Consider the following 164671-nt stretch of genomic DNA (forward strand, 5'->3'; position numbering starts at 1 on the left):
TCCACCGCCGCTCAGTCACCAAGCCCGCGCGCCACCGCCCCGGGGTCCGGGATGTCGGTCGTGGAGTGGAACCGCGAGCTCATAACCATCCTGAGCGATCCGAAGGCGCAACCGTCCACCGTCCACCCCACGCGCAGCTTCGCACTCCTCCAAGCCGCCGAGTACGACGCGGTGGTGTCGATCACCCGGGCCGACCCGGCCTACCTGTTCTCGGTGTCGGCGCCGCAGGGCGCCCGTCCTGATGCCGCGGCGGACCAGGCGGCCCACGATGTGCTGGTCGCCCTGTACCCGGCCAAGCGCGCGGACGTGGACCAGCGGCTGAACAGCCAGTTGTCAGCCATTCCCAATGACTCCGGCAAGCAGGCGGGCATTCGCGTGGGAGCCGCGGTCGCCGGCCGGCTGGTCAGCCTGCGGTCCGATGACGGGTCCTCGACCAAGCCGTTGCCGTTCAGCGCCGGCACCATGGCCGGTGACTACCGGCCCACGCCGACCGACTTCCCCACACCGGTGTTCACCAACTGGGGCTCGGTCAAGCCGTTCGTGCTGACCAGCGGAAGCCAGTTCCGCCCGGCAGCACCGCCGGCCGTGAGCACCTCCGAATACGCGACCGCCCTGGCCGAGGTCAAGAGCCTTGGGAGCAAGACCAGTACCACTCGCACCCCCGATCAGACCGCGGCTGGTGAGTTCTGGGCGGCCGCACCCGTATGGAACGTCTGGAACCAGGTCGCACAGGGCCTTGTCACCTCCGAGAACGCAAGCCTTGAGAAGGCGGTGAAGGTCTTCGCCAGACTCGACCTGTCCCTCGCCGACACCACGATCGCGATGTACGACGCCAAGTACGCCTACCGCGTGTGGCGGCCCGTGACCGCCATCCGGCTCGGTGGTACGCGCTACAACCCGAACGTCGTCGGTGACCCCAACTGGACTCCCCTGCTGCCGACCGCCCCGGATCCGTCCTATCCCGGCGCCCACGGCGCCCTCAGCCAGGCGGCGGCAACGACGCTCACCGGGATCTACGGTGCCCAGCACCGGCTCGCGGTGACGTCGAAGGGGGTCACCCGGACCTTCGCCGGCTTCCAGGACGCCGCCACCGAAGCATGGCTCAGCCGGGTCTGGACCGGTCAGCACACCTCCATCGACAACCGCGCGGGCCAGCAACTCGGCACGCAAGTGGCTGATTTCGTGGCTCACCACCTCTGACCGCCCGCACCCGCGGCGCCAGCGCGCCGCGGGTGCGGTGGCCAGGAGCGGGCTCGTGAACTGGCGCTGGCCCGCGGCCCGTTGCAGGCCGTGATCTCCTCGTCGACCGCGGTCCCGTCCTTCATGATCGCGATTCGCCGCAAAGTCGAGAGCTTCGCACGCCTCAGCCGCCCGGGCGCGGGCCGCCGGCTCCCCCGGGCTGCGCGCCTGCAACCGCGTCCCGTGGCCGGGCCGTCGGGGGCGCCTGGACGCGGAGCCGGGCGGTGCGGATCAGCAGGTAGCCCAGTGCCGCCGCCGTCTGGAGGACGGCGATGCCGATCAGGTACCGGGGCGCGGAGTTCGGGGTCGCCAGTCCGGCGAGGGCTGAACCGACGGCCGCGGCGGAGATCTTCAGTCCGGCGCCGATGGTGAACACCTGGGTCCGCATGGCCGGTGGAGCATGGTCGGCGCGCAGCCGTAGGGTGGCGGTCAGCAGGAGTCCGTCGCAGGCACCGGCGATCGCGAAGAAGGCCCCAGCCGCGAGTGGCGAGGGGACGATCGCCGCTGCCGCCAGGCCGGTGCCGGTGCCGGTGCCGAGCATGCCGAGCACGGCGAGGCGGTGCGGCTGCACGGCGGGCCGCGAGCGGGCGATCGTGACGGTACCGACCAGGGCCCCGGTGGCGAACGCGGTCATGAGCAGGCCGCCTGCTTCGGGATGGTTCCGGCTTTCGGCGAGAAGCACCGCGATCGTGGTCAGCCCGCCGATGCCCACGAAGGCGAGGGACGTGGCCGCCGTGATGGCGCGCAGTTCCCGGTACCGCCAGAGCGTCGCGAGTCCCGATACCAGGTCACTAGATCCTCACCGAGCACGGCCGCATCACCTGGGGCGTCTGCGCGGCGCCGAAATGCCGGAACTTCTATCTCGGCATCGGCCCCGGCTGTCCTCGCCGCTACTGCTCCACCACCTGCGCATCCCGCGCACGTGTCGCGGAGCACCGCCGCCGCAGGCAGGCGGAGCGGACGCCTTCTCCTACGGAGGCGCAGTTCTGAGCGGCCGACGATCCCCCATCGCCCCGGCCCGGTTCTGCCGCTGAACCAAGCGAACGGCCCGAGATCAGCTGGGTGGCCACGAACACCGCGGCGGACGACGCCCACATGATCCGGGTCAACCATCAGATCGGGTACCGCACCGACGGTACGGTCGCCGACGTCGAGGCCCGCATCGATGCCCTGGAAACCCGCTGACCCCTCCCACGGAAGGCCGATGGCCCTGGCCGCCCGGGCACCCGCGCGCAACTCACGTGCCACTGCCGCGAATCGGCGGCCGGCGGTGGGGCCCGCAATCGGGTCCCGCCGCCGGTCACAGGCGGTTGCGCAGGCCCCGTCGTCCGGTCGTCACAGACGCCGACGGCAGGGCCTGCGCCACCAGCCGTCAGGTGCGGTAGGCGTAGAACACCGCGTTCGGGTAGGACATCACCAGGCTCGCCACCGACCTGCGGTAGGTGTTGTTCGAGTGGTAGGTCACGTACGGCATGCCGGTCCAGCTCCGGTACGTGACGATCATGGAGTGGTCCTTGGAACCGTCGCGGTCGAAGTCCATCTGCAGGATGTCCCCGACGCCCAACTGGTAGACGTTCGCGAGGTTCGTCACCCGCTTGCTGGAGAGCGCGAACCAGGACCACTCATTGACGCCCACCCAGGACACGCTCTGGCCCGAGGAGTTGGACCACCAGTTGCGGTAGTCCGAGTCGATGCCGGGGGCGTCCTTCCAGCCGCCCGCCTTCAGCGACTGGCTGATGAAGTTGGTGCAGTCCCCGCCGGCGCCGTTGTAGTGCGGGTAGGCGGGGTTGTAGTTGTTCCAGTACTTCTCCGCGTAGGCCGCCATGGCCGCGTAGTTGTACCCGCTGTTCCCTGCGGTCTTCGGGCGCGCCGCCGCCGGCCAGGAGGTGCCCGCGGGGGTCCCCTCCGGGGGATCGGCGTCCACCGTCTTCGCCACGGGTGCGGCGGGCTCGTTGACCGCGGGGATGCCGGCGTCCTCGCTCTTGATGGCCGCCAGTTCCCAACGCCCGTGGGACGCGGCGAAGGTCACGTTGTGGTGTGCCTGGAAGCCGGTCGTCGCGGGCTCGTTACCGTGGGCGTTCTTGTAGGTCAGGGTCGTGGTCTCGGTGACCTCGACATCGGCGCGCCCGCCGCTGATCTTGACCCTGTCCACGGAGACCTGGGTGTTGCCGGCGCTGTACGCCTCCCCCGCGGCCGCCAGTCGCGCCTTGCGGTCCCGCAACGAGGAGACCGCGGTGTCCTCGGCCCGGGCCAGGCCGGCCGCCAGGCCGACGCGAGCGTCGGATCGCACGGCTTCGCGCCGCACCGGGGCTGCGTCCAGGAGCGCTGCCGTCCGCTGGCCCAGGACGGCCTGGGTCATCCGCTGGAAGGACGCGACGGTCGCCTTGTCGGCCGCCCCGTTGGTCCCGGCCGCGTCCGCGGCCGAGGCCGACGGGAGCGATGCGGCCGACAGGACCGCCGTCACTGCCACGCCCACAGCGGAGCTCAATATGGTTCGTCTCACGTGGTTATCTCCTCTAACGCCCGGTCAGCTCTGGCCGGACAGGGGAATCTTCGCATCTTTTCGGGGGTCTTTGCCCGAAAACCATCCAAACCGACAGAACGGTGACCGTCTGCCAGTTGACGTCTCGCGGAGCCGCGTAGCCATGGAGCGCTTGTCGGTATGCAGAACGCCCCACGATGCGGCGCCGCACCCCGGTACGGGGTGGCGCCGCCGAAGGCGGTCGTCCTGTTCGGCCCTCCCGGCACCGGCAAGACCAGCTTCTTGCCCTTGACGTGTGGTCAGTCCAGCCCGCGCGCGGTGCGGAGGCGGGTCGAGATGTCCCTGGGGTCGATGATCGGTTGCGGGTACCCACCGGGGGTCCGCGCAAGCTTCCAGGGTCGGTGGATCGTTCGGCCCGGGAGGTCGGCGAGCTCGGGGACCCATCGGCGGACGTAGGCCCCGTCGGGATCCAGGCGGTCCGCCTGGGCGAGCGGGTTGAGGATCCGGTTGGGGCGGGTGTCGGTCCCGGTGCCGGCCACCCACTGCCAGTTGAGCTGGTTGTTGGCGATGTCGCCGTCGACCAGCAGGGCGAGGAAGTGGCGGGCACCGATCCGCCAGTCCTGGTAGAGCGTCTTGGCCAGGAACGAGGCCGTCACCAGGCGGGCGCGGTTGTGCATCCAGCCCTCGTGGGCGAGTTGACGCATGCCGGCGTCCACGATCGGGAAGCCGGTGCGGCCCTGGCGCCAGGCCTCGGCCTCGAGTTCGTCGTTCCACCAGCGGTCCCGCTTGGAGCGGTAGTCCGTCCAGGCCGACTGCGGCCGGGCGGCGAGCACCTGGTGGTGGAAGTCCCGCCATGCCAGCTGCCGGACGAACGCCTCGGCGCCCGGCCCGCCCTGACGTCCGGCGAGCCGGGCGAGCTCGGTGGCGGACAGGCAACCGAAGTGGAGGTAGGGCGAGAGCCGTGACGTCGCGTCAGCGGCGAGGTCGTCGTGCAGTTCCTCGTACCGGTCGACGCTCCAGGCCCGCCACAGCCGCCGGCCGGCCGACTCACCGCCCTCCGGCAGACCGGGAGAGTCGGGCTCCACCCGGGGGACGGGTTCGCTCGCGATCCCGGCGGGCGTGCGCAGGGCTTCCGGCGCGCGGTGGGGCGGGCGTTCGCCGGCCTGCCGCCAGACACGGAGGTACGGGGTGAAGACGGCGTAGTGGTCCTTGCCGGCCGGGGTGAGCTCACCGGGCGGGACGACGGTGAGCGATTCGTCGTGGACGTGCAGGCGGTCGCCCAGGTGCCGGCACAGCTCGCGCTCGCGGCGCCCGGCGAAGGCGCTCACCCCCGCCGCGACGTGTACCGAACGCGCGCCGAGTTCGTCGGCCAGCCTCACCGTCTCGGTCGCCGAGCGGCCGTGGCGCAGCACGAGCCTGCCGCCGATCCGCCGGAGTGAACCGTCCAGATCGGTGAGGCAGTCCGCGAGGAAGGCCAGCCGGTTGGGTGCCGCGAAGCCCGCGGCTTCGATGTCGGGGTCGAGGACGAACAGCGGTACGACCTCGTCGGCCTCGTGGCAGGCCGCGCGCAGCACGGGGTTGTCGTGCAGTCGCAGGTCCTGGGTGAGCAGGGCGATGGAGACGGTCATGGGAATCCGGCCAGGGTGCTCGTCGGTACGGGAGGGATGGGTCGGGGTCGGCGTCTTCGGGCGGGAGTGTCAGGTGGGCGCCGGTGCGGAGTGCGTACGCCTCCCGGTCGGCCCTGGTCGAGGTCGACCGGCGTCCAGGCATCGGTCTGCCGCTGCTGGAGGCCGGCAGGAAGTCGACAGCACGGGGCTGCCGCAACCGTACCGCCCGGGTGCCGACCGGAGTTGTGAACCCGGCGCCTCGCGCTCGGGGGTGTCGTGCCCGAGCCCGGACTGGGTGGCCGAGCAGAGCGCGGAGTCGCTGTACGAGGTGGTCCGGTTGCCTGGCGAACCGCTCCTGTCCTACACGCTTGTCGCCGTGACGGGCCGGGCCGGTCTCTCCCAACTCACCGATATCACAGCGCCATTCGCCGTCGCTGACGGGGATGGGCACCGACGACCGGCCACGGCCCGGTGCGCGGGCCGGCCCTGCCCGGCGGCCGGGCGAGCCGGCGGGCCCGCGGACGCCGGCTACGCCTGTGCCGGCTCCGACGGCCTCAGCAGCCGGAGCAGCCGTACCGCCCACACGATCACCGCGGCCAGGGCGATCGCGACGACGGCGGTGGCCATTCCGGCCTGGATGCCGACGCGTACCGTGACGGTGCTGGCCACCAGCGCGCCGAGCGGGACGCCCAGGCCCGAGGAGAGCATCCGGCGGGTGGTGTTGACCCGGCCCTGGAGCTCGGGCGGGGTGACCTCCTGGGAGTAGGTCATCGTGTTCACCAGGACCACGAGGTACGCCGATCCCCACGCCATCAGCGCCACGAGCGCGATGCGCCAGTCGGAGGTGAGGACGACGAGGAGGCCGAGCAGGGCCCCGACGGGCAGCACCCACAGCAGCAGCGGGTAGGCGTCGAAGCGGCGCCGCAGCCGGGGCAGCAGCAGCGATCCGCCGATGCCTCCGGCACTCCAGGCCATGTAGAGCAGGCCGATCCGCCCGTCGGATCCGTGGATGCCCAGCACCCGGTCGGCGAAGACGACCAGCTGCCCGACGATGGCACCGCCGGAGAACGACTGGAGGGTGCCGACCACCGTCAGGACCCGCAGCGTGGGGTGGCCGTACAGGAAGCGGAGCCCCTCCCTGACGGACTCCCGGAGTCCCGGTCGCCTGGCCGCCGAGGGCGGGGAGCTGGGCGTGGTGTGGGCGATGGCCCGGAGGAGGAGGGCGGAGGCGGCGAAGGACGCGGCGTCGAGTGCCAGCGTGCCACCGGGCCGGAACAGCAGGATGAGTCCGCCCGCCACGGCGTTGCCGGCGATCCTTACCACCGTTTCCGCGCCGTAAATCGCACCGTTGGCCCGGGCCAGATTCTCCTTTCCGACGACCTCCGGGACGAATCCGTACACCCCGGCGTCGAAAAAGAGTGACAGGCTGGCCGACAATAGCGCCACCGCCAGAACATGACTGGCGGTCAGCACTCCCATGGCCCAGGCCAGCGGAATGGAGCCGAGGCAGAGGGCATTGAGCCAGTCGGTCACGATCATCAGCGCCCGCCGGTCCACCCGGTCCGCGACCGTGCCGGCGATCAGGCCGAAGGCCAGGTAAGGCAGGGTACTGGCGGCCGAGACCAGGGAGACCAGCAGCGGTGACCTGCTCTCCTGGAAGATCAGGACGGGCAGGGCGACGGTGGTGACGGCGGACCCGAGACCGGATACCACGCGGGACGACCAGAAATATCGGAATCCGATAATGCCACGGAGCGGGCTTTCCTGGGGAGGCGTTGATGCTTCATCATCGATGTCTTTCTGTGACTGAGACCGTGAAGTCATACGAGTTTATAGGCATAGTGCTGATTCACTGTCAATGGTCGCACCAAGAACGGTGTTTCAGCACATTCGGCACCAGTCCGGAATGCAGGACGTGCAGGCGCCGGCCGATCCGGGTCAACACCGCATAGAGGCCGCTGAACCCCCGCGGGGAGGCGTGCGGCATCCCCTGGGGCTCGGCCACCACGACGTGGAAGTGGCACAGCCCAGTGTCCTGTTCGGCGAGCAGGGCGCGGTACCGGGAGCGAACTCGGCGAAGTACGCGTCCCCACGATCCGGCACGGACCGTGCGAAGTACTCCCGGTTCTCCCGCTCGAATTCCAACAGAGCGCCCGCGTGGTCCGCCCGGAGCCGCTCCACCTTCACCATGCGCGACAGCATAAAGGCGGCCGAGTGGCGGCAGGCCCCGTTCGCCGTCCACCGGGGTACGCACCGCCGGGCGCAGACCGGCAGAGCGCGAGCCACCGGGCACGGACACGCGGCAAGCAACACCGTCCCTGGCGCGCCGACGAGGCGTCAGGCAGCTCCCGGTCGGCGGGCGACGGTGGTGAGGAGTTCGGGGAGGGAGCCGGTGAAGCCGGGGAGCAGGCGGAGGGCGGACGCCCACGCCTGAGGATCGGCGCCCAGCTGGCTCCGGAGGAGCCGCGCCGCCTCACGGTGAGGTGGCCGCCAACGCGGCCTGGCAGGACGGGAGTTGAGGTCGGTCGCGGTGAGGAAGGCCACGACCGCGGGAGCCGGGTGGGCGTGCCGGAGGACGTCGGCGGTCGTCAGCCGACCGTCGTCGAGAGCCCGGGGCAGCCAGTCCATCCCCTCGGCGCGGGGCGCGAGGGGCTGCGCGCGCAGTGCCTCGACGAGGAGGGTACGGGGGCAGTCCGGCATGGCGGCCAGTGCCGCCAGCTGGGCGCCGGGCAGCGGCTCGGCGGTGTGAGCGGACATCAGCTGCGGCCAGGGCAGTCGGGTGCCCTCCGCCACCAGGTGGCGCACCCGGTCCGCGACGGAGCCGGCGGCGGTCCTGCGCAGCAGCGCCACCAGCCGCTCCGGTGCCTCCTCGGCCGCCAGCAGCGAGCGGAGCACGGCCAACCCGTCGGGCGCGGCCAGCGCCTTCCGCACGCTCCGGTGCGTACCGGCGGGTAGTGGGTGGCTGGAGTTGCGGCGGCCCGGGAAGTGCTGTTCGTCCAGGAAGGCCTCCACCTCCTGCGGCCCGTGCCGCTCCCACAGGCGGGTCAGGGTGCGCAGCCGACCGCCCTCCGTGTGCAGCCTGCACCTGCTGAGCGTGGCCCTCAGTACCCCGGGATCGCCGGATAGGTGACCGGCGGTCAGCCAGTCGCGGCGATGGACGGCCTTGACCTCGACGAGGTCGGCCAGGAGCTGGGGTGCGACCGGTACCTGCCCGCCGCCACGGCCCCGGCCGGCGAGGATCCGCACCCGCTCCTCGAAGGCGATCGCCCCGTACAGGTAGAGCTTCGCGTTCACCTCGGGGTCGTCGAGGTCCAACAACTCCTCGACGTCTTCCTTCGGGAGGTCCCAGCGGGAGGCGTGGGCGATCTGCGCCAACCTGCCGTGGACGGCGGTGATCCGGTCGCGGATCCGCCGTGCGGGGCGGCCGAAGACGAGCAGGTGCTGGATCGCCCGTTCGTCGAGGAAGGGGATGAGGCTCTCCTGTACGTCCTGTTCGGCGTGTTCGAACAGGAGCTGGAAGATCCGGCGGGCGTCCTCCGGCTCCCGGGAGGGGAAGGCCGCCTTGAGCGGACGGGGCCAGGAAGCTGTCGCGCCGCGCCCGGCCTCGGCGCAGGCTGCGGCTACCAGGGCGGTGGCCGTGCCCTGGAACCGGCTGACTCGGCGGTAGAGCGCGATCCAGGCGGCCGGCTCGGCCCCGAGCGGGGCGACCAGTTCGCGGACCGCCGAGCGGGTGTCCACGTCAGCCGTGCCGGCCGCGGGCAGGACGCCCAGCGCGAGGGCGGCGGGCCGCACCTCGGACAGCATCCACGCGCACGGCAGCCAGCCCTCGGCCAGGCCGGTGGTGAGGGCCTGCCTCAGGCGGTAGCCGGGCATGTCCAGGGCGAGGTCCGACTCGATCAGCACCGACGGCGGCAGCGGACCGGTGCCCCTGGCCATCGTCCCGACCGGATCGGCCCGGAATCCCTCGACCGCCAACTCCGGCGGGCAGCCGGGCAGCCGGTTGAGGGCCATGATCGCGTCGACCGAGAACGGGAGGCGGCGGTGCTCGGCCCACACCTCGTCCCAGTCGACCGCGGTGTCCTGCGGCAGATTCCACATCGGACCGGTGCGAACCTCCGCCACGATCTCGTCGGTCGCCGAGGGCTCACCGTGCAGCACGGCTGCCGGGTCCGGATCGGCCGCGGCCCGGCGCAGCAGCTCGACGAGCCCCGGGTGGCCCAGCTCGTCCCGCTCGGCGAGGTGGTCCGCGAGCGCCGCGAGCCCGTCGCGGCCGCCGTGGGCGAGCACGTCCCGACAGGAGGCCAGCACCATCCCGCTCGGCAGGCTCCGGCCGTGCTCGCCCAGGGCGCGCACGACCAGCTCCGGGAACGGCGCCCGCAGCGCCGGCCGCAGCACGTGACGGGTCGAGTGGCTGAGGAGCTCCTCTACCAGTCCGCCCGGCGAACGCCACGCCGGATCCGCCGGATCGGCGGCGGCCAGCACGGCGGCCCGTATCTGGTGCGAGCTGTCGGCCCACCACCTCGCCTTGTACAGCGCGCAGCCGATCTCGGGATCGCCCAGGCGGGCCAGGCGCAGGTGCGCCTTGCGCATGCCGGGCGCTCCGGAGGAGTTCGCCGCCAGCGCGACTTGCAGGGCTCGGTCGCCGGAGGCGATGACGGCGTCCGTCAGCCGGGGCGACAGCTCGTACTCGTGGCTCAGCACGTCCAGCGTCTCGTCACGCAGCCGCTCCATCAGCACGTCGATCATCGACGGCTCCGCCAGCTGATACGCGGCCGCGATCGCGACGCGCTTGATCGCCCCCACCTGCCGACTCCTCACTTTCCAGGTACGGCAGGACGCTAGCGGGTGGGTCTGACAGACGGGGACTCCGGGCCCGTCGTCCTGACGGAGGCACCCGAAACCCGCAGCGGGTGACGAGACGCGCCGGATCGTCCGACTTCGCCGCCGCGCCCTTCACCGCAGTCGAGTTCGATCCGCAGCCGCGCGCGGCGAGGCAGCCCTGCGGCACTGTTGCTCCGCCCGGCCACCGGTAGGATCACCTACTTGTGGACGCCAGCGCAGGAATCGAGATGATCACGGTACCGCCGGGGCGTGTGACGCTGTCGGACCGACGGACGCAGCGCAGTTGGCCGGTCGAGCTGGCCTCCTACCGGCTCGCGGCCTTCCCCGTCACCCAGGAGCTGTACGCGCGGATCACCGGCGGGCGGCCGGGCACCACCCATGGGGACCGGCTGCCCGTCGAGGGCGTCTCCTGGTGGGACGCGGTCCGGTTCTGCAACGCACTGTCCCGGCACGACGGGTTCGCGCCCGCCTACCGCATCGGCGCCGACGGCGAATCCGTCGAGTGGGACGCGTCCGCCGACGGGTACCGGCTGCCGACCGAAGCCGAGTGGGAGTACGCCTGCCGCGCCGGTACCACCGGACCGCACTACGGACCGCTCGACGAGATCGCCTGGTACCGCGGTAACTCGCACGGCCGCCTCCACGACGTCGGCGGCAAGCAGCCCAATCCGTGGGGCTTCCACGACATGCTCGGCAACGTCTGGGACTGGTGCTGGGACCTCTACGACCCCGCGGTCTACGGCACCTACCGGGTGCTGCGCGGCGGCGGCTGGTTCGACGAGCACTGGAGCTGCCGGGCCTCCGCGCGGCGCCGCTCCCACCCGAGCTTCCGGGTCGACGACGTGGGCTTCCGGATCGCGCGTTCCGTCATGCGCTGATCCGAGGTCGGCACCGGCCCGCCCCAGACCCGGCAGGCGCACCCGAGCGCCCCGGGCCGCGAGACCGGTCGCCCCGCGAAGTGCCGGCCCAAGCGCCCCGGACCGCCACTGCGACGCGCCCGACCGGCCGCCCGCTACGGGAAGACCTGCTCGAGCAGGCGGCCGAGGGCGCGCCGGTCCTCGTCGTCCAGCTGCTCCAGGCCGGTGAGGCCGGTCATCAGCTCGGCCCTGATGAGCCGGACCGTCTCCTCCCCCTGCTCGGTCAGCACGACGTTCTTCACCCTGCGGTCGGCCGGGTCGACCTCGCGGCGGACCAGCCCGCGCGCCTCCAGCCGGTCGGCGATCCCCGTGACGTTCGAGGCGTCGCAGGTGAGCAGATCGGCCAGGGTGCGCATGGGCATCGGCCGGCGCAGCAGGCTGAGCATCTTGCCCTGCATCAGGGTGAGCCCGTGCCCGGCCGCCACGGAGGCGAAGTTGCGGTAGTAGGCGGCAGCCGCGTGTGCGAGCCGGTCCATCAGCTGGACGGGTGTCGGGGGCGACTCGGGCTGACTCATGCAGGGAGCCTACGCGAGTTTGATTGACATCCTCAACCTTTGAGCCCTACCTTCTCTTTTGCTTGAAGACTTCAACCATCCAGGTCATCAAGCCTCTCCCTGCCGCACCCCTCGCTGGAGCACTGCCATGACCTCCGCGCTGTTCGTCGTCACCGGCGCCACCCACTGGACCCTGGCCGACGGCACCGAGCACCCCACCGGCTTCTGGGCCGAGGAACTCGCCGAGCCGCACCGGATCCTCCGCGAGGCGGGTCTGGAGATCACCATCGCCACCCCCGGCGGCGTCGCCGCACCGGTCGACCCGGCCAGCCTCACCCCGGCCGCCGCCGGCGGCGAGGCGCAGGCCGAGCGGCTGGCCGCCTACCTGGACGGCATCCGGGCCGGACTCGAGGGCCCTGCCCGGCTGGAGGAGATCGACCCGGACGCCTACGACCTGGTCTTCTACCCCGGCGGCCACGGCCCGATGGAAGACCTCGCCGGCAACGAGACCTCCGGCCGGATCCTCACCCGCACCCTCGACTCGGGCAAGCCCCTCGGCCTGCTCTGCCACGCGCCCGCCGCGCTGCTCGCCGCCCGCCGCGAGGACGGCAGCCCGACGTTCGCCGGCTACCGGATGACCGCGTTCAGCAACGCCGAGGAGACCGCGGCCGGCTTCGCCGACCGGGCCGCATGGCTCCTCCAGGACCGGCTGGGCGCACTCGGCGCGGACTTCGTCGCCGCCGCGCCGTTCCTTCCGCACACCGTCGTCGACCGCAACCTCCACACCGGCCAGAACCCGGCCTCCTCCGCCGAGCTGGCCCGGACGCTGCTGGCTGCCGTGGCCACCGATCCGACCACGGTGGCGGCCCGGCTGCGGGCCGGCTTCGCCACCGGCCGCACCAGGCCGCTGGAGTGGCGCCTGCGGCAGCTCGCCGCGCTGCGTGCGCTGCTCACCGAGCAGCAGGACACCCTGCTCGCCGCTCTCCACGCCGACCTGGGCAAGGGCCCCGAGGAGGCGTACCGCACCGAGATCGGCTTCACCCTCAACGAACTCGACCACACAGTGGCCAACTTGGCGCAGTGGCTGAGCCCGCGCCCGGCCGCCGTGCCCGACGCCTTCCGGCCCGCCGAGGCCCGGGTGGTCCGCGATCCGCTCGGTGTGGTGCTGATCATCGCGCCGTGGAACTACCCGCTCCAGCTGGCCCTCGCCCCGCTGGTGGGCGCCCTGGCGGCCGGCAACACCGCCGCGCTCAAGCCCAGTGAGCTGGCCCCGGCCACCTCCGCCGCGCTGGCCCGACTGCTGCCGCGCTACCTCGGCCGGGAGACCGCGGCCGTGGTCGAGGGCGGCGTTCCGGAGACCACCGCCCTGCTGGAGCAGCGCTGGGACCACATCTTCTATACCGGCAACGGCACGGTCGGCCGGATCGTGATGGCGGCCGCCGCGCGGCACCTCACACCGGTCACCCTCGAACTCGGCGGCAAGAGCCCGGTGGTGGTCGAACCCGGCGTCGACCTGGCCGCCACCGCGCAGCGACTCGCCCGCGGCAAGTTCCAGAACGCCGGCCAGACCTGTGTCGCCCCCGACTACGTCCTCGCCGTCGGCGACACCGCCGCCGAACTCGGAGCGCGCCTGGCCGAGGCCGTCCGCGCGCTGTACGGCGACGACCCGTCGATCGCACCCGAGTACGGGCGGATCGTCAACGAGCGCCACTTCGACCGGCTCACCGCACTGCTCGGCGACGGCCGAGTGGTCACCGGCGGACAGCACGACCGGGAGAACCGCTACCTCGCGCCCACCCTGCTCGCCGATGTCGCGCCCGACGCACCGGTGATGCGCGAGGAGATCTTCGGCCCGATCCTGCCGATCATCCCCGTCCCCGACCTCGATGCGGCGGTGGCGTTCATCAACGAGCGTGACAAGCCGCTCGCCCTGTACGCCTTCACCGAATCACCCGAGACCAAGCGGCGGTTGACCGAGGAGACGTCCTCGGGAGGCCTCGCCTTCGGCCTGCCGGTCTCCCATCTTGCCGTGCCCGAGCTGCCGTTCGGCGGCGTCGGGGAGAGCGGCATGGGCCGCTACCACGGCGAGTACTCCATCGAGACGTTCAGCCACACTAAGGCGGTACTCGACAAGCCGCTCGGCTGACCGCCCGAACCGGCGCACCGACACCCCGAACCGACGCGCCGACACCCCGAACCGAGGAACAGGAAGGCCCCACCTTGAGCACCACCCCGGACCACCGCGCTGCCGTCGCGGCCGAGACGGCCCATCTCGTCCGCACCGTCGAGGCCGCCGATCCGGCGACTCCCGTACCGTCCTGCCCCGGCTGGACGCTGATCGACCTCATCCGGCACACCGGCAGTGTGCAGCGGTGGTTCTCCGTACTGCTGCGGCAGCGAATCCAGCAGCCGCCGCGCAGCCGGGACGTCGACCTCAAACTGCCCGCCGACCCCGCGGCCTACCCCGACTGGCTGGCCGAGAGCGCCGTCGAGGCCGCCGAGGCGTTCGCCACCATCGACCCGGACAGGCCGATGTGGGCCTGGGGAGCCGACCAGCACGCCCGGTTCTGGGCCCGCCGGATGCTGTTCGAGACCCTGGTGCACCGGGCCGACGCCGAGCTCGCCCTCGGGCTCCACCCCGCGATCGACCGCACGCTCGCGGTGGACGGCGTGGACGAGTTCCTGGTCAACCTGCCGTTCGCGGCCTCCTTCGCCCCCGGCACCGCCCAACTCCGCGGCCAGGGCCGGACCATCCGCTTCACCTGCACCGACGCGGGCGGCGACTGGCTGGTCCGGCTGCGCCCGGACGGCTTCGGCCTCGACGCCGACTCCACCGGCGCGGACCGCCCCGACGCCTCCGTCCGCGCCACCGCCGCCGACCTCCTGCTGCTGCTCTACGGCCGACTGGACCGGACGGCCGACGCGGTCGAAACGGCCGGGGACGAGGAACTGCTCGCACACTGGTTCACGCACTCGGCGTTCTGACCCTCTCCCGGGCACACCGGCTGGGCCACCGCCGTCCGGGGCGACTCCTCCGGACCACGACGGAGATCTGTCCATCCGTCGGACGAGGTGGCGTGACCGCCCGAAACGCGGTTCCGGACAGCGGTCTTGGGGCGAGTCCCCGAGGCCGCTGCCCGGCCGCTTCTCCGCCGGTGGCGGCCACGGCCCGGAGGGCGGCTGTGCCCCTGCCCCCGTGCCGGGGAGGCCCACCGGCGCGACGCGGCCGGTTCCGCTCCGCCGGGCGCGCGTTCAACAGACGAAGAGGCCGGCTCCCGCCGCACGGTCGTTGCCCCGTAAGCTCGCTCGCGTGATCACACGCGAGCCGCCGGGTCAGTTGACCGATCCGTCCTGAGGCACCAAGGCGGGAAGGCAACCGGTACCGGACTCGGCCCCTGGCTCAGGTCGACCCCCGTTCGTGGCGAGTTCCCGGTCGCCCGACCGGCGCAGCCCGGCAGAAGCCGTGCCCGACGACCCAGCGCACTCCCACCCGGCCCCGTGTGCCGCGTGCACGCGGGCGATCACTGCCTGATGCCGCACCATCAGAAACAGGCAGCGGTGCTTGTCGAAGTCGCGGCCGCCACGACAGCACGCCCACCCGGCGCCGGCGCACTCCCCGCGCCGACTTCGGTGTGCCAGAACGCCAGCACCCCGTCGCCGATGGCAGCCGGCGGCGTGAGGTCCGCCCGGGTCCGGCCGCAGGCGCGGCAGGCGGCCCCGCCCCACACACGAGCGGGCGGATCGGTGGCGGTGATGTGACGGGCCGCCCGTCGGCAACGCCCGCCTATGGCCTGCCGACCGGTCAGTCATCGACAACGACTGAACCGCCTCCGTCGGCGATGTGGACAATCCGCCGAATGTTTAGGTTAGCCTTACCTTCATGAGTTTTGCGCACCTGGCCGCGTCGTCGGTCGGCTACACCATGCCTCCCCTCTGGCGAATACTCACCAAATCCGGCTATTTCGTCGGCCTGTGCGGGGCCATCGGGGCCACTGTGACGTACGTGGCCGCGGTTCGCCCCACACTGCGCGCCCCGGAGACCGAGACCGGTGACGTCGCGGCCCTGCGCCGGCGGGCGGCGGCCTGCCTGGCCTGGACCGGGGCGCTCCTGCTGGTCACCGGCTACTTCCAGCTCGCCGCCCGCGTCGCCCGGGCCGGCAAGGGCATGCCGTTCGGCGAAGCCATTTCGCCGGGACGGATGTGGGACTTCCTGCGCGCACCCGCCGGGCCGGGGGCCTGGGTGGCACAGGGCATGCTCTACCTGATCCAGAACATCGTCCTCGTGCTGGCGTCCGCCGCCCTGCTCGCACTGTTCAGCCCGCGTGCGCAGCGCCGCCTGGACACCCTCGCGCTCGTCGCACTCCCCCTCTCGCTCGGGGTGACCCTCATCGCAGCGGTGCCGGCCACCGCCCCCACCGCCGCGGACCGCTTGCTTGACCTGGTGTTCGATCAACTCCACATCATCGGTGGCACGGTGTGGCTCGGTGGCCTCGCCCTGCTCGCCCTGCTCTCCGGGGCCCGCCGCCTGCTGAGCGAGAACGCCGGTGTGCTGTGGGCGGACCTCTGGCGGCGGTTCAGCCTCGTGGCGCTGGTCTGCGTGGGGTCGGTGCTGGGATCGGGCCTGTGGATGACCTGGAAGCACGTGGGCACCGTCGGACAGCTGTGGACCACCACCTACGGGCTCTTCCTGCTCGTCAAGATCCTGCTGGTCCTCGGCATGGTCGCCGCCGGCGGCGTCAACCAGTTCTGGCTGATGCCCCGCATCGCCCGCGCCCGCCGCAGCGACGCGACCTCCCCGCTCCTCCGTCTGACGTTGCGCCACTTCCCCGCGGTGGTCTGGGGCGAGGTCGCCCTCGGAGTCGGTGTCCTGGCCGTCGTTCCCTTCCTCAGCGGCTCCGCCCGTTCCCAGGCCGGCAGCCCGCCCGCCGTCACGACCGGCAGCGTCCTCGCGGCAGGCGCCGTGCTCGTCCTCACCCTCGCGGCGTCGCTCTACGCCACGGCCAAGGTCTCCGACGCCCTCTCCCGGCGCCCGGCCGACCGGACTCCCGCGACTCCCGCCGGTGGCCGCACGATCACCGCCACCACGGGGTGAACCCCACCGGTGTGGACCGGCAGACCCTCGCTGCCGATCCACACCGGTCATTCCCGACGCACCGAACTCCCATGGCAGCCTGCCGAGTTCGGCCCGCGCCCGCGAGCAAGCGGACAGCTCAGGTACGCGAGATCCAGCCGATCGACAAGGAAGTCGACTGGTGGCTGGAGCTCGGCGCGGTGGCGTGCCGCACCTATGAACTACGGGCCCCGGCACCCCTGTTCAACGCCATCACGGGCATCGACAAGGGATTCCGGGTGCTGTCGGCGCCCGGCGGCCTGTCGGCCCAGCCGGGCCTGACCTACAGCCGGATCTAGCTCTCGGCCTGCCCGCCGACGCCAGGGGCGCCGAGATCGTCACCGCCCTCGCCGACGCCCGCCGGCGCGAGCCGATCCCCCCGGTGGAGGTGGACCGAGCCGCGGCGCCGTGCAAGGAGAACGTCATGAAGGGCGATGACGTCGACCTCCTGAAGTTCCCGACCCGCTGATCCACGACGGCGACGGCGGCCGCTACATCCAGCCTTTCGGCATGAACATCGCCAGGACACCGGACGGGTCGTGGACCAACTGGTCGATCAACCGGATGATGCTGGTCGACCGCAACCGCCTGGCCTGTCTGATCCCGCCGCTGCAACACCTGGGCATGATCCGAGCGCAGTGGACCGAACGCGGCGAGGAGATGCCGATCGCGGTCGCGCTCGGCGTCGAACCCGGGCTGCCCTACGTCGGCGGGATGCCGCTGCCGGAGGGCGAGGACGAGTCGCACTTCCTCGGTGTCTACTTCGGCGAGCCGCTGGAACTGGTGAAGGCCGAAACGGTGGACCTGCTCGTACCGGCCACCGCCGAGATCGTCATCGAGGGGTACGTCTCCCGGACCGATCTGGTCGAGGAGGGCCCGATGGGCGAGTACCCGGGGTACCTCGACCACGGTCCGTCGGCCAACCCCATCGCACCGCCACTCCCGTCGGGTAGCGGTTGAAGCCGTCAACAGCCTGCTCACCACCCTGGTGCGCCAGTGTCGACAGCGGCGCCGGCAGACCCCGCCGCGTCGTCAACGGCCCGCGAGGGCTTCCGTTTCGGAGGCGTAGAGCTGGGCGGGGTCGAATCCCATGCCGGTGAAGTGGCCGGCGAGTTCGAGGGAGAGCACGCCGTGGAGGCGGGTCCAGAAGGTGAGGGCACGGCGGAGCGCTGACGGCGGGGCCGGGTGCCGTCCGGCCCAGGCCCGGTGCTCGGCGAGGTGTGTGTCGAGCGGAGACGGCGGCGTGGCGGGCGGTTGCTCGGCGGCGCAGGCGTCGAGGAGGTGGGCCATGATCTCGGAGGCGATGCGCGTGGTGTCTTCGGGCGCCTGGTATCCGGGCACGGGGGTGCCGTAGACGAGGAAGTACCGCTGGGGGTCGTCCAGAGCCCACTGGCGCAGGGCGTGCGCAAGGTCGCTGAGGTCCGCCCCGGTCTCGGCGCGGGCGCGGAAGGTCTCGGCCAGGCTGCGGTAGGCGTCCTTGACGAGTTCGCTGATCAGCTCGTCGCGGTTGGCGAAGTACCGGTAGAGGGCTGGTCCGCTCATGCCCATCTGCTTGGCGATGGCGTTGAGGGACAGGGCGGAAGCCCCGGCGGTGGCGATCTGCGTCCAAGCGTGCTGCTTGATCTCCTCCCGCACTTGGGTGCGGTACCGCTCCCTCGGAGTCCTCGCGTCCGCCTCGATCACGACCCGCCTCCCACTCTCCCGAAACTGCCGCACCATCCGTTCAGTTAGAGGCTATCACCAGCGCTCTTGACTCTCACTCACCCGCCCTGTTACAACTTCTAACGAACGCGAATACATCTACCAAGAACAGGAGGCGATCATGAACAGCGCACGCCTCGTCCAGGTCGTTCTGCCGGGCATCGTGACTCCGGAAGGTCTGGAGATCCGCCACGGATCCGTGCCGGAAGCCGGCCGGGGACAGATCGTGGTCGCCATGGAGGCGACCGGCGTCTCGTTCGCCGAGCAGCAGATGCGCCGCGGGCGGTACTACGACCAGCCGCCGTTCCCGTTCGTGCCCGGCTACGACCTGGTGGGCCGGGTGCTGGCGACCGGCGATGGCGTCGATCCCGGCCTGGCCGGCCGGCGGGTGGCCGCGCTGGTCAAGGTCGGCGGGTGGGCCAGCCATGTGGTGGTCGACGTCGAGGACGCGGTCCAGGTACCGGACGGCCTCGCGGCGGCCGAGGCCGAGACCGTCGTGGTCAACGGCATCACGGCCTGGCAGATGCTGCACCGCCAGGCCCGGGTGCGCGCGGGGCAGACCGTCCTGGTGCACGGCGCCAGCGGCGGTGTTGGCTCCGTCCTGGTCCAACTCGCCCGCGCGGCAGGCGTGAAGGTGATCGGCACGGCCTCCGCCCGGCACCACGACGCCCTGCGGGAGCTGGGTGTCGTCCCGGTCGACTACCGGGCCGGGAACGTCGCGGCCCAGGTCCGGGAGCTGGCGCCCGGCGGGGTGGACGCGGTCTTCGACCACGTCGGCGGCCAGAGTGTGATCGACTCCTGGCACCTGCTCGCCCCCGGTGGCACGCTCGTCGCTTACGGCAGCGCCTCCACCCGCGACGACACCGGCTCCAAGCAGTGGCCCGTGCTGAAGATCCTCGCCCGCACCTGGCTCTGGAACACCCTGCCCAACGGGCGCCACGCCCACTTCTACAACATCTGGGCAGGCCGGGCACTGAGCAAGGACCGTTTCCGCGCCCGGCTGCGAGCCGACCTCACCGAGGTCTTCGCCGCCGTCCGCCGCGGCGACATCACCGCCCGCATCGCCGCCCAACTGCCGCTCACCAAGGCCGCCGAGGCCCTGCGCCTGGCGGAGTCCGGCACCGTCACCGGCAAGGTCGTCCTGACCCCCTGACGCACACCGCCCCGGGACGTCGCCGCCCATCGGCCCCGGACGATCGGGCCGCTTGATTTCGACCGTCCGGCCGCTCGCCCGGATCTCTGTCGTGGTCATGGGTGCCTCGCTCACGCGTCTGCAGCGGCCTGCCTCAGCGTCCGTCCGCTGCGCACCGATCGGGCCCGCTGCGGGTCAGGGGTGCCGTGGCCGGTGGAGTGTCCGTGCCTGACCAGCAGCCAGGCCTCACGCTCGCCGACCCCGCCCTGCCGGAACCGGGTGAGTGCCCAATCACCATGGAGCTTGCGGCCGTTCAGCCGGAACGACGCGTGGCCGTCAACGAACGCCTCGGCGAACGGGATCTCGCGGTCGCGCTTGCCGGTGCTGCGGTTCCGGTAGGTGCCTTCATCCCAGATGATCACCGTGCCGGCGCCGTACTTGGGGAACTGGTGCCGCCGAAGGACCACGCCAGGCTGGCCGCCGCCCTGGTCCGGGTCAGGCTGTCGAAGGATGCGGTGGAAGAACTGCAGACCGCATGACTGCCCGTCCTGGTCGGACGTGGGCGTGGTCGGCGAGCGGGTCGGCGACCGGGAGTGCCTCGTGCGCGGTGATTCCGGCGACGCGGGTGGTCTGGTCGCCGGGCGCAGCCCGGGGCAGCTTGCGGCCGTCGACCGCGGGACGGGTTGGGTCAGGTCTGGGCGGCGATCGCGGCACACAGCACCGCGACGCCGAGCGCGAGCCAGGCCAGGTAGTCGCCGAGACGTCCGGAGTGCAGGTGGCGCAGCGCCCGGACGGCCCGGGCGACCGGGTGCCGCTGCGGCAGTGGTGGGATGCACCGGTGGACCGCGGAGGCGGCGAGCACAACGGCGAGGCCCGTGGACAGCAGCCCGAGGAGCACTCCCGGGACGGTCCAGCCGACGGCCGGCGCGTGGACACCGCGCGGTGTGCCCTGTGCTGTGGTGACGGCGGCCGTGTAGCGGGCGGGGTCGGTGAAGACGGCCGCCCCGTGCGCGAGGGCGTCGGCGATCGCGGGCAGGCAGCCCAGTACGGCGGCAAGCGTCAGCAGGACGCCGGGGATGACGATCATGACCGGCGGCAGGGTGCGCAGCGGGGAGCGGATCTCGGGTTCCTCGCCCACGCCGGTGGTCTCCTCTTCCCCGGGTCGGCTCCTCGGGGCCGGGCCGGCGCCCCAGAAGACTCGCAGGCCGGCGCGGAGCACCGCGCCGCCGGTGACGGCGGAGGCGGCGACGAACACGGCGGGCAGCCACGGTTGCCAGGTACCGGCGGCGTCCTCGCTCAGGGCCTTTCCCAGGCCGGTGCCGAACGGCGGCAGTCCGGCCAGTGCCAGGGCGCCGGCCACGAAGAGCACGCCCACCGGGCGCAGGGCGTGGGCCCTGGCGTGCAGGCCGTGTTCGTCGACGGAGCCGTAGCGGTCCAGCAGCACCCCGGTGAGGGCGAACAGCGCCGCTTTGACGCAGCCGTGCGCGGCGACGTACAGCGCCGTGCCCGCCGCACCGTCGGGGGTGAGCAGCGCGACGCCGACGAGGAAGAGGCCGATGTGGCTGACGGTGGAGAACGCCAGGAGGCGCTTGAGGTGCCGCTGGTGCCAGCACATCACGGCCCCGACCAGGGCGGTCAGCACGCCCAGGGCCGTGAAGGTGGTGCGGAATGCCTGGTGGGGGATGCCACCGGGGCCGGAGAAGACGGTCCAGTACACGCGGGCGACGCCGTAGACGCCGAGTTCGACCATGACGCCGGACATCAGCATGCACACCGGAGTGGGGGCGACCGCATGGGCGTCGGGCAGCCAGAAGTGGAACGGGACGGCCGCGGCCTTGACCAGCAGGGCGGTGGCGATCAGGACGAACGCGACGACGGTCAGCAGGTCGGTGTGGTGTCCGGCGAGCTTCCGGCCGAGGCGGGCGAGGTTCAGTTCGCCGGTGCGGGCGTAGAGGAGGCCGATGCCGAGCAGGGAGCAGTAGGCGGCGAAGGAGGTGACGATGCCGAAGGTGAGCGCCCCTTGGAGCGGGCGCGGGTCCTCGATGCGGTAGCCGGTCAGGGCGTAGGCGGCGGCGCCCATGAGTTCGAAGAAGACGAAGGCGTTGAACAGGTCCCCGGTGAGCGCGAAGCCGGTCATGCCGGCCTCGAACAGCAGGATGAGGGCGGGGAAGACGCCGGCGTGCTCGCCCTCCGGTTCCTCGAAGTACCGCCAGGAGTAGGCGATCACGGCGAGCACCAGTGCGGCGACCAGCAGCGCGAGGCCGGCGCCGATCGGGTCGGCGGCGAGCACGATGCCGACCCGGGCGGGCCAGCCGCCCAGCTCCGCGGTGCCGACGTCACCGCTCCGCGTCCACAGCGGCACGAGGCAGACCACCTCGGCGGTGGCGGCCGCGGTCGCCACGACATCGCAGCCGATGCGGGGCAGCAGGCGTCCGGCCAAGGCGAGCAGGGCGGAGCCGAGCAGCGGGATGGCGACGGCCAGGGGCAGGAGGGCGGCTGCGGTCACGGTCAGCCCCTGAGGCCGGTGAGGGCCTGGGGGTCGACGGTGTGGTGGCGTTTGCGCAGTTGGATGGTCAGGGCGAGGAGCAGTGCGGTGACGGTGGCGCCGACCACCACGTCCGTCAGTGCCAGGGCCTGGACCACGGGGTCGACGACGGGTCGGGTACCAGGGGTGAGGTCGGCGTAGACGGGGGCGGTGGCGCCGCGGCGGTAGCCGACGGCGAGGAGCAGCAGGTAGGTGGAGGACTGGGCGACGGCCAGGCAGCCGACGGCGTGGATGAGGTTGCGACTGGTGATCAGGCCGTAGAGGGCGATGAGCAGGACCCATCCGGCGGCGAGGTAGGGCCAGATCCCCATCAGTGGTCTCCGGTCTCGTGTTCGTGCGCGTCGGTGAGTTCGACGGCCTGGTCGAGGAAGTGGGCGAGCAGGGCGATGAGGCCGGAGGCGACCTCGACGCCGACTGCCGCGTTGAGCACGGGGACGGTGCCACCGGAGGTGATCCGGTTGAACGTTCCCAGCGGCAGCACGTTCTTGAGGAAGGCTCCGCCGGCGATCAGGCCGGCGAGGCCGACGAGGGTGAAGGAGGCGGCGGCGAGCGAGTCGGCGACGTCCAGGACGGTCAGCGGCCGGAGCTGTTTCAGGGCGTGGTAGTCGGCCGCGACGTAGGCCAGGTGCAGGGCGGTGGCCAGCACGACTCCGCCCTGGAAGCCCCCGCCGGGGCTGAGTTGGCCGTGCGCGACGATGTACACGCCGACGACCAGGGTGGCGGGTAGCAGCAGCGCGCCGAACAGACGGGTGGTGGGCATGACGCGCCCTGCCTCGGCACGCCGGTGGCGTTCGTCGCGGGCCCGGCGCAGCAGCAGGGTGGCGCCGAGCACGGTGCCGAAGAGGATGGACTCCTCACCGAGGGTGTCGAAGGCCCGGACGTCGAAGTTCACGGAGGAGATGACGTTGGCGGTGCGGTGTGCCAGGGCCGCCGCCACCGCCCGGTCCCCGTACGGATGGCTCGGCGTTCCGAACGGCGGAAGCCGGATGCAGGCGGCGGCGAAGAAGCCGGCGATCACCGCGGCCGCGACCAGGAACATGATCAGCCGGGCGCGCGCCGTCACTCTTCCTCCTCGCCGGCGCCGTCGTCGTGGTCACCGGTGCCGGGACGACCACCGGCACTGCGGCGGGTGACCTTGCGGACGCTGAGGAGGATCAGCAGCGGGGTCAGCGCGGTGCCGACGGCCAGCTGGGACAGCGCCACGTCCGGGGCCTGCAGCACGGCGAACAGTACGGCCAGGCTCAGACCGAGCGCGGACAGCGCGACGGCCTGGCGGGCCGGATCGCGGGTGAGCACCGCGATGGTGGCGGCGATGACGACGAACGCGACAGCCGCGCCGATCAGCCCCTCGTTCACGATTCCCTTTCCTCGGTGCCCTCGGCCTGGCGGGATGCGCGGCCGATGGCGATCGTGGTGACCGTGCCGCCGACGGCGAAGAGCAGGCCGATGAACAGCGTCTTGACCGCCGCCCGGCCCACCCCTTGGTCGACCGCCACGGCGGCGGCGATCAGCGGCATCCCGGCGACGGACGCGGGGGCCAGGGCGTGCAGCCGCATCAGCGTCCGGCGCAGCCGCAGCACCGCCAGCGCGGCCAGCAGCGTGCTCCCCACCCCCGCCCACAGCAGGACGAGCACGCTCAGGTGACGCACCGTCATCCCACCGCCCCTTCCTGCTCCGGGCCCCGGCCGTGGCCGGGCGAACCGTCGGTCACTTCCCGGTGCCGAAACCGTCGGCAGCCGGCCGCGTTTCGTGCTGCCGACCGGCCACGAAGCGGGTGAAGACCAATGTGCCGGCGGGGGCGAGGACGGCGAGTGTCAGCGCGAGGTCCTGGTAGGAGGACCGGTCGTAGGCCTGCGGAAGCAGCAGGAACACCGCACCGACGACGGTCGACAGCAGTGAGGCCCCGGCGAGGCGGCGCACCGCGGTACCGCGCGCCACCACCCACAGGCAGGCGGGCACCGGGGCGGCCAGCAGCACCATGGCGGCCGCCGCCCAGGCGTTCACGCTGCGCCGCCTACCCGGGCGACTGCCTCTTCGACCGGTCCGGCCTGCGGGCGCAGGGCGTGCACCACCACCTCGTCATCGCACGGCACGTCGATCACGCAGGTGTCCGGGGAAGCTGCGAGGAGCGCACCGGCCCAGCCCGCGTCCGCTCCCGGCTTCAGCCGGATGCGCCGAACCGTCACTTCGGCGGGGCGCCGCACCAGGGCGGCCGCCAGGACGGCCAGGCCGCGCAGGACCGCTCGGGGCAGCGACATCACGGCACGTGTCGCGCCGCGAGCGCCCTTCACGTCGGCGCTGGCGGCCAGGCGCATCCGCCGTGCCGCGAACGCCGCGCCCAACGCGGCCACGCCGGCCACGGCCAGCTCGACGGGCGACACCGAGCTGATGGACACCACCGTCACCCCGAGCAGCACAGCGCACCACACGGCAATCTCCACCCCAGCGCGCACCGGACCTCCTGTTACCCAGGTCATTGTTCCGACCACCCGGTGCCCGGCGCCGCGCGGTGGCGGGTGGCGTCTTCGGTGGTCACCCGCATGGCCCAGCGTCACCGCGGACCGTTCAGCCGGGCGGCTCCGGCGGGCGGGGCGGCTCCGGCGGAACGGGCTCGCCCGGACGGGGCGGTGTAGGCGGCTCGGGTGACGGGATGGGCGAGCCGGGCGGCGCCGACGGGCCCGGTGGCCTCGGCGGCCCGGACGGATCCGGCGGGCCGGGCGGCTCGACCGGCTCGGGCGGCGGTACGGGGATGACGTCGGGGTCGGGCGGTACGGGAACGGAACCCACAGTCAGGCCTCCTACCGGCCGAGGGCGTGCTCGAGCTGTTCCTTGTTCATCTTCGAGCGGCCGTGGATGTCGCGTTGCTTGGCCTCGTTGTACAGCTGCTCCTTCGTGGGGCCCTGGGAGCCGCTGTGGGAGCGCTGCCCGCCACGGCGGGAGGAGGAGATGTCCTTGACCGAGCTGCGGCTGGCGGTCTTCGATTCCCCGTGCCGCGCGCGTTCCTTGTTCACCGTGCGGGCGGCGATCTCCTTGGCGCGCTTCTCGCTCTCACCGCGCTCCAGCGCGCTGTCCTTGATGTGCTCGTACTGGCGTTCCCGCTTGGGACTCGATCCGCGAGGCATGGTCACCCGCTCCTACTCGTGTGGCTGTGGGGCGCGTGTGCCCCGTATCCGTGAGACGAACCCGGCACCGAGGCGGGGCAGACCCGACCGCACCCGTCCGGCCGCGCACCGCGCTCCGTGGGTGAGGACGCCGAGGCGGTGGGCGGCCTGCTGCTGGATGCTGCGGGCACGGGCCTGGTCGTCGAACCGGCCGTGCGCTCCGAAGTCCCGCGACGCGTCCACGGGGTGGTACAGGTTGTCCGGGTCGCTCGTGCGTCGTGGCTCGTCGGTCTGCTGGGAGGCGAATCCGGTCCGGGCCAGGTATCGGTCCAGCAGGCCCGGGACGACCGCGTTCGCCACCAGGGTCGCCACCGTGCTGGCACCGACCCAGTACTCGCGCCGCCCGGGGTGGTCGGCCGCGTACAGCACGGCGCGGGCGGCGACCTCGGGCTGGTAGATCGGCGGCACCGGCTGCGCGCGCCGGGGTAGGCGGGAGCGGACCCAGTCGAACTGCGGGGTGTTCACGGCCGGCATCTGCACCATCGTGGTGCGCACCCTGGTGCCGGAGGCCAGCAGTTCGCAGCGCAGCGCCTCGTGCCAGCCCTGGATGGCGTGCTTGGCACCGCTGTAGGCGCTCTGCAGCGGGATGCCCCGGTAGGCGATCGCCGAACCTACCTGCACGATCACCCCGTGGTCGCGAGGCAGCATCCGGCGCAGCGCGGCCCGGGTGGCGTACACGTAGCCGAGGTAGCTGACCTCGGTGACGCGCCGGAACTCCTCGGGGGTGATGTCGGTGAAGGGAGCGAAGACGGAGGTGAAGGCGTCGTTGACCCACACGTCGATCGGGCCGAGCTCGTCCTCGACGCGCCGGGCCGCGGCCTCCACCGCCTCAGGATCGGCAACGTCCGTCTCGATGGCGATCACCTTGGCGGCTCCGGCCTGCTCGGCCTCGCGCACCACCCCGTCCAGACCCGCCCGGCCACGGGCGATCAGCGCCAGTCGTTCCCCCCGGGCGCCGAACGCGACGGCGCAGGCACGCCCGATGCCGCCGCTGGCCCCGGTGACCACCACCGTCCGGACAGCAGGTTCGCAAACTGTCATACCTTGCGGCTTTCCCCGATCGTCGGCGGCAAACGGTGACCAGCTCGCTGGCCTGCAACGCCGGCCGCCAGTTCTGCTCGACGGCCTGCCAGAACCGGGTCGAGGCAGCGGCGTTCCGTGCGCGGCGCGCGAGCCACGAGGCGTGAGCCTCGGCCCCTCACCTGCGCGAACCGGGCGAGGGTGTCCACCGGCCAGGCCGGCTTTCCGACGTCGGTCCGCATCGGGCTCAGTGACCGGGTGCGAGCGTGACGGCGGCTTCGAGCATCAGCGCGTGGACGAACGCCTGGGGCAGGTTGCCGCGCAGCTGGCGCTGGGCGACGTCGAACTCCTCCGCGTACAGGCCGGCCGGGCCGCAGGCGGCACGGTTGCGTTCGAACCAGCGCGCCGCCTCCACGTCGTGGTGCTGTTGGTGCTCGGCCAGGGCCATGACGAACCCGCACAGCAGGAACGCCCCCTCGGCGTCCGGGAGGAGCCGCCGGCCGTGGCGGAACCGGTAGACGTAGTGGTCCTGGACGAGGTCGGTCCGCACCGCGTCCAGGGTGGCGGTGGTACGGGGGTCGTCGGCGGGCAGAGCACCGCGGATGGCGGGCAGCAGGAGGGCAGCGTCCACCCCCGGCTGGGCCGGGGACCGCTGCCAGCGGCCGCTCGGATGAAGGCAGTCGGCGGAGGTCTCGGCGACGATCGCATCCGCGAGCGCCTCCCAGCCGGCGGCGCGCCCGCCGCCCGCCCGGGGCGCTGCGAGGGCGATCGCACGCAGGCCGGCCGCGCAGATCAGTCGGCTGTGCGCCCACCGGTCGTCGTTCAGTTCCCAGACTCCGGCGTCCGGCTCGCGGTGCCGGGCGGCGATCGCCTCGGCTGCGGTGAGCGCCGCGCGCCAGCCGTCCGCGTCGAGCCGGTCGTGGCGGGCCGCCGCGGCGAGCAGCAGCAGGCTCTCCCCGAACACGTCCAGCTGGAACTGGCGGCTGACGCGGTTGCCGACGACGTCGAAGCCGCCCGGGTAGCCCGGCAGGTCGAGGGTGCGCGGGTCGGGCACGGCCGCCCCGGTCGCGGTGTAGGCGGGTGCGAGAGCCGGTCCGTGCTCGTTCAGGCGGGCGGTGACGAACCGCACCGAGTCGTCCAGCAGCCGGTGTGCCCCGGCCGCGGCGACGGCCTGGCCGATGTAGGCCTGGTCGCGGATCCACACGTACCGGTAGTCGTAGTTGCGCCCTCGCTCGGCGCGTTCGGGCAGGCTCGTGGTGGCCGCGGCAACCGTGCCGCCGCTCGGGCCGGTCAGACCGGCCAGAACCGCGTAGGCGTGCCGGGCATCCCGCTGTCCCAGCGTGTTCGTGAGGTCGGGGACGCAGGTGGCCCACCCCGCCTCGGTGGCCCGCCACAGCAGATCGGCGGGCTCCGGGGCCGGCAGGGGCCGGCTGGAGATCTCCAGGACGAGGTCGTGGCAGCCGCCGGCCTCCAGACGCACCGTGGTGCGCAGCGCCGCACCGCCCGGCCGGGCGTCCGGCGCGCCGCTCAGGCGCACGTGCAGGTCCCCGGCCCGCCCCGTCCACCGGCCCTGCCCGTCCCGGCGCACCTCGCGCAGCGGGTGCTCGCCGAAGCCGGCCGCCGGGTGCAGGTCGACGTCGACCTCGGCGTCGCCGTCGACGGCCATGATCCGGCGCAGCACGACGGCCCGGTGGGGATCGCCGGGGTGGGCGAGGGCTTCGCGGCATTCGACGATGCCGCTCGTGGTGGTCCAGCGGCTGCGCCAGATGAGGCTTCCCGGCTCGTAGTAGCCGCCCCAGACGAACGGTCCGGTGGGGGTGACGGTGTACCAGCCGGGGCCGCCGATCAGGGCGGCGAAGACGGCGCCGCTGTCCCAGGCGGGCGCGCACATCCACACGATGTCGCCGCGCGGTCCGACGAGGGCGCCGCGCTCGCCGTCCGCGAGCAGCGCGTAGTCCCGTAGGACGTGAGGAGCCGGAAGACCGTCGGCCTGGACCGTCAACGTCTCATCCCCCTTTGAGGACGCGGTCGGGCCGCGAGTCGGCGGCGCGGGTAGGAGCAGGGCGATGTGGGCAGAAGCTTGGCTGGGTCCCCGGTGATCGAGGAGGTGACGGAGATGGCTGGGATCAGGGTGGTCAAGCGCCCCACCCCGCAGCGCCCGCGGCCTCCGCTCGATCTGCGGACCCCCTCGGGCCGCCAGCTCCCGTACTGAACCGGGAGCGTGAGCCGTCGGCGGTAGCGGGCCGTTGCGCGTCAGCTGCGGACATGGAACCGCTCCGCCGCCTCGGACCGGACGGTCACGCCGAGGCCTGGCTGCCCGTCCCGGCCCGGGCGCACGGAGCCGCCGTCCGGGCTGAGGACTCCGTCGAACAGGAGGTTCTCGACCCGGACGTGGTCGTGGAACCACTCCAGATGGCGCAGGTTGGGTACGGCCGCGGCGGCGTGCGCGTGGACGTGCGGGGCGCAGTGCCCCGACAGTTGGAGTCCGTGCGCCTGGGCGAGGGCTGCGGCGCGCAGCCACCCCGTGATGCCGCCGCAGCGGGTCGCATCCGCCTGCAGGCAGTCCACCGCGGGGGCCATGCGGGCGAAGTAGGGCAGGTCGTAGCCGTACTCGCCGGCCGCGACGTCGGCGGTGACGGCGTCGCGGACGAGAGCGAGGCCGGTGAGGTCGTCGGAGGAGACCGGTTCCTCGAACCAGCTCACGCCGAGGCCGGCGAGCGTCCGTCCGACGCGGACGGCCTGCTTGCGGGTGTAGCCGCCGTTGGCGTCGACGTAGAGTTCCGCGTCGTCGCCGACGAGCCTGCGGGCCTGCTCGGTGCGCTCCAGGTCCCGCCGTTCCCGGGCGCCCCAGTTCTCCCCGATCTTGATCTTGAAGCGGGTGATGCCCTGTTCTGCCCAGCCTGCCAGCTGCTCGGCGAGCCGGCGGTGGTCGTAGGTGGTGAAGCCGCCGCTGCCGTAGACGGGAACCTCGGCGCGGGCGGCGCCGAGCAGGTCGACGAGCGGCAGGCCGAGCAGGCGGGCCTTGAGATCCCACAGGGCGATGTCGACGGCCGAGATCGCACCGGCGACCAGGCCGGGACGGCCGGCGTTGCGCACGGCGCGGCACATCGCCTCGTTCGCGGCCGGGACGTCGAACGCCGGGCGGCCGATCACGACGTCGCGGAGCTGCCCGGTGATCACTTGGGCGGTGGCGGGGGCACCGTACGTCCAGCCCAGGCCGGTGGTGTTCCGGCAGCGGGCACGGACGAGGACCATGGTGGTCGCGTCCCAGGCGAGAGTGCCATCGGCCTCCGGCCCGTCGGTGGGGACGTCGACGACCTGCACCTGCAGCTCCTCGACGGTGCCGGTGGCCGTCATGACGTCTCGTCGGCCGCGTGCTGGGCGACCGCCCTGGCGAACTGCAGGAAGTCGGCCGCGGCCAGTGCGGCCAGGGTGGCGGTGGCGAGCCTGGTGGCGCGCGGCGCGAAGACGGACCCGGCGGTGCACGCGCTGGCCACCCACAGGCCGGTCCAGAACGGGCAGCTGACCAGCTCTCCGATCGCCTTGCGGGCACCGGTGCCGCGTACGTCCTCCTCCAGTGCGGCCGGGCCGGCCGTGTCTTCGAACCGGGTGAACGGTACGCGCGGCGGGCTGGTGACGGGGTCCTTGGCGATCAGGCGGGAGAGCTGGTGGGTGGCCAGCGCGTTGAGGGCGACGTCCCACGGGCTCGGGCTGGGAAGCTCGCGGCGACCGGCGCGGGCGGCTCCGGCGATGCCGAGCACCGTGGCGGCGTAGAGGCCCATGAGGCCGGTGTAGGAGGCCAGTGGGCGATCGTCAGCCCCGGCATGGGCCCGGGCCTCCCGGTGGAGCCGGTCGTGCAGGGACTTCATGGCGTCCTCCGGGCTCGGTGTCGGGCGGCGAGAACAGCGCCGGCGACCAGCCCTCCCGCGGCGCACGCGGTCAGCAGGCGGGCCGGCGCGCGGTGAGCGTGTGGTCGCGGGACCGCCTTCTCGGGGTGGTCGCCGGGTAGCGGGCCGTCCAGGGCGAGGGCGAGGGCTTCGGCCAGGTGCAGTGCCCGGCGGCCGGTGGCGGCCTGGTCGATCTGGGTGCGACAGCTGAACCCGTCGGCCAGTACGAAGGCGCTGGGGGCGGTGTCGCGTACGGCGGGCAGCACGCCCTGCTCGGCGATCGCCTGGGACAGGTCGTAGTGCCCCCGTTCGAAGCCGAAGTTGCCGGCCAGACCGCAGCAGCCCTCGTCGAGCACCTTCGCGTCGAACCCGGCGCGGCGCATCAGCTCGCGGTCCGGGTCCGCGCCGAGGACTGCGTGCTGGTGGCAGTGCAACTGCACGGTCGCCGCTCGGCCGACCCGTGGCGGATGCCAGCCGTTAGGGGCGTGGTTGACGAGGTGTTCGGCGAAGGTGCGCACCTGCGCCGCCAAGCGGGCGATGTCCTGGTCGCCGGCGAGCAGGTCCGGGGCGTCGTCGCGGAAGACGGCCGCACACGAGGGTTCGAGCCCGATGATCGGGGTGCCGGCCTCCAGCCACGGGCGCAGCACCCGGGTAGTGCGTTTCAGGACGCGGCGGGCGGTGGCGAGCTGCCCGGTGGAGATCCACGTCAGACCGCAGCACACCGGCCCGGCGGGCACCGCGACGTCGAAGCCGGCGTCCTGCAGGATGCGGACGGCGGCGTCCGCGATGTGGGGGTGGAAGTGGTTGGTGAAGGTGTCCGGCCACAGCAGCACGGTGCGCGGACCGCCCGGATCCGGGTGTGGCCGACGGGTGCCCTGCCACTGCTGCTGGAACGACCGGGGTGCGAACACGGGGGCTGCGCGGCGCGGGTCGATGCCGGCCAGCATCTTCCCCGCCCGCCCGATACCGGGGGCGTGCAGGGCCGCATTGGCCAGGCCCGGTGCGGTGCGGACCAGCTGCGCCCACATCGGGAGCCAGCCCATGGCGTAGTGGGCGGGCGGGCGCGGACGGCCCTGGTAGTGGTGGGCGAGGAACTCGGCCTTGTAGGTGGCCATGTCCACCCCGACCGGGCAGTCGGACTTGCAGCCCTTGCAGGCCAGGCACAGGTCGAGTGCGTCGCGGACCGCGGTGGAGCGCCATCCGCCGGTGACGGGCGAGTCGTCGTGGCCGCCCAGCATCTCGAACAGCAGCCGCGCCCGGCCACGGGTGGAGTGCTCCTCCTCGCGGGTGGCCCGGTAGGAGGGGCACATCACCCCGCCCTGGTGGGTACGGCAGTTGCCGATGCCGACGCAGCGCAGCACCGCACGGCCGAAGTCGTGGTCGTCGTCGGCGAACGCGAAGTGGGTTTCCCGGGGCGCAGGCCGCCAGTCCGCGCCCAGGCGCAGGTCGTCGTCGACACGGCGCGGGCGGGTGACCTTGCCGGGGTTCATCCGGTTGTCCGGGTCGAACAGCGCCTTGACCTCGCCCATGGCGTCGACGAGCCGCTGTCCGAACATCCTCGGCAGCAGTTCGCCGCGGGCCTGCCCGTCGCCGTGCTCGCCCGACAGCGACCCGCCGTAGGAGGCCACGAGGTCGGCCGCGTCGAACAGGAAAGCACGGAACGCCTCCACGCCCTTGCTCTCGCGCAGCCGGAACGGGATGCGGGTGTGCACGCAGCCCTGCCCGAAGTGCCCGTACAGGGAGGACTGTTGGTAGCCGTACCGGACGAAGAGCCGCTCCAGGTCGCGCAGGTAGTCGCCCAGCCGCTCCGGGGCGACGGCGGAGTCCTCCCAGCCCTCCCAGGTCTCGGAGCCGTCCGGCGGCCGGGCGGTCACACCGAGGCCGGCCTCCCGGGCTTTGAGCATCTCCTGCTCCCGGGCCGGATCGTCGGAGAGCGCCACCGACGCGTCGTCCTCGTCGCGGCCCAGCGCCCGCAGCAGCTCGTACGCCTGCGCGTCCGCCTGCTCCTTCGTGTCGCCGGCGAACAGGACCAGCAGCCAGCTGTCCCCCTCGGGCAGGCGCTCCAGCGAGTCCAGGTAGGCGTGCTCCTCGCGCATCAGCTGCGCCATGCGCCCGTCGATGGCCTCCAGTTGGGCGGGACGGCTGTGTTCGAGCAGCCGGGGAACAGCGTCCGCGGCGGCGAAGATGTCGTCGAAGCCCAGCACCAGCAGCGCCTCTGCGGCCGGTACGTCGACCAGCTCCAGTTCCGCCCGCAGGACCGTCACCAGCGTGCCTTCGCTGCCGACCAGGGCGCGGGCCACGTCGAAGCCGTTCTCCGGAAGCAGGGAGTCCAGGTTGTAGCCCGAGACCCGGCGCGGGATCTTCGGGTAGCCGAGCCGGATCTCAGCGAGATGGCGACCGGTGACGTCCCGCAGGCCCTGGTACAGCCGGGCCTTCGCGCCGCCCTCGGCCACGATCCGCGCGTACTCCTCGTCGCTGGTGGGGCCGGCCCAGAACCGGGCTCCGTCGTAGGTGAGGACCTCCAGGCGGCGAACGTTGTCGACGGTCTTGCCGTACGCCTGCGCGGAGGCGCCGCAGCTGTTGTTGCCGATCATTCCACCCAGTGAGCAGTGGCTGTGCGTGGCCGGTTTCGGCCCGAACTTCAGCCCGTGCCCCTCAAGTCGGCGGTTCAGCTCGTCCAGCACGATGCCCGGCTCGACCACACAGGTCCGGGCCTTGGGGTCCACGGACACCAGCCGGTTGCAGTGCTTGGTCCAGTCGATGACCACGGCCTCGTTGGTGCACTGCCCGCCCAGGCTCGTGCCGCCGCCGCGCGACAGCACCGGAGCGGCGAACCGATGGCAGACGGCCACCGCTCGCGCCCCGGCCTCCACGGAACGGGGCACCACCACGGCGATGGGGATCTGGCGGTAGTTCGAGCCGTCGGTCGCGTACGCGCCACGGCTGCCCGCGTCGAACCGGACCTCGCCGTCCACCTCGGCGCGCAGCGCCCGCTCGAGTGCGGCGAGATCGACCTCGTGACTGCCGGACATCGCTCAGTCCCGTCCGCCGCCGGTCAGGAACTCCTGGATCTTCGCCTTCACTCCCTGGCGGACCACCGCGGTTCGATCGCTGTCGCCCTTCAGCACCGACTCGGCGGCGGCCTTGATCTGCTCCCAGGTGGCGTGCGGCGGGATCGGCGGAACCGCCGGGTCGGTGCGGAAGTCGAGGACGAACGGCCGGTCCGCCGCCAGCGCCTGGCGCCACGCCGGCTCCACGTCCTCGGCCCGCTCCACCCGCACGCCGTCAAGACCGAACAGCGCGGCGATGTCGGCGTAGCGCAGGTCGGGCAGGCGCTGCGAGGGTTCGAACTGCGGTGCGCCCTGCATCGCCCGCATCTCCCAGGTGACCTGGTTGAGGTCGTGGTTGTTCAGCACCGCCACGACCATGCGCGGGTCGGACCACTCCCGGTAGTACTTCGCGGCGGTGATCAGCTCCGCGAGACCGTTCATCTGCATGGCGCCGTCGCCGACGATCGCGATCGCCGGCCGGTCCGGGTGCGCGAACTTCGCGCCGATCACATACGGCACCCCGGGCCCCATGGTCGCCAGCGTCCCCGACAGCGAGCCGCGCATGCCGCCGCGGAACCGCAGGTGCCGGGCGTACCAGTTCGCCGCCGATCCGGAGTCCGCGGCCACGATCGCGTCCTCGGGAAGCAGCGCGTCCAGGGCGTGGACGACGTACTCGGGGTTGATCGGGTCGGCGGAGACCTCGGCACGACGCTGCATGACCTCCCACCAGCGCGCCGCGTTGTCCTCCACGGTCCTGCGCCACTTGTCGTCCGCCTTGCGCCCCAACATGGGGATCAGCCGGCGCAGCGCCTCGCCCGCGTCACCGACGAGGTTGACCTCGAAGGGGTAGCGCAGCCCGACCAAGGACGGGTCGAGGTCGATCTGCACCGCCCGCGCCTGGTCGAACTCGGGCAGGAACTGGGTGTAGGGGAAGCTGGAGCCCACCACGAGGAGGGTGTCGCAGTCGCGCATCATCTCGTACGAGGGGCGGGTGCCGAGCAGGCCGATCGAGCCGGTGACATACGGCAGGGTGTCCGGCAGCGCGTCCTTGCCGAGCAGCGCCTTGGCCACCCCGGCGCCGAGCAGGTCGGCGACCTGCTCGACCTCGGGGCGGGCGTTTCGGGCGCCCTGCCCGATCAGCATCGCCACCTTCTCGCCGGCGTTGAGGATCTCCGCCGCCCGCGCGAGGTCCTCCTCGGCGGGGACGGGGGCGTAATGCGGGAGCCCGAGGCTGGAGGGAACCTGCTTGAACGCGTGCGTCGGCGGCTCGTAGTCGAGCTCCTGCACGTCGGCCGGAATGATCACCGCGGTGACCGTGCGGCGGGTCGCGGCCACGCGCATGGCCCGGTCAAGCACATTGGGCAGCTGGGCGGGGACGGTGACCATCTCACAGAACTCCGAGGCCACGTCCTTGTAGAGGGTGACCAGGTCGACTTCCTGCTGGTAGGACCCGCCCATCGCGCTGCGGTCCGTCTGGCCCACGATCGCGACCACCGGGACGTGGTCGAGCTTGGCGTCGTACAGCCCGTTCAGCAGGTGGATCGCCCCCGGGCCGGAGGTGGCCGCACACACCCCCGTACGGCCGGAGAACTTCGCGTAGCCCACCGCCTCGAAGGCGGCCATCTCCTCGTGCCGGGCCTGGACGAACCGCGGCTGGTCCTCGGCGCGGCCCCAGGCGGCGAGCAGCCCGTTGATGCCGTCTCCGGGGTAGGCGAAGACGTACTCGACCTTCCAGTCGCGCAGCCGCTCGAGCACGTAGTCGGAAACCTTCATCACCCAACTCCTCCACTGCACGGTCCCGGCACCTCGGGGCACCGGTCGGCCCACCAGCGCGGCTAACCACTGGTGCCGCGACGAAACCGGCGGCCGCGCCACAGAACCGCGGACGGCACCCAAGGCTTTCGGCAGTATCGCCATGCAGGGGGCGACCAACGGGCAGGCGTGCCGGACGCTGAGGTCTGGGTGCCCCAGGTGGTGGACGGTCACCCGCCGTGGCGCGAGGGTGGGACAGGCGCAGCGGCACAGCCGGGACCGGGCCGAAGAGCGGCATGAAAGGTCCCGGGACCAGGGCCGGGTTCAGCGCCACCATGCCGATCCCGGCCGCCGCGAGCACGCCTACGGCGGCCCGGCCTTGCCCGCGCCCACGAGCAGTTCCGCAGGTTCGGTGGCGGCTGGAAGGTCAATGCCGGCCTGCCCGGACCGGACGCCTTCGCCGCCGCGAGCGCGTTCGTCCGTCCCGAGGACGTCGCCAAGGCGGTCCCCTGCGGCGACCTCGCTCCCGCGCCCTGCCCGCCCGGGGCGATGCGCTCAGTGGGGTTGCCCGTCGCCGGCACGGGCGCAGGATGGATAGGGAGCCTGCCGGAACGTTCGGGAGGACCGATGAACCGATTGGAAGTCGTTGTACGCCGGATCGACCGCTTCCAGCAGCGCCATGCCGTAACCGGGATACCGTTCGCGGTCATTCAGAAGTTCGGCAACGACCAGGCCGGCGGCAAGGCCACCATCATCGCCTACTACGGGCTTTTCGCGATCTTCCCGCTGCTCCTCGTCTTCTCCACCATCCTCGGCTTCGTCCTGAGCGGGGATCCCGAACTGCAGCAGCGGATGGTCAATTCCGCGTTGGCCGACTTCCCGATCATCGGCAGCCAGCTTCGCGACGCGGCGCACCCGATGCGGGGCAGCCCCCTGGCGCTCGTAGTCGGCCTGGCCGGCGCGCTCTACGGCGCGCAAGGCGTCGGTCAGGCCGCGCAGAACGCCATGAACACGGTGTGGAACGTCCCTTTCAAGGAGTGGCCGGGATTCGTGGGCCGTCGGGTGCGGGGGTTCGCGATCCTGGTGGTCCTGGGGCTCGGCATCCTGCTGTCGAGCGCCCTGATCGGATACGCACCCCGGTTCGGGCCGCTGGCCGGCGCGTGGACCTGGCTCGCGTCAACGGTCGTCAACTTCGGCGTCTTCCTGGCCGCCTTCACGATGCTCACCGCCGCCACCGTACGGGTCCGGGACGTGCTCATCGGAGTGGTGATCGCGACCGCGTTCTGGGAAGTGCTGCAGGCGGTGGGGAACGTCTACGTCCGCCACGTCATCAATCACGCCGCCGACGTGTACGGCTTCTTCGCGATCGTGATCGGCCTGCTGACCTGGGTGTTCACCGGAGCTCGACTGACCCTGCTCGCGGCGGAGATCAACGTCGTCCTGCGGTACCGGCTGTGGCCGCGTTCCATGACCCAGCCCCCTTTCACGCCGCAGGACAAGGACGCGTTCACCCTGCTCGCGAAGATGGAGGAACGCCGGCCGGAGGAGACGGTCGAGGTGACTTTCGGCGCCGAGGCCGACCGGCAGCCACTCGACGAACCGGACACACCTGCTTCACCTCCGCCCACTGCCACCGGTTCGGCAGAGGGGCCTCCTGGCTGATCCTCCACCACATCGACCGTGCCGGAAGTCAACAGCCGGGAGAGGTCGGTCAGGACGCCTGCCGCACGGGCCCTCACTGTTGGTCAGGAGGTGGCAGCAGGGTTCCCAGGGGGCCCAGGTCCAGGTTGAGATCCTGCATGGTCAGGCCGTATCGCCCGCAGAGGTCGGCCATGCGGTCGTGGAGGGCCATGAGGGTGGCTCCGAGCGTCTCCTCCTGCTCCTCGCTGAGGTCGCCGGTCTCGACGCGGTGGAGGGCTTGCCGTTCCATGAGCTGGCGGAGGAGTTCGACGATGGTGAGGACGAGTTTCATCAGGTCCCGTTCGACCGTCTCCGGGCTGGTGGTGATCCTGCGCGGCCGCCTATATGGTGCTCCGGAGCCTGCGGACGGGGCGTTCTGCGGTGTGGCCGGCAGGAGGCGGAAGGCACGCGCGGCCGCTTGGGCTACCTCGTCGAAACGACTGGGGGGCTGGCGGGCGTCACCGGTCATGGCTGTCGTCTCCGCGACGGGGCACTGATCGCCCGGGGGGCGGGATTCCGTTCGCTGACGGACACGATCAGTGCGCGCAGCGACACGCGGACGAGGTCGATGTCCGCGATGGACAGGACGAGGTCACCGGTGAGGACCACGCCGCCGCTGAGCAGCCGGTCCAGCAGGTCGATGAGCGCGACCTGGCGTTGCGGCACGGTTGCCTCCGGCCGGGCGGGCAGCGCGCCGGTCGTCCTCATGGTGCGGACTCCTCCTCCGCAGTGGCGAAGGAGTAGGGCGCCCACGGCCCCGTGATGTCGACGCGAACTCCGGCCAGGCTGTCGGTCGAGCGCAGGATGTCGGCCCGGAACGGATCCGCCTGGTCCAGCGGGACGAGGTAGGCGTCGTTGCTGACGTTCACACCCGGTCCGACGGCCAGTGCTCCTTCCTGGGGCCGGTGGCGGACTCGGTCGACGGCATAGAGACGGGCCACGGCCTCGATCCGCTCGGCGGCCCGCTCGGCCGCGTGGAAGGCGTCCTGTCGCGAGTCCTGCTCGGCCCGGCGTCGACGCAGATAAGCGCGTCCAGGGCTGAGGTCCGGCGTCGGCCCGGGTGTGACGGGCGGGGCGTCGACGTAGAGCTTGACGCCCCACTCCACGTGACCGGCCAGGCGGCAGAGCTGGCCGAGGAACACGTCCCGCCGCTCGTCGAGCACCGTCCGCACCCGGTTGTCGTCGAGGTACACCGTCGCCAGACGCAGTGGAAGGACGGTGGTGCACGCCGCGATCGCCTCGATGACGCGGTGGTGCGCGCGGGCGAGTTCCTCCAGCCACTCGAGGTCCTCGAGATTGCGGGTGAGTGCGGTCTCGTCGAAGTCTTCCTCGGGCACCTGGCTCACGGCGGCCACCAGATCGCCGCCGTTAGTGGTGTGCACCAGGTGGACCGGCGCGCCGCCGACTCCGACCAGGCCGTCCACGGTCTGCGGCAAGGCGTCGACGTTCCGTGCGACGGCGTAGGTGTAGGCGAGCGACCCGGCGGTCATGACTCATCTCCTGTGGTGGGCCGGGAGCGGGGCTCCGTTCGCTTCACGCGGGAGGGGCGGCTGGTGACCGTGGGTGGCTTCTCGATGTCCTCCGCCGGCGGCAGAGCAGCGGCGGCTTCGTTGCGCAGGGCCTTGATCTGAGCGCGCAGACGCCGGTTCTCGTCCTCCAGTGCGGAGCCGCCACCGGCGCGGGAGGACAGGGAGGGATCGTGCTCCCACCAGTCGATGCCCATCTCCTTGGCCTTGTCCACCGAAGCGATCAGCAGGCGCAGCTTGATGGTGAGCAGTTCGATGTCGAGGAGATTGATCTGGATGTCGCCGGCGATGACGATGCCCTTGTCGAGGACTCGTTCCAGAATGTCGGCAAGGTTCGTCGATGACTGGCCGTAGGTCGGAGCGGCTCGGGAGGGAAGCGAGCTGAGGCGGCTGGCGATTGGTTCTGTCACGGCCTGTCCACCTCGTTTCGCTGACGGTACGTGCGGTGTGGTCACGTATCGCCGTACTGCTTGTGGGCACTGATCTCTTCTAGACGGTCGAGGAGTTCGTCCTCGCGCTGGTTGAAGGTTTCCTCGTCGATGTCTCCTGCCAGGAGTGCCTTCTCGAGTGCGGCGAGTTCCTGTTGGACGGGCGCGGGGTCGTAGTACTTGTCCTCGGCGGCCTCGAGGACGCGTCCCAGTACCCACACGGTGCCGCGCACGGGGGCGAGGGGAAGGGTGAGGATCTGCGTGAACAGGCCCATGGGTGTCCTTCCTAGACGAAGCTGTAGGCGGGCAACGGGCCGTACATCCGGAAGTCGAAATCCTCACCGAGTTCGTCGGTGAGGCCCTTCTCCGCGGCGAGGAACCGCTCCTGGTTGTCCCGGTCCACCAGGAAGGAGATGCTCAGGAAGTCGTCCCCGGTCGGCTCGGAGGTTCGCTCCTGGCGGGTGTACGGGCGAAGCACTTCGGCGATTCCGGCGGCCAGGGCCTGTTGACGTGTCTGGACTTCCTTGACGACGAGCTCGCCGAGCGCCAGGGGCAGGTCCGGATTGGTGTCACCGGCTTTGATGTCGTCGTTGAGGCGCTTGGCCTCGGAAGACTCCGTCAGTACCTGGCGGAGCAGTACGTCCTCGTCGATGGCCGCCTTGAGGTGGTATTCCACGCAGCCTTCCAACGCGTTCAGTTGCTGCACGTAATCGTCGCGTCCTTGTTCGAGCGCCTGCCGCACGGCGTCGTCGTCGGCGGCGGTGAGGCCGAACCGCAGCGGAAGGATGGTGCCGGCGGCCATCAGCCGTTGCTGGACGGTCTGGTGGGCCAGGAGGTCGCGGCGTTTGGGCCGCAGGTCCTCGGCTGCATCGCTGACGATCGCGGACAGCGGTCCGGCACGCACGGTGCGCAGCGGAGCGGGAGGATCTCCCACACCGGTGAGGCCGTCCAGGTCCTGGGGGTGGCTCGCGGCGGTGATGGAGTACACGTAGACGGCCATGTTCACTCCTCACGCCGTCTGGCGGGTCGGCGGGTGGGCCTTTCGCGTACGAGCTCGGGCTCTTCGTCGCGGTCGCCCTCCCGGCGGAGGGACTCGGTGATGGCCTCGACGGCTCCGGTGAGTGCGCCCTTGCTCTTGCCGCGGGCTCCGCCCTCGGTGATCCTCCCGACGACATCGGTGAGCTGGGCCGGTGCCTTGCGGCCGGCCTCCAGGTCCAGGCGATTGCACGCTTCGGCGAAGCGCAGGTAGGTGTCGACGCTGGCTACGACGACCCGAACATCGATCTTGAGGATCTCGATGCCGACCAGGGACACGCGTATGAAGACGTCGATGACGAGTCCGCGGTCCAGAAGCAGTTCTAGGACGTCGTAAAGACCTGAGGTACCTCCACCCCTGGAAACACTGCCTACGCTCTGCGGCACCACGGTCATGGTGCCTCCCTTCCGTGCCCGCCGCTTCGGCGGAACACTGTTCACCCGCCTCCACGCGGGAATCTCAGGTGGGTCGGTCGATCTGTCCGCGGGTGTAGCGGCGGATCCGCTCGTACGCCATGAGTTCGCCCTCCTCGTCCAGCGTCACCCGGTAACTGGCGATCACGCTGGTCGTCTCGGGGATGCGTTCCAGTTCCACCACCTCCACGTCGGCCTGCCAGCCGTCCTCGACGGATTTGAGTGCCGAAACGGATTCCGGGGGACGGCCGAGCAGTTCCGTGAGCTGTTGCGCTGCGTAACGCATTGCCTGCGGCGCCGAAACCCGGCGCCGAGGAGGTCGTCTCGTCTCCCCCGCCTCGCGGCGGGTTCCACTGGAACCGGCGCGACCGGTGGCCGGGTCTACGTGGGCAGACCTTCGTGGTCTCGCGCCATCCTCCTTGTCTGGGGCCATTTTCCTTCTCCGGAAATCGGGGACGACGTCCTCGCCGTACTGGCTTGCACTTGCGGGCAACCCACTTCATGGCCATCCTCCTCTGGCCGGCCCAGCAGCGCACCCGCGTGCGGAACCGCCGTCGTGCTCTCCACCGTCTACCCGCCTTCGGGGATCCAACTCGCCCCAAACCTCAGTGCCTTGAAGTGCGGCTCGTCGTGGGCCATTCGGGACATTCGGCTTGTGGCGGCTCATTACCAGTGTTGGCGCCCCACGTGTACACGCCGGTTGGCTGGCCAGACTGAAAGTACGGAGCGCGCGCCGGTGCGGACACCGCATTCGAGGGCGCCGGACCGCCGAGGTCCAAGGCCGCGGACATCAACCACCGGGGCCGACAAGGGCGTCCTTGAATCACCGCAGCCGTCTTGGGCTCATGGAGCTGCGGACTGCCGCAACGTGATGCGTGGACAGTTGTGCCACTGAAGGACGGAAACCTTCCGTTGACTGCAGGACTGCTGACCCTCCAGGCTCGGCACCCCGAACAGGGCTGCGGCATCACGTGGGTTCCTGGCGTTGTGCCGGTCCAATCGAGAAGGGGCGAATGCCGGAAAGGATGACCCCCATGAATGAAACCACCAAAGTCGCTCTCGCGGCTGCGGTCATCGGCGGGTACGCACTGGGCCGGGCGAAGAAAGGGCGTCTCGCACTCGCTGCCGCGACGTACCTCGCGGGCCGACGGATCGGACTCGACCCGCGGCAGCTCGCCGCTCGGGGACTGCGACGACTCGCCGAGGTACCGCAGCTGGCGGAGCTGAACGACCAGGTCAAGGGAGAACTGCTGGAAGCCGGCAAGAATGCGGTGGCCGCTGTGGCCGACCGCCGCCTCGGGGATCTCGCGGACTCCCTGCGGGAACGCACCCTCAACGTGGGCAAGCCGAAGTCCCGGGAGGAGCCGGAGGAGGAAGAGACCTACGAGGAGGAGCCCGAGACCGAGGAACCGGAGGAGGAGCCCGAGACCGAGGAACCGGAGGAGGAGCCCGAAGAAGAGGAGGAAGAGGAGGAGCTCGAAGAACCACGCCAAGAGCGCCCCCTGCGCCGCCGTCGCACTGCCCCTGCGACCGAGGAACGCGAACGGCCGCGAGCCCCGCGGGCAGCCGCCACGGCTACGTCCAAGGCCTCGGGCGCGCGCAAGCCCGCGAGGAAGGCCGGCGCCCCCGAGAAGACGGCTCCGGCGGTGAGAGCCAGAGGCGAGAAGCCATCGACGACGAAAGCCCCGGCCAAGAAGACCAAAGCAGGCAGGGACACCGCCGCCAAGGCATCCAAGCAGTCCACCGGGCGGAGGTAGATCATGCCCAGGACGCAACAGGAGCCCCGCCCGCGCTCGAACCTCGACCGGCTTGGCGAAGAGGCCGTCAACTACCTCGGTGCCCAGCTGGAGCACCTGGTCGAGAAGGCGGGAGACAAGATCACCGGCGCTACGGATCAGCTCACGGATATCGCGGCGAACGGAGGCGTGCTGCCCAAGGTGGGACTCCGCGTCCTACAGGGCGACTCACCGGTCAAGGCTTTCCTCGGTGAACAGGCGAAGAGCCTCAAGAACAGTGTCGTTGACAAGGTCAAGGAGAAGTTCGGCAGAGGCAAGCCCGGTCGTAAGGCCGGAAAGAAGGTCATGAACATCGTGGAGGCCGTCGACATCGGTGTGCCTCTGCGGATCGTGTACAACCACTGGACCCAGTACCAGGACTTCAGCGGCTTCACCAAAGGCGTGCGCAGCGTCTCCCAGGTCGACGAGGTGTCCAGCAACTGGAAGGTGAAGGTCGGGCCCTCGACCCGGGGCTGGAAAGCGACCGTGCAGGAACAGGTGCCCGACGACCGTATCGTCTGGACTTCCGAAGGCGCCAAAGGCTCCACTCGCGGAGCCGTGAGCTTCCACGAGCTGACGCCGACCCTGACCCGCGTCGTCCTCGTGGTGGAGTACTACCCGTCGGGGTTCTTCGAGAAGACCGGCAACATCTGGCGGGCACAGGGCCGCCGGCTGCGCCTTGACTTCAAGAATTTCCAGCGGCACGTCTCCTTCACCACAGACGAACCCGAGGGCTGGCGAGGTGAGATCCGCGACGGCGAGGTCGTCCGTACCCACGAGGAAGCCATGGAGGAGGAAGCCCGGGAAAACCAGCGGGCGGGCGAGTACGACGAAGAGGAACCCGAGGACGAGTACGGCGACGAAGAGGAAGAGGACCGGTACGACGACGAGGAAGAACCCGAAGACGAGTACGGCGACGGGGAGGAGGGCGGCGAGGACAGGTCCGGCTATGACGAGGAGGACCGCGAGGACTGAGTTCTCCCCGCCACTGCCGGTGGCGCCCCGCCCGGCGCCCCCGGCTTCCGGAGAACGGCTCGGCTCCGCCTGGTGATGGCGGAGCCGATCGCCGTGCCCCGTGCGGAAGGTCCGGCTTGGCGGACCACGACCTGGCCAAGGCGCGGTGCCTTCCGGTCAGCCGCTCACGCGGACGGCCGTTTCCTGCTGTTCAAGACGTTTTTTCGCAAGCAGGTTAGAGACACGGAAAACGGGCAAACGAACGGCTGATTCTGCGAAGGAGAGCAGCATGAGCACAGGAAAGAAGATCAAGCACGCCGCCGAAACGGCCAAGGGCAAAGTCAAGGAAGTGACTGGCAAGTCGGTGGGCAACGAGAGTCTCGTCGCCAAGGGAAAGGGTGCGCAGATCAAGGGCGATGTGGAGCAGGCCGGCCAGAAGTTGAAGGACGCCCTGAAGCATTAGCCAACACCAGCAGCCCTGGGATCCGGCGGACTCACAACCGGACTGGTGGCGGCCGCGGGTACTCGGCCGCCATCGGCGTCGGGGTGCCTGGTAGATCGTGGCAGCCAGAACCTCGACGAGCACGTGACACGCATGATCGGTCCCGGTGTGGGCAGAGGCTGGCTGAGCAGCCGTCCCAGCATGAGGAGGCAGTCATGAGCGGCGCGGACAAGGTCCGAAACATGGCCGAGAAGGCCAAGGGTCACGCCAAGGAAGCCATCGGCAAGGTCGCCGGCGACCGCCCGGCTGAGGTCGAGGGCAAGACCGACAAGGCGAGCGCTGACCTCAAGCAGGCGGGAGAGAAGGTCAAGGACGTCTTCAAGCACTGACGTCCTCGTACGGCACCCACGCCGCGCGGCTCCGCGCCGTGTCGGCCGACCCGTAAACGCCGTAGCCCGCCCGGAGACCGACCCGGGCGGGCTACGACCCTGGCCTCACGGGGTGGCCGGGTTCGGTACGCCCGACGTTGAAGGGGCGCGGAGGCGCAGCGCCTCGGCGAGGGCCGGGAACACCTGGAACACGGCGTCGGTCTGGGTGATCTTCAGTACTCGTTGCGCCTGCGGGCTGGGGGCGGCGAGGACGAGAGGCACACCCAGGGCGAGTGCGGCGCGGCGGGTGGTGAGCAGCGCGTTGAGGGCGTTGGTGGTGAACAGGTCGACGGCGTGCAGGTCGATCACGATGAGTGCGGGGTGCTGGGCGAGGGCCTGGCTCAGTTCGTGGCGCAGGTGCTCTTCGTTGTCCATGTGGACGTAGCCGGCGAGGGAGCAGACCAGGGCGTCGCCGATGCAGGTGGTGGACGTCTTCAGGTCCAGGCTGGCCATGGTGTGCCTTCCGATCGGCCCGACGGGAGGTGCCCTGCGGCGGCAGGTCGACGTCGCTGCGGCGGGGCGTCGTGCGGGGGCATTCAGGTGCGGGGCCTTCCGGGGAGTGCCAGCGTTCGCGGGGATCGTTCCCGGCTGTCCAGGCCCGCGCGCGCCTGACGCACACCTCGGTCACTTCGCTGGGCATCCGGACCTGGAGGCGGCCGCGGAGGCGACGCCGGCGTGGCGGCTTGGGTGGTGGGCGTGGGCATTGCGGTGCGGGGTGGTCACGGCTTTCCTCACCCTGTGCTGCGGGCGGGCGATGCCGGAGTAGGGATAGGTTGATCGTGCCAGCGGGAAGCGATCCGCTCCAGGCTCTCCCACAGCTCGGTGGCGGTATCCCGCTGGTAGGCCGCGGTGTCTTGGAGGGATTCGCTGGCGGTGAGGTAGGCCTCGAGGCCGGTGACCGCGTGGCGGACCGTGCGGCGCAGCGGTTCGACGCGGCATGCGTGGTCACCGCTTACGCAGGGGCGGCCGATGTGGTCGTAGAGGAAGGCGGTGAGGGCTTCCAGGTTGTCGCGGGTGAGGTTGTCCACGGTGACCTCTTCGCGAGGTGGGCAAGGGTCGCGGTTCGCGAGGCGATCCTGCTTGCCCTTCAACCATTCGCCCGCAATCGATGCATGTCAACGGTTACGCGGCTTTTTTTTCGTGCTTACGACTGCGTGAATCGGTGGTCGTGGGCTGGGGTTGTGGACGAGCGCTCCTCGGCGGCGCGGCACTGGACCTTCTTGACGAACCACGCCCGCGTGCCCGTGCAGATCGCCCGCGATCCCGGGCTCAGGGTGCGTGACATCGCGGCGCGCTGCCTGCTGACCGAGCGGGCCGTTCAACGGATCATCGTCGACCTCGAAGAGGCCGGCGATGAGGCCGGCTACCTGACTCATGAACGCAACGGCCGCAGCAACCACTACCACGTCCTGGCCGCCAAGCAACTACGACATCCGGCCGACGCCGGCCCCGATCTCGCCGAACTCCTGGCCGTTCTCCTGGGCTGAGATCACCTGGACCGCCTGCCCCGGATGGGACACGGCTGCGCGGGTCAGGTCGAAGGGCGACCGCCGGTCCGGACCGAAGAGGAGACTCCGACGGCGACTGTGGAGTGGTCGTGGGCTAGGGGCAGGTGAGGGAGACACGGGCTGGTGCCACGCCCGTGTTGCGCGCAGGGGAACCCTGCGCGCGGTGCTTGTCGCTGTCGGCGTGTCAGACGGCCGGCTTCTGGACGGAGGCCGGCTTGGTGGCGAGAAGTGCCGTGATCTCATCGGCGAGGTGCGGGCCGAGCTCGCCCCAGCCGTCCTTGTAGCCGTAGACGCCGGCCAGGGTGCGGGCCTCGTAGTCGCCGTTCATGATCTCGATGTCGTCGGCGGTGATGAGTGCCGGGTGGGCGACGCCCATGGCCGCCGAGACCTTGATCAGCTCCCTGCGCAGGGTGCGCAGGTAGATGGCGGCCCGGGTGGCCTTCGAGGTCGGGTCGAGGCCGCGGGCCAGCCACGGGTTCTGGGTTGCGATGCCGGTGGGGCACTTGTCGGTGTGGCACTTCTGCGACTGGATGCAGCCGATGGACAGCATCGCCTCACGGGCCACGTTGATCATGTCGGCACCCAGGGCGAAGGCGACCGCGGCGTTCTCGGGCAGACCGAGCTTGCCGGAGCCGATGAAGGTCAGGTCGTCGGTCAGGCCAAGCTCGGCGAAGGTGCCGTAGACCCGGGAGAAGCCCATCCGGAACGGCAGCGACACCGAGTCGGTGAAGATCAGCGGCGCGGCACCGGTGCCGCCCTCGCCGCCGTCTATGGTCACGAAGTCGACACCACGGTCGCCACGCGCCATCAGCGTGGCCAGCTCCTGCCAGAAGCCCATCTCTCCCACCGCGCTCTTGACCCCGACCGGCAGACCGGTCTCGGTGGCGAGCAACTCGACGAAGTCGAGCATCGAGTCGACGTCGCTGAACGCGGTGTGCCGCGACGGGGAGGCGCAGTCCTTGCCGACCGGGATACCGCGGATCTGGGCGATCTCCGGCGTCACCTTCGCGCCCGGCAGCATCCCGCCCAGACCTGGCTTGGCGCCCTGGGAGAGCTTGATCTCTATCGCCTTGACCGGGGCGCCGGCGACCACGTCCTTGAGCTTGTCGAGGTTGAAGCTGCCGTCCTCGTTGCGGCAGCCGAAGTACGCCGTACCGATCTGAAGGACGAGGTCGCCGCCGTTGCGGTGGTACGGCGAGAGGCCGCCCTCACCCGTGTTGTGCATCGTGCCCGCCAGTGCCGCCCCCTTGTTGAGCGCCGTGATGGCCGCGCCGGAGAGCGATCCGAAACTCATCGCCGAGATGTTCACCACGCTCGCCGGTCGGAACGCCTTGGCGCGCCCGCGCGGCCCGCCCAGCACCTTCGCCGAAGGCAGCGGGGCCTGCGGATCGTGCGCGTCGGGCAGAGTGCCGGCGAACGTGCGCTGCTTCAGGTAGGCGTGCCCCTGCACGTGCTCGACGTCGACGTCGGTTCCGAACCCGAAGTAGTTGTTCTCCTCCTTCGCCGACGCATAGATCCAGGTGCGCTGGTCACGACTGAACGGGCGCTCCTCCTCGTTGGAGGTCACGATGTACTGGCGCAGCTCCGGCCCGATCGTCTCCAACAGGTACCGGGCGTGCCCGATCACCGGGAAGTTCCGGAGCAGTGCGTGCCTCTTCTGAATGAGGTCGCGGGCAGCCAGAACGGCCAACGCTGTTGCGGCGACCGCGCCGATCTTCCGGGCGTGCATGAACGTTCCTCCTCGATGCACGACTCCATCGCCATGTGGTGGAGTCGTTGTGTCGTGTTGGGCGTTGGACGACGGGCACGGCCAAGCGGGCATCAGCGTCCGTCGAAGAATGCGAGATGATATTAGGAGGTCGCCCGGACGGGCATGCGGTCAGGGGGCTGGTCCGAGGCTGTCTCCGCCCCTGGCCTGCGCGCCTGTTTCATGGCATCACCATGGCGATCTGAAGGGGTGTCAGGTGAACGGGGTTGAGCAGAGCGACATGCGACTGGGCGGGGAGCTGGACCGGGTACTCGCACACAGCGGGCTGACCAGGCGGATGCTTCTCGCCTGTTGGGCACCGGTCCGCCTTCGCAGTGGTCGGTGCTTGTCCTGGCCACTGTGAGTCTCAGCCGGGCAACGGACCCCATCGAAAACGGAAGGCGCGCCGGTACCCGCCGGCATCCTGCGGGACGGCGGCCCGCTCAGGCTTGGCCGTGTCCGCTTCCAGGCCGGGTCGTCCATGTCAGCAGCCGCCCGGCGGCCAGGTGGTCACCAACCGGTCCGGCCCCAGACCGGCCCGAATCGCGCCGCTCGGGGCGGCAGTTGATCTCGACGGCGGTTCCGGCCTCGGCACAGGCCGAGAAAACGGCCTCGGCGTCGAACCGGGACTGTGGCCGCTCCCGGCCGGTGATGAGCCGGCCGGTGCAGTGTCCGCGCACGTCGACGTGCGGGTTGCGCACCGCCGCCACCATCAAAGGGCGGTCATCGGCCCCGGCTCCGCACGCAGCTTCGAGTGCACCGAGGCCACCACCACATCGAGCCGCCGGAGCAACTCCTCCTCCTGATCGAGCGCGCCGTCCTCCAGGATGTCGCACTCGATTCCAGCGATTCCAGACAGGAGCCGAAAGGGCCCGATCCGGGCGTTGACGGCTGCAACCGCCCAACTCGGCGATCACGAGCAGCACATCGCCGCGGGTCTCGACTGGCGGCTGGGGCCACGAGTACGCCAAGATCTACGCGCTGCTCGTCAAGGCGTTGGAGCGTTCGAACCGGGCCGGGCTGGCGATGTTCGCGATGCGCGGCAAGGAGGGTACCTGACCGCCGTGCGTGCCGACGGCGGCCTGATTGTTTTTCCGATCCCTGAAGTTCACGGATCGGATGTGAGCTGGGTTGATGCGTCGCCCCGCGATCGTCGGCTCCCGCGGCGTAAGTCAAGTCTGCTCGACCGCCGCACCCCAGCTCAACCGCCTGCCGCCGCCGGCCACCTGCCACTGGCTGTGACGACGCCCAACGCGGTCCATCCGACAGGGCGGGTACCTGCTCCGATCGCGGCCGGTGATGCGGTGGATGCGCTCGTGGACTCCCACCGTCGTCGGAACGACGCGCACCGTGCCGCGGCTGGTGGCTGCTGCGCCGGCCGCGACCTGGCACGGTTCCTGATGCGGCGCGGGGGCGGTCGTGGGAGGTTGGTTCTCCGAAGGCGGACGCCGCGTGGAGCGGCCGTCCGGGGCGGTGACCCACCGTAATGCCGGACCGGCTCGGAGGTGTCTGATGGCCGTGTCGATGGGAGTCGAGGAGGAGTTCCACGTCGTCGACGTGGAGAGCCGCATGCTGGTGGCACGGGCCCACGAGGTGCTGGACCGCCTGCCGGAGTGCGGCTTCGTCACCGAGTTCCTGCAGTCGGTCGTCGAGTCCAACAGCGGCGTGCACGTCACGCTGGACGCCCTGCACGAGGATCTGACCCGCTCCCGGCAGACCATGTCCGAGGCCGCCTCCGGACTCGGGCTGGCGATCGTCGCGGCCGGCACCGCACCGCTGGCCCGGGTGGGGACGGTGGACGCGACTCCCCACCCCCGCTACCTGCACATGGTCGACGAGTACCGCGTGGTGGCCGACGAGCAGCTGATCTGCGGCGTGCAGTTCCACGTGGACGTGCCCGACCGTGACACGGCCGTGCGCGCGATGTGCGTGATCTCGCCCTGGCTGCCCACGCTGCTGGCGCTGTCCACGAGTTCGCCCTTCTGGCTCGGCAGGGACACCGGTTACGCCAGTTGGCGGACACTGCTGTGGCAGCGGTGGCCCACCAGCGGGCCGGCCGGCTGCTTCGCCTCGGCGGCCGACTACGACGCGGCCGTGACGGGTCTGGTGCGCTCCGGAGTCATCAGCGACGCCGGGATGGTCTACTACGACATCCGGCCCTCCGCACACCAGCAGACTCTGGAACTGAGGATCTGCGACGCCTGCCCCCGGGTGGAGACGGTGGTGATGATCGCCGGGCTGTTCCGCGCGCTGGTGGTGGATGCCTGCGCCGCCGTACGGGGGACCGACGAGTGCGGGCACACCCGGCCGCAGTGGCTGCGCGCCATGACCTGGCGAGCTGCCCGCTCGGGGCTGGGCGGCGACCTGGTCGATCCGACCACTGGCCTGGCGGGCCCGGCGCGGGCCGTGGTCCGCACGATGCTGACGCGGTTGCGGCCGACGCTGGAGGAGTTCGGCGACTGGGAGCTCGTCTCGGCGGTGGCGGAGGAGACCCTGGACCTGGGCGACGTCGCCCACCAGCTACGGCGGATCGCCGCCGGTGGGGACCTGGCGGCGGCCGTCGACTTCCTGGTGGCCCGAACCCGCGCCCACCCCGCGACCGGAGCCCCCGTACCAGCCCGGACGGAGGTGAGCGGGCATGTGCGGGCTGAGCGGTGAGATCCGCTTCGACGGCGGGCGCCCTGACCTGGCCGCCGTGGAGCGCATGACCGACCGGCTGGCGGCCCGCGGGCCCGACGGCCGGGGCATGTGGTCGCAGGGCGCCCTGGCCCTCGGCCACCGGCGCCTGAAGATCATCGACCTGTCGGAGCGCGGTGCCCAGCCGATGACCGATTCCGAGGCGAGGCTGACCGGGGTCTTCAACGGGTGCGTCTACAACTACCGGGAACTGCGGCAGGAACTGGAGGCGCTGGGGCACCGCTTCTTCTCCACCTCCGATACCGAGGTGCTGCTCAAGGCCTACCGGCAGTGGGGGACGGCCTGCGTCCTCCGCCTGTTCGGCATGTTCGCCTTCGCCGTGGCCGAGTTGGACACCGGACGGCTGGTGCTTGCCCGCGACCGCCTCGGGATCAAACCCCTCTACCTGGCCCAGCGGCCCGGCCGGCTGCGCTTCGCTTCCTCGCTGCCCGCGCTGCTCGCGGGCGGCGGGGTGGACACCTCCCTCGACCCGGCCGCGCTGCACCAGTACCTGAGCCTGCACGGCACGGTCGCCGCGCCGCGCACCGTGCTCGCCGGGGTGCGCAAACTCCCGCCGGCCACCGTGCGGGTCGTGGAGCCGGACGGCCGCCAGTACGACGAGTGCTACTGGCAGCCGTCCCACCGCCGCCGGCCCGAGCACGCGGGCATGGACCCCGCCGACTGGCGGGACGCCGTGCTCGACGCGCTGCGCACCGCCGTGCAACGCCGCACCGTGGCGGACGTGCCGCTCGGGGTGCTTCTCTCCGGTGGCCTGGACTCCAGCCTGATCGTTGCGTTGCTGGCCGAGTCCGGCCAGCACAACCAGGCCACCTTCAGCGTGGGGTTCGAGACCGAACGCGGCGAGAAGGGCGACGAGTTCCACTACTCCGACCTGGTGGCCCGGGAGTTCGCCACCGACCACCACCAGATCATGGTGCCCTCCGATCGGCTGCAGACCGCCGTGGACAGGGCGGTGAGCGCCATGAGCGAGCCGATGGTCAGTCACGACGTGGTCGCCTTCCACCTGCTGGCGGAACAGGTCTCCAAACACGTCAGCGTCGTGCAGAGCGGGCAGGGCGCCGACGAGATCTTCGCCGGGTACCGCTGGCATCCCGCCCTGGCGGCCGTTCCGCGCGAGCAGGAGCCCGAGACCTTCGTGCGGACCTTCTTCGACCGCTCGCACGCCGAACTCGGCCGGATCCTCCAGCCCGACCTGCTGACGGAACACGACGCCTCCGGCGAGCTGGTGCGTGCCCACATGGCGGCCGAGGGCGCCGAGACCGCCCTCGATGCGGCCATCCGGCTGGACACCCACGTCCTGATGGTCGACGACCCGGTCAAACGGGTCGACAACATGACCATGGACTGGGGCTTGGAAGCCCGCGTACCGTTCCTGGACCACGAACTGGTCGAGCTGGCCGCGGCCTGCCCACCAGAGCTCAAGCTCGCCCACGGAGGCAAGGGGGTCCTCAAGGAGGCCGCCTGGAAGCTGCTTCCGCGCGAGGTCGTCGACCGGCCCAAGGGCTACTTCCCGGTTCCGGCGATCCGGCGGATGGCTCCGCAGGTACTCGACCGGATCCGCCAGGCCCTCACGGCCCCCGAGGCCAGATCCCGGGGGGTCTTCCAGCAGGCCTACCTGGCCGAGCTGCTCGCCGCACCGGACGCCCACCGCACAGCACGCGGGGCGAACGCCCTGTGGCAGGTGGCCCTGTTGGAGATGTGGCTGCAGTCCCACGGGATCGACTGAACGGGAGGCGCGGCGTGGCGAACCGGCAGACGGATCCCGGGGCCCCGGCGGCCCCCCTGGCCGAGGCCCTCCCGGACGCCCCCGGCGACAGGGAGACGCACAGCCCGGTCAGCGCGCACGGCTGCTGGTACCCCTCGGCGGACCCCACCGGCGCGCGGGTGGCCTTCATCTGCAACCGGGGCGGCGTGCCCCAACTGTGGACGGGAACGGCCGACAGCGACGACGTGCGCCTGCTGGACACCGGACTCGACCCGGTCATCGAGGTCTCCTGGTCCCCGGACGGCCGCTGGATCGCCTACACCACCGCTCCCGGCGGCGGCGAACTCACCCGGGTGCTCTGCGTCCGACCGGACGGCAGCGACCGCCGGGTGCTGGCCGGCGCGGCGCCGGGCAGCACCGCCTACCTCGGCCGCTGGAGCCGCGACGGTTCGACCCTCGCCATCACCGCCACCGACCCGCCGGCGGGCCCACCCACTGCGGAGCACGGCGGCCCCGGCCCCGCCGCTCCCCCGTCGTACCAGGAGGTGCCGCCAAGGGAGCGGGTCAGCGGTGACGGGCACCCGGTCCCGCTCGGCGGCGTGCATTGGGGTGAAGTCGGAGCGCCCGTCCCCAGCGCCGCACCGCTGACCGCGCTGCGCCCGCCGGCGACCGGCGCACCCGCGCCCGAGCCTCATCTCACCGGCGGCGGGCTGGCCGTCTACCTGGCCGATCCAGCCGGTGTGCGCCCGCCCGAGCTCATCGCCACCGAACCCGCCGGTGCCACGCTGCGGCTGTGCGACAGCACCGCGGACGGTCGGCTCGTCCTGCTGCTGCGCGGACCGCGCGGCAGACGTGAGGCCGTGGTGCTGCGCACCGCGGACCGCGTGACGGCCTACGCGCTGCCGGTGGCCGACGGCGATCCGTGGATCGGCCGGTTCTCGCCCAACGGGCGGTGGCTCCACCTGCGCAGCGACGCCGAGCGTGAGTTCGCGGCCCTGGTCACCGCCGAGCTCGGACCGGACGGAACCTGCCTGTGCCGTGCGGTGACCGCGCAACGCGAGGACGCCGACCTGGAGTTGCTGTCGATCCCGGACGACGGCCACAGCGCCGTCCTGGCGTGGAACATGCACGGCCGCACCGAGCTGGAGGCCATCGCCCTGCCCGCCGCCCCGCCGCGGTCCACGGCGCCGCGCGCCGGGGGCGCCGGGAACGTCGGGGGCGTCGGGAACGTCGGGGGCGTCGGGCTGAACGCGGACGGATCCACTGACGCCGGACACCCCGCGCGTGCCCTGTCGCTGCCGCACGAGGTGGTGACTCGCATCAGCCCGGCGGGCCCCCGGGGACTGGCACTGGCCGTCTCCGGCTCCCGCCGCCGGCCCGGTGTCTGGCACACGCCCGACGGTCTGACACCGCTGCGCACCCCGTGGTCCTCGCGTGACGAGGACGTCGTGGCACCTGACCAGCACCCGCCGGTCCGTCCCGAGCACCTGCGTCTGCGGTCCCGCGACGGGCTTGCCCTGAGCGGCTGGTACTACCGGGCCTCCGGCCGCGAGCCCGACAGCCGGGCGCCGTGCGTCATCCACTTGCACGGCGGGCCGGAGCAGCAGGAACGGCCGGTGTTCGATCCGCTGTACCACGAGCTGCTCGGCCACGGCCTGGACCTCTTCGCCCCCGACGTGCGCGGTTCGCTGGGCGCGGGCCGTTCCTTCGTCAACGCCGACCTCGGCGACAGGCGGTTCGCGGCGATCAACGACGTCGCGGACTGCGCGACGCACCTGATCACCCTCGGCCTCGCCGACGTCCGGCGGCTGGCCGTGATGGGGCACTCCTACGGCGGGTACCTCACGCTGGCCTCCCTGGTCTGGCACCCGGAGCTGTTCCGCACCGGTGTCTCGGTGTGCGGCATGTCGGACTTCCTGACGTTCTTCGCCGGCACCGAGCCCTGGATCGCGCGATCGGCCGCCGCCAAGTACGGCCACCCCGAACGGGACCGTGAGCTGCTGCGCGCCCTGTCCCCCATGAGCCGCATCGACGCACTACGGGTACCGGTCCTGGCCGTCCACGGTGAGCACGACACCAACGTCCCGCCAGGCGAGTCCGAACAGTTGGTGCGGGCAGCCCGGCAACGGGGCATCCCCGCCGAACTGCTGATACTGCCCAACGAGGGCCACGAGTTCCGGCGCACCCGAAGCCGCGTCCTGTTCCGCCGCACCGCGGCCGCCTGGATCGAGCGCCACGTCGCCGAGTGACCGACCCGGCGGAACCCTCCACGAGTACCAACATGCCGCATGACCAGGCCGGACGATTTTTCGGCACCCGCAGCGCCCCTGGCCGTCACCACCCCGATCCCGCACAGCTCGCACCAGCCGGCCGAACCGCTCGTCCGCAGTCCCGTGAACGAGCAGATCCGACGTTCCGCTCCGTCCAGTCCGACGTCAACACCCCGGCACCTGGCCGGGCGGCGGATCACCCGCCCGTGATCGGGCCGAGGTAGGTACCGCCGGAGACGTCGATGATCTGGCCGGTCACCCAGCGGCCCTGCGGACCCGCCAGGAAGCCCACCACATCTGCGACGTCCCCCGGCTCGCCGAGAGATGCCCGGCACGATGGGCGCGACCGGAACGGGCGGCATGCCGGGCATGCCGGGCATGGAAATGGCCGGCGGCGTCCGAAGTCAGTTTTCCCGGCCCACTGTTATCGTTCGGGTGAACGGTGACGGCTACGTGATGGCAAGGGCTGCGCCCGCCGCTACGCGGTCTCCTCGCGGCCTGATGTGCCGTCAGCTGGACGGGTCGCCATGGCGTCATCCAGGGCCTGTCCGGGCGTGGTGACGGCCTCGCGGGCGGCGTCCGGCAGCACGTCGCCACGTTGCGGGGGCCGGGCCGGCTCCGGTGTCACCCGGAGGTGCAGTGCGGCGAGCAGCAGGCAGAGCGCGGCCATTGCGGACCACAGTGCGGTCGTCCCCGCGCGGGCGAGCAGTTGGGTGCCGAGGACGGGTGCGAGCGTCGCGGCGACGCCCCAGCTGGTACCGAAGACGGCCAGGTAGCGGCCGCTTCCGCCGGGTGGCGCGAGGTCGGTGACGAGCGCGTAGGCGCGGCCCATGACCAGCAGGTTGCCGAGGCTCCACACGGCGGCCGGGGCGAGCAGCGCGGGCAGGGTGCGGGCGAGGGCGTAGCCGGTCAGCCCCGCGGCCAGGAGGAGGTGGGCGAGGGCGAGCGCGACGGGCGTGGTGAGCCGGGTCGCCCAGGGCCGGTGGACCAGTGGCTGGGCGAGCACGGTGGTGGCCGCGGTGGCGGTGAACAACAGCCCGGCGTAGGCGGCGGGCAGGCCCTGCCGCGCGAGTGCGAGCGGCAGGGTCATCACGGTCTGCTGGTTGATCAGGGCGTAGGCGGTTCCGGTGGCCAGAATGCTCAGCAGGGCTCGGTCGCGCAGTGGTCGCACGGCGGTGTCGTCCTGGTCCGCTCCGGGTGGTTCGGGACGGTCGCGCGGGAGGGCCAGCCGGATCAGCAGCGCGCAGGCCACGCACGTCGCGGCGTCGGTGACGAAGAGCCAGCGCAGGTCCCAGCGGCCGAGCACGGCTGCGAGCAGCCCGGCGCCCATGCCGCCCGCCGCGAGCGCGGCGCTGAACAGGCTGAACGCGCGCACCCGGTGCCGCTCGGGCACGGACTCGCCGATGATCGCCTGGCTCGGGGGCTCGTAGAGCTCGAAGGCCAGCCCGAGCAGCACTGCTCCGGCGACCGCCCAGGCGAGGGACCCGGAGGCCGCGATCGCCAGCTGTGCGACGGCACATCCGCAGAGCCCGAGCACGATGGTCGTGCGCCGCCCGATCCGGTCGGCCAGTCGTCCCCCGGCCAGCCGCGAGGGGATCGTCGCGAGCCCGAAGGCGGCGCTGACCATCCCGGCGGTGGTCAGACTCGCTCCGTAGTCGGTGCAGATCAACGCGGTGAGAAAGGGCAGCGAGAAGGCTCCGAGCCGGTTGACGACCCGGGCGAGTAGCAGCAGGCGGACGGTGCGGGGCAGCGGTTCGGAGCGCAGCACTGCGCCTCCTGTCACTGGTGAATCGCCTAATGTTGGTGACAGACACCGTAGGTAGGCGAAGGGTAACTGGTCAAGTGTTGTTCGACAGTCACATGCGCACCCTGCTCGATGCTTCCGTGGCGCTCGTCAACGCACTGACCGACGGTGAGGCGCGCGGCCGTCGCTACCTCGCGCCCGAGGGCGCCGAGCGGATCGGCGCGGTCCGCGCGGCGCTCTCCGCCGGGGCAGACCTGGGCGCCGACGAGGCCGACCGGTTGGCCGACACCGCCCGCGCCCTGCGCACCGTGTTCGAGGCCGTGGCCGCCGACCGCATCGACGACGCGGCCCCCGCCCTCAACGCACTGCTGCGCGAGACCGGCGCCCGTCCCCAACTCGACCGGGCTCCCGGAGAGCCGTGGCAGGTCCACTTCCACGGCACCGACGACTCCTACGCCGTCGGCTGGAGCGCCGGCTGCGCCACCGGCCTCGCCATGGCCCTCGGCGGCGACTACGCCGGACGCCTCGGGGTCTGCGCGGCCCCGCGCTGCGACCGCGTCTATGTGGACACCTCCCGCAACGCCGGCCGCCAGTTCTGCTCGACGGCCTGCCAGAACCGGGTCAAGGCAGCGGCGTTCCGTGCGCGGCGCGCGAGCGACGAGGCGTGAGCCTCGGTCCCTCACCTGCGCGAGCCGGATGAGGGCTTCCGCCGGCCAGGCCGGCTTTCCGACGTCGGTGGCGCGGGCGATCGCGAGGCCACATACGGCAGGGTGTCCGGCAGCGCGTCCTTGCCGACAAGCGCCTTGGCCACCCCTGTACCGAGCAGGTCGGTCGGAGCGGGCGTGTCGGGCGCCCTGCCCGATCAGCATCGCCACCTTCTCGCCGGCGTCGAGGACATCAGGCGTGCCGGACGCTGGGGTCCGGGTGCCCCAAGTGGTGGACGCTCGGTAACGCATGAAACAGGCCATGCTGGGCAGCCGCGGCCGGGCGGGCCGTTGCTCGGCCGTTCTGACCTTCGCATAAGCGGCGAGAGTGCACTCATTACCCTGAGTAGCTCGATGATCGTGGTAGTAATACAGAGACCGTCTATCCCGGCGGCAGCAGACGTCGAGGAACATCGTCGAGCCAAGAGGTGCGAATGATGCCGGAACCGTCGCCCCCGACTACGGACGCCATGGAGATTTCCGTATCACCGGTCGGTTCCCACAACGAGTGGGATCCGCTGGAGGAGGTCATCGTCGGGCGCCTTGAGGGCGCGACAATCCCCTCCCACCATCCGGTCGTGGCATGCAATATCCCGCCATGGGCTGCGCGACTACAAGGCTTTGCCGCCGGCTTCAGATATCCGCGCTTCCTGATCGAGCAGGCGCAACAGGAGCTCGATCAGTTCATCACCCTCCTCGAATCCCTCGGAATCACGGTCCGGCGCCCCGATGCGGTCGACTTCAGGCAGCCCTTCCGCACCCCCTACTGGTCGTCGCACGGCTTTTGCAACACCTGTCCGCGTGACAGCCTTCTAGTGGTCGGTGACGAGATCATCGAAACCCCGATGGCATGGCCTTGCCGGTATTTCGAGACCCATTCCTACCGCCCAGTGCTCAAGGAATACTTCCGACGGGGCGCACGCTGGACCGCAGCGCCGCGGCCACAGCTCACGGACGAGCTGTTCGAGGCGAACTTTCGCACTCCCGCTGCGGGCGAGCCGATGCGGTACGTCCTCACCGAGTACGAGCCGGTATTCGACGCGGCGGATTTCGTGCGCGCAGGACGCGATCTGTTCGTCACTCGAAGCAACGTCACCAACCGCATGGGCATCGAATGGTTGCGCCGGCATCTGGGGCCTGAATATCGAGTCCATGAGATCGAGAGCCGCTGCCGCACGCCCATGCACATCGACACGACGTTCGTTCTACTCGCCCCCGGCAAGGTGATGGTCAATCCCGAATACATCGACGTCGATCGCCTGCCCGACGTACTGAACTCGTGGGACATCCTGATCGCCCCCGAGCCCGATCCGATCAACGAGCGCTTGCTCAACATCACGTCAATGTGCGGCAAGTGGTTGAACATGAACACGCTCATGATCGACGAGAAACGCGTCATCGTCGATCGCCATCACACGAAGACACTGCGGGCACTCGAGAACTGGGGCTTCGAGCCCATCCCGTGCGATCTGTTGCACTACGCACCGTTCGGCGGATCATTTCACTGCGCGACACTCGACATCCGGCGCCGCGGCGGTCTCGAATCGTACGTCTGATGACGGGCCAACGGCCTGGCGTCAGTGGTGCAACGCAAGGAGGCGCGGGATCACCCCGGCCACTCGCCGACGCCATCACGAGGCGTTCGCCCTCATGCGCGCCGATACCGTCGGGTTCCGTACCGACACGGTCGGGCGGCTGTTCGGAAGCAATCCGCGGACATTCGCGGACTGGTGCGCGCAACGCCAGCGCCTTCCGGCAGGCGGAGGGCCTCTGAACGTCCAGTCCACGCGGGCGTGTTGCAGAAACCTCACTCGGCATCACTGCCCCCGTGCACGGTTCCGGCCACGTGTGAAGACCGATCACTCGGGGCTTCCGGCGATCTCGAGTGCGAGTACCTGGAGGATCTCCTCCGTCGACGTCTCGGACGCGGTTCGTTCATAGGCATCTGCGACGGACTGGAAAGCCAGGACGAATCCGGTGATCAGCGCGCTGAGAGGCCGGGAGAGCTGCTTCAGCACGGCGAGCCCGGCCTCCTCCGGATCTGCGTCGGCCGGAACGATGAAGTAGTCAGGGATCACGTCGCCGAGCAGGTCCGAGACATAATCCGCTCCGGCACCACTGCGCAGGGCAGTGAGCGCCGCAATAGCCTTGAGCTTGATCTCGTTCTCGGTCATGAAGCGAGGGTAAGAGCAAACCACCACCGAGTCGCGGCGTCGCCGCCGGTATGAGAGCGTGCCGTCAACGAGAACGGGCTGCCTCGCGAACACCGGCTGTATCCGCCTCAGACAAGTGGTCGGTCAGCTGCCGGTCTGTTTGACCACGTCCGGCACGCGGCTCTTGCTCGCACCCACGAGCAGTTCCGCTCGTTCGGCGGCGACTGGAAGGTCAATGCCGACCTGCCCGGACCGGGCGCCTTAGCCCCCGCGAGCGCGTTCGTCCGTCCCGAAGACGTCGCCAAGGCGATCCCCTGCGGCGACCGGGTCGCGGAGGTCTCCGAGGGGGTCAGCACGTTCACCGCGGGCGGGGTTCACCGAAGTCGCCCTGGTCCAGGCGGGTGGCGACAGCCAGTCGGCCTTCATCGGCTGGGCGCGCGACCGCCCGCTCCCCGCGTTGCACGAACTGTGACCACCGCGGACCGCGGAACAGCACGAGGGGCCGTACGTGGAAGTCCGCCTCAGGCTCCTCGCAATCCTCGTAGGGCAAGGCGACGGCACTCCCCTGCTCCACGGTTCGGGGCTCAGCTGCTGAGCGCGATGACCATGCCGATGAGCATCACCGAGACGGTTACGGCGAGTAGCACGATGAGTACCGCGGGCCAGATCCCCCAGGCCTTGCGAACCTCAGGCGGTTCCGGACGGGAGATGCCGGAAATGCTGCCCTCTACGGGTGGGGTCTCGCCTACGGGCAGAGTCCGGTGACTGTCAAGTCCCGGTGTCACGTAAGGATCAGGGTCTTGTGTTGACATGACATACCCCTGGTCGTGAGCAATCCTGTCGATTGGCGGCTTCCCGGTCCTTCCCTGCGGAAACGCCAGTGGGCACGGTGTTTCTATCGGTTGGCTCCGGGCCCGCCGGCACGCGAGTGCGGCTGGTCGTGCCCTGGTGCCGGGCGGCTTCGACGATCTCCGGGTTGCGGACCGCGTTTCGGCATCGTGGTCGGTGGTGACCGGCGTCCCGTCGTCGGTCAGCACATAGGCCGGCACTCCGCCGATCCGCCGCAGCGTCGCGGGCCCGGCACGCGGTGACGCTCGGCAGCGTCTTGTTCCAGAACGGGTTCACCACCCGGATCCGGCACCAGGCCTGACGCATGGACAGCGCGACAGCACAGCCACCAGGTACTCGAAGGCACCCGGCACGATCCCAACCCCGGCACCCTGCGACCTTGCCTGGAAATCCTCCGGCCTCCGATCCGGATCGGCCTCCACGAAAATCGTCGGCGCCTGCCAGCTCTTCCGGCGCGACGACACCCCGGACAACGGCCGCGAGATCGGCTACTGGCTGCACCCCGCCGCCACCGGCCGCGGGGTAGCCACCAGGGCCGCCCGCGCTCTGGTCGCGCAAGCCTTCCGCCTCCCCGGCGTCGACTACCGAGGACCGGCAGCACGCCGTAATACGCTCCGCCCGGCTGCTCCTGGCGGGGCAGGGCACCACGACATCGACAGAGCTGTGCGCTGGGCGGGGTAATGCCCCGCGCGGGTGGCGTATCGCCAAGTGCAGGCCGGTGGACGGCGGGGTGATGATCGGCGCAGGCGTATCTGCCGATCCCACTTCTCAAGGAGCCCAAGACGATGCTGGAACGCACAAAATCCGGAAAGACCATCGACGTCACTTTCGTCCTGCCTGCTCACCACCCCGCTGGCGAGACCAGCGTGGTCGGCGACTTCAACCGGTGGACGCCCGGCAGGCACCCGCTTCGGCCCCGCCCGGACGGCACACGAGCCGTCACGGTGACCCTGCCGCGTCATGAGCACATCTCGTTCCGCTACCTCGCGCACGGCGACTACTGGTTCGACGACGAGGGCGCGGACGGCCACGACGGACAGAACAGCCTGCTGCACACCTGACAACGGGCCGCGCTGGGCGGCGGCGACGCGCCGCCCCGCACCGGCCGCCCCGCACGGAGGCCCGTTTCCGCAGTCAGATCGCCTGTACGGGTCGGTAGTTCGGCTGCCACATGGCTGCGCGGACCTGGGTTTCGATCTCGTTGCCGATGGTGGCGCGCGCTACCCCGTCGTGGGCGGCGCTGCGGGCGACGGCCGTGGCCACGGCGGCTGAGGTCTCCCTCAGCTGCCGGGTGGGTGGTAGGAGCGGCGCACCGGGGCCGGTCGGGTCCACCAGTTCGGCGACAGCGTGGGCCGCGGTGGTGAGCATGCCGTCGGTGATGCTGGTTGCCCGGGCCACGATGGCGCCCAGGCTGAGACCGGGGAAGATCAGGGCATTGTTCGCCTGTCCGACCTGATGGGTGGTGCCATCGTGGCTCACTGGTGCGAACGGACTCCCGGTGGCCACCAGGGCCCGGCCGTCGGTCCAGGCGAGCAGATCGGCGGGCGTCGCCTCGGCGAGCGGTGTGGGATTGGACATGGGCAGGATGATCGGACGTCGGACGGATGCGGCCATCTCGCGGACGACGGGTTCGGTGAAGGCGCCGCCCTGGCCGGAAGTACCGATGAGAACGGTCGGTCTGACCCGGTGCACGACCTCCGCCAGTGCGATGCCGCCGAGCTTCGGGTCCCGCGCCCAGTCGGCCACCTCGTCCGTGGCGCGCGCGTAGGGGGCCTGGAAGTCCCGCATGCCGGCCATGTCGTCGGTGAGCAGGCCGTGCCGGGCGATGCACCAGATCCGACGGGTGGCCTCGCCCGGGGTCAGGCCGTCGGTGATGAGCGCGTCGCGCAGTTGGTCGGCGATGCCGACACCCGCCGTGCCCGCGCCGAAGATCACCACCCGGTGCTCCCGCAGCGACGTGCCGCCCGCCCGCACGCCGGACAGCACCGCCGCCAGATTCACCGCGCCCGTGCCCTGGACGTCGTCGTTGAAGGTGAGCACCGTATCGCGGTAGCGCGCCAGGATGCGCCGCGCGTTGTCCGGCCCGAAGTCCTCCCAGTGCAGCAGGGCGCTGGGGAAGAGCCGGGTCGCGGTGTCAACGTAGGTCTGCACGAAGGCGTCGTAGGTCTCCCGATCGACCCTGGAGTGGCGGTTGCCGAGGTAGAGCGGGTCTTCCAGCAGTTCCTTGCGGTTGGTGCCCACGTCGAGCACGACAGGTAGGGTGCGGGCCGGATCGATGCCGCCCGCGGCCGTGTACACGGCGAGCTTGCCCACCGAGATGTTGATGCCGCCCACCCCCCAGTCTCCGATGCCCAGGATCGCTTCTCCGTCGGTGGCGACGATCAGGTCGACCTCATCCGGTCCCAGTCCGGTGGCCCGCAGCGAGCGTTCGACGTCCTCGGGCGCGTCGACCGACAGGTAGACCCCGCGGGGTTTCCGGTACTGGGAGCTGTAGCACTCGATCGCGGTGCCGACGGTCGGGGTGTAGACGATCGGCAGCATCTCGTCCAGGTGCTCGCCGAGCACCCGGTAGAACAGCACCTCGTTGCGGTCGTGCAAGGCGGTCAGGTTGACGTGCTTGGCCAAGTCGTCGGGCTGTGCGAGGTACTGCGCGTAGGCGCGGGAGGACTGTTGCTCGATCGTGAGCACCTGCGGCGGGAGGAGGCCGACGAGGTCGAGCGCCTGCCGTTCGTCCCTGGTGAAGGCGGTGCCCTTGTTCAGCCGGGGATCGGCCAGCACGGCCCGGCCCCTGGCCGCCGTGTCCCAGCGCCGATGACGGGCATTCCATCGGGTCGGCATCGGATTCATGACTGTCTCCTCGGGATGCTCAGATGTCGTGTGGCATCGAGATGCGCGGTGAGAGGCTCGATCCTGAGGTTGCGAATGCGGTGGCGGCGATGGTGGCCACCTTGGCATGCGGCCGATCCTCCGTCAGGGACGGGTCTCCGGTGGCCAGGAGGAAGGACAGTTCGACGTTCGCCGGCAAGTCACGCGCCGTCTCGACGGCCCAGCGGGCCGCGGGTTCGACCGCCGCCAGGGAAAAGACGTAGGAGGTGGTGGCGAGTGCCGCCGGGCGGGGGTACAGGCGGAGGCGGAAGCCGGTGACGACGGCGAAGAAGCCGGGACCCGAGCTCCGCGCTGCCCAGAACAGGCCCGGATGCTCATCCTCGGTGCATCTGACCGCCTCACCGTCGGCCGTCACCGCCGTGATCTCCTGGACGCTCGCGCAACCTGGTCCCCACAGACCGGCGTTCCAGCCGAGGCCGCCGATGAGCAGGTGACCGCCCAGGGCGACGGAGGGACAGTGCCCTGCCGGGAAGGCGAGATCGTGCCGGGCGAGCTCCGCGGCGAACTCACTGCCGATGGCGCCGGGCTGCACGGTCGCCGTAGCCGAGTTGTCATCGATCTCCCACCGGCGGAGTCCGGAGAGGTCGAGGAGCATGCCGCCGTCCCGCAGGGGTGAGGCCCACCAGTTGTGTCCGCCTGCGCGAACCGCGACCCGCAGACCGCGGGACCGGGCCAGCTTGAGGGCTTCTGGAACGTCCCGCTCGCTGGCGGCCCGGACGATCACGTCCGGGTACCGCTCCGGTCTGAGGTCGTTCCACAGTTCGCTCGCCCGGGTGGTCTCGTAGCCCGCGTCGCCGCGGCGGACGAGCACGCCCTCGATGCCTGAGGACCCACCGTGCTCACTCATGCCGACCTCCTGGTGGGCCTCAGACGCCGGCATCCTCCGCCCCTCCACGAACCCGTGCCGGGCGCACCGCAACGGGTGGGAGGACACGCGGCAGCCACGACCGCTGAACCCGCCGGGCAAGGTCCGGCGGCGTCCAGATCTGACAGAGCTCGGCCGATGCAGGCTTGCCCGTCACGTCCGCTGACTTCGAGTCAGCAAGCCGGCCGAAGCCGGGTCAGGGCTGTTCTAGTACGGATGGTGGTCCGGCTTGTCCGTCCACGCCTGGTAGGCGGGCACACCGAGCTCGGGGTGGAGCTGCTCGATATGGATCCGTCGCTGGTCGTAGGGCTTCTGGAAGTCCTCGTACTGGAAGACGTCGTCGAACCCGATCTTACGGGTGTCCTCCAGGTCGCGGCAGAAGTAGACGTGATCGATCCGTGCCCAGTAGATGGCGCTCATGCACATGGGGCACGGTGCACCGCTGGTGTAGATGGAGCACCCCTTGAGCATCCGGGCGCGCTCCGGCACGGGGTCGGTGGATCCTTCCGGTCGGGGGATGTACGCGAGGGTCGACTCGTCCTGGTGGTCCTCGGGGATGGAGGGCGACTCCGGGTTGAGGACCTGGCTGGCCTTTCGGATGGTCTCCACCTCGGCGTGCGCAGTGGGGTCCCCGGTGAGCAGGACCCGGTTCTGGCCACGCGCGATGATCTCCCCGTCCCGGGTGAGGACGGCGCCGAAGGGGCCACCCCAGCCGTTCTCGACGGATTCGATGGCCAGCCGTACGGCTTCCTCCAGGAAAGCCTTGTGGTTGTCCATGGCATGACCTCCCAACGGCCCAGCGCGTGGGTGAGTGTCATGTTTTACCCGATTAATCCCTTTTGGCTAGCGTAGTCCGGGTGAATGCTTCTGCAAGCCGACGGGACGACAGCGCCACCGTGGTCCTCTCGCAGAAGGTGCGCAAGGGCCGCGAGGTCGACTACCAGCACTGGCAGGACCGGATGACCGCGCTGGCGCGAGGCTTCGAGGGTTTCGGCGGCACGGAGGTCTATCCGCCCGGGGAGAGCGCGGAGGGCGAATGGGTGGTCGTCTTCCGTTTCGGGCGCCTCGACCAGCTCACGGCCTGGCTCGACTCCCCTGAGCGCAGGCGGATGCTGGAGGAGGGGCGCCCCCTGTTCGAGGGGCCGCTGACCCAGGAGGTGCTGGCCGGCGAGCCACCGGCACAAGAGGCCGTGACGGCCGTGATCTCCCATCGCGTCACCCCCGACCGCGAGCCGCAGTTCGTGCGCTGGCAGGCGAAGCTGCAGAAGGCACAGGAGAAGTCCCCCGGCTACATGGGAGGCAAACTCTTCCGACCCGTGCCGGGAGTCCAGGAGAGCTGGGTATCCGTCGTGCGCTTCGACACCCAGGAACACCTGGAGAACTGGCTCACGTCCGCCGCGAGGAGAAGACTCCTCGATGAGGGCCGCGACACCTACGCCTCCTTCGACGTACGGCAGATCGCTTCAGCGTTCAGCGGATGGTTCCACTTCGGTCGCAGTACGGGAACGATCGACATCCCACCCAACTGGAAGCAGGCCATGTGCGTGGTCCTGGGACTCTATCCGACCGTCATGGTACTCAACCTGACGGTCGGCAAGGCGCTGCAGGCCGCCAACGTCCCGGGCTACCTGGCACTGTTCATCAGCAACGTGCTGAGCGTCAGCATCCTCACCTGGGCGGTGATGCCGTTGATCAACCGGATCCTGCGGTTCTGGCTGGTCCCCGGACCGACGGCCTCGAGACGCATTCACCTGCTGGGCACTCTGGCGGTCACGTTCGGCTACGCGGCGCTGTTGGCGCTCTTCGGCTGGACGGTCGGCTGACCATGAGGGCGTTCGTCTTCAAACGCGCAGGCGGAGTCGGCGTCATGGAGCAGCCGGTACCCGGACCAGGGCCGGACGAGGCTTCGGTGCGCGCCACGGCGGCCGCTGCTATCGGGTGGCCGTCGCCGAAGTGGTGAGGGGATAGCCGACCGCGGGCAGCACCGGTAGCGTGACCGCATGGATCAGGATGAACGGCTACTTCACGCCTCGTCGTTCGGCGCAGCGGCGGTCGCATATTCCGAGCATCGCCCCAACTACGCGCAGGCCGCGGTGCGTTGGGCGCTTGAACCCGCGCCCGGCCCGCGTGTGCTTGACCTCGGCGCCGGATCCGGCAAGCTAACCGCCACGCTGGTCGCACTGGGTGCCGAAGTCATCGCAGTTGAGCCCGACCCGGCGATGCTGACCGAGCTGCGCCGCTCGCTGCCGGCCGTCCGTGCCCTGCCGGGTCGTGCCGAGGCGGTACCGCTGCCGGACGCTTCGGTCGATGCCGTGCTGGCCGGCAACGCCATGCACTGGTTCGACATGGCCGTCGCGGGACCCGAGATCGCCAGGGTCCTTGCGCCCGGCGGCGTCCTGGCCGGCCTGTGGAACCTCATGGACGACCAGGTCGAGTGGGTTTCCGGCCTCGCGCGGGTCGGCGGGAGCGCGGCCGTCGGCCCGCGCGACACGCCCACCAGCTGGCGCGCAGAGACGGCAGACATGCACCTTCCAAAGTCCGGCGTGGCCGCCCGGTTCGGCTCGCCGGAGCAGGCCGAGTTCCAGCACGGGCAGCGCCGCACTGCCGACTCTCTCGTCGCGACCATCGCGACGCGCGCGGGGATGCTCGTCATGCCGGAACAGGAACAAGAGGCCACGCTGGGCCGGATCCGCGCATTCCTCGCGAGTAGACCGGAGACCACCCGCGGCGAGTTCACCCTACCGATGCTGACCGGCGTGCTGCGCGTCCGGCGGCTGTGAGGCATCACCTCGACACCCGAGTCTGATACACGGCCGCGAGCACGTGGGGACTGGCCGTGGCGCGCGTGTCGACGGGGTGGGAGACGGTCGGGTCGGACGCGACGGGACCGAACACGCCGGGCTGGGCCCGCAGTTGTCGCCGACCGGCCGGTCAGAGGCTTGCCGCCGCGGGGCCGGGCCGTCACAGCCGCTCGGGGACGGGGTTGCCGACGGCCTCGATGGCACGGCGGACGGGGACCTTCGCCAGCACGGCGAAGCCGATCACGAAGAACACCAGCAGGGAGATGATCGCCGAACGGTAGCTGCCGGTGATCTGGTACGCGAGGCCGAAGACAAGCGGGCCCATCCAGCTGGTGCCGCGGTCGCTGATCTTGTAGACGCTGAAGTACTCGGCCTCCCGGCCGGCCGGGATGAGGTGCGAGAACAGCGAGCGGGAGAGCGCCTGGCTGCCGCCGAGCACCAGGCCGATCATGCAGGCCAGGGCGAAGAACCAGGCGGGCTGGTGGGCGGGCATGAGGTACCCGAGGGCGAGGGTGACCACCCAGCCGACCAGGGAACCGAGGACAGTCCGCTTGGCGCCGTACCGGCGGGCGATCCGCCCGAGGAGCAGTGCGCCGCCGATCGCCACGATCTGGACCACGAGCACGGCGGCGACCAGCGTGGTCTGGTCCATGCCGAGCTCCTCGCTGCCGTAGAGCGAGGCCTGGGAGACGACGGTCTGGATGCCGTCGTTGTAGCAGAGGAAGGCGCCCAGGTAGAGCAGCGTGAGCGGGTACTCGCGCATGCCGCGCAGGGTGCGGGCGAGCTCGCGCAGGCTGCCGGCGGCGGGCCGGTCGGGCACGGCTACGGCACGGTCGGGGGCCACACCGGCCCGGGAGGGCAGCCGCAGCATCGGGACGATCGTGAACAGCGCCCACCACAGACCGGCCGAGGCCAGGCAGATCCGCACGGCGGTGCCGGAGGCCAGACCGAGCGCGTCGTGACCCTCGAACAGCGCCAGGTTGGCGATCAGCAGCAGTCCGCCACCCGCGTAGCCGTAGGCCCAGCCCTTGGAGGAGACCGCGTCGCGCTCGTCGGGGGCGGCCAGGCCCGGAAGGTAGGCGTAGGAGAGCGCGACCGACACCGCGTACGCGATGTTGGCGACCACCAGCAGCGCACCGCCGAGCAGGTAGCGGTCGCCGTCGAGGAGGAACATCCCCATCGTGGCGATCGCGCCGACGTAGGCGAAGCCGCACATCAGTTCCTTGTGCCGCCCGGTGCGGTCCGCGACCGTGCCGGTCAGCAGCATCACCGCAACCGACACCAGCACGGAGAAGGAGACCGTGTACGGGAAGAACGACCCCGCGCGGATCGAGAGGCCGAGCGGATGCACGTCGCCAGCCGCGTCGGCGGCGTTCTTGGCGACAGAGGTCAGGTACGGCCCGAGGAACACCGTCAGGACAGTGGCCGAGAAGGCGGCGTTGGCCCAGTCGTTGATGTACCAGCCGAACTGCATCCGGCGCAGGGTGCGGCCGTCGGTGGCGGTCGCCAGGTGGTCCGGTATGCGGGCCGCGGTGCTCATGGGGCTCCTATCGCCGTGCTGGAGCCGGTGCTGCCGTCGGTCCAGCAGCCGTGCTCGCCGAGGACGTCCCGCAGGACGTCGATGCGATCGGCCATGATGCCATCCACACCGAGGTCGAGGAGAGCCCTGATCCGTGTCGGATCGTCCACAGTCCAGACGTGCACCTGCAGGCCGAGGCGGTGGGCGGCGCGGACGAAGGCCCGGTCCACAACCCGCACGCCCCGGTGCCGCTCCGGCACCTGCGCGCACACTCCGGCGAATGGCGCCCCGCGCCCCCGCAGCAGCGGCCCGGCCAGCGAGAGCAGCCGCAGCCGGGCCACCTCGCGCGGGCCGAGCGAGGTGGCCAGCCGGGGGCCGGCGGCGGCGCGGACGGCGGCGAGGCGGCTGTCGGAGAAGCCGCCGACGCAGACCCGGTCCCAGGCGTTGGTCCGGCGGATCGCCTCGACCAGCGGCCCGACGGCCGGCGCCGCCTTGACGTCGACGTTGAAGCGGGCCCCGGGGAACGCGCCGAGCAGGTCCTCCAGCAGCGGTACGGGCTCGGTACCACCGATCCGGGCCTGCCTGACGGTGTCCCAGGGCAGTTCGGCCACCGCCCCGGTGCGGTCGGTGACCCGGTCGAGGCAGGAGTCGTGGAAGGCCACGAGCACACCGTCGCGGGTGGCGTGCACGTCCGTCTCGAGGTAGCGGTACCCGAGGGCGACGGCAGCCTCGAAGGCGGCGAGCGAGTTCTCGGGGTGGCCGAGTTGACCGCCCCGGTGTGCGAAGGCGAGTGGCCCCGGGTGGTCGAGGAAGGGGTGCATGTCGTGCTCCGAGTTGCGGGGAGAGGGACCCGACGGGCCCGCGAGGCCAGGCGGCGCTGCCCGCTCCGACGGTGTCTCGGATCGTGCGCGTTACAGTATTACGCATCCTGTCAAGCAGTAACGCCCATGAGGGGGTTCGTCGCAGCGGGCTCAGCGAGTCCGAGCGGACGGCACGGAGCTACCCGTACGTCCAGCAGCTACTGACGAGCGGGGAGCACCCGATCTTCACCAAGATTGCGAGGGAGGCGCGCCAGCCGCGCCTGAGCCGCGACGACCAGTTCCGGTACGGGCTGGAACCCGTGCTTGACTGCGTCGCCGCGGCCCTCCCGTCAACCGTCGAGCCTCCGGTGACAGCGCACCGAGAGGAGCAGGAAAACCGCGACGACCAGCACCGGCCAGACAGTGGCCAGCGGCAGCCCGGGACCGCCCCCTCACGTAGCCCCGGGTGAGGACGCTCGCCTCGCCGTGGTGTGCGCGGTCGCCGGCGACCTGCACCTGGACAGCCGACCTGCCCGCCACCGACGGTCAGCCCGACCAGCCGAACGCTGGACGGTGACAGGGGTGGTTCGGTTCCCGCCGGTTGCCGGGATGTGCGGGTGCCCGGCTCGATCGGTGATCGCGCCGGGCACCGGTCGGTGGCGGTCGGAACTCAGTCGTCCTGCTCGTCCCGGTGGCCCAGGCCGAGGCGGGGCAGGTCGATGGACCAGAGGCCGCGGCCGTGGGTGGCGGCGTAGAGCTTGCCGTCGGGGCCGGTCTCGAGCTGCATGACCGTGGTGGTCGGCAGGTTGTGGCCGAGCACCTTCCAGTCCTTGGTGCCGGGGGTGCGGTAGAAGGCGGCGAGGTCAGTGCCGAGGGCGATGCCGCCGCCCGGCAGGAGGTTGATCGAGTTGGCGGGTACGTCGGGGAGGTTGGCCGAGACGTCGGTCCAGCTGGTGCCGCCGTCGTGGCTCTCGAAGAGGTGGCCGATGCCCGCGCCGGGGCCCTCGGTCCAGGTCCTGGAGAAGCCGCTGAAGGCGACGAAGACGTGCTGGGCGTTGGCCGGGTCGACCGCGAAGGAGGAGACGTACCGGTTGGGCAGGGTGCCGTCGACGGGCAGGTTCAGCTGGTGCCAGCCGGTGCCGTCGACGTTTCCGACCGCGATGCCGCGGGTGAAGCCCTGGTTGTTGCAGGGGCCGCACCAGCCGGCGTAGACCGTTCCGCCGGAGGCGGCGACGGCGGTGGCGACGTGGCCGGCGCCGAGGTCGTAGGCGCTCTTCCACTCGGAGCCGCTGCGGATGGCGAAGCCCTTGTTCTGCACCCAGACGTGCTGGCCGCCGGCCACCCAGGTGTTGGTGTCCTTGGCGTCCGTGGTGATCGGCGCGATGAAGCGGGCGGCGCTGGTGGCCTTGTCCGGCGGGGCGACCTCGTAGGAGGTGGCCTTGGTGGGGTCGGTGGACCAGGCACCGTTGTTGACGGCGCAGTTCTGGGTGACCCACATGTCGAGGTAGACGTACTCCTCGGCAATGTTGCAGCCGTTGTTCGGGTCGACGATGGTGTCGGCTCCATCGCCGCCGAAGTCGGAGCCCATCACCTTGTCGCCGGCGCGCAGGATGGATTCGCCGTTGTCCTGCAGGCCGCCGCTGACGGCGACGCCGTGTCCGGACGGGTCCTTGCCGACCCCGACCGAGTAGTACTGGAGGGTGTTGATGGTGCCGTCGTTGAGGGACTTCCAGTCCTTGGCGTGGCCGCCGGAGTCCACCGCGCCGTTCAGCGGGCGACTGTAGATGCCGCCGTCGTTGCCGACGTAGACCGAACTCTGGCCGTGGTAGCTGCCGATGGCGACGGCGTGCTGGTCGGAGTGGACGGTCGGTGAGCAGTCCCCGGTCTGCTTGGTCGGATCGAGGCTCCAACAGGGGAAGTTGAAGTTCCAGTACGGGCCGGGGGTGATCCAGCTGCTGCCGCCGTTCTTGGTCTCGAAGACTTCCTCGAGTCCGGCGTACACGTGGTCGGGGTTGTTCGGGTCGACCTGGAGGAACTGGTTGTACCAGGCCTGGATGCCCGGCTGGTAGCCGGCGCCCTGGAGTGCGGAGCCGGAGTTCTTCAGCTTGTCCTTGTCGGCGATCAGCGTCCACGGGCCGAACGGGGAGCCGGACTTGGAGACGTAGACGCCCTTCAGGCCGGTGTCCGGGTTGTTGGCCGTGACGTCCGGGGACTGGTCGATGGCGTAGTAGCGCGAGCCGTCCGCCGAGCGGGCGAAGGTGACGTTGCCGATGTTCGCGGCGTCGGTCGGCAGGTCGCCCAGCGAGGCGATGCGCTGCCAGGTGCCGTCGGCGGCCTTGCTGTAGAAGCCGTTGTAGGTGTCGCCGCCGCGCCAGCCGACCGCAAGGATGACCTTGGTCGGGTCCTTCGGATCGATCGCGATGTCGTTGGCGATGTTCTTGTACGGCGCGCTCGGGTCGGACGCCTTGGCGCCGCCCGGCAGGTAGTCCGGGTTGGGCGCGAACTCCAGCGTCCAGAGACCGGAGAGCGTGGTCGTCGAGTGGCTCCACACGCCGCGGCTGGTCGCCGCCCACACCCGGTCCCCTCCGAAGCGCAGCGCGTGGATGGTGGTGGACTCCAGCTCGGCGCCGCCGACTCGCATGCCGGGGGTGAACTCACCGTGCTTGGGATCCGCCAGCACGTAGACTCCCGTGCCGACGTAGGACGTGGCGCCGGTGTTGGACTCGCCGGTCGCGTACCACAGGCGGCCCGAGCCGTCGAGGCTCAGCGCGCCGGTGGACAGCGAGGGCAGCTTGTCGGAGACGGCCTGCCAGTGGCCGCCACCGGTGCGGGAGCGGAAGACGCCACCGTTGGCGCCGCCGGCGTAGACATAGCCGTCGTCGTCGGCCGCGATGCCGGTGATGCGACCGGTGACATCACCCGCGCCGCCGCTGGAGTTGGAGTTGACGTCGCGGTAACGCGGATCGTCCGAGTTGTACGGCTTGTTGGTGACCTGGTTCCAGCTGCCCGAGGTGTGGGACATCGACTGCAACTGCGCCCACGCAGCGCCGTACGCGCCGGGCGCGACCACTCCGGGCGCGGTGCGCTCCTCGGTGAACTGCGCCGTGGATTCCATCGAGTTGAAGGCCTCGTCGGCGCCGTCGTCATCACCGCCGTCCTTGGCGGTGAGCATGGAGCCGGGGTGGCCGGGCGATCCGGTCTTGGCGGCGTGCTGGCGGGCGACGTCCGCGAGGTGGCGGGCCTGCCAGGGGCGAGGTCTGGGAGCTGGCGCTGCGAGAGCCTGGCTGGTCGTCAGCCCGAGCGCGGTGAGGGTGACGGCACTGATCAGCAGCCGCCGCTTCTGTCGGTTGGACACGGTGCGGTGTTCCTCCCCGGGTAGCTGGACGCGGGTTTCGCGCGCCTCGGTGAGCAGTCGGAAGCTTTCCGGTTCGGGCCGTGCGAAGTGAAGAGGAAGTACGTAACGAATGACTAAAGGCCTTGCTCGGTAACTGACTTGATTCAAACCGGACATGATCTGTCCGGCGGCCGTCGAGATGCCTGGAAAGCGCTGGTGTGAGGTTTGGGCTGGTCAGCGTCAGGTGGTCCTACGTGTTGGTGTGGCGGACGGGCCAGTCGTATGGTCCAGAGGGCCGGAGACGCCGGGCACGGCGTTCAGGGCGCCTGACGGTTCGCCAGTCCCGTGGCGGACGGACCGTGCGACCGCCGACCCTGTACCAGCGGACCAGCCGACCAGCGGACCAGCCGACCAGCCGACCAGCCGACCAGCGGACGGCAGAACGTGCCGGTGGGGCCGGGCTCATGGGCCTCGGCGAATCGGCTGAAAGGCGTGACTTTCACGGGCGAACGGGTGGTCGGCGAGTGCGCCCGGTCATCGACTGGACCTTCTCGCTCGCAGGCTGTGCTCAGCCTGCCACTCGGACGAGAGGACTGACCTGTGGAATCCGCAACCCGGCGGAGACCGATTCCGCTCAGACGGCCGCTCGGCGCGGCCCTCGCCCTGTCCCTGGCCGCCGCTCCGCTGCTGCTGTCCATGCACGCGTGGGCGGCGGGGACGCCGACGGCGGCCGCGGTCCACGGCGCGAGCGACCAGCCGCGCGACCGGACGCCCCGCCCGGGGCCCTCCACCCCCAGACTGCTGCGGCCGCTGCACCGCGCCCCCGGGGTGTACGTCGTCGACGCGGACACTGCCGCCGGGAGCGCCACGACCTTCGGCGAGCCGTCGATCGCGGTCAACCCGGCCAACCCCCGGCAGATCGCCGTCACCCGCTTCGCGTCCGCCGCGTCCGCGTGGAACAACAACGCCGATCTGCTCTACTCCGCCGACGGCGGGATCACCTGGACGGACGAGGCGACGATCCCGGTACCCCCGGGGGTGGCGAACACCGCCGGAGGCCCGTGCGACCAGACCATCGACTACGGCCGCGACGGCACGCTCTACGGCACCTTCCTCACCTGCAATCCGGGCAACACCCAGGTGGTCTCCGGTTCGACCACCGACCCCACCAAAGCATCGTCGTGGAGCTGGAACAACCCCACCCCGACCACCACCCAGCTCACCAGCGGCACCCGTACCAACACCGATCAGCCCTGGCTGATCGTCAACCGCGATCCGACCACGGCGAGCCAGGACGACGTGTACGTCGGTTACCAGGACTTCGCCGCCAACCCGCACGACCGGGTCGCCGTCTCCTACGGTGCCAGCCCGGTCAACTTCACGGCCGACAACCCGGCGGGCACCGGAGCCCTGCAGGACGGCATCAACGGCGGACTCCGCATGATCGCGGACCCGCGGAACGGCACCATGTACGCCCTCTACCAGCAGGGCGGCAGCAACATGGTCAGCCAGCCGCAGCCCGTCACCATCATGATCAACCGGTCGACCGACGGCGGGGCGAACTGGACGCTTGGCGGTAGCACGAACGGCATCACCGTCGCCTCGGTCAGCAGTGACCAGGGCAACCAGGGCTTCAAGTTCGGCGGCGTCAACGCGCTGATCGGCGGGATCCAGCACGCCGCCGTCGACCCGACCAACGGCGATGTCTTCGTCGCCTACGGCGTGGACGTCTCGGGCACCAACCAGATCCGGATGAGGCGGCTCACCGACAACGGCATGGGCGGTCTCAACGTCGGCGCCGAGGTGAACGTCTCCACCTCGACCAACGCGGCGCTGCCCTCGGTGGCGGTACTCAGCGACGGCACGCTCGGCGTGCTCTACCTGACGTCGGACGGCACCAACACCAGCGGCTTCCCGATCTTCACCGCGCACCTCGCCCGGAGCACCGACCACGGGGCCACGTTCACCGACACCGTCCTGCAGACCTACACCACCCAGCAGGGCAACGCCGGCAGCCCCACCGAGCGGCTCTTCGGCGACTACCAGCAGCTCAAGGCGGTCGGCACCACCTTCTACGGCGCGTTCATCGGCAACCTCAACGGCACCGGTCAGACCACCGCGCAGCCGACGGACACGATCTTCTTCAGCGTCCCGCAGTTCACCAAGTCGACGCTGTCGTCCTCCGCCGACCCGTCCGTGTACGGGCAGCCCGTGACGTTCACCGCGACCGTCGTGCCGCCCCCGGACGGCGGCACCGTCACGTTCAAGGTCGACGGCACCCAGCTCGGCAGCCCGGTACCGGTCGACACCACGACCGGAAAGGCGACCTCGGCTGCCATCGCCACCCTCAGCGTCGGTGACCACACCGTCGACGCCACCTACAGCGGCGACCCCAACTACCAGGGCGACACCGCGATGTCCCTGGTGCAGACGGTCGGCAGGGCCTCCGTCACCACGACGCTCGCATCCTCGCCCGGCCCCTCGGCGTTCGGCCAGCCGGTCACCTTCACCGACACCGTCTGCGCGGCGCCCCCCAGCACCAACCCGGCCCTGCCGCCCTCCGGGACGGTGACCTTCCGGGACGGAAGCACCCTGCTGGGCACCGGTACCCTGTCACCGGGCGGTGGCACCAACTGCAGCCGGGCCCAGACCTCCTTCGCCAACCTGCTGCCCGGCACTCACACCATCACCGCCCAGTACGGCGGCGACACCAACTACCTGGCGGGCAGCCCGGAGAGCATCACCCAGACGGTCACCTGCACCGAGGTCATCACCGGTGACGTCAACGGCTCGCTGGTCGCGAGCGGCCCGAGCACCTGCATCATCGGCGCCACCGTGCGCGGGACGGTCTACGGCGCGGCCGGCGGAGCGCTGTTCATCAGCAGCTCCACCATCCGAGGCAGTGTGCGGTCCTTGAACGGCACGCTGTTCGGCACGTGCGGCAGCACCGTCACCGGTTCGCTACTGGTCGACGGGGCGAGCGGCTTCGTGCTGGTCGGCGACCCGGGTGACGACGGCTGCGCCGGCAACCGGATCAACGGCTCGGCACGGCTGAGCAACAACCACGGCGGAGCCGAGATGATCGCCAACCAGGTCGGCGGTTCGGTCGAGGTCCGGGGTACGACCGGTACCGGCCCGTTCCCCGAGGACACCCGCGCCGAGATCGAGGGAAACACCATCGGCGGCTCCCTCCACTGCACCGGCAACACCCCGCCACCGACCAATGACGGCACTCCCAACACCGTCCATGGCACCCGCTCGGGGCAGTGCTCCAGCCTGTAGCCACGGTGTGAGCGAAGGATGCTGAGGGGGGCCCGGCACCGCCGGGCCCCCCTCAGCACGTCCGGAGTCCCGGCCCGTGGTCCGCGGTGGCAGCCGATGCCGGGGATCGATCGCGCCCGGGCCCCGGAAGCCGAGGCGGCCGGGCACAGGGCGTCGAAGGTGTTCCTCGGAGTCCCGCCAGGTCGTCGAGGAGTACGTCGGCGATCACTTCCTCGACCACGGCGGTGCGCAGTTCGGCCATCGCGTCGCTGAGTGCCGCGTCCCAGGGTGCGGGAGTGAGGCGCCCGGGATCGGGTCCTGCGGGGATCCGGGGCACGGCGGAGCGGTAGTCCTCGACTGCCATGCGCCAGGGAACGGCACCGGTCTTGGCCAGGACATGGGCGGCGATACGGATGCCCTCGCCGTCGAAGTCACCGTGGTAGTGCAGGGAGGCCCCGCATGCGGCAAGTTGGCGCAGCAGGTGGATCACGGCGGTGTTGGGCCAGCCGGAGGTGCAGACGAGGGGCGGGCAACTGGCGCCGAAGCGCCGGATGGCGAGGGCGAGCACGCTGGGGTTCTCGGTGATGTGCACCGGCCCTGCGGACCGGCCGAGTTCGCCGGGTGAGCGGAGTTGGGCGAGGGTGAGGCTGACGGGGTGTCCGGCGTCGGCACTGATGCGGGCGATCCGGGCGACCGGGCCGTCGCCGCCCAGTAGAAGGCCGGCGGCTAGCACGGTGCTGGAGAGTTCGTCGTCGGCCACGCCGGCCCTGCCCCAGAGCGCGCGCCGTCCCTGGGCGCTGTCCGGCATGTCGGTGCCGTACAGCACCGCCAGGGCGCGCAGAACGAGGGAGGACAGCCGCGTCCCGTCGTCGAGGGCGTGGGAGTCACCGTCGAGGAGTCGGGCCGCGAGGACCGGGAGCGGTTCTCCGTCGGATGGGAGTGCGGTGAGGACGGTCAGCGCGGAGGCCAGCAGGCTACGGGTCCGGTCGGGCGAGCCGTCGACGAGGCCGTTGGTCCGCAGGTGGGTGACCCACTCGGTGAGGGCAGGCTGGGTGGTGACCACCTCGTGGCCGACCAGCCAGTCCCACAGGGCGGTGCGTTGGATCGCGTCGCGTTCACGCTCGGCGGCGCGATCACGGATCGGGCCGAGGATGGCGGTCACCACGTCCCGCACGGGCCGGCCGCAGGCGTCCGCCACGGCAGCCTCGAGCTGGGCGAATCGGACCGTCGGTTCGGCGCTGGGTAGCCGGTCGAGGCCGAGGAGGTCGGCGAGAGCCTCCCGGGCGGCGTCGTCGAGTGGCCCGACCCGCACACGGCTGACCGGCCGGCCGGTGGACAGGCGGTCGTGCACGGCATGCCAGAGGGGCCGGAGTCCGGGGAGGTCCAGAGTGTGACGCCTCGTCATTCCGGCTCTCCCGTAGCGGAGTCGTCGGGCAGCAGGTCGATGCCCGTCCAGGTGAAGCGGGCGCTGGTGACGGCATCGTCGCCGTCGGCGCCGGTGATCAGCTGGTGGACCGCGATCCCGGAGAGCTCGCGGTAGGTGCACCACTCGTGGTCGGAGGTGAGTACCAGGTCGAGGTCGAGCGCCACGAGCAGGGCGAAGACCTGGCCTCGGTTGATGGTGTCGACACCGACGAAGACCTCGTCGAGGAGGATCAGCCTCGGGGACTCCGGGACCGCCTCGTAGTGCGCGGCCACCGCGGCGAAGAGCGGGAGGTGGAGGGCGATGGCCTTCTCGCCGCCGGAGAGCGCGCCGTGGAGCTTCTTGGTGAGCAGCTGCCAGCCTGCGCCGTTGGCGCGGTCCAGCTTCACGACGAACTGGTGCCAGGCCGTGTAATCGAGGACCTCGGCGAGTTGCTCCTCCCAAGTGGCGGCGGTGTTACGGGTCTTGGCTTCCTCGATACGGCCGCGGAAGAAGGCGTGCAGGGCCTCGCGGTCGGCCTCGGTGATCCTGGCCGGGTCCTTGAGCAAAAGTTCACGGGCCGTCCTGGTGCCGGCGGGCAGGTCGGGGTGGATCTGCCAGACCAGGCGCACGGCCACCTTGGACGCGGTGCGGACACGTTCGAGGTGGCCGTTCATCCGCTCCACGAGCTCACCGGCCTGGCGGATGCGGGAGGCGAGGTGGCGACGGGTGTCACCGGTGAGGGTCTGGTCGAAGAGATTCCGTTCGGCGGCGGTGATGTCGCCCTGGCTGCGGTCGCGGTCGCTGATGAGGGTGGCGAGGAGCCCGGTCGCGCCGGTCCGGACGCCGTCGACGGAGGCCGTGAAGACGTGGATGTCCTCGTCGGCTTCGAGTTCGAGGTCGGCGCGGGTGCTGAGGCTCTGGCGGGCTCGGTGGACGGCTTCCGACAGGCGGTTGAGCGAATCGCCGAGGTTCCTGGTGCTGTGCGGCAGGTTCGGCCACTTGGCAGCGGTCTCCCGGGCCGCTTCGAGTGTGGCGCGGGTGCCGTCCTCGGTGGTGAGGGCGAGAGCGATGCCGGCGTCCTCGGGGAAGCCGAGGACGCACAGCCGACGGAAGCGCCGGGCGGCTTCGTTGCGGGCGGCCACGGCCTGGTCCCGGCGGTCCGCGTCCTGGGCCATGGTCGCGCTCAGTGAACCGATTCGGCCTTCCAGGGCGATGAGTTCCCGGGTGCCGGAGTCGATCTCGCGGCGGGTCCGGCCGAGTGACTGCCGCAGGTCGCTGATGCGGGCGGCCACCTGACGGTAGTCCTCGCCGACGGTGCTCTCGACCGCTTCGAGCGCCGATCGGAGTCCTCGGGCGGCGGCCTCGGCCTGCTCTGCCTCGGCCGCGCTCTCCTCGGCCACCGCGCGGGACGCCTCGGCATGGGCGCGGGCGGCCTCCCAGGCTTGTCGGGTCGCCACCCACGCGAGGTGGGAGTCCAGCCAGACATCGGCCTGTTCGCGCAGCACGTCGACCGCGGCAGCGGTGGTGTCCAGGGCGGTGCGCTCGGTCGGCAGGGCGTGCTCGGCGGCGGCGACGGTGAGCGCGCGCAGCGCGACGGCGACGGCGTCCTCCTGCCGCGCGAGAAGCTCGACGGCCTCGCGTACGGCGTCCTCGCGGGCGCCCACCTCGGACTCCGAACGCTCCCAGGCGCGCTTGGCCTGGTCCACCTCCCGGTGGTGCGGTCGGGACTCGAGGTCGGCGCCGAGGCGCAACCTGCGGTCGGCGAGGGCACGGAGCTCCGCGTCGAGCGCGGCGGCAGCAGCGTTGGCCTCGGCCAACCGGGCCGTGAGTTCGGCGATCCGGCGCTGCCTGGCGCGTGCCCGGGCCGCGGCGCCGATGTGGCTGGACTCCGGCTTGGCCCAGCTGCCGGTGGCCGCCGCGAGGCGCCAGCTGCCGTCCGCCCCGACGGCAGCCGGATGGGCTGCGGGGAGCACGGGCCCGTAGGCGATGCCCGCGAGCAGCTGCCGTACCCGGCCGACCGGCACCGGGCCGTCCGACTCCGGGCGCAGGACGTCGAGCAACGACGGGCCCGGTGCAGGGGTGGCTGATGCCGGGTCGGCGAGCGTGTCGTGGCCGGGGACGGCGATGCCGCCGTCGGGGGTCATCCAGGCGTCGAGCAGCCCCGCCGCTTCCAGGGCCGCTTCGATGCCGGCCTGGTCTGCGGGTGGCACGCCCGGTTGGAAGGCCAGCAGGCTCCACAGCGGCGCTCCTGCCATGGCCGACCGGTCAGCCGTGCGGGTGCGCGGCGGGACGGGCGGGAGATCGGCCGCGGCGGCGGTGCGCTCCAGCTCCTCCGCGATCCGGTCACGCGTGGCGCGGGCACTGTCCCGGGTGGCGCGAGCGGTGGTCTCGTCGGCGGTGATGTCGCTCTCGGCAGCGCGGGCGGCGGCCTCGACCAGGGCCAGCACGTCGGCCTCGACGGCGGCGCGGGAGACGAGTTCCTCCGTGTCGTCGATGCGCAGTTCGGTGCAGTCGGCCGTCGCCCACTGGCGCAGCCGGTCGGCGTGGACGTCGACCGCGGTCTCGTAGTCGCGGGCGTTCAGGTCGCGGCACGTGATCGCCGCAGTCAGCCGGCCGCGGGCCTTGTCTAGGTGGTCCTCAGCTGCCGTGCGGTCCGCGACGGACCGCTCGTGGCGTTCGATGGCGGCGCGCATCTGGGCGATCTGGCCGTGCCGGGACGCGACCGCACCGCGCAACAGACGGCGTGCGCCACGCCCCTGCTCCCCCGCGTCCGCGGCTGGGATCGGCACATTGTCGAGCATGGCCTGCACCTCGGTGCAGAGGGACTCCATGGCCGCACGCCGCGCCGCGCCCCTGGTGTCCTCCCGGGCGGCGCGGGTGTGCTCGGCGCGCTGCTCGGAGCGCAGCCGGGCCTCATCGGCACGGCCGGCGTCCTCGCCGGCCGTGCCGATCTTGCGGTCGGCGGCTGCGCGCAGGCGGTCGGCGGTCTGGACGGCGTGGTCGCTGCGGCGGCGGAGCTGGTCGAGTTCCTGGCCCTGCCGGTAGACCTCCGAGTCGAGCAGCCCCTCGATGGCGCCCTCGATCTCCTGCGCCGTGTGTTCGAGCTCTGCCTTCCCCAGGGCGGTCCGCTCGCGCTCGCCCAGGGCTTGGGCGTGCTCTTCCTCGCTCCTGCGGGCGATGCGGGTGAGATTGTCCATCTCTGTGGTCGCGGAGATCTGCGCGCCCGCCGCGGCGCGCAGGACGCGCTGGGCATAGCCGCGCTGTTGGGCGGCCAGGGCGGTGGCTGCGGCGACCTCCTCGTCCAGGGTCTTCAGGTGCTCGCGCTGGCGGTCGAGGCGTTCGAAGCCTTCGGCGAGTTCGGTGATCTCGCCCTGGCCGAGCGGGGGCAGCGCCCGGGAGAGCAGCGAGGACAGCAGCGACGGGTCCAGACGCTCGGAGAGCTTCGGGGTACGGAGCTGGAGCAGCGCGGTGATCAGGGCGTCGTAACGCTGCTCGCTGAGGCCGGGGAAGACCGTGGTCCGGACCGCGCTGCGGTAGTCGGCCGACGATGCGTGGAGCTCGCCCCGGCCCTGCAGGGCATCGGCCAGGGCGGCGCGGGTGAGCGGCTGGCCAGCGTCGTTGACCAGGGCGAGGCCGCCGGGACGGTCGATCCGCGCGGTGGTGGTGAAGAAGTCGGCGGTGACACCGCTGGTGTGCACGCTGGCCTGGAGCCTGGCGCCGCAGCTGAACCAGGCGGGATGACCGTCGCGGGTGCGGACGAACTCCAGCCAGACGTAGCCGACCCGGGTCCGGCCTGACGCACCCTCACCCATCAGGTTCCAGTGCATGGTGCGCTCGGAGCCGCCGAAGGTGGACAGCCGGTTGGGGCGCAGGCTGGCGTCGAGCAGGAACGGCAGCAGCACCTCGAGCGCCTTGGACTTGCCGGTGCCGTTCTGGCCCCTCAGCAGCAGGCGGCCCTGGTGGAAGGTGAAGGTCTCGTCGTAGTAGCGCCAGACGTTGAGGATGCCGGCCCTGGCCGGCTGCCACCGCGCCGGGCCGGCGTCCACGGTCCGGGATGCGGACGGCGGCGGGAGTTCCGTCACGGTCATCAGAAGGGATCCTCCCTGGTCACGATGCGGGGCTGTCGGCAGCGGTGGCGCGGTAACGGAAGGCCGCAGGCCGGGGGAGCGTACGGTCGCCGACTCGGCGGGCCAGACCGAAGTCGGTCAGGACGCGGACGGCGTCGGCAGTCAGACGCTGGGCTCCGTCCTCCGACTGGTAGCTCTTCGCCCACTGCGGGAAGCGGCGCAGCAGGTCATGCGCCTCGGCGGCGAGCTGTTCCGGCGTCAGTCCGCCCGGAGCAGCCGTCAACGGCTCCAGCAGCAGCAGGGCGGCGACGCGGGCGGTGGCGGAGTCGTCGGGGAACCGGCTGTCCGTGGCGATCCCGTCCGGGTCGACGAGCAGCAGCCCGTCGGCGCGCTCCTCCAGCACGAAGCCGCCCTGCTCGGCCGCGCGTCGGACAATCTGACGGCCGGTCGGGGAGGTGAGATAGGCCAGTTCGTCGGCGGAGAGTTCGTCGTGGTGGAGCACCGGGTCGTCGAACAGCCGGCGCAGTACCGAGTGCCGCAGTCGGAGGTTTCGCTGCGCCTCGGATGCGTCGGCACCGCCGTACCGCTGCTCCCGCACCGTCTCCCGCAGGAGTTCCTCGAAGCGCAGAGGTACCTCTTCGGCCGGTACGGCCAGCCGGGACGGCCCGACGGGCGCGGCGAGCAGGCGCATCAGCACGGTGGCGTCCACCCGGTAGAGCACCTTGGCGTCCGCCGAGTCGACGAAGCTGTCCGTGACGCCGTCCACGGTGAGCAGCGCGCCGTGGGACTCCAGTAGCTTGATGACGTCCACGAAGGCCATGCGTTCGGACTTGCTCGCCGTATCGAAGGGCGGCAGCGCCTCGTCGGTCGCGCAGGCCTGGACGACGCGGTCGGCGAGCAGACCGACGGTCGTCACCGGGATCGGCAGCAGCTCGGCCGCGACGACACACAGCAGGGTGTAGCGGCGGCGGTCGAACGGCGCCTTGCCCGAGCGCAGTCGGCGGGCGGGGCGGGAGGCGTCGAGGACGGTCCGGATCTTGAGCAGTCGCGCGTACCCCAGACGCGGCTCCAGCACCAGCTGCCAGCCGCAGTGGTAGTCGAACCACTTCGTCAGCGGGTCCTGCCTGCGGCGGATCAGCTCGAAGCCGGACGGGTCGCCGCGCTCGGTGATCAGCGGTCGACCGAGGAGCAGTCTGATGCCTCGGGCGACGTCCTCCCGCTCGGCCAGGACCAGTTGGTTGGCGAGGGTACTCATCCAGTCTCCTCTCGCACCCACGCCCGGCTGCCGCCGGGGCTGCGGATCTCCACCAGGTAGTCAGGGCCCTCAAGCCGTCCGTGAGGCGTCCGCAGGACGGCTCGCCCACCATCGGGGACTGGTCGGAGGACGATCTCGACGCGGCCGTCCGAGGTGACCGCCCGGCGCGCGCCGCTGCCGTCCGGCCGTACTGCCAGCGCCCTGCCGAGGAGATCGAGCAGCCGCTCGAAGACGGCGTGGTCGAGCATGCCGAAGCCCGAGAGCCGGACGGGGCCGTCCGTGCCCAGGACGTCCCAGGCCGCTTCGAGTTCGGCCCGCTCCTTCCGGGCCCGCTCCGCGCGGATCGCCTTGATCCCGCCGATGTCGCGCACCTTGCCCGTGCGGGTGAACCGCTCGGTGCGTCCGCTGGTGCGCAGCAGGGCGGACACCCTGACCGGAGGGGCCTCGGCCCAGCCGTACGAGGAGGGCACCAACTCGGGGTCAGGATGAGCGAGGTGGGCGTGGCGAGCCGGTCCGAGGCCGAACGCGGCCGACCACAGGCGGTGGAGGTCCTCCTCGGTCGGCGCGGCGGCGAACCAGCGGGCCAGTTCGCGGAAGTCCTGCGCGACGCTGGAGGACCGCCGGCGCGACTCGGTGATCCGGTCGAGGACCTGAAGGAGCGTCACGATGGCGCGCCGCGCCACGTCGTGCAGCTGCTCCACGCGGGGTCGCGAGCCGTCTGTCGGTAGGAACCAGGCCTGCAGACCCTCCCAGCGCGCCCGGCGCCGCTCAAGCCAGGCCGGCGCGGGATCGCCGTCGGCGAGCGGCGGCAACTCGGCACCGTGAAGCGCCCGTTCGTGCAGCAGGCTCACACCGCGCTGCTCGACCCGCTGCACGGCCGCGGCCACCGCCTGCCCGCGCTGGTCGAGGTTGAGGAGGAACTCCTGGAGGTAGGCCACTGTCGCGGCCTTGACCTCGCGGAAGGTCGCCAGGTCCGCGCCCTCGGCGCGCAGCAGGCGTTGCAGCTCACCGTTGAACGCCTTGGTGTTCGCCAGCAGCGCCTCCAGGTGGCCCTCCAGTTCCTGCAGGGTGGTGAAGATCCGACGGTCCGACGACGCCGGGTCGCCGAGCAGCACGTACAGCTCGTCGAGCCGATCGGTAACGGCTTCCAGCACGGCGGTCTGGAGCGCGCCCGTCGCGGCGAGCACGGACAGGGCGTGCTCCACCCCGGCGAGTGCGGCCTCGCCGCGCCGGGTCAGCGAGTACTGGAGGTTCCGGCGCTCGTACTCCTCGGCCGTGCGGTAGTTCTCCGCGTGGTTCTGGACGACGTCGAGCAGCTCCCAGGCGCGCAGCTGGCGCAGGGCGTCCTGCAGGTCGTCGTCGTGGATGGCGTCGAGCCAGCCCACCGACCGCAGGCGGGTGCGGACCTCGTCCAGCCCGAGTGCCGTCTCCAGCCGTTCGTTGGCCGCACCGAACGCCTGAAGGATCGCGCCGTAGAGCTCGGCCCTGTCCCCCGTCGTGAACCGGAACATCTCCGGCGGCACCCTGCGCAACGGCGCCCCTCCTCCCCACAGGTCACCCCGTTCCCGGCTGGCACCACAGTACGCGGACGCACCGACAGCGCCGACCGGGATCTCAATTTGGGGTGGTGGACTGGGCACAAATGCGTGAACTGCAGGTTCGAGGTTGATCGCGTCCCGGAGCTCTGCGAGATCGCTGAACTACTCTTGTCCGTGCGACGGTTGCGCGCGAACCCGCGCATCATCAGACGCAGGATGGTCCGCTGGGCCTCCAAGCGCACCCAGCCCAGGGGTCAAGGTCCGGTCAAGGATTGGGCTGCGGGGCTGGTGGGCGCCTATCCTTATGGAGGTTTTAACAGGCACCTCGTTCGGTGAGGCGTCCTCACGGACACAGACCATTGATCCCATCGGTCGAGAGACACTCCGGATCAGGGCAGATCTGTGCCCGGCTCAAGGGCTGCCCCCGAGTGGCTTCTCCGCATCTCGCGGGGACACGCCGTGGAGTGCCGGAACTCTGAAGGGTCGGGGTGCGCCGGGTACTTGTCCCGGCTTCTCCTTGACGCGCCGCCGTGACGTCGGATCGCGGCCAGGATCGGAAGGAGGCGAGATGGACAGTAGTCCGGGCCATAGTAGGCCCCATCCCTTGTCGTCCTCGCCATTCTTCCGCGGCCCAAAGCGGTCCCCCCTCCCCTGATCCGTCCCGTTCACGACGGCCTCTCTGCCCGGTTCACGTCCGGGCGGGATGTGCCGCCGTGCGTGCGGCGCCGTTACGGCGGTCAGGGGGCGGCGGTGCGCCCTTGGGCCTCCTGATGCCTCGTCACGCCGAGGCAAGGGGGTATTCATCGTGGCTGCCGCCACCCTGTTCATGTCCGCTACGGCCCGTCTGCGCGGTCGCACGGTCGATGCCGAGCGCCGCGCCACCGCCTCACGAGCCGTCCGCACGTCGCTGGTGTCCCTGGCCGGGCTGATCGGCGGTCCGGTCGCCAACCAGGCCGGCCAGGAGGTGGGGCGCATCGTCGACGTGGTCGCCCGCCTCTACGGACCCGAGCCCTATCCGCCGGTCACCGGCCTGATCATCCGCATCGGGCGGCGCCGCGCCTTCATAGCCGCCGACGCGGTCGACAGGGTCCTCTCCGGGCAGGCGCGACTGCGCACCGCCCGCGTGGACCTGCGTGACTTCACCCGCCGCCCCGGCGAGGTGCTGCTCGCCCGCGACGTGATGGACCATCAGCTCGTCGACATCGACGGCATCCAGGTCACCCGCGCCGCCGACCTGTACCTGGCGCCGCTGGCCGACCGCACCGTCCTGGTCGGGGTGGACGTCTCCCTCTCCACCCTGCTGCGCCGCATCGGCCCCCGCCGCTGGCAGATCCGCCCCACCCCGGAGCGAGTCCTGGACTGGCAGTCCGTCGCCCCGTTCGGCGAGCAGGCCATGCACGGGCCCGCCGAGGTGCGGTTGCGCGCGTCGCGTTCCGCGCTGCACCGTATGCGTCCGGCCGACCTCGCCGACATCCTTGAGGACCTCGGCCGCCACGAACGGCAGCAGCTGCTGGACTGGCTGGAGCCGGAACATGCCGCGGACGCGCTGGAGGAGATGGAACCGGCCGAGCTGGAGAACCTGCTCCGCGAAGCGCCGCCCGAGCACGCCGCCCGGCTGGTGGACGAGATGGAGCCGGACGAGGCCGCGGACGCCCTACGCGACCTGCTCCCCGGCGAGCGCGAGACCCTGTTGTCACGCATGCCCGCCCCCGAGGCGGCCGAGCTGCGCACCCTGCTCACCCACCGCGAGGGCACCGCCGGCGGCGCGATGACCACCCTGCTGGTCACCGCCCGTCCCTCGCAGACGATCGCCGATGTGCGCGCGGAACTGGCTGCGCAGGCCGAGCACCGCACCGAGGTCGACGCAGTCGCCGTGCTGGACGACGACGACCGTCTGATGGGCGACATCCCGCTGTTCGACCTGGCGGTGGCCGAGGACACCGCGGTGGTCGCGGACCTGGTGGCCTGGCTCGCCCAGTTCGGCCCGCCGGTCACCGTGCGGCCCGACACCCGCCTGGCCGAGGCCGCCGACCACCTTGTCGCCGCCCGCGCCACCTCCCTGCTCGTCGTCGACCAGGACGCGCACCCACTTGGCCGGATCCTGGCCGACGACATCCTCGACGCCCTGCTGCCCGAGCGCGGGCGCCTGCACTTCCGGAGGCTTCTCAAGTGACCCGCGACCTCGACACCGTCACCACGGCAGCCGCCGCGCCGCCCGCCGTCGCAGCACCTTCCCGCCGCAGAGGGCTGCGCCGTCTGGCCGCCGTCGCGATGGTCGCCGGCCCCGGCCTGGTTGCCGCGAACGCCGGGAACGACGCCGCCGGCATCGCCACCTACGCCTCGGCCGGCTCCCAGTTCACCTACGGGACGCTGTTCTTCATGGTGCTGGTCACCATCGCCCTGGTGATGGTGCAGGAGATGGCGGTCCGGCTCGGCGCCCACACCGGCAAGGGCCTGGGCGCGCTGATCCGCGAGCAGTTCAGCCTCCGCCTGACCGCGCTCGCCGTCTTCTGCCTGCTGCTGGCCAACACCGGCCTGGTCGTCAGCGAGTTCGCCGGGATCGGCGCGGCGTTCGAGCTCCTCGGCGTTCCCAAGTGGGCGGTCATCCCGCCCTCCGCCGTCCTGTTGTGGTCACTGGTGCTGTTCGGCTCGTACAAGTGGGCCGAGCGCATCTTCCTGGTCATGTCGCTGGCCTTCTTCGCCTACCCGGTCGCCATGATCCTCGGTCATCCGGACTGGGGGCAGGTCGGCGAGCACCTCGCCGTGCCGCACATCGAGCCCAGCAAGGACTTCATCCTGCTGGCCGTCGCCCTGATCGGCACCACCGTCAGCCCCTACATGCAGTTCTACGCCGCCGCCGGTGTCGTCGACCGCGGAGCCAAGCCCGCCGACTACAAGCTGATCCGGGCCGACGCCGTCCTCGGCGCGGTGTTCGCCTGCCTGATCAGCCTGACCATCATCATCGCCACCGCTGCCGCGATCGGCGGCACCGGCCCCCTGGAGTCCGCCGCCCAGGCCGCTGAAGCACTGAAGCCGGTCGCCGGGCCGAGCGCCGAGCTGCTGTTCGCGTTCGGACTGATCGGCGCCTCCGCGTTGGCCGGCGCCGTCGTGCCGCTCTCCGCCAGCTACGCCGTCGGCGAGGCCGCCGGCGTCGAACGCTCCGTCTCCCGCCGCTTCCGCGACGCTCCCCTGTTCCTCGGGCTGTTCACCGCCCAGATCGCCCTCGGCGCGATCGTCGCTCTCACTCCCGTGGATGTGATCCAGCTGCTGATCGGCACCCAGGTCCTGCAGGGCCTGATCAGCCCGGTCGTGCTCGTCTACCTCCTGGTCCTCACCAACCGCCGCTCCGTCCTGGGCGAGGCGGCCAACAGCCCCAGATACCGCATCGCGGCCACCACCGCGGTCACCGGCGTGGCCGCCATGTCCACCATCCTGCTCGTCCAGACCGTCCTCGGCTGGTTCGGAGTCGGCTGAACAACGTCCCGCCGACACGGACCGCCCGGTGACCGAGCCCCACCTGTTCCAGCTGACTCGTCCGATCTCACCCAAGGCTGACGGAGAGCGACTCCCGGCGACGGGACGCCGATCGCGGCCGCTAGCATCGCGCACATGCTGGCTCTGCTCCACACATCGTCCGTCCACGTCCCGGCCTTCGACGCGCTTCGTGACCGCGACCACCCCGGCTTGCCCTTGCGGCACATCGTGTCCGAGTCCTTGCTGACCAGGGCCCGGACCGACGGGCCCGACGCCGTTGCGGGGGACATCGACCAAGCACTCGCCTCCACGGTCGCCGACGGGGCCGCTGCGGTGTTGTGCACCTGCTCGACGATCGGCGGCGTCGCGGAAACCCGCGCCGCGGCGTTGGGAGTGCCCGTGTTGCGCGTCGACCGTCCGATGGCGGCAGCCGCCGTCGCCATCGCACCCGGCGGGGACCGGACCACCACCCACATCGTCGTGATCGCCGCAGTGGCCGACACCGTGGGCCCGACAGTCGCCCTCATCGATGAGGAGGCCGCTCGATCCGACCGGTCGGTAACGGTGACCGCCATCGTGGTCGACGGCGCTTGGGACCGGTTCGAAGGAGGTGACCAGGCCGGCTATCTGACCACGATCGCTGCCGCCGTCGAGGCCGTGGACGGCGCGGACGTCATCGTCCTCGCCCAGGCGTCCATGGCAGCGGCCGCGAACCGGACCACGACCGCCATACCGGTCCTGTCCAGCCCCGCTCCGGGGCTCCGCGCCGCCGCTGCCGCCGTGTCACGCCCTGCCAGCAGAACCGCGTAGTCGACCGGCCTGCGTGCGCGCTTCGGCGACCACATCGAGCCGCCACGCCCTTCACCAGAACGGCGAGCGGGTCCCCACGGCCCTGGGCAGTGCCTCAGCTCCAGTCGAAGGTCAACAGTGCGAGCAGCTCGACGGGCTCGAAGAACAACAGGATTGAGTCGGCGCCCGTTCCACGGTAGTGCCAGCCCGGCACCGACTCCACGAAGCGGAACGGGTTCCCGGACGGACTGACCGGCCACGCGCTGTCGTCGTCGTACTCGATGTGGAAGAGCTTGATCAGTGGCTGCCACAAGTGGAGTCAACCGAGCTGGCCGACGCTGCGATCTGTGTCTTCGCACCCAACGTGGTCACCAACCCGCACGGTACCTCTCTGCGCGACCTCGGCCGATTCACCTATCTCGCCTGAGGGTCTCTCACTGAGGGTGCATGTCGGGATCGTCCCCGGCACCGGCCGTGCCCTCCCCGCTGCCGCCCCCGCTTTGTGGAAGATCGCGTTGGTGAGTAGGGCGTTGAACTTCATCGCCCAGGGCGCGATACAGGGGCCCGCCTTCTGGCAGGCCCCTGACCGGGTCCTCAGTGCGCGGATGGCTTCCGCGCTACTTGGTGTAGAGGGTCCACATCTGGTGCGGCTGGCCGTCCCATTCGTTGAGGGTCACTGCCGTGTCCTGCCCGTTCGCCTGCAGGACCTCGTTCATGTTCTTCGCGCTGGCGATGGTGGTGTGCTCCTGGGCCAGGTTGACGATCCACCGCTGCGCCAGGGAGGTGGGGTCGCACGTGTCCTGGAGCACGGGGCTGCGGCTGCCGGCGTCCGCGAGGCACAGGCCGTACTGCCCGCCCTGGAGCGTGTAGATGCCGGTCCCTTCCGGAGTCTCGCCGACCAGCGTGAAAGTCCAGTTCTGGAAGCTGAGCGACGGGTCGCGGGTCAGGACCTGCGTCGCGTAGAACTCGTCGAGGTTGGTGTTGTCGCTCTCGACCTGGACGGACTTGGTGAACTGCACGGGAGGTTGAGCCACGGCCGTACCGCCGCCGCCGAGGACCGCCGCACCCGAGAGGGCGGCCGTCGCCACAGTGACAGCGGCTTTCTTTCCCATGTTCACTGATCGTTCTCCTTGCTCTGCTCTTCACGAACATTCAGGGGAGTGCCAGGCAGATCCGGCTGGCAGCGGCAATCCGTCAACAAGGTTCGCTGGCAACCCATCAATTGTCAAATCCATAATTGATAGGACGCCAGAAATCCTTGAATACTTCTAGATTCCCATAGGGTGATTACGGAAGACGTGGGTCGGTGTCGGTGGACGGGGCCGCAGGCAGGCAGGGGCGCACGCGGTCCTGCCGCGCACGAACGTTTCCGCTGGCCATCGGGGGGCATGCCTGGTTGGCCACGGCGTTGATGTACCGCCAGAGCCTCCAAAGATACTCGCCGCAGGAACTCGCAAAAGGATGTGCACCTATGCGTAGAGCACTGCATGCCGTTCTGCGATCAGTCGTCGCAATTTGAATCGGCCTCCTCCTACCGCTACAGGCCTCCGGCAAAGCCCAAGCCACCCCGGCGACGTTCACCAACGGAACCCAATTCATCAACACCGCCGGAGATGCGGTACACGGGCGTGGCGGCAGCATGATCAAAGTGGGCGGATATTACTACTGGTTCGGCGAAAACACCTACCCCAACGGCCCCTTCGCGTCGATCCCGGTCTACCGCTCCACCGACCTGCATACCTGGGAGTTCCGCGACAGTGCGCTGAGCCAGACCTCGGCCCCCGAACTGCAGACCGCCGGAGCCTGGCGACCCAGGGTCATCTACAACGCCCGCACGAAGCAATACGTACTCTTCGTCCGCAAGGAGAACTACCCGTCACCCATGACCGAGAACAAGGTCGCGATCGCCACATCGCCCACGGTGGACGGCAACTACGCACCGGGGTGCGCCTGCCGGAACCGTTCGATCTCGATCTCGACACCAGCGGTTTCTGAGCACCTCCCAGATTTGGGTGGCCCCGCGGACGCGGGGAGGGTCCCCAGGGCTTCGGCGTAGTCGACTTATATCCGTTTTGTGATCATCCGAGGCCGAGGAGGGCGAGCGGGCGTCGTGCGTCGCGGGCGTTGCGGCGAAGGGCGGCGGCGATGTTGGTGACACCGTCAAGCTTCAGCGCGCCGATGGCCAGGTTGCGCCAGGCCGCCATCGCGCGGGGCGCGTTGCCGGTCCGTAGCTGGGAGGCATCCTCCGCGAACGTGGTGTCCCGGACATGGTGCAGCGCCTCGACGTTCCAGTGGCGGCGGACCAACTCCGCAAGCTGGGCCGCACTGGCCTGATTGGCGGTGAGGCTCGTGACCGCGTAGACGGTTTTGATGGTGGTCTTGCCGGTCTTTCGGTCGGTGCGGCGGCGCTTGATCTGGATGGCCTGGCCGGCGCCGGGGAACAGCAGGTTGTCCACTGTGGCGACCTTGATCCGGCGGATCTCGCGACGCCCGTGGCCGTTCTCCTTCGTGCGGCCCAGAAGCGGGATGTCCCTCCAGGGAAGGGACTTGAGCTGCTCACGCAGGCTCTTCGTAGAGTCAGCCGCGCGGCGTGGTGCCCATCGCGTCCTTTCAGCGCCAGGGCGCTCGACAGGGACGCCGAGCAGCCGCTGGCGACAGTGGCTGACGAGATCTGGGCACGAACCAGCGCGTGGTCCCGGCCGGTGCCCTACTCGCGGATGCCTGCGGCTTCGATCGCCCGTCGGCGGGTTGCCCGCCAGGTCGCTCCCGACGCGGTGACCACGGTGACGAGGGCGCAGAGTGCGATGGTCCCCCCGATCTGGGTCCACGGGATCACCGTCGGCGCGCCGGTCACGAGCTTGTTCAGCGAGACGTGCTGGGTCGCCGCGGCGAGGCCGGTCGCCACGGCGGCGAGGACGGTGCCGACGACTACCGCCACGGCCGACTCGGCCGCTGCCACCTTCACGATCTGGCTGCGCACCATGCCGGCCAGCCCGAGCAGGGCGAACTCGCGCCGCCGCCCGGCCATCGCCATGATCAGGGTGTTGGCGACCGCGATCAGCGCGTAGGCCAGCGCGATCCCCAGGATGACCACCGCGGCGTTGTCCGTCTGCTCTGCGGCGTGCGCGCGCTGGGCCTCCAGGTAGGCGTCGTAGCTCGTGACGTGCGCGCCGGAGCCGGCCAGCGCCTGGTTCACCGCAGTCGTCTGCTGCTCGTCGAGCGGCAGGCCCGTGCCCGTCTGGGAGTCGACGTAGACCTGGCTCGGCATCAGCGCGCCGGTCAGCGACGCGGACAGGTAGGTGTCGTCACCGTTCAGGCCGCGTGCGACGACCGCCGCGATGACGGCGGTCACCCGTGTGCCGGTGGGCAGTAGGGTGACCACCTGGTCCCCGGCCGAGAGACTGTCGGACTGGGCGGCGTGTTCGTCGATGACCAGGAAGTTGTCGGGCAGCGAGGTGAGCGAGCCGGAGACCACGGGCGGTGTGATGGTCATGCCCAGCGCCGCCGCGGGCACCGCGTTGGTGCTCAGCGAGTCGATCTGGTCGCCCTTCGCGGTGCCGATCCGGATGTTCATCGAGGTGACCGCGGTGACCCGGACCCCGGGGACGGCAGCCAGCTTCTCCAGCGTCCGCGCGTCGATTCCCGTGCCGCCGGGCACCACCACCACGCCCGCCGCGTGGATCTCCTGCTGCTGGCGGGCCAGGACCGCGGCGTCACCGGACTTCTGCATCGTCAGCAGGGTGGCGACCAGCCCGACGGCCACCACGATCGGCGCCACCGTGGCGGCCGTACGCCGCCGGGAGGTGAAAATGTTCTCCCGCACCAGCAGCGGGCCGGCCTTGGCCGAGCCGCGCAGCGGGCCGATCAGCAGCCGGGTGACCGGCCGCAGCAGGATCGGCGCCAGCAGGGTGACCGCGCCGACGTACAGGACCGGGACCACCTCGTACTTGCGGGCGCTGGCCGCCAGATACGGCTCTGTCCGGCCGATGACGATCCCGAAGACGACCGCGCCGATCAGCATCCCGATCCCCAGCAGCCACCGGATCGGCGTCATCCCCCGGCGCTCCACCACGCTCTCGCGCAGCACCTCGATCGGACGCACCAGCGAGACCCGGACCAGGGTGGCGGCCGAGCCGGCCAGCGCCGCGACCACACCGATGACGAAGGAGACCAGCAGCGGCAGCGGGTTGAAGGGGATGGTGAACCAGGACGGGGCCACGTTGTGGTCGAGCATCCAGGAGCGCAGCGGCACGGTGCACAGCGGGGCGAGGAGGCAGCCGGCGACCGCCGCCGCCAGGCCGATCAGCAGCGCCTCGCCGAGCACCATGCGCCGCACCTGCCGGGGCGCGGCACCCACCAGCCGCATCAGCGCCAGTTCACGGCGGCGCTGCTCGGTGGCGAAGGCGAAGGTCGCGATGACGACGAACACGGCGACGAACACCGCCAGTCCGGTCGTACTGCCCGCCATCGCCTGGGCGTTGGCCAGTGCCTGGGCGCCGCCGGTGGAGTCGGCGTCGAGCCGGGTCAGGTCGCCGCCGCTGAGGACCACAGCCTGGCCGCCCACGAGGGCGGACAACTGCTTGGCGTTCTGGTCGGTGACCAGGGCGTTGACGCCGGGCGACAGGCGCTCGGCCTCGGCATCGCTGAAGAAGACCGCGCTCTCGAACCAGAGCGCGCCGGTGACCCCCACCACCCGGTAGTGGCCGGCGCCGTCGGAGGTGGCGGCCTGGGCCTGACGCCCGATCAGCGACCGGTCGCCGCCGCCGACGACGATCTCGTCCGGGGCCTGCGGCGCACGCCCGGCCACCAACTGGTAGCCCGCGAAGGCGGCCGTGGACCACGGGTGACCGGTCGTCCCTGCGGAACCGGGGTTCAGCCGCACCGGGAAGCTGCGGTCGGGTGTGGCCTTGCCCACCGCGCTCACCTTCGTCACGACCTCGGTCGGCAGCACCGCCGGGGCCTTCATCGGACGCCCCTCGAAGCCCTGCGGCGCGATCACGACCTGGGCTTCCTTGAACCGCTGCGGCCCCGGGTGTGGCGTGCCGAAGGTGGCCGCCAGGGTCAGCGCCATCATGCCGATCATCGTCGTGCCGAGCGCGAGGGCGAGGAAGGCGCCCACGAAGCCCATCAAACGGTGACGCAGGGTGGCTACGGCGATCTTCAGCACGGGCTCGCCTCGCTCCCGCCGGGCTCCAACGCGGCCATCCGCAGGGCCACGGTCTCGGCCGTCGGCTCGAACAGCTCGCCGGTCACCCTGCCATCGGCGAGGAAGACCACCCGCTGCGAGTACGAAGCGGCCACCGGGTCGTGTGTGACCATGATCACCGTCTGCCCGCGCTCCTCGACGACACCGCGCAGCAGCGCCAAGACCTCCCGCGCGGTACGCGAGTCCAGCGCGCCGGTCGGCTCGTCAGCGAAGATCACCTTGGGCCTGGTCACCAGCGCACGCGCGATGGCGACCCGCTGCTGCTGACCGCCCGAGAGCTCGGCGGGCCGGTGCTCGCCACGCTCGGCAAGGCCGACCTCGGTCAGCCCCCGGTCGATCGCCACCGAGTCGATCGGACGCTCGGCCAACCGCAGCGGCAGCTCGACGTTCTGTCGGGCCGTCAGCGCCGGGATGAGGTTGAAGGACTGGAAGATGAAGCCCATGTGCTCGCGGCGCAGCTCGGTCAGGGCGCGCTCGGAGAGCTTGTGCAGCGGCGCGCCGTCGAGCAGGACCTGGCCCGCGTCGACCCGGTCGAGGCCCGCCGCACACTGCAGCAGCGTCGACTTGCCCGAACCCGAGGGGCCCATGATGGCGGTGAAGGTGCCCGCCTCAAAGTCGACGTCCACCCCGTCGAGCGCCTGCACCCGATTGTCGCCGCGGCCGTACGTCTTGTGTACGGCGGTCAGGCGGACAATGTCGCCCACCCTCTCCGCACTAACGAAGGCCGGGCTCGAAGCCCGTGCCGGTAGGACCTTGTTCCGGAACACTCGCTCGCCTTTTCCATAGGGACATCGGTCGACGGCATCGGTCACCCGCCGCACCGACGCTAGGGCCGTTTGCGGGATCCACGCCTCCGGGCTGCCCCTGATCTCGCCCCTGAGGAACCCCTGACCCGAGTAGGCGACGGCCGTTCGGCGCAGACACCCACAGCTCGCCACCGGCGGCCGGGTGCTGTTCGCTCTCATGAACATTGAACGCGGCCCGGTTCGGGTGCCTCCCGAAGTGTTGAACTACTGCTGTCGGATCTCATGAAGAGAATATGTCCGACAGATCATTACGAATCGGACGTCATCCGACTACGCCGAAGCCCTGGGAGCGTCCCCTCGGCGCGGGTCGGGAGTCGGTGCCCGCCTGAGCGGTGGGCCCGATCTCCGCCAGGATGCCTTCCCCTCTCCGTCAGCCTTGGGTGAGACATCCCGCTTTGTCGGGTTGGCCTGAGAGGGCCACGGGAACTCCGGCGACGAGCAGTGCATCGGCCAGCCCCAGTCGGACGTTGACGGGATCGCGGTCGGCCCGCCCCTGGTACGGAAGGACGATCGGCACCGAGTCGGCCGCCAGGCGCGGCCCTCCACCCGTTTGCGTGGCCGAACTCCGGAACTCCTCCTTGTGATGCAGGTCATCAGCTACCTGATGACCACACCGAGCAACTCCGTCTACGACCTGAACCTGCGCACGATCACCGCCGACGCCCTGGTCCGAGGCTACGTTCCCGCCAGGGGTGAACTCTGTTCCGTGCAGGCGGGCTTCGAGATCTGGAACGGGGGCACCGGCCTGGCCACCACCTCCTTCTCCTACCAGCCCAGTGCCGGTCTCCCCGCCGGAAACGTGACATGGCTGCTGTCTCCGACCGGCTATCTGCTGAACCCCGCGTCCGGGAAGTGCCTGGACGACCCCAAGTCCACCGCCGTGCCGGGCGTCCCCCTGAACCTGTGGACCTGCAACGGCACCGCCGCCCAGATCTGGTACTCCGCAGCCTGACCGCCGGCGCCGTCGGCCGCGGGCCCGGGGGACCGAGCCGTGCTCGCCCGGGCCTGCTGCCCGTCCGGCCACCGTCTTCGGCTACTCCCGGACGATCTCCAGCTCGGAGGTCCTGACGGTTGAGGGCGGCGCCTGATCCGATGCGCCTCAGCGAGGTCCTGCACGGCGGCGAGAGCGGTCGATCCTGCCGTTCTCAGAGGTAGCGCCGCCAGTGTCGGAACGTCCCGGCGATCCGGCCGGCGCGGAGCGCCAGGACGGCGAGCCAGGCGCCGCGGCTCTCCGGTGAGGCGACCAGGTCCCGTGCGTGGAGCAGCAGGCCCCACCACGCCCTGGCGGCCTCGGCGGGCCGGGAGCGGGGCATCCCGTGCGGGCCGAAGTCCCGGTAGAGCTTGGCGTGCGATCTGCCGTAGCGGTACTGCTGGTGGACAATGGCGCGCGGTTCGGCGCGGAGCCGGTAGTGCACGACGGCGTCCGGCACGAAGTCCAGGCGGTATCCGGCCAGTTGCGCCCGCCAGAAGAACTCCACGTCGTCGGAGCCGTAGCGGTAGCTTTCGTCGAATCCGCCGAGTCGTCTCCACAGCTCCTTGTGGAACCCGCAGTTGGCGCCCAGTGGATAGGGCAGGAAGCCGAAGGTGTCGAGCAGCCGGTCGGCCCCGCGCGGCGGGCGCGCGGCGAGTGCCACGGAGCCGTTGAGCATGCGGCGCTCCATCGAGCCGCCGACGGCCGGACTGGTCCGCAGGGTCTCCACCATGGCGGTCATCCAGTCGGGGGCGACGAGGTCGTCCGCGTCGCAGCAGAGCACCAGTTCGCCCCTCGCGTGCCGGCAACCGATGTTGCGCGCGTGGTTCGCGCCGCCGCTCTCCGGAGCGCTGACCACCTTCAGCTGCGGCATCCTGCACTGCCAGGACCGGAGTACCTCGCCGGTGCCGTCGTGCGAACCGTTGTCGACCACGACGACCTCCCACGGTCCCGGGTAGGTCTGCCGCCGAAGCGCCGCGAGTTGCGAGGCGATGGTCGCCGCTGCGTTGCGCGCGGGGATCACGACCGAGACCGTCCCGGCTCCGGGCGGCCTCTCGGCTTTCTCGGCTTCGTTCAACTGCTGCGCTTCCGACATGGAGTCATACTGCGCCGCCGCCGGGCCGTACCGCGCGGATCACCGCCGGGGTGTCCCGCAGATCGGGCAGGACGGACTCCGCTCCCGCCGCCCGCAGTTCGGCCGCGCCGGTCGTCCCCGAGGCGACGGCGACCACGCGGGCCCCGCCGTCCCGGCCCGCTGCCACGTCCCGTACGGTGTCGCCGATCAGGACGGTGTTGCCGGCGTCGAAGACGCGGCCGTGGACGGCCGCGGCACGGCGCTGGGCGACGGCGACCAGGGCGGCCCGTTCGACCGCGTCGTCCCCGTAGGCGCCGGCCTCCTGGTCCACCAGCGCGTCGAGTCCGAAGACGCCGAGCTTCAGGGCGGCGTTCGCGCGCAGGTTCCCGGTCAGCACGGACTGGACGACGCCCTCGCGCGTGCGCAGCGCGGTGAGGGTTTCGCGGGCGCCGGGCAGGACCCGTCCGACGGCCTCGAGCTCGGTGGCCTTGTGGCGGAGCTCCTGGACCAGTACCTCGGCCACCCGGTGCCGCGAGGCCGGTCCGAGTCCGTGCCGGCGGAACAGCTCGTCCATGATGTCCCGTTCGGTCCGGCCCGAGATGTCCACCTCGTGGACCGCGGGGCGGCCGGTGAGCCGTTCGAAGGCGCGCGGGTAGATCTCGGCGCACCCGGGGACGTTGGAGATCAGGGTGCCGTCGATGTCCCACAGCAGTAGGGTCGCCGTCACGCGCCCGCCCCCCGCTGCCCGGCGCCGGCCGGGGCCGTGGCCTCGAACGGCCCGCGTCGCGCGACGCAGGCCGCGCCGCGGCGGGCCGCGAACTCCAGCGCCTCCCAGGTCCGCGAGCCGGAGCCGAGCGCGAACGTCAACGCGGCGGCGAAGGTGTCGCCGACGCCGTAGGTGTCCACCACCGGCCCGGGGGCCTCGATCGCCGGGTAGCGCCGCGCGGGTTCACCACGGCGGACGAACCGCCCGCCCCGGACGCCCTCGGTGCTGACCAGCAGTTCGGGTGGTTCCGCCAGCAGCGTGTGGTCGTAGCGCTCGGCCGGGTCGTGCGCGCTGCCGACCATAGCGTCGACCGCCACCCCCGACCGCGACACGGTCGCGAGCTCCCGCGAGGTCACCACCAGGACCGCCGCCTGCCGGGCCGCCCGCAGCACGGCGGTGTCTCCGGCGGTGAAGAACACCGCGTCGAAAGCCGCCAGTTCCCGCCAGTCCAACGCGTCACCCCCGGCCGGCTCCAGCCGTTCGCCGAGGGTGACGGTGGTGCGTTCCCCGGAGCCGTCGACCATGCTCACCGCCTCGCGGGTCCGCCCCGGGCGGGGCGCGGCCAGCACCCGTACGCCCCGCCGTTCCAGCTCGGTGCACGAGCTGTGCCCGGCGTCGTCGTCGCCCAGGGCGGTGAAGAAGGTGCAGCCGCCGGCGAGTTCCGCCAGCCCCACGGCGGCCACCGCGCCACCGCCCGCCGGGCCCTGCCAGAGCGGATCCGCGTGGATCACGTCACCGGGGACCGGCACCTTCTCGACCAGGGCGATGGTGGTCCATTCGACATGTCCCACCACCGCCACCCGGAGCCGGTCGGGCCCGGCGGGCCGGTGCAACGGCGTATCGCACAGAAGAGCGTCCTCGTCCATCAGTTCGTCGACTCCCGTACTGGACCCGGGAGAACCGGGCGCGGGAAAAGCACACGTCTGCTCGGGCACCGGACGTGATCGGACACGTCGTCGCCCGAGTGTGACACCCCGTCGCACCGTCGGGAAGAACACCTCGGCGATTCGGCCGGATCGCCACCTGCCGGGCCGATCCCTTGTTCCGGGACGGGTACGGGTTTCCGGGCCGACCGGACGACTACGCACTCTTCCCTTCCCGTGGCGCACCTGTCTAGCCTGTCACTCGCCGGTCGCCGGGTCCCGGGGATCCCGCACGACCGGACACCCGCGCCACACAGACCGCACCGCTGCACGTCCCAACAGTCCGTATCCAGTTGGACGGAGAGCCGCGTGAAGTCTTCCCTAGTGCTGCCCGAAACGGAATCATCCAGTTCGTCCACGGTCCGAGCGGTCCTCTTCGACTTCGACGGGACGCTGTGGGACCCGGAGCCGGACATCTTCCGCGCCCACGCCGAGATCTTCCTGGAATTCGGCGGGCGGCTTTCCGTGGAGATGTGGTCCTCGGTCGTCGGAACGATCGGGTTCGATCTGTGGGCGCAGCTGGAACAGTTCACCGGAAGGCCGGTGGACCGGCGGGCCCTGCAAAACCGGGTCCGCCGCCGGGAGCGCGAACTGCTGGGAAGACTGCGCGGCCGGCCCGGGGTGCACTCCGTCCTGCGGACGATCGACGCGCTGGGCATCTCCCGGGCCATCGTCAGCAACTCGACCCGGAACTGGATCGCCCGGTACGCGCGGCAGTGCGGCTTCTGGGAGGGGTGGAGCACGGTGCGGTGCGCCGACGGCGACCTCTCCCGTGCGAAGCCGGAGCCGGACCTGTACGTCGAGGCCCTCGACGTGCTGGGGGTGCCCGCCGAGCAGGCGGTGGCCTTCGAGGACACGCCGAGCGGCCTGTGTGCCGCGAAGCGGGCCGGGATCCGGTGCGTCGCGGTGCCCAACCCGATGACCGCCGGGCTCGATCTGGGCGAGGCCGATCTGTGCTGCGCCTCCTTCGAGCAGCTCGACCTGCCCGCGCTCCTCGGACCGCTCCCCCAGGGCCCCGCCGGGCCGGACCGCACCGGTCCGCTGCCGCTCACCCGGTGATTGTGCCCGTCCCCGCGAAACCGCCGACCTGCCGGAGGCAGAGCTCATGACGCATGCCGACCCCGAACCACCAGCCGCCCGCCCGACCCCCGTGTCCGCGCAGGACGTGGGGAACGTCCTGGACCACTACTACTACCTGCCGGACAAGCTCCGGGTGGTCGCCGGTGAGGGCGTCTACCTCTACTCCGACGACGGACGGCGCTATCTCGACTGCTCCGCCGGGACGTTCAACCTGAGCCTCGGCTACGCCCACCCCGAGATCGTCGAGACGGTTCGCGAGCAGGCCGCCAACCTGATCCACGTCACTTCCAAGTTCCAGACCGGGCCGCTGAACGACCTGGTGGCGAAGCTGGCCGAGGTCTCTCCGCCTAACCTCACCCGGGTGCACCTGAAGTCGGCCAGCGGCTCCGACGCCAATGAGGGGGCTGTCAAGATCGCCCAGGCGCACACCGGGAAGTCCGACGTGGTCACGCTCTTCCGCGGCCACCTCGGCCAGACGCTGGCGATGATCGGCGCCTCGGGCGCGGCCTTCCGCCGGACCCCCTTCCCGTCGATGCTGCCCGGCGTCGTGCACGTCCCCGACCCGCACTGCCTGCGCTGCTTCTACAAGCAGGAGCGGGCCACCTGCGGCCTGCTCTGCGTCGAGCGGATCAACGACTTCATCGACTACGCCAGCACCGGCCGGGTGGCCTGCGTGGTGCTGGAGCCGATCAGCGGCAACGGCGGCAACGTGGTGCCGCCGGACGGCTACCTCCAAGCGCTCAAGGACCTGTGCGAGGAGCGCGGGATCATCCTGGTCTTCGACGAGATCCAGACCGGGTTCGGCCGCACCGGGCAGATGTTCGCCGCCGACCACTTCGGGGTCGCCCCGCACATGATGACGTTCGGGAAGGGGCTCGGCGGCTCGGGCATGCCGATCGCCGGCATCCTGACCGAGGACCGGCTGACCGGCGTGGCGGGGCACCACATCAACTCCACCTTCGGCGGCAACGTGCTGGCCGCCGCCGCGGCCGTGAAGACCATCGAGGTGATCGGCCGTCCCGGGTTCCTGGAGAACGTCCGGGCGGTGGGCGCGCACGTGACGGCCCGGCTGCGCGAACTGGCCGCCAAGGTGCCGTTCGTGCAGGAGGTGCGCGGTGTGGGCCTGATGATCGGCATCGACATCGTGGACCCCACCGGACGCCCGGACGCCCGGCTGACCAACCACCTGGCCGAACTCGGCCTGGAGCAGGGACTGTTGCTGCGGACGTCGCTGTACGGGCACGGCAACGTACTGAAGGTTCGACCGGCACTGATCATGACTATGCGGGAGGCGGACGAGATGTGTGACCTGCTGGAGCGACTGTTCCTCTCGGTCGCATGAGGGCGCTGGTGCAGGGCCTGTCCCGGCGGATCCGGGCGGCCGTCAACAGCGGCCGGGAGAGCGTCGGCAGCCGCTACGTCGCGGGAACCGCGATGGGTGGCGACGCCGAGTTCCCCGTCGACGTCCTCGCCGAACGGGCCGCCTGGGACTACCTGCGCGAGCAGGGCGCACCCGTCGCGGTCTACACCGAGAGCGAGGGCCTGCGCACCATCGGCGCACGGCCCCGGCACGTGCTGGTCATCGACCCCATCGACGGCACCAGGGGCGCCGCCGCCGACCTGGAGATGGCCTGCGTCTCCATCGCCGCGGCCCGCTTCACCGAGTCGCCCACCATCGGCGACATCGAGTACGCCATGCTCCAGGAGCTGAAGACGGGCAACTGGCTGTACGCCGACGTCCACGGCAGCGGGATCGAGACCGGTGGCTTCCGCACCCCGGTGCCCCGGCTTTCGGCCACTGCGGACCTTGAGCGGATGTTCTGGTCGCTGGAGTTCAACGGCCACCCGGCGCACCTGATGCTCGGCGCCTACGGCCACCTGGTCGACGCCTCGGCCAACCGGGGCGGCGTGTACGTGTTCAACAGCGCGTCCTTCTCCATCTCCCGGATCATCACCGGCCAGATGGACGCCTACGTCGACATCGGCAACCGACTGCTCCGCGACCGCCCCGAGACCGAGTCCGAGTTCCGCCGGGTCGGCCACGGCAGCATCCTGCACCTGTTCCCGTACGACATCGCGGCTTCGGTCTTCCTCGCGGAGCGGGCCGGGGTCACCATCACCGACGCCTACGGCGGCTCGCTGCGCGACACCCTGCTGTTGGACATCGGCCCGGCCAACCAGCGCTCGTGCATCGCCGCCTGCACCCCGAAGCTGCACGCCGCGCTGATCGAGTCCATCCGCTGGTAGCCGGGGCCGACGCTCCGGGGGCCTGCCGCCGAAGCGTCCGCAGGGACGCCACAGCACGACCGGGGCGGAGGTTCCCGCCCTCCCGCTCCGGGACGAGGAGGCAACGCCGTTGACCGAGGTCCGGTACACCGACGTCCAGCACATCGACATACCGCCAGGTCCCCCGGCCGGCGGGTGGAACGACGAGACCGCCCTGGCGGCCGTCGCCGGCGCACTCGGTCTCAGCGTCGGCGACGAGATCCTCGAGGGCGGCTCCCCCGCCCGGGTGTACCGGGCCGGCACGGCGTCCGGGGAGGCCCTGGTGGTCAAGGTCCTGGTGGCTGGGGAAGGCGCCGTGGACGGCCACGACCTGACCTCGTTCCGGCACAAGCTGCGCCAGATCGAGCTGATCCGGGCCGGCGCGCCACGGCTGGCCGCGCACTACCTCCCGATCGTGCACGCCCTCGACGGCGACACCTGGTCGGCCTACACCACGCCCTACTACCCCTCCGAGGATCTCGCGGCCCCGCTGCGCGGTCCGTCCGACGGAGTGGAGACCTTCTTCCGCCGGTACGCGGCCGTCGTCCGGGTCCTGGTCCTCGACGGTTACGCCGTTCAGGCCGTCCCGGCCCCGGCCGGCCACCTGGCCGCGATCACGGTGGGGCGCTTCCTGCGCCGGCTGCCCGTGCTGCGCGTGGCGCTGCCCGCCGAGTTGCTCGACGCCGACCGGTTCGTCGTCAACGGCGTACCGTGCGACACCCCGCGGCTGGTGCTGGATCGGCTGACGGCCCGTCACTCGGGTCGGCTCGCCCGGGTGGCGCCGGTCCGACTGATGCTCCCCGCGCACGGGGACGCCAACCCGCGCAATCTGCTGCTCCGCGAACTCCCCGGCACGGAGGCCGAGTTCCGGATCATCGACCCGCGCGGCGCCACCGACCCCTGGGACCCGGTCTACGACCTGGCGAAGACCCTGTTCGGCCTCAGCGTGTGGGACCCGGGACTGAGACTCGGCTTCTCGGTGCGCCGCTCGGGACGCGGGGAGTACGAGGTGGGCTTCCGGCAGCCGGTGTTCCCGGGGTACCGCGCGGCGATCCACCGGTTCCTGCCGTTCCTGCGGGCCACCGACGGGCTGGCCGAGCTGTTCGAGGACGATCCGCACTGGCTGGAGCGGCTGCTGCTGCTCCACGATCTCCACGTGCTGGCGGAGGCCCCGTGCCGGCTCTCGGACCCGAAACCCAAGCCCGACCTGCGGGGTGTGAACTCCACGCCGGCCGAACTCGCTCTCGGCCACTACCTCCTCGGCACTCTGCTGATCAACGATCTGGACGCTCAGCTCGGCCGGCCCGGCGAGCTGGACGCGGATCGCCACCTCGCGCTGGTGGCCGACCACCTGCCGGGCGGATGACGGGCGCCGCGCCGATCACGGCACCCGTCCGGCGTGCCCGTCAGCCGGGCGGGTCCGCCGCCAGGTGGGCGAGTGCGGTGTCCAGGTCCGGCCCCTCCAGGGAGTGCCGGGCACTCCTGAGCACCAGCCGGGGCGGACGCCGGCAGTCGGGATGGATCTCCCGGTCGCGCACCGGCACCACCCGCGTGGGCAGGCCGAGCGCCCGCTGGACCCGCGACATCAGCTCGAACCTGGTCACCACCTCGCTGCCGCCGTAGTGCACCACCCCGGTGCGGTCCCACAGCCGGGTCAGCGCCGGGGCGAGGCTCGGCAGGTACAGCGGCGCGCAGACCAGGTCCGTCTGGGCGGCGGTCCTCGGCCCGGCCATCCGCGCCAGGAAGGTGTCCGCCCAGGGACTGCGGCCGAAGACCAGCGGAATGCGCACCACCAGGTGGGTGCCGTCCGCGAGCAGCAGGTCCTCGGCGGCCGCCTTGGTCCGGCCGTAGACGTTCACCGGGGACCTGGGGTCGTCCTCGGTGTAGCGCGGCCGGGTGCCGTCGAAGACGTTGTCACTGGAGAGGAGGAGCAGTTTGGCCGCCGAGCCCCGCAGCGAGTCCAGCAGCACCTCGACCGGACGCACGTTCAGCGCATGGGCCAGCACGGGATCGCTCTCCGCCGCCTCCAGCGGCACCAGTCCGGCCGCGTGGACGACGAGATCGAACCCGCCCCCGCCCGCCAGCCGGGCCAGCGCCTGCTCGTCCCGCAGGTCGAGCGGCACCAGCCCGGGAACCCGGCGGGTGGCGAAGGTGCCGACCACCTCGTGCCGGCCGGCCAGGGCGGTCCACAGACCGCCGCCCACGAACCCCGATGCACCGAGCAGCAGGATCCTCATGCAATAACCTGACGCATCGTCATAAATAGCTCCCATCAAGGGCTTTGATCCGGCCATGTGATCGCGGGATGCGATGACACCACGCGGGCCCGCCCTGGGGGAAGAGGGAGGAGCCGGATGAAAGCGCTCACGTTCGAGAAGGCGGGCCGGGTGGCCCTCCAGGACCGCCCGGTGCCGGTGCCAGCGGCCGACGAGGTCCTGGTCAGGGTCGCGGTCACCGGAATCTGCGGGACGGACCGGCTGATCGTGCTCGGCGGCTTCCCCGCCAAGCCCGGTGTGATCCTCGGGCACGAGGCGGCCGGCGAGGTGGCCGCGGTCGGGGCCGCGGCCACCTCGCTCGCGCCCGGCGACCGGGTGGTGATCAACCCGACCTCCTACTGCTGGCAGTGCCGCACCTGCCGGCGGGGGCTGCCGGCCCACTGCGAGGCCAAGGACGGCCGGGAGATCGGGGTCGACCGCGACGGGACGATGGCCGAGTACGTCGTCCTGCCCGAGCGTTTCGTGCACCGCCTGCCGGCCTCGATGTCCTACCGGCGGGCCGCCCTGGTGGAACCGTTGGCCTGCGTACTGAACAACCTGGCCGCGGCCGGGCCGCGCCCGGACGACCGGATCCTGGTGATCGGCGCCGGCCCGATCGGCGCGCTGTGCGCGCTGGTCCTCGCCAGGCGCGGCGCCAGGGTGGCACTGGCCGACCGCGACCCGGTCCGCCTGGGACTGGCCGAATCCCTGCTGCCGCGCCAGGTCCGGGTACTGGCCACGGAGGAGACCGGCCCGGGCGCTCCCGCCCCCGATACCGTCATCGACACCACCGGCACCCTGCCGAACGGCGTCCTGAGCACACTGGCGGCGGCGGGCACCGTGGTGGTGATGGGCGAACGGGAGACGGCCGTCGCCGAAGTACCGCTGCGGTCCCTGGTGACCCGGGGCATCCGGCTGGTGGGCGCCGGACCGTACCGGCCGGCCGACTTCGAGCTCGCGCTCGACCTGGCGGCCGACCTGCCGCTCGACTCCCTGGTCACCCACGTGCTCCCGCTGGACCGGTACGCCGAGGCCCTGGACCTGCTGGCCGCCGCACCGGCCGGACCGCAGCCGGCGGGCGACCCGGTCGCCCCGGTCGACCCGCCCACCGGATACGGTGCGCTCAAGGTGCTGCTGGCCTCGGACGAGCGGATGGCGCCGTGACGGGCGAACCGGGCGCGGCCCGGGCCGCCATGGTGGGCGGGGCCCTCTGGCTCGACGGCAGCCCGCGGTTCCTGATCGCCGGCGAGTACCCGTACTACCGGGATCCTCCCGAGCGGTGGGCGGCCAAGCTGCGGGCTATCCGCGCGGCCGGGATCGAGGTTGTCACCTGCTACGTGCCCTGGCGGCACCACGAGGTCGCCGACGGCGTCGGCCTGCGCTTCCGGTTCGCCGGGGACGGCAACCGCGACCTGGTCGGCTTCCTTGAGCTGGTCGCCGCCACCGGGCTGCTCGCGGTGCCGAAACCGGGCCCGTTCGTCCACGCCGAACTGCCCTTCGGCGGGCTGCCCGACCGGCTCAGCCCCACCGCCACCGCCGGCCGCCAGGCCGCACTCTCGGCCGACGGCGAGCCGCTGCTCTCCCAGCGGCTCGCCCTGCCCTCGGCTTCGGACCCGGCCTTCCTCGCCGACGCCAAATCCTGGCTGCGCGCCGTCGGGCGGGTCCTGCAGCCGTTCCTCCACCCGGCGGGCCCCGTGGTCGCGGTGCAGATCGGCAACGAGGGGCACTACGGCGAGACCGCCCTGGCGATCGACGCCCTCGACTACTCACCGGCGGGGTTGCGCCGCTTCGGCGCCTTCGCGCCCGGGGTCGGGGCACCCGGACCGGACGACGGCCCGCTCTCCGCCGACCGGCTGCGGTCCCTGCTGTGCTGGGGCGAGTGGTCGGCCGAGGCGCTCGCCGAGGGGATGCGGACGCTCGCGGTCGAACTCGGACAGGCCGTCCCGGTGTTCACCACCTCATCGCCCCCGGCCCGGGCCGACCGCGCCCCCGCCCGCCCGGCCGGCCGGTACGACGCCTGGCTGGCCAGAAACCGGCCCGGGCGGCCCACCGCGCTGCCCCGCGCCTACACCAGCTGGGCGGGGAACGTGCTGTCGGACGACGAGGCCCTGGTCAACTACGTCCTGGCGGCCAAGCAGGGGCGCGGCCCGAACATCGAGGAGAACTGGGGACTGGGCTGGGTGGACCCGGGCTGTGCCTTCCCGGTGGTCCCGATCCACCACGCCCTGCTCGGCGTCGCCTGCGGAGCGACCGGCATCGACGTCTATCCGGCCTGCGCCACCGCCGGCTGGGGCGAGCACCTCGCGGTGGACCGCGGCTACCTGGCCCAGACAGCCGGCGATCCGGCGCAGCTCGACCCGCCGTACGGGGAGGCGGCACCGATCCGGGTGGACGGCACTCCCGGCCCGGCCTTCGCCGCGCTGCGCGTGCTGACCCACTTCCTCGCCGGGCAGGGGGCCGAACTGGTCCGCTCCCGGCCGGAGCCTGGCATCACCTGGGGGCTCCACCCGCCGTACGCGGCGGTCGGCGCCTGGGCGTCCGAGAAGGGCCGGCCCGCCACCTGGGCCGGGTGCCCGCTGCCCGCGCCGGCCGGGGAGACCCTGGTCCCGTTCGTCGCCCACTGCCTGGCGCACAACCTGCCCTTCCGGCTGGCCGAGTTGACCGGGGAGTGGGCGCCCGGCCCCGGGGACGGGCCGCTCGTGGTGCCCTCGGGCTTCTTCATGGAGCGGGCGCTGCAACGACGGTTGGCCCGATTCGCGGACGACGGAGGATCCCTCCTGCTGCTGGGTGAACTCCCGCGTCTGGACGAGATGTTGACGCCATGTATCGAACTGGCCGACGCGGTGGGGCGATTGGCGGCGAGCAGTGGGCGGCCGCCGAAGGTCCGTGTGGTGCCGCCGCACGATCGGCCCGTCGGGGCGGCGGTGGCGGAGTGGCTCACTCGTGCGGGTGAGATGTGGGTACGTCCGGGGACCGACGGGTGGCTGGAGTTCCGGAGTCCGGCGGCGGATCCCGAGGAGTGCTTCGTGTTCCTGTTCAACCGGTCCGGCGAGGTGCGGCGGGCCCGCACCGAGTTCCGTGGACGGCCCGTCACCGCCGACCTGGTGCCCGGCGGCTGCGCGGTCGTCCGGATCTCCCACGGCCGGCTGCGGGCCTGCTATGTGAAAGGATTGGACGAGAGGACCGGCTCGGGAGTGCCGGTCCGGGTGCGGGTGGGCGATGACGTGCTCGCCTCGGACCAGTCGTGCGACCTGTCCGCGGTGTGCCGACCGAGCGGCTTCGACGTCCGTACCGCCGGCGGGCCGGCGGACCTGCGGGTGACTCTGCCGGAGGCGCAGTGACGACGGAGGCGCAGTGACGACATCAACCCCGCCACCGGCAGGAGCCGCCCCGACGGAGGCCGTGGGCATCGACGTCGGCGCCACCAAGATCGCGGCGCTGCGGGTCGCCCGGGACGGCACGGTACTGGCCCGGGCCCGCTGCGACACTCCGCGCGGTAGCGCCGAGGATCTCGTCGACACCCTCGGCGGCCTGGTGAAGCAGGTCCGCGGCGACCGGGTCGTCGCGGTGGGGGCCGGCCTGCCCGGCATGGTCGACGCCCGCACCGGAGCACTGGTCTTCGCCCCCGGCCTGGAGTTCGCCCGGGCCCCGCTGCGGGAGATGATCGCGGACTCGGTCGGGCTTCCGGTCCGCACCGACAACGACGCGAACGCGGCCGCCTGGGCCGAGTACCGACTCGGTGCCGGCCGCGGCCACGACCACATGGTGCTGGTGACGATCGGCACCGGGCTGGGCTGCGGCATGATCGTCGAAGGGCGGCTGCTGCGCGGATCGCACGGCTACGCGGCCGAGGTCAGCCATCTCATCGTCGATCCGCAGGGCCCCCGGTGCGAGTGCGGCAAGCACGGGTGCTGGGGAGTCTCCGCGTCGGGCCGCGCCATCGCCAGGCTCGGCCGCGAGGCCGCCGCGGCCCGTCCCGGCTCGGCACTGGCCCGGCTGATCGGCCGGGGGAGCGCCGGCGCGGGAGAGGCGGTCACCCGGGCGGCCGAGGAGGGCGACCCGCAGGCCGTCGAAATCCTCACCCGGGTGGGCACGCTCACCGGTCGCGGACTCGCCTCGCTGGCCAACATGCTGGACCCGTCGGTACTGGTCGTGGGTGGCGGCCCGATCTCGGCCGGCGAGCTCCTGCTCGGGCCGGCCCGTGCCGCGTTCACCAGCTGGCTGTACTCCCCCGGTGACCGCCCCGCGGTGCCCATGGTGCCCGCCCGTTTCGGGAACGACGCGGGAGCGATCGGCGCGGCCGTGCTGGCACTCGACGAGTCCACCGGCCGGGCGCCCGACGGGTCCTGACGGGAGCACGGTCAACCCCTCCCCTCCCCGGCTGGCCGCCCGGACCTCACCCCGGAGTCGCCCGAGCGCAGCGCGACCGCGCGGACCTCTCCCCGGAGTCGCCCGAGCGCAGCACGACCGCGCGGACCTCACCCCAGGGGTCGCCTGGCCAGGTCGGCCACCCCGACCAGACCGGCGTCGTTGCCCAGCGCCGCCGGCCGGACGACCGCCTCGGGCCGGTGGCCGCGCCCGGTGAGGTGCTCGCGGAACGACTCCCGGACCGGGCCGAGCAGCAGCTCACCCGCCGCACCCACACCGCCGCCGATGACGATGCAGGCGGGATCGAGGACGGCAGCCAGCGCGGCGAGACCCACCCCCAGCCAGTGGCCGAGCCCGGCGAGGAGGCCGAGTGCCGCTTGGTCCCCCTCCCTGGCCGCCCGGGTGAGCAGCGGGCCGGTCAGTCCGTCGACGGTGCCGCCCGCCCGCCGCAGCAGCGGCGCGGCCTCCGGGGTGCCGGCGGCCACCAGGGCCCTCGCCTCCCGTACCAGCGCGGTCCCCGAACCGTACATCTCCCAGCATCCCCGGCTGCCGCAGCCGCAGACCAGCCCGTCGGGGACCACCGGCAGATGGCCGAACTCCGCCGCGACACCGTAACGGCCCCGGTACAGAACGCCGTTGACCACCAGACCGCCGCCGATCCCGGTGCCGACGGTGACACACGCCACCGGGTCACGGCCCCGTCCGGCCCCGAACCGCGCCTCGCCCCAGGCAGCGGCGTTGGCGTCGTTCTCCACCGTGACCGGCAGGTCGAGCACCTTCTCGACCACGGCCCCGAGCGGTTCGGACTCCCAGCCGATGTGCTTGGCGAACAGCACCGTGGCACGCTTCTCGTCGACGAATCCCGCGGCTCCCAGTCCCACGCCCGCCACCGGATGGTCACCGCGCACCGCCTCGACGACGTCGCAGACGGCGGACTCAACCCGGTCTGGCTCCCGAGGGGTGGCCACCCTCACCCGGCGGAGGATCCGCCCCGCCTCGTCGACCACCCCAGCCGCGATCTTGCTGGCGCCTATGTCCACACCGATGGTGAGTGCCATCGCCCCAGACCTCCCGCTTGCCGTCGGGCTGCGCCCGCACCGCTCGGACGCGGTCGGGCCCACTCGGGCATTCTGCTGCCCGGGACCCGGCGTCGGTCAGTGTCCTTCCGGCCATCGGCGGCCGACCGGCGGGTGGTTGCCCGGGAGCCGGACCCCGGGGCGCGGAGTTCGTACCGTCGCGGGGGACGCTGCTGCTCCCGTCCTCGGGGGGACATCCGGGAGACGGTCCGTCAGGCCGATGGCGCAGAATACCGTCCGTGCCGACCGAACCGTGAGGGGTCCGCCCACCGATGTGCGGGCCATCCGGGTGAGTGCCACGCTGTTCTGGGGACGTCCGCCCGACGTCCGCCCCCTCGCCCCCAGCTCGACCCCAGCTCGACCGAGGAGGGAAGGCATGGCCGACAGAGAACGCGACCCGTACGGCGAGACGCACTACATGGACGACCTCACGGAGGAGACCCAGTCCGTGCAGGAGCAGGAACGCCAGCTCCGGCAGCACCGCCAGGAATCCCGGCGCAGCGCCCCGACCGACGAGGACACCTCGTACGACCAGGACGACCTCGAGGATCTCCAGTGACGCCGCACGCAGGGGTGCTCCCCCGGCAGGGCCTGGGGAGCACCCTCCTCGCGGGCCGACCGCTCGGACGTTGACCGGTCCGCTGGACGCCGGCGCCCGCACGGCGGCTCGCTGGGGCCCGCGCACCGGTCCGGCGGGTTCAGCCGGCCATCGGCGGGTTCAGCCGGGCGACCTGGTCGTCCGTCAGGCTCCAGCCCACGGCATCGCGGCCGCCACCCGCGACCCGGACACCGCGCGGGCCCTGCACCGCTTCTACCGCACCCGGATCGCCGAATGGGCGCCCTGCGTGGCCCAGGCGATCGAACGGGGTGAACTCCCCGAGGGCACCGATCCCCACGAGGTCATCCGCGCCGTCTCCGCCCCCTCTACCACCGTCTCCTCGCCGGCGGTGAGCCGATCGATCCCGCCGCCGCGGACCAGGCGGCCGCGGCGGCTGCGGCCGCCGTCCGCGCCGGCGCCTACCGCCTCCCCCGCTCCCCGGCCCCGTCCTCAGCCGCCGTGGACCAGGCGGCCGCAGGGCACCACCTGGACGGGCATTGACTTCACCGCGAGCGCGCCGCCCACAGCCGGGAACCGCCTTCGCTCACCCGATCCGACAGGCGCACCCCAGGTCCGGGCCGGGTCACCGGTTCGGGTGAAGCATGGCGCTGCGGGACACGCCCTTGCACGGTGGCGGGCACGGATCACCGCAACCGCACCGTCCCGTACGGTGGCGGAGCGGCGGCCGGCCGGTGTGAGCCGCCCGGCTCCGGTGGTCGGCGAAGTCCGTCCAGGTGATACGTCAAGGGAGACAGCGGTGCCCGCTTCGGTCGCAGCACGGACCCCGGCTCGGCCGCTGTCGGCGGGAGTGCGCCGCATCGCGGCCGCCGGGACGCTGGCAGTGGCGTCGCTGGTCTACAACGACTGGGTCCTGCAGTTCTTCCTGCCGACCGGGCTGGATCAGCGCGACTCCTACGTCAGCGAGCTGTTCGCGGCGGACCAGCCCTACCGGATCCTGTTCAGCCTGGTCGAGGTGGTCTGCGCAGGACTGATCACCGGCGGCGCGGTGCTCGCCCGGGGGCTGTTCCCCGGGCGGCTGGCCGCGGCCGGGTGCGCCTGCCTGGCCGCGCTCGGGGTGTTCTCGGTGGCCGACGTGCTGCTGCCGATGCGCTGCGCGCCCTCGATCGAGCACGGCTGCCCGGAGGGCAATCCCTGGCACACCACCACCAGCGGCCTGGTCCACTTCGTCCTGTTCGCCTCGATGGCGCTGTTCATCGCCGCCGCCCGGTACTCGGTGCCGTCCCTCACCCTGGTGCGCCGCTGGGCACCTTGGCTGCTGCCCGTCTCGATGGCGGCCGCCATCGCCACGACCGGCCCGTTCCTCGGCCACCCGGGCGGCCACGGCCTGGCACAGCGCATCCACCTGGTCACCGCCGGGGTGTGGTTCGCCCTGCTGGCCGCCGAGGCCGGCCGGACCCGCGCCGGGTGGCGGTCGCGGCCGGCCGCCGGGACCGGCGTCGAGCGGACCGCCGCCCGTCCCTAGCCCCGTGCGCAGCGACCGCCGCGCCACTTCTGTGGGGCACCCGGCACTGTCACCTGTCCGTCGCCACCGGTGCCGCCGTCCACGGTCACAGAGTGGAGCGGGACGGCGGCGCCGGCGGCGGGATGCCTCGCGAGCCGAGGGCGCGACCTGACCGTCGGTTCGGCTACCGGACCGGACCTGTACCGCGAGCGCGGACGAACTCCACGGCGTCGTGGGAGCAGAACAGCTCGATCTCACCGCCGTGCGTGCGGCGCAGCTCGCGCAGGCGCTCCTGGTTGTTGCGGCGCGCCCGGTCGTCGAAGGCGACCTGGCGTTCGAAGGCCGCCAGCCCGGGCGGGCAGCGCGGGTCCGCCGGATCGAGTTCCTCGTGCCAGAAGTAGCTGTCGCCGCAGTGCAGCAGCCAGCCGTCGCCGCGCTTCACCGCGACGCCGCAGTGGCCCCTGGTGTGCCCCGGCAGCGGTACCAGCAGGATCTCCGGCACCGAGCCGGTCAGCGGCCCGACCGCCTCGAAGCCGCACCACGACTCGCCGTCGGCCCGGTGCTCGACCCACTTCGGGCCGTGCGCCCACTGGGCCGGACGGTAACGGTCCCGTTCACCGCGGGTGGCGAGGGTCCGGGCGGCCTGCAGCTCGTCGGCCAGTACGTGCACCTCGGCGTGCGGGAAGTCCGCCAGGCCGCCCGCGTGGTCGAGGTCCAGGTGGGTGAGCACGATGTGCCGCACGTCCTCCGGGCGGTAGCCGAGCACGCGGAGCTGGTGCACGGCCGTACGGGCGAGCGTGAGCCGAGGCCGGCTCACCAGCTGGAACCTCCTCCCCAGCCGCGCCGGCTCCGCCACGTCCTCGGTCCCGAAGCCGGTGTCGACCAGGACCAGACCGTCGGCGCTCTCCACCAGCAGGCAGTGGGTCACCATCCGCCCGGTCAGCGGACCGCCGCTGCCCAGCAGCAATCGGCCCCCGAACGGGCACATACCGGCGCAGTCCAGATGATGAACGGTCATACGACCTCCAACGGATGTTCGCGCCACCGGCCGTCGGCGGCTCAGGCCACAGTGCCGGGCGAACACTGCGGCCGTCCAGGGCATCGGACGGTGGCGCGGCGGACAGCCGGACGTCCGCGCCCCGCCCGCCGCTGCGTCCCGCCTGTTCGCGGCACCCAACACCGCGCTGATCATGTCCAGCGTGCCCGCCGACGCCCGGGGCGCCGCCTCCGGCATGCGCGCCACCTTCCAGAGCGCCGGCGTGGTGCTCTCCATCGGCGTCTTCTTCTCCCTGACGATCGCCCGTTCTTCTCTCTGATGATCGCCCGGCTCAACCGGCAGATGGCACGGGCCGCCAGCGCCAGGGACCTGACCTTCGCCCAGCTCTCGGCCCAGGTCCGGATCGAGCAGTTCGGCCCGCTGCGGCTGAGCGACCTCGTCGCGCGCGAACGGGTCGCCGTACCGTCCCTGATCCGGACCATCGGCCCGCTCACGGCCGCCGGTCCGATCGCCAAGACCCCGGACCGGCAGGACGGGCGGTGCCGGCTGCTGGAGCTCACCCCGGCGGGCCTGGACGCCCTCACCCGGATCCGCCACGAGCGGACCGAACTACTGGCCCAATGCAGCGGACGCCTCACCCCGCAGCATTGCCGGGACCTGGAGGCGACAGTCCCGGTGCTCGAACGCCTCCTCGACGAGCCCGAAACCGACGGGTCGGACGACGACCGCTGAGGCTCCTGATGCAACGTCGACCACTGCTTGCGTCGACATCTTTCACATTCGAAACCCGGAGGCGGCACGGCGGCGTCCTCCGGGCCGGACGAGCTTGCCGGGCAGCCGTCATCCCTGCAGGAAGACCGGCTCGCGAGCTGCCCGCAGAGGGCCCTACGAGACAGGGCGCACCGGCCGCCGGGGGCACGGCACAGCCGCGGACCATCGGCTGGAACGTGGCGGTCGGGCGACGGCCGGACGCCGGACGGACCATCACCACCGCCGTCCGTAGCTGGACAGTCACGGCTGCCAACACCTGACGCTCCGTCCCGGAACCCGTCCGGGCACGGCCCGGCACGCCGGCCGGACGCCGCGTCACCCGGCCGGCTCAGCGTCACCGGCCGGATCACGTTCTGACGCCTCGTGACCGGATTTCAGCCGTGCCCGGTGCCAGACGCGGCTGGGTTCACCCGGCTTCCGCGTCGTCTCTCCGGGTGCCGGGCACTCCCCCGCCGCCGCCGTGGTGCACGCGCTGCGGCGCACGCTGATACTGGGCCGACAGGTGGTGACGGAGCGAGTCAAGAGAACCACGGTCAGCGATCGGGTGTTTTCTGACTCGGCTTCCGCGACCGGCCACCCACTCGGCGGTTCACCAACCGCCGGGACTCGGACGGAGAGGGACACGGGGCATGCTGAATCGACGCCACATCCTGACGGCCGCCACCATCAGCGGCGCGGCGACCCTGTTCCCCTGGGGCCGCATGATCGACCCTCCGAAGGCGAAGCCCGCGCACGAGGCCCCGCCCGAGGCGCCGGCGGCCCCGACGGAGCTGTGGCCGGAGGACGAGGAGCTCGCCCGTTCCGCTCCGTTCGCCCATGCCATGCCCATCCCTCCGGTCCTTCGTCCGACGTCGGTGACGGCGTCCTCGGAGCTGTACCAGATCCGGATGGCCGAGACCCAGGTGGAGATCGTCAAGGGGCTGCGGACCACGGTCTACACCTACGGCGGCTGCTTCCCCGGCCCGACCATCCGGGCAATGCGGGGACGGGAGGTGGTGATCCAGCAGACCAACGCCCTGGACGTGTCCACCTCGGTCCATCTACACGGCGGAAACGTTCCTTCAAAGTACGACGGCCTGCCGATGGCCCTGATCGATCCCGGGGAATCCCGCGAGTACCACTACCCGAACAACCAGGTGGCCGCCTCCCTCTGGTACCACGACCACGCGCACGGCCTGGAGGGCGAGAATGTCTACCGCGGCCTGGCCGGCGCCTATCTGCTCAGTGATCCGCACGAGAGCAAGCTGCCGCTGCCCAACGGCGAGTTCGACATCCCGCTGCTGTTCCGGGACGCGCGGATCGAGGCCGACGGCACCCTGCGGTACGTCTCGCCGTACGAGTGCCCGCACATGCTGGTCAACGGCAAGGAGCGGCCGCACTTCGCGGTGGCGGCCCGGAAGTACCGTCTGCGCGTCTACAACGTGGCGCCCAACCGCCACATCTCACTGCGTTTCGCCGATGGCGCCCACTTCGTCCAGATCGCCTCCGACGGCGGCCTGCTCGCCGCTCCCTTCCCGCGGAACGAGCTGACGCTGGCGGGTGCGGAACGGGCCGAGATCGTCGTCGACTTCTCCCGCTACGCGATCGGCTCATCGGTGGTGCTGGAGAACACGGCCGCGCTGGAGTCGGAACGGCCGGAGGTGCTGCGCTTCGACATCACCCGCAAGGCCGACGACCCGAGCCGGGTTCCCGATGTGCTGGCCACCCTGCCGCCGGTGCCGAAGGGCACGGTGGAGCGGGAGTTCTTCATGCAGACCTTCCCCGACACCAGGATCAACGGACGCAAGTACGACCCGGACCGGGTGGACGTCGAGGCCACGCTCGGCACCAGCGAGATCTGGACGATCCACAACTGGCCCAACCGCAAGCCGGCCGGGGTCTTCCACGCCCCGCACTCCTTCCACATCCACCTGGTGCAATTCCGCTTGCTGGACCGCGACGGCCGCCCGCCCGGCCCCGCCGAGGCGGGGTTGAAGGACACCGTCGCCATCTACCCCGGCGAGACCGTCCGGATCGCCATGACCTGGGGCGACTACCCCGGTGAGTACGTCTACCACTGCCACCACCTGGTGCACTCCTCGCACGGCCAGATGGGCCGGATCGACGTCCTGCCAGCGGAACCGGAGGAGTCGGAGTCGCCGCAGCAGTCCGGGAAGTGAGGGCCGCCCGGCCCGCGCACCGGGTGACGCCACGTCCGCCGGAGGCCGAGGCCGCCGGCGAGGCGGCCGGGAATGCGGCCGGTGCCGGCGGGGGGGTTGGCGTCGGTGTGACTACTGCGACGCCTGCGATCCGACTCTCGGTGCTGGACCGCTCCCGTACCGGACGGGGGCAGGACGCCTCGCAGGCACTGCGGGACACGGTGGCCTTCGCGCAGCTGGTGGAGCGGCTGGGCTACCACCGGTTCTGGGTTTCGGAGCACCACGGCGTGCCCGGGGTGGCCGGCTCCGCACCCACGGTACTGGCCCGCGGTGGCGGCGCGGACGAGCCGGATCCGGGTCGGCACCGGCGGTGTGATGCTCCCCAACATTGATCCGCGGGCCGACATCGGACGCCGCGCCCGGGTGGCCTGCCCGAGCCGTGACGACGCCCGCGACTGCGCTCCGTGCCGGGAGCAGCGCACCTGCGGCGAGCACTGGCGCCGTCTCCTCGCCAACACCGGCAGCCTCCTCCACCTGCAGCGCCCGGCCTGCACCCACGTCTGGGACCACGGGACCGGCTTCGGCGCGCCCCGACACCACTCCGTCTGAACCCGCCCGCGTCTGCATCCGCCGGAGAGAGCGCCGTGGCACCCCTCGCCGTGGCCGAAAACCGCCCCTCTCCGTCGATGGCCGGAAACAACCGGTCGGCGAGTCCGTTGTCCACCACACGGTCAACCACCGCGTGACAGCGCCGGACCCGGCCGACCGTAGCCACGGCGGCCGTCGAAGACCCGGCTCTCGACCCGATCGGAAGGACACCACTGTGATCGTTGTGAGCGCAGCGACCGGCAACATCGGACGCCACCTCGTCGACCTGCTTCTCGCCGAGGGCGTGCCCGTCCGCGCCCTGACCCGCGATCCCGAGCGCGCCGGGCTGCCCGCCGCCGCCGAGACCGTCCGGGCCGACCTGACCGACCCCGCGTCCCTGGAGACGGCGCTGGCAGGCGCCGAGGCGCTCTGGCTCAACCTCGCGGCCGGCGGCAGCCAGGCGGCGCTCCAAGTCGTCGATGCCGCCGTCAAGGCGGGGGTGCGCCGGATCGTCCTCAACTCCTCGCTGTCGGTGACCGACACCACCGCCGACGACGAGGGCTTCATCTCCCGGATGCACGCCTCGGTGGAGCGCGCGATCCAGGCATCCGGGCTGGAGTGGACCTTCGTCCGCGGCGGCATGTACGCCACCAACGCGCTGCAGTGGGCCCCGGGCATCAAGGCCGAGAGCGTGGTGCGGGGGCCGTTCCCGGAGGCGGTCGCCGCCCCCGTCCACGAGGCGGACCTCGCCGCCGTCTCCGCCCGCGCCCTGCTCGACCGAAGCGGTGCACTGCTCGGTACCGCTCCCTACGTCACCGGGCCGGAGGCGGTGACCGTGGCCGAGCAGGCCGCCGCGATCGGCCGCGCCATCGGCCGGGAGGTCCGCTTCGAGACCATCACGGTGGAGGCGGCCGCCGACGCGATGGCCTCCGACAGCTTCCCCAAGGAGGTCGCTCTCCAGCTCCTCGGTTACTTCGGTGCCTCGGTCGGCACCGACCCCCAGCGCACCGACGAGGTGCAGCGCATCACCGGACGCCCGGCCCGGACCTTCGAGGAGTGGGCCGCCGACCACGCGGACGACTTCCGCTGACCGGGTCAGGACGCTGAGTCCGGGATCTGCGGGTTGCGGGCGTAGGCGAGTGCTGGCGGCCCGAACGGGGTGGTGTCGTCGGTGCTGACCGCGACGCAGCCCAATGCCGCCGCCGCGCTGACCTGGTCAGTGCCCGTCGGCGGTGCCGTCGGCATCGGCGCGCCCGGCGCGGCGGTGCCTGCGGCCCCGCCGGTCGGGCCGTCGGACAGCCGGCTCCCGGCTTCGGTCGGGGTCCGTGGGTCCGGCCCGGCCGACGGCCCGGTGGCCTGCCCGGTGTCCGGTGGCGCAGTGGCGGCGGCGGGGAGCGGCTGGTCGGCGGCGATGGCCCGGAACACGGCGGAGGCGGCGGTGGCCGGGCTGAGCCGGTCGGGGTCGTCCGGGTACGGGACGCTGGGCATGGTGAGGAAGGCCAGTCGGTCGGTGGGCACCCGGTCCAGCTGGTAGGCCAGCGAGATCAGGTCGGCGATGCCGGCCAGGCCGTCGTCCACGGTCAGCGACTTGGTGGCCTGGTCCGCCAGCCGGTACACGGCGGCGGGATCGGCGAGCGTACCCGCGCTCTTCAGCTTCCGTACCAGCGCGGCGAGGTACACGTACTGTGCCGATTCCCGCCCCAGGTCCCCGCCGTCGCCGAAGCCACCGTCACGTCGGAGACGTGGAACCAGGCGGCGCCGGGCCCCTTGGCGCTGCCGTCCACCTCGTCCCTGACGGTGGTGTATGTGCACATGGGCTCAGCCTCCCAGGTGCCGGCGGAAGAAGGCGCTGATCCGTTCCCAACCGTCGTTGGCCGCGGCCACGTTGTAGGAGGGGCGGTCCACCGCGAAGAAGGCGTGGCCCGCACCCTGGTAGCTGTGGAACTCGAAGTCCTTGCCGTGGGCGGTCAGAATCCGCTCCAGCTCCGCGACCTGTTCCGGACCGGGGAACGTGTCCTCGGCGCCGAACAGGCCGAGCAACGGTGTGCGCAGCTGCGGCAGTTGGTCGACCAGGTTGCTCACCTGCAGCGGGAAGCCCTCGGGTGGGGTGCCGGTGACGAACGCTCCGTAGCAGTCCACCGCGGCGTTCAGGTCCAGACTGCAGGCCGCCAGCACCGCCTGCCGCCCGCCCGAGCAGTAACCGATCACCCCGACGCGGCCGTTGGAGCTCGGCAGGGCGCGCAGGAACGCGGCGGCACCGGCCACGTCCCCGAGCAGTCGCTCGTCCGGGACTCCACCCGCGGCCCGGGCGACGGCGGCCGCGTCGTCGGGTGCGGCTCCGGGGGCCTCGCGGAAGTACAGGTTCGGGCAGACCGCGTCATGGCCCAGCTCCGCCAAGCGGCGGACGATCTCCTTGGTCGCCCGGTCGTAGCCGGGCATGTGGTGGATGACCACGACGCCACCGCGTCGCTGATCACCCTCCGGGCGGGCCAGATATGCCTCGATCACGTCACCGCCGTGACCGGTGATCCTGACGGTCTCGGCGCTCAGGGAATCGTTCATGCCGCCAGCTATACCGCGCAGGTCCTGCCTCCGTCCGGACCGGCGCGCTGCCGTACGGGCAACGGGGCGGGACGGGACGGGACGGGAGGGATGTCGCGGAGCCGCGGGGAGCGTTGGCATCGGACCGGGTGTCCGGGTCGCCGGGCGCTGCCCATCCGGTTCCGGGCCGGCGGGCCGCCGAGGGGTGGCGGAGCGGCCCGGCCGGGCGCAGACTGGGATGTGGAGCTGATCAGCACTGTCATCACAGACACGCGGGCGAAGCCCGGCCGAGGCAGTTCCTGCGTAAAGGCGCCGTAGAAACGAACGGGCTCCGTGTCGACGGAGACCCGGGCCGCTGACAGCGGCGGATCGACGGATCCGAACACATTGCTCCGCTGCGGCGGAGCACCCCCGAGGCCCGGCTGTCACCGGGCCTCCCCCGTGCCCGGACGCGGGGTGACCGACCCGCCTGCGCCGGCCTCGCCCGGTCGGCCGCCCGGTCGGCCTCGCCCGGCTTTCGGCCTCGGCCGACGGCCGTCCCGGATGACCCGGACGAGTGAATCGGCGGCTCGGCCCGCCTCGGCCATGACCTCGGGCCCGCCACGCCGTTGAGCTGGCGCGACAACCACCCCGTTCGGGAGATCTGTTATGCGCCAACTCGCCGACACCGTCACCACCGCAGGGATCATCACTGCCGTAGCCGCGGCGGTGTTCCTGCTCCTTCTGATCGGCGGGCTCGCCCGTACCGCCGCCCGGGCCGAGCGGATCGCCGCCGCACACCGTGCGGAACGAGCCCGCGAGTCCGACAGCGCGCATCCGTCCCCGGAGGACGGCGAGGCTGGCTGACCGTCCCAGCCGGGCTCGCCGACGCCTCACCCGCCCTCGGAGCGATCAGTCCCGTCCGGGCGGGCGCCCCGGCTCCTCATGGGGCGCGGTGCAACCGTCCGGGAGGCGGCCGGGGACCGGGGCAGGACCGGCCGGTCCGGTTATCAGGACGCCGACGGCTTCGGCGAGCTTGGTCAGGGGCTGCCGTTGCTCACGCCGCACGGTGCGGGCCTCGCCGACGCCGTGTCCGGCCGCCGCACCGAGCGTGCGGGTGGCCGCGGCCTCCTTCCGGAGCCGCTCGACCTCAGCCTCCAGTGCTTCCAGGCGTGCTCGCAGGTCATGTGTCTCGCTCATGTGATCCATTGTCCAGGTCGGCTCCACGGGCACCGATCCACGAGGCTTGTCCGCCCTCACGGCCGCGACCTGTCGAACCTTTGACGGGGGCTCGGGACAGGCCTGCCTGGGAGTACCAGCACGGCCCCGGGCACACGGGCACGGCCGCGCGGGCCTGGTCGGCTACCCGAAGAGCGGGGGGCGGGCACACGCCCGCTCCCACCCGCCCCTGAACTCCGCTGCACGAACATCGAGTTCACACCGCGAAAAGGGAGTCGTCCCGGCGCTATTGGAAGTCAGCTATCCGGGTATCAGCAATCCGGACGAGGTAGGCACCCGGGTCGAATCCACCGACAATCTGTTCTGTTTCCACACGAGTTACCGAGCGAATCACCATCGGGGCAGCGGCGTTCACCACTCCCTGCTCCCGACTTCAACGCGGCGCACCGCATAGCAGACCGGACCTCACCGGCCGGGCCACCGTGTTGGACAACAGTCCCGCCGCTCCGGCGGCGAGGACTTCGACCGTTCCGTCGACCCACCTGTTCTTCCGGTACGGATTCCTGCCGGTGGCCACGGCAGGACTTCTGCACCGATCGAGCACAGTGCATCTCCCTCGATCCCGTGCCGCACCTCCCCGCCGGGTCGTGACGCCAGGCCCGCCGGACCCTGCCGGATTACCGAAAGACGGTCAACTCAGCGGCGAGCAGCGGGAACCGACGATCGCCGTCCCCCGATCCCCGAGCCCCAGGAGCAGTGAACATGGGCATCTACGGCCAGGACTGGTCGAGCTACCAGCCCGCCACCCCGGACACCAGCGGCCTCGCTTTCGCCTTCATCAAGGTGACCGAGGGTCTGACGTACACCAGCCCCGTGTGGACGGCGCAGCGGGACCACGCCCGTGCCGCCGGCCTCGTGCTCGGCTACTACCACTACCCCCACATGGCCAATCCGGTGCCGGCGGAGGCGACCCGCTTCCTCTCCATGGCCCAGCCGCAGGCCGGTGAGCTGGTCGTGTTGGACTGGGAGGGGTACGACAGCGCCAACTCCTCGGTGCCGAAGTCGAACCAGCTCGCGTACAAGGAGGCGTGGCTCCGGTACGTCAAGCAGCGGCTGCCGCACAATCCGGTCGGCCTGTACTGCAACAAGGACTACTGGCGGCACGTCGACACCACCAACTACTTCGCCGACTTCCTCTGGATAGCCACCTCCGGCCAGCCGGCCGGACAGCCCGGCATCCAGGCCGACTGGCTCTTCCACCAGTACTCGGACTCCGGTGGCGTGGACCACGACTACTGCCACCTGGACAGCGCGGACGCACTGCGCGCCTGGGCCGCGTCCTTCCAACCCACTCCGACACCGGCCCCCGGCCCGCCGTGGCCCGGCGGGTACCTGCGCCTGCGGTCCCCGATGCAGCACGACGCCAGCGTGCGGATCTGGCAGCAGCGGATGGCCGATCGCGGCTGGCGCATCGCCGTGGACGGCTGGTACGGACCGGCTTCGGCGGCGGTCTGCCGTCAGTTCCAGAGCGAGAAGGGGCTCCGAGTGGACGGCATCGTCGGGCCGGCAACCTGGGCCTGCGCCTTCCGCACCGACAACGTCACCTGACCGACATCACCCGAGCCGGTGCGCCGGCCGTGAACGCGCCCCCGCACCCACCCCGGGCCCGTTTCCGCGACACCGCGGAAACGGGCCTCTCCATGCCTCCGCCGCGCTCTCGGCCGCCAATAAGCCGACCTTTCAAGTCAACCAAAAACCGCTTTGCAACCTTCATATCCATCACCAATTGGCGATTTGATCTACGAATCCCAACATGTGAGACTGAGCCAGTCGGGCCGTTACCGAAAGGTAACTCGCTGCGCACATCGCCGTGCTGACACCCCGTTCGAGCGAGGGGCAGCCGATCGCCGTAACCGGGGATCACGCGGAGCGCAGTTCGGGCCAAGCGCCCGGCAGACGGCCCCGGGGATGACCGGAGGGCCTTCCGTTCCTACAGGAAGCATTGAAACGCGATGCGAAACCGTGGTGCCGACATGGCTGTGCTGCGAACCGAGATCGAGGAACTCTGGGAGCGGCGGGACGAGATCCCGCTGCACTCCGCGGAGGTGGTCGCCGCCGTCGACGCGGCGATCGATCTGCTGGACAGCGGCCGGGCGCGGGTTGCCGAGCTCGTGGACGGCGAGGTCGTGGTGCACGAGTGGCTGAAGTCCGCGATCCTCCTACTGTACAAGCAGGCCAAGCCCGTGGAGACGCAGTTCGGCCCGTTCGAGTGCGCCGACAAGATCCCGCTGAAGTCCGGAATCGGCGACTCCGGTGTCCAGGTATCGCCGGGTGCCGTGATCCGGCGCGGCAGCTACCAGGAGCCCGGAGTCGTCGTGATGCCGAGTCACATCGGCATCGGCTCCTACGTCGGCGAGGGCACGCTGGTGGACTCGTGGGTCGGCATCGGCTCCTGCGCCCAGATCGGCAGGAACGTCCACCTGTCCGGCGGGGTCGGGCTGGGCGGCATGATCGAACCGCCCATGGCCAAGCCGGTCGTGATCGAGGACGACGCCTTCATCGGCGCCCGGTCGATGATCTACAGCGGCGCCCGGGTCGGCGAGGGCGCACTGCTGGGTGCCGGGGCGCTGCTGACCGACACGATCCCCGTCATCGACGCCGCCACCGGGGAGGAGCTCAGCCGGGGCGTCGTCCCGCCGTGGACGGTCGCGGTTCCCGCCAGCCGTCCGCGCGAGTTCACCGGCGGCACGTTCGGCCTGCCCTGCCTTCTGGTGATCAAGCACCTGAAGAAGGGCGAGCGCCACGACAAGGCCAAGCTCAACGACGTGGTGCGCACCCAGCCGCCGGTGCTCTGACCGCCGCACCGTCCGCCTTCCGCCGCCAGCCGATCCTTCGAGGAGTCATCTCCCTTGTCCGCCAACGGAATCGTTCCAGTACTCAACCGCCACCCCGAGCTCAGGGACTTGGCATCCCGGCTCACGGCCTTCCTGGACATCCATCTGCCCCAGCCGCTCTGCGAAGACGACCCGCGGCCCGACTGGCTCGCCCTGCGGAAGCTGGCCTGCGACGCCGGACTGACCGGCATCGACCTCGCCCCGCCGGACGGGCCGGGTGCGGCCGGACGGGTGGCCCAGGGGGTGGCCATGTTCCTCGCCGGCCGGCGGGACTGCGACGCCCGCGAGGTCTTCAGCACCGGTCATGCCGCCATGGCCCTGGACTACGGGTCGCCCGAGCTCGTCCGGCACACCCGTGAACAGGTGGTCACCCGGGGGAGGCTGGCGGGCGTCGCGTCCAGCGAGCCGCAGTCGGGATCGGACCTGCGCGGCTTCACCACCCTCCTCGTCGACCACGGCGACCACTTCGTGCTGTCGGGTACCAAGGGTCTGATCAGCAGGGTCGAGGAGGCCTACGGCTTCGTCGTCTTCTGCAAGCTCGTCGGCCGGGAGGAGGCCGACACGGTCGACCTCCGTGAGGTGCCGCTGTCCGCGGTGTGGGTACCGGCCGACATCAAGGGCGTCCTGACCGAGACCACCGACCCGCTGGGCATGCGGGGATGGAGCTTCGGGCACCTGCACTTCGTCGACGCCCGGCTGGACAAGGACCTCCTGCTCGGGGCCCCCGGCGACGGACGCCGGATCTTCGACACCCACTTCTCCGCCTGGCGGCTGATGATGTCGCTGGTCTGCCTCGGCGCCGCGTCGGCGGCGATCGAGGAGTCGGCGGCCCGCACCCGGCGGCGCAGCGTGGGCCGGATGCCGCTGGCCGCCATCCCCTCCGTCGCCGCGCGGATGGGCACGGCCGCCGCCGAGGTCGAGGCCGCCACCTCCTGGTGCTTCTCGCTGCTGGAGCGCATCGACCACGGCGACATCGACGCCGCCGCCTGCTCGGCTGCCAAGGCACTGGCCACCGACGTCGCCTACCGTGCCGTGGACCTCGCCCTCCAGCTGCACGGCAGTGAGGGGTACACCCGGCACACGCCGATGGAGAAGCGACTGCGGGACATCCGCGGGCTGCGCATCGCCGACGGTCCCAACGACACGCTCTACAGCGTGCTGGCCCACTCCCTGCTGACCGGCGATCCGCAGACCGAGAGCCCGCAGGCCGAGGACGTCCGGCTCCTCGCCCGTCACTGACGGCCGGCCGAGCCCGCGATCGACCCCGGGTCGTCGAACGCCCGCGAAGGGCACCGAGCCCCGACGGCCCGGGCCGACCACCAACTCCCGTACCGGAACCGCCAGGTGACGGCGACCGCCGCACCGCGCCGAGAAGGAATCACCCATGCCCGCCGCCACCCGCCCCTTGCTCACCGAAGTGGAGCAGATCCTCGCCGACCTGGACTCCTGTCCCGATCGGGAGGCCCTTTCCCACCAAGGGCGCACCGTCACCGCCGGCGAACTGCGCGACCTCACCTACCGCCTGGCCCGGGCCATGCGCGCCCGGGGCATCGACCGCGGCCACACCGTCACCCTGCTGACCGGGAACCTGCCCGAGGCCATCGCCGCGCGCTACGCGGCCAACCTCGTCGGCTGCCGGGTGAACCAGCTCTACAACCGGCTGTCGGCCGACACCCAGGCCGTCATGGTCCGCGACGTCGAGACCCATGCGCTGATCGTCGATCCCCGGCACGCCGACCGGGCCGCGGTGCTCACCGGCCTGGTCCCGGTCGAGAGCGTCCTGGTGCTGGGCCCAGCGAGCGTGGGCGAGGACCTGCTGGCGCTGGCGGTCGACCAGCCGGCAGGCAGCTTCCCCTGCCGGGCCCGGCCGCAGGACATCCGCACCATCCGGCACTCCGGCGGTACCACCGGCCACTCCAAGGGGATCTGCGTCAGCTACGGCCAGGTCCGCCCGTTCGGGCCGGAGTTGCCCGGCAGCCCCGAGGAGCCGCCCCGGCTGCTGGTGTGCACCACCATCGCGCACGCCGCCGGGCAGATGACCGACAAGGTCCTGCGGGCCGGCGGCAGTGCGGTACTACTGGACGAGTTCGACCCGGCCACCGTGCTCGAGGCGATCGAACGCGAGCGCATCACCGACCTGTTCCTGATGCCCCCGCTGATCTACCAGCTGACCGACCATCCGCAGTCGGAGCGCGCCGACACCTCCAGCCTGCGCCGGCTCAGCTACGGCGGCTGCCAGGCGTCGCCGGCCCGGATCACCGACGCACTGCGGCGGTTCGGACCGGTGCTGGTCCAGCTCTACGGACAGCACGAGGCGGGCATCATCAGCGTCCTCGCCGCCGAGGACCACGATCCGAGCCGTCCGGAGCGCCTGCGGTCCGTCGGCAGGCCGGCACCCGGCTACCGGGTGGCGATCCGCGACGAGTCCGGCCGGGACCTTCCCCCCGGTGAGCACGGCGAGATCTGCGTGCACTCCGACACCCTGATGCAGGGCTACTGGAAGCAGCCCGAGCTGACCGCCTCGGTCCTCAGGGGCGGCTGGCTGCACACCGGCGACATCGGGTTCCTGGACGACGAGGGCTACCTGACCATCGTCGACCGGCTGAAGGACCTGATCAACACGGGTGGCGGCCACGTGTACACCTCCGAGCTGGAGGACCTGCTCAACTCCCACCCCCTGGTGCGGCAGAGCGCCGTGTTCGGAGTCCCGGACGCGGACCGGGTGGAGCGGGTGCACGCCGTCGTCGTGCCGGTACCGGGCAACCGGATCGACCCGGACGAGCTCTGCGCGATGGTCCGCGAGCGGCGTGGTGCGACGCACGAGCCGTACCGAGTCACCTTCGCCGAGGCGCTGCCGCTGACCGACGCCGGCAAGCCGGACAAGAAGCTGCTGCGCGAAGGGCACGCCGGTGTCGAAAGCGACGAGCGACAAGCGAGCGCAGGGGGCACCCCCGGCCGGAGGCTGGGGGAGAGTGCCGAAGGTGGCGGCACCTCCCAGCCACCAAGGCTGGGGGAGAGTGTCGACACCGGATCAGGAGTGCCCGGAGGCGAGCGAGGAGTCACGCCGGCGGCGCGGCTCCGGGAGGCCACCGGGGCGTAGCGCCCGCACTCGCGGCCGGTTCGTCCCGCATCGCTCCCGCCTTCCCGGGATCCGCCACACCGTGTCCGTGGGCGTCGGCCTGCGCCCGTGGGCGCGGTGTGTCATCACACGTTGGTCAGCGGCAGCAGCCCGCGTTCGCCGAAGACCTTCTTGGCCACGAGCGTGGCGTTGATCGCCCTCGGCATGCCGCAGTACACGGCCGAGTGCAGCAGCGCCTCGGTGATCTCCGTCGGAGCCAGGCCGACGTTCAGCGCGGCGTTGATGTGCACATCCAGCTCGATCTCGCAGCCGCCGAGCGCCGCCAGTACCCCGAGGGTGACCAACTGGCGCTCCCGGGGCTGGAGCTCAGGCCGGTCGTACATGTCGCCGAACGCCCACGCGACGATCTGGTGCCCCAGCTCGGGCGAGGTATCGGCGAGCGTGTCGACGACCCGTCGGCCGGCCTCACCGTCGACCTGCTCCAGCACCTTCAGGCCGTGTGCGTAGCGCTCTTCGCGAGCCATGGTGTCCCTCCCGGGTCCGTGGGACGAGCGGCTTCTCCGCTCGCCCGTGTGGTGATCATCGTGGCCCGGCGGCTGGCCGATCTGCCCACGAGGCATCGTGATCTATGCTCTCCATGCTCTGGAGGTATGGATGGATCTGCGCGTACTCGGCTACCTCGTCGCGATCACCGAGGAGGGGAGCATCAGCGCGGCAGCCCGCCGCCTGCATCTCACCCAGCCGACCCTGACCCGCCAACTGCGCGACCTCGAACGGAGGTTGGGGGTAGTACTGTTCACCCGAGAGGGGCGCGGTCTGACTCCCACGTCGGCGGGCCGGGTCCTGGTCCAGCGCGCCCGCACGGTGCTGGCCGAGGCGCAGGCCGCGCTCGACGACGTCCAGCTGGCGGCGCAGGGCCTGACGGGCCGGCTGACCGTCACCTTCGCCGGCTCCGGCATCAACGGACCGCTGGGCGAGGCGCTGGGGCGCCTCCGCCGGGAACTGCCGCGCGTCGATCTCCGCCTGGAGGAGAGCTTCAACGACGCCGAGATGTCCGACGGCGTACTCGACGGCCGCTACGACATCGCCGTCCAGCGCCTGCCACGGCGCGACAGCCGGCTGGCGACGGTGGCCTGGTGGCGGGAGCCGCTGACCCTCTTCATGCCCGCCGCCCATCCGCTGGCCCACGCGGCCGGACCGGCTCCCCTCGACTCACTGGGCCGGACCCCGCTCGTGCTCTGGCCGCGCGAGGTCTCGCCCCACTCCTACGACGAGATCATCACCCTGTGCCGGCAGGCCGGGGTCACCCCCAGGATCGGGGCGGAGGGCAGGAGCGTCCAGACCCTGCTCGCCCTGGTCGCAGCCGGGTTCGGCGCCGCCGTGCTCACCGACTCGCACCGCGCGCTGCGCCGGGTCAAAGTCGCGGCCCGGCCGCTGGCCGACACCTCCACCACCCTCCACCTGGTCTGGCGCGCGGAGGACGACAGCCAGCTCCTCGAACGCTTCCGCACGATCCTCGCCAACAGCGACTGAGCCGCCCCCGACCCAACCGCCCTCCGCGGCCTCCTTGACAACCCGTCGCCCCTTCGACGAACGACCGGCCGTGAGCGGGGGCGGGATCGCGGGGTACCGGCAGCGCGCGAGATCCGATGCGGCCGGGGCGGTCGGCGGACGGCTGCGCTGTGCGCAGGTGCCGACGCACTGCCGTCCGCAACGCCTCGGTCACGCATTTCACCGGCGGCGTGCCACCACCCTGGCGGTGCGAACAACTCATCTGCCACCGCGCCGGGTTACCGCGCATCCCGTTCGCGACCACCGACGGCGACGCCCCTCTGCGCGGGCTCGCCCGCGCTCACCGGCCAGCCTGGACCGCAGATCCAACCGCCCGCGTCCCCCAGCCCGCATGACGACGTCTCAGCCGTGCGACTCTCCCGTGCTGCAGTACACTCGCCATATGAATGTATCTGGCAGATATATCAAAGCGGCCGCCCAGGGTCGGAGGTCCCGGCCGTGACGTCCGCCGACCTCACCCCCACCGCCTGGACCATCCTCGGCTTCCTCTCCCTGCACCCCCGCAACGGCTACCAGCTGCGCCAGGCCGCCCAGCGGTCCGTGGGCCACTTCTGGGGCGTGAGCTACGGTCAGCTGTACCCGCAGTTGAAGCTCCTCGCCGAGGACGGTCTGATCGAGCCTGCCGCCGAGCCCGGGCCGGCCTCGGAGCACGAGTCAGCCACGACGCCCGCGCCGGTCGCGGCCCCGACCGGAGCCACCCGCCCCGCCGTCGGACGGTCAGCCCGATCCGCCGCGCCCTGGCAGCTCACCGCCCGGGGCGAGGAGGCGCTGCTCGGCTGGCTGCGCCGGCCGCCGGAGCCCCGACAACTTCGCGACGAGGGACTGGTCAAGCTGCTGTTCAGCGACGAGGCGGGACCGGAGACGATGCTGGAGCTCATCGCCCGCCGCCGTTCGGACGCGCTGCTCCGCAAGGAGCTGGCCGAGCAGATCGTCCCGGGCGCACACTGGCCGGAGGACTCCGACCGTCGGCCAGACGGTCTGCTCGCGGCCCGGCTGGTGCTCGCCCAGACCCTCGCGCTGTGCGAGGCCGAACTGGCCTGGTGCGACACGGCGGAACAGCTCGTCGCCGAGCACCGGATGCCGCCCACCGGTCACTCCCCGGAGCCCCGCCATGACAGCTGACTTCCCCGGCACGCCGACCCCGGACCGGGACGGCGGCCGGCCACCGCGCGACATCACCGTGGTCCGGGTCCTGCTGCTGCTCACCGGCGCTGCGACGGCCGTCAACGGGCTGCTCGAACTGAACCCGGCCTACGTCACGTCCACCCACTGGCTCGGCCGGCTGCTGATCGCCGTCGGCGCCGCCTGCTGGTGGACGGTGTTCCGGCTGCGTACCCCCGGGCGGGGGCGTCGGGAACTCCTCGTCCTGCTCGGCCTGTTGGCGATCCTCCGGATCTACCAGGCGGTGAAGTTCCAAAGCGCTCCGGCCGCACTCGGCCTGGTGCTGCCCGCGCTGGTCCTCTGGCGACTGCGCCGGCCGGGGGCGCTCGGCTGGCTGCAGCCGAAGGCCCCGGTCGAGGCCCGCGCGCGGCGCGCGTTCGCCCTCTTCGGCGCGGTCGGCCTCACCGCGTCCGTCCTGGTCGCGTTCGCGGCGGCGGGCACGGTCGCGGCGGTCTGGCCGTGCACACTTCCGCAGCCGGCCACCGGCGCCCTCGACACCGGCACCGCCAGGGCCGTGCCCACCACGCCGTCGGGCTACGTCAGCGCGAGCGACGGGGTGCGGCTGGCCTACTACTCCTACCTTCCGGCGCACCCGGTGGCCGCACTGGTCTTCTACCACGGCTCCGGCGCCAACAGCGCGGCCGGCTACCTGCCACTGGGCGATCTGGCCGCGAAGTACCGCATCGCCACCTATCTGGTCGACATCCGCGGGCACGGCGCCTCCGCAGGCCCCCGGGGTGACACCCCGACCCCGGAGCAGGTGTGGAACGACGTCGGCAGGGTGGCCGACTTCGTCCACCAACGGCAGCCCGGCGTACCGGAGTTCCTCGGCGGTCACTCCGCCGGCGCCGGACTGGTCCTCAACAGCCTGGCGCACGTGCACACACCGATCGCCGGCTACGCCTTCCTCGCCCCGGACTTCGGCCTGCACTCCGGCACCGAACTGGTCGGCCGCGCCTCGAACTTCGCGACGGTGTGCACCCGTGCGTTCATCGTCAACGCCGCCAGCAACCATGTGCTGGACGGCCGCACTCCGGCGCTCGGCTTCGCGTACTCGCAGGACCAGGTGCGCTCCGCCCACCTGGTCGCCCGCTACACCGTCAACATGGCCCTCGCCCAGAACCCGGGCGACAGCGCCGCCGATCTGCGGGGCATCCGGGCACCGCTGGCCGTCTGGATCGGCTCCGGGGACGAGGTGTTCAGCCCCGACAAGGTGCTCACCTATGCCCGGCAGAACCGCCCGCCCGGCGCGGCGACCACTCTGGAGACCGTACCGGGCGCCAGTCATCTGGGCATCCTCGACCAGGCCATCGACCGCATCGGCCCCTGGATCACGGCCACGGCCGGCTCCTGAGCCCGGCCTCCCCCCGGACGCCACCGGGCCACCGGGCCGGCACCGAAGGCAACCCCGGGTCGCACCGTAGGACACGGTACTGGTGGACTCGCGTATTCAACTGTCGCGAGTTCCTCACGGCGTGGGCCCGGCTGACGGAGGCGCTGGTGGCCGAGCGCCGCCCCGACCGGCCGGTACCGCCGATAGCCGGTACCGCCGATAGCCGGTACCGCCGCGATCGGGGCGGTCGAGCATCTGCCGGCCGCCGTCATCGAGGAGGGCCGGGACCTGTCCTCGATGAGCGGCGTCCTGGCCGACACCGCCTACCGTCTGCTGCCGGCCTGACGGCCCGGCCTCACTTCAGGTGCCGGCCGAAGAACCGGTGCCCGTCCTCCACCTCGAACCACGGGGTGCCGGCGTGCCCGCCCATGTTGGCGTGCAGTGTCTTCTCCTTGGTGCCGAAGGCGTCGAACAGGTCCAGGGCCCGCTGCCGGGGGTTCCCTTCGTCGTCCCACTGCAGCAGGAACTGCAGCGGGATGGTGATCTGCCGGGCCTCCTCGCGCTGGGCGCGGGGCACGTAACCCCCGGCGAAGAGAGCGGCGGCCGCGATGCGCGGTTCGACCACCGCCAGCCGAATGCCGATGGCGGTCATCCCTGAGTACCCGACCGGGCCGCCGATCTCGGGCAGCGTAAGGAGGGCGTCCAGGGTGGTCTGCCATTCCGGGACCGCCTTTTCGACCAGCGGGCCGACGAACGACTCGAAGATCTCGTCGACCGGCTCGCCCGCCGCCATCGCCCGGCGGAGGTCGGCGCGGGCCTGCTCATCGACGGCGGAACGGGGCCGGTCACCGTGCCCGGGGTGGTCGATGGCGGCCACCGCGTAGCCGTACGCCGCGGAGTGCCGGGCCCGGGCCACCAGCCGCGGCTCCCGCTTGTGCAAGCCGCCGTTGTGGCCGATCAGGATCAGCGTGGCCGGCGCGGTTCCAGACGTCCACAGGATGCCGGGGATCTCGCCGAGGGTGAATTCGCGTTCGAGGACGCCGTCGTCGAGGCGCTGTTCAGAAGTGAATCGCATGGTCGTGCCTTTCGGGAGTGCTGTTGAACGGCGCTCCCGGACGACCTATCGTCCGACCGTGACCCCGGAGGGGAGCACCCATGTCGATACTGCGTTCACGGGTACCACCTCCTAGCTCTCTCGCACGGCCTCCGGAAAAGTAGCAGTGGTCGCCGTGGTCCGCCAACTGGTTTTTGCGGAGGCTCCGTGGCCGGACGTAACGGCACGGGTTGCCGGCGGTTCTGACCTCAGGCCACCAGCCTCCGGCCGGCCGACGCGGGCGAACAGGAGCGCCGGGCCGTTGCCTACGGCCAGTCGCACCCGGTTGGCCCGGGGTGGATCTTCGAGGGGTCGGGCCGTCTGCTGCGGACCCCGGCCCGCCCGCCGAAGGCGGGCCTTGGCCGTTGTCCGGCCCGGACCGAACCGGACAACGGGGCCCCAGGGGTCAGCGGGGAGCGGCCGCGCCTCACGGCGCGCCGAACCACCGGACGAGCGCGGCGGTGAGCGCTTCCCCGCTCGCCATGGGGTCGTCCGAGAGGTCGCCCGCCCAGGCGGTGAAGCCGTCCGGACGCACGAGCAGCCCCCGCAGCCCGGGCCGGTCCGGGCACGCCGCGGTGACGACGTCGACCCGGCCGTCGTACTTCCCGGCCGACGCCCGGAGACCGTCGTCGTCGATGAGGTCGAACAGCACGGCCCGCCCGCCGTGGAGGTGGTCGGCGAGCCTGCTGCCGTCGGCCAGCAGGAGGTCCGGCGCGCTTCGGCCGACCAGCGGGTGGTCCCCGGGAAGCCCGTAGCTCTGCCATACGCCGGAGATCTGCTTGACGACATAAGTGGTCCCGGCGACCGTCCCGGTGAGGTCGGTGACCACCCCGCGCAGGGCCCGGATGTGCGGGGACGGCCGCATCAGCGCCACCTGCGCCCTGGTCCAGTCGAGGACCCAGGCCCCGATGGGATGCCGTTCCGCCGTGTACGAGTCGAGCAGCTGCTCGGGCGCCCGGCCACCAACCACCGCAGCGAGCTTCCAGCCGAGGTTCATCGCATCGCCGATGCCCAGGTTCAACCCCTGGCCGCCGAACGGCGAGTGCACGTGGGCGGCGTCGCCCGCCAGCAGCACCCGGCCCCTGCGGTACTCGGTCGCCTGGCGGGCGTTGTCGGTGAACCGCGTCGCGGTCCGCACTCCGGTGATCGTGACATCCACGCCCGAGACCTGGCGCAGGCTCCGCTGCAGTTCCTCGGCGGTGACCGGCGCGTCCCGGTCGGCGGGCGGCCCGTCGAACTCGACGGTCAGGATGCGGCCGGGGATCGGGCCGTGCACGTAGACGCCGGTGTCCGTCCAGTTCCACCCCGGGACCAGCGCTTCGGCCCCCGTCATCTCGACCACCGCCTGACGGCCCGTGATCTGCGGATCGGTGCCCGGGAAGGCGAAGCCGGCGAGCCTGCGGACCGTGCTGCGGCCGCCGTCACACCCCACCAGCCAGCCGGCCCGGATGCTCTCGCGGCTCCGCTCACCGTCCTCCGCCACGCCGATGGTGTGGACCGTCACCCCTTCGGCGTCCTCGTCGAAGCCGGTGACCTCGACCCCGCGCCGCAGCTCGACACCGAGCTTCGCCGCGTGCTCACCGAGAATGCGCTCGACCTCCTGCTGCGGCACCACGGTGAAGCCGGCCACGGCGGGCCCCAGGTCGGCGAAGTCGGGCTCCGCCGGGTCTATCCGGTCGGCGCTCAGCATGATCCCGGCGAAGTGTCCCGCGGCCTTGTGAGGCGAGCGTTCGGGTCGGCTCTTCCCCTGGTTCCGCTCTCCGAACGCCTTGAACTGCTCCAGCGTCCGCTGCTGCGACTCGGTCAGCGCGGGCAGCAGCCCGCGCCGGTAGAAGGCTTCGGCGGTCGGGGTGTTGATCCCGCCCGCCTTGATCGTCGGATCGACCGACGATCGGCGCTCGAGGACCACCACACGTGCCCCACCCAGCGTCAACTCGCCGGCGAGCATCAGTCCTACCGGACCGCCCCCGGCCACCACCACGTCGTAGTCCAGGCCCCTGCCTGTGCTCGGCTTCATGCGAATGACTATAGCCACTAAAACTTTATGGCCGCTACAATTTTCTCCATGCCAGCTGGAACTGCCGCCGGAGGCGGCCATGCCGAACTCACCCTGCGCGAGCGCAAGAAGCGGGAGACCAGGAAGCGGATCTCCGATGCCGCGACGCCCCTGATCGCCGTGCGCGGCTTCGACAACGTCACGGTCGCCGAGATCGCCGAGGCCGCCGGTGTGTCCGCGATGACGGTCTTCAACTACTTCCCCCGCAAGGAAGACCTCTTCCTCGACCGCATCCCCGAGGCCGTGGAGCTGTTCTCGTCCGCCGTCCTGAACCGTCCGGACGGCGAGACACCACTCGCCGCGCTACGCCGACTGGCACTCGAACTACTTGATCAGCGAAGCCCGTTGGCCGGAGTCGGTGACACCTTTCCGCCCTTCTGGCGGGTCGTGATCGGCTCGGCCGCACTGCGGGCGCGCGCCCGCGAGAGCGTCGAGGAGATCGAACACGCACTGGAGGAGGCGATCCGCCGGACCGCCGACCCCGGAGCGGCCGATCCCGCCATCACGGCGGCCCTCGCCGTCGCCGCCTACCGCACCGTCTACCTCACCACGGCCCGGCGCCTGCTCGCGGGTGAGCGGGCGGACGACCTGGCCGAGGACCACCGTCTCCGAGTGCACCAGGCGTTCGACGCCGTGGAACGCGGACTGCTCGCCCCCTGATCAATCACCGCCCCCTTCCCGGGGCGGCCCGGCACCCGGCCGTACGGAGCTGTCCGTACGGCCGGCCACATCCCGATCTCACCCCGGGTGGACTCGCCGACGAGGCCGCCCAGCCTGGACCGTGCCCAACTGGCTTGATTCACCGTGGTGATGACGCCACCGGCGCGCTTGCCGCCGCCTGGCCGTGCACCCCGATGCCGAGACGAGCCACCCGGGGCTAGCCCGCCGCGTCACCCTGCCCGCGACGGCCGCGGCACCCTCGGTCGACGCCGCCGTCCCCGACGAGGAGGACCTGTACGACGCCTTCGACCGGTACACCCTCGGCGGCCTGGGCTGAACGCCCGGACCGCAGCAGTCCAGCCCGGCCGGTCACGGTGGCGCGGCCTCTGGCCGATGCGGGCGGGGGCCGCAAGAGGAGTTGAATTCCCGTGCGGTCCTCCTGGGGTACCGGCCGAGGTGGATGACAGCGCCTCAACTCACGTCGGCTTCTGTGAAGGTTCGGAGCCCGTGCTTCCGTCGGGTGCGGCCGGGGCCCGCAGGGCGAGCACGGCGAGGTCGTCGTGGCCGTCCCCGCGGCGGCCTCGACCAGGGCCTGCCCGAGCCGTTCCGGCGGTTGGCGGGCGAAGGCGGCGGCGATCTCGGCGACCTTCCGCAGCCCGTCGTCCAGGGTGCGCTCCGGGTCTTCGATCGGCTACTCCCCCGGTCGGCCGCGATCCGTGCCCCCGGCGGCACATCGGCCGAAAGACCGGTACCCGCCGTACCCGCCCGAGCCCCGCTGATCCATCACGCCGCCTCTCCGCCCAGTCGCCTTCCCGCCCGAGGGAGGCGGATCGTCCGGCGTCTTCCGGAACGGTCGAGGATAACGAACCCGGAACGGGTCGCCGGGTGAACTCGCCCGCATGGCACGGCCTTGGGTCCGAAAGCGGCTACCGAGCCAGGCCGGTGGCCTGCTCGATCCTGATAGGTGCGCCGGGCGGCTGGTTCCGGGGGCGGTCGAGTCCGGGGCCCGTCGAGTCCGGGGACGGTCGAGTCCGGTCGGCCGCCCGGGCGCGGCACGCCGCCGAACAGGTTCCCGGCGCACGCCGCCGCGCGCCGTCGGGCACCCCAGTCCCGGTGTCCGCCGGGCAGCCGCACCCTCCGGCAGCGGGGCCGGCCGCCGTCTCGGCGCCCGCATCCGACCCCCTGCGCACGGCGCGGCCGGGGGCGGCCCCATCCGCCCCCGGCCCTGCCTTCCGTCCCGGGCGGCCCCCACAGCCGGCCGGGCGGGCCCGCGCCCCCACAGCGCGGGAGTGTTGCGGCCGAAGTGGCCGTCATGTCGGTGGTGAAGGGACGTCGCGCCCGGCCGCGGCTGTACCGCGGCACCCGGCCGCCGTCAGGACGAGCGGCGGGTGCGCCGGGCCGGTGACGGGCTCCGAGGTCCCCAGTTGGACGGGTGCGCTACACCTGCGGCGCGAACGGCCGGTCAGCCGTACCGTCCTGTCGGCTCGACGGTCGTCGGTCTTCTGCTGCCACGTTCGGACATGAGAGGCTCCCTCTCCAGTGGTCGGAAGTCGGGCCGTGAGCCGTCTCGCTCGCCGCCCGCCTGGGAAAATCCTCGGGTATCCGGGACACCCCGACCAGGGACCGTCGGCCCCGCTCCCCGGTACCACCGGTCCCGTCGCCGAGGTGCCGAGAGGCCCAACCGACGCCTGCTCCCGGAAGGTGCGCGACAGCGGGACAACCGACCCACGCGTACGACCGTCCCGTCAGACGGGAGCAGCCGAGATCCGACACCGCGCCGGCACCACCACCGCCACGGCCCGTGCCGGTAGCCGCGCCGCCACCGGAGCCGAGCTCAGTACGGCTGTTGCCAGTGCGGCACCGATTCGTCACCGCACCGCCTGTCAACGTGACTTCCGGACATCGGGTCACGGTGACCGACTGCGGCACCTGACACGCCCGGACGGAACTTCTCGGGCCCGGCACCGGGCCTCTGCCGCCCCGTCATATGCGGTCCGGATCCGGCTCGACGCCGACCGTGCCGGGTGCGCCGGGTCCGACCCGGTTCGGGCCGTGGCCGGACATTGTCCCGCCTCCGTATCAAAGCCGATTCACGCGGTGACCTGGAGCCGCCCAGGTGGTTGGATCATGGTGTGACCGATCCCGAACATCCCTGCCGCCCGTCCGCCACCCGCGCCGACTGGGCCCTCGTCCACCCGATGCTCACCGTGCTCAACCAGGCCGGTGTCCCCATCCGCAGCGGCGACCTCGACCAGCTGGGGCTCGCCGCCGGCCTCGGGCCCGAGTTCGCCCAGGCCTTCACCCGCTGGATCCGCGAGGCCCGCGCCACGGCCGCCGCCGCGCCGGTTCCGGCGGCACCGGCCCGCCCGGTCCGCGCGGTCGTCCCGTCACCGGTGGCCGAGCTTCCCGTTCCCGCCCGGCCGCGCCGTGCCCAGGAGCGCCACGCCTCCTGACCGCCGGTCAGCGGAGAGGACGGCGAGTGCCGTTCAGGAAGCGGCTGGCGGTATGGCCAGGTCGGTGAGGTACCCGACCGCCGCGTCGACCGTCGCCGGACTGTTGGCCCAGGCGGTGTGGCCGTCGCCCTCCCAGCGGAGCAACCTGCTACCGGGCAGGGCGCGCCGGACGGACTCGGCGAAGGCCGGCGGGGTGGCCACGTCGTGCGCGCCGGAGACCAGCAGCACCGGTGGGAAGTCTGCGGGCACCCGCCAGCCGTGCGGGGTCCAGCGCGACTGGCCGGGCCAGCCCGCACAGCCACTGGCGATGTCCCAGAACTCGGAGTAGCCGCGCAGGGTCGGCGCCGCCTCGCGCACCCGGCGGGCGAGCTCCGGGAGCGCCGCCTCGGCACCGGCCGGAACTGGGACGTCCTGGCAGATGATCGAGCGATACGCCGGGTACTCGGGGTTCTGGGCAGAGGTGAGGGGGCCGAGTGGGGCGAGGCTCCCCGTCTCGGCCGTCCGGCGCAGCGCCGTCGCGAGCATGGGGTAGAACACGGGCATCTGGAGGCCGCTGTCCACCGCCTGGGCGATCTCCTCGGCGCGGGCCCGGCGCTCGCCGTCCTTGATCTCGCCGGCGTCGGCCCGGCGCAGCAGGGTGGTCAGGAAGGCGGAGACGTCCTGACCGTGCAGTGCGCTCTCCGGGTGGCCGGCCGACCAATGCGCGAATCGGCTCACGCCGTCCTCGACGGCTGCGGCATCGAGGACGGCCATGCTCTGCCAGGGGAGCGCCCGGTCCACCACGCCGTCCACCACCATGGCCCGGACCCGCCCGGGGAACAACTCCGCGTAGCTCTGGGCCACCATCGAGCCGTAGGAGATCCCGAGAAGGTTGATCCGCCGCTCGCCCAGCGACGCGCGTACGGCGTCCATGTCCCTGGCGATGCTGCCGGTGTCCAGGTGTTCGGCCAGGGGGCCGCCGGCCCGGGCGCATGCCGTCCCGAGCCGCCGGTTGCTGCGCACCAGGTCGGCGGCGGCCGCCCGGTCGGCGGGGAACCTGCTCACCGCGGGGTCGATCGGCATCCGGCAGTGGAGCGGCGGGTTGGTGCCGGTGCCGCGTGGTTCCACCGCGACGATGTCGAAGCGTTCGCGCAGCGCCGCCGGGAAGTACTGCTGCCGAACCCGCCCGTCGAGCAGGTAGCCGACCTCGCCGGCCCCGGGGCCGCCGGGGTTGAAGAAGAGCGTGCCGACCCGGCGGCCCGGATCGGCGGCGGGCAACCGGGCCACCCGCACCTCGGTCCGCTCCGGGCTGCCCGGCCTGGACCAGTCGAGCGGGAGGGAGATCGCACCGCACCGGACGGTGTCGGACTCATCCGTCCCCGCGCAGCGCTCCCAGGTGATCCCTGGCGCCGTGGATGCCTTCCGAACTGCCGCGGGCGCGGCCTGAACCGTCGTGGACGGCGTGAGCAGTGCTGCCGCCGCAAGGGCGTACAACGCTGCGCGGGTCGTCTTCCGGTGTCGCATGTCCACCCCTGCCGGTCGTTCCGATGGACGGACCAGCACGGTATCCGGGTGCCGGCGAGCAGCGCATCGCTCTGCCGGGCGACTTCCCACGCCCCCTTCTCCGACCGAAGTCTGATTGCCCGTCAGCCTCTCGGCCGGGTCACCTGTCGGAGAAGACCGCGCTCACGTAGAGGTCGGCGATGGTGTCGTCGAAGGCCGCGCTGTAGGAGACGTCGGCGGTGTCGCCACCTTGCTGGTAGCCGCCGATGACTCCGACGACACTGCCGGTGGACTCACTCACCCAGGGGCCGCCACTGGTCCCGCCGGTGTAGGCGGGGCAGTCGATCCGGCGCTGGTGGGCGGTGAAGGCGGTGGTCACATTGGTGCAGAGCAGCGGCAGTTCGGACCGGGCGGGGTAGCCGTAGAGCCGTACGGCCTCGTGGAGGCTCTCGTCGACACCCAGCGGGAGCCCGCCGACCACGCTCTCGATCGGCCGGCCGTCACTGTCGGGCGCCACCCGGAGGAAGGCGAAGTCCTGGTCCTGGTTCGCGTTCTTATGCCAGCCACTCGTCTCGAAAACCTTGACGACCCGCCAGGCCCCGTACGGCGCCTTGCCGTTGCGGTATCCCGGGGCGAACACGACTCCGTCGGGCGAGGACACGCAGTGCGCCGCGGTGACCAGCAGATCCCCGGTGGGGCTGTCGACCACGGAGGCGGTGCAGAAGTGTTTGCCCGGTGCGACCGGGCCCGAGAAGAGCGGGCCAACCCGGTCGGCCTCCGCTCCGGGCGGGGCGGTCGAGGTGGTGGGTCCCGGAGCCGCGGACGCCGCCGCCTGCGTGCCGAGCGCGATCACTGCCGAGGTCAGCGCACAACCGATCCAACGAGCCTTCACGAGGGTCCTCCCCCCACCGGGGCCCGGTCCGTCGGGCCCGCCGCTGACAGAAAGCCTGCCACCCACGAGACCCGTCGCGCTCGGTGTGTGACCCGATCGAGCGGCGGTGGGCCGCGATCGGCCCTCGCCTCGCGGCCCCATCACACAGCGCTGCCCCGACCGCGCCGAGAACGGCCGTGGTCGGGGCAGCGGCTGGCAGATGAAGCGTCACCCCGCCGGCGGGTCAGTCGATCCCGAGCTCGCCCATCCGGCTCCAGCCGGTGGCGCCCTCGATGGTGGTGCTCACGATCTGCGGCGCCCGCTGGACCAACGGACGCATCGTCTCCATGGCGGCCCGGAAGTGATCGGAGTTCACATGCGCACCGCCGGCGCCGTCCTTGAAGGCCTCGACGAGTACGTAGGTGTTCGGCTCCTCGGCACTGCGCGACCACTCGAACCAGAGGTTGCCCTCCTCGGCGCGGGTCGCCTGGGTGAAGGCCTCGACATGGGACAGCCAGGAGTCTGCGTACTCGGGCTTGACCGGGAATTTCACGACGATGAGGATCACGAGTCGAGTCTAACCGCGGATCAGCGGCATTCCCCTCGGTCGCACCGGCGGTCAGCGCTCCTGGGCCGTCGGGCGGACCATGATCTCGTTGACGGCCGCGTGCGCGGGCTGGGTGACCATGAACACGATGGCGCGGGCGATGTCCTCGGCGCGCAGCCACGCGCTTTTCGGCAGGTCGAAGGCGATGGCGAGCCTGGCGTCGTCGGCCGTCATCTCCGTCGCCGTCACGCCGGGCTCGACCAGGCCGACCCGCACCCCCCGCCCGGCGACCTCCTGGCGCAGTGCCTCGGCGAACGCGCAGACCGCGTGCTTGGTCGCCGAGTAGACGCTGTTGCCCCGGCGCGCCACGCGGCCCGCGACCGAGCTGACGGCCACCAGGTCGGCGACGCCGCGCGGCCCCTCGGCGGCCGCTCGTACCAGGTGCGGCAGAGCCGCGCTGGAGATGTGCAGGACGGCCTTCAGGTTGAGATCGACCATCCGCTCCCAGTCCTCGGGATCCCCCTCCTCCAGGGTGTTCAGCGCCGCGTAGCCCGCGTTGTTCACCAGCGCGTCCAGCCGGCCGAGTCTCCGGGCGGCGTCCCCGACGGCCCGGCGCGCCTGGCCCGCGTCGATCAGGTCGGCGGTGATCGAGATCGATCTGCCGCCGAACTCGTCGATCGCGGAAGCCAGCTGCTCCAGCCGCTCGCTCCGGCGCGCGACCATGGCGACCACGGCACCCTGCCGGGCCAGCGCGAGCGCGGTGGCCGCCCCGATCCCGCTGGACGCACCGGTCACCAGCGCCGCACAGCCCGCCAGCGGCTGCCCGTTCGCACCGGCCTCGCCGGTGTCCGTGTCGCTCACACCCATGGTCGTCCTCCGAAGTCCGTCGGCGCCGCGGACCGGGCGGCAGCGCCTCACCCGGCTCCAGATTCTGCCGTGACCACCATGGAAAGCGAAGATTCCATTACGCCAACAAGGTGTCGGCGGACAACGCCTTTCCCGGGCGAATACCGGTCATACGTATATGAGGAGTCTGAGAATTCCGGCCTGATCAGGCCGCCCCACCGACCGCCTTCACGGTGAAAGCAGGCGCGCGTGCCGCACTTCGGATGCCACCTGACGGTATGTATTGTCCGGAGGATTGAGTGTGCGAATTGGGAATTTCTCCGCCGACGACCAGGAGGAGCTTTGCCACGTACCGAATCGACCGCGGACACGGCCGCGCCGAGGGAGCTCACACTGCCGAAGGTGCGGCGGCTGGTCCAGTACTTCGAGCGGGCCTGCGACCGGGCCCCGCAGAACACCGCGGTCAGCTGCGGCCCGTCCCGGCTGACGTACGCCGAGCTCGACCGCCGGGCCAACCGCCTGGCCCGGCTGCTGCGGCAGCGGGGCGCGGCTGAGGGCCGGACAGTCGGGATCCTGCTCGAACGGTCCCTGCACACCTATGTCGCGCTGCTCGCGGTACTGAAGTCCGGTGCGGCCTACGTGCCGCTCGACCCCTCCTTCCCGGCCGACCGGGTGGAGTTCATCGCCCGGGACGCCGGGCTGTGCGAGCTGCTGACGACCTCCGCGATGCGTGCGCGGACGCACGATCTGACCTGCCGGGTGCTCGAACTCGACCAGCCGCTCCCTGAGTTGGCCGATCTTTCGGACGACCGCCCGATGGTCGAGGTCGACCCGGAGTCGGTGTGCTACGTGATCTACACCTCCGGGACCACCGGACGGCCCAAGGGCGTGGCCGTCTCCCATGCCAACATCGTCAACTTCCTGCGGGTCGCCGCGCCGGTCTACCGGGTCGGTGCGGCGGACCGGGTCTACCAGGGCCTGTCCATCGCCTTCGACTTCTCCGTCGAGGAGATCTGGCCGGCCTGGGCGGCGGGGGCGGTGCTGGTTGCCGGACCGACCGACGAACGCCGGGTCGGCGACGGGCTGGCCGCGTTCCTCACCGAGCAGGCGGTCACGGTGCTGTGCTGCGTGCCGACCCTGCTGTCCACCATCGAAGCCGAAGTCCCCACCCTGCGCAGCCTGCTGGTCAGCGGCGAGGCCTGCCCGCCCGACCTGGTGCGACGCTGGTCCCGCGAGGGCCGCCGGATCCTCAACGTCTACGGCCCCACCGAGTCGACGGTCACCGCGACCTGGACCGAGCTCTCCCCCAGCCGGCCGGTCACCATCGGGACCCCGCTGCCCACCTACCGCGTCTACCTGCTCGACCAGCGGCTGAGGCCGGTCCCCGACGGCGACAGCGGTGAGATCTGCATCGGCGGCCCCGGCGTGGCGATCGGCTACCTGAACCGCCCGGAGCTCACCGCCGAGCGCTTCATCCCCAATCCGGTGCAGGCCGACCGGGCCGACAGCCCCCGGATCTACCGCACCGGCGACCTGGGTCGGCTGAACCCGGCGGGAGAGATCGAGTTCCTCGGCCGGATCGACACCCAGGTCAAGATCCGCGGGTACCGCATCGAGCTGGCGGAGATCGAGGAGGTGCTCCGGGAGGACCCGGCGGTGGAGAACGCGGTGGTCACCCCGCGCGAGCAGGACGGGGCCGTCCACGACCTGGTCGGCTACGTCACACTGACCGGCCACCCGGACGGGGACGACGACGGCTTGCGCAAGCGCCTGCACACCACGCTGCGCCGCCGGCTGCCTGAGTACATGATCCCCTCCTACGTCGAGGTGCTCCCGGAGTTCCCGCTGCTGACCGCGGACAAGGTGGACCGCAAGGCGCTGCCCGCCCCCGTCTCGGTGCCGCTGGCCAGCGGAAGCCGGCCGCACGTGGCCCCCGGGTCCCCGCTGGAGCAGCGCATGGCGGCCGTCTGGCAGGAGGTCCTCGGCCGTCGGGAACTCTCCGTCGAGGACGACTTCTTCTGCGACCTGGGCGGCCACTCGATGGCCGCGGCGCGGCTGATGTCCCGGCTGCGCCGACTTCCCGGCTTCGAGCGGCTGGCGATGGCGGACCTGTACCTCCAGCCGACGGTTCGCTCGCTCGCGGCGTTCGTCGAGCGCGGGGACGCGGCCGCCCCGGCCCGTCAGCAGGCCACCGGCCCGCCGCCGCGCCGGCACTCCACCGCCCGGGTGGCCCTCTGCGGCACGGCCCAGCTCGTCGCGCTGTACGGGTGGCTGCTGCTGCTCGGACTGCCGGCTCTGGTGGTGCTCTACCGGGTGCTGGCCTCCTGGGGCGTCCACACGGCCGGAGCGGGTGACGGCGGACCGCTGGATGTGCTCATGCACCTGCGGTACTCCGTGTTCGTGCCGGTGCAGATCGGCTGGCTGCTGCTGAACATGCTGCTGATCCCGGTGATCGGCTGCCGGGTGGTGCTGGCCGGCGTCCGGCCGGGCTGGTACCCGCTCTGGGGCGTCACCTACCTGCGGTTCTGGCTGTACACCAAGATCCTCGCGTTGACACCGATCGGGCTGCTGGCGGGCTCCCCCCTGCTGCCGGCCTTCCTCAGGCTGCTCGGCGCCAGGGTCGGCCACGGCTGCCACGTGTCGGCTCCGATCCCCCTGCCGCCCCTGGTGGAGCTCGGCGACGAGGTGAGCGTCGGCTACGGCGCGCGGGTGCAGGCCTACGCGGTCGAGGGCGGCTGGCTGCGGCTGGCTCCCGTCCGGCTCGGCACGGGAGCGTTCCTCGGTACCAACAGCGTGGTGCTGCCCGGCGCGGTGATCGGTGCGGGTTCCTCGGTCGGCGAGCAGTCGCTGGTCCCCGCGGACCAGGTGGTGCCTGCGGGCGAGCACTGGTCGGGCTCACCGGCCGCCCGGCAGGACGCCGCACCGCTGGTGCTGCAGTCCCTCGCGGCGCAGCCCGACGCCCGTCCCTGGCCGCTGCGGGTACTGGCCGGCTACGCACTCGGGGCACTGCTGCTCGGGCTACTGCCGGTGGCCGTCCTCGTTGCCGGTTCGGCGGTCGTCGTCCTGGTGGCCGTGCGGTACGGCTTCGCCCGGGCGCTGCTCTCGGCGCTGGCGGCCGGGCCGGTGATCGTGGTCACCACCTGTGCGCTGATCGTACTGGCCAAGCGGGCGGTGCTGCCGAGGGCGCGGGCCGGCATCCACCCGGAGCGCAGCGGCTTCGGGGTCCGCAAGTGGATCGCCGACGGGATGCTGACCATCAGCCTGACCATGACCCACTCGCTCTACTCCACCCTCTACCTGGTGCCGTTCCTGCGGCTGCTCGGTGCCCGCACCGGGCGCTGGTCCGAGGTGGCCACCGTCAGCTTCGTCGACCCGGACATGCTGATCATCGGCGAGCTGAGCTTCGTCGCGGACGTCAGCGTGGTGGCGCCGGCGGTCTTCCACCGGGGCCGGATCGCACTGGACCCGGCCGAGGTCGGCACGCGGAGCTTCGTCGGCAACGGGGCGCTGCTGCCCGGCTCCTGCCGGATGGGCGACGGCAGCCTGCTGGGCGTGCACTCGGTGGCACCGGCCCGGCCGATCGAGCCCGAGACGACCTGGTTGGGCTCGCCGGCGCTCTTCCTGCCGCGCCGGGAGGGGAGTCAGAAGTTCCCCGCGAAGTACACCTACGAACCGAGCCCGGGTCTGATCGCCGCGCGCCTGGCCATCGAGTACTTCCGGGTGACCCTGCCCGCGACCATCGGCATCGTCTCCGTGCTGCTCTTCCTGTACGCCGCGGTCGCGCTGGCCAGGACCACCTCGCCGCTGCCGGTCCTCCTGCTCGGTCCGGCACTGCTGCTCGGCGCCGGGGTGTTCGCCACCCTGGTCGTGGTGCTGCTCAAGTGGCTGGTCATCGGCCGGTACCGGCCGCGCGTCGAACCGCTCTGGGGGATCTGGGTACGGCGGACCGAACTGATCACCGGCCTGTTCGAGAACCTGGTGGTGCCCAGCCTGATCGCATTCCTCACCGGCACACCCCTGATGGCCTGGGTGATGCGGCTGTTCGGCGCCAGGATCGGCCGGCGGGTCTGGCTCAACACCACCTACCTGACCGAGTTCGACCTGGTCGAGGTGGCCGATGACGCGGCCGTCGGCGAGCGCACCTCGCTGCAGACCCACCTTTTCGAGGACCGGGTGATGAAGATGTCCACGGTCCGGGTCGGCGAGGGCAGCTCGGTCGGCCTGCGCTGCGTGGTGCTGTACGACGCCGAGGTCGGTGCGGGCACCTCGCTGGACGGGTTGTCCCTGGTCATGAAGGGCGAACGCCTTCCCCCGCACACCCGGTGGCGCGGTATCCCCGCCCGTCCCTGCTGATCCGCCCGGCGGGGCGCCCGTGCCGCCCCGCCCCCACCCACTCTGGAGGCACCGCATGACCTCGCTCGACGAACTCGACACCTGGTCCGGCCCACGGGTCGACGGCGACCTGCCCGGGCCGCGCTCCGCCGCGCTCCTCGCCCGCCAGGCGCGCCGCGAGTCCAACGCCCGCAGCTACCCCCGGCGGCTTCCCATCGCCATCGCGGAGGCGTCCGGCACCCTGGTGCGGGACGTGGACGGCAATGTCTTCATCGACTTCCTGGCCGGCGCGGGCGTGCTCTCGCTCGGCCACAACCACCCGGAGCTGGTGGCGGCGGTGACCGCCCAACTCGGTCTGCTGACCCATGGCCTGGACTTCCCGACCCCGATGAAGGACGCCTTCACCGAGGCCCAGCTGTCCATGCTGGCACCGCGCCTCCAGGACCGGATGAAGATCCACTTCTGCGGCCCGACCGGCGCAAACGCCGTGGACGCCGCCATCAAGCTCTGCAAGACCGCGACCGGCCGCGGCGAGATCGTCTCCTTCCAGGGCGGCTTCCACGGCAGCAGTCACGCGGCCATGGCGGTCACCGGGCTGGTGGCGCAGAAGCAGCCGGTCGCCAACGGCGTCCCCGGGGTGCACTTCTTCCCGTACTCCTACTGCGCCCGGTGCCCGCTCGGGCTGTCACCGGACAGCTGTGCCACCAACTGCGTCGAGTACCTGGAACGGGCCCTGGCCGACGGCAACGGCGGGGTGCCGCTCCCCGCCGCGGTGATCATGGAGATGGTCCAGGGCGAGGGCGGCATCGTCCCCGCCCGCCGGGAGTTCGTCCAGCGGGTCCGCGGCCTGACCCGGGACCTCGGCATCCCCCTGGTGGTCGACGAGGTGCAGACCGGCTGCGGGCGCACCGGGACCTGGTACGCCTTCGAGGAGTACGGCATCGATCCGGACGTCATCGTCGCCTCCAAGGCGCTGAGCGGCATCGGTGCCCCGGTCGCGGTCATCCTGTACGACCGGGAGCTGGACACTTGGGCACCCGGCGCGCACACCGGGACCTTCCGGGGCAACCAACTGGCCTTCGCCGCCGGGGTGGAGGCGATCCGGATCATCCGGCGCGACGACGTCCTCGGCAATGTCACCCGGCGCGGCGAGCAGATCGCGGAGCGCCTCTCGGCGCTGCAGAAGCACCCCTGGGTGGCCGAGGTGCGCGGCCGTGGGCTGATGTGGGGCGTCGAGTTCGCCGACCCGGTGGACGGCCGCCCGGCGGGCTCGCTGGCCGCGGACGTCCAGGCCAGAGCACTCCGGCGCGGCCTCATCGTCGAGGTCGGCGGCCGCGAGGACTGCGTGGTGCGTCTGATGCCGCCGCTCAACGTCACCGCCGAGCACGTCGAGAGCGCGTGCGTGATCCTGCTCGACGCCGTCGCGGCGGCCGTGCGGGAGGCCTGATCGCTCCAGGCAGGCCGGACGGTTCGGTGGCCCCCGCCGCCCCGGAACAGATCGGGCCTCAACCGGGTTTTCGATATCAGTCCGCGTGCCGGCCCGGTCGTTCGGGATCGAGTAGCGCCGGCCGGGCGGCGCGCTGGGCAGCTGAGGAGGGCTCTTCGATGACGATCTCCGCCCCGCCCGATCCGGACACCGATCCGCCTGGTCCCGGCCCGCTCCCGCATCCCGGCCCCGGGGCCTGCGAGCCGGCTCTCCCGCAGCCGCAAGAACCGGCCCCGGAGCCACCACACCCGCCACCCGACCCCGGCCCGGCCCTCGCTCCCCTGCCGGCCCTCGTCCCGTAGCCGGTGATCAGATGGCCCATGCACCACTGGAACTGCTGAGCCTGGGCGTCGAGGAGGAGTTCCTGCTGGTCGACCGGCGCAGCCGACGGCCCGTGCCACGGGCGCCCGAGGTGATCGCCGAGGCGGGGCTCATTTTGGGCGGGCGTGTGCAGGCCGAGTTCTATCCCACCCAGATCGAGGTGTGCACCTCGCCGGTGCGCACCGTCGACGAGTTGCGCGCCGAACTGGTCTCCCTGCGCCGGACGGTGGCGGCGGTGGCCCGGAGTGCGGGCTGCCTGCTGGTGGCCAGCGGCACTCCGGCGCTGCCCGGCCACATCCCCGCTGAGGTGACCGACATTCCGCGCTACCGGCGGATGGCGGAGCAGTTCGGCGCGGTCGCCGACGGCAACGGCGGCGGGGTGTGCGGCTGCCATGTCCACCTGGGCACGGCGTCGCGCGCCCAGGCCCTCGCGCTGGCCAATCAACTACGCCCCTGGCTGCCCACGGTGCAGGCGCTCGCCGTCAATTCGCCCTTCAACGAAGGCCGGGACAGCGGCTTCGCCAGCTGGCGGGCGATCCTGTGGAACCGCTGGCCGACCGTCGGCCCGGCACCGATTCTCGACGAGGCCGGGTACGAGGAGCTCGCGAACACCCTGGTCGACTCGGGCCTGCTGCTGGACCGCCGGATGATCTACTGGTACGCGCGCCCGTCCGAACACGTACCGACCCTGGAGCTGCGGGTCGCCGACGTCAACGCCGATCTCGACACCACCGTCCTGCTCGCGCTGCTGCTGCGGGGCCTGGCGACCGTCCTGCTGGCGGAGGTCCGGGAAGGCGCCCCCGCACCCGACGTTTCGGGGACGCTGCTGCGCGCCGCGCACTTCCAGGCCGCCCGGGGCGGGCTGGAGGGGGCCGGGGTGGACCCCTTCACCGGGCGGGCCCGGCCACTGCGCACCCTGCTGGAGGAGCTCACGGTCCGGGCCGCGCCGGGTCTCCGCGACAGCGGCGACCTCCCGCTGGTGGAGCAGCTGCTGGCCGGGCTGCTGGCCGCGGGAACCGGCGCGAACCGGCAGCGCGCGGTGTTCCGCCGGCGCGGGCGACTGCTCGACGTGGTGGACGCGCTGGCGGAACTGACCGTCCCCTGAACGACCTTGGGCGAACCGGTGCTGCGGTGAGTGAACCCGCGGCACCGGTTCGGTGCACGGGCGCACCGCCTTCGACGACCGCCGTCCCGAGCCCCGCGGCGGCCCGAGCCAGGACGAGCCGAAGTATGACGGGCGTCACTTCCAGTGGGCGATTACTTCACCGCCGCTCTCCGGTCTCACCTGCGACAACACCGCAACGCCCGAGCCCGGGCAGGCGAACGAGGAAGGCCTCCCATGACCCACACGCTCACCGCCCCCGCCGCAGCACGGCACCGTCCACATGCTCAGTGGCATGCTGTGCTACCTCTCGCTGTGCGCCGCGTTCGTCGTGTCGGCCCGGCATTTCGCCGTCCGGCAGCCGCGCGGCCGGGCGTGGCCTGCCGCCTGGCGCCATTGGTTGTCCTCGCCGGTTTCGCGGGGTCCGCCGCCACCGTGATGGCCTTCACCGCGTGGGCCGGGCTCGGCCTCGTCTGGCTCACCGTGGTGTCCACCCGACTGCGCGCCGAGTCGGCGGCGGCGCGGTAGTCCGGGCGCCGGATCGCCCGGTGTGAGATGACACACCTACAAGATCATTTACTACTGGATGAATGGCAGACTGCGGACATGACTGAACCCGTGAAGGGCCCCGCGAGCTACTTCCCTTCGATCGAGAAGAAGTACGGCCGCCCGATCGCGGCGTGGAAGGACCTCATCCGCTCCTCGCCCCTGACCAAGCACACGGAACTCGTCTCCTGGCTCAAGACCGAGCACGGACTGGGACACGGCCACGCCAACGCCCTGGTGGCGCACACCCTCGCCGAAGACAACGGCAAGTAGGCCCGAGCGGCACCGGCCCGCTGCGGTGTCTGCCGGGCCGGTGCCGCCGGGTGCCCCCTCTACTGGGCTCCGCCAGCGGGGCCGCCGGCCTCCCCGACCGGGTTCGCGCCGCGTTGTGCCGGGCGCCGGGCGGGCGAGTGGCGACCCGGGCTCAGCCGCCCGCCGGGTACGCGGCCCGTGGGGTGCCGGTGGCCCGGTCCGGAGCCGGGCAGTGGCGTCGCAGCGCCGCGACCAGCTCCCGCAGTACCGGATCCGGGTTCGCGGCGCGCCAGGCGGCGGTCAGGGTGAGGCTCGGGGTGTCGTCCCCCGCCAGCGGCCGCCAGACGAGGGCCGAGTCGTCGGCGACCATCGAGGCGGCCTGCAGGGCGACTACCTCCTCGCCGCAGGTCAGGTGGGTCAGGAAGACCGAGCGGTGACTCGAACCCGGGCGCAGCTGCGGATCCCAGCCGTTGCGGCGGCACACCGCCAGCACCTCGTCATGGTGCCCCGGGGCCGACTCCCTGGGAAACCAGATCAGGTCCTGTCCGGCCAGATCACCGAAGCCGACCGCGTCCAGCCCGGCCAGCGGGTGGGCGCGGCCCACCACCACTCCCATCGGCTCCTGCCACACCGTCATGGTCCCCAGATCCGCGGTCGGGAACGGCGCGGTGAGCAGCCCGAGATCCAGGTCCCCGCCGGCGAGCCGGTCGAGCTGCTCGGCCGTCGAGGCGTCCTGGAACCGGATCCGCGCGGCGGCGCCGGCGGCCGTGCCGGTCCGGCGGAGTGCGGCGCTCGCGTCCCGCACCCGCCGGACCAGCGCCGCGGGGACACCCGCCGGGACTCCGACCGTCAGGACCACGGGCTCGGCACGGACGGCCGTCTCCACCGCGCGCCGCGCGCGCTCGGCCGCGTCCAGTGCGGCCTTCGCCTCGGGCAGCAGGGCGAGTCCGGCCGCGGTCAGCGTCATGCCGGTCGAGCTGCGCTCGAACAGTGGGGCGCCCAGTTCCTTCTCCAGCAGCCGGATCTGTTGGCTGAGGGATGGGCCGCTGAGGTACAGCCGCTGGGCCGCCCTGGTGAGGTTCCCCTCCTCGGCAACGGCTTGGAAGTAGCGGAGCTGACGCAGTTCCACGGTTCCCCCGGACTGGCGGTGACGTTCGCAGGTGTGTGCGACCAGCATCGTAGCGACCGCCGAACCATCAATGACCTGCGGTGTTCGTTCCCGACTACCGCCCCTTCGGCCGGAACTCATGGACGCCCCGGGGCCCGGAGCGGTTCGCTGGGCCAAACGGGACGGCCGCGACGGCGGCCGGCGACTACGGGCTGGAGAACGCCGTGTTCATCCTCACACTGACCTACCTCAAGGGCCTGGCGGAGATCGACGCGCTGCTGCCGGCTCACCGGGAGTACCTCGAACGCCACTACCGCGAGGGCAGGTTCCTCCTCTCCGGTCGGCAGGAACCCCGGACCGGCGGCCTCATCCTGGCGTTGGGCGACGATCCGGACGAGATGTGGGAGATCACCCGGACCGATCCCTTCGTCACCTCCGCCGTGGCCCGGTACGACATCATCCGGGTGACCCCCACCGGAGTCAGCGCGCTGCTCGGCGACGCCCTCGCGGCAGCGGGCCTGACCGATCTCACCGTCATCGGCTGACCCCGGGCGGTTCCGGGGCCGGCGCTGCTGAGGGTCTGGAGGAACACCTCACGGTCGGTTCCGCATGGTCTCCTCTTCGTGGGGGATGGGGCTCGGCACTCCGGGGGTACGGCGCGGGCACGGCCGGAGGCGGGGCGGACGTCCGGTGGACGCATCCCGCCCCGCCTCGGCCAACGGCTCCGACACGGTGGGAGCAGGCCGACTCCGCTTCAGACCGTGGCGGCGCCGCCGGGCGGCAGCAGGGTGAGGCGGTCGGACAGGCCCGCCCGGGCGAAGGCGGCGCGAAGGTCGTCCGCCCCTTCGGAGAAGTGCTGCCAGCTGTCGTGGTGGAGCGGCACGATCCGGCGGGCACCCAGAATCCGCGCCGCCTCGGCCGCCTGTTCGCTGCTGAGGGTCAGCAGGGCGCCGTCGAGGATCCCCGTGCAGGCCGCGCCGGCGAAGATCAGCGCCAGGTCGACGGGACCGAAGCGGTCCGCCACCTGCCGGACGGCGTCCAGCGAGGCGTTGTCGCCGCTCACATAGACCGTCGGCAGGTCGGGCGCCGAGAGTACGAAACCGGTGACCTCGCCGCACACCGGCTCGCAGCCCTCCGGTCCGTGCCGGGCGGGTACGCCGGTGACGCGCAACGGCGTTGCACCACCGGGGCGTTGAAGGTCCACATGGGCCCAGGGGGCAAGCGGGTGGGCGTTGCCGCCGAGCCGCGCCGCGCCGTCGGGCGTGGTCAGGACGACCGGAACGGTGGGAAGCAGGGCGCGGCCGCCCTCGTCGAGATTGTCGGCGTGCTGGTCGTGGGAGAGCAGCACGGCGTCGATTCGCCCCAGCTCCTTCGGTCGCAGCCCGGGGCCTGCGGTCTTCGTCAGCACGGAGCCGGACGGAGAGGTGTAGGCGCCGGGGGCGTCGAAGGTGGGGTCGGTCAACAGGCGCAGGCCGCCCAGTTCCAGGACGGCGGTCGGCCCTCCCGCTGCTCGGATGCCCACCTGCGGCCCCGCGGCGGGGGCGGCTCCCAGCGGTGCGGGCGCAGATCGGTCGTCGGCGGATACCAAGGTCATACTCCTCACGGATATGGTCTTCGTTTGCCGTGAGAAGCTAACCGATCTTCACGGAAAAGGTCAACGGTTAACATGAGAGACATGGATCAGCTCTCCGCCAGCGGACCGAACCGCCGCCCCGACCCGCTACCCCCGGCACCGGGCGAGGAGCGCTCGGTGGCGCTCGCCCTCGTCAACACCAGGACCGTGCGCGGCGGCGCACCGGTCGACGCACTCGACACGCCGGAGGTCGCGACCAGCTGGCTCGCCGAACACACTTCGGGCGAGGGCGAGTTGAGGCTGGACACGGCTGCCGCGGCTGGCCTGCGCGAGCTCCGCGAGGCGATCCGCGCTCTGCTCGCCGCCGCCATCGGCCGCACGGACCCTCCGCGGTCGGCGGTGGACACTCTCAATGGCGCCCTGCGTGCGGCGCCGACGGTTTCGGCACTCGACTGGCCGTCCGAGGACCGACCGCGGCGCCGGGCCGTCGCGACCGGCGGCGACCAGGTGGCCAGGGCACTGTCCGGCCTGGCCGAGGACGCCCTCGGCCTGCTGTGCGGATCCGACGCCCAGGCGCTCGCCGCCTGTCATGCCGATGACTGTGTCCGGCTGCTGCTGCGCAGCCACGGCCGGCGCCAGTGGTGCAGTACGCGTTGCGGCGACCGGGTGCGGGCAGCCCGCCACTACGCCCGTCGGCGCACCGCCGGCACCGACTGACGCCGGTATCCCACGGGGTGCGGCTGCTCCCCCACGTGTGCAAGGACGTGCCCGCCAGTGCGGCCGGGACGGCCCAGGCGGCCAGTTGCGGGACCGGGACGGTTCAGGCGGCCAGCAGCTCGGCCAGGGCCTCGGCGTTCTCCTGTTCGTCCGCCAGCAGGGATTCGATCAGCTGCCGGGTGGCGGGGTCGCGGTCGCCGATCCAGTCGGCGACCTTCTGGTAGGTGGAGACCACGATCCGGGCCGCGAGCAGGTTCTGCTCCAGCATTCCGCGCAGTTCGCCGTCGTCGGGCGCGGAGTAGTCCGTGTGTGCGCGCTGGGCGAGGGTGGCGGGGTCGAAGTTGGGCTGGGCGCCGAGCTGGTTGATCCGCTCGGCGACGGCGACCGCGTGACGCATCTCCTGGTCGGCGTGCCGGTCGAACAGCGCCCGCACCGCGGACCGTTCGGCGCCCTGCGCCGAGATCGCGTGCCGGGTGTAGCGCAGCCAGCCGACCACCTCGGTCGCGACCACGTCGTTCAGGACGCTGACCACCCGCTCGGTATCCAGTCCGTGCCCGGAGGTCGCCGGCCCGGCGGACATGGTCTGCAGGGCTTCGCGGCGGATCCGGTCCACGTCGAGCGCTAGACCGTAGCTCATGGCGTACTCCCTTCCGGCCCTGCTCACCGGCGTCGGCTCACTGCCAGCGTCTCTCCGCTCCGGCCGCGCCGAAACTCCACGGTGGCCGCCGCGCCGCGACGGCCGGTCCGGCAGGGTGCGCCCCGCCCTGCGGGTGGGTTCGAGGACCAACCACGGGCCGGCCCGGTGCCGGGAGGGGCGTTCGGGCTGCTGTGGTTCCGGCCGCGTACGAGAATGGGGAAGCGCCGTACGGACGGCGGCCGTTACCCGAGTCGCCGCCGGTCGCGCTGTCCCGCGGGCCCTCGGCGGCCGGCGACCGGACCTCGCCCGCGATACCGCCGGGCTCGGACCCGCTGTGGACGGCGGCGACGGTGGGTGGCCCCGGGATACCGCGTACACCGGCCGGGCGGCGGCGTCAGAACGGGCGTCCACCAGGCGACAGCCAGGCAGAAACCCGTCACCGGCTGGTATGGAGGTGGCGACGATGGGCGAACCGAGCCTGTCACCGCGGGAGCGGCAGATCCTCACCGAGATCGAGGCGGACCTGCGGAACGACACCGGACTGGACCGCCGGCTGCGGAACATGCGGCCCGGTCGGCTGCGGTGTGCCTTCCAGGCGCTGTGCCGGGTCCCGGTCTCCGTCCTGGTTATGCTGGCGGCCTGCTCGCTCGGGCTGCTGTCGGTCGGTGTCCAGGTGCGCTCGGCCACCGCGCTGGGCGTGTTCGCGCTGATCTGGGCCATCACGGTGGTACTGCTGCTGGCCCGGGGGGTACACGGGTTCGTCGAGCGACGCCGGGCCCGGTGACCGGCCGGCGGCGACGACGCGGCGACCGGGTGGGCGCCCGGAGCCGTGTCCCCCGAAGGTGTCGAGGCAGGTCCGTCGCACGCAGCCGCTTAGACCCGGTCGGTCTTAGCTGCTGACCGGACGGTACACGCCCCGGGCATGCGGTCGGCCGGGTGATTACGCCTCCCGAGTCAGGGCACAAGCGTGGACGAGGGGGGGTCGTCCAACCGGGAGGTCGTCATGATCATCCTCGGAATCATCCTTCTGATCATCGGATTCGTCACCGGCATCACCATCCTGTGGTCGATCGGCGTCATCCTCGTGTTCATCGGACTCATCCTGTGGGTTCTCGGCGCGGTGGGCCATGCCGTCGGTGGCCGCAGCCACTACTGGTAGGACTCAGACCGACCGGCAACAGGGCTCGCGCAGTCGTGTACCGCTCGGTCTTACGTCTCCGGTGGCGGATACATCGGCACGAACGCGGCGTCCGCCAGCACCGAGCCGTCCGCGGAGAGCAGCCGGAGGCCGGTGACCGGCGCCGAGCTCTGCGGATACGGGCCGTCCCAGTGCCCGTACCCGGCGGTGACGGTGAACGGGCCGAAGGTCACGCTGGAACCGTCGCCGCGCTCGACCTGGCACTTGATCTTGCCGGCGATCGAGGTCCCGCCCGCGTCCAGCGACATGTAGAACCAGGCGTACGGGCCGGTGGAGATCAGTGCCCGCCCGATGGTCCGCCCACTGGCGACCAGCTTGGCGCTGAACAGCGAATGGCCGGCCGACGTACCGCCGGGCAGGCTGATCACGGGCGGGTTCGGGTGCTGGGATGCGCCTATCACCCAGCCGCCCACGCCGCCGAAGGCGAGGGCCGCCGCCGCCGCCGCCGCGGGGAGGGCGAACCGGTAGCGGGCCACCCGTCGTCTGATCCGATGTGCGGGCGACAGTCCGAGCCGTCGGAGCACCCGGGTTTCGAAACCGACCGGGGGTTCGCTGCCCTGGATCACGCCCACCAGCCGGTCCGCCGTCAGCGCCAGTTCACGGATGTCCTCGTGGCAGGCGGGACAGGACTGCAGGTGGGCGATGGCGTTGGCCCGCTCGGTGGCGGGCAGCACGCCGAGCGCGAGTTCCGCGCTCATCTCCCTCAGCTGCGCGCAGCTGAGTCCGCCGACGTCAGTCACGGCCGGTCCTCCTCTGCTGCGCCAGGGAGGCTCGGAGTTTCCCCATCGCCGCCCTGATCCGGGTCTTGGCGGTGCCCAGCGGCACCTGTTCGAACTCGGCGATCTGCTGGGCGGTCATCCCGTAGATTCCCGCCATCACCAGCGCCCGGGCCTGCTCTCTCGGCAACTCGGCGAGCGCGCCGCGCAGCTCCTCCGAGGTCTCCTCGGCGATCGCCTGCCGTTCGGGTGTGCACGTGACGGCCTCCAGGAAGTGCGCCAGCTCGTCCGGTTCGAGCGGGACGGTCCTGCGGGTGCGGATGGTGTCCACCGCCAGATTGTGGGCGATGGCCGCCAACCAGGTACGGACGGAGCCGCGGCGCGAGTCGTACACCTGGCCGTAGCGGCAGGCCCGTTCGAAGGTCTGCTGGGAGATGTCCTCGGCCAGCTGTACGTCGCCCGTCACCGCGAGCGCCACTCCGAAGATCTTGTGCTGAAACCGGCGCACGAAGGCCAGGGCGATCTCCGGGTCGCCGGTCATCAGGCCTGCCAGCAGGGCCTCGTCAGGCATCCGCTCCAGGGTGGCGCCTATCCGGTGCATATCCACACTACGTACCACGGTGCGGGAGGGATTGCCCGGGCAATCCCTCCCACACCTTTCTGCGTAGTACTTGATGGCCCCGACTTGGACCGGCCGAGCGGCCGGAGCCCGGAGCGGGGAGCCGGGGACCCCTCGCACCGGCCCGGCGGCCGGGAGTGCCCCGCCCGGTGCCGGGCGGGAGGAGGCTTCCGGCGCGCGCCGCGGGCCCCGTGGCAGGCCGGTCGTACCCGTCAGGCAGAGAGGAGCCCAGGATGAGCGTCTTCAGTCGGTTCGGCTTCGGGCGGCACGGCCGGCACCGCCATGGCCGGCACCGCCATGGCCGCCACCACCACCGCTACTGAGCGAGGGCACCGGAACCCTCACCTCCGGGGGCCGGCCGTGATCGGTCGGCCCCCTTCTGCCGCGACGGAGGCGACGTCTTGGAGTCCCTGGCACCCGGGTCCGCTGTGGACGGGCCGGTCGCGCCCTCACCCGCGGTCCCCACGCGGGTGGCCTTCCGGCGGTTCTGGCCGTGGGTGCGTCCCGACGCTCCGTGGCTTGCGGTCAGCGCCGTACTACTGGTGGCGGGGAGCCTCGGTGAGGTGGTGTCGGTCTGGCTGTTCAAGGACCTGATCGACGAGGTGCTGGTCCCCCGGCGGTTCTCGGCCTTCTGGACGCTCGGGACGGCCATGCTCGGCACGGCCATCGGCGCCGCGTTGCTGACCTTCTCGGGCGGCTACGGCGCGCGACGGGCCGCCGAGAGATTCGTCCTGCGGCTGCGCACCGCCGCCGTGGCGCATCTGCACACCCTCCCGCCCGACACGCTGGAGCGGCACCGGCCCGGCGACGTGGTGTCCCGCCTGACCCGGGATGTCGTCGCCATCGAGCAGCTGGTCGCCTCCGGGCTGGTCGAGGGCACGGCGGCCCTGTTCGGGCTGCTGCTGTTCACGGCGGCCGCAATGTACCTGAGCCTGCCGCTCGCGCTCGTGGCGATCTGCACCGCCCCGCTGTTCTGGGCCTCGGCACGGTTCTTCGGTCGGCGGTTGCTGGTGCGCGAGCGGGTGGCGCAGCGCCGGGCGGGCGGGGTCAGTGCGGTGGTCGAGGAGAGCCTGCGCAACTCGGAGCTCGCCCGCACCTGCGAGCAGGAGGCCCACGAGGTCGGCCGGGTCCGGCGCGAGGGCCGCGCGCTGATGGACGCCGAGTTGGCCGCCGCGCGGCTAGCCGAGCTGTACCCGCCGTTCCTCAATGTGCTCGAAGTGCTCGCCGGGCTGGCCGTGGTGGGCATCGGCGCGTACGAGCTGGAGCGCGGTGTGCTGAGCCTCGGCGGGCTGCTGGCGTTCGCCGCCTTCATGGCGCAGCTCTTCGAACCGGCCCACCAGCTCTCGGAGTTGGCCTCGGTTGCCGGTACGGCCGGCGCCTCGGCCGAGCGGCTGCTGGAACTGCTGGACACCCCGAGCCCGGTGCGTGAGCACCCACGTGCCCGCGACGTGCGCACGGTCGCCGGGCGGCTGTCCTGCGACCAGGTCGGGTTCGACTACCCCGGCCACGCGGGTCTGCCGCTGCTGGCGGACATCAGCTTCGACCTCCGCCCGGGCGAGGTCCTGGCGGTGATGGGACCGAGCGGCTGCGGCAAGTCCACCCTCGCCAAACTGCTGGTCCGCTTCCTGGATCCGGACCTCGGCACCGTGTGCCTGGACGGCGAGGACCTCAGGGAGCTGACCCTGCATTCGGTGCGCCGGGCCGTCACGCTGCTCCCCCAGCGGACGGCGCTGTTCCGCGCCACCGTCCGGGAGAACATCGCCTACGGCAGGCCCGGCGCCTCGCAGGCCGAGATCGAGCGGGCCGCCAGCGCCGCCGACGCGCACGGCTTCATCACCGAACTGTCGGACGGGTACTGCACCGAGATCGGCCGCGACGGCTTCCAGCTCTCCGGCGGGCAGTGCCGGCGGATCGCGATCGCCCGGGCCTTCCTGCGCGGTACCCCGGTGCTGGTGCTGGACGAGCCCACGGCCGGGCTGGACGACCGGTCCGCCGAGAAGGTGATCGCGCCGCTGCGGCAACTGATGGCCGGGCGCACCACCGTCCTGATCACGCATGACCGGGCGTTCGCCCGCACGGCCGACCGCATCCTCTGGCTGGGCCACGCCGACGCCGGTGAACTGCCGTACGACGGCCGACCGCGGCGGACCACCGGGTGCGGACGGAGCATGACCCCTCTCTAGACCCGTACCGCCAAGTCCGGGTCTAGAGCGTCACCCCTTTCAGGGACAGCACGATGGCGGCACCGGCACCACCGAACACCAGGGCGGTGGCCATGCCCCACCAACCGCCCCGGCCCCAGCGGAACGGGCTGTCCAGCGCCAGGCGCCCGGGCCCGATGCCGGCGAGCGCGATCGCGATCAGCGACAGGCACATCGGGTACTCCAGGCCGCCCTCGTCGGACCACAGTCCGTGGCCCGAGGTGACGGCCATCGCGTTGGGCATCACCCCGACCACGGCGGCCGCGGCCGGCGGGGTGAGCAGTCCGAGGGCGGGGCCCAGTCCGCCGCCGAACTCCGACAGTCCTCCCAGCGCGGCGAACAGGGTCCCGGGACGGTAGCCGAGTTCCTCGAAGCCCTTGGCGGTGGCGCTCAGACCGCGCCCACCGAAGGCACCGAAGAGCTTCTGGGCACCGTGACCGGCCGGCAGCAGCGGGGCCAGCCGGAGCACCAGCAGGCCCGCATCGACGGCGGAAACCGGCGGCGCGTGCGCGGAGCCGCTGGTGGCGCGGGGAGAGGCCCGCAAGCCCGGGACGCCGGCCGCCCGGGCCATCACGGCCCAGGGCATCGCCCTCGACGCCGTCCGCCTGGCCGTGACCGCCGCACTCCCCCCGGCCGGCGACCAGGTGCCCGACCTGATCCCCTACGACGGCCAAGCTCGCAAGGCGCTCGAGCTCACCTTCCGTGAGGCCCTGCGGACCGGGTACAGCCACGTCGGGACGGAGCACATCCTGCTGGCCCTGCTCGAACTGGAGCACGGCACCGGTCCACTCAGCGGTCTCGGTATCACCAAGGCCGCCACCGAGGCCCAGCTCGCTCCGGCGGATCCCTCGCAGTAGCCGTTCCTCATCCGGCGAACACACCGATCCCGTTGGGCACCGGGCGCTCCTGACCCCGGTCCAGGTTGTTGCGGATCCGCACCTGGCCGCTGCCCTGGTCCCGGGTCGCCAGCGTGGCGGATCCGCCGCCGTCCAGGTAGGCGGCCTCCGCGCAGCCCAACGAGCGCAACAGCTCGGCGAGTTCACCGACGGTCAGGCCACTGGAGGCATTCTCCCGCCCGTCGGTCGACAGCAGGTGGAGCACCCGTCCCGAGGCGGCGATCCCGACCGCGCTCCGGGGCTCCGCGACCTCGGTGTCCAGCCCCGGCAGCGGCGCGTGCGCGCGGACCAGCGGGTATGCGCCGAGCGCGAAGGCGAACGGCACCGCGGCACTGGACTCGAAGGCGTAGTCCGCCGTGACCGGGGTGCCGGGCGCCAGCTCGCGCAGCGCCCGGGCACCGGCCTCCCGCCCGAGCAGCACCACCGCGTCCGACGGGATCACGCCCCGGCCCGGGGTCTCGGACACCGACTCGACCTTCCCCTGGCGGACCGTCACCTCATAGACCTCGCCCGAACACGGCGCTGCCCGGTTGTCGTCGGTCCCGCAGACCGCTCGGGCCCGCGAGGCCGCCCCCCACTGCGGGGTGAACACACCGATCGAGTCCACCGGCAGGGCGTACTGGTTCAGCCCGCGCAGCTCCAGCACCCCCTTGGGCGTACGGACCCGGCCGCGCAGGGTGAGCCGGGCGGTGCGCGCCCGGCCGTCCGCGCCGACCCCGAACACGTCCTCACTGCTGTCCCCCTCCGGCGGCGTCCAGCCGAACCGCTGCCCCTGCGGCACGGCGGCCTTCAGCGGACGGCCGTCCAGTACCATCGGCCCCGAGGTGGCGCCGGTCGCCTCCACCCCCGGGTGCTGCTCCTCGCTGATGTCGAAGAAGTCACCGTTGACCGCCCCCACCGCGCCCTGCTCCGCCGCCATCCCCGACACCGGCGCCCCGGCGGCGACCACACCCGGGAAGAGCAGCCCGGCCCGGACCCCCGGCTGCCGCAGATCCACCGTCAGCAGATGGACCCGCGTCTCGCCATGCGAACCCGGCACGGTGAACGACCGGTAGTCCACACCCGGCACCACCTGCTCCGACGGGCCGAAGCGCCCCTCGTCCGGGGCCGTGTAGGGCTCCTCGGGTGCCGGCCTGGCGGCGCCGGCGGGCGCCGGCGGTGCCTGCGGCCTCGCGGCAGCGGGCGGGGAGGCCCGATCGGCCGCCGGGACCGCCGGCCTCGGCAGCGGGTCGATGGACGTGCTCAGCAGAACGACCAGGTAGGCGGCAGCGGCGTGGGTGACGGGCCTCATGGGGCCACTGTGCGAAAAACCATATGGAATTACGCATAGGCGCGACGCCCGCACCGTCGGCTCCACCCGGGGGGACGCGTGGCAGGTTTCGACCACGCACCGCGCGTGACGAAGCATCATCGGTCCACTTCCCCAGCGCCTCTGGCAACACCCCGACTTGCCCGAAGGGCGGCCGGCGGTGGCTGGATGCCGGCTTCGCGGTGGGCGACGGGGATCGGAACCGAACGAGTCGGATCGGTTTCGCCGGGGCCACGACCGACGGGCGGCTACCGCGTTGTCCCGTGAGGACCTCGGAAACGGGGCGGCGCAAGGCGACAGGAGACGATGATTTCGAACAGGAGGCCAATAGCCTAGAAATTCGTTCGAGACCATCGGGACAGAAAAGCACAGAAGCAGCCCACTCGCCGGCCATGGTATCGGATCCGAGCATGAGAAGGCGAGTTCGGAAGCTATTCCACTACTCCAGAAGTAGGCAATCTGTCCAATCCTTGCATAAAAGTCCCGACCGAGTGCCGGATTGCGATAACGTATTTTCCGCAAGGGCGGGGTCCGGGGGAATCCAGTGAATGAGCCGGATCCGGCCGTCCCAGCTATCCATCACTTCGGGAGACATCGTGCACAAATGCCGACCGGGACTTGGTTCGACTGCCCCTGACGGTCTGCAGTTCGCGGTGGACGCGCTCGCGGCGTTCCCTGCCAGGTTCAAGGCCGGGAGCGGGGGTGTCCCCGAACGGTTCGCCGCTGTCGCCGAGCTCTGCCGAACCGTGGACGGCGCGCTCGACGCGCTGGTCGTCCGCACCGCGGCCGAGGCGGCCGAAGAGGGCTGGACCGCCGGGGAGATGGCGGCCGAGCACTCGGCGTACCACGCCCGCCTCAGGCGGGCCCTGCTGACCTCACCGGCCGGGGCCAGTGGCAATGCCGGGCGGAAGAAGCAGTGAGCGCGGGGTACCCGGACACGAACGCACACGTCCTGCACTGCCCCACCCGATGGGGCGACGTCGATGAGAACGGCCACATCAACAACGCCCGCCTGGTCTCGTACATCCAGGAGGGTATTCACGATCTGTTCAACCACCACGCCAAAGCGGCCCGGGAATCGCTTTTCCCGGCCGGATTCCTGATCGCGCGCCACGAGATCGATTACCTGGAACAGCTGCACCACCGGCCCGAACCGCTGGAGGTCCGGCTCACGGTGGAGCGGCTGGGACGCAGTTCCGCCCACGTCCGGGTGGATGTCTGCCGCGATCCGCACACCTACATGACGGCCCGTACCGTCGTGGTCGCACGGGACCGGACCTCCGGCCGCTCGCGCAGGCTGACCCACGCGGAGCGCCGGTTCCTGTCCGCGTACCTGCCGACGGCCGACCAGGTCGCCGCCGACTCGCCCGACACCGCTCCGCAGGTCGCCGGCATCGTCCCGCAGCGCAGCCAGAGTCCGCTGGACGTAAGGGAGTTGGAGACGGTTGCGGTCGGTGCGGCAGGCGATTCGGCCGAGCGCCCGCGCTGCTCGATGCTCGCCGGTCCGCACGGTGAGCGCGAGGCCGAGCACGGCCAGCAGCGCTCCTGGGCCCGCGACCGCGACTACCGACGGATCGGCGGCCATGCGCCGAGCCCGTGGGGCAGATCCCTGCCCTCCGCACGGGCGGACCGACCGCTCAGCCCTTCGACCCCCTACCCGTAACCGGGCGGCTCGAAGGAGCTCGGAGAGGCCGAGCAGCAGCCAGCCCCCGGACCGGCGGTCCGGGGGCGCCGGGGACCCGCCGCGGCGGTGCGGTACGGTCGGGCCGTGAGCAGCGCACAGTGGGACATCCTTCTGGTCGGCGGCGCCTCGGGGGTGGGCAAGAGCCGGGCAGCCGCCCAACTCGCCCTGGATTCGGGGGCGTTCGTCGTGGAGTTCGACGACGTGGTCAGTGCCGTCCAGACCGTCACCACCGCCCAGCAGCATCCCGGCCTGCACCACTTCGACTGCGTTCCCGACACCTCCGCGCTCGGCACCGCACGAGTGGTCGAGCTGCAGATCGCCACCGCGAACGCACTCGAGCCCGCCGTGCTCGGTGTCGTGCGCAACCGGCTGACGGTCGAGGTGCCCGCACTGGTCGAGGGTGACTACCTCACCCCGGCCGCCGCCGCCCGCGCGATCCGGGAGGGCGCGGCAGCGGGCCGAAGCGTACGGGCGGTGTTCCTCCACGAGCAGGACGCCGCCCAGATCACCGCCAACTACGCCGAGCGCGAGCCGGAGGGCGGCATCCAGAGCCACCGGGCGGACGTCAGCGTCCGGTACTCCCGGTGGCTGGCCGAGCAGGCCGGGCTGCACGCCCTGCCGGTGGTCGACTGCCGCCCGTGGGACACCCTTCCCCAGCGGATCCGGCAGGCCCTGTCCGGCTGATTCCACGTGCTCGGCCGCCCGTCAGATGCGTACCGCCGCACGGCCAACCGGGTGCACTAGGCTCAGGGGTTGCACGCAGGCCGTCCAGCACGACCCGGAGGTTGCGCTCCCACTGCCGCTCTTCCGCCGGGATGCCCAATGTCCGGTCTCCCGTCGCCGCGGCGGCGAATAGGAACGCCACGTCCTGCCAGGTCACGTCCGCCCGGAGCACGCCGGCCGTCCGGGCCCGTTCCACCAGGCGGCCGATCCGCTCCCGCAGCCCCGTCAGCCGCTCGGCGAGAGTCTCCGGGCAAGCACCGCCGAGCGCTTCGCCGATGCCGCGGCTCTCCGCCCGCAGCCGCACGTAGCACGCGGCGAACTCGCACAGCCCGTGCCAGGGGTCGGGGTCCTCCAGCGCCTCATCGGCCAGGTGCGCGAGCGCTCCGCCGACACGGGAACCCGTCAACTCCTGGGCGGACAGGCCGAGTCGGCGGTCTCCGGGGCGCCTGCCCACCAGGCATGACGGCGGCCGGGAGCGGCAGTGCCTCCGCCCCGTCCGGCATCCGCCGTTCACGGCGGACCGCCTCGGGCACGTAGCGGAACGAGCGCACGCGTGTCTCGTCGGTTACCCCTGGCCGGAGCGGCGGCCTGGTCACGGCCTACGCTCGGTACACGGCCGACTCGGAGAGCGGCCGATCGATCGGGGAGGAACACCGCATGCCGTCGACTGAAGCTCATGTGATCACCGAGATTCCCGTCGCCGAGGCGGATGCCGGGCCCTACGGCATCACCGCCGGCCCGGACGGTGCGCTCTGGTTCACGCTGGTCCACGCCGGGCGGATCGGACGGCTGACACCTGACGGTGCGTGCGAGCAGTACGCACTGGACTCGGCGGACTGCGGACCGACGGTGATCACGCCGGGTCCGGACGGTGCGCTGTGGTTCACCCGGTACCGGGACCACCGGATCGGCCGGATCACCACCGACGGCCAGGCGGTCTCGTTCGCCGTCCCCACCGCCGAGGGCGGGCCCTTCGGGATCGCGGCCGCCGCCGACGGTGCGCTCTGGTTCACCCTGACCAACGCCGACCGGATCGGGCGGATCACCACGGACGGCCGGGTGACGGAGTTTCCGCTACCCGTCGACCACGCCTTCCCCTCGGCGATCACCGGCGGCCCCGACGGTGCGCTCTGGTTCACCCTCAACCAGGGGAACGCGATCGGCCGGATCACGTTCGACGGGGAGGTCACACTCCATCCGCTGCCCAGTCCGCAGGCCGCTCCGGTGGGCCTCACCGCCGGCACGGACGGCGGGCTCTGGTTCGTGGAGATCGGCGCGGGGCAGATCGGGCGCATCGACCCGGACGGCGCGATCACGGAGTTCCCGCTGCCGGACCGCTCGGCCCGTCCGCACGCGATCACCGTCGACTCGGCGGGCACCTGCTGGTTCACCCAGTGGGCCGGTAACAGCATCGGGTCCATCACCGCCGACGGCCGGATCGAGGAGCACGCCCTGCCGAGCCCCGGTTCCGAGCCGCACGGCCTGGCCGTCGGGGTGGACGGCGCCCTCTACGTCGCGCTGGAGACGGGGGCCGTCGCGCGGCTGAGGGTCTGACGCGCAGGTCCGGCAAGGAGGCAGGGGCCTGCTACAGAGCCGAAGGGGCCCTGACGGAGTTGCCGTCAGGGCCCCTTCGGTGCGCGTTCCGGGTTTCTTAGTACCAGTGGTGGGTCTGCCAGAAGGCCCAGGCGGCGTTCGGGCTGCCGTAGCGGGTGTTCATGTAGTTCAGGGCCCACTTGATCTGGGTCCGCGGGTTGGTCCGCCAGTCGGCACCGGCGGAGGCCATCTTGTAGCCCGGCAGCGCCTGGGCCAGACCGTAAGCGCCGGAGGACGGGTTGGTGGCCGTCACCTTCCAGCTGGACTCGTGGGAGATGATCTGGTTGAAGGAGGCCCACTGGTTCGCAGGGACCATCTGCTTGGCGATCTGCTGCGGGGTGGCAGCGGAAGCGGCGGGGGCGAAACCGGCGCCGAGGGCGGTCAGGCCGGCGACGGAGGCGAGCAGGGCGACACCGGTACGCATACGAGTGGGGAAAGCGGGCATGAAGATAGAGACCTCAATCGGGTTGGCCGTGACCTCGCCCGTTCAAGGGCCCACGTGACCGGACAGGGGTTCACGTAGGTCTGGGCGGGGGCACGGCGGCACTCGACGCGTCTGCGTTCGGTGCCAGGGGGAAGTTCCGCGGCGGGACAGGAGCCGCGGTCTCTGACGACGTCGCCATTCTTAGCGAGCTGTCGCGCCCCGGCCAAGACCCCCTGATACGACGCCTCGTCGTAGTGGCGGACAGTCCTTGACGAATGCCGATCAGCCGCCGTTCCCGCCCGGTCGATCGCCAAACCTGATAAATCGGACATATTTCTAGAGCGTTGGCATACCCGCTGACCTGGGCGAAAGCCATCGAAAGGCATCCGGAGGACTCGATTCCGGCCTGGATTGGCGCGATCATGGTAATCAGCCGAGGGCGAGCGGCTGCCGCACGTTCGGCGATCAACTATCGGCAGTCGTGGACGTTCGGGCGGTGTGACGACCCTCACCGGATCGGGCCGGTTCGGGGGGTTTGCGCACCCACCCCTACGGCGCACCCATCGACTGGCGGCTCTCGCTGAACAACCCCGACGCGATCACCACGATCATCAGCCAGAACGGCAACGGCTACGAAGCCGGTTTCGTGCTAGGCGCCCGGATCCGGAGGGGCCGCAGGCAGCGCCCCTACCGCGGGCCCGTCCGACGGAGCCGCTCCCGGGCGGTGGCGCCGCGCCGCTCGATCGGCAGCACCCCGGTGGCGGCGGCGAGGCCGTGCGGGGGCATGTCCCCGTAGATCGACTCGTAAGAGCCGGGCGGGACGATGTAGGTCTCGTGCCAGATCCCCACATGCCGGCGGGACTTGCGCTCAAAGCGGTTGATCATGGCCCAGGCCTTGCGGTGCAGCCGGTCGGGCGCGGCGGCGTACGCCAGCAGCTTCTCCTTGGACTCCCAGTACTGGACCACCAGGTAGGTGCGCGGTGAACCGCTGAGCAACTGGTAGCCCTTCAGCCCGCTCTGCGGGTCCCGGGAGAGCTCGCGGAGCATCCGGGGCATCGCGAGCATGGTCGGCAGCCAGTGGTGCGGCGCCCAGAAGTGGTTGATCCGCATGCCGATCAGGAAGACGACGACCTCCCCCTCGGCAGCAGCGGTGGTACGACCGGGAATCGGCCTGCTGAACACGGCACCCCCCTGGTGATCGACGGATGCGACGCGCCCGCCCGTGATTGGATGGCCCAGCTCTCAACCAGTGGGATAGTGGCACTATTCAATAGGAGGCACAAGAGGATGCGCCTGGCCGATCTGAGCGAGCGGAGTCAGGTCTCCATCGCCACGATCAAGTACTACCTGCGTGAGGGCCTGCTGCCGCCGGGCCGCCGGGTGAACGCGACGCAGGCCGAGTACGACGAGTCGCACCTGCGCCGGCTGCGACTGGTGCGGGCGATGGTCCAGGTCGGGCGGATCCCGGTGGCCACCGTCCGCGAGGTGCTGGCCCAGGTCGACGACGACTCGCTCGGCCCGACCATCCGCCTCGGTGCCGCGCTCTGGGCACTCCCCCGGGCCATCGAGCCGGAGCAGGACGACCCAGCCGTGATCACGGCCCGCCAGGAGGTCGACCGGATGCTCACCCGGCTCGGCTGGACCCTTACGGTCGAAGTCGGTCCGCTCTCCCCCGTCTACCGGGAACTGGTCGCTTCGGTCGCCTCACTGAACCGGCTCGGCTACCCGCTCGACGCGGACGACCTGGCCCCGTACGCGCGGCAGATGGAGCACACCGCCATCCACGACCTGGACCGGATGGAGCGCTTCCCGACCGTCCTCGAACAGGTGGAGGCCGCCGTCGCCTCGGCCGTCCTGTTCGAGCCCGTCCTGCTGAGCCTGCGCCGCCTCGCCCAGGAGCAGGAGGCCACCCGCCGGTTCGGCCTCTAGGTCTAGGACACCGGGTCGATCAGGACACCGGGTCTGTGCCGCTGAGAAACAGGCGGCGGGCAGGGACGGCGGCCGTCTCGGCCACCGCGCCCTGCCCGCCGCCGGGAGTCGGGGATCAGGCGAGGCTGTCGTCGATGAAGGCGAACAGCTCCTCGTCCGAGACCGAGTCGAGGCTCTCCACGTCCACGACCTCACCGAGCTCGGCGGGTGCGGACTCGGCCAGCGGCTGCGACTCGCTCCACCGGGTGGCGAGCGCCTGCAGGCGCATCTGGATCCGGGCCCGGGTGACACCGTCCGGGCTGCTCGCCGCCAGTGCGGCCTCCAGGCGGTCCAGCTCGTCGAGCACGGTCGTGGTGGGGTTGGCCGCATCGCCCGAGGCCAGCTCGCCGCGGAGGTGGGAGGCCAGCAGCACGGGCGTCGGCTGGTCGTAGACCAGCGAGGCCGGCAGGGTGAGCCCGGTGAGTTCGGCCAGGCGGTTGCGCAGCTGGACGGCCGTCAGTGAGTCCAGGCCGAGGTCACGGAACGCCTGCCCCGGGTCGACGTCCTCCGGTCCCGGGTAGCCCAGCACCGCCGCCGCCTCGACCCTGACCAGGGCGAGCAGTATCTTCTCGCGCTCGTTCTCGGTGAGTCCGGCCAGCCGCTCCCGCAGCGAGGGCTCGGCCGGGCCCGCCACCTCAGGGGCCGCCTCGCCGTCGGCGGCGCTCGACCGCTCCGCGCGGCGCCCTCGGGCCCATTCGGACATGGCGGGCAGGGCGAAGCTCAACGGCAGGTCGCCGTCGACACCCAGGGTGGCGGTCAGCGCGTCGATGTCCTCGCGTTCCACCAGGTCCCAGAACTCGGCGTCCATCGCGCCGGGTCGGTCCGCCGAGGCGTCGGCGTCGGCCTCCTCGGGCCAGTAGCGCTGGCGCTGGAAGGCGTAGGTGGGCAGCTCGGTCCGTCGGGCGCCGGTACCGGCGAAGAACGCCTCCCAGTCGACGACCACGCCGCGTACGTGGGCCTGGGCGAGGGCGGTGGTGAGCGTCTGCGCCTCGGGACGGCCGGCGCGCAGCGCCGGGGCGAAGACGGCGTCGGTCACGCAGTGCTCGCCGAGTGCGGACAGGATCGAGTCCGGGCCGAGTTCGACGTACGTGCGGACGCCTTCGCGCTCCAGGGCCTGGATCGCGTCGTGGAAGCGGACCGCCTCGCGGACGTGGCGCACCCAGTACTCGGCGGTGCGCAGCTCG

151 protein-coding genes, 7 pseudogenes and 1 riboswitch (1 of these 159 cut by a window edge) are annotated in these 164671 nt (G+C 71.7%); of the genes and pseudogenes, 75 read left to right on the plus strand and 83 right to left on the minus strand.

Translation table 11 applies throughout. The annotated features are described in order from the left end of the window. Window positions 1–1200, plus strand: partial view of a vanadium-dependent haloperoxidase gene (locus ACZ5ON_RS14285; RefSeq protein ID WP_465590843.1) — the 3' portion only. 78 nt of this gene lie to the left of the window's left edge; only the last 1200 of its 1278 coding nucleotides appear in the window; the start codon falls outside the window, past its left edge; the stop codon is at window positions 1198–1200. Between the two features lie 163 nt (window positions 1201–1363). Here the strand turns inward: ACZ5ON_RS14285 and ACZ5ON_RS14290 are convergent, their stop codons facing one another. Continuing rightward, window positions 1364–1873, minus strand: coding sequence for a hypothetical protein (locus ACZ5ON_RS14290; protein WP_465590846.1), 510 nt, complete (start codon window positions 1871–1873; stop codon window positions 1364–1366). Between the two features lie 182 nt (window positions 1874–2055). On the opposite strand from ACZ5ON_RS14290, the gene ACZ5ON_RS14295 reads away from it, so the two are divergent. Further along, the gene (locus ACZ5ON_RS14295) at window positions 2056–2229 is read left to right on the plus strand and encodes a CGNR zinc finger domain-containing protein (RefSeq protein ID WP_465591292.1); all 174 of its coding nucleotides are present in this window, start codon (window positions 2056–2058) and stop codon (window positions 2227–2229) included. Window positions 2230–2301: 72 nt separating this feature from the next. Continuing rightward, the gene (locus tag ACZ5ON_RS14300; RefSeq protein WP_465590849.1) at window positions 2302–2424 is read left to right on the plus strand and encodes a hypothetical protein; all 123 of its coding nucleotides are present in this window, start codon (window positions 2302–2304) and stop codon (window positions 2422–2424) included. Between the two features lie 187 nt (window positions 2425–2611). On the opposite strand, the gene ACZ5ON_RS14305 is transcribed toward ACZ5ON_RS14300, so the two are convergent. The 5 genes and pseudogenes from ACZ5ON_RS14305 to ACZ5ON_RS14325 all read right to left on the minus strand — a co-directional run bounded on the left by ACZ5ON_RS14305 (window position 2612) and on the right by ACZ5ON_RS14325 (window position 10131). Then, window positions 2612–3742 (minus strand): amidase domain-containing protein, encoded by a 1131-nt coding sequence (locus ACZ5ON_RS14305; protein ID WP_465590852.1) that lies wholly within the window; start codon window positions 3740–3742, stop codon window positions 2612–2614. A 278-nt stretch (window positions 3743–4020) separates the two neighbouring features. Then, a complete protein-coding gene (locus ACZ5ON_RS14310) occupies window positions 4021–5349 on the minus strand; it encodes a cryptochrome/photolyase family protein (RefSeq protein WP_465590857.1) in 1329 nt (442 codons plus the stop codon). Between the two features lie 507 nt (window positions 5350–5856). Further along, window positions 5857–7152: an MFS transporter gene (locus ACZ5ON_RS14315; protein WP_465590861.1), complete on the minus strand. Its 1296-nt coding sequence runs from the start codon at window positions 7150–7152 to the stop codon at window positions 5857–5859. A gap of 172 nt (window positions 7153–7324) precedes the next feature. Then, window positions 7325–7518 (minus strand): annotated as a pseudogene (locus ACZ5ON_RS14320) (GNAT family N-acetyltransferase); the annotation flags it as partial. A gap of 147 nt (window positions 7519–7665) precedes the next feature. After that, a complete protein-coding gene (locus ACZ5ON_RS14325; protein WP_465590864.1) occupies window positions 7666–10131 on the minus strand; it encodes a hypothetical protein in 2466 nt (821 codons plus the stop codon). A gap of 266 nt (window positions 10132–10397) precedes the next feature. Between ACZ5ON_RS14325 and ACZ5ON_RS14330 the strand changes: the two genes are divergently transcribed. Beyond that, window positions 10398–11048, plus strand: a complete 651-nt coding sequence (locus tag ACZ5ON_RS14330) for a formylglycine-generating enzyme family protein (RefSeq protein ID WP_465590867.1) — start codon at window positions 10398–10400, stop codon at window positions 11046–11048. 134 nt (window positions 11049–11182) lie between these two features. Here the strand turns inward: ACZ5ON_RS14330 and ACZ5ON_RS14335 are convergent, their stop codons facing one another. Beyond that, window positions 11183–11602 (minus strand): MarR family winged helix-turn-helix transcriptional regulator, encoded by a 420-nt coding sequence (locus ACZ5ON_RS14335; protein ID WP_465590872.1) that lies wholly within the window; start codon window positions 11600–11602, stop codon window positions 11183–11185. A 127-nt stretch (window positions 11603–11729) separates the two neighbouring features. Between ACZ5ON_RS14335 and ACZ5ON_RS14340 the strand changes: the two genes are divergently transcribed. The 5 genes from ACZ5ON_RS14340 (at window position 11730) to ACZ5ON_RS14360 (ending at window position 17651) form a co-directional block, all read left to right on the plus strand. Further along, complete coding sequence (locus ACZ5ON_RS14340; RefSeq protein ID WP_465590875.1) at window positions 11730–13727, plus strand: aldehyde dehydrogenase family protein; 1998 nt, start codon at window positions 11730–11732, stop codon at window positions 13725–13727. Between the two features lie 74 nt (window positions 13728–13801). Then, a complete protein-coding gene (locus ACZ5ON_RS14345) occupies window positions 13802–14566 on the plus strand; it encodes a maleylpyruvate isomerase family mycothiol-dependent enzyme (RefSeq protein WP_465590878.1) in 765 nt (254 codons plus the stop codon). Window positions 14567–15461: 895 nt separating this feature from the next. After that, the gene (locus ACZ5ON_RS14350; RefSeq protein WP_465590881.1) at window positions 15462–16673 is read left to right on the plus strand and encodes a copper resistance D family protein; all 1212 of its coding nucleotides are present in this window, start codon (window positions 15462–15464) and stop codon (window positions 16671–16673) included. A gap of 71 nt (window positions 16674–16744) precedes the next feature. Beyond that, window positions 16745–16990, plus strand: a complete 246-nt coding sequence (locus ACZ5ON_RS14355) for a hypothetical protein (RefSeq protein ID WP_465590885.1) — start codon at window positions 16745–16747, stop codon at window positions 16988–16990. Window positions 16991–17156: 166 nt separating this feature from the next. After that, a complete protein-coding gene (locus ACZ5ON_RS14360; RefSeq protein WP_465591295.1) occupies window positions 17157–17651 on the plus strand; it encodes a UbiD family decarboxylase domain-containing protein in 495 nt (164 codons plus the stop codon). Between the two features lie 72 nt (window positions 17652–17723). Here ACZ5ON_RS14360 and ACZ5ON_RS14365 read toward each other — a convergent pair whose 3' ends face one another. Further along, entirely contained in the window at window positions 17724–18410 is a 687-nt protein-coding gene (locus tag ACZ5ON_RS14365; RefSeq protein WP_465590888.1) for a TetR/AcrR family transcriptional regulator, read from the minus strand. A gap of 103 nt (window positions 18411–18513) precedes the next feature. Here ACZ5ON_RS14365 and ACZ5ON_RS14370 point away from each other — a divergent pair, with 103 nt between their 5' ends. After that, window positions 18514–19545 carry a medium chain dehydrogenase/reductase family protein gene (locus ACZ5ON_RS14370; protein WP_465590891.1) on the plus strand — a complete coding sequence of 344 codons (1032 nt, stop codon included), beginning with the start codon at window positions 18514–18516 and terminating at the stop codon, window positions 19543–19545. A 110-nt stretch (window positions 19546–19655) separates the two neighbouring features. On the opposite strand, the gene ACZ5ON_RS14375 is transcribed toward ACZ5ON_RS14370, so the two are convergent. The 10 genes from ACZ5ON_RS14375 to ACZ5ON_RS14420 form a co-directional block, all read right to left on the minus strand. Continuing rightward, a complete protein-coding gene (locus ACZ5ON_RS14375; RefSeq protein ID WP_465590894.1) occupies window positions 19656–20240 on the minus strand; it encodes a DNA polymerase ligase N-terminal domain-containing protein in 585 nt (194 codons plus the stop codon). Further along, entirely contained in the window at window positions 20213–22030 is a 1818-nt protein-coding gene (locus tag ACZ5ON_RS14380) for a complex I subunit 5 family protein (RefSeq protein WP_465590897.1), read from the minus strand. Before ACZ5ON_RS14380 ends, ACZ5ON_RS14375 begins: the two co-directional genes overlap by 28 nt. Window positions 22031–22032: 2 nt before the next feature. Then, window positions 22033–22380: a sodium:proton antiporter gene (locus ACZ5ON_RS14385; RefSeq protein WP_465590900.1), complete on the minus strand. Its 348-nt coding sequence runs from the start codon at window positions 22378–22380 to the stop codon at window positions 22033–22035. Continuing rightward, the gene (locus ACZ5ON_RS14390) at window positions 22380–23132 is read right to left on the minus strand and encodes an MnhB domain-containing protein (protein WP_465590903.1); all 753 of its coding nucleotides are present in this window, start codon (window positions 23130–23132) and stop codon (window positions 22380–22382) included. Before ACZ5ON_RS14390 ends, ACZ5ON_RS14385 begins: the two co-directional genes overlap by 1 nt. Further along, the gene (locus tag ACZ5ON_RS14395; RefSeq protein ID WP_465590906.1) at window positions 23129–23425 is read right to left on the minus strand and encodes a Na(+)/H(+) antiporter subunit B; all 297 of its coding nucleotides are present in this window, start codon (window positions 23423–23425) and stop codon (window positions 23129–23131) included. The genes ACZ5ON_RS14390 and ACZ5ON_RS14395 overlap by 4 nt, the downstream gene beginning before the upstream one ends. Continuing rightward, window positions 23422–23724 carry a monovalent cation/H(+) antiporter subunit G gene (locus ACZ5ON_RS14400; protein ID WP_465590909.1) on the minus strand — a complete coding sequence of 101 codons (303 nt, stop codon included), beginning with the start codon at window positions 23722–23724 and terminating at the stop codon, window positions 23422–23424. Before ACZ5ON_RS14400 ends, ACZ5ON_RS14395 begins: the two co-directional genes overlap by 4 nt. 52 nt (window positions 23725–23776) lie before the next feature. Then, window positions 23777–24073, minus strand: coding sequence for a monovalent cation/H+ antiporter complex subunit F (locus ACZ5ON_RS14405; RefSeq protein WP_465590912.1), 297 nt, complete (start codon window positions 24071–24073; stop codon window positions 23777–23779). Further along, window positions 24070–24522, minus strand: a complete 453-nt coding sequence (locus tag ACZ5ON_RS14410; RefSeq protein WP_465590915.1) for a hypothetical protein — start codon at window positions 24520–24522, stop codon at window positions 24070–24072. Before ACZ5ON_RS14410 ends, ACZ5ON_RS14405 begins: the two co-directional genes overlap by 4 nt. Window positions 24523–24867: 345 nt before the next feature. Continuing rightward, window positions 24868–25191 (minus strand): plasmid stabilization protein, encoded by a 324-nt coding sequence (locus ACZ5ON_RS14415; RefSeq protein ID WP_465590918.1) that lies wholly within the window; start codon window positions 25189–25191, stop codon window positions 24868–24870. Window positions 25192–25203: 12 nt separating this feature from the next. After that, window positions 25204–26271: an SDR family oxidoreductase gene (locus ACZ5ON_RS14420; protein ID WP_465590921.1), complete on the minus strand. Its 1068-nt coding sequence runs from the start codon at window positions 26269–26271 to the stop codon at window positions 25204–25206. A 35-nt stretch (window positions 26272–26306) separates the two neighbouring features. Here ACZ5ON_RS14420 and ACZ5ON_RS14425 point away from each other — a divergent pair, with 35 nt between their 5' ends. Then, the gene (locus ACZ5ON_RS14425; RefSeq protein WP_465590926.1) at window positions 26307–26417 is read left to right on the plus strand and encodes a CGNR zinc finger domain-containing protein; all 111 of its coding nucleotides are present in this window, start codon (window positions 26307–26309) and stop codon (window positions 26415–26417) included. Between the two features lie 80 nt (window positions 26418–26497). Here ACZ5ON_RS14425 and ACZ5ON_RS14430 read toward each other — a convergent pair whose 3' ends face one another. The 5 genes from ACZ5ON_RS14430 to ACZ5ON_RS14450 all read right to left on the minus strand — a co-directional run bounded on the left by ACZ5ON_RS14430 (window position 26498) and on the right by ACZ5ON_RS14450 (window position 34960). Continuing rightward, complete coding sequence (locus ACZ5ON_RS14430) at window positions 26498–28252, minus strand: glycoside hydrolase family 15 protein (protein ID WP_465590929.1); 1755 nt, start codon at window positions 28250–28252, stop codon at window positions 26498–26500. 251 nt (window positions 28253–28503) lie between these two features. Continuing rightward, the gene (locus ACZ5ON_RS14435) at window positions 28504–29607 is read right to left on the minus strand and encodes an enolase C-terminal domain-like protein (protein WP_465590932.1); all 1104 of its coding nucleotides are present in this window, start codon (window positions 29605–29607) and stop codon (window positions 28504–28506) included. After that, complete coding sequence (locus ACZ5ON_RS14440) at window positions 29604–30119, minus strand: DUF1360 domain-containing protein (RefSeq protein ID WP_465590935.1); 516 nt, start codon at window positions 30117–30119, stop codon at window positions 29604–29606. Before ACZ5ON_RS14440 ends, ACZ5ON_RS14435 begins: the two co-directional genes overlap by 4 nt. Next, window positions 30116–33169: an FAD-binding and (Fe-S)-binding domain-containing protein gene (locus tag ACZ5ON_RS14445; protein ID WP_465590938.1), complete on the minus strand. Its 3054-nt coding sequence runs from the start codon at window positions 33167–33169 to the stop codon at window positions 30116–30118. Before ACZ5ON_RS14445 ends, ACZ5ON_RS14440 begins: the two co-directional genes overlap by 4 nt. 3 nt (window positions 33170–33172) lie before the next feature. Then, on the minus strand, window positions 33173–34960 hold the full coding sequence (locus ACZ5ON_RS14450) for a thiamine pyrophosphate-requiring protein (protein ID WP_465590943.1): 1788 nt from the start codon (window positions 34958–34960) through the stop codon (window positions 33173–33175). Window positions 34961–35497: 537 nt separating this feature from the next. Between ACZ5ON_RS14450 and ACZ5ON_RS14455 the strand changes: the two genes are divergently transcribed. Beyond that, window positions 35498–36601, plus strand: coding sequence for a YihY/virulence factor BrkB family protein (locus tag ACZ5ON_RS14455; RefSeq protein WP_465590946.1), 1104 nt, complete (start codon window positions 35498–35500; stop codon window positions 36599–36601). A 73-nt stretch (window positions 36602–36674) separates the two neighbouring features. Here ACZ5ON_RS14455 and ACZ5ON_RS14460 read toward each other — a convergent pair whose 3' ends face one another. The 8 genes from ACZ5ON_RS14460 to ACZ5ON_RS14495 all read right to left on the minus strand — a co-directional run bounded on the left by ACZ5ON_RS14460 (window position 36675) and on the right by ACZ5ON_RS14495 (window position 40455). Then, a complete protein-coding gene (locus ACZ5ON_RS14460; protein WP_465590949.1) occupies window positions 36675–37088 on the minus strand; it encodes a gas vesicle protein K in 414 nt (137 codons plus the stop codon). After that, window positions 37085–37327, minus strand: coding sequence for a gas vesicle protein (locus ACZ5ON_RS14465; protein WP_465590952.1), 243 nt, complete (start codon window positions 37325–37327; stop codon window positions 37085–37087). Before ACZ5ON_RS14465 ends, ACZ5ON_RS14460 begins: the two co-directional genes overlap by 4 nt. Beyond that, window positions 37324–38109 (minus strand): GvpL/GvpF family gas vesicle protein, encoded by a 786-nt coding sequence (locus tag ACZ5ON_RS14470; RefSeq protein ID WP_465590955.1) that lies wholly within the window; start codon window positions 38107–38109, stop codon window positions 37324–37326. Before ACZ5ON_RS14470 ends, ACZ5ON_RS14465 begins: the two co-directional genes overlap by 4 nt. Then, the gene (locus ACZ5ON_RS14475; RefSeq protein WP_465590958.1) at window positions 38106–38555 is read right to left on the minus strand and encodes a gas vesicle protein; all 450 of its coding nucleotides are present in this window, start codon (window positions 38553–38555) and stop codon (window positions 38106–38108) included. The genes ACZ5ON_RS14470 and ACZ5ON_RS14475 overlap by 4 nt, the downstream gene beginning before the upstream one ends. A gap of 41 nt (window positions 38556–38596) precedes the next feature. After that, window positions 38597–38848: a gas vesicle protein GvpG gene (locus ACZ5ON_RS14480; protein WP_465590961.1), complete on the minus strand. Its 252-nt coding sequence runs from the start codon at window positions 38846–38848 to the stop codon at window positions 38597–38599. Between the two features lie 11 nt (window positions 38849–38859). Continuing rightward, the gene (locus ACZ5ON_RS14485; protein WP_465590966.1) at window positions 38860–39573 is read right to left on the minus strand and encodes a GvpL/GvpF family gas vesicle protein; all 714 of its coding nucleotides are present in this window, start codon (window positions 39571–39573) and stop codon (window positions 38860–38862) included. 2 nt (window positions 39574–39575) lie between these two features. Next, on the minus strand, window positions 39576–40004 hold the full coding sequence (locus ACZ5ON_RS14490) for a gas vesicle structural protein GvpA (RefSeq protein ID WP_465590970.1): 429 nt from the start codon (window positions 40002–40004) through the stop codon (window positions 39576–39578). Window positions 40005–40068: 64 nt separating this feature from the next. Continuing rightward, window positions 40069–40455 (minus strand): gas vesicle protein GvpO, encoded by a 387-nt coding sequence (locus ACZ5ON_RS14495; protein WP_465590973.1) that lies wholly within the window; start codon window positions 40453–40455, stop codon window positions 40069–40071. Window positions 40456–41056: 601 nt separating this feature from the next. Between ACZ5ON_RS14495 and ACZ5ON_RS14500 the strand changes: the two genes are divergently transcribed. From ACZ5ON_RS14500 to ACZ5ON_RS14515, 4 genes are all read left to right on the plus strand, one after another. Then, window positions 41057–41779, plus strand: a complete 723-nt coding sequence (locus tag ACZ5ON_RS14500) for a histone protein (RefSeq protein ID WP_465590976.1) — start codon at window positions 41057–41059, stop codon at window positions 41777–41779. A 3-nt stretch (window positions 41780–41782) separates the two neighbouring features. Then, window positions 41783–42772: an SRPBCC family protein gene (locus ACZ5ON_RS14505; RefSeq protein ID WP_465590981.1), complete on the plus strand. Its 990-nt coding sequence runs from the start codon at window positions 41783–41785 to the stop codon at window positions 42770–42772. 268 nt (window positions 42773–43040) lie between these two features. Beyond that, on the plus strand, window positions 43041–43214 hold the full coding sequence (locus ACZ5ON_RS14510; protein ID WP_465590984.1) for a CsbD family protein: 174 nt from the start codon (window positions 43041–43043) through the stop codon (window positions 43212–43214). 194 nt (window positions 43215–43408) lie between these two features. Beyond that, a complete protein-coding gene (locus ACZ5ON_RS14515) occupies window positions 43409–43582 on the plus strand; it encodes a CsbD family protein (protein ID WP_465590987.1) in 174 nt (57 codons plus the stop codon). A gap of 105 nt (window positions 43583–43687) precedes the next feature. On the opposite strand, the gene ACZ5ON_RS14520 is transcribed toward ACZ5ON_RS14515, so the two are convergent. Both ACZ5ON_RS14520 and ACZ5ON_RS14525 read right to left on the minus strand, forming a co-directional pair. Then, window positions 43688–44074, minus strand: coding sequence for an STAS domain-containing protein (locus ACZ5ON_RS14520; protein WP_465590990.1), 387 nt, complete (start codon window positions 44072–44074; stop codon window positions 43688–43690). A gap of 278 nt (window positions 44075–44352) precedes the next feature. Continuing rightward, entirely contained in the window at window positions 44353–44649 is a 297-nt protein-coding gene (locus ACZ5ON_RS14525; RefSeq protein ID WP_465590993.1) for a hypothetical protein, read from the minus strand. 153 nt (window positions 44650–44802) lie between these two features. Between ACZ5ON_RS14525 and ACZ5ON_RS14530 the strand changes: the two genes are divergently transcribed. Beyond that, window positions 44803–45108 carry an AsnC family transcriptional regulator gene (locus ACZ5ON_RS14530; protein WP_465590996.1) on the plus strand — a complete coding sequence of 102 codons (306 nt, stop codon included), beginning with the start codon at window positions 44803–44805 and terminating at the stop codon, window positions 45106–45108. A gap of 205 nt (window positions 45109–45313) precedes the next feature. On the opposite strand, the gene ACZ5ON_RS14535 is transcribed toward ACZ5ON_RS14530, so the two are convergent. Continuing rightward, window positions 45314–46858, minus strand: a complete 1545-nt coding sequence (locus ACZ5ON_RS14535) for an FMN-binding glutamate synthase family protein (RefSeq protein ID WP_465590999.1) — start codon at window positions 46856–46858, stop codon at window positions 45314–45316. 551 nt (window positions 46859–47409) lie between these two features. Continuing rightward, a pseudogene (locus tag ACZ5ON_RS14540) lies at window positions 47410–47774 on the minus strand (PHP domain-containing protein); the annotation flags it as partial. A gap of 614 nt (window positions 47775–48388) precedes the next feature. Between ACZ5ON_RS14540 and ACZ5ON_RS14545 the strand changes: the two are divergent. From ACZ5ON_RS14545 to ACZ5ON_RS14555, 3 genes are read left to right on the plus strand one after another with little or no spacing between them, the layout of a single operon-like run. After that, entirely contained in the window at window positions 48389–49534 is a 1146-nt protein-coding gene (locus ACZ5ON_RS14545) for a carboxylate-amine ligase (RefSeq protein ID WP_465591002.1), read from the plus strand. Further along, entirely contained in the window at window positions 49515–51299 is a 1785-nt protein-coding gene (locus tag ACZ5ON_RS14550; protein ID WP_465591007.1) for an N-acetylglutaminylglutamine amidotransferase, read from the plus strand. Before ACZ5ON_RS14545 ends, ACZ5ON_RS14550 begins: the two co-directional genes overlap by 20 nt. 14 nt (window positions 51300–51313) lie before the next feature. Next, the gene (locus ACZ5ON_RS14555; RefSeq protein ID WP_465591012.1) at window positions 51314–53527 is read left to right on the plus strand and encodes an alpha/beta fold hydrolase; all 2214 of its coding nucleotides are present in this window, start codon (window positions 51314–51316) and stop codon (window positions 53525–53527) included. Window positions 53528–53744: 217 nt separating this feature from the next. Here the strand turns inward: ACZ5ON_RS14555 and ACZ5ON_RS14560 are convergent. Next, window positions 53745–53870, minus strand: a pseudogene (locus tag ACZ5ON_RS14560) (short-chain dehydrogenase); the annotation flags it as partial. 156 nt (window positions 53871–54026) lie between these two features. Further along, a complete protein-coding gene (locus tag ACZ5ON_RS14565; RefSeq protein ID WP_465591015.1) occupies window positions 54027–55316 on the minus strand; it encodes an MFS transporter in 1290 nt (429 codons plus the stop codon). A 74-nt stretch (window positions 55317–55390) separates the two neighbouring features. Between ACZ5ON_RS14565 and ACZ5ON_RS14570 the strand changes: the two genes are divergently transcribed. Both ACZ5ON_RS14570 and ACZ5ON_RS14575 read left to right on the plus strand, forming a co-directional pair. Beyond that, on the plus strand, window positions 55391–55960 hold the full coding sequence (locus ACZ5ON_RS14570) for a CGNR zinc finger domain-containing protein (RefSeq protein WP_465591018.1): 570 nt from the start codon (window positions 55391–55393) through the stop codon (window positions 55958–55960). Between the two features lie 506 nt (window positions 55961–56466). Next, entirely contained in the window at window positions 56467–57552 is a 1086-nt protein-coding gene (locus tag ACZ5ON_RS14575) for an amidinotransferase (RefSeq protein ID WP_465591023.1), read from the plus strand. 303 nt (window positions 57553–57855) lie between these two features. On the opposite strand, the gene ACZ5ON_RS14580 is transcribed toward ACZ5ON_RS14575, so the two are convergent. The 3 genes and pseudogenes from ACZ5ON_RS14580 to ACZ5ON_RS14590 all read right to left on the minus strand — a co-directional run. Next, the gene (locus tag ACZ5ON_RS14580) at window positions 57856–58170 is read right to left on the minus strand and encodes a hypothetical protein (RefSeq protein WP_465591025.1); all 315 of its coding nucleotides are present in this window, start codon (window positions 58168–58170) and stop codon (window positions 57856–57858) included. A gap of 563 nt (window positions 58171–58733) precedes the next feature. Beyond that, complete coding sequence (locus ACZ5ON_RS14585) at window positions 58734–58961, minus strand: DUF6480 family protein (RefSeq protein ID WP_465591028.1); 228 nt, start codon at window positions 58959–58961, stop codon at window positions 58734–58736. Between the two features lie 94 nt (window positions 58962–59055). Then, a pseudogene (locus ACZ5ON_RS14590) lies at window positions 59056–59295 on the minus strand (IS21 family transposase); the annotation flags it as partial. Window positions 59296–59424: 129 nt separating this feature from the next. On the opposite strand from ACZ5ON_RS14590, the gene ACZ5ON_RS14595 reads away from it, so the two are divergent. Together ACZ5ON_RS14595 and ACZ5ON_RS14600 are read left to right on the plus strand one after the other, a co-directional pair. Beyond that, window positions 59425–59679 (plus strand): GNAT family N-acetyltransferase, encoded by a 255-nt coding sequence (locus ACZ5ON_RS14595; protein WP_465591298.1) that lies wholly within the window; start codon window positions 59425–59427, stop codon window positions 59677–59679. Window positions 59680–59783: 104 nt separating this feature from the next. Then, the gene (locus tag ACZ5ON_RS14600) at window positions 59784–60059 is read left to right on the plus strand and encodes an isoamylase early set domain-containing protein (RefSeq protein WP_344640789.1); all 276 of its coding nucleotides are present in this window, start codon (window positions 59784–59786) and stop codon (window positions 60057–60059) included. A gap of 73 nt (window positions 60060–60132) precedes the next feature. On the opposite strand, the gene ACZ5ON_RS14605 is transcribed toward ACZ5ON_RS14600, so the two are convergent. The 3 genes from ACZ5ON_RS14605 to ACZ5ON_RS14615 form a co-directional block, all read right to left on the minus strand. Next, entirely contained in the window at window positions 60133–61836 is a 1704-nt protein-coding gene (locus ACZ5ON_RS14605; protein ID WP_465591301.1) for an NAD-dependent malic enzyme, read from the minus strand. Between the two features lie 28 nt (window positions 61837–61864). After that, window positions 61865–62731, minus strand: coding sequence for an FAD-binding oxidoreductase (locus ACZ5ON_RS14610; protein ID WP_465591033.1), 867 nt, complete (start codon window positions 62729–62731; stop codon window positions 61865–61867). Window positions 62732–62956: 225 nt separating this feature from the next. After that, the gene (locus ACZ5ON_RS14615; protein WP_465591036.1) at window positions 62957–63526 is read right to left on the minus strand and encodes a nucleoside deaminase; all 570 of its coding nucleotides are present in this window, start codon (window positions 63524–63526) and stop codon (window positions 62957–62959) included. Window positions 63527–63606: 80 nt separating this feature from the next. Here ACZ5ON_RS14615 and ACZ5ON_RS14620 point away from each other — a divergent pair, with 80 nt between their 5' ends. Both ACZ5ON_RS14620 and ACZ5ON_RS14625 read left to right on the plus strand, forming a co-directional pair. Then, window positions 63607–64572 carry an antibiotic biosynthesis monooxygenase gene (locus tag ACZ5ON_RS14620; protein WP_465591039.1) on the plus strand — a complete coding sequence of 322 codons (966 nt, stop codon included), beginning with the start codon at window positions 63607–63609 and terminating at the stop codon, window positions 64570–64572. A 177-nt stretch (window positions 64573–64749) separates the two neighbouring features. Further along, window positions 64750–65529, plus strand: a complete 780-nt coding sequence (locus tag ACZ5ON_RS14625) for a class I SAM-dependent methyltransferase (protein WP_465591042.1) — start codon at window positions 64750–64752, stop codon at window positions 65527–65529. Between the two features lie 181 nt (window positions 65530–65710). On the opposite strand, the gene ACZ5ON_RS14630 is transcribed toward ACZ5ON_RS14625, so the two are convergent. From ACZ5ON_RS14630 to ACZ5ON_RS14640, 3 genes are all read right to left on the minus strand, one after another. Further along, complete coding sequence (locus tag ACZ5ON_RS14630) at window positions 65711–67090, minus strand: MFS transporter (protein ID WP_465591045.1); 1380 nt, start codon at window positions 67088–67090, stop codon at window positions 65711–65713. Further along, window positions 67087–67890 carry a glycerophosphodiester phosphodiesterase gene (locus tag ACZ5ON_RS14635; protein ID WP_465591048.1) on the minus strand — a complete coding sequence of 268 codons (804 nt, stop codon included), beginning with the start codon at window positions 67888–67890 and terminating at the stop codon, window positions 67087–67089. The genes ACZ5ON_RS14630 and ACZ5ON_RS14635 overlap by 4 nt, the downstream gene beginning before the upstream one ends. 649 nt (window positions 67891–68539) lie before the next feature. Then, complete coding sequence (locus ACZ5ON_RS14640) at window positions 68540–71224, minus strand: glycosyl hydrolase (protein ID WP_465591051.1); 2685 nt, start codon at window positions 71222–71224, stop codon at window positions 68540–68542. Between the two features lie 579 nt (window positions 71225–71803). Between ACZ5ON_RS14640 and ACZ5ON_RS14645 the strand changes: the two genes are divergently transcribed. Beyond that, window positions 71804–74485: an Ig-like domain repeat protein gene (locus ACZ5ON_RS14645; RefSeq protein ID WP_465591056.1), complete on the plus strand. Its 2682-nt coding sequence runs from the start codon at window positions 71804–71806 to the stop codon at window positions 74483–74485. Between the two features lie 52 nt (window positions 74486–74537). On the opposite strand, the gene ACZ5ON_RS14650 is transcribed toward ACZ5ON_RS14645, so the two are convergent. The 4 genes from ACZ5ON_RS14650 to ACZ5ON_RS14665 are packed head-to-tail and all read right to left on the minus strand — an operon-like array spanning window position 74538 to window position 82723. Further along, a complete protein-coding gene (locus ACZ5ON_RS14650; RefSeq protein WP_465591059.1) occupies window positions 74538–75869 on the minus strand; it encodes a TIGR02679 family protein in 1332 nt (443 codons plus the stop codon). Continuing rightward, a complete protein-coding gene (locus ACZ5ON_RS14655; RefSeq protein WP_465591062.1) occupies window positions 75866–79957 on the minus strand; it encodes a TIGR02680 family protein in 4092 nt (1363 codons plus the stop codon). Before ACZ5ON_RS14655 ends, ACZ5ON_RS14650 begins: the two co-directional genes overlap by 4 nt. Before the next feature lie 19 nt (window positions 79958–79976). Next, window positions 79977–81191 carry a TIGR02678 family protein gene (locus ACZ5ON_RS14660; protein ID WP_465591065.1) on the minus strand — a complete coding sequence of 405 codons (1215 nt, stop codon included), beginning with the start codon at window positions 81189–81191 and terminating at the stop codon, window positions 79977–79979. Continuing rightward, window positions 81188–82723 carry a TIGR02677 family protein gene (locus tag ACZ5ON_RS14665; RefSeq protein ID WP_465591068.1) on the minus strand — a complete coding sequence of 512 codons (1536 nt, stop codon included), beginning with the start codon at window positions 82721–82723 and terminating at the stop codon, window positions 81188–81190. Before ACZ5ON_RS14665 ends, ACZ5ON_RS14660 begins: the two co-directional genes overlap by 4 nt. A 323-nt stretch (window positions 82724–83046) precedes the next feature. Then, window positions 83047–83224, plus strand: a riboswitch (M-box (ykoK) riboswitch). Window positions 83225–83534: 310 nt separating this feature from the next. Here ACZ5ON_RS14665 and ACZ5ON_RS14670 point away from each other — a divergent pair. The 3 genes from ACZ5ON_RS14670 to ACZ5ON_RS14680 all read left to right on the plus strand — a co-directional run bounded on the left by ACZ5ON_RS14670 (window position 83535) and on the right by ACZ5ON_RS14680 (window position 87013). Continuing rightward, window positions 83535–84902, plus strand: coding sequence for a magnesium transporter MgtE N-terminal domain-containing protein (locus ACZ5ON_RS14670; protein WP_465591071.1), 1368 nt, complete (start codon window positions 83535–83537; stop codon window positions 84900–84902). Then, window positions 84899–86203, plus strand: coding sequence for an NRAMP family divalent metal transporter (locus ACZ5ON_RS14675; protein WP_465591074.1), 1305 nt, complete (start codon window positions 84899–84901; stop codon window positions 86201–86203). The genes ACZ5ON_RS14670 and ACZ5ON_RS14675 overlap by 4 nt, the downstream gene beginning before the upstream one ends. Before the next feature lie 135 nt (window positions 86204–86338). Further along, window positions 86339–87013, plus strand: coding sequence for an arylsulfatase (locus ACZ5ON_RS14680; RefSeq protein WP_465591077.1), 675 nt, complete (start codon window positions 86339–86341; stop codon window positions 87011–87013). A gap of 94 nt (window positions 87014–87107) precedes the next feature. Here ACZ5ON_RS14680 and ACZ5ON_RS14685 read toward each other — a convergent pair whose 3' ends face one another. Both ACZ5ON_RS14685 and ACZ5ON_RS14690 read right to left on the minus strand, forming a co-directional pair. Continuing rightward, a complete protein-coding gene (locus ACZ5ON_RS14685; protein ID WP_465591080.1) occupies window positions 87108–87305 on the minus strand; it encodes a hypothetical protein in 198 nt (65 codons plus the stop codon). Window positions 87306–87609: 304 nt separating this feature from the next. Continuing rightward, window positions 87610–88104, minus strand: a complete 495-nt coding sequence (locus ACZ5ON_RS14690; RefSeq protein ID WP_465591083.1) for an RICIN domain-containing protein — start codon at window positions 88102–88104, stop codon at window positions 87610–87612. Window positions 88105–88640: 536 nt separating this feature from the next. On the opposite strand from ACZ5ON_RS14690, the gene ACZ5ON_RS14695 reads away from it, so the two are divergent. After that, window positions 88641–89048 (plus strand): glycoside hydrolase family protein, encoded by a 408-nt coding sequence (locus ACZ5ON_RS14695; protein WP_465591086.1) that lies wholly within the window; start codon window positions 88641–88643, stop codon window positions 89046–89048. Window positions 89049–89070: 22 nt separating this feature from the next. Here the strand turns inward: ACZ5ON_RS14695 and ACZ5ON_RS14700 are convergent, their stop codons facing one another. From ACZ5ON_RS14700 to ACZ5ON_RS14710, 3 genes are all read right to left on the minus strand, one after another. After that, window positions 89071–89448, minus strand: coding sequence for a transposase (locus tag ACZ5ON_RS14700; RefSeq protein WP_465591089.1), 378 nt, complete (start codon window positions 89446–89448; stop codon window positions 89071–89073). Between the two features lie 251 nt (window positions 89449–89699). Then, window positions 89700–92159 carry an ABC transporter permease gene (locus tag ACZ5ON_RS14705; RefSeq protein ID WP_465591092.1) on the minus strand — a complete coding sequence of 820 codons (2460 nt, stop codon included), beginning with the start codon at window positions 92157–92159 and terminating at the stop codon, window positions 89700–89702. Further along, window positions 92153–92902, minus strand: coding sequence for an ABC transporter ATP-binding protein (locus ACZ5ON_RS14710; protein ID WP_465591095.1), 750 nt, complete (start codon window positions 92900–92902; stop codon window positions 92153–92155). Before ACZ5ON_RS14710 ends, ACZ5ON_RS14705 begins: the two co-directional genes overlap by 7 nt. A gap of 685 nt (window positions 92903–93587) precedes the next feature. Here ACZ5ON_RS14710 and ACZ5ON_RS14715 point away from each other — a divergent pair. Next, window positions 93588–93956: an RICIN domain-containing protein gene (locus ACZ5ON_RS14715; protein WP_465591098.1), complete on the plus strand. Its 369-nt coding sequence runs from the start codon at window positions 93588–93590 to the stop codon at window positions 93954–93956. A gap of 193 nt (window positions 93957–94149) precedes the next feature. Here the strand turns inward: ACZ5ON_RS14715 and ACZ5ON_RS14720 are convergent, their stop codons facing one another. From ACZ5ON_RS14720 to ACZ5ON_RS14730, 3 genes are read right to left on the minus strand one after another with little or no spacing between them, the layout of a single operon-like run. Continuing rightward, on the minus strand, window positions 94150–95070 hold the full coding sequence (locus tag ACZ5ON_RS14720) for a glycosyltransferase family 2 protein (RefSeq protein WP_465591101.1): 921 nt from the start codon (window positions 95068–95070) through the stop codon (window positions 94150–94152). A gap of 4 nt (window positions 95071–95074) precedes the next feature. After that, a complete protein-coding gene (locus tag ACZ5ON_RS14725; protein WP_465591104.1) occupies window positions 95075–95776 on the minus strand; it encodes an HAD family hydrolase in 702 nt (233 codons plus the stop codon). Then, the gene (locus ACZ5ON_RS14730) at window positions 95773–96681 is read right to left on the minus strand and encodes a PfkB family carbohydrate kinase (protein WP_465591108.1); all 909 of its coding nucleotides are present in this window, start codon (window positions 96679–96681) and stop codon (window positions 95773–95775) included. Before ACZ5ON_RS14730 ends, ACZ5ON_RS14725 begins: the two co-directional genes overlap by 4 nt. 366 nt (window positions 96682–97047) lie before the next feature. Between ACZ5ON_RS14730 and ACZ5ON_RS14735 the strand changes: the two genes are divergently transcribed. From ACZ5ON_RS14735 to ACZ5ON_RS14750, 4 genes are all read left to right on the plus strand, one after another. Beyond that, the gene (locus tag ACZ5ON_RS14735; RefSeq protein WP_465591111.1) at window positions 97048–97797 is read left to right on the plus strand and encodes an HAD family hydrolase; all 750 of its coding nucleotides are present in this window, start codon (window positions 97048–97050) and stop codon (window positions 97795–97797) included. Window positions 97798–97843: 46 nt separating this feature from the next. Beyond that, window positions 97844–99160, plus strand: a complete 1317-nt coding sequence (locus ACZ5ON_RS14740; protein ID WP_465591116.1) for an aspartate aminotransferase family protein — start codon at window positions 97844–97846, stop codon at window positions 99158–99160. Further along, window positions 99157–100065, plus strand: coding sequence for an inositol monophosphatase family protein (locus ACZ5ON_RS14745; protein ID WP_465591119.1), 909 nt, complete (start codon window positions 99157–99159; stop codon window positions 100063–100065). Before ACZ5ON_RS14740 ends, ACZ5ON_RS14745 begins: the two co-directional genes overlap by 4 nt. 109 nt (window positions 100066–100174) lie before the next feature. Beyond that, complete coding sequence (locus ACZ5ON_RS14750; RefSeq protein WP_465591122.1) at window positions 100175–101449, plus strand: phosphotransferase family protein; 1275 nt, start codon at window positions 100175–100177, stop codon at window positions 101447–101449. A 40-nt stretch (window positions 101450–101489) separates the two neighbouring features. Here the strand turns inward: ACZ5ON_RS14750 and ACZ5ON_RS14755 are convergent, their stop codons facing one another. Then, window positions 101490–102320, minus strand: coding sequence for an SDR family oxidoreductase (locus tag ACZ5ON_RS14755; protein WP_465591126.1), 831 nt, complete (start codon window positions 102318–102320; stop codon window positions 101490–101492). A gap of 117 nt (window positions 102321–102437) precedes the next feature. Here ACZ5ON_RS14755 and ACZ5ON_RS14760 point away from each other — a divergent pair, with 117 nt between their 5' ends. From ACZ5ON_RS14760 to ACZ5ON_RS14770, 3 genes are all read left to right on the plus strand, one after another. After that, window positions 102438–103502 carry a zinc-dependent alcohol dehydrogenase gene (locus ACZ5ON_RS14760; protein WP_465591131.1) on the plus strand — a complete coding sequence of 355 codons (1065 nt, stop codon included), beginning with the start codon at window positions 102438–102440 and terminating at the stop codon, window positions 103500–103502. Then, window positions 103499–105679, plus strand: coding sequence for a beta-galactosidase (locus ACZ5ON_RS14765; protein ID WP_465591134.1), 2181 nt, complete (start codon window positions 103499–103501; stop codon window positions 105677–105679). Before ACZ5ON_RS14760 ends, ACZ5ON_RS14765 begins: the two co-directional genes overlap by 4 nt. Before the next feature lie 61 nt (window positions 105680–105740). Beyond that, entirely contained in the window at window positions 105741–106688 is a 948-nt protein-coding gene (locus tag ACZ5ON_RS14770) for an ROK family protein (RefSeq protein WP_465591137.1), read from the plus strand. Window positions 106689–106816: 128 nt separating this feature from the next. On the opposite strand, the gene ACZ5ON_RS14775 is transcribed toward ACZ5ON_RS14770, so the two are convergent. Next, window positions 106817–107764 (minus strand): ROK family glucokinase, encoded by a 948-nt coding sequence (locus ACZ5ON_RS14775; protein WP_465591140.1) that lies wholly within the window; start codon window positions 107762–107764, stop codon window positions 106817–106819. A gap of 394 nt (window positions 107765–108158) precedes the next feature. Here ACZ5ON_RS14775 and ACZ5ON_RS14780 point away from each other — a divergent pair, with 394 nt between their 5' ends. The 3 genes and pseudogenes from ACZ5ON_RS14780 to ACZ5ON_RS14790 all read left to right on the plus strand — a co-directional run bounded on the left by ACZ5ON_RS14780 (window position 108159) and on the right by ACZ5ON_RS14790 (window position 109863). Then, window positions 108159–108341, plus strand: a complete 183-nt coding sequence (locus ACZ5ON_RS14780; protein ID WP_344639551.1) for a hypothetical protein — start codon at window positions 108159–108161, stop codon at window positions 108339–108341. Between the two features lie 202 nt (window positions 108342–108543). Next, window positions 108544–108881 (plus strand): annotated as a pseudogene (locus ACZ5ON_RS14785) (TetR-like C-terminal domain-containing protein); the annotation flags it as partial. Window positions 108882–109137: 256 nt separating this feature from the next. Then, window positions 109138–109863 carry a DUF998 domain-containing protein gene (locus ACZ5ON_RS14790; protein WP_465591144.1) on the plus strand — a complete coding sequence of 242 codons (726 nt, stop codon included), beginning with the start codon at window positions 109138–109140 and terminating at the stop codon, window positions 109861–109863. A 163-nt stretch (window positions 109864–110026) separates the two neighbouring features. Here ACZ5ON_RS14790 and ACZ5ON_RS14795 read toward each other — a convergent pair whose 3' ends face one another. Beyond that, window positions 110027–110860 carry an MBL fold metallo-hydrolase gene (locus tag ACZ5ON_RS14795; protein ID WP_465591147.1) on the minus strand — a complete coding sequence of 278 codons (834 nt, stop codon included), beginning with the start codon at window positions 110858–110860 and terminating at the stop codon, window positions 110027–110029. Window positions 110861–111032: 172 nt separating this feature from the next. On the opposite strand from ACZ5ON_RS14795, the gene ACZ5ON_RS14800 reads away from it, so the two are divergent. From ACZ5ON_RS14800 to ACZ5ON_RS14825, 6 genes and pseudogenes are all read left to right on the plus strand, one after another. Beyond that, window positions 111033–111158, plus strand: a complete 126-nt coding sequence (locus ACZ5ON_RS14800; protein ID WP_465591150.1) for a hypothetical protein — start codon at window positions 111033–111035, stop codon at window positions 111156–111158. Beyond that, window positions 111158–111571 carry a MarR family winged helix-turn-helix transcriptional regulator gene (locus ACZ5ON_RS14805; RefSeq protein WP_465591153.1) on the plus strand — a complete coding sequence of 138 codons (414 nt, stop codon included), beginning with the start codon at window positions 111158–111160 and terminating at the stop codon, window positions 111569–111571. The genes ACZ5ON_RS14800 and ACZ5ON_RS14805 overlap by 1 nt, the downstream gene beginning before the upstream one ends. Window positions 111572–112239: 668 nt before the next feature. Beyond that, the gene (locus ACZ5ON_RS14810) at window positions 112240–113769 is read left to right on the plus strand and encodes a multicopper oxidase family protein (protein ID WP_465591156.1); all 1530 of its coding nucleotides are present in this window, start codon (window positions 112240–112242) and stop codon (window positions 113767–113769) included. Further along, window positions 113667–114144 (plus strand): annotated as a pseudogene (locus ACZ5ON_RS14815) (LLM class flavin-dependent oxidoreductase); the annotation flags it as partial. The gene ACZ5ON_RS14810 and the pseudogene ACZ5ON_RS14815, both read left to right, overlap by 103 nt. Then, a complete protein-coding gene (locus ACZ5ON_RS14820) occupies window positions 114124–114357 on the plus strand; it encodes a hypothetical protein (RefSeq protein ID WP_465591304.1) in 234 nt (77 codons plus the stop codon). The pseudogene ACZ5ON_RS14815 and the gene ACZ5ON_RS14820, both read left to right, overlap by 21 nt. 223 nt (window positions 114358–114580) lie before the next feature. Beyond that, complete coding sequence (locus tag ACZ5ON_RS14825) at window positions 114581–115426, plus strand: SDR family oxidoreductase (protein WP_465591160.1); 846 nt, start codon at window positions 114581–114583, stop codon at window positions 115424–115426. Between the two features lie 5 nt (window positions 115427–115431). Here ACZ5ON_RS14825 and ACZ5ON_RS14830 read toward each other — a convergent pair whose 3' ends face one another. The 3 genes from ACZ5ON_RS14830 to ACZ5ON_RS14840 are packed head-to-tail and all read right to left on the minus strand — an operon-like array spanning window position 115432 to window position 116898. Next, window positions 115432–116016: a hypothetical protein gene (locus tag ACZ5ON_RS14830; RefSeq protein ID WP_465591164.1), complete on the minus strand. Its 585-nt coding sequence runs from the start codon at window positions 116014–116016 to the stop codon at window positions 115432–115434. Then, on the minus strand, window positions 115986–116150 hold the full coding sequence (locus ACZ5ON_RS14835; RefSeq protein ID WP_465591167.1) for a DUF6295 family protein: 165 nt from the start codon (window positions 116148–116150) through the stop codon (window positions 115986–115988). Before ACZ5ON_RS14835 ends, ACZ5ON_RS14830 begins: the two co-directional genes overlap by 31 nt. A gap of 4 nt (window positions 116151–116154) precedes the next feature. Further along, entirely contained in the window at window positions 116155–116898 is a 744-nt protein-coding gene (locus ACZ5ON_RS14840) for a dienelactone hydrolase family protein (protein ID WP_465591170.1), read from the minus strand. A 627-nt stretch (window positions 116899–117525) separates the two neighbouring features. On the opposite strand from ACZ5ON_RS14840, the gene ACZ5ON_RS14845 reads away from it, so the two are divergent. Beyond that, window positions 117526–117723: a hypothetical protein gene (locus tag ACZ5ON_RS14845; protein WP_465591174.1), complete on the plus strand. Its 198-nt coding sequence runs from the start codon at window positions 117526–117528 to the stop codon at window positions 117721–117723. A 45-nt stretch (window positions 117724–117768) separates the two neighbouring features. Here the strand turns inward: ACZ5ON_RS14845 and ACZ5ON_RS14850 are convergent, their stop codons facing one another. After that, window positions 117769–118056, minus strand: coding sequence for a hypothetical protein (locus tag ACZ5ON_RS14850; protein ID WP_465591177.1), 288 nt, complete (start codon window positions 118054–118056; stop codon window positions 117769–117771). Window positions 118057–118797: 741 nt separating this feature from the next. Here ACZ5ON_RS14850 and ACZ5ON_RS14855 point away from each other — a divergent pair. From ACZ5ON_RS14855 to ACZ5ON_RS14870, 4 genes are all read left to right on the plus strand, one after another. Next, window positions 118798–119643 (plus strand): GH25 family lysozyme, encoded by an 846-nt coding sequence (locus tag ACZ5ON_RS14855; protein WP_465591180.1) that lies wholly within the window; start codon window positions 118798–118800, stop codon window positions 119641–119643. A gap of 425 nt (window positions 119644–120068) precedes the next feature. Then, window positions 120069–120890, plus strand: coding sequence for a 2,3,4,5-tetrahydropyridine-2,6-dicarboxylate N-succinyltransferase (locus ACZ5ON_RS14860; RefSeq protein ID WP_465591183.1), 822 nt, complete (start codon window positions 120069–120071; stop codon window positions 120888–120890). A gap of 54 nt (window positions 120891–120944) precedes the next feature. Then, window positions 120945–122168: an acyl-CoA dehydrogenase family protein gene (locus ACZ5ON_RS14865; protein WP_465591186.1), complete on the plus strand. Its 1224-nt coding sequence runs from the start codon at window positions 120945–120947 to the stop codon at window positions 122166–122168. Between the two features lie 145 nt (window positions 122169–122313). After that, the gene (locus ACZ5ON_RS14870) at window positions 122314–124029 is read left to right on the plus strand and encodes an AMP-binding protein (RefSeq protein WP_465591189.1); all 1716 of its coding nucleotides are present in this window, start codon (window positions 122314–122316) and stop codon (window positions 124027–124029) included. Window positions 124030–124133: 104 nt separating this feature from the next. On the opposite strand, the gene ACZ5ON_RS14875 is transcribed toward ACZ5ON_RS14870, so the two are convergent. Continuing rightward, a complete protein-coding gene (locus tag ACZ5ON_RS14875) occupies window positions 124134–124532 on the minus strand; it encodes a carboxymuconolactone decarboxylase family protein (RefSeq protein ID WP_465591192.1) in 399 nt (132 codons plus the stop codon). A gap of 130 nt (window positions 124533–124662) precedes the next feature. On the opposite strand from ACZ5ON_RS14875, the gene ACZ5ON_RS14880 reads away from it, so the two are divergent. The 3 genes from ACZ5ON_RS14880 to ACZ5ON_RS14890 all read left to right on the plus strand — a co-directional run bounded on the left by ACZ5ON_RS14880 (window position 124663) and on the right by ACZ5ON_RS14890 (window position 128095). Continuing rightward, complete coding sequence (locus tag ACZ5ON_RS14880; RefSeq protein WP_465591195.1) at window positions 124663–125541, plus strand: LysR family transcriptional regulator; 879 nt, start codon at window positions 124663–124665, stop codon at window positions 125539–125541. A 477-nt stretch (window positions 125542–126018) separates the two neighbouring features. Further along, entirely contained in the window at window positions 126019–126702 is a 684-nt protein-coding gene (locus tag ACZ5ON_RS14885) for a PadR family transcriptional regulator (RefSeq protein WP_465591198.1), read from the plus strand. Beyond that, on the plus strand, window positions 126692–128095 hold the full coding sequence (locus tag ACZ5ON_RS14890) for an alpha/beta hydrolase (RefSeq protein ID WP_465591201.1): 1404 nt from the start codon (window positions 126692–126694) through the stop codon (window positions 128093–128095). Before ACZ5ON_RS14885 ends, ACZ5ON_RS14890 begins: the two co-directional genes overlap by 11 nt. A gap of 334 nt (window positions 128096–128429) precedes the next feature. Here the strand turns inward: ACZ5ON_RS14890 and ACZ5ON_RS14895 are convergent, their stop codons facing one another. Both ACZ5ON_RS14895 and ACZ5ON_RS14900 read right to left on the minus strand, forming a co-directional pair. Then, entirely contained in the window at window positions 128430–129149 is a 720-nt protein-coding gene (locus ACZ5ON_RS14895; protein WP_465591204.1) for a dienelactone hydrolase family protein, read from the minus strand. 445 nt (window positions 129150–129594) lie between these two features. After that, window positions 129595–131184, minus strand: a complete 1590-nt coding sequence (locus ACZ5ON_RS14900; RefSeq protein WP_465591207.1) for an FAD-dependent oxidoreductase — start codon at window positions 131182–131184, stop codon at window positions 129595–129597. A gap of 48 nt (window positions 131185–131232) precedes the next feature. Between ACZ5ON_RS14900 and ACZ5ON_RS14905 the strand changes: the two genes are divergently transcribed. The 3 genes from ACZ5ON_RS14905 (at window position 131233) to ACZ5ON_RS14915 (ending at window position 134336) form a co-directional block, all read left to right on the plus strand. Then, on the plus strand, window positions 131233–131883 hold the full coding sequence (locus tag ACZ5ON_RS14905) for a TetR/AcrR family transcriptional regulator (protein WP_465591210.1): 651 nt from the start codon (window positions 131233–131235) through the stop codon (window positions 131881–131883). 184 nt (window positions 131884–132067) lie between these two features. Further along, window positions 132068–132220: a hypothetical protein gene (locus ACZ5ON_RS14910; RefSeq protein ID WP_465591213.1), complete on the plus strand. Its 153-nt coding sequence runs from the start codon at window positions 132068–132070 to the stop codon at window positions 132218–132220. A gap of 1795 nt (window positions 132221–134015) precedes the next feature. After that, complete coding sequence (locus ACZ5ON_RS14915; protein WP_465591216.1) at window positions 134016–134336, plus strand: hypothetical protein; 321 nt, start codon at window positions 134016–134018, stop codon at window positions 134334–134336. A gap of 33 nt (window positions 134337–134369) precedes the next feature. Here the strand turns inward: ACZ5ON_RS14915 and ACZ5ON_RS14920 are convergent, their stop codons facing one another. The 4 genes from ACZ5ON_RS14920 to ACZ5ON_RS14935 all read right to left on the minus strand — a co-directional run bounded on the left by ACZ5ON_RS14920 (window position 134370) and on the right by ACZ5ON_RS14935 (window position 138103). Beyond that, on the minus strand, window positions 134370–135839 hold the full coding sequence (locus ACZ5ON_RS14920) for an alpha/beta hydrolase (protein ID WP_465591219.1): 1470 nt from the start codon (window positions 135837–135839) through the stop codon (window positions 134370–134372). A gap of 139 nt (window positions 135840–135978) precedes the next feature. Continuing rightward, window positions 135979–136710: a trypsin-like serine peptidase gene (locus tag ACZ5ON_RS14925; RefSeq protein WP_465591222.1), complete on the minus strand. Its 732-nt coding sequence runs from the start codon at window positions 136708–136710 to the stop codon at window positions 135979–135981. Between the two features lie 223 nt (window positions 136711–136933). Continuing rightward, window positions 136934–137257: a putative quinol monooxygenase gene (locus ACZ5ON_RS14930; RefSeq protein WP_465591225.1), complete on the minus strand. Its 324-nt coding sequence runs from the start codon at window positions 137255–137257 to the stop codon at window positions 136934–136936. Window positions 137258–137308: 51 nt separating this feature from the next. Next, window positions 137309–138103, minus strand: a complete 795-nt coding sequence (locus ACZ5ON_RS14935) for an SDR family oxidoreductase (protein ID WP_465591228.1) — start codon at window positions 138101–138103, stop codon at window positions 137309–137311. Between the two features lie 321 nt (window positions 138104–138424). On the opposite strand from ACZ5ON_RS14935, the gene ACZ5ON_RS14940 reads away from it, so the two are divergent. From ACZ5ON_RS14940 to ACZ5ON_RS14960, 5 genes are all read left to right on the plus strand, one after another. Further along, window positions 138425–142435: a Pls/PosA family non-ribosomal peptide synthetase gene (locus ACZ5ON_RS14940; RefSeq protein ID WP_465591230.1), complete on the plus strand. Its 4011-nt coding sequence runs from the start codon at window positions 138425–138427 to the stop codon at window positions 142433–142435. A gap of 55 nt (window positions 142436–142490) precedes the next feature. Beyond that, window positions 142491–143861, plus strand: coding sequence for a diaminobutyrate--2-oxoglutarate transaminase family protein (locus ACZ5ON_RS14945; protein ID WP_465591232.1), 1371 nt, complete (start codon window positions 142491–142493; stop codon window positions 143859–143861). Between the two features lie 352 nt (window positions 143862–144213). Then, window positions 144214–145326, plus strand: coding sequence for a carboxylate-amine ligase (locus ACZ5ON_RS14950; protein WP_465591234.1), 1113 nt, complete (start codon window positions 144214–144216; stop codon window positions 145324–145326). A 393-nt stretch (window positions 145327–145719) separates the two neighbouring features. After that, window positions 145720–145851, plus strand: coding sequence for a hypothetical protein (locus ACZ5ON_RS14955; protein WP_465591236.1), 132 nt, complete (start codon window positions 145720–145722; stop codon window positions 145849–145851). Between the two features lie 78 nt (window positions 145852–145929). Next, window positions 145930–146142 (plus strand): DUF4287 domain-containing protein, encoded by a 213-nt coding sequence (locus tag ACZ5ON_RS14960; RefSeq protein ID WP_465591238.1) that lies wholly within the window; start codon window positions 145930–145932, stop codon window positions 146140–146142. A gap of 151 nt (window positions 146143–146293) precedes the next feature. Here ACZ5ON_RS14960 and ACZ5ON_RS14965 read toward each other — a convergent pair whose 3' ends face one another. After that, the gene (locus tag ACZ5ON_RS14965) at window positions 146294–147250 is read right to left on the minus strand and encodes a LysR family transcriptional regulator (RefSeq protein ID WP_465591240.1); all 957 of its coding nucleotides are present in this window, start codon (window positions 147248–147250) and stop codon (window positions 146294–146296) included. Between the two features lie 80 nt (window positions 147251–147330). Here ACZ5ON_RS14965 and ACZ5ON_RS14970 point away from each other — a divergent pair, with 80 nt between their 5' ends. Next, the gene (locus ACZ5ON_RS14970; protein WP_465591242.1) at window positions 147331–147774 is read left to right on the plus strand and encodes a YciI family protein; all 444 of its coding nucleotides are present in this window, start codon (window positions 147331–147333) and stop codon (window positions 147772–147774) included. Between the two features lie 209 nt (window positions 147775–147983). Here the strand turns inward: ACZ5ON_RS14970 and ACZ5ON_RS14975 are convergent, their stop codons facing one another. Beyond that, window positions 147984–148823 (minus strand): MBL fold metallo-hydrolase, encoded by an 840-nt coding sequence (locus tag ACZ5ON_RS14975; RefSeq protein WP_465591244.1) that lies wholly within the window; start codon window positions 148821–148823, stop codon window positions 147984–147986. 81 nt (window positions 148824–148904) lie between these two features. Between ACZ5ON_RS14975 and ACZ5ON_RS14980 the strand changes: the two genes are divergently transcribed. Next, window positions 148905–149519 carry a CGNR zinc finger domain-containing protein gene (locus tag ACZ5ON_RS14980; protein WP_465591247.1) on the plus strand — a complete coding sequence of 205 codons (615 nt, stop codon included), beginning with the start codon at window positions 148905–148907 and terminating at the stop codon, window positions 149517–149519. Window positions 149520–149622: 103 nt separating this feature from the next. Here ACZ5ON_RS14980 and ACZ5ON_RS14985 read toward each other — a convergent pair whose 3' ends face one another. Continuing rightward, window positions 149623–150156 (minus strand): ferritin-like domain-containing protein, encoded by a 534-nt coding sequence (locus tag ACZ5ON_RS14985; protein ID WP_465591249.1) that lies wholly within the window; start codon window positions 150154–150156, stop codon window positions 149623–149625. A gap of 463 nt (window positions 150157–150619) precedes the next feature. Between ACZ5ON_RS14985 and ACZ5ON_RS14990 the strand changes: the two genes are divergently transcribed. Both ACZ5ON_RS14990 and ACZ5ON_RS14995 read left to right on the plus strand, forming a co-directional pair. Further along, window positions 150620–150940 (plus strand): DUF3040 domain-containing protein, encoded by a 321-nt coding sequence (locus tag ACZ5ON_RS14990; protein ID WP_465591251.1) that lies wholly within the window; start codon window positions 150620–150622, stop codon window positions 150938–150940. A gap of 219 nt (window positions 150941–151159) precedes the next feature. Next, window positions 151160–151315 carry a DUF6131 family protein gene (locus ACZ5ON_RS14995; protein WP_465591253.1) on the plus strand — a complete coding sequence of 52 codons (156 nt, stop codon included), beginning with the start codon at window positions 151160–151162 and terminating at the stop codon, window positions 151313–151315. Window positions 151316–151365: 50 nt separating this feature from the next. Here the strand turns inward: ACZ5ON_RS14995 and ACZ5ON_RS15000 are convergent, their stop codons facing one another. Together ACZ5ON_RS15000 and ACZ5ON_RS15005 are read right to left on the minus strand one after the other, a co-directional pair. Next, complete coding sequence (locus ACZ5ON_RS15000) at window positions 151366–152094, minus strand: anti-sigma factor family protein (RefSeq protein WP_465591255.1); 729 nt, start codon at window positions 152092–152094, stop codon at window positions 151366–151368. After that, window positions 152087–152641, minus strand: a complete 555-nt coding sequence (locus ACZ5ON_RS15005) for an RNA polymerase sigma factor (RefSeq protein WP_465591257.1) — start codon at window positions 152639–152641, stop codon at window positions 152087–152089. Before ACZ5ON_RS15005 ends, ACZ5ON_RS15000 begins: the two co-directional genes overlap by 8 nt. 449 nt (window positions 152642–153090) lie before the next feature. Here ACZ5ON_RS15005 and ACZ5ON_RS15010 point away from each other — a divergent pair, with 449 nt between their 5' ends. Beyond that, window positions 153091–154872, plus strand: coding sequence for an ABC transporter ATP-binding protein (locus tag ACZ5ON_RS15010; RefSeq protein ID WP_465591259.1), 1782 nt, complete (start codon window positions 153091–153093; stop codon window positions 154870–154872). A 22-nt stretch (window positions 154873–154894) separates the two neighbouring features. Here ACZ5ON_RS15010 and ACZ5ON_RS15015 read toward each other — a convergent pair whose 3' ends face one another. Then, window positions 154895–155461, minus strand: coding sequence for a DoxX family protein (locus tag ACZ5ON_RS15015; protein ID WP_465591261.1), 567 nt, complete (start codon window positions 155459–155461; stop codon window positions 154895–154897). On the opposite strand from ACZ5ON_RS15015, the pseudogene ACZ5ON_RS15020 reads away from it, so the two are divergent. Beyond that, window positions 155442–155747, plus strand: a pseudogene (locus tag ACZ5ON_RS15020) (Clp protease N-terminal domain-containing protein); the annotation flags it as partial. The gene ACZ5ON_RS15015 and the pseudogene ACZ5ON_RS15020 sit on opposite strands and share 20 nt — an antisense overlap. A gap of 7 nt (window positions 155748–155754) precedes the next feature. Here the strand turns inward: ACZ5ON_RS15020 and ACZ5ON_RS15025 are convergent. Continuing rightward, a complete protein-coding gene (locus ACZ5ON_RS15025) occupies window positions 155755–157077 on the minus strand; it encodes a phosphodiester glycosidase family protein (protein WP_465591264.1) in 1323 nt (440 codons plus the stop codon). A 671-nt stretch (window positions 157078–157748) separates the two neighbouring features. Between ACZ5ON_RS15025 and ACZ5ON_RS15030 the strand changes: the two genes are divergently transcribed. From ACZ5ON_RS15030 to ACZ5ON_RS15040, 3 genes are all read left to right on the plus strand, one after another. Further along, a complete protein-coding gene (locus ACZ5ON_RS15030) occupies window positions 157749–158015 on the plus strand; it encodes a hypothetical protein (RefSeq protein WP_465591266.1) in 267 nt (88 codons plus the stop codon). Beyond that, window positions 158012–158758 carry an acyl-CoA thioesterase gene (locus ACZ5ON_RS15035; RefSeq protein WP_465591268.1) on the plus strand — a complete coding sequence of 249 codons (747 nt, stop codon included), beginning with the start codon at window positions 158012–158014 and terminating at the stop codon, window positions 158756–158758. Before ACZ5ON_RS15030 ends, ACZ5ON_RS15035 begins: the two co-directional genes overlap by 4 nt. A gap of 105 nt (window positions 158759–158863) precedes the next feature. Next, window positions 158864–159463: an AAA family ATPase gene (locus ACZ5ON_RS15040; RefSeq protein ID WP_465591271.1), complete on the plus strand. Its 600-nt coding sequence runs from the start codon at window positions 158864–158866 to the stop codon at window positions 159461–159463. Here ACZ5ON_RS15040 and ACZ5ON_RS15045 read toward each other — a convergent pair. Next, a complete protein-coding gene (locus ACZ5ON_RS15045) occupies window positions 159345–160016 on the minus strand; it encodes an SbtR family transcriptional regulator (RefSeq protein WP_465591273.1) in 672 nt (223 codons plus the stop codon). The genes ACZ5ON_RS15040 and ACZ5ON_RS15045 overlap by 119 nt on opposite strands. 143 nt (window positions 160017–160159) lie before the next feature. On the opposite strand from ACZ5ON_RS15045, the gene ACZ5ON_RS15050 reads away from it, so the two are divergent. Further along, complete coding sequence (locus ACZ5ON_RS15050) at window positions 160160–161056, plus strand: Vgb family protein (RefSeq protein WP_465591275.1); 897 nt, start codon at window positions 160160–160162, stop codon at window positions 161054–161056. A gap of 97 nt (window positions 161057–161153) precedes the next feature. On the opposite strand, the gene ACZ5ON_RS15055 is transcribed toward ACZ5ON_RS15050, so the two are convergent. Further along, on the minus strand, window positions 161154–161540 hold the full coding sequence (locus tag ACZ5ON_RS15055; protein ID WP_465591278.1) for an aggregation-promoting factor C-terminal-like domain-containing protein: 387 nt from the start codon (window positions 161538–161540) through the stop codon (window positions 161154–161156). A 666-nt stretch (window positions 161541–162206) separates the two neighbouring features. Then, complete coding sequence (locus tag ACZ5ON_RS15060; protein ID WP_465591280.1) at window positions 162207–162701, minus strand: DUF4188 domain-containing protein; 495 nt, start codon at window positions 162699–162701, stop codon at window positions 162207–162209. 105 nt (window positions 162702–162806) lie between these two features. Between ACZ5ON_RS15060 and ACZ5ON_RS15065 the strand changes: the two genes are divergently transcribed. After that, window positions 162807–163448 (plus strand): MerR family transcriptional regulator, encoded by a 642-nt coding sequence (locus ACZ5ON_RS15065; RefSeq protein WP_465591282.1) that lies wholly within the window; start codon window positions 162807–162809, stop codon window positions 163446–163448. Between the two features lie 115 nt (window positions 163449–163563). On the opposite strand, the gene ACZ5ON_RS15070 is transcribed toward ACZ5ON_RS15065, so the two are convergent. Then, the coding region (locus ACZ5ON_RS15070; RefSeq protein ID WP_465591284.1) for a phosphopantetheine-binding protein at window positions 163564–164671 on the minus strand (1108 nt) is incomplete at its 5' end.

The organism is Kitasatospora sp. NPDC032150 (assembly GCF_055579945.1).

Coding starts and splice junctions, on each gene's coding strand:
- ACZ5ON_RS15065 (WP_465591282.1), top strand. CDS start 162,807: ATGCGCCTGGCCGATCTGAGCGAGCGGAGTCAGGTCTCCATCGCCACG.
- ACZ5ON_RS14415 (WP_465590918.1), bottom strand. CDS start 25,191: ATGCCTCGCGGATCGAGTCCCAAGCGGGAACGCCAGTACGAGCACATC.
- ACZ5ON_RS14945 (WP_465591232.1), top strand. CDS start 142,491: ATGACCTCGCTCGACGAACTCGACACCTGGTCCGGCCCACGGGTCGAC.
- ACZ5ON_RS14835 (WP_465591167.1), bottom strand. CDS start 116,150: ATGTGCACATACACCACCGTCAGGGACGAGGTGGACGGCAGCGCCAAG.
- ACZ5ON_RS14935 (WP_465591228.1), bottom strand. CDS start 138,103: ATGGGTGTGAGCGACACGGACACCGGCGAGGCCGGTGCGAACGGGCAG.
- ACZ5ON_RS14990 (WP_465591251.1), top strand. CDS start 150,620: ATGGGCGAACCGAGCCTGTCACCGCGGGAGCGGCAGATCCTCACCGAG.
- ACZ5ON_RS14740 (WP_465591116.1), top strand. CDS start 97,844: ATGACGCATGCCGACCCCGAACCACCAGCCGCCCGCCCGACCCCCGTG.
- ACZ5ON_RS14490 (WP_465590970.1), bottom strand. CDS start 40,004: ATGACCGTGGTGCCGCAGAGCGTAGGCAGTGTTTCCAGGGGTGGAGGT.
- ACZ5ON_RS14315 (WP_465590861.1), bottom strand. CDS start 7,152: ATGACTTCACGGTCTCAGTCACAGAAAGACATCGATGATGAAGCATCA.
- ACZ5ON_RS14780 (WP_344639551.1), top strand. CDS start 108,159: ATGGCCGACAGAGAACGCGACCCGTACGGCGAGACGCACTACATGGAC.
- ACZ5ON_RS14855 (WP_465591180.1), top strand. CDS start 118,798: ATGGGCATCTACGGCCAGGACTGGTCGAGCTACCAGCCCGCCACCCCG.
- ACZ5ON_RS15050 (WP_465591275.1), top strand. CDS start 160,160: ATGCCGTCGACTGAAGCTCATGTGATCACCGAGATTCCCGTCGCCGAG.
- ACZ5ON_RS15005 (WP_465591257.1), bottom strand. CDS start 152,641: ATGCCTGACGAGGCCCTGCTGGCAGGCCTGATGACCGGCGACCCGGAG.
- ACZ5ON_RS14480 (WP_465590961.1), bottom strand. CDS start 38,848: ATGGGCCTGTTCACGCAGATCCTCACCCTTCCCCTCGCCCCCGTGCGC.
- ACZ5ON_RS14845 (WP_465591174.1), top strand. CDS start 117,526: ATGCGCCAACTCGCCGACACCGTCACCACCGCAGGGATCATCACTGCC.
- ACZ5ON_RS15055 (WP_465591278.1), bottom strand. CDS start 161,540: ATGCCCGCTTTCCCCACTCGTATGCGTACCGGTGTCGCCCTGCTCGCC.
- ACZ5ON_RS14470 (WP_465590955.1), bottom strand. CDS start 38,109: ATGACCGCCGGGTCGCTCGCCTACACCTACGCCGTCGCACGGAACGTC.
- ACZ5ON_RS14775 (WP_465591140.1), bottom strand. CDS start 107,764: ATGGCACTCACCATCGGTGTGGACATAGGCGCCAGCAAGATCGCGGCT.
- ACZ5ON_RS14365 (WP_465590888.1), bottom strand. CDS start 18,410: ATGGTGCGGCAGTTTCGGGAGAGTGGGAGGCGGGTCGTGATCGAGGCG.
- ACZ5ON_RS14850 (WP_465591177.1), bottom strand. CDS start 118,056: ATGAGCGAGACACATGACCTGCGAGCACGCCTGGAAGCACTGGAGGCT.
- ACZ5ON_RS14495 (WP_465590973.1), bottom strand. CDS start 40,455: ATGGCCCCAGACAAGGAGGATGGCGCGAGACCACGAAGGTCTGCCCAC.
- ACZ5ON_RS14500 (WP_465590976.1), top strand. CDS start 41,057: ATGAATGAAACCACCAAAGTCGCTCTCGCGGCTGCGGTCATCGGCGGG.
- ACZ5ON_RS14690 (WP_465591083.1), bottom strand. CDS start 88,104: ATGGGAAAGAAAGCCGCTGTCACTGTGGCGACGGCCGCCCTCTCGGGT.
- ACZ5ON_RS14795 (WP_465591147.1), bottom strand. CDS start 110,860: ATGACCGTTCATCATCTGGACTGCGCCGGTATGTGCCCGTTCGGGGGC.
- ACZ5ON_RS14720 (WP_465591101.1), bottom strand. CDS start 95,070: ATGTCGGAAGCGCAGCAGTTGAACGAAGCCGAGAAAGCCGAGAGGCCG.
- ACZ5ON_RS14485 (WP_465590966.1), bottom strand. CDS start 39,573: ATGGCCGTCTACGTGTACTCCATCACCGCCGCGAGCCACCCCCAGGAC.
- ACZ5ON_RS14650 (WP_465591059.1), bottom strand. CDS start 75,869: ATGACGAGGCGTCACACTCTGGACCTCCCCGGACTCCGGCCCCTCTGG.
- ACZ5ON_RS14625 (WP_465591042.1), top strand. CDS start 64,750: ATGGATCAGGATGAACGGCTACTTCACGCCTCGTCGTTCGGCGCAGCG.
- ACZ5ON_RS14550 (WP_465591007.1), top strand. CDS start 49,515: ATGTGCGGGCTGAGCGGTGAGATCCGCTTCGACGGCGGGCGCCCTGAC.
- ACZ5ON_RS14420 (WP_465590921.1), bottom strand. CDS start 26,271: ATGACAGTTTGCGAACCTGCTGTCCGGACGGTGGTGGTCACCGGGGCC.
- ACZ5ON_RS14810 (WP_465591156.1), top strand. CDS start 112,240: ATGCTGAATCGACGCCACATCCTGACGGCCGCCACCATCAGCGGCGCG.
- ACZ5ON_RS14465 (WP_465590952.1), bottom strand. CDS start 37,327: ATGAGGACGACCGGCGCGCTGCCCGCCCGGCCGGAGGCAACCGTGCCG.
- ACZ5ON_RS14745 (WP_465591119.1), top strand. CDS start 99,157: ATGAGGGCGCTGGTGCAGGGCCTGTCCCGGCGGATCCGGGCGGCCGTC.
- ACZ5ON_RS14450 (WP_465590943.1), bottom strand. CDS start 34,960: ATGAAGGTTTCCGACTACGTGCTCGAGCGGCTGCGCGACTGGAAGGTC.
- ACZ5ON_RS14875 (WP_465591192.1), bottom strand. CDS start 124,532: ATGGCTCGCGAAGAGCGCTACGCACACGGCCTGAAGGTGCTGGAGCAG.
- ACZ5ON_RS14515 (WP_465590987.1), top strand. CDS start 43,409: ATGAGCGGCGCGGACAAGGTCCGAAACATGGCCGAGAAGGCCAAGGGT.
- ACZ5ON_RS14800 (WP_465591150.1), top strand. CDS start 111,033: ATGTCCAGCGTGCCCGCCGACGCCCGGGGCGCCGCCTCCGGCATGCGC.
- ACZ5ON_RS14890 (WP_465591201.1), top strand. CDS start 126,692: ATGACAGCTGACTTCCCCGGCACGCCGACCCCGGACCGGGACGGCGGC.
- ACZ5ON_RS14460 (WP_465590949.1), bottom strand. CDS start 37,088: ATGACCGGTGACGCCCGCCAGCCCCCCAGTCGTTTCGACGAGGTAGCC.
- ACZ5ON_RS14355 (WP_465590885.1), top strand. CDS start 16,745: ATGGCAGCCTGCCGAGTTCGGCCCGCGCCCGCGAGCAAGCGGACAGCT.
- ACZ5ON_RS14805 (WP_465591153.1), top strand. CDS start 111,158: ATGATCGCCCGGCTCAACCGGCAGATGGCACGGGCCGCCAGCGCCAGG.
- ACZ5ON_RS14860 (WP_465591183.1), top strand. CDS start 120,069: ATGGCTGTGCTGCGAACCGAGATCGAGGAACTCTGGGAGCGGCGGGAC.
- ACZ5ON_RS15015 (WP_465591261.1), bottom strand. CDS start 155,461: ATGGCCCGGGCGGCCGGCGTCCCGGGCTTGCGGGCCTCTCCCCGCGCC.
- ACZ5ON_RS14610 (WP_465591033.1), bottom strand. CDS start 62,731: ATGAGTGAGCACGGTGGGTCCTCAGGCATCGAGGGCGTGCTCGTCCGC.
- ACZ5ON_RS14755 (WP_465591126.1), bottom strand. CDS start 102,320: ATGAGGATCCTGCTGCTCGGTGCATCGGGGTTCGTGGGCGGCGGTCTG.
- ACZ5ON_RS14310 (WP_465590857.1), bottom strand. CDS start 5,349: ATGACCGTCTCCATCGCCCTGCTCACCCAGGACCTGCGACTGCACGAC.
- ACZ5ON_RS14435 (WP_465590932.1), bottom strand. CDS start 29,607: ATGACGGCCACCGGCACCGTCGAGGAGCTGCAGGTGCAGGTCGTCGAC.
- ACZ5ON_RS14545 (WP_465591002.1), top strand. CDS start 48,389: ATGGCCGTGTCGATGGGAGTCGAGGAGGAGTTCCACGTCGTCGACGTG.
- ACZ5ON_RS14895 (WP_465591204.1), bottom strand. CDS start 129,149: ATGCGATTCACTTCTGAACAGCGCCTCGACGACGGCGTCCTCGAACGC.
- ACZ5ON_RS14505 (WP_465590981.1), top strand. CDS start 41,783: ATGCCCAGGACGCAACAGGAGCCCCGCCCGCGCTCGAACCTCGACCGG.
- ACZ5ON_RS14585 (WP_465591028.1), bottom strand. CDS start 58,961: ATGTCAACACAAGACCCTGATCCTTACGTGACACCGGGACTTGACAGT.
- ACZ5ON_RS14615 (WP_465591036.1), bottom strand. CDS start 63,526: ATGGACAACCACAAGGCTTTCCTGGAGGAAGCCGTACGGCTGGCCATC.
- ACZ5ON_RS14900 (WP_465591207.1), bottom strand. CDS start 131,184: ATGAAGCCGAGCACAGGCAGGGGCCTGGACTACGACGTGGTGGTGGCC.
- ACZ5ON_RS14980 (WP_465591247.1), top strand. CDS start 148,905: ATGGATCAGCTCTCCGCCAGCGGACCGAACCGCCGCCCCGACCCGCTA.
- ACZ5ON_RS14575 (WP_465591023.1), top strand. CDS start 56,467: ATGGAGATTTCCGTATCACCGGTCGGTTCCCACAACGAGTGGGATCCG.
- ACZ5ON_RS14630 (WP_465591045.1), bottom strand. CDS start 67,090: ATGAGCACCGCGGCCCGCATACCGGACCACCTGGCGACCGCCACCGAC.
- ACZ5ON_RS14655 (WP_465591062.1), bottom strand. CDS start 79,957: ATGACCGTGACGGAACTCCCGCCGCCGTCCGCATCCCGGACCGTGGAC.
- ACZ5ON_RS14445 (WP_465590938.1), bottom strand. CDS start 33,169: ATGTCCGGCAGTCACGAGGTCGATCTCGCCGCACTCGAGCGGGCGCTG.
- ACZ5ON_RS14385 (WP_465590900.1), bottom strand. CDS start 22,380: ATGGGGATCTGGCCCTACCTCGCCGCCGGATGGGTCCTGCTCATCGCC.
- ACZ5ON_RS14960 (WP_465591238.1), top strand. CDS start 145,930: ATGACTGAACCCGTGAAGGGCCCCGCGAGCTACTTCCCTTCGATCGAG.
- ACZ5ON_RS14535 (WP_465590999.1), bottom strand. CDS start 46,858: ATGCACGCCCGGAAGATCGGCGCGGTCGCCGCAACAGCGTTGGCCGTT.
- ACZ5ON_RS14520 (WP_465590990.1), bottom strand. CDS start 44,074: ATGGCCAGCCTGGACCTGAAGACGTCCACCACCTGCATCGGCGACGCC.
- ACZ5ON_RS14920 (WP_465591219.1), bottom strand. CDS start 135,839: ATGCGACACCGGAAGACGACCCGCGCAGCGTTGTACGCCCTTGCGGCG.
- ACZ5ON_RS14290 (WP_465590846.1), bottom strand. CDS start 1,873: ATGACCGCGTTCGCCACCGGGGCCCTGGTCGGTACCGTCACGATCGCC.
- ACZ5ON_RS14580 (WP_465591025.1), bottom strand. CDS start 58,170: ATGACCGAGAACGAGATCAAGCTCAAGGCTATTGCGGCGCTCACTGCC.
- ACZ5ON_RS14975 (WP_465591244.1), bottom strand. CDS start 148,823: ATGACCTTGGTATCCGCCGACGACCGATCTGCGCCCGCACCGCTGGGA.
- ACZ5ON_RS14335 (WP_465590872.1), bottom strand. CDS start 11,602: ATGAGTCAGCCCGAGTCGCCCCCGACACCCGTCCAGCTGATGGACCGG.
- ACZ5ON_RS14370 (WP_465590891.1), top strand. CDS start 18,514: ATGAACAGCGCACGCCTCGTCCAGGTCGTTCTGCCGGGCATCGTGACT.
- ACZ5ON_RS14870 (WP_465591189.1), top strand. CDS start 122,314: ATGCCCGCCGCCACCCGCCCCTTGCTCACCGAAGTGGAGCAGATCCTC.
- ACZ5ON_RS14340 (WP_465590875.1), top strand. CDS start 11,730: ATGACCTCCGCGCTGTTCGTCGTCACCGGCGCCACCCACTGGACCCTG.
- ACZ5ON_RS14880 (WP_465591195.1), top strand. CDS start 124,663: ATGGATCTGCGCGTACTCGGCTACCTCGTCGCGATCACCGAGGAGGGG.
- ACZ5ON_RS14950 (WP_465591234.1), top strand. CDS start 144,214: ATGGCCCATGCACCACTGGAACTGCTGAGCCTGGGCGTCGAGGAGGAG.
- ACZ5ON_RS14905 (WP_465591210.1), top strand. CDS start 131,233: ATGCCAGCTGGAACTGCCGCCGGAGGCGGCCATGCCGAACTCACCCTG.
- ACZ5ON_RS14820 (WP_465591304.1), top strand. CDS start 114,124: ATGCTCCCCAACATTGATCCGCGGGCCGACATCGGACGCCGCGCCCGG.
- ACZ5ON_RS14510 (WP_465590984.1), top strand. CDS start 43,041: ATGAGCACAGGAAAGAAGATCAAGCACGCCGCCGAAACGGCCAAGGGC.
- ACZ5ON_RS14330 (WP_465590867.1), top strand. CDS start 10,398: ATGATCACGGTACCGCCGGGGCGTGTGACGCTGTCGGACCGACGGACG.
- ACZ5ON_RS14680 (WP_465591077.1), top strand. CDS start 86,339: ATGCTGGCTCTGCTCCACACATCGTCCGTCCACGTCCCGGCCTTCGAC.
- ACZ5ON_RS14730 (WP_465591108.1), bottom strand. CDS start 96,681: ATGGACGAGGACGCTCTTCTGTGCGATACGCCGTTGCACCGGCCCGCC.
- ACZ5ON_RS14985 (WP_465591249.1), bottom strand. CDS start 150,156: ATGAGCTACGGTCTAGCGCTCGACGTGGACCGGATCCGCCGCGAAGCC.
- ACZ5ON_RS14660 (WP_465591065.1), bottom strand. CDS start 81,191: ATGAGTACCCTCGCCAACCAACTGGTCCTGGCCGAGCGGGAGGACGTC.
- ACZ5ON_RS14715 (WP_465591098.1), top strand. CDS start 93,588: ATGCAGGTCATCAGCTACCTGATGACCACACCGAGCAACTCCGTCTAC.
- ACZ5ON_RS14635 (WP_465591048.1), bottom strand. CDS start 67,890: ATGCACCCCTTCCTCGACCACCCGGGGCCACTCGCCTTCGCACACCGG.
- ACZ5ON_RS14760 (WP_465591131.1), top strand. CDS start 102,438: ATGAAAGCGCTCACGTTCGAGAAGGCGGGCCGGGTGGCCCTCCAGGAC.
- ACZ5ON_RS14400 (WP_465590909.1), bottom strand. CDS start 23,724: ATGACGGTGCGTCACCTGAGCGTGCTCGTCCTGCTGTGGGCGGGGGTG.
- ACZ5ON_RS14440 (WP_465590935.1), bottom strand. CDS start 30,119: ATGAAGTCCCTGCACGACCGGCTCCACCGGGAGGCCCGGGCCCATGCC.
- ACZ5ON_RS14605 (WP_465591301.1), bottom strand. CDS start 61,836: ATGCCGACCCGATGGAATGCCCGTCATCGGCGCTGGGACACGGCGGCC.
- ACZ5ON_RS14600 (WP_344640789.1), top strand. CDS start 59,784: ATGCTGGAACGCACAAAATCCGGAAAGACCATCGACGTCACTTTCGTC.
- ACZ5ON_RS14995 (WP_465591253.1), top strand. CDS start 151,160: ATGATCATCCTCGGAATCATCCTTCTGATCATCGGATTCGTCACCGGC.
- ACZ5ON_RS15025 (WP_465591264.1), bottom strand. CDS start 157,077: ATGAGGCCCGTCACCCACGCCGCTGCCGCCTACCTGGTCGTTCTGCTG.
- ACZ5ON_RS14840 (WP_465591170.1), bottom strand. CDS start 116,898: ATGAACGATTCCCTGAGCGCCGAGACCGTCAGGATCACCGGTCACGGC.
- ACZ5ON_RS14350 (WP_465590881.1), top strand. CDS start 15,462: ATGAGTTTTGCGCACCTGGCCGCGTCGTCGGTCGGCTACACCATGCCT.